At 29.1% G+C, this 230686-nt stretch carries 228 protein-coding genes and 2 tRNA genes (2 of these 230 cut by a window edge); 118 read left to right on the top strand and 112 right to left on the bottom strand.

Translation table 11 applies throughout. The annotated features are described in order from the left end of the window. The 4 genes in view from CQA42_RS04530 to CQA42_RS04515 are tightly spaced (at most 46 nt apart) and all read left to right on the top strand, a layout consistent with a single transcriptional unit that may run on beyond the window. On the top strand, nucleotides 1-740 hold the 3' portion of the coding sequence (locus tag CQA42_RS04530) for a DMT family transporter (RefSeq protein ID WP_115583502.1). 172 nt of this gene lie to the left of the window's left edge; 740 of the gene's 912 nt are visible here — the last part of the coding sequence; its start codon lies off the left edge, out of view; it ends in the stop codon at nucleotides 738-740. Continuing rightward, nucleotides 737-1945, top strand: a complete 1209-nt coding sequence (ilvA, locus tag CQA42_RS04525) for a threonine ammonia-lyase (protein ID WP_115583501.1) — start codon at nucleotides 737-739, stop codon at nucleotides 1943-1945. Before CQA42_RS04530 ends, ilvA begins: the two co-directional genes overlap by 4 nt. Further along, the gene (locus CQA42_RS04520; RefSeq protein WP_115583500.1) at nucleotides 1932-3104 is read left to right on the top strand and encodes a hypothetical protein; all 1173 of its coding nucleotides are present in this window, start codon (nucleotides 1932-1934) and stop codon (nucleotides 3102-3104) included. Before ilvA ends, CQA42_RS04520 begins: the two co-directional genes overlap by 14 nt. Before the next feature lie 46 nt (nucleotides 3105-3150). Beyond that, a complete protein-coding gene (locus tag CQA42_RS04515) occupies nucleotides 3151-3756 on the top strand; it encodes a trimeric intracellular cation channel family protein (RefSeq protein WP_258865563.1) in 606 nt (201 codons plus the stop codon). Here CQA42_RS04515 and CQA42_RS04510 read toward each other — a convergent pair. Genes CQA42_RS04510 through CQA42_RS04500 form a run of 3 tightly spaced genes read right to left on the bottom strand, consistent with a single transcriptional unit; the run spans nucleotide 3753 to nucleotide 8582 of the window. Beyond that, complete coding sequence (locus tag CQA42_RS04510) at nucleotides 3753-5942, bottom strand: flagellar hook-basal body complex protein (protein ID WP_115583499.1); 2190 nt, start codon at nucleotides 5940-5942, stop codon at nucleotides 3753-3755. The two genes, CQA42_RS04515 and CQA42_RS04510, sit on opposite strands and share 4 nt — an antisense overlap. A 15-nt stretch (nucleotides 5943-5957) precedes the next feature. Next, on the bottom strand, nucleotides 5958-6794 hold the full coding sequence (gene flgD, locus CQA42_RS04505; RefSeq protein ID WP_115583498.1) for a flagellar hook assembly protein FlgD: 837 nt from the start codon (nucleotides 6792-6794) through the stop codon (nucleotides 5958-5960). 9 nt (nucleotides 6795-6803) lie between these two features. Continuing rightward, the gene (locus tag CQA42_RS04500; RefSeq protein WP_115583497.1) at nucleotides 6804-8582 is read right to left on the bottom strand and encodes a flagellar hook-length control protein FliK; all 1779 of its coding nucleotides are present in this window, start codon (nucleotides 8580-8582) and stop codon (nucleotides 6804-6806) included. Nucleotides 8583-8724: 142 nt separating this feature from the next. Here CQA42_RS04500 and typA point away from each other — a divergent pair, with 142 nt between their 5' ends. Beyond that, nucleotides 8725-10521, top strand: a complete 1797-nt coding sequence (typA, locus tag CQA42_RS04495; protein WP_115583496.1) for a translational GTPase TypA — start codon at nucleotides 8725-8727, stop codon at nucleotides 10519-10521. A 156-nt stretch (nucleotides 10522-10677) separates the two neighbouring features. Next, complete coding sequence (locus tag CQA42_RS04490) at nucleotides 10678-11277, top strand: NAD(P)H-dependent oxidoreductase (protein ID WP_258865562.1); 600 nt, start codon at nucleotides 10678-10680, stop codon at nucleotides 11275-11277. 54 nt (nucleotides 11278-11331) lie between these two features. Here CQA42_RS04490 and CQA42_RS04485 read toward each other — a convergent pair whose 3' ends face one another. Next, nucleotides 11332-11709 carry a hypothetical protein gene (locus tag CQA42_RS04485; RefSeq protein ID WP_115583495.1) on the bottom strand — a complete coding sequence of 126 codons (378 nt, stop codon included), beginning with the start codon at nucleotides 11707-11709 and terminating at the stop codon, nucleotides 11332-11334. 67 nt (nucleotides 11710-11776) lie between these two features. Then, nucleotides 11777-12913, bottom strand: coding sequence for a hypothetical protein (locus tag CQA42_RS04480; protein WP_115583494.1), 1137 nt, complete (start codon nucleotides 12911-12913; stop codon nucleotides 11777-11779). Between the two features lie 160 nt (nucleotides 12914-13073). Here CQA42_RS04480 and metE point away from each other — a divergent pair, with 160 nt between their 5' ends. From metE to CQA42_RS04440, 8 genes are all read left to right on the top strand, one after another. Further along, nucleotides 13074-15347 carry a 5-methyltetrahydropteroyltriglutamate--homocysteine S-methyltransferase gene (metE, locus tag CQA42_RS04475; protein ID WP_115583493.1) on the top strand — a complete coding sequence of 758 codons (2274 nt, stop codon included), beginning with the start codon at nucleotides 13074-13076 and terminating at the stop codon, nucleotides 15345-15347. A 20-nt stretch (nucleotides 15348-15367) separates the two neighbouring features. After that, nucleotides 15368-16273, top strand: a complete 906-nt coding sequence (locus tag CQA42_RS04470) for a methylenetetrahydrofolate reductase (protein WP_115583492.1) — start codon at nucleotides 15368-15370, stop codon at nucleotides 16271-16273. A gap of 64 nt (nucleotides 16274-16337) precedes the next feature. Then, nucleotides 16338-18200 carry a dihydroxy-acid dehydratase gene (gene ilvD / locus CQA42_RS04465; protein WP_258865561.1) on the top strand — a complete coding sequence of 621 codons (1863 nt, stop codon included), beginning with the start codon at nucleotides 16338-16340 and terminating at the stop codon, nucleotides 18198-18200. Between the two features lie 138 nt (nucleotides 18201-18338). After that, complete coding sequence (locus CQA42_RS08275; RefSeq protein WP_181881497.1) at nucleotides 18339-18509, top strand: hypothetical protein; 171 nt, start codon at nucleotides 18339-18341, stop codon at nucleotides 18507-18509. Between the two features lie 240 nt (nucleotides 18510-18749). Then, a complete protein-coding gene (locus CQA42_RS04455; protein ID WP_115583490.1) occupies nucleotides 18750-19907 on the top strand; it encodes a hypothetical protein in 1158 nt (385 codons plus the stop codon). A gap of 80 nt (nucleotides 19908-19987) precedes the next feature. Further along, the gene (locus CQA42_RS04450) at nucleotides 19988-20818 is read left to right on the top strand and encodes an alpha/beta hydrolase (protein ID WP_115583489.1); all 831 of its coding nucleotides are present in this window, start codon (nucleotides 19988-19990) and stop codon (nucleotides 20816-20818) included. Nucleotides 20819-20894: 76 nt separating this feature from the next. Further along, nucleotides 20895-21302: a hypothetical protein gene (locus CQA42_RS04445; protein WP_115583488.1), complete on the top strand. Its 408-nt coding sequence runs from the start codon at nucleotides 20895-20897 to the stop codon at nucleotides 21300-21302. A 112-nt stretch (nucleotides 21303-21414) separates the two neighbouring features. Beyond that, the gene (locus tag CQA42_RS04440; RefSeq protein ID WP_115583487.1) at nucleotides 21415-22707 is read left to right on the top strand and encodes a major outer membrane protein; all 1293 of its coding nucleotides are present in this window, start codon (nucleotides 21415-21417) and stop codon (nucleotides 22705-22707) included. A gap of 223 nt (nucleotides 22708-22930) precedes the next feature. On the opposite strand, the gene CQA42_RS04435 is transcribed toward CQA42_RS04440, so the two are convergent. Next, complete coding sequence (locus CQA42_RS04435) at nucleotides 22931-25102, bottom strand: STT3 domain-containing protein (RefSeq protein WP_115583486.1); 2172 nt, start codon at nucleotides 25100-25102, stop codon at nucleotides 22931-22933. A gap of 8 nt (nucleotides 25103-25110) precedes the next feature. Next, entirely contained in the window at nucleotides 25111-26601 is a 1491-nt protein-coding gene (gene gpmI, locus CQA42_RS04430) for a 2,3-bisphosphoglycerate-independent phosphoglycerate mutase (RefSeq protein WP_115583485.1), read from the bottom strand. Nucleotides 26602-26673: 72 nt separating this feature from the next. Between gpmI and mraY the strand changes: the two genes are divergently transcribed. The 3 genes from mraY (at nucleotide 26674) to CQA42_RS04415 (ending at nucleotide 29065) form a co-directional block, all read left to right on the top strand. Then, nucleotides 26674-27729, top strand: a complete 1056-nt coding sequence (gene mraY / locus CQA42_RS04425) for a phospho-N-acetylmuramoyl-pentapeptide-transferase (protein WP_115583484.1) — start codon at nucleotides 26674-26676, stop codon at nucleotides 27727-27729. Continuing rightward, entirely contained in the window at nucleotides 27726-28928 is a 1203-nt protein-coding gene (gene murD / locus CQA42_RS04420) for a UDP-N-acetylmuramoyl-L-alanine--D-glutamate ligase (protein WP_115583483.1), read from the top strand. Before mraY ends, murD begins: the two co-directional genes overlap by 4 nt. 61 nt (nucleotides 28929-28989) lie before the next feature. Next, a tRNA-Phe gene (locus CQA42_RS04415) sits at nucleotides 28990-29065 on the top strand. 66 nt (nucleotides 29066-29131) lie between these two features. Here CQA42_RS04415 and glyS read toward each other — a convergent pair. Further along, nucleotides 29132-31159, bottom strand: a complete 2028-nt coding sequence (gene glyS, locus CQA42_RS04410) for a glycine--tRNA ligase subunit beta (protein ID WP_115583482.1) — start codon at nucleotides 31157-31159, stop codon at nucleotides 29132-29134. An 89-nt stretch (nucleotides 31160-31248) separates the two neighbouring features. On the opposite strand from glyS, the gene CQA42_RS04405 reads away from it, so the two are divergent. After that, nucleotides 31249-32043 (top strand): hypothetical protein, encoded by a 795-nt coding sequence (locus CQA42_RS04405; protein ID WP_115583481.1) that lies wholly within the window; start codon nucleotides 31249-31251, stop codon nucleotides 32041-32043. Nucleotides 32044-32052: 9 nt separating this feature from the next. Further along, nucleotides 32053-33024 (top strand): type I glyceraldehyde-3-phosphate dehydrogenase, encoded by a 972-nt coding sequence (locus CQA42_RS04400; protein WP_115583480.1) that lies wholly within the window; start codon nucleotides 32053-32055, stop codon nucleotides 33022-33024. Nucleotides 33025-33105: 81 nt separating this feature from the next. Here CQA42_RS04400 and thiS read toward each other — a convergent pair whose 3' ends face one another. Beyond that, a complete protein-coding gene (thiS, locus tag CQA42_RS04395) occupies nucleotides 33106-33306 on the bottom strand; it encodes a sulfur carrier protein ThiS (protein ID WP_115583479.1) in 201 nt (66 codons plus the stop codon). After that, nucleotides 33303-34628: a bifunctional UDP-N-acetylglucosamine diphosphorylase/glucosamine-1-phosphate N-acetyltransferase GlmU gene (gene glmU, locus CQA42_RS04390; protein ID WP_258865560.1), complete on the bottom strand. Its 1326-nt coding sequence runs from the start codon at nucleotides 34626-34628 to the stop codon at nucleotides 33303-33305. Before glmU ends, thiS begins: the two co-directional genes overlap by 4 nt. A gap of 136 nt (nucleotides 34629-34764) precedes the next feature. Here glmU and CQA42_RS04385 point away from each other — a divergent pair, with 136 nt between their 5' ends. From CQA42_RS04385 to CQA42_RS04370, 4 genes are all read left to right on the top strand, one after another. Beyond that, nucleotides 34765-35529 (top strand): motility protein A, encoded by a 765-nt coding sequence (locus CQA42_RS04385; protein ID WP_115583477.1) that lies wholly within the window; start codon nucleotides 34765-34767, stop codon nucleotides 35527-35529. A 5-nt stretch (nucleotides 35530-35534) separates the two neighbouring features. Then, a complete protein-coding gene (locus CQA42_RS04380) occupies nucleotides 35535-36248 on the top strand; it encodes a flagellar motor protein MotB (protein WP_115583476.1) in 714 nt (237 codons plus the stop codon). 77 nt (nucleotides 36249-36325) lie between these two features. Beyond that, complete coding sequence (fliP, locus tag CQA42_RS04375) at nucleotides 36326-37063, top strand: flagellar type III secretion system pore protein FliP (RefSeq protein WP_115583536.1); 738 nt, start codon at nucleotides 36326-36328, stop codon at nucleotides 37061-37063. A 62-nt stretch (nucleotides 37064-37125) separates the two neighbouring features. Beyond that, the gene (locus CQA42_RS04370; protein WP_115583475.1) at nucleotides 37126-37491 is read left to right on the top strand and encodes a hypothetical protein; all 366 of its coding nucleotides are present in this window, start codon (nucleotides 37126-37128) and stop codon (nucleotides 37489-37491) included. Nucleotides 37492-37647: 156 nt separating this feature from the next. Here CQA42_RS04370 and flgK read toward each other — a convergent pair whose 3' ends face one another. From flgK to CQA42_RS04350, 4 genes are all read right to left on the bottom strand, one after another. Beyond that, nucleotides 37648-39468 (bottom strand): flagellar hook-associated protein FlgK, encoded by a 1821-nt coding sequence (gene flgK, locus CQA42_RS04365; RefSeq protein WP_115583474.1) that lies wholly within the window; start codon nucleotides 39466-39468, stop codon nucleotides 37648-37650. 1 nt (nucleotide 39469) lies between these two features. Further along, nucleotides 39470-39898, bottom strand: coding sequence for a hypothetical protein (locus CQA42_RS04360; RefSeq protein WP_115583473.1), 429 nt, complete (start codon nucleotides 39896-39898; stop codon nucleotides 39470-39472). Between the two features lie 24 nt (nucleotides 39899-39922). Further along, nucleotides 39923-40198, bottom strand: coding sequence for a flagellar biosynthesis anti-sigma factor FlgM (locus CQA42_RS04355; protein WP_115583472.1), 276 nt, complete (start codon nucleotides 40196-40198; stop codon nucleotides 39923-39925). A gap of 70 nt (nucleotides 40199-40268) precedes the next feature. Beyond that, nucleotides 40269-40454 (bottom strand): hypothetical protein, encoded by a 186-nt coding sequence (locus CQA42_RS04350; RefSeq protein WP_115583471.1) that lies wholly within the window; start codon nucleotides 40452-40454, stop codon nucleotides 40269-40271. Nucleotides 40455-40649: 195 nt separating this feature from the next. Between CQA42_RS04350 and CQA42_RS04345 the strand changes: the two genes are divergently transcribed. The 13 genes from CQA42_RS04345 to CQA42_RS04285 all read left to right on the top strand — a co-directional run bounded on the left by CQA42_RS04345 (nucleotide 40650) and on the right by CQA42_RS04285 (nucleotide 52715). Further along, nucleotides 40650-41807, top strand: coding sequence for a peptidoglycan DD-metalloendopeptidase family protein (locus CQA42_RS04345; protein ID WP_115583470.1), 1158 nt, complete (start codon nucleotides 40650-40652; stop codon nucleotides 41805-41807). A gap of 1 nt (nucleotide 41808) precedes the next feature. Beyond that, complete coding sequence (locus tag CQA42_RS04340; protein ID WP_147289256.1) at nucleotides 41809-42372, top strand: NUDIX hydrolase; 564 nt, start codon at nucleotides 41809-41811, stop codon at nucleotides 42370-42372. 1 nt (nucleotide 42373) lies between these two features. After that, complete coding sequence (locus tag CQA42_RS04335) at nucleotides 42374-42886, top strand: TlpA disulfide reductase family protein (RefSeq protein ID WP_115583468.1); 513 nt, start codon at nucleotides 42374-42376, stop codon at nucleotides 42884-42886. A gap of 11 nt (nucleotides 42887-42897) precedes the next feature. Then, nucleotides 42898-43749: a signal recognition particle-docking protein FtsY gene (gene ftsY / locus CQA42_RS04330; protein ID WP_258865559.1), complete on the top strand. Its 852-nt coding sequence runs from the start codon at nucleotides 42898-42900 to the stop codon at nucleotides 43747-43749. Next, nucleotides 43749-45080, top strand: coding sequence for a DNA repair protein RadA (gene radA, locus CQA42_RS04325; RefSeq protein ID WP_115583466.1), 1332 nt, complete (start codon nucleotides 43749-43751; stop codon nucleotides 45078-45080). The genes ftsY and radA overlap by 1 nt, the downstream gene beginning before the upstream one ends. A gap of 67 nt (nucleotides 45081-45147) precedes the next feature. Next, complete coding sequence (locus tag CQA42_RS04320) at nucleotides 45148-45684, top strand: 50S ribosomal protein L25/general stress protein Ctc (RefSeq protein ID WP_115583465.1); 537 nt, start codon at nucleotides 45148-45150, stop codon at nucleotides 45682-45684. 3 nt (nucleotides 45685-45687) lie between these two features. Next, nucleotides 45688-46275, top strand: coding sequence for an aminoacyl-tRNA hydrolase (pth, locus tag CQA42_RS04315; protein ID WP_115583464.1), 588 nt, complete (start codon nucleotides 45688-45690; stop codon nucleotides 46273-46275). Further along, nucleotides 46276-47328, top strand: a complete 1053-nt coding sequence (locus CQA42_RS04310) for an LptF/LptG family permease (protein ID WP_115583463.1) — start codon at nucleotides 46276-46278, stop codon at nucleotides 47326-47328. A gap of 122 nt (nucleotides 47329-47450) precedes the next feature. Further along, nucleotides 47451-47978, top strand: coding sequence for a type II secretion system protein (locus CQA42_RS04305; RefSeq protein ID WP_115583462.1), 528 nt, complete (start codon nucleotides 47451-47453; stop codon nucleotides 47976-47978). Nucleotides 47979-48043: 65 nt separating this feature from the next. Then, nucleotides 48044-49045 carry an N-acetyl-gamma-glutamyl-phosphate reductase gene (gene argC / locus CQA42_RS04300; RefSeq protein WP_115583461.1) on the top strand — a complete coding sequence of 334 codons (1002 nt, stop codon included), beginning with the start codon at nucleotides 48044-48046 and terminating at the stop codon, nucleotides 49043-49045. Then, nucleotides 49035-49760 (top strand): metallophosphoesterase, encoded by a 726-nt coding sequence (locus tag CQA42_RS04295; RefSeq protein ID WP_115583460.1) that lies wholly within the window; start codon nucleotides 49035-49037, stop codon nucleotides 49758-49760. The genes argC and CQA42_RS04295 overlap by 11 nt, the downstream gene beginning before the upstream one ends. A 72-nt stretch (nucleotides 49761-49832) precedes the next feature. Then, a complete protein-coding gene (locus tag CQA42_RS04290) occupies nucleotides 49833-52211 on the top strand; it encodes a response regulator (protein ID WP_115583459.1) in 2379 nt (792 codons plus the stop codon). A gap of 15 nt (nucleotides 52212-52226) precedes the next feature. After that, a complete protein-coding gene (locus tag CQA42_RS04285; RefSeq protein WP_115583458.1) occupies nucleotides 52227-52715 on the top strand; it encodes a chemotaxis protein CheW in 489 nt (162 codons plus the stop codon). Nucleotides 52716-52999: 284 nt separating this feature from the next. On the opposite strand, the gene CQA42_RS04280 is transcribed toward CQA42_RS04285, so the two are convergent. The 14 genes from CQA42_RS04280 to CQA42_RS08445 form a co-directional block, all read right to left on the bottom strand. Beyond that, nucleotides 53000-53950 (bottom strand): transaldolase, encoded by a 951-nt coding sequence (locus CQA42_RS04280; protein ID WP_115583457.1) that lies wholly within the window; start codon nucleotides 53948-53950, stop codon nucleotides 53000-53002. A 12-nt stretch (nucleotides 53951-53962) separates the two neighbouring features. Further along, complete coding sequence (gene serB / locus CQA42_RS04275) at nucleotides 53963-54583, bottom strand: phosphoserine phosphatase SerB (protein ID WP_115583456.1); 621 nt, start codon at nucleotides 54581-54583, stop codon at nucleotides 53963-53965. Between the two features lie 7 nt (nucleotides 54584-54590). Continuing rightward, on the bottom strand, nucleotides 54591-55571 hold the full coding sequence (gene tilS, locus CQA42_RS04270) for a tRNA lysidine(34) synthetase TilS (RefSeq protein ID WP_181881496.1): 981 nt from the start codon (nucleotides 55569-55571) through the stop codon (nucleotides 54591-54593). Next, the gene (rimO, locus tag CQA42_RS04265) at nucleotides 55546-56868 is read right to left on the bottom strand and encodes a 30S ribosomal protein S12 methylthiotransferase RimO (RefSeq protein WP_115583535.1); all 1323 of its coding nucleotides are present in this window, start codon (nucleotides 56866-56868) and stop codon (nucleotides 55546-55548) included. Before rimO ends, tilS begins: the two co-directional genes overlap by 26 nt. Before the next feature lie 5 nt (nucleotides 56869-56873). Then, on the bottom strand, nucleotides 56874-59225 hold the full coding sequence (gene lon / locus CQA42_RS04260) for an endopeptidase La (RefSeq protein WP_115583454.1): 2352 nt from the start codon (nucleotides 59223-59225) through the stop codon (nucleotides 56874-56876). A 15-nt stretch (nucleotides 59226-59240) separates the two neighbouring features. Further along, on the bottom strand, nucleotides 59241-59879 hold the full coding sequence (bamD, locus tag CQA42_RS04255; RefSeq protein WP_115583453.1) for an outer membrane protein assembly factor BamD: 639 nt from the start codon (nucleotides 59877-59879) through the stop codon (nucleotides 59241-59243). Between the two features lie 9 nt (nucleotides 59880-59888). Then, complete coding sequence (carA, locus tag CQA42_RS04250) at nucleotides 59889-61025, bottom strand: glutamine-hydrolyzing carbamoyl-phosphate synthase small subunit (protein ID WP_115583534.1); 1137 nt, start codon at nucleotides 61023-61025, stop codon at nucleotides 59889-59891. Between the two features lie 29 nt (nucleotides 61026-61054). Continuing rightward, nucleotides 61055-61606 (bottom strand): DUF507 family protein, encoded by a 552-nt coding sequence (locus CQA42_RS04245; RefSeq protein WP_115583452.1) that lies wholly within the window; start codon nucleotides 61604-61606, stop codon nucleotides 61055-61057. Between the two features lie 61 nt (nucleotides 61607-61667). After that, nucleotides 61668-62765 carry an alanine--glyoxylate aminotransferase family protein gene (locus tag CQA42_RS04240; RefSeq protein ID WP_115583451.1) on the bottom strand — a complete coding sequence of 366 codons (1098 nt, stop codon included), beginning with the start codon at nucleotides 62763-62765 and terminating at the stop codon, nucleotides 61668-61670. A gap of 142 nt (nucleotides 62766-62907) precedes the next feature. Continuing rightward, nucleotides 62908-63432 (bottom strand): hypothetical protein, encoded by a 525-nt coding sequence (locus CQA42_RS04235; protein WP_115583450.1) that lies wholly within the window; start codon nucleotides 63430-63432, stop codon nucleotides 62908-62910. Between the two features lie 100 nt (nucleotides 63433-63532). Continuing rightward, a complete protein-coding gene (locus CQA42_RS04230; RefSeq protein ID WP_115583449.1) occupies nucleotides 63533-63787 on the bottom strand; it encodes an FkbM family methyltransferase in 255 nt (84 codons plus the stop codon). 17 nt (nucleotides 63788-63804) lie between these two features. Beyond that, nucleotides 63805-64737 (bottom strand): FkbM family methyltransferase, encoded by a 933-nt coding sequence (locus tag CQA42_RS04225; RefSeq protein WP_115583448.1) that lies wholly within the window; start codon nucleotides 64735-64737, stop codon nucleotides 63805-63807. A gap of 12 nt (nucleotides 64738-64749) precedes the next feature. After that, entirely contained in the window at nucleotides 64750-66243 is a 1494-nt protein-coding gene (rny, locus tag CQA42_RS04220) for a ribonuclease Y (protein ID WP_258865569.1), read from the bottom strand. Beyond that, the gene (locus CQA42_RS08445; protein WP_115583446.1) at nucleotides 66158-66883 is read right to left on the bottom strand and encodes a 5-formyltetrahydrofolate cyclo-ligase; all 726 of its coding nucleotides are present in this window, start codon (nucleotides 66881-66883) and stop codon (nucleotides 66158-66160) included. The genes rny and CQA42_RS08445 overlap by 86 nt, the downstream gene beginning before the upstream one ends. An 81-nt stretch (nucleotides 66884-66964) precedes the next feature. Between CQA42_RS08445 and CQA42_RS04210 the strand changes: the two genes are divergently transcribed. Together CQA42_RS04210 and glcD are read left to right on the top strand one after the other, a co-directional pair. Continuing rightward, nucleotides 66965-67672 (top strand): plasminogen-binding N-terminal domain-containing protein, encoded by a 708-nt coding sequence (locus CQA42_RS04210; protein WP_115583445.1) that lies wholly within the window; start codon nucleotides 66965-66967, stop codon nucleotides 67670-67672. A gap of 13 nt (nucleotides 67673-67685) precedes the next feature. Further along, complete coding sequence (gene glcD, locus CQA42_RS04205) at nucleotides 67686-69053, top strand: glycolate oxidase subunit GlcD (protein WP_115583444.1); 1368 nt, start codon at nucleotides 67686-67688, stop codon at nucleotides 69051-69053. Nucleotides 69054-69260: 207 nt separating this feature from the next. Here the strand turns inward: glcD and CQA42_RS04200 are convergent, their stop codons facing one another. The 5 genes from CQA42_RS04200 to CQA42_RS04180 are packed head-to-tail and all read right to left on the bottom strand — an operon-like array spanning nucleotide 69261 to nucleotide 73870. Further along, nucleotides 69261-69965 (bottom strand): SPOR domain-containing protein, encoded by a 705-nt coding sequence (locus tag CQA42_RS04200; protein ID WP_115583443.1) that lies wholly within the window; start codon nucleotides 69963-69965, stop codon nucleotides 69261-69263. 25 nt (nucleotides 69966-69990) lie between these two features. Further along, nucleotides 69991-70533 (bottom strand): DUF1882 domain-containing protein, encoded by a 543-nt coding sequence (locus CQA42_RS04195; protein WP_115583442.1) that lies wholly within the window; start codon nucleotides 70531-70533, stop codon nucleotides 69991-69993. Beyond that, nucleotides 70534-71781: a serine hydroxymethyltransferase gene (locus tag CQA42_RS04190; protein WP_115583441.1), complete on the bottom strand. Its 1248-nt coding sequence runs from the start codon at nucleotides 71779-71781 to the stop codon at nucleotides 70534-70536. Further along, complete coding sequence (gene lysS / locus CQA42_RS04185; protein WP_115583440.1) at nucleotides 71778-73301, bottom strand: lysine--tRNA ligase; 1524 nt, start codon at nucleotides 73299-73301, stop codon at nucleotides 71778-71780. Before lysS ends, CQA42_RS04190 begins: the two co-directional genes overlap by 4 nt. A 14-nt stretch (nucleotides 73302-73315) precedes the next feature. Next, nucleotides 73316-73870, bottom strand: a complete 555-nt coding sequence (locus CQA42_RS04180) for a CvpA family protein (RefSeq protein ID WP_115583439.1) — start codon at nucleotides 73868-73870, stop codon at nucleotides 73316-73318. Between the two features lie 279 nt (nucleotides 73871-74149). Here CQA42_RS04180 and lnt point away from each other — a divergent pair, with 279 nt between their 5' ends. Next, the gene (gene lnt / locus CQA42_RS04175) at nucleotides 74150-75490 is read left to right on the top strand and encodes an apolipoprotein N-acyltransferase (protein ID WP_147289255.1); all 1341 of its coding nucleotides are present in this window, start codon (nucleotides 74150-74152) and stop codon (nucleotides 75488-75490) included. A gap of 8 nt (nucleotides 75491-75498) precedes the next feature. Here the strand turns inward: lnt and CQA42_RS04170 are convergent, their stop codons facing one another. The 3 genes from CQA42_RS04170 to CQA42_RS04160 are packed head-to-tail and all read right to left on the bottom strand — an operon-like array spanning nucleotide 75499 to nucleotide 78055. Continuing rightward, on the bottom strand, nucleotides 75499-75972 hold the full coding sequence (locus CQA42_RS04170; protein ID WP_115583437.1) for a phosphatidylglycerophosphatase A: 474 nt from the start codon (nucleotides 75970-75972) through the stop codon (nucleotides 75499-75501). Between the two features lie 10 nt (nucleotides 75973-75982). Next, nucleotides 75983-76903, bottom strand: coding sequence for a response regulator (locus tag CQA42_RS04165; protein ID WP_115583436.1), 921 nt, complete (start codon nucleotides 76901-76903; stop codon nucleotides 75983-75985). A 27-nt stretch (nucleotides 76904-76930) separates the two neighbouring features. Then, nucleotides 76931-78055, bottom strand: a complete 1125-nt coding sequence (locus CQA42_RS04160) for a bifunctional 2-C-methyl-D-erythritol 4-phosphate cytidylyltransferase/2-C-methyl-D-erythritol 2,4-cyclodiphosphate synthase (RefSeq protein WP_258865558.1) — start codon at nucleotides 78053-78055, stop codon at nucleotides 76931-76933. Between the two features lie 113 nt (nucleotides 78056-78168). Between CQA42_RS04160 and thiC the strand changes: the two genes are divergently transcribed. Both thiC and CQA42_RS04150 read left to right on the top strand, forming a co-directional pair. Beyond that, nucleotides 78169-79476 carry a phosphomethylpyrimidine synthase ThiC gene (gene thiC, locus CQA42_RS04155; RefSeq protein WP_115583434.1) on the top strand — a complete coding sequence of 436 codons (1308 nt, stop codon included), beginning with the start codon at nucleotides 78169-78171 and terminating at the stop codon, nucleotides 79474-79476. Continuing rightward, on the top strand, nucleotides 79477-80541 hold the full coding sequence (locus tag CQA42_RS04150) for an Mrp/NBP35 family ATP-binding protein (RefSeq protein ID WP_115583433.1): 1065 nt from the start codon (nucleotides 79477-79479) through the stop codon (nucleotides 80539-80541). Between the two features lie 99 nt (nucleotides 80542-80640). On the opposite strand, the gene CQA42_RS04145 is transcribed toward CQA42_RS04150, so the two are convergent. Both CQA42_RS04145 and CQA42_RS04140 read right to left on the bottom strand, forming a co-directional pair. Continuing rightward, nucleotides 80641-81234: an outer membrane beta-barrel protein gene (locus CQA42_RS04145; protein ID WP_115583432.1), complete on the bottom strand. Its 594-nt coding sequence runs from the start codon at nucleotides 81232-81234 to the stop codon at nucleotides 80641-80643. Nucleotides 81235-81302: 68 nt separating this feature from the next. After that, nucleotides 81303-81704, bottom strand: a complete 402-nt coding sequence (locus CQA42_RS04140; protein WP_115583431.1) for a hypothetical protein — start codon at nucleotides 81702-81704, stop codon at nucleotides 81303-81305. A gap of 86 nt (nucleotides 81705-81790) precedes the next feature. Between CQA42_RS04140 and CQA42_RS04135 the strand changes: the two genes are divergently transcribed. Then, a complete protein-coding gene (locus tag CQA42_RS04135; RefSeq protein WP_115583430.1) occupies nucleotides 81791-82741 on the top strand; it encodes an alpha/beta fold hydrolase in 951 nt (316 codons plus the stop codon). Here CQA42_RS04135 and CQA42_RS04130 read toward each other — a convergent pair. The 5 genes from CQA42_RS04130 to CQA42_RS04110 are packed head-to-tail and all read right to left on the bottom strand — an operon-like array spanning nucleotide 82734 to nucleotide 88307. Then, nucleotides 82734-83198: a DUF2393 family protein gene (locus CQA42_RS04130; protein ID WP_181881494.1), complete on the bottom strand. Its 465-nt coding sequence runs from the start codon at nucleotides 83196-83198 to the stop codon at nucleotides 82734-82736. The genes CQA42_RS04135 and CQA42_RS04130 overlap by 8 nt on opposite strands. 4 nt (nucleotides 83199-83202) lie before the next feature. Further along, a complete protein-coding gene (hisIE, locus tag CQA42_RS04125) occupies nucleotides 83203-83877 on the bottom strand; it encodes a bifunctional phosphoribosyl-AMP cyclohydrolase/phosphoribosyl-ATP diphosphatase HisIE (RefSeq protein ID WP_115583428.1) in 675 nt (224 codons plus the stop codon). Nucleotides 83878-83886: 9 nt separating this feature from the next. Then, entirely contained in the window at nucleotides 83887-85002 is a 1116-nt protein-coding gene (locus tag CQA42_RS04120) for a prohibitin family protein (RefSeq protein ID WP_115583427.1), read from the bottom strand. 9 nt (nucleotides 85003-85011) lie between these two features. Beyond that, nucleotides 85012-85938, bottom strand: a complete 927-nt coding sequence (locus tag CQA42_RS04115; RefSeq protein ID WP_115583426.1) for a branched-chain amino acid transaminase — start codon at nucleotides 85936-85938, stop codon at nucleotides 85012-85014. Nucleotides 85939-85991: 53 nt separating this feature from the next. After that, a complete protein-coding gene (locus CQA42_RS04110; RefSeq protein ID WP_115583425.1) occupies nucleotides 85992-88307 on the bottom strand; it encodes a DNA translocase FtsK in 2316 nt (771 codons plus the stop codon). A gap of 111 nt (nucleotides 88308-88418) precedes the next feature. Between CQA42_RS04110 and CQA42_RS08270 the strand changes: the two genes are divergently transcribed. Genes CQA42_RS08270 through cutA form a run of 3 tightly spaced genes read left to right on the top strand, consistent with a single transcriptional unit; the run spans nucleotide 88419 to nucleotide 90320 of the window. Further along, nucleotides 88419-88586 carry a hypothetical protein gene (locus CQA42_RS08270; RefSeq protein ID WP_181881493.1) on the top strand — a complete coding sequence of 56 codons (168 nt, stop codon included), beginning with the start codon at nucleotides 88419-88421 and terminating at the stop codon, nucleotides 88584-88586. After that, nucleotides 88571-90013, top strand: coding sequence for a hypothetical protein (locus tag CQA42_RS04105; protein WP_115583424.1), 1443 nt, complete (start codon nucleotides 88571-88573; stop codon nucleotides 90011-90013). The genes CQA42_RS08270 and CQA42_RS04105 overlap by 16 nt, the downstream gene beginning before the upstream one ends. Next, nucleotides 90003-90320, top strand: a complete 318-nt coding sequence (gene cutA / locus CQA42_RS04100; RefSeq protein ID WP_115583423.1) for a divalent-cation tolerance protein CutA — start codon at nucleotides 90003-90005, stop codon at nucleotides 90318-90320. Before CQA42_RS04105 ends, cutA begins: the two co-directional genes overlap by 11 nt. Here the strand turns inward: cutA and mqnE are convergent. Then, nucleotides 90317-91357 (bottom strand): aminofutalosine synthase MqnE, encoded by a 1041-nt coding sequence (mqnE, locus tag CQA42_RS04095; protein WP_408941436.1) that lies wholly within the window; start codon nucleotides 91355-91357, stop codon nucleotides 90317-90319. The genes cutA and mqnE overlap by 4 nt on opposite strands. A 148-nt stretch (nucleotides 91358-91505) precedes the next feature. On the opposite strand from mqnE, the gene CQA42_RS04090 reads away from it, so the two are divergent. From CQA42_RS04090 to CQA42_RS04075, 4 genes are all read left to right on the top strand, one after another. Next, entirely contained in the window at nucleotides 91506-92321 is an 816-nt protein-coding gene (locus tag CQA42_RS04090; protein WP_115583421.1) for an ATP-binding protein, read from the top strand. Next, a complete protein-coding gene (locus tag CQA42_RS04085; RefSeq protein ID WP_115583420.1) occupies nucleotides 92311-92931 on the top strand; it encodes an SH3 domain-containing protein in 621 nt (206 codons plus the stop codon). Before CQA42_RS04090 ends, CQA42_RS04085 begins: the two co-directional genes overlap by 11 nt. Before the next feature lie 2 nt (nucleotides 92932-92933). Beyond that, nucleotides 92934-93737, top strand: a complete 804-nt coding sequence (locus CQA42_RS04080; RefSeq protein WP_258865557.1) for a shikimate dehydrogenase — start codon at nucleotides 92934-92936, stop codon at nucleotides 93735-93737. Nucleotides 93738-93915: 178 nt separating this feature from the next. Further along, nucleotides 93916-94383: a DUF305 domain-containing protein gene (locus tag CQA42_RS04075; protein WP_181881492.1), complete on the top strand. Its 468-nt coding sequence runs from the start codon at nucleotides 93916-93918 to the stop codon at nucleotides 94381-94383. A gap of 165 nt (nucleotides 94384-94548) precedes the next feature. Here CQA42_RS04075 and CQA42_RS04070 read toward each other — a convergent pair. Next, a tRNA-Ser gene (locus tag CQA42_RS04070) sits at nucleotides 94549-94639 on the bottom strand. 216 nt (nucleotides 94640-94855) lie between these two features. On the opposite strand from CQA42_RS04070, the gene aspA reads away from it, so the two are divergent. From aspA to gltX, 13 genes are all read left to right on the top strand, one after another. After that, nucleotides 94856-96235 carry an aspartate ammonia-lyase gene (aspA, locus tag CQA42_RS04065; protein WP_115583417.1) on the top strand — a complete coding sequence of 460 codons (1380 nt, stop codon included), beginning with the start codon at nucleotides 94856-94858 and terminating at the stop codon, nucleotides 96233-96235. Nucleotides 96236-96297: 62 nt separating this feature from the next. Beyond that, nucleotides 96298-96846 carry a YceI family protein gene (locus CQA42_RS04060; RefSeq protein WP_115583416.1) on the top strand — a complete coding sequence of 183 codons (549 nt, stop codon included), beginning with the start codon at nucleotides 96298-96300 and terminating at the stop codon, nucleotides 96844-96846. 146 nt (nucleotides 96847-96992) lie between these two features. Further along, a complete protein-coding gene (moaA, locus tag CQA42_RS04055; RefSeq protein ID WP_115583415.1) occupies nucleotides 96993-97949 on the top strand; it encodes a GTP 3',8-cyclase MoaA in 957 nt (318 codons plus the stop codon). Between the two features lie 319 nt (nucleotides 97950-98268). Continuing rightward, nucleotides 98269-100338, top strand: a complete 2070-nt coding sequence (locus tag CQA42_RS04050; RefSeq protein ID WP_115583414.1) for a TonB-dependent receptor domain-containing protein — start codon at nucleotides 98269-98271, stop codon at nucleotides 100336-100338. Nucleotides 100339-100357: 19 nt separating this feature from the next. Further along, nucleotides 100358-100942 (top strand): hypothetical protein, encoded by a 585-nt coding sequence (locus CQA42_RS04045; protein ID WP_115583413.1) that lies wholly within the window; start codon nucleotides 100358-100360, stop codon nucleotides 100940-100942. 109 nt (nucleotides 100943-101051) lie between these two features. Further along, nucleotides 101052-102035: a phosphoribosylformylglycinamidine cyclo-ligase gene (gene purM, locus CQA42_RS04040; RefSeq protein WP_115583412.1), complete on the top strand. Its 984-nt coding sequence runs from the start codon at nucleotides 101052-101054 to the stop codon at nucleotides 102033-102035. Between the two features lie 9 nt (nucleotides 102036-102044). Next, complete coding sequence (gene plsY, locus CQA42_RS04035; protein ID WP_115583411.1) at nucleotides 102045-102686, top strand: glycerol-3-phosphate 1-O-acyltransferase PlsY; 642 nt, start codon at nucleotides 102045-102047, stop codon at nucleotides 102684-102686. A 21-nt stretch (nucleotides 102687-102707) separates the two neighbouring features. Further along, nucleotides 102708-103052 carry a dihydroneopterin aldolase gene (locus CQA42_RS04030; RefSeq protein ID WP_181881491.1) on the top strand — a complete coding sequence of 115 codons (345 nt, stop codon included), beginning with the start codon at nucleotides 102708-102710 and terminating at the stop codon, nucleotides 103050-103052. Then, the gene (locus CQA42_RS04025; RefSeq protein WP_115583409.1) at nucleotides 103049-104167 is read left to right on the top strand and encodes an ABC transporter permease; all 1119 of its coding nucleotides are present in this window, start codon (nucleotides 103049-103051) and stop codon (nucleotides 104165-104167) included. Before CQA42_RS04030 ends, CQA42_RS04025 begins: the two co-directional genes overlap by 4 nt. Beyond that, nucleotides 104164-104925 carry an ABC transporter ATP-binding protein gene (locus CQA42_RS04020; protein ID WP_115583408.1) on the top strand — a complete coding sequence of 254 codons (762 nt, stop codon included), beginning with the start codon at nucleotides 104164-104166 and terminating at the stop codon, nucleotides 104923-104925. The genes CQA42_RS04025 and CQA42_RS04020 overlap by 4 nt, the downstream gene beginning before the upstream one ends. Beyond that, the gene (locus tag CQA42_RS04015; RefSeq protein ID WP_115583407.1) at nucleotides 104910-105740 is read left to right on the top strand and encodes an MlaD family protein; all 831 of its coding nucleotides are present in this window, start codon (nucleotides 104910-104912) and stop codon (nucleotides 105738-105740) included. The genes CQA42_RS04020 and CQA42_RS04015 overlap by 16 nt, the downstream gene beginning before the upstream one ends. Continuing rightward, entirely contained in the window at nucleotides 105740-106321 is a 582-nt protein-coding gene (locus CQA42_RS04010) for a hypothetical protein (RefSeq protein WP_115583406.1), read from the top strand. The genes CQA42_RS04015 and CQA42_RS04010 overlap by 1 nt, the downstream gene beginning before the upstream one ends. A 7-nt stretch (nucleotides 106322-106328) precedes the next feature. After that, nucleotides 106329-107696 carry a glutamate--tRNA ligase gene (gltX, locus tag CQA42_RS04005; RefSeq protein WP_115583405.1) on the top strand — a complete coding sequence of 456 codons (1368 nt, stop codon included), beginning with the start codon at nucleotides 106329-106331 and terminating at the stop codon, nucleotides 107694-107696. Here the strand turns inward: gltX and CQA42_RS04000 are convergent. The 6 genes from CQA42_RS04000 to hisC are packed head-to-tail and all read right to left on the bottom strand — an operon-like array spanning nucleotide 107693 to nucleotide 115012. Next, nucleotides 107693-108574, bottom strand: a complete 882-nt coding sequence (locus tag CQA42_RS04000) for a hypothetical protein (RefSeq protein ID WP_115583404.1) — start codon at nucleotides 108572-108574, stop codon at nucleotides 107693-107695. The two genes, gltX and CQA42_RS04000, sit on opposite strands and share 4 nt — an antisense overlap. Then, the gene (gene dxs / locus CQA42_RS03995) at nucleotides 108571-110397 is read right to left on the bottom strand and encodes a 1-deoxy-D-xylulose-5-phosphate synthase (protein WP_115583403.1); all 1827 of its coding nucleotides are present in this window, start codon (nucleotides 110395-110397) and stop codon (nucleotides 108571-108573) included. Before dxs ends, CQA42_RS04000 begins: the two co-directional genes overlap by 4 nt. A 21-nt stretch (nucleotides 110398-110418) precedes the next feature. After that, nucleotides 110419-111198 carry a flagellar assembly protein FliH gene (gene fliH, locus CQA42_RS03990; RefSeq protein ID WP_115583402.1) on the bottom strand — a complete coding sequence of 260 codons (780 nt, stop codon included), beginning with the start codon at nucleotides 111196-111198 and terminating at the stop codon, nucleotides 110419-110421. After that, nucleotides 111182-112213 carry a flagellar motor switch protein FliG gene (gene fliG / locus CQA42_RS03985; protein ID WP_115583401.1) on the bottom strand — a complete coding sequence of 344 codons (1032 nt, stop codon included), beginning with the start codon at nucleotides 112211-112213 and terminating at the stop codon, nucleotides 111182-111184. The genes fliH and fliG overlap by 17 nt, the downstream gene beginning before the upstream one ends. Beyond that, nucleotides 112214-113908 carry a flagellar basal-body MS-ring/collar protein FliF gene (gene fliF, locus CQA42_RS03980; RefSeq protein ID WP_115583400.1) on the bottom strand — a complete coding sequence of 565 codons (1695 nt, stop codon included), beginning with the start codon at nucleotides 113906-113908 and terminating at the stop codon, nucleotides 112214-112216. 3 nt (nucleotides 113909-113911) lie between these two features. Then, nucleotides 113912-115012 (bottom strand): histidinol-phosphate transaminase, encoded by a 1101-nt coding sequence (hisC, locus tag CQA42_RS03975; protein WP_115583399.1) that lies wholly within the window; start codon nucleotides 115010-115012, stop codon nucleotides 113912-113914. 186 nt (nucleotides 115013-115198) lie between these two features. On the opposite strand from hisC, the gene CQA42_RS03970 reads away from it, so the two are divergent. The 4 genes from CQA42_RS03970 to CQA42_RS03955 all read left to right on the top strand — a co-directional run bounded on the left by CQA42_RS03970 (nucleotide 115199) and on the right by CQA42_RS03955 (nucleotide 119361). Then, on the top strand, nucleotides 115199-116575 hold the full coding sequence (locus CQA42_RS03970; RefSeq protein ID WP_115583398.1) for a phosphomannomutase/phosphoglucomutase: 1377 nt from the start codon (nucleotides 115199-115201) through the stop codon (nucleotides 116573-116575). 1 nt (nucleotide 116576) lies between these two features. Next, a complete protein-coding gene (pyrC, locus tag CQA42_RS03965; protein ID WP_115583397.1) occupies nucleotides 116577-117608 on the top strand; it encodes a dihydroorotase in 1032 nt (343 codons plus the stop codon). Nucleotides 117609-117614: 6 nt separating this feature from the next. Continuing rightward, complete coding sequence (mnmH, locus tag CQA42_RS03960; RefSeq protein ID WP_115583396.1) at nucleotides 117615-118610, top strand: tRNA 2-selenouridine(34) synthase MnmH; 996 nt, start codon at nucleotides 117615-117617, stop codon at nucleotides 118608-118610. Between the two features lie 76 nt (nucleotides 118611-118686). Beyond that, nucleotides 118687-119361, top strand: coding sequence for a site-specific DNA-methyltransferase (locus CQA42_RS03955; RefSeq protein ID WP_115583395.1), 675 nt, complete (start codon nucleotides 118687-118689; stop codon nucleotides 119359-119361). Between the two features lie 17 nt (nucleotides 119362-119378). Here CQA42_RS03955 and CQA42_RS03950 read toward each other — a convergent pair whose 3' ends face one another. The 4 genes from CQA42_RS03950 to CQA42_RS03935 are packed head-to-tail and all read right to left on the bottom strand — an operon-like array spanning nucleotide 119379 to nucleotide 124331. Further along, the gene (locus tag CQA42_RS03950; protein WP_258865556.1) at nucleotides 119379-120074 is read right to left on the bottom strand and encodes an NAD-dependent deacetylase; all 696 of its coding nucleotides are present in this window, start codon (nucleotides 120072-120074) and stop codon (nucleotides 119379-119381) included. Then, nucleotides 120074-121675: an ABC-F family ATP-binding cassette domain-containing protein gene (locus CQA42_RS03945; RefSeq protein ID WP_115583394.1), complete on the bottom strand. Its 1602-nt coding sequence runs from the start codon at nucleotides 121673-121675 to the stop codon at nucleotides 120074-120076. The genes CQA42_RS03950 and CQA42_RS03945 overlap by 1 nt, the downstream gene beginning before the upstream one ends. A gap of 1 nt (nucleotide 121676) precedes the next feature. Next, a complete protein-coding gene (locus CQA42_RS03940) occupies nucleotides 121677-123344 on the bottom strand; it encodes a hypothetical protein (RefSeq protein WP_147289254.1) in 1668 nt (555 codons plus the stop codon). A gap of 30 nt (nucleotides 123345-123374) precedes the next feature. Continuing rightward, nucleotides 123375-124331, bottom strand: a complete 957-nt coding sequence (locus CQA42_RS03935; RefSeq protein ID WP_115583392.1) for a chemotaxis protein — start codon at nucleotides 124329-124331, stop codon at nucleotides 123375-123377. Between the two features lie 166 nt (nucleotides 124332-124497). Between CQA42_RS03935 and CQA42_RS03930 the strand changes: the two genes are divergently transcribed. Further along, entirely contained in the window at nucleotides 124498-125709 is a 1212-nt protein-coding gene (locus CQA42_RS03930) for an argininosuccinate synthase (RefSeq protein WP_115583391.1), read from the top strand. Between the two features lie 26 nt (nucleotides 125710-125735). Here CQA42_RS03930 and gyrB read toward each other — a convergent pair whose 3' ends face one another. The 3 genes from gyrB to dnaA form a co-directional block, all read right to left on the bottom strand. Further along, nucleotides 125736-128051 (bottom strand): DNA topoisomerase (ATP-hydrolyzing) subunit B, encoded by a 2316-nt coding sequence (gene gyrB / locus CQA42_RS03925; protein WP_115583390.1) that lies wholly within the window; start codon nucleotides 128049-128051, stop codon nucleotides 125736-125738. 4 nt (nucleotides 128052-128055) lie between these two features. Then, nucleotides 128056-129156 carry a DNA polymerase III subunit beta gene (gene dnaN / locus CQA42_RS03920; protein WP_115583389.1) on the bottom strand — a complete coding sequence of 367 codons (1101 nt, stop codon included), beginning with the start codon at nucleotides 129154-129156 and terminating at the stop codon, nucleotides 128056-128058. Between the two features lie 133 nt (nucleotides 129157-129289). Next, nucleotides 129290-130612 (bottom strand): chromosomal replication initiator protein DnaA, encoded by a 1323-nt coding sequence (gene dnaA / locus CQA42_RS03915; RefSeq protein WP_115583388.1) that lies wholly within the window; start codon nucleotides 130610-130612, stop codon nucleotides 129290-129292. Nucleotides 130613-130696: 84 nt separating this feature from the next. Between dnaA and ruvC the strand changes: the two genes are divergently transcribed. After that, complete coding sequence (ruvC, locus tag CQA42_RS03910; protein ID WP_115583387.1) at nucleotides 130697-131164, top strand: crossover junction endodeoxyribonuclease RuvC; 468 nt, start codon at nucleotides 130697-130699, stop codon at nucleotides 131162-131164. Between the two features lies 1 nt (nucleotide 131165). Here ruvC and CQA42_RS03905 read toward each other — a convergent pair whose 3' ends face one another. The 13 genes from CQA42_RS03905 to rsmA form a co-directional block, all read right to left on the bottom strand. Further along, nucleotides 131166-134156, bottom strand: coding sequence for a hypothetical protein (locus CQA42_RS03905; RefSeq protein ID WP_115583386.1), 2991 nt, complete (start codon nucleotides 134154-134156; stop codon nucleotides 131166-131168). Between the two features lie 302 nt (nucleotides 134157-134458). Continuing rightward, nucleotides 134459-135883: a Do family serine endopeptidase gene (locus tag CQA42_RS03900; protein ID WP_115583385.1), complete on the bottom strand. Its 1425-nt coding sequence runs from the start codon at nucleotides 135881-135883 to the stop codon at nucleotides 134459-134461. 127 nt (nucleotides 135884-136010) lie between these two features. Then, a complete protein-coding gene (locus CQA42_RS03895) occupies nucleotides 136011-136694 on the bottom strand; it encodes a YggS family pyridoxal phosphate-dependent enzyme (RefSeq protein WP_115583384.1) in 684 nt (227 codons plus the stop codon). Next, nucleotides 136687-137748, bottom strand: coding sequence for an RIP metalloprotease RseP (rseP, locus tag CQA42_RS03890; RefSeq protein WP_115583383.1), 1062 nt, complete (start codon nucleotides 137746-137748; stop codon nucleotides 136687-136689). The genes CQA42_RS03895 and rseP overlap by 8 nt, the downstream gene beginning before the upstream one ends. Before the next feature lie 6 nt (nucleotides 137749-137754). Next, the gene (gene pgsA / locus CQA42_RS03885; RefSeq protein WP_115583382.1) at nucleotides 137755-138297 is read right to left on the bottom strand and encodes a CDP-diacylglycerol--glycerol-3-phosphate 3-phosphatidyltransferase; all 543 of its coding nucleotides are present in this window, start codon (nucleotides 138295-138297) and stop codon (nucleotides 137755-137757) included. A 25-nt stretch (nucleotides 138298-138322) separates the two neighbouring features. After that, a complete protein-coding gene (locus CQA42_RS03880) occupies nucleotides 138323-139093 on the bottom strand; it encodes an enoyl-ACP reductase (protein WP_181881501.1) in 771 nt (256 codons plus the stop codon). Between the two features lie 26 nt (nucleotides 139094-139119). Continuing rightward, entirely contained in the window at nucleotides 139120-140025 is a 906-nt protein-coding gene (gene dapA, locus CQA42_RS03875) for a 4-hydroxy-tetrahydrodipicolinate synthase (protein WP_115583380.1), read from the bottom strand. Continuing rightward, nucleotides 140022-141323 (bottom strand): pitrilysin family protein, encoded by a 1302-nt coding sequence (locus CQA42_RS03870; RefSeq protein WP_181881490.1) that lies wholly within the window; start codon nucleotides 141321-141323, stop codon nucleotides 140022-140024. Before CQA42_RS03870 ends, dapA begins: the two co-directional genes overlap by 4 nt. An 8-nt stretch (nucleotides 141324-141331) precedes the next feature. After that, nucleotides 141332-142384, bottom strand: coding sequence for a quinone-dependent dihydroorotate dehydrogenase (locus CQA42_RS03865; protein ID WP_115583379.1), 1053 nt, complete (start codon nucleotides 142382-142384; stop codon nucleotides 141332-141334). 9 nt (nucleotides 142385-142393) lie between these two features. Next, entirely contained in the window at nucleotides 142394-142633 is a 240-nt protein-coding gene (locus CQA42_RS03860) for a DUF2443 family protein (RefSeq protein WP_115583378.1), read from the bottom strand. A 3-nt stretch (nucleotides 142634-142636) separates the two neighbouring features. Further along, nucleotides 142637-143605: an SIS domain-containing protein gene (locus CQA42_RS03855; RefSeq protein ID WP_115583377.1), complete on the bottom strand. Its 969-nt coding sequence runs from the start codon at nucleotides 143603-143605 to the stop codon at nucleotides 142637-142639. Between the two features lie 16 nt (nucleotides 143606-143621). After that, on the bottom strand, nucleotides 143622-145577 hold the full coding sequence (locus tag CQA42_RS03850) for a ribonuclease J (RefSeq protein ID WP_115583376.1): 1956 nt from the start codon (nucleotides 145575-145577) through the stop codon (nucleotides 143622-143624). A gap of 4 nt (nucleotides 145578-145581) precedes the next feature. Then, complete coding sequence (rsmA, locus tag CQA42_RS03845; RefSeq protein WP_258865567.1) at nucleotides 145582-146379, bottom strand: 16S rRNA (adenine(1518)-N(6)/adenine(1519)-N(6))-dimethyltransferase RsmA; 798 nt, start codon at nucleotides 146377-146379, stop codon at nucleotides 145582-145584. Nucleotides 146380-146510: 131 nt separating this feature from the next. On the opposite strand from rsmA, the gene hisF reads away from it, so the two are divergent. From hisF to mreC, 9 genes are all read left to right on the top strand, one after another. After that, entirely contained in the window at nucleotides 146511-147272 is a 762-nt protein-coding gene (gene hisF / locus CQA42_RS03840) for an imidazole glycerol phosphate synthase subunit HisF (RefSeq protein WP_115583531.1), read from the top strand. Nucleotides 147273-147275: 3 nt separating this feature from the next. Beyond that, on the top strand, nucleotides 147276-147809 hold the full coding sequence (locus tag CQA42_RS03835) for a purine-nucleoside phosphorylase (protein WP_115583374.1): 534 nt from the start codon (nucleotides 147276-147278) through the stop codon (nucleotides 147807-147809). Beyond that, nucleotides 147793-148851, top strand: a complete 1059-nt coding sequence (gene rlmN / locus CQA42_RS03830; RefSeq protein ID WP_115583373.1) for a 23S rRNA (adenine(2503)-C(2))-methyltransferase RlmN — start codon at nucleotides 147793-147795, stop codon at nucleotides 148849-148851. Before CQA42_RS03835 ends, rlmN begins: the two co-directional genes overlap by 17 nt. 128 nt (nucleotides 148852-148979) lie before the next feature. Next, nucleotides 148980-150077 (top strand): epoxyqueuosine reductase QueH, encoded by a 1098-nt coding sequence (locus tag CQA42_RS03825; protein WP_115583372.1) that lies wholly within the window; start codon nucleotides 148980-148982, stop codon nucleotides 150075-150077. 58 nt (nucleotides 150078-150135) lie between these two features. Then, nucleotides 150136-150621, top strand: a complete 486-nt coding sequence (gene fabZ / locus CQA42_RS03820; protein WP_115583371.1) for a 3-hydroxyacyl-ACP dehydratase FabZ — start codon at nucleotides 150136-150138, stop codon at nucleotides 150619-150621. Nucleotides 150622-150626: 5 nt separating this feature from the next. Then, nucleotides 150627-151400: an acyl-ACP--UDP-N-acetylglucosamine O-acyltransferase gene (gene lpxA, locus CQA42_RS03815; RefSeq protein WP_115583370.1), complete on the top strand. Its 774-nt coding sequence runs from the start codon at nucleotides 150627-150629 to the stop codon at nucleotides 151398-151400. Next, nucleotides 151393-152670: an ATP-dependent Clp protease ATP-binding subunit ClpX gene (gene clpX / locus CQA42_RS03810; RefSeq protein WP_115583369.1), complete on the top strand. Its 1278-nt coding sequence runs from the start codon at nucleotides 151393-151395 to the stop codon at nucleotides 152668-152670. Before lpxA ends, clpX begins: the two co-directional genes overlap by 8 nt. Before the next feature lie 26 nt (nucleotides 152671-152696). Next, complete coding sequence (locus CQA42_RS03805; RefSeq protein WP_115583368.1) at nucleotides 152697-153734, top strand: rod shape-determining protein; 1038 nt, start codon at nucleotides 152697-152699, stop codon at nucleotides 153732-153734. 10 nt (nucleotides 153735-153744) lie between these two features. Continuing rightward, on the top strand, nucleotides 153745-154551 hold the full coding sequence (gene mreC, locus CQA42_RS03800; RefSeq protein WP_115583367.1) for a rod shape-determining protein MreC: 807 nt from the start codon (nucleotides 153745-153747) through the stop codon (nucleotides 154549-154551). Here the strand turns inward: mreC and ruvX are convergent. The 8 genes from ruvX to uvrB all read right to left on the bottom strand — a co-directional run bounded on the left by ruvX (nucleotide 154544) and on the right by uvrB (nucleotide 162600). Next, the gene (ruvX, locus tag CQA42_RS03795) at nucleotides 154544-154918 is read right to left on the bottom strand and encodes a Holliday junction resolvase RuvX (RefSeq protein ID WP_115583366.1); all 375 of its coding nucleotides are present in this window, start codon (nucleotides 154916-154918) and stop codon (nucleotides 154544-154546) included. The genes mreC and ruvX overlap by 8 nt on opposite strands. Further along, nucleotides 154915-155700 (bottom strand): DNA-processing protein DprA, encoded by a 786-nt coding sequence (locus CQA42_RS03790; RefSeq protein ID WP_115583365.1) that lies wholly within the window; start codon nucleotides 155698-155700, stop codon nucleotides 154915-154917. Before CQA42_RS03790 ends, ruvX begins: the two co-directional genes overlap by 4 nt. Continuing rightward, complete coding sequence (locus tag CQA42_RS03785; protein WP_115583364.1) at nucleotides 155697-157799, bottom strand: hypothetical protein; 2103 nt, start codon at nucleotides 157797-157799, stop codon at nucleotides 155697-155699. The genes CQA42_RS03790 and CQA42_RS03785 overlap by 4 nt, the downstream gene beginning before the upstream one ends. Then, on the bottom strand, nucleotides 157796-158821 hold the full coding sequence (locus tag CQA42_RS03780) for a divergent polysaccharide deacetylase family protein (protein ID WP_115583363.1): 1026 nt from the start codon (nucleotides 158819-158821) through the stop codon (nucleotides 157796-157798). The genes CQA42_RS03785 and CQA42_RS03780 overlap by 4 nt, the downstream gene beginning before the upstream one ends. Beyond that, nucleotides 158805-159035 carry a cell division topological specificity factor MinE gene (gene minE, locus CQA42_RS03775; RefSeq protein WP_115583362.1) on the bottom strand — a complete coding sequence of 77 codons (231 nt, stop codon included), beginning with the start codon at nucleotides 159033-159035 and terminating at the stop codon, nucleotides 158805-158807. The genes CQA42_RS03780 and minE overlap by 17 nt, the downstream gene beginning before the upstream one ends. A 10-nt stretch (nucleotides 159036-159045) precedes the next feature. After that, complete coding sequence (gene minD / locus CQA42_RS03770) at nucleotides 159046-159834, bottom strand: septum site-determining protein MinD (protein WP_408941435.1); 789 nt, start codon at nucleotides 159832-159834, stop codon at nucleotides 159046-159048. Nucleotides 159835-159974: 140 nt separating this feature from the next. Next, entirely contained in the window at nucleotides 159975-160523 is a 549-nt protein-coding gene (locus CQA42_RS03765) for a type II secretion system protein (protein WP_115583360.1), read from the bottom strand. Between the two features lie 112 nt (nucleotides 160524-160635). Then, on the bottom strand, nucleotides 160636-162600 hold the full coding sequence (gene uvrB / locus CQA42_RS03760) for an excinuclease ABC subunit UvrB (RefSeq protein WP_115583359.1): 1965 nt from the start codon (nucleotides 162598-162600) through the stop codon (nucleotides 160636-160638). 87 nt (nucleotides 162601-162687) lie between these two features. Here uvrB and CQA42_RS03755 point away from each other — a divergent pair, with 87 nt between their 5' ends. The 7 genes from CQA42_RS03755 to acpS are packed head-to-tail and all read left to right on the top strand — an operon-like array spanning nucleotide 162688 to nucleotide 166866. Continuing rightward, the gene (locus CQA42_RS03755) at nucleotides 162688-162906 is read left to right on the top strand and encodes a DUF904 domain-containing protein (protein WP_115583358.1); all 219 of its coding nucleotides are present in this window, start codon (nucleotides 162688-162690) and stop codon (nucleotides 162904-162906) included. Continuing rightward, nucleotides 162907-163128 carry a hypothetical protein gene (locus tag CQA42_RS03750; protein ID WP_115583357.1) on the top strand — a complete coding sequence of 74 codons (222 nt, stop codon included), beginning with the start codon at nucleotides 162907-162909 and terminating at the stop codon, nucleotides 163126-163128. Continuing rightward, nucleotides 163092-164975: a primosomal protein N' gene (locus tag CQA42_RS03745; protein WP_309544422.1), complete on the top strand. Its 1884-nt coding sequence runs from the start codon at nucleotides 163092-163094 to the stop codon at nucleotides 164973-164975. Before CQA42_RS03750 ends, CQA42_RS03745 begins: the two co-directional genes overlap by 37 nt. 11 nt (nucleotides 164976-164986) lie before the next feature. Further along, nucleotides 164987-165409, top strand: a complete 423-nt coding sequence (locus tag CQA42_RS03740) for a hypothetical protein (protein WP_115583355.1) — start codon at nucleotides 164987-164989, stop codon at nucleotides 165407-165409. After that, complete coding sequence (rsmD, locus tag CQA42_RS03735) at nucleotides 165387-165947, top strand: 16S rRNA (guanine(966)-N(2))-methyltransferase RsmD (protein ID WP_258865555.1); 561 nt, start codon at nucleotides 165387-165389, stop codon at nucleotides 165945-165947. Before CQA42_RS03740 ends, rsmD begins: the two co-directional genes overlap by 23 nt. 44 nt (nucleotides 165948-165991) lie before the next feature. Beyond that, nucleotides 165992-166507 (top strand): flagellar basal body-associated protein FliL, encoded by a 516-nt coding sequence (gene fliL / locus CQA42_RS03730; protein ID WP_115583354.1) that lies wholly within the window; start codon nucleotides 165992-165994, stop codon nucleotides 166505-166507. Continuing rightward, nucleotides 166504-166866: a holo-ACP synthase gene (acpS, locus tag CQA42_RS03725; RefSeq protein ID WP_115583353.1), complete on the top strand. Its 363-nt coding sequence runs from the start codon at nucleotides 166504-166506 to the stop codon at nucleotides 166864-166866. Before fliL ends, acpS begins: the two co-directional genes overlap by 4 nt. On the opposite strand, the gene CQA42_RS03720 is transcribed toward acpS, so the two are convergent. After that, complete coding sequence (locus CQA42_RS03720) at nucleotides 166863-168161, bottom strand: M99 family carboxypeptidase catalytic domain-containing protein (RefSeq protein ID WP_258865554.1); 1299 nt, start codon at nucleotides 168159-168161, stop codon at nucleotides 166863-166865. The genes acpS and CQA42_RS03720 overlap by 4 nt on opposite strands. Before the next feature lie 91 nt (nucleotides 168162-168252). Between CQA42_RS03720 and CQA42_RS03715 the strand changes: the two genes are divergently transcribed. After that, on the top strand, nucleotides 168253-168795 hold the full coding sequence (locus tag CQA42_RS03715; protein WP_181881487.1) for a flagellar FLiS export co-chaperone: 543 nt from the start codon (nucleotides 168253-168255) through the stop codon (nucleotides 168793-168795). Nucleotides 168796-168797: 2 nt separating this feature from the next. Here the strand turns inward: CQA42_RS03715 and lpxD are convergent, their stop codons facing one another. The 3 genes from lpxD to CQA42_RS03700 are packed head-to-tail and all read right to left on the bottom strand — an operon-like array spanning nucleotide 168798 to nucleotide 171942. Next, nucleotides 168798-169745, bottom strand: a complete 948-nt coding sequence (gene lpxD / locus CQA42_RS03710; protein ID WP_115583351.1) for a UDP-3-O-(3-hydroxymyristoyl)glucosamine N-acyltransferase — start codon at nucleotides 169743-169745, stop codon at nucleotides 168798-168800. Between the two features lie 17 nt (nucleotides 169746-169762). Next, complete coding sequence (gene ilvN / locus CQA42_RS03705) at nucleotides 169763-170233, bottom strand: acetolactate synthase small subunit (protein WP_115583350.1); 471 nt, start codon at nucleotides 170231-170233, stop codon at nucleotides 169763-169765. Nucleotides 170234-170244: 11 nt separating this feature from the next. Beyond that, nucleotides 170245-171942 (bottom strand): acetolactate synthase large subunit, encoded by a 1698-nt coding sequence (locus tag CQA42_RS03700; RefSeq protein ID WP_258865553.1) that lies wholly within the window; start codon nucleotides 171940-171942, stop codon nucleotides 170245-170247. Nucleotides 171943-172052: 110 nt separating this feature from the next. Here CQA42_RS03700 and CQA42_RS03695 point away from each other — a divergent pair, with 110 nt between their 5' ends. The 5 genes from CQA42_RS03695 to CQA42_RS03675 are packed head-to-tail and all read left to right on the top strand — an operon-like array spanning nucleotide 172053 to nucleotide 176401. Continuing rightward, on the top strand, nucleotides 172053-173582 hold the full coding sequence (locus CQA42_RS03695; protein WP_115583349.1) for a DNA polymerase III subunit gamma/tau: 1530 nt from the start codon (nucleotides 172053-172055) through the stop codon (nucleotides 173580-173582). Beyond that, nucleotides 173583-173996 (top strand): tRNA (adenosine(37)-N6)-threonylcarbamoyltransferase complex ATPase subunit type 1 TsaE, encoded by a 414-nt coding sequence (tsaE, locus tag CQA42_RS03690; protein WP_115583348.1) that lies wholly within the window; start codon nucleotides 173583-173585, stop codon nucleotides 173994-173996. Between the two features lie 9 nt (nucleotides 173997-174005). Continuing rightward, on the top strand, nucleotides 174006-174728 hold the full coding sequence (lptB, locus tag CQA42_RS03685) for an LPS export ABC transporter ATP-binding protein (protein ID WP_115583347.1): 723 nt from the start codon (nucleotides 174006-174008) through the stop codon (nucleotides 174726-174728). Further along, nucleotides 174725-175981, top strand: a complete 1257-nt coding sequence (locus CQA42_RS03680) for an RNA polymerase factor sigma-54 (RefSeq protein WP_115583346.1) — start codon at nucleotides 174725-174727, stop codon at nucleotides 175979-175981. The genes lptB and CQA42_RS03680 overlap by 4 nt, the downstream gene beginning before the upstream one ends. A gap of 9 nt (nucleotides 175982-175990) precedes the next feature. After that, nucleotides 175991-176401: a CoA-binding protein gene (locus tag CQA42_RS03675; RefSeq protein WP_115583345.1), complete on the top strand. Its 411-nt coding sequence runs from the start codon at nucleotides 175991-175993 to the stop codon at nucleotides 176399-176401. Here CQA42_RS03675 and CQA42_RS03670 read toward each other — a convergent pair. Then, nucleotides 176387-177253: a phospholipase A gene (locus CQA42_RS03670; protein ID WP_115583344.1), complete on the bottom strand. Its 867-nt coding sequence runs from the start codon at nucleotides 177251-177253 to the stop codon at nucleotides 176387-176389. The two genes, CQA42_RS03675 and CQA42_RS03670, sit on opposite strands and share 15 nt — an antisense overlap. A 164-nt stretch (nucleotides 177254-177417) precedes the next feature. Here CQA42_RS03670 and glmS point away from each other — a divergent pair, with 164 nt between their 5' ends. After that, nucleotides 177418-179202 carry a glutamine--fructose-6-phosphate transaminase (isomerizing) gene (glmS, locus tag CQA42_RS03665; protein WP_115583343.1) on the top strand — a complete coding sequence of 595 codons (1785 nt, stop codon included), beginning with the start codon at nucleotides 177418-177420 and terminating at the stop codon, nucleotides 179200-179202. An 11-nt stretch (nucleotides 179203-179213) separates the two neighbouring features. Next, complete coding sequence (locus CQA42_RS03660) at nucleotides 179214-181181, top strand: diguanylate cyclase (protein ID WP_115583342.1); 1968 nt, start codon at nucleotides 179214-179216, stop codon at nucleotides 181179-181181. 50 nt (nucleotides 181182-181231) lie between these two features. Here the strand turns inward: CQA42_RS03660 and CQA42_RS03655 are convergent, their stop codons facing one another. The 3 genes from CQA42_RS03655 to bcp are packed head-to-tail and all read right to left on the bottom strand — an operon-like array spanning nucleotide 181232 to nucleotide 182990. Continuing rightward, nucleotides 181232-181738, bottom strand: coding sequence for a threonine/serine exporter family protein (locus tag CQA42_RS03655; protein ID WP_115583341.1), 507 nt, complete (start codon nucleotides 181736-181738; stop codon nucleotides 181232-181234). Beyond that, nucleotides 181739-182515 (bottom strand): threonine/serine exporter ThrE family protein, encoded by a 777-nt coding sequence (locus CQA42_RS03650; RefSeq protein WP_115583340.1) that lies wholly within the window; start codon nucleotides 182513-182515, stop codon nucleotides 181739-181741. It lies immediately after the preceding gene. A gap of 10 nt (nucleotides 182516-182525) precedes the next feature. Further along, nucleotides 182526-182990, bottom strand: a complete 465-nt coding sequence (bcp, locus tag CQA42_RS03645; RefSeq protein WP_115583339.1) for a thioredoxin-dependent thiol peroxidase — start codon at nucleotides 182988-182990, stop codon at nucleotides 182526-182528. Nucleotides 182991-183125: 135 nt separating this feature from the next. Between bcp and CQA42_RS03640 the strand changes: the two genes are divergently transcribed. Beyond that, a complete protein-coding gene (locus CQA42_RS03640) occupies nucleotides 183126-184880 on the top strand; it encodes an L-lactate permease (protein WP_115583338.1) in 1755 nt (584 codons plus the stop codon). 128 nt (nucleotides 184881-185008) lie between these two features. Here the strand turns inward: CQA42_RS03640 and CQA42_RS03635 are convergent, their stop codons facing one another. The 3 genes from CQA42_RS03635 to CQA42_RS03625 all read right to left on the bottom strand — a co-directional run bounded on the left by CQA42_RS03635 (nucleotide 185009) and on the right by CQA42_RS03625 (nucleotide 187872). Then, nucleotides 185009-185914, bottom strand: a complete 906-nt coding sequence (locus CQA42_RS03635) for a PLP-dependent cysteine synthase family protein (protein WP_115583337.1) — start codon at nucleotides 185912-185914, stop codon at nucleotides 185009-185011. Continuing rightward, entirely contained in the window at nucleotides 185911-187068 is a 1158-nt protein-coding gene (locus CQA42_RS03630; RefSeq protein ID WP_115583336.1) for a PLP-dependent aspartate aminotransferase family protein, read from the bottom strand. Before CQA42_RS03630 ends, CQA42_RS03635 begins: the two co-directional genes overlap by 4 nt. Nucleotides 187069-187344: 276 nt before the next feature. Further along, entirely contained in the window at nucleotides 187345-187872 is a 528-nt protein-coding gene (locus CQA42_RS03625; RefSeq protein WP_115583335.1) for a gamma carbonic anhydrase family protein, read from the bottom strand. Nucleotides 187873-188005: 133 nt separating this feature from the next. On the opposite strand from CQA42_RS03625, the gene CQA42_RS03620 reads away from it, so the two are divergent. From CQA42_RS03620 to CQA42_RS03575, 10 genes are read left to right on the top strand one after another with little or no spacing between them, the layout of a single operon-like run. Next, a complete protein-coding gene (locus CQA42_RS03620; protein ID WP_115583334.1) occupies nucleotides 188006-189688 on the top strand; it encodes a hypothetical protein in 1683 nt (560 codons plus the stop codon). Continuing rightward, on the top strand, nucleotides 189681-190565 hold the full coding sequence (gene glyQ, locus CQA42_RS03615; protein ID WP_115583333.1) for a glycine--tRNA ligase subunit alpha: 885 nt from the start codon (nucleotides 189681-189683) through the stop codon (nucleotides 190563-190565). The genes CQA42_RS03620 and glyQ overlap by 8 nt, the downstream gene beginning before the upstream one ends. Further along, nucleotides 190559-191287: a Nif3-like dinuclear metal center hexameric protein gene (locus CQA42_RS03610; RefSeq protein WP_115583332.1), complete on the top strand. Its 729-nt coding sequence runs from the start codon at nucleotides 190559-190561 to the stop codon at nucleotides 191285-191287. Before glyQ ends, CQA42_RS03610 begins: the two co-directional genes overlap by 7 nt. Nucleotides 191288-191296: 9 nt before the next feature. After that, nucleotides 191297-192001 (top strand): zinc ribbon domain-containing protein, encoded by a 705-nt coding sequence (locus CQA42_RS03605; protein ID WP_115583331.1) that lies wholly within the window; start codon nucleotides 191297-191299, stop codon nucleotides 191999-192001. 7 nt (nucleotides 192002-192008) lie between these two features. Further along, entirely contained in the window at nucleotides 192009-193172 is a 1164-nt protein-coding gene (waaA, locus tag CQA42_RS03600; protein ID WP_115583330.1) for a lipid IV(A) 3-deoxy-D-manno-octulosonic acid transferase, read from the top strand. 15 nt (nucleotides 193173-193187) lie between these two features. Continuing rightward, nucleotides 193188-193916 carry an RNA pseudouridine synthase gene (locus CQA42_RS03595; RefSeq protein ID WP_115583329.1) on the top strand — a complete coding sequence of 243 codons (729 nt, stop codon included), beginning with the start codon at nucleotides 193188-193190 and terminating at the stop codon, nucleotides 193914-193916. Then, nucleotides 193895-194203, top strand: coding sequence for a hypothetical protein (locus tag CQA42_RS03590; protein ID WP_115583328.1), 309 nt, complete (start codon nucleotides 193895-193897; stop codon nucleotides 194201-194203). Before CQA42_RS03595 ends, CQA42_RS03590 begins: the two co-directional genes overlap by 22 nt. Then, complete coding sequence (lgt, locus tag CQA42_RS03585) at nucleotides 194196-195017, top strand: prolipoprotein diacylglyceryl transferase (protein WP_115583327.1); 822 nt, start codon at nucleotides 194196-194198, stop codon at nucleotides 195015-195017. The genes CQA42_RS03590 and lgt overlap by 8 nt, the downstream gene beginning before the upstream one ends. A 12-nt stretch (nucleotides 195018-195029) precedes the next feature. Further along, nucleotides 195030-196220: a M48 family metallopeptidase gene (locus tag CQA42_RS03580; RefSeq protein WP_115583326.1), complete on the top strand. Its 1191-nt coding sequence runs from the start codon at nucleotides 195030-195032 to the stop codon at nucleotides 196218-196220. Next, nucleotides 196217-197032, top strand: coding sequence for a HemK/PrmC family methyltransferase (locus tag CQA42_RS03575; RefSeq protein WP_115583325.1), 816 nt, complete (start codon nucleotides 196217-196219; stop codon nucleotides 197030-197032). Before CQA42_RS03580 ends, CQA42_RS03575 begins: the two co-directional genes overlap by 4 nt. A 1-nt stretch (nucleotide 197033) precedes the next feature. On the opposite strand, the gene CQA42_RS03570 is transcribed toward CQA42_RS03575, so the two are convergent. Together CQA42_RS03570 and CQA42_RS03565 are read right to left on the bottom strand one after the other, a co-directional pair. Then, nucleotides 197034-197585 (bottom strand): FkbM family methyltransferase, encoded by a 552-nt coding sequence (locus CQA42_RS03570; RefSeq protein WP_115583324.1) that lies wholly within the window; start codon nucleotides 197583-197585, stop codon nucleotides 197034-197036. A gap of 91 nt (nucleotides 197586-197676) precedes the next feature. Next, nucleotides 197677-197946: a hypothetical protein gene (locus tag CQA42_RS03565; RefSeq protein WP_115583323.1), complete on the bottom strand. Its 270-nt coding sequence runs from the start codon at nucleotides 197944-197946 to the stop codon at nucleotides 197677-197679. A 60-nt stretch (nucleotides 197947-198006) separates the two neighbouring features. Here CQA42_RS03565 and CQA42_RS03560 point away from each other — a divergent pair, with 60 nt between their 5' ends. Next, entirely contained in the window at nucleotides 198007-199137 is a 1131-nt protein-coding gene (locus CQA42_RS03560) for a glycosyltransferase family 10 domain-containing protein (protein WP_115583322.1), read from the top strand. Here the strand turns inward: CQA42_RS03560 and CQA42_RS03555 are convergent. From CQA42_RS03555 to CQA42_RS03540, 4 genes are all read right to left on the bottom strand, one after another. Then, complete coding sequence (locus CQA42_RS03555; protein ID WP_115583527.1) at nucleotides 199134-200051, bottom strand: NAD(P)H-dependent glycerol-3-phosphate dehydrogenase; 918 nt, start codon at nucleotides 200049-200051, stop codon at nucleotides 199134-199136. The two genes, CQA42_RS03560 and CQA42_RS03555, sit on opposite strands and share 4 nt — an antisense overlap. A gap of 25 nt (nucleotides 200052-200076) precedes the next feature. Further along, complete coding sequence (gene argS, locus CQA42_RS03550) at nucleotides 200077-201645, bottom strand: arginine--tRNA ligase (protein WP_115583321.1); 1569 nt, start codon at nucleotides 201643-201645, stop codon at nucleotides 200077-200079. Nucleotides 201646-201651: 6 nt separating this feature from the next. Beyond that, the gene (locus tag CQA42_RS03545; RefSeq protein WP_115583320.1) at nucleotides 201652-201915 is read right to left on the bottom strand and encodes a twin-arginine translocase TatA/TatE family subunit; all 264 of its coding nucleotides are present in this window, start codon (nucleotides 201913-201915) and stop codon (nucleotides 201652-201654) included. A 94-nt stretch (nucleotides 201916-202009) separates the two neighbouring features. Next, the gene (locus CQA42_RS03540; RefSeq protein ID WP_115583319.1) at nucleotides 202010-202528 is read right to left on the bottom strand and encodes a phospholipase D-like domain-containing protein; all 519 of its coding nucleotides are present in this window, start codon (nucleotides 202526-202528) and stop codon (nucleotides 202010-202012) included. 142 nt (nucleotides 202529-202670) lie between these two features. Between CQA42_RS03540 and CQA42_RS03535 the strand changes: the two genes are divergently transcribed. Next, entirely contained in the window at nucleotides 202671-204455 is a 1785-nt protein-coding gene (locus CQA42_RS03535; RefSeq protein WP_115583318.1) for a hypothetical protein, read from the top strand. Then, nucleotides 204455-205063, top strand: coding sequence for a guanylate kinase (gene gmk / locus CQA42_RS03530; RefSeq protein ID WP_115583317.1), 609 nt, complete (start codon nucleotides 204455-204457; stop codon nucleotides 205061-205063). Before CQA42_RS03535 ends, gmk begins: the two co-directional genes overlap by 1 nt. Here the strand turns inward: gmk and CQA42_RS03525 are convergent. Next, a complete protein-coding gene (locus CQA42_RS03525; protein WP_115583316.1) occupies nucleotides 205050-206708 on the bottom strand; it encodes an ABC transporter ATP-binding protein in 1659 nt (552 codons plus the stop codon). The genes gmk and CQA42_RS03525 overlap by 14 nt on opposite strands. Before the next feature lie 100 nt (nucleotides 206709-206808). Here CQA42_RS03525 and CQA42_RS03520 point away from each other — a divergent pair, with 100 nt between their 5' ends. The 4 genes from CQA42_RS03520 (at nucleotide 206809) to yedF (ending at nucleotide 210048) form a co-directional block, all read left to right on the top strand. Next, the gene (locus tag CQA42_RS03520) at nucleotides 206809-207564 is read left to right on the top strand and encodes an NAD+ synthase (protein WP_258865552.1); all 756 of its coding nucleotides are present in this window, start codon (nucleotides 206809-206811) and stop codon (nucleotides 207562-207564) included. Between the two features lie 5 nt (nucleotides 207565-207569). Continuing rightward, on the top strand, nucleotides 207570-208478 hold the full coding sequence (locus tag CQA42_RS03515) for a tetraacyldisaccharide 4'-kinase (protein ID WP_115583314.1): 909 nt from the start codon (nucleotides 207570-207572) through the stop codon (nucleotides 208476-208478). A 110-nt stretch (nucleotides 208479-208588) separates the two neighbouring features. Continuing rightward, a complete protein-coding gene (gene yedE, locus CQA42_RS03510) occupies nucleotides 208589-209812 on the top strand; it encodes a selenium metabolism membrane protein YedE/FdhT (RefSeq protein ID WP_115583313.1) in 1224 nt (407 codons plus the stop codon). 11 nt (nucleotides 209813-209823) lie between these two features. Then, complete coding sequence (yedF, locus tag CQA42_RS03505) at nucleotides 209824-210048, top strand: sulfurtransferase-like selenium metabolism protein YedF (RefSeq protein ID WP_309544421.1); 225 nt, start codon at nucleotides 209824-209826, stop codon at nucleotides 210046-210048. 160 nt (nucleotides 210049-210208) lie between these two features. Here the strand turns inward: yedF and CQA42_RS03500 are convergent, their stop codons facing one another. The 4 genes from CQA42_RS03500 to fliI form a co-directional block, all read right to left on the bottom strand. Further along, nucleotides 210209-210805 carry an NAD(P)/FAD-dependent oxidoreductase gene (locus CQA42_RS03500; RefSeq protein ID WP_115583311.1) on the bottom strand — a complete coding sequence of 199 codons (597 nt, stop codon included), beginning with the start codon at nucleotides 210803-210805 and terminating at the stop codon, nucleotides 210209-210211. Between the two features lie 258 nt (nucleotides 210806-211063). After that, nucleotides 211064-212044 carry an iron-sulfur cluster assembly scaffold protein gene (locus CQA42_RS03495; RefSeq protein ID WP_115583310.1) on the bottom strand — a complete coding sequence of 327 codons (981 nt, stop codon included), beginning with the start codon at nucleotides 212042-212044 and terminating at the stop codon, nucleotides 211064-211066. Between the two features lie 29 nt (nucleotides 212045-212073). Then, nucleotides 212074-213234, bottom strand: a complete 1161-nt coding sequence (locus CQA42_RS03490; RefSeq protein ID WP_115583309.1) for a NifS family cysteine desulfurase — start codon at nucleotides 213232-213234, stop codon at nucleotides 212074-212076. A gap of 121 nt (nucleotides 213235-213355) precedes the next feature. Then, the gene (fliI, locus tag CQA42_RS03485; RefSeq protein WP_115583308.1) at nucleotides 213356-214657 is read right to left on the bottom strand and encodes a flagellar protein export ATPase FliI; all 1302 of its coding nucleotides are present in this window, start codon (nucleotides 214655-214657) and stop codon (nucleotides 213356-213358) included. Nucleotides 214658-214750: 93 nt separating this feature from the next. Here fliI and tig point away from each other — a divergent pair, with 93 nt between their 5' ends. From tig to miaA, 8 genes are read left to right on the top strand one after another with little or no spacing between them, the layout of a single operon-like run. After that, nucleotides 214751-216040, top strand: coding sequence for a trigger factor (gene tig / locus CQA42_RS03480; protein ID WP_258865551.1), 1290 nt, complete (start codon nucleotides 214751-214753; stop codon nucleotides 216038-216040). A 35-nt stretch (nucleotides 216041-216075) separates the two neighbouring features. Further along, the gene (gene clpP / locus CQA42_RS03475; protein WP_181881486.1) at nucleotides 216076-216663 is read left to right on the top strand and encodes an ATP-dependent Clp endopeptidase proteolytic subunit ClpP; all 588 of its coding nucleotides are present in this window, start codon (nucleotides 216076-216078) and stop codon (nucleotides 216661-216663) included. 9 nt (nucleotides 216664-216672) lie between these two features. After that, nucleotides 216673-217737, top strand: a complete 1065-nt coding sequence (locus CQA42_RS03470) for a diguanylate cyclase domain-containing protein (RefSeq protein WP_115583305.1) — start codon at nucleotides 216673-216675, stop codon at nucleotides 217735-217737. After that, the gene (gene def / locus CQA42_RS03465; RefSeq protein ID WP_115583304.1) at nucleotides 217730-218239 is read left to right on the top strand and encodes a peptide deformylase; all 510 of its coding nucleotides are present in this window, start codon (nucleotides 217730-217732) and stop codon (nucleotides 218237-218239) included. Before CQA42_RS03470 ends, def begins: the two co-directional genes overlap by 8 nt. 7 nt (nucleotides 218240-218246) lie before the next feature. Beyond that, nucleotides 218247-219746 (top strand): YifB family Mg chelatase-like AAA ATPase, encoded by a 1500-nt coding sequence (locus tag CQA42_RS03460; RefSeq protein ID WP_115583303.1) that lies wholly within the window; start codon nucleotides 218247-218249, stop codon nucleotides 219744-219746. A 58-nt stretch (nucleotides 219747-219804) separates the two neighbouring features. Next, entirely contained in the window at nucleotides 219805-220200 is a 396-nt protein-coding gene (fliW, locus tag CQA42_RS03455) for a flagellar assembly protein FliW (RefSeq protein WP_115583302.1), read from the top strand. Continuing rightward, a complete protein-coding gene (proC, locus tag CQA42_RS03450; protein ID WP_115583301.1) occupies nucleotides 220200-220964 on the top strand; it encodes a pyrroline-5-carboxylate reductase in 765 nt (254 codons plus the stop codon). Before fliW ends, proC begins: the two co-directional genes overlap by 1 nt. Continuing rightward, nucleotides 220965-221834 carry a tRNA (adenosine(37)-N6)-dimethylallyltransferase MiaA gene (gene miaA / locus CQA42_RS03445; RefSeq protein WP_115583300.1) on the top strand — a complete coding sequence of 290 codons (870 nt, stop codon included), beginning with the start codon at nucleotides 220965-220967 and terminating at the stop codon, nucleotides 221832-221834. It abuts the gene before it with no gap. A 72-nt stretch (nucleotides 221835-221906) separates the two neighbouring features. Here the strand turns inward: miaA and CQA42_RS03440 are convergent, their stop codons facing one another. From CQA42_RS03440 to alaS, 11 genes are all read right to left on the bottom strand, one after another. Continuing rightward, nucleotides 221907-222845, bottom strand: a complete 939-nt coding sequence (locus CQA42_RS03440; protein ID WP_115583299.1) for a glycosyltransferase family A protein — start codon at nucleotides 222843-222845, stop codon at nucleotides 221907-221909. Between the two features lie 172 nt (nucleotides 222846-223017). Continuing rightward, nucleotides 223018-223278 (bottom strand): 30S ribosomal protein S18, encoded by a 261-nt coding sequence (rpsR, locus tag CQA42_RS03435; RefSeq protein WP_115583298.1) that lies wholly within the window; start codon nucleotides 223276-223278, stop codon nucleotides 223018-223020. Between the two features lie 12 nt (nucleotides 223279-223290). After that, entirely contained in the window at nucleotides 223291-223737 is a 447-nt protein-coding gene (locus CQA42_RS03430; protein WP_115583297.1) for a single-stranded DNA-binding protein, read from the bottom strand. A gap of 12 nt (nucleotides 223738-223749) precedes the next feature. Further along, on the bottom strand, nucleotides 223750-224223 hold the full coding sequence (gene rpsF, locus CQA42_RS03425; RefSeq protein WP_115583296.1) for a 30S ribosomal protein S6: 474 nt from the start codon (nucleotides 224221-224223) through the stop codon (nucleotides 223750-223752). Nucleotides 224224-224293: 70 nt separating this feature from the next. Further along, a complete protein-coding gene (holA, locus tag CQA42_RS03420; RefSeq protein WP_115583295.1) occupies nucleotides 224294-225292 on the bottom strand; it encodes a DNA polymerase III subunit delta in 999 nt (332 codons plus the stop codon). Further along, the gene (gene argJ, locus CQA42_RS03415; protein WP_115583294.1) at nucleotides 225292-226473 is read right to left on the bottom strand and encodes a bifunctional glutamate N-acetyltransferase/amino-acid acetyltransferase ArgJ; all 1182 of its coding nucleotides are present in this window, start codon (nucleotides 226471-226473) and stop codon (nucleotides 225292-225294) included. Before argJ ends, holA begins: the two co-directional genes overlap by 1 nt. Beyond that, the gene (locus tag CQA42_RS03410) at nucleotides 226466-227590 is read right to left on the bottom strand and encodes a TrkA family potassium uptake protein (RefSeq protein WP_115583293.1); all 1125 of its coding nucleotides are present in this window, start codon (nucleotides 227588-227590) and stop codon (nucleotides 226466-226468) included. The genes argJ and CQA42_RS03410 overlap by 8 nt, the downstream gene beginning before the upstream one ends. A gap of 21 nt (nucleotides 227591-227611) precedes the next feature. Further along, nucleotides 227612-227800: a 50S ribosomal protein L28 gene (rpmB, locus tag CQA42_RS03405; RefSeq protein WP_115583292.1), complete on the bottom strand. Its 189-nt coding sequence runs from the start codon at nucleotides 227798-227800 to the stop codon at nucleotides 227612-227614. An 86-nt stretch (nucleotides 227801-227886) separates the two neighbouring features. Beyond that, complete coding sequence (locus CQA42_RS03400; RefSeq protein WP_115583291.1) at nucleotides 227887-228852, bottom strand: NAD(P)-binding domain-containing protein; 966 nt, start codon at nucleotides 228850-228852, stop codon at nucleotides 227887-227889. Then, nucleotides 228842-229042: a cbb3-type cytochrome oxidase assembly protein CcoS gene (gene ccoS / locus CQA42_RS03395; protein ID WP_115583290.1), complete on the bottom strand. Its 201-nt coding sequence runs from the start codon at nucleotides 229040-229042 to the stop codon at nucleotides 228842-228844. The genes CQA42_RS03400 and ccoS overlap by 11 nt, the downstream gene beginning before the upstream one ends. A gap of 20 nt (nucleotides 229043-229062) precedes the next feature. After that, nucleotides 229063-230686, bottom strand: the 3' portion of a protein-coding gene (gene alaS, locus CQA42_RS03390) for an alanine--tRNA ligase (RefSeq protein ID WP_181881499.1). 938 nt of this gene lie beyond the right edge of the window; the window shows 1624 of its 2562 coding nt (coding positions 939-2562); its start codon lies off the right edge, out of view — the gene reads right to left on this strand; the stop codon is at nucleotides 229063-229065.

Here is a 230686-nt window from a genome sequence, read left to right as displayed (position 1 = left end):
TTATCAAAAAAAATAAAAAACATCATAAAAATAAAAAAGGTGGATATGGAAGATTAGTATTTAGAGCATTGATTGGCTCATTATCGCTTTATGCAATGCTTTATAATATATCTACAATATCGCTTGGAACTTCTGTGGCATTTGCACAAAGTGCGCCTATTTGGACTGCATTATTTGCGTGGATAATATTAAGAGAACAGCCTCACATAGGAGTAATTCTTAGTGTCATAGTAGGTTTTATTGGTGTTATATTAATAAGCAATCCTGAAACATCAAATCTAGAAATAATAAATATCACACTTGGAATCCTAAGTGGAATCTTTGCAGCACTTGCTTTTATAAGCATAAAATCATTAAAGGGATATTTTGATGATTTAACAATAATGCTTAGTTTTGGGCTTGGTGCTAGTATATTGGGTATCATTGGTATGATAATATTTCAAGATTCATTTAGCGTATTAGGAATAAGAGAATATGCTTATATCTTATTAGTCGGGATTACAGGCACAATTGGGCAATATTATATCACTAGAGCTTATATATTTGCTCCAGCAGGTATTGTATCGCCTATTGATTATACAAGAATTGTATTTAGTCTGATTTTTGGTATTATTTTAGGCGATATGTTTCCTGATATTTATAGCATTATTGGAATGTGTTTGATTATTTTATCTGGAATTTTGGTTGCAATGCCAATAATTATTCAAGAAATAAAATACACCTTAAAGGGAAAAAAATGATAGAACTAGAGTGCTTTAAAGCTGCAAGAGCAAGGATAAAAAATATTGTTGTAAAAACAGAATTATCATTTGCACCGCGTCTTAGCGAATTAAGTGGATACAATATATTTTTAAAAAAAGAAAACTTACAAAAAACAGGGGCTTATAAGTTAAGAGGAGCATTTAATAGAATAGCAAAACTAAGCGATGAACAAAGAAGCCTTGGAGTAATTTCTGCGAGTGCTGGCAATCACGCACAAGGAGTCGCATATAGCGCTAAACATTTTGGGATTAAAGCTATTATTGTTATGCCAGAGGCAACACCACTACTAAAAGTATTAGCTACAAAATCCCTTGGTGCTGAAGTCATACTTGCAGGTGAAAATTATGATGAAGCATACAAACATGCAAAAGAATTAGCAAAATCACAAAACTTAGAATATATCCATCCATTTAGCGATGATGATGTGATAATTGGTCAAGGCACAATAGCATTAGAAATGATTGAAGAAGAAAGTCTTGATTATGTTTTAGTTCCTGTTGGCGGTGGGGGATTGATATCTGGAATCTCAAGTGCATATAAAAGCATAAGTCCAAATACTAAGATTATTGGTGTAGTTGCAGCTGGTGCATCCGCTATGTATCATTCATTTAAAAATAAAAAAGTATGCAATTCAAAAAGTGTTAAGACGATTGCAGATGGAATTGCAGTAAGAGATGTAAATAAAAAGAATCTAGATATTATTTTAGAATATGTTGATGATATCGTGATAGTAGATGATGAAGAGATTGCAAATGCAGTGTTGTTTTTGTTAGAAAAACAAAAATTAGTAGTTGAGGGTGCAGGAGCTGTTGGGGTTGCAGCAATATTACATAATAAATTGAATATAAAAAAAGGTAAAAATATAGGAATAGTGCTAAGTGGTGGAAATATCGATGTAACAATGCTAAATCTTATCATAGAAAAAGGTTTAATAAAATCATATAGAAAAATGCAATTTAGAACGATCCTTATTGATAAACCTGGAAGCCTACAGCGACTAACAGATATATTATGCAAAGTAGGGGCAAATATCATCAAGGTTGATTACAATAGAATCTCAACAACACTTGATTATGGAGATGCAATAATTAGTATGGCATTAGAAACAAAAGGGATTGAACACCAAAATGAAATTAGAAGTAAGCTAGCACAAGCTGGTTACAATATAGATGAATTTTATTGATAGATTTGATTTTTATTTTATATTAGTTTTAATATGCAGTATATGTGTATTATTATTTATCATTAGTGGGCTTAGTATAAGCTATCAAGAAGCAATATTATATTTTAGTGATGACAATATTACTTCAAAATTAGCTAGATTATCTACAAATATATTTGGTGTAAATGACTATACTTTTAGAATCCCAAATATAATATTATTTGCACTAAATCTAACACTAATATACCTAATATCAAATAGAATCCTAACACATAAAATAGATTCTATTTTATGTGTTATTATATACTCTTTGTTGCCCGGTGCGATTATGCAAGGTGTATTGCTAAATCAATCATCAATCATACTTTTTGTTGTGCTTCTAATTTGCTACATAGAAATCGCTTATAATAAAATAGCATATCCAATCTTGATATTTTGCATATTTTTAGGTCCAAGTATTTTTATGCTATTTTTGGCACTATTTTTATATGCAATAATCTCAAAAAAAATATATACCGCTATATTTGCACTTATATGTTTTTCTATAAATATGTATATGTTTGGAATAGATGTTAGCGGCAAACCAAGTGGAAAATTTTTAGATGTTATTAGCTCTCTTGCATTGCTTTATTCACCGCCATTATTTATATATTATATATATACACTTTATAGAAATATAACAAAAGAAAAAAAGAATCTATTATTATATGTGAGTGTTTGCAGTCTTGTTGTTGGAATCTTGCTATCAATTAGGCAAAATGTAGATAAAGAAATATTTTTATTTATGTCATTATGCGGGATTCCACTTATGATAAAACAATTTTTAAGCGATATAAGAGTGCGACTTCCTATGTTTCAAAATTCATATAAAAATAGATTTTTAATAGTATTTGTATTTTTGGTATTAGAGGCATCAATACTGATATTATCAAAATATTTATATCTAATAGTAGAAAATCCAAACAAAACTTTTTTAAACTCATTTTATATAGCAAAAGAAATAAGTATGCAACTAAAAGAAAAAAATATATCAAGAGTAAGCATAAATGATAAAACAATGCAAAAAAGACTAGAATTTTATGGAATAAAAAATGGCGGACAACCACTCAAGAAAGTTAATAAAAATGGGAATATAATCATTGAGTATCATGGAAAAGTCGTGGCTAGATATGCTATATAAATATTTGAGTAACTAATGATGGATATTGTTTGGATATTTGATATTATTGGAATTATTGCATTTGCAATTAGCGGATTTTTTGGTTGGTATAAGAAAACAATTTGATATTTTAGGTGTTGCGATAATGTCAGCTATAACATCATTTGGTGGTGGAATAATACGCGATGCTATAGTATCTAGAATGCCTTTTGTTTTTACATTTTATTATCCAAGTATTACATTGTTTGTAGTTTTTATATTTTGTATGATATTTAGAAGGTTGATTAATGATAAGCTAGAACAAAAGATTCTATTTATTGTAATGGATGCAATAGGATTGGTCGCATTTGCTATTTCTGGCACATTGCTTGCAATTGATATGGATTTTAATTTATTTGGTGTTGTTATATTGTCTTTTATTGCTGCAGTTGGTGGAAGTATCACAAGAGATGTGATAATAAATGAGATTCCATTATTGCTTAGAAGTGAAATATATGGGATTATTGCTATATATTGTGCATTAATATTATTTATATATTCATATTTTTTTGATGAATACAATATCTATATAATTTCATTTGTTTCAATAAGTGCATTTGTCTTAAGAATCATTGCATATATTAGAAAATGGAAGTTACCAATGTTGCCACAACATTATAAACAAGATTCTTAACGTTTTAAATTTATTGCTTCTTTTATCAAATCATCGCCTGTCGTAAAAGCTTTTGCATTCATTGCATAGCCTCTTTGAAATATGATTAAGTTTGTCATAGCATCAGCTGGATTTACATTGCTGCTCTCAAGATATTTATGCAATATTTGTCCAAATCGCAGTTTCCCTGCTTCATCCCAACCAAGTATAGGATTGCCACTTGCAGGAATTCCTTCTTCTCCATCTCTATTTATTAGACTCATTTCAAATAGATTCCCGCCTTTCTTTTGCAAACCCTGATCATTTACAAATGCAACAATACCAACTCTGCCCATAGTCTCTGTAATACCATTTGAAAATGCGAGATTAATAAATCCATTATCATCGATAGAAATATCGCTTAATTCACCTTTTTGCACCCCATCTTTTGTTTCTCCTAAAATAGATGAATCTATATAAGAAAAGCTAGTGCTCTCTCTGCCTTCACTTCCATTTAAACTATATGTTATATTTCTATCATTTACTCTTAATTCTATATCATCACCTTGAATTACCTTGCCATCTTTATCAAATGTAATCTTGCTAGATATCTCATCGCTTATCATATTTTTTCCATCTCTATCATATATGGCAGTTTTGACATTCCAAACTTTTGTATCATTTGAATTATCTTCTAAAGTAAATTTTGAAATTATTAGTTGCTTTTCTCCATTTTCATCAAATATTTCTGTGGTAGTTTTATAGTTTGCAACCCCTATATTGCTACTTAAAAACTTTTCATTATTTATGGGCTGCCAATTTATCATATCATCTTGTGGATTCCCATTGCTAGAATCTCCGATTTTCATATATACTAAATCATTAAAATAAACAAAAGAATTTCTTGCATATTCATTATTTTCATCATATTGTGTAATTTCAATCTGCCTTGCATCACCAAGATCTACCCAGCTTGTGGTATCATCTAAAGAAGAATCAACTTCGCTTATCTTTTGATACACCTTGCCATCATTTTTTACTAATGAGTTTATATCATAGCTAGATTCTGCATTATAAGGCTGGATTGCACTAGAATCTACTAGAATCCAAGATTCTCCATCTTCTAGCGGATTAGAACTGCCTGAAGCATTTATTCTTTGAAATATAGCACCATCAATTTTTGCATAATCACCAATTAGATAATTTTTACTAATATCAAAATCTTTAATCTTTAAACTATCTAATTCTTTTGAGCCACTCATTCCCAATCTATCAAATAATTTTCCACCTAATTGGACATCCATACTTGCAAATGAATTATTTTTCAATTCTAAAGTGATATTTTTATCCCCACTAGCATTTTTACTAATATCAAAATCTAATCCTGTTTGCTCTTTTATTTTATTTATTAGCTCACCTAGTGTTTTAAAACCATTCTCTCCATCGCCATTGTATTGAAATACATATTCTTTACTTTCATTATTTTGTGTGATTTTTATACTTGCATCATTAAAAGCCTGTGCATTTATTTGCTCTCTATCAACTAACAATGAATTAACATCTTGATTTAATATAGCTTCATTATCGATTTCTCCATTGTTATCTAAAAATACTTCATAAGCTGGCAATACGCTTTGATTTGGATTTAGATTGATAGCAATATTTATTTTTGTAGTTTGTGTTGGTCCATAATGTAAATTTTGTGGAATCATAAGTGGTTTTAAATCCCCACTAGGTAATAATTCAGTATCTATTTCTTTATTGCTAACAAATACTCCATTTTGTATTTTTCCTAAATCAACACCCATCATATAGTGACCAGATGAATTTACAATATACCCTTCTGCATCTCTTGAAAATGAACCATCTCTAGTAAAAAAAGTATTTGAATTTGGCTCTTCTACATTAAAATTGTTATTTTCATTATTACCAACTACAAACCAGCCTTTTCCGATATATGCTACATTTAATTCACCATCACTCTCGTGATAATTACCACTTAAATTTGATATTGCATTTGAAGCTACACTAGAGCCATAATTTATATCACTAGATACCGGTGAATTTGGATTTGTTGAAGTTAGTGCATTAGAAAATAAACTTTTAAATTCTGGGTTATTTGCTCTATAACCTGTTGTATTAATATTTGCAATATTATTTGATATAGAATCTATTCCAAATTGATGTGTTTTAATGCCACTATATCCATTTAATAAAGTAGAATTCATTTTAAATTTCCTTGTTTAGTTCTTTGCATAAAATTCTAGTGCTTCTTCAAGTGGCACTATCAAATCACCCATTCTTAAATGCGGCTTACCATCATCAAAAATCACACTTTGTATCTCACCTCTACCAAGTCTAGCGATATTTGAGCTACCATCAATATTGTGATTATAATTTGCTATTACATTATAAGCCCCGCTTGGAAGAGAATTTCCTAAACTATCCCTAGAATCCCAACTAAAGCTTAAATATCCACCTTTTCCATTATAAGCACTAATATCAAATTCTCTAACTAATTCTTTATTTTCATTGAAAATCATTATTTTTGGAATGCCTCTACTTGCATCGATATTTTCATCAAAATAAAGCTCAAAATCGATATTTTTACCTTCCTCTAGATTTAGCCCATTTATCTTTGTTTCTGCGATTTTACCTATCAAATTAACGCTATTATATGGCGATGAAATAGCTGGAGAAGAAGTATTATCGATGCTAGATTCTGCATTTTTATTTATACTTGCAAGTAAAGCTTCAAGTGTAGTTTTCATATCATTTTGAAAATTTTTCAATTCTTCATTTGTAGCTTGTGTGCTTTTCATGGCATTTGCAACTTCAATCATTGTTTGTTTTGTTTGCTCTTGCATTTCAACTTGCGTTAATTGTGCTGTTTGCGTGATGATTTTATCAGTCTCCATTGGTGAAGTTGGGTCTTGATTTTTTAATTGTTCTAAAAATAATTTCATAAAAGCATCATTATCAAGCTCATTTGTATTTTTCTTTGGTTTTGCTTCTTGGGCTTTGTTGTATCCGCTAACTTCATTTAAATCTATTGGTTCTTTTATATTATCTAGTGCCATCATAATCCTTTATGCATAGTTATTTACAAGTGTAATTTCTAAATTTGCTATTTCATTATCTATATCATCATCAATAGAATCTACTCTTTTATCCAAATGTTTAAAATTCCATTCTCCTTTACTATCACTAAATCCCATTTGTGAGCCATTTGAAAAACTCATTGTTATATTTTCATATCCTATTTGACTTAGTGCTGTGCGTAAATCACTTTGGTTTTGGATAAATAGATTCATAGTGTTTTGATTGCCATTTAGCTGAAGTTGAATATTTTTACCTTGATGAGTAATACTTACTTCAATACTACCTAAATTTGCAGGATTTAGCTCTATTGTAACCTTTGATATAGGTGGTTTATAATTTATGATTTCTTGTTTTAATGCTCGACTAAAACCATTAAATGTTTCTTTTAAATCAATATTTTTTTGAGTTTGCTCAAATTTTACATTATTCACATTAATAGAATCTACATTTTTATCGTTATTTGCTTGTTTAGCTTCAAGTTCAATCTTTGGCTCTTTTTTGTTGTTTAATTTTAAATTGACAGGTTTTAACTCCTCATTTTTTATCAAATTAGAATCTTGCTTTTCCATATCTTTTATATTGATTTCATTTTTTGCTTGTGGCATCTTAGAATCTGCATTTTGAGTATTTTGAGTGGTTTGAGTATTAGAATCTTTTATATTTTGTTCTTTTATATTTTGCGAAGATTCTGTTATTTTTGGATTTTTTAAGTCATCTTTTGAAGTCTCAATTTTTGATTTTAAATCATTATTTTTAAAATCAAGTGGAAGTTTAGTGCTAACTTCATTTGGTTTTATAGTCTCTTGTTTATGCTGTATTTTTGTAATATTTAATGCTAATTCATCTGCTTTTTTTATCAAATCACTTAATTTTTTTCCATCACTTGGTTTAAGCAAAGATAATGCATCAAAAGCCTTAAAAGTTCCATATTTCAAAGTATCTTTAAGTGACAATTTCACCTTATCATCGCTTAAAGTAGAAAATTTTGGTGCTTCATCTTTTAAAAGATTATCTATTAAAGTTTTATTATTTTCTTCTTTTGTATTATTATTTTTTGCTGTATTTAGTGGTATTTCTTTTTGCGCATTAGATACTTTAGGTTCTTGCTTTTCATTTTCATCAGGGTTTAAATTAGAATCTATCAAATCATCTTTTATCGTATTTAGTGGTAGCTCTTTTTGCACATTAGATACTTTAGGTTCTTGTTTTGTATCTTCTTCTATATTAGGATTTAAACTAGATTCTATTAAGTCATCTTTTGCTTGGACATTTATTATTTCTTTGTCGCTTATTTGTTTTACTTGATTATTTACTTTCGGTCTAATGATATTAGGCTCATTTAGATTCTTTAAATCTTTTGAATCTTTTAAATCTTTAGTATTGGCAGTAAATGAGCTGTCATTTTGTGGTTTGTTTTGTAAGATTTTTTTAAACAATTCATCTTTTGATTTTGGATTTAAAATCTCTTTATTATCATCAATAAGAAGGGCATTTTGTGCTTTTATGTTATTAGTAGAATCTAATGCAGTTTTTTGGGCTAAATTATTTTGCAATAGCGGTTTTGTTTGCTGTATAACTTTAGAATCTGCTATTTTATTTTGTGTAATCTTATATTGATTTGTTGATTTAGGTTTTGTTTGTTTATCTGTTTTTCCAAGATTATATAAAAATTTAGCAAAATCTGCCCCATTTCTTTTTGAGATTTTTTTTGCTGGAGTGTTTGTTATACTTGATGAAATGGCTTCATTAGCACTATCTATAATCATAAAATACCTAATTCCTAAAAAATAAATTTTAAATGTCAAAGCAATTACTATTCCTAAGTATAAGTAGAAATGATAAATATTTTTTAAAGCTAAAAATATATAGAATTAAAACTTTTTAATTTTAAATTCAAATAGAGACAATATGCAAAATATAAGAAATATCGCAGTAATAGCGCATGTAGATCATGGAAAAACGACATTAGTAGATGGATTGCTCACGCAATCAGGGACATTTAGCCAAAGAGAACAAATTGATGAAAGAGTAATGGATAGCAATGATTTAGAAAAAGAAAGAGGTATTACTATCCTTTCAAAAAACACTGCTATAAACTACAAAGGCACAAAAATAAATATCATTGATACTCCTGGTCACGCAGATTTTGGTGGTGAAGTAGAACGCGTGCTAAAAATGGTAGATGGGGTTTTACTTCTTGTTGATGCACAAGAGGGAGTTATGCCACAAACAAAATTTGTTGTAAAAAAAGCTCTTAGCCTTGGAATCCGCCCTATTGTAATAGTAAATAAAATTGATAAACCCGCAGCCGAACCTGATAGAGTAGTAAATGAAGTATTTGATTTATTTGTAGCAATGGATGCAAATGAAGAACAACTAGACTTTCCAATAATTTATGCTGCAGCTAGAGATGGATATGCAATAAGAAATCTAAATGATGAAAAGAAAAATCTTGAGCCATTATTTGAAGCCATACTAGAATATGTCCCTGCGCCTAGTGGAAATAGCGATAATCCACTTCAAATGCAAATTTTTACACTTGATTATGACAATTATGTTGGGAAAATTGGTATTGCTCGCGTATTTAATGGACGCGTTAAAAAGAATGAAAATGTTATGCTTGCAAAAAGTGATGGTGAAAAAGAAAAAGGAAGAATTACAAAGCTTATAGGATTCTTAGGACTTGCAAGGACAGAGATTGAAGAAGCACAAGCTGGAGATATTGTAGCTATAGCTGGATTTAATACTATTGATGTAGGAGATTCTATTGTTGATATAAATAATCCTATACCATTAGATCCTATGCACCTAGAAGAACCTACAATGAGTGTTTATTTTGCAGTAAATGATAGTCCTTTAGCTGGGTTAGAGGGCAAGCATGTAACAGCAAATAAACTAAAAGATAGGCTTTTAAAAGAAATGCAAACAAATATTGCGATGAAATGTGAAGAAATGGGTGAAGGAAAATTCCGTGTAAGCGGAAGAGGCGAGCTTCAAATCACAATTTTAGCTGAAAACTTAAGAAGAGAAGGATTTGAATTTAGCATTTCTCGTCCCGAGGTAATCATAAAAGAAGAAAATGGCGTGAAAACCGAGCCATTTGAACATTTAGTTATTGATACACCACAAGATTTTAGTGGAACAATTATTGAGCGATTAGGTAAAAGAAAAGCTGAAATGAAAGCGATGAATCCAATGGGTGGAGGATATACAAGATTGGAGTTTGAGATTCCAGCACGCGGACTTATAGGATATAGAAGTGAATTTTTGACTGATACAAAAGGTGAAGGTGTGATGAATCATAGCTTTTTAGAATTTCGTCCTTATAGCGGGAGTGTAGAATCTCGTAAAAATGGTGCATTAATATCTATGGAAAATGGTGAGGCTACTGGTTTCTCACTTTTTAACATCCAAGAGCGAGGTGTGCTTTTTATCGCACCACAAACAAAAGTATATATAGGAATGGTGATAGGAGAACATAGCCGTGATAATGACCTTGATGTGAATCCTATCAAATCAAAACATCTAACAAATATGCGTGCAAGTGGAAGTGATGATGCAATAAAGCTTGTCCCACCAAGAGATCTTACGCTAGAACGTGCATTGGAGTGGATAGAAGATGATGAAATTTTAGAGGTAACTCCACAAAATATCAGAATCCGCAAAAAACTCCTAGATCCAAATCAAAGAAAAAGAAAAAAATAAGATTCTACTAAGAATCTTTATTACTACAAATATACGCTATACAATAAGCCTTTATATTGTCATAACTGCTATTTTAAAGGCTTATAATTTATGCAGATTCTATCTAAACACTACTTTTTATATAATATCAAGATATAAATATATAAAGGAAGGATAATGGATAAATTTCTAAAAGCTATGCATTTTAGGCATGCGTGTAAGGTATTTGATGAAAATAAAGAGATAAAACAAGAAGATTTTTTAAATATTTTAGAAGCAGGAAGATTGTCTCCAAGCTCAATGGGAATGGAGCCAACTAGATTTATAGTAGTAAATGATAAAAAATTAAAAGAAGAATTAAGAACTATCTGCTGGAATCAAGTCCAACTTACAAGTGCTTCAAAAGTAGTAGTGCTAAAAACTCTTATTTCACCACTTATGCCGCCATCAAATTATGTAGATTCTATGTCAATAAGAAGAGGTAGCACAAAAGAAAAAAGGGAGGCTTGGAGCAAAGTATATGCAAACTTTCTAGAATCTATGCAAAATAAAGGCATAAGCCTACAGGCTTGGGCTCAAAAACAAGCTTATATTGCGGCAAGCTCGATGATGAATTATGCTGCATATATAGGGATAGATTCTTGTCCGATTGAAGGATTTGATATTGATAATGTAAATAAAATCCTAGGATGTGATACATTTAAAGAAAGTGTAGCAATCATACTTACATTTGGATATAGGAAAAAGAACAACAAAAACGATATAGATTTAGCCTAGATGAATTAGTAGAATATAGATAGAATCTTGTAGAGAAATCTCTACAAGATTCTGCTAGCAATCATTGCTAATATAAATATAAAAATATTTACTCTCAATCTTTTTAAATCCAAAATCTTGCATTTTAGAAATCGTATCTAGACTTTTTAATAAAAATTCATCATTTGGATTCTTGACTTTATCTTTATTAAACCACATAGAATCTTTGCTTAACACTATTATATTTGCATTTGAAAAATATTTCAGATTTTTTGAATTTGATTTCTTTAAGAATTCTTCTTCTATGAAAAAATCAGGCTCAATTCTCCCAAATGTTTGAAAAATGTTTTTTGAAGTAATACCAAGTTTATGATATTCAAAGCTAGGGTTGTCAGTCAGGATATTTATATCTTTTTTGCATTTACCAAGTTGCGTAGAAAGTGTGGAGATCAAATCATCATTTTTAAGTTTTACTAGACTTAAATCTATATTGTATTTATCAAATGCTTCTAAATACGATTTATTTAGTGCTACCCCCCCCCATCTGAAGTAAAAGTATCAATGCTAATAATTTCTTAGAATTAAACATAATAAAAAATGGAATAAAAGCTAAAAGACACAAATAAATACTGCTTATATAATATCCACTCCAAGCTTTATTTACAAAGAAAAATAAATACAAAAAGCTAATTAACATTGAGCAAATGATTGGAAAAAATACATCTAAATTTTTATTTTTATTAAATCTATACAAGAAAAACAAGCAAAATACCATAATTACGATAAATACAATTATCTCAAAATAATAAAAATCAACTACTCCAAATATTTTTTCGCTAAAACTTACATCAATATAGCTTCCATGGTTTGTAGCATTACTTTGCATATTATGCATAAACAACCACCACCAAGCGCCAAAACCTCGCGGATGAAGTATATATGGATTTGTAATAATAAATATAAAAATAATTGCTAAAGTGCTAAAGATTCCATATTTTAAAACAAATCTAAAATTAGATATATTTGGTTTTCTTAAAAATACCACACCAATATATACATAAATAAGTGGTAAAAACATAATAGCCTGAATCTTTGCAGCCCCAGCACTTAATCCAAAAAATAAAATACCAAAATAAAAATTTTTACTAAATTCAAAATTATCTTTTATCAAAAAATAACAACTTACAAGAAGAAGCAATGCTTGAAAAACATTTGGCTTAAAAATATATCCTTCTATATAGAATCCAGACATAAAAATCACAAGAAAAACTATTCCATAAGAATACAAATAATCTAAAAATAATCTTGCAATCTTAAAAACCATAAACAAACAAAGCACGCTAAATACACCGCTTAAAAATCTTGGCATAAATATAGCCATCTGAGTATCGCCTATCATATGAAATGGTGCTACTACTATAAGATTTATCAAATGCCATATAAACCCATATACATAAGAATCAAAACGAAATAAATCTTCAATATTAAAATTTATAATGCCTTCATACATTCTAAGCAAACTATGATATTGCATAAATTCATCGCCATTTGTATATGCTAAAAATTCCAAATCCAAATATCTATAATCCATATATGCAAACACTGCTAACAAAACAAACATGATTACATATATAAGATTGTCTTTTGTAATGCTCATATTTCTCCTTTAATTTAAAATAAACAAATATAGTAGCTTCAATCAAAAACAAAAGCAAATAACTTGAATTAATTTTTTATTTTTTATAAAAAAATAAAAATATATATTGTATTTAATAATTTTATGCAATAATTACAAAAATTTTTTATAAGGATTAAACATGAGTAGTATTTTAGGATTCCCAAGAATTGGGAAAAATAGAGAGTTAAAAAAGGCATTGGAAAATTTTTGGAGTGGAAAATGTAGCCAAAAAGAATTAGAAGATACCGCAAAAGAATTACGCAAAAAACACTGGGAAGTGCAAAAAAATCTTGATTTTGTATGTGTAAATGACTTTAGCTATTATGACAATGTGCTAGATTTAGCCTATGCACTAAATGCGAAGCCAAAACGATTTAGAAACTTAAATGGAATTGAAAGCTATTTTGCAATGGCTAGAGGAAACAAAAACAATGTAGCTTGCGAGATGACAAAGTGGTTTAATACAAACTATCACTATGTTGTGCCAGAATTAAGCATAGATGATGAATATAAAGCGAATGTAGATTCTATAAAAACACAATACAATGAGGCAAAAGCCTTGGGTTATAAGCCAAAAATAAGCATAATAGGATTGTTTAGCTTTTTTGCATTAAGTAAAATCGTAGATGGGGATAGAAAAGATATTTTTAAAAAACTAAAAAGTGCATATTTAGATCTTATTGATGAGATAGCAAAGCTAGATTCTAATGTCGTGGTAGAATTTAGTGAGCCTATTTTTGCAAAAGGGCTAAATAGCGATACTTTCAAGGATTTAAAATGTATATATGATAGAGATGTGATAGAGTGTATTTATAATTCGATTGCAAAAAAGGGTATAAAAGCGATTGTAAGCACATTTTTTGAACATAGCAATGAATTTAGCGAGATTCTACTAAAAAGTGATATTTATGGAATAGGACTTGATTTTGTATATGGCAAGAAAAATCAAGAAATTTTAGAATCTATTGCAAAAAGCGACAAGATTCTATATGCAGGTGTAATTGATGGGAGAAATATCTGGGTTGCAAATCTAGAAGAAAAGCTGCAATTCCTAGAATCTATAAGCAAAATCTTACCAAAAAATAGGATTGTTATCACTTCTTCTTGCTCGCTACTTCATGTGCCTTTTAGCAAAGATGATGAAGATAAAATGGATAAAGAAGTATTATCATGGCTAAGTTTTGCAATAGAAAAAATAAAAGAGCTTGAAGTGCTAGATAAAGCATTTAGAGGGGATTTAGATTCTAATACAAAAGAATTTTTGCAAACAAATAAAGATATAAATACCAATCGCAAAAATTCTACTAAAACAAACAATAATACCATTCGCCAAAGAGTTGAAGGCTACAAAATTACACAACGAGAAGAGCCATTTGAAAAACGAATTAAGATTCAAAAACAAAACTTTAATCTCCCAATATTACCTACAACGACAATTGGTTCATTTCCACAAACAAGTGAGATTCGCGCCCTAAGACAAAATCTGAAAAAAGGCTTAATCTCAAAAGACACATACAATGAAGGAATCAAAGAATATATAAAAGATTGCATAAGATTCCAAGAGGAAGCAGGACTAGATGTATTAGTGCATGGTGAGCCGGAGAGAAATGATATGGTTGAGTATTTTGGTGAGCAATTAGAGGGCTTTGTATTTAGCAAAAATGCATGGGTGCAAAGCTATGGAAGCAGATGTGTAAAACCACCAATCATTTATGGCGATGTGAAGCGAAAACATCCTATGACAATAGAGTGGATAACATATGCTCAAAGCCTAAGCAAAAAGATTGTAAAAGGAATGCTTACAGGTCCAGTTACTATACTAAATTGGAGTTTTGTTAGAGATGATTTAGCTAGAAAGGAAGTGTGTAAGCAAATTGCACTTGGTATTGCTGATGAAATCAATGACTTGCAAAATGCAAATATAAAAATCATTCAAGTTGATGAAGCAGCATTTAAAGAGGGTTATCCACTAAGGGCTGAAAATATCAAAGAATACGAAACTTGGGCGCTTGATTGTTTCAAAATTTCAACAGCTATTGCAAAATCACAAACACAAATTCATACACATATGTGTTATAGCGACTTTAATGATATTATAAAAACGATAGAAGCACTTGATGCAGATGTGATTAGCATTGAGACTGCAAGAAGTGGAAATAAACTACTAAAAGTTTTCAAACAAGTAGGATACAAAAATGAAGTAGGACCGGGCGTATATGACATACATAGCCCTAGAATCCCAAGCATAGAAGAAATAACAGCCCAAATAAAATCCTTACTTGAGGTATTGCCAAAAGAGCAATTATGGATAAATCCAGATTGTGGGTTAAAAACACGAAAATGGGAAGAAGTTAGAGAAAGTCTAAAAAATATAGTCATTGCGGTAAAAAATATAAGAGAGAATCTAGCATAAATTTAGCAAATGAGGTTGATATGTTTGAATATATAGAATCTGTTGTAGAAAAAATTCATTCTACATCGCCATTCTTTAGCCTAGAAATTAATCCAAAACTAAGTGCTAAGTTGCAAGATAAAAACATAAATGAACTAAAATCATTTGATTCAATTGATGCATTTGTTGTTACAGATTCACCACTTGCTAGATTCAAACCATCATCAATTATAAGTTCTATAAAATTACAAAATATATTACAAAAGCCCATAATTTGCACATTATCAATGAGAGATAGAAACTCAATTGCCCTGTGTGGCGATATATTAGCTGCAAATGAATTAGGACTTAGACTATTTCTAACACTTACAGGTGATGGTATAAAAAATAGTGATTGCGAGTATGTAAAAGGTGTATTTGAGGGCACATCTAACAAACTTGCAACAATAATCGATGATCTAAACAATGGCATAGCAATAAACAAAAAAAAGTTGATAGAAAAACCACAAAAAATCTATTATTTTGCAGTTATCAATTCATACGCAAATAACCTGCAGTCAATAAAAAAAAGGATGATTAAAAAACTAAGCAACAACAATATAAGCGCACTTTACTCACAACCAGTATTTTCCAAAGATAGAGCAGAACTTTTACTCTCTAATATAAATGAAGCAAATGCACTCTATGGCACAAATACTGCCCTTGTGCTCGGCTTTTTTGCAATTACTAGCTATAAAACAGCAGTTTTTTTAAGAGATAAATTACCAGGAATCTACATCCCAGATAAATGGATAGAATCTCTTTATAAAGCATCGCAAAAAGGGGTGCAAGAAGAGCAAAAAGTAGGATTAGAACTATCTTTAAATCTATTTTCTGATCTAAAAACAATACATAATAAATTTCATCTAATGAGTAGGCAGCATAGCATTTTAAAGCATTTTATTTAAGACTCTAGTCATAGCATAAATAAAAATTGTTATAATCATGCATTTTTCTTTATAAAGGAGATATATGCGAAGCGATATTATTAAAAAAGGTTATGAGCGCGCACCTCATAGGAGTTTGTTGCGTGCTACTGGGCTAAAAGACGAGGATTTTAATAAGCCCTTTATCGGCGTGGCAAATAGCCATATTGACATAATTCCGGGGCATTTTTTCTTGGCTGAATATGGGCGCATTGTCAAGGAGGAAATCCGCAAGGCAGGTGCCGTGCCATTTGAGTTTAACACCATTGGCATTGATGATGGCATCGCTATGGGGCATGGCGGAATGCTCTATTCCCTGCCTAGCCGCGAGCTAATAGCTGATTGTATAGAATCTGTGATGAACGCGCACTCGCTAGATGCGATGATTTGCATTCCAAACTGCGATAAAATCGTGCCCGGTATGCTTATGGGCGCGCTGCGTGTGAATGTGCCTACGATTTTTGTAAGTGGCGGTCCAATGCTAGCAGGCAAGCTAGATGATGGCACGATTTTGGACTTGAACTCCGCATTTGAGGCAGTGGGAGCGTATGCCAGCGGGCAAATTGATGAGAAGCGATTGCATGAGATTGAATGCAGGGCATGCCCTAGCGGTGGGAGCTGTAGCGGTATGTTTACAGCAAATTCTATGAATACGCTTTGCGAGGCGATGGGTGTCGCGCTGCCCGGAAATGGGACTATCCCAGCACTCACAAAAGAGCGCGAGGAGCTGCTAAGAAAGGCGGCGCGCAGGATTGTAGAAATCGCGCTAGATTCTAAGCTAAGCGAGCAATTTAAGATGCGCAATATTTTGAATAAAAAAGCCGTGCATAATGCCTTTGTCGTGGATATGGCGATGGGCGGCAGCACAAATACCGTGCTACACATGTTAGCAATCGCTAAGGAAGCGGAGGTGGATTTTAATCTACGCGATATAAATAATATCGCTAGCAAAGTCGCGCATATCGCCAAAATCGCCCCAGCACTTAGTAGCGTGCATATGGAGGATATAAATCGAGCGGGCGGGGTGAATGCGGTGATGAATGAGGTGGCTAAAAGAAATGCGTCTTTGGGTATGCAATGCGAAGGATTTGCGGAATTTCCAGAGGCACGCACGCCAAGTGCGCTAACCTCTGAAAATCCCGCAAAAACCTCCACAGCCACACCGCAAAATACTAGAATTTTGGAATCTAGCTCTTGTGGTTGTGAAAACAGCGCGAGTGCTCAAGCAAAATCTATATTATGTTTAGACGCGCTGACGATTACAGGCGAGAGCTTAGGCGAGCGTATCGCGGGGGCGCAAATCACAGATTCTCAAATTATCCGCCACAATGACAATGCATATTCACCAATCGGCGGGCTAAAGATTCTCTATGGCAATCTTGCAAAAGAAGGTGCGGTGCTAAAAGTCGCCGCTGTGGCAGAATCTATGAAAGAATTTGAGGGAAGCGCGGTTGTGTTTAACTCGCAAGATGAGGCGATTAAGGGCATTGCAGGGGGCAAGGTAAAGGCTGGGAATGTCGTTGTTATCCGCTATGAGGGACCTAAGGGGGGACCGGGAATGCAAGAGATGCTAAGCCCAACAAGCCTAATTATGGGAATGGGCTTAGGGGAATCTGTCGCGCTTATCACTGATGGACGCTTTAGCGGGGCGACGCGCGGGGCGTGCATTGGGCATGTGAGCCCTGAAGCGGCTGAAGGCGGGCTTATCGCACTTATTGAAAATGGGGATAAAATCCGCATATCTGTTTCAAGCGGAAGCCTAGAATTGCTCGTAGATTCTGCTACGATAGAATCTCGCCGCACAAAATGGAAGCCAATCAAAAAAGATATTAAGAGCAAATGGCTTAAACGCTACTCGCTTTTAGTCAGCAACGCCGCAAATGGTGCGGTGCTAAAAACGGAGCTTTAGATTTTAAAAACAGAATCTAGATTCTGTTTTTGCCTGCACGCAGGCTAATCAAAAAACTTAATATCCACTTCAAAAATATGGGCGATTTTATACAAATGCTTACGATTAAAATGTATATTTTAAATCATGGAATCTCTAATGCAAATACTTTTTATACCTGTGCTTCTCTTAATTATTGCTATTGTTTTATGGATTCTCAAAATGTGGATTATTGATGGTTGGCTTGGTGGATTAAAGTTTAAAGAGTTTAAGGAACAAAATTGGAGTATAAAAGATATTATTTTTGATTATATTTATAATACTATTTAACTTTGTATCAAGAACAATATCTTTAACTTTTACAAATATTGCAATATTGCTTTGTGGTTGCGCTGCTATCATATTAATAATGAAATATATAGCCCCTATGTTATATGCCAAACTACTCTTTTTGCTAAAAAAACATAGCAATGGTATATTTGCACTTCTTTTTTGTCTATTACTTTTTTGCCTTAATAGGTGCCTACTAAATGAAAAGATACAATAATTATAAATTTGGAGGAGACATAAATGAAAATTGTAAAAATACTTTTAGCCCTATTTCTCACCCTTGCTAGCGCGCAAGAAACGCAAGAAAGCGATAACACAAAGGATTTTGAGAGTTTTGAGCCTACTTTTAGCATATATTTTTTCACACTCAAAGGAAGTATTGATTCAAAATACCCTATCACAATAAAGCTTGTAACTGAGCTTGCAGGGGACAAAAACACAATTCGCGCAGTTAATGTGAAGGGCGTGTATTTGTATGATAAGTTTCAAAAAGATATCCCCATATATGGCGAGTTGAAACAAGAAAATCTTGAGCTTTTTACAGAATCCAAAGAGGAGAGTTTTATTTTTAAGCTCACACAAGATGATTTGGAAAAAATCCTAGATGATAAAAAACAGCCCTTAAATATTGTAGGAGAGTGGAAAAGCATACCAAAAGGCAAGGAAAGCAAAGCTTTACAAGTGGTTTTGAGCGAGGTTGATTTATTAGAGGGTAAAATTTCGCGCCTTGATGAATACTTGATGAAAGCGCAAAAAAGCTATGAACCAACTGAGGAGAACAAAGAGTGGCTAAATGATGATGAAAAGCTAGTTACTTACTATTATGAGGATAACGCATTTTTTATCAAGCCTGCAAATATTGGGATTCTTGAATTAGAAGCTAAAAATATGAGTTTCAAAGATTTTGAAAAAGCCGCTAGAGAACAAATGCGAGAACATAATTTAGATTACTTTGCAGGTGGGAGCTATGAAGCATCTACTGGAGCAGATGCTGATATAAAAGCAATAAGATTTGGAAGCTCAGGGGAGTATTTTTATAGAAGCACAGCACATCCAAGCTTTATAGATTCTCACGCTGTTTTTTCAATCAAAGACTTAGCCTTTGTTAGCACAAAGCTTTCAGATTTAGTTAATGTAGATAAAAAATTTATTAACTTTTTGCAAAAAGAACTTAATGCTAATTGGCATGGTGGCACAGATGATGATGACGAAGCACCAGATATTAGCGATCGTATGGAATACGCGACTTTCAATGTAGGCGATAAGGACGATGAGGATATATTGGTGCATTTTGAATTCCCACATGTCATCCGAAGTCAAGATAATATCTTAATCCCAAAGGCTAAAATCAAGCCCTTTGATCAAGCTTTTTTTACGAGTATTTTAAGTAAGGTTTAGCTATACAAAGAGATGACTAAGGACAAGTGACTTAAAGGTTACTTAGCCCTTGTTAGCGATGCTAAAAACGGAGGCTTAAAATGAAAAAAATTTTAATATATATTTTGATATTTTCAAGTGTATTGTTAGCAAAACCATCACAAAATATTGAAAGTATTTCTAAAGAAGCAAAAGAAATCTATAAAATAGAGAACTTTAGGATTGAAAATAATCAAGGTAGATTCTATAATATTTTTATAGCCACACCAAAAAATGATACAAAAGAGATTTTTTATACTCTTGATGGAAATGCTTTTTTTCCAATGCTTTTAAATCGCATTGCTACAAATAAACTAGATTTGCTTCCTATTATAGTCGGAATTGGACATGATAGCGAGCTTGCATTTGATAGGCAACTAAGGATTTTTGATTATTTACCAAAAATTGAAGATGAGGAATTTAGCGGAGGTGGTGGCGATGAAATATTTTTAGAATTTATAAATACAAAACTAAAGCCTTTTATCCATGAAAAAGTTGGGATTCCAGAAAAAGAATTGTTATTTGGACATTCTTTTGGTGGAATTTTTGTTCTTCATACAATTTTAAAATCTAAATATAGTTTTAGCCATTATGTCTGTGCTTCACCAAGTTTGTGGTGGGGACAAGGAGAGATTATCAAGCAAGATTTAGAATCTATGCAAAATAACAATACTCCTTTAAATATCCTTTTTACGCTTGGTAGCTTGGAGAAAACAGCTACTCATAAAACTACAAAACCACAAAAAATCACATTACAAGAAGTCATTTCAAATCTTAAAAAATCAAATTCAAATAATTCTATAAAATATGTAGAATTTGCAAATCAAACACATGGTAGTTCTTTGCCAATGGCTTTGATACAAGCTTTAAAATGGCTTTATGAAATAGATTAAAATCTTATAAAGGATTGCACCCTATACAAGTAAATTACAAAAAAATAGAATCTTTTTATTATAAATAAGGTATGCAATGGATAAACTAATAATAAAATTTTTACAAAACAATCAGCTTTTAAGCTTTAGTGTTATTGATGATGATTGGGTGTATTCTGCAAGCTGTTATTATGCTTTTGATGAAAAAAATCTTAGCCTACTTATTAAAAGTGATCCGGAATCTAAGCACATAAAACTAGCAAATAAAAATCCAAAAATAGCAATAACAATAGCAAAAGATTCTAAAAGATTATTACTTCTTAAAGGCGTGCAAATAAAAGCAAATTTTACAAAATCAAATAATAATGAAAAAGAAATATATTATTTAAGATTCCCATTTGCAAAACTTGGAGCTGGAGAAATCTATACTCTTAAGATTCTATGGGCAAAATATACTGATAATAAACTGCTAATAAGCAATAAAATAATATTTAATAGAAAATGATTTAAATTATTAAGGTTTTGTGAATCTTTATGAATATTTTACACTTATTTATAAAAAAAATAAATATTTTTAGTTATACTCAACACTCCTAATAAACATACAAGGAGGAAGAATGAAAAAAATTTCATTAATTACAGCAATAGCACTTGCAGGTTCAAGTCTTGGGGCAGCATCGCTGGAAGAAGCAATCAAGGGGGTTAAAGTAGATGGAAATTCATTTATTAGACATATCTCAAATACCGGTGGCGATGATGGCGGTAGTGGCTATATAATGAGACTTGTATTAGACTTATCTACTGGAAATAAAAGTGGTTTTAATTTTGGCGGTGGATTGTTCTACCAATATGGTGGAACACCTACATATGGTAGTAGATCAGATAATGCTGTAGATGGCTCTAGAGGTGGTAGAACTGCTGGGCTTGTCGGAAATGTATTTGGTGTTAGCACATTATGGGCACAATATGGCTGGGAAGCTGCGAATACAACGATTACAGGTGGTAAATTGAAGCTTGCTACTCCTATTTCGTCTGCTGCAACTGATAGAGGTGTAGGTGCTCTTGCAACTAGCAATCCAGTTGATGGTTTGACTCTAGCACTTGGTTGGTTTGATAGCTGGTCAGCAGATAATCAATACATTGGTGGTATTTGGACTTCTAGTAATGGGAACATCGGTGCGAATACGAGTATAGGAAATAATCTAAGTCTAATTGGTGTAAATGGTAATTATGATAATTTTGCATTTAAAGCTTGGTATTTTAATATTGGCAATCTAGCAAATTCATTATTTGGTGAATTTAGTGTTGGTAAAGAATATTCATTTACAGCTCAGGTAGCTTATACAGATGTTTATAATAGTGCTACACTTGCATTAGGGGGATTAGGAACTATAGGAAATAATGATTTCGTTGGAAAGCAAATTTCAAGCTCAAGAGGTTTATATACACTTCAAGTAGCTACAAAACCTACTGATTGGCTTTTGGCTAGAGCTGGTTTTGTAGGAAGCTTTGGAAGTGGATATGGGGTAGCACTAAATAACACAGCTTCGTTTAATCTAGCTGGTAAATGGTGGTATGATAACTTTGGAAATGGAAGAAATGGTTTCTCATGGAATGGACAAGGTGGTATAGAAGATACACATATAAATCTATGGTATTTAGCTGGAAAAGCAAGTGTATCAATAGTCGATATAGGACTTGATATAGCTGGAATAAGCGGTAAAAATCAATTTGCAATAAGCAAAGGTAATGATGGAAAGCCTGAGAGTGGAAATAAAACTTTCTATGAAATCACACCATCAGTTGATATAAATATCGCTAAAGGCGCTAAATTGTCAGCATATTATGCAATGGTATTTGGTCAAGTTGATGCACAAAGAGTATGGGCACAAGTTTCTTATCAATTCTAAGAAAATAAATATTGAGTTTAAAAGCTCAATATTTAAACACTACTGCTAAAATCCTATAACTTCTTTATATTTTTGCTATGTATTAAATAAAATAGATGAGGTTAGCCCTCTTTATTAAAATCCATCAAAAATAAAAATTTAAAGATTGTTTAGATTCTTAAAGATTGGCTAATTTATTTTACTTGCATTACAGACGATAAATCTTTATCGCCTTTAAATAAGCTTATTTTAATTTATAAGCTTTTGCTCCTTTATCACTATGAATTAAGCTAAATAGATTCTTATCGTAGTTTTCATACAAAAATAACTGAACGCTAAGAGAGCTATTTGTCCTCTCATCTATTGCAAAAAACATATTTAATTCTTTTGAATAGATTATATGTAGCTTTTTTTTATCATCACTATATTTTGTAGTCGTAGTTTGCAATTTATCGCCAACTCTATTGATTATATGAAATTGTTGCACATTTATAAATTTACCACTCTTTATGCTTTTAAATATCCCATTTTGTGGATAAAACTCAAATTCACCATCAAGCAAATAATAATCTTTTTTATCTACAATAGAAGCATATTGTGCTAGAGTCTTGCTTTTTTCATCATGCAATACTTTTCCATTTGAATAATCAATATCGCTAAATTCATCGATTGCAGTTTGTATAGAAAGTATGCTATATGGAATGTATAAATAAATATTATTATTTATTTTAGGGGTTTTAAAACTAGAATCTCCCAAGCTATCTATAAAAGACTTTGGATCTTTTATAGCATCATATTTATATAAGATTCTATCTAGATTGTGATGTTTTATTAATTCTTTATCATCTGTATAAAATGCCTCTGCAATCAACTTTGACATATTGTATGATGCAATCTGAGAGCTAGAAGATAAAATAAAACTAGAAATAAAGTGATTTATTCCATCTAAATCTGTGCCTTGAATGATTACTTTTGTATTAGCATAATATGGAATAAGAAACCCATAATCCCACCAAGAAATGCTCAAATCATCTCTACTTGTAGAATCTTGCTTTATAGCATCAAGTGCATTTATTTCATTTCCAAGCACAACAGGCGGTATAAAATAATTTTTTGTATGATAATAATTTGGCATTATGGCAAATAAAGCAAAACAAATAGAGATGATAAATTTCGCTCCATTTAATACTATTTTATCTTTAAAAAGATTATTTAATAAATTCAGTGCAAAATACAAAAGATAAAAATAACCAAGACTAAAAACAGGTGCTCCAAACATAGAGAATCTAAGCCCAAATTTTAGACTTAGTATCGATAAAAGCAAAAATGGAAGTAAAATGATACTTTTATTTATTTTTATAAACATAACAACTATACCAATTAAACCTATCACAAATGTGGCATTATCACCCATAGTGCGCTCAGCTAGATTTGATATCGTAAGCGGGGCTAGCTCCATTATCGTGCCAGAAGTGCTATGTAATGTAATTGCACTCTGTGTTATCATTTTATCTGTTACATAAGTAGCAAATCGTGAAAGAATCAAATCAATATTTGCTATGATAAATACACTACAACCAATAAGTAAAATAAGTATGCTTTTGTATTTTATTTTTGATTTTATTTTATCTGTGATATTTTGAAAAAATAAAACCTTATCACTCATAAAATGAAGTAAAATAGCTAGTAAAATAAGCTTAATATAAATATTTATAAATGATATAGAAATAATTAGAATCCCAAGTGCTTCATATAATTTTAGATTTTTTCTATCTTTTATAAGCACATAAAATAACGCAAAGAAAATACTTGCAGTCAGTAAATAAGTCGCACTAACTTTATGCCAAAGCAATGCTAATATAAAGAAAATAGCAGCAAAGATGACATCTCTTAGATTATATTGCTTTAAGATTCTATATAAAAAATACATACCAAATAATGGGAAAAATAGCATTAACATATCTGTATCATAATAGCCACCTATTGTTCTATTGCTATATCCTATGCTAAGTGGAGTAAGGATTGCAGCAAAAAGGGCAAAATACTTATTTGTCATATCTTTTGCTAATAAATATACAGGGATTGCTACAAAGCTAGATAGAATTATTGGTAAAAAGAAAAATAAATCATCAATAGAAAAAGGCAGTATATAATAAAATATAGCACTTAAAATCGAAGGCATTTCAAATGTTGCTATAGGATAAAATGCGTTATCAATATTGCCATTTATCAAATCTTTTGTAGCAGTGGCAAAATGATAAGCATCATTTGTAGTCAAAAGTCTATTGCCATCAAAAAAATAATAGCTAAATGCACTACTATAATATACAAATGCTTCTCTTGCATATATTGATATAAAAATAGCGATAACTATAAAAAAAATATCAATAAATAAAGGTAAAAACTTAGATTTCATAGGTTCCCTTAAAATAATGGTTTTGACATAGAATCTGGAATCTCAATATCAAGTAGTTTTAATATACTTGGTGCAATATTATCGAGCTTTCCATCGGCAACTTTTTTTACATCTTTATCAATAACAAAACACCACACATATCCAGCAGTATGATTTGTAAGCACATTGCCATTTTCATCTTTCATTTTTTCACAATTCCCATGATCGCTTGTAATAATCAAAGAATAATCACATTCTCTTGCTTTTTCTATGATTCTGCCTAGCTCAAAATCAACTGCCTCAACAGATTTTATCGCAGCTTCATAATTGCCTGTATGCCCGACCATATCACCATTTGCAAAATTAATAACAATAAAATCCCTATTTTTATCCATAGATTCTAATACCGCATCACAAACTTCTTTTGCACTCATTTCTGGCTTTAAATCATAAGTTTTTACTTTTGGCGATGGGATTAAGATTCTATCTTCAAGATTGTAAGGCTCTTCTTTGCCACCATTAAAGAAAAATGTCACATGCGCATATTTTTCTGTCTCTGCTATATGGCTTTGGGTGAGATTATTTTTGCTTAAAATTTCTGCTAATGTATCTTTTATCTTTTCTTTTGGAAATAAAATAGGATATGAAAAAGTTGCATCATATTCACACATAGTAAGAATCTTTACCTTTGGATTTTTCTTGCGTTTAAATTCACTAAAATCATCAAATCCAATTGCTTTTATAATCTCTCTTGCTCTATCACTTCTAAAATTAAAAAATACAAATCCATCACCATCATTCATGCCTGCATAGCCATTAAAACTTGCTGGAACGATAAATTCATCTGTGATATTACTATCATATTGAGATTGTAAATAATATAGCGGATCTGACTTTGGATTAGAAGCGCCTACTATACAATCATATGCCACTTCTACCCTCTCCCATCTATTATCTCTATCCATTGCATAGAATCTTCCATTAATAGTTGCTATTTTTATATTATTAGATTCTATTGCCATTATTTCTTTTATATATTTTGGGGCGCTAAATGGAGGCACATCTCTACCATCTGTAATAATATGAATATAAATAGTCTTTCCAAATGATTCTAGAATCTTTGCTAATCCTATCAAATGACTAATATGTGAATGCACACCGCCATCACTAACCAAACCACACAAATGAATCACTTTTAAATCTTTTGCAAAATCAATTAAAGTTTTATTTTTTGCAAGTGGTGAATTTGGGAGATTATCAAAATCAAGTGCCATAGAAATCTTTACTAAATCTTGATACAAAACTCTGCCTGAACCAATACACATATGTCCTACTTCGCTATTACCCATTTGCCCTTCTGGAAGACCAATATCTAATCCAAAAGTGCTAACATATGAATATGGCACATTTTTAAACAACCAATCATAATTAGGCTTTTTTGCATTTGCAAAAGCATTCCATGAATCGCTTTTATTAAGTCCTATGCCATCAGTGATAACCAATACAACTTTTTTTTTCATTTTAGAATCCTGTATAAAATTAGTATAATTGCACACAATATTACCAAAATAATTTCAATTTTTAGGCTTTTGATGCTGTATTATCTATACTCACAATTTGGGATAAATATATTCCAATATATATCATTTCGTGCTGGCTTGGCTTTTATAATTTCATTTAGTTTATCTATGTTTTTTTTGCCAAAATTTATAAATTGGGCAAAACAAAAAAAAGCATCTCAACCAATATCTGATTTCATTCCTGCACATAAAGTAAAATCAAATACACCAACAATGGGTGGCGTGATATTTATTTTATGTAGCATTGCTGCAAGTGTTTTATGTGCAAATATTGTTAATTATTATGTATTGATTGGAATCTTTATCCTAGCATCATTTTGCATAATTGGAATAAAAGATGATTACACAAAAATATCACAAAGAAACAATAAAGGCATAAGTGCAAAAAGAAAAATATCGCTACTTATTATTGTATCACTTACAGCCTCTATATGCTTGTATTTATCAAATCACAATGTCAATCTATACATACCATTTATAAAGAATCCTATCTTTGATATGGGACTTTTTGCAATTATATTTTGGACAATAATATTTATTGCTACAAGCAATGCAGTAAATATCACCGATGGACTTGATGGACTTGCAACAACACCTAGCATTTGTGCCATTGCTACACTAAGTATATTTATATATATTTCAGGAAATGCGATTTTTAGCTCATATTTATTAGTGCCAAAAATTATTAATAGCGGGGAACTCTTCATTGTATCATCTGCAATACTAGGCTCATTATTTGGCTTTTTATGGTATAACTGCCACCCTGCACAAGTTTTTATGGGCGATAGTGGAAGTTTAGCTCTTGGTGGATTTATCGCATATATGGGAATTGTATCAAATAATGAGGTTTTGCTTATTTTAATTGGCTCTGTTTTTGTTATTGAAACACTAAGCGTGATATTACAAGTTGGTAGCTATAAATTACGAAATAAAAAGATATTTCTTATGGCACCTATTCATCATCATTTTGAAGTAAAAGGATGGAATGAAAATAAAATCATCATAAGATTTTGGATTATTGCTTTACTTAGCAATTTATTAGCACTTTTGAGTATTAAAATACGATGATTTCTTTGTTTGGTTATGGGCAAACGATGAAAGCCCTAAGCAAGATTCTAGCTCCTTGTAATATTTATGATGAAAAATTTAAAAATAAAAGCAAAGATGAATTTGGAAACAATCTTTTGCCTATAGATTGTTTTGATGGCACAAATTCTAGCTTAGAGATAATAAGCCCAGGAATCCCACCTACTTTTCCACTAAATAAAATGGCAAAAAATCTAATAAGTGAATATGATTATTTTTATCCAAATAATGCCCTAAATATATGGATAAGTGGAACAAATGGCAAAACTACAACAACACAAATGACACAATCTTTACTTAGTGAATATGGAAGCGTATGTGGTGGAAATATAGGAATCCCACTATGCAATTTAGATAAAAGTGCAAAAATTTGGATTCTAGAGACTAGCTCTTTTATGCTACATTACACAAATAAAGCAAATCCAAAAATATACGCCCTACTTCCAATCACACAAGATCATATATCTTGGCATGGTAATTTTGAAAATTATATAAATGCGAAATTAAAGCCCCTAAGATTGATGGGGCAAGATAGCTATGCAATCATCCCAAGTGAATATAAAAATATGATAAAAGATTTTAAAGGAAAAATATTTTTTTATAGCAATATTGCAAGCTTAGCAGAAGAATTTGGAATAGATGAAAAAAAGATAAAATTTAAAGGCGCTTTCTTATTAGATGCGATTATGGCGCTCTTAATTGCTAAGATTCTAACAAATAAAATTGATTATAGTATCATAAATAATTTTAAGATTGATAGCCACAAAATCGAAGAATTTAGAGATAAAAATGGAAGATTATTTGTAGATGATAGCAAAGCTACAAATATAGATGCCACTTTAAAAGCATTAGAAATCTATAGAGATAAAGAAATATTTTTAATCCTTGGTGGAGATAATAAAGGTGTAAGTTTAGAGCCACTTATTGATAAACTTACTTCTTATAATGTAAAAATATTTGCTATTGGAAAATGTTGTAATGAAATCCTGCAATTAGCTAGAATCTATAATATTCCTTGTCAAGATTCTAATACTCTAAAAAATGCACTAGATTCTATAAAAAATATATTTAATGATAATCAAAATAGCATCTGCTTATTATCCCCTGCGTGTGCAAGCCTAGATCAATTTACATCATATAAACATAGAGGCGAGGAATTCAAGCGATACGCACTATTATAAAATAAGAATGATTTTTAAGTAAATTTTAATTACTTATTATATAGAATGCGACTTTTATCTTGGCTCGATAGCTCAGTTGGTAGAGCAGAGGACTGAAAATCCTCGTGTCGGCAGTTCGATTCTGCCTCGAGCCACCATTAGACTTAAAAATAGATTAAACAATATTTATTTTGAGTTTCAATTAACAAACTCCCATGTTTTGTTTAAAATGAAATTTCTTTTATATCTCCCACTTTAAAAAACTCCTTGTAAATAGAATTTACAAGGAGGATTCTATTTTCTTTTATTTTAGAATCATCAATATTTATCATCACATTATCAAAGAATTCTTGCAATATTTCTTTGAATTCCAATAACTTTTCTATACGATTTTTTGGTGTTTGTATATCAAATGATTTAAATTTTTCTAATACCTCAAACAATACTCTCTCTTCATCGCATACAAACAAATCACGATTGATAGAATCTGCTTTTATTTCTACATTTTTTAATATATTTGCAATTCTTTTAAATAGAATCTTAAAGTCATTTGGAATAGATTTTAATGCATCAATTTGCCTAACTAGCTCTACTAAATCTTTTTGATTTGATTTTATTGCTGCATTGATTATTGATTGATTTACATTTAGTGTGCCTTCTAATCGCTCACAGAAAAATTGAAATATTTTATTTTCATCTATTTTTTTATAATTAGATTCTAGCTGTGGAAAAATATCAAATAAATTTAGTGGAATATCAAATTTTACTATCATTTTTATGATACCAATAGCCGCTCTACGAAGTGCAAATGGATCTTTTGAACCACTTGGAATCTTATCTAGTGCAAAAAGGCTTAAAATAGAATCTAATTTATTTGATATAGAGATAATAGCACTCTTTGGACTAGAAGGAAGCAAGGAATCTTCTTGCAATGGCAAATATTGCTCTTTTATCATTAATTTTAAAGCATCATCTTTTGTATAGTATGAACCCATGATTCCTTGTAATTCACCAAATTCACCTACCATTTCACTAAGCAAATCATTTTTACTAATCATAATTGCTTTTATGATATTTGTAGAATCTAATTTTAATACTCCACAAAGAATTGTAGCAATCTTAATCTCCCTCTCTACCTTATCAAACATAGATCCTTGTATAAATTCTATCTTTTTTAATCTCTCATCAATTTTATCTTGGATAAATGATTTGAAATCATTTTTATAGAAAAACAACGCATCTTCAAGCCTTGCTTTTAAAACTCTTTGATTACCTTTTAATATCTCATCAAATGTACTTTTATCAAAACTATTGCATACCACTATAAAACCATTATTCAAATCTATTGCATCACTATTATTAGAAATATTATTTTTATATGTCGCAAAATATTTTTGATTAATTTTCATTGAAGTAATGATAACTTCATTTGGCAATTCTAAAAATTTTTCATCAAACTTTCCATATAAAGCATTTGGATATTCAGTGATTGCTACTACTTCATCAAGCAAAGTGGAATCTATTTCTACTTTGATATTTTTTTCTTTTTCTATATCTTGTATTTGTGCTAAAATCAATTCTTTTCGCATTTCTTGATCATAAATTACGCCATTAGATTCTAAAAATTTAAAATATTCATGAGCATTATTTATCTCTTTTGCTTCCTTGCTTCTATGTGGATAAATGCACTTTGTTTGAGAAAATTGATATTTATTTTCTAGTTTTTTTAACTCTATAAATCTATCATCAAGCAATACAAAAATATTTCTAATTGGACGAATAAAACTAGATTCTACACTACCCCATTGCATGCTTTTACCAAAACTCAAAATATCTAAAAAATCCAAAATAATATTTTCTAGCAAAAATTTGCTTTTTTTACCTTCTATTTCGGTTTTATAGTATAAACATTCTTTACCATTTTTAGTGCTAGTTTGTAAATCATCTATATTGATATTTAATTTTTTAAGAAAGCTTATTGTAGGTTGGCTTGGATTATTATCTTTATCATAAGCGATATTTAATGGTGGTCCAAAATATTCAAGTGTTTTTCCTTCTTGCATTAAAGGAAAATTTTTGGATGTAAGTATTAATCTCCTTGGTGTCCAAAAAAATTCTATGTCACTTACACTAAGGCTATTTTCATTTAATAATTTTTCAAATTTTGGCTTGATATTTTTAATCTCTTTTTTTATGGAACTAAAAGGTAATTCTTCCAAAAATATTTCTATTAACAATGATGAGGTATTCAATGCAAACTATCCTTATAGATATAAATTTAACACATTATTTATATAAAATGAAGTAGAATCTTACCAAAAAAATAGCTCAAAGGGTTTAGATGCGTTTTATTGCATTGCTATTATTAATCAATTATTATATTTATGCAACACCTGTAAATAAATGTATAAGTATAGATAAATTTAGTGATGACCAAAAAGAAATTGTTGCTTATGCTTACAATTATGGAAAAAAATACAATCTTGGCTTTACACTTGCAGCTATTGCCTGGCATGAATCTTGTGCTGGTGAATATAGAATGAATTTTGCAGATCCAAGTGCTGGAATCTACCATGCACTAATTCCTGGAGTAATAAAACGATATCAAATGCTAAAAGATACAGGATTTAATCGCAATGTAATAGGTGAATTGCTCATTCGAGATGATGAATTTGCCTCAAAAGTGGCAATTGATGAGTTATTGTTTTGGGATAAAGTGCGAAATGGAAATTGGAAAGATATAATAAAATCCTACAATAAAGGCTATCTTTGGGAAAAAAGCGATAAATATAATGAAATTGCTGAAAACTATTACAATAATATAAAACTAAAAAAAGAGATTCTAGAAAAATATATACCAAAATACCTAAAAGACTTTAAGTTGAAAGAACGCGATCCTATGCTCTCAAATTTTAATTCAAATAACTCAAATATCATTACAAAAAAACAAGAAAAAGAAGTAATTGAAAAAATAAGAAAAATAGAAATAGCAATATTGAAAAATGATAGCGAGCAATCAATAAAACAAGCAAAAAAAGATAAAAAAGCAATCATTAGCATATACAATAAGGATGAAGGAGATTCTATAATACACGAAAAAACAATCACCTTACAGCCATTTTATACAACCAAATAGGAAAATATAGTGAAAATAGCTATTAATGGATTTGGTAGAATTGGGCGAGCTTTTTTTAGAAATTTTTATGAAAATAAGATAAAAGATTTAGAAATAGTGCAAATAAATGATATTTGTGATTTTGATAAATTAATATATTTGTTAAAAGAAGATTCTATATATGGAAAATTTAAATGTGAGTTTAAATACCAAAACAATGAATTAATCATCGATGATAAAATAATCAAACTTAGCTCTTATCAAAATCCAAAAGAATTTAGCACAAATGCAGATATAGTGCTTGAATGCAGTGGTAAATTTGATGATAAAAAAAGCTTGCAGCCATATATAGATAATGGTGTAAATTTTGTCATCCTTGGGGCTACACCAAAAGATGATATGAATATTTATATTTATAGCGTTAATGAATCTAAATATAGCGGAGAAAAAATCATATCAAATGCTTCTTGCACTTCAAATGCAATCGCCCCAATAATAAATACAATAAATAAAAAATACAAAATACTAAGTGGAAATATATCCATAATCCACCCATTTAATAATGATCAGAACTTGCTAGATTCAGCACATAAAGATGATATAAGACTTAGCAGAAATGCTACAATAAATATAATACCAACAAAAAGCAGCATAGGAAGTGTGCTAAAAAAAATATTTAATATTAATTTTTATGGAGATTCTATTAGAGTGCCAACTTCGATAGTGGCATTTAGCAATATCGATTTGGTATTTGACAAAGAAATATCAAAAGATGAAATATTGAATTTAGAATTTGATCACAAAATAATAGGCATCGATTCTGATATGCTTGTATCAAGTGATTTTATAGGCGATAAAAGAAGCGCTATTATTGCAAGTGATTTAATCAATATAAATGGCAACACTGCTAGGATTGGAATCTGGTTTGATAATGAAAGCGGATATGCAAATAGACTGCTAGATATGCTAGAAGTGGTGCAAAGATGTCACAAATCACACTAAATTTTTAGTCTATATTTTTTAATCACTTTTGATTTTAAAATCACATTTAGTTTTTATACTTGTATGTTTATTTTTGCTTTTTCACCCTCCACCAATAAACTGCAAAAACTCGATTCTATCGCCATTATTTGGAAAAGTATCATCATAGTTTTCTTTTTGGACAAGATTTCCATTTAGTGCTATTGCAATGACCTTAGATTCTATACTTAAAATATCTAGAATCTCTTGAATGCTTTTATTGTCATCAAAATCCATTGATTGCCCATTTACTATCAAAGTCATTTTTTATCCTTAAAAAATTTATAATAAAATCCTTGTTTGTTTGATTGTTTTGTGCGAGAAATCACTAAATCGCCATCTTGTGCATTTTTTGATACAGAGCTACCTGCTGCAATCAATACATTTGATTCTATTTCAAGTGGTGCAATCAACTGCGTATCACTTCCTACAAAAACATTTTTACCAATAATAGTTTTGTGTTTTTTTATCCCATCATAATTACAAGTAATCACACCTGCACCGATATTTGTGCCACTATCGATATTACTATCACCAAGATAGCTTAAATGTCCTGCTTTTACATCATTTAAAATCGAGGCTTTAACTTCTACAAAATTACCAATGTGAGAATCTTTTATATGAGATTTAGGACGGATTCTAGCAAATGGTCCTATTGTGCTATTTTCTACAATGCTATCTTCTATTACGCTATTTGCTAGTATTTTAGATTCTATTATTTTAGCACCTCTTCTTAGTACACAATTACTCTCAATCTCACATTCTCCAATAAATTCCACATCAAATTCAATATAAGTGCTATCTGGAATCCTAAAAATAACACCATCCCTCATAGCCTTTTCTCTTAAGAGTTTAAGCATAAAAGATTCTGCTTTTGCTAAATCTAATTTAGAATTTACACCAATAAACTCACTCTCTTTTGCACTCACTCCTAGAATCTTGCAATTATTAATAAATGCATGTCCGATAATATCAGTCAAATAATATTCATTTTGATTATTATTAGATTCTAACATTGGCAAATATTTTTCTAGAATCTCTTTTTTAAAATAATAGATTCCAGCATTTGCAAGATTTATTGCTTTTGTTTTTTCATCTGCATCTTTTTCTTCAACAATACCTAAAACTTTATCTTCTTTCATAATAACGCGACCATATCCACTTGCATCTTCTAGCTCTAAGATTCCCATAGTAATATCACAATCATTTCTAATAAAATTTTTAAGCATACTAGCTTGAATAAGTGGCATATCTCCGCTTAAGATTAAAATATTTTGATATTTTGTATCTATCAAGGATTTTTTATTTTCTCCAAAACCCTTCATCAAAGCCCCAGCAGTTCCGGGGAATTCATCGTGATTTTGGATGTGAATATTGATATTTTGATATATAGAATCTATTTTTTCTTTTATCAAACCAGCTTCATTGTATAAGATTATATGCAAATCATCACTTAGTTTGCGAGCTTCATCAATAATGCAAAAAAGCATTTCTTTACCACAAATCTTATGTAAAACTTTTGGAATCTTAGATTTCATTCTAGTGCCAAAACCTGCACTCAAGATAATAATTGAGACTTGATTCAAGCTTATTCCTCCATCATAGATTGTTTATACAATTTTAACACAATAAAAGATATAATGATTTTTTTGTTTGATTTTATATAGAATACATCTTTAAATATTTTTCTAGAAATTCACAATCTTTAGGAGTTTGCATTTTATGGATTTAGGGACTATTATAGGATTATTCCTAGTTACCATCCTCTTAACTGGAGCGATGATGATGGGTGTTGGAGTCCAAGCATATATTGACTTTCCATCATTACTCATTACCGTTGGTGGCTCTATTGGTGCATTGCTTATAGCTTTCAAACTAGAAAATATGAAAAACATATTCAAATATTTAGGAATTGCATTTAAACCTCATCAATACAATATTCCTGCATTAATCAAAACAATTGTTGAATATGCAATCAAAGCAAGAAGAGATGGGATACTTTCACTTGAGCAAAATGTCAATCAAGAAGAAAATGATTTTCTTAGAAAAGGGCTAAGTATGGCGGTTGATGGCTCAGAGCCAGATTCTATAAGAGATTTGCTAGAAATAGATATGGAACAGAGTTTAGGGCGACATAATAGCAATGCAGATATTTTTGACACTTGGGCTGCACTTGCTGGTTCTTATGGTATGCTTGGGACATTAGTTGGACTTGTAGCAATGCTTATGAACATGAGTGATCCTAGCTCTATTGGACCTGCTATGGCTGTTGCCTTGATTACTACATTTTATGGCTCATTGATAGGAAATGTTATTGGATCACCTATTGCAAACATATTAAGAATAAGAGCACAAGATGAAGCACTTATGAAATTATTAGTAATTGAAGGTATTATATCCATTCAAGCAGGCGACAATCCAAGGGTGCTAGAAACAAAACTATTATCATTTTTACCACCAAGTCAAAGATTTAGTCAATTTGATTAATAAACATGGCAAAAAAGATTAATATCCAAAATAAAAGCGGAGGGGGCTTACCCTTATGGCTTGGAACATTTGGGGATTTGATGAGCTTGCTTCTTACTTTTTTTATATTACTTTTATCTATGGCTACATTTGATGCAAAAAAATTAGTAGAAGCAGAAGCGAGCATAAAAGGTGCATTAAGCATATTAGAAGGTGGTATTAAAATTGAACCAAGCAAAAATAGAATCACACTTCCAGCTGATATGGTAGTGCCTCCAGAATATGCTGAAGAAGTAAGGGTATTACAACAAACAATAATTGATTTTAATGATATGCAAAATATATCAAAAGGGCAAGCGGATATGGTGGGTGATGGGCTAAATGGATTTATTATCACACTTCCATCAAATATAATATTTGATGAAAATTTTAAAATCAATGAAGATGCAAAATTATTACTAAAAAGAATATCACAAATATTAGAAAAACTACCACAAAATACACAAGTTGAAGTGCTTGGAATCTCAAATATATCAACAACATCGATAAATTTAGAGAGAGCATCAAAAATGGCACTTAGTGTCGGCAGAGAACTTTATAATTTAAATATAAATGGAAATAGAATAAATATCATAGGCATAGAAGACAAAAACTTACCAAAAAATGAGGATTTATTAAATATTAGATTCTATGCAAAAGAAATACAAGTAAATACGACAAAAGGATTGCTAGATAAATAATGATTAGAATCCTATTTATTTTAATATGTATTTTTAGTATTTCATTTGGTGCAACTGATGAAAATGAGAATCTAATAATGCAAGAAGTCCCGCGGTCTGCACAAGGCTCACAAATAACAAATCCTGTGCTAAATTCACCAACAATACCAACGATAGATTTATCACTTAGCGCACCAAGAGAACCAGGCGATTTAGTAACAACACTAAATATTGTAATAATCATTACATTACTTGTTTTAGCACCATCATTAATACTTGTGATGACAAGTTTTGTAAGGATTATAATAGTGCTTGGATTTTTAAGAGTTGCTATGGGAACACAACAATCCCCACCAACACAGATTCTAGTATCGCTTGCACTCATCCTTACATTTTTTATCATGGAACCAGTTGGCAGAGATGGATATGAAGCAGGAATAAAGCCATATATAAATAAAGAAATTTCATACGATGAAGCATTTATACGAACAATAAAGCCATTTAAAGAATTTATGATGAAAAATACAAGAGAAAAAGACTTGGCATTATTTTTTAGAATAAGAAATCTAGAAAACCCGCAAACAATCGATGATGTACCGCTTACGATTCTATTGCCTGCATTTATGATAAGTGAGCTAAAAACAGCATTTCAAATTGCCTTTTTACTATACTTGCCATTTTTGGTTATTGATATGGTTGTAAGCTCATTACTGATGGCACTTGGAATGATGATGTTGCCACCTATTATGATATCTCTACCATTTAAGATTCTTATATTTATTCTTGTCGATGGATTTAATCTTTTAGTAGGGAATCTTGTAAATAGCTTTAAATAATAAATTAATTTTTTTTTGATACAATAACAAGATTGAAAATTTACCTATTTAAGGATGTAAAAATGAAAAAAATAATATGTATGACTATGCTACTTGGAGCAAGCCTATTTGCTGATAATCTTTTTCAAAAACTTGATAAAAACATTGAAAAAGGTGAAGCTAAAGTTGATAAATCAATAAAAGATACAAAAGATTATATAGATAATAAAAAAGATAAGATACAAAACTTTAAACAATCAAAAGAAGATAAAGTAGATAAAACAATCAAAGATACAAAAGATTATATAGATAATAAAAAAGATAAGATACAAAACTTTAAACAATCAAAAGAAGATAAAGTAGATAAAACAATCAAAGATACAAAAGATTATATAGATAATAAAAAAGACAAGGCAATAAATCAAACTAAAGATTTTTTATCAAAATAAAATATCTCTATTAAAGGCTTTTAAAGCCTTTATATCTTTTTTCCCTTTCCACTAAAAAATTAAGTAAATGATATATTTAGCTTACAAATATTGATTTTTTAGCTTTAAGCGACTTTATTAATCAATTTATGATTATCTTAGTTGAGATTCTAATCCTTATTGCTTTATTGTTAAAAGTGTATCAATCATTCTATCAATAGTAGTTATTACCTTTGCATTTGCTGCATAACCACTTTGGAATTTTATAAGATTTATCATTTCTTCATCAATGCTTACCTGGCTAATGCCTAAATATTCTTTTTTTACAGCTGCTAAGACTGATTGCTTTGTATCCCCTAAAATTTTTACATCATTTGTATCATTTGCTACCTTTCCTGTAACAAACTGAAAATATTTAGGTATTGTCATTTCTTGCTTTTTACTACGAGTAGGAAAAAATTCACTATCTTTATATTGAAGATCTAACATCATAGTAGCGATATCAAAATTCCCACTAACTGGAGCTTTATGCTGGCGAATTAGCGTTGGGTCTTTTGCATACATAGTATTTAACTCCATATTTTGTGCATTATTTCCATAAAGAAGTCTATTTACACCGATTGCTCCAACAAAATTGCTACCTTTATCCTCTATGCTTACATTTAACCCCATTGAACTGTCTTTTGGCAAAATCATAAATTGCTTAGCTTCATCATCATAGTAAGCTCTAAAATAATCATCAAAATCATTTAGTGGATTATTATCATTATTGTCATCTGTATTTTTATTTAGATAGTTTATGACATCTTCCATAGTTGTAATACCATCAATATTTACAGCTTTTCTAAGTATTTCATTACCTTTAGTATCATAGACGATAACATCAAATGATCCATTTTTTATATTATAAACAGAATCTGATAATACATCTTGGCTGTTTATTGTTAATACTTGACTTTTTAACTCTGTGGTTGCACTTTGTGCATAAACACTATTTGTAGCCTCTATAAAACCTAGTGCAAAAGTATCTAAATCATTTATATATTCTTGAAGTTTTCCTATTTTTCCGCCATTTTTACCATATGAGACCAAATCAAGCAAAGCTCCACTTTTGCCTCCACTAATCTTATCTGTAATATCTACTTTTTTAAAGTCATATCCTTGAAAATATACGCTATATAATCCATCTTGATTATCTTCATTATCAATAACTAATGGATGATGAATAGAGCCATCAACTATATTAAAACCACCTGCTATATTTAGAGTGTAGCCATAATCAAAATCTGCACTATCACTATTTAATCTTGCTTGACTTTTTAACTTATCTTTAAATACATTGCTACCAATTAGCTTTGATAAATTGAATTCAAGCTCATCTCTTCTATCTCTAAGCTCATTTGCTTGTTTTAATTCCCTAGAATCTTCCATCTGTGCTAATTTTCCATTGATTTCTGCAATCTGTTTAGCGATAGAATTAATCTCTTCTATAGTAACTTTTAATTCTTCACTTTGCTTTATTTGCAAATCAAAAAGTCGTCTTCTTGTATCTTTTATATTTGTTATTAAAGTCTGGATATTTTGTGCCAATACTTGCTTTTGTGAAGGATCAGAAGGATTCTTCTCTACATCTTTCCATGCATTAAAATAGTTTTCAAGATCATTATAGATACCCACTCCATCAACTTCAGGAAAAAAAGCGGATGCTTCTCTAAGCGTGTCAAACTCTGTATCATAAAATTCTGCATCACTAGCTGCTTTTCTATATCTTGAAAATGTAAATTCATCGTGGATTCTTTGAATGGTCTCTATATCTACACCACGACCAAGATTGTATTTTTGAAAATAAAGAGGCTTTTCTGGAGATACAATCACCCTTTGTCTTGAGTAAAATTCATCACTAGCATTTGCTATATTATTACCTGTAACATCAACCATTAGTTGATGTGCGTTTAAACCTGTTTGGGAGGTATTTAATGATGATAATATTCCACCCATATCAAGCCTCTATTCGCAATAAATCAACTTTAGAATATAGTTTATTTGAATATCCATCTCTTTGACTTGGAATAATATTTTCTAATAAAGAATTATAAAATTCATATACAGCAACAACGCTTTTTGCATAATTTTTATTGATTTCTCTAAGCGTTTTTAAGCCATCTCTCATTTTGTCAATAAGCATTAAAGCTTCTGGATTTAAAATCTCTTCTATACTCTTATTTGGATTCTCTTTAGAGAGTTTAAGCATTGCATCTCGCGCTAAATCTTTATTACGATCAAACATTAATATTGCATTATTTTTAGATTCTAGTCTTTGAAATATAGCATCATGATTTGCTTCTTTTATATCTTGCATATCAAGATTACTAATTTTAATTAACTCTTCGAGATTAGAAATTGCATCACTCAAAAATTTAATCAACATAGAATCTGTCCTAAAATAAAAAATTTAAAATATTAAGATTCCAATAAGCAATTTTTGTGCCATTTTATCAGCAGTATCTTTAATATCGATTTTGTATTCGCCATTATCTATTTTTTGTTTGATTTCATCAGCTTTGCTTGGATTGTTAGTTTCATCACTAACCGTATTTGCTGCACTTTGAATATTTTTAGTAGAATCTATTTGTAGATTCTCCTCTTTAATATCCTTTTTATCATTATTTACATTATTATCTTGATTAGTTGCAATACTATTTTGCAAACTACTTGGTCTAATTATCATGTATTTAGATTCTCCGATTATAACTATAAATGCATATTGCTATTTTTCCAAAATCGTCATAATATATGATTTATTTAAAAGAGTTTGATATTTCTTTCAAAAAATTATCAATACTGCGTTCATTTGATTGAGATGATTTTACATCAGCAAATATTGAAACATTTGAGTTTTTATAATCATATATATAAAAAAACACAAAAACAACTCCATATAAAAATACCAAAAATGCCAATGAAGGAAAAACCCAATCTTTCATCTCTTAAATAGTCCTACTAATTTTATACTGCATTATAGAGTTTAAAAACTTAAAAAAATAAATAGGCTATAATCATGCTAAATTTATTATTTTAAGTATAGATTCTAAGCATTTGTTAAAAATAATTTTTAATTGTATAATTTAAAACTCTAAACAAACCATTATTATATGAATCTAAATATTATGAGGTAAGATTTGGTAAATATAAATAAAATTATTTATTTAATAGCATTATTTGTTACAACATGTTTTGGGGCTACAAGTTCAAATCAAGTCTGGGGAAAAGGATATACATTCTTAAAATTTTTAGAAACATATAATATTCCATCAAATGTATATTGGGATTTATATCCAGAAGACAAGGAGCTAACAGCAGAAATTTATGCAGGAGTTAGATATTACACTCTAATAGATGATAACAATACCTTGCTTCAAGCATTAATCCCACTAAATGATGAAACACAAATCCACATAACAAAAGATGATCAAACATATAAAGTTGATTTTATACCTGTTAAATACTTCTCATCTACCAATTCCATAGCACTATCTATACAAAAATCACCATATCAAGATATAGTAGATTTAACAGGTGATACAAATCTTGCAAATGAATTTGTAAATACATATAAAAACACTATAAACTTTAATAGAAATGTCCTAAAAAATGATAAATTAGCATTGATTTATCATTCCAAATATAGACTTGGTAGAATCTTTGGCACTCCAGATATTAAAGCTTCATTGGTAGAAACAAATGGAATACCAAATTTTTTATTTGCATATAGCGATGGAAAATACTATGATCAAAATGGAAATGGAATAAGTCGATTATTGTTTAGAACACCAGTATCAAACGCTAGAATCTCATCAAGATTCTCATTAAATAGAATACATCCTATATTAAAAGTCAAAAGACCTCATTATGGTGTTGATTATGCAGCTCCACATGGCACAAATGTAAAAGCAGCAGCCAATGGAAGAGTGATATTTGCTGGCACAAAAAGTGGATATGGAAAAGTTGTTGAGATCTCCCATGAAAATGGATTAAAAACACTATATGCACATTTAAGCAAGATTAATGCAAAAAAAGGACAAAAAGTGCAAACAGGACAAATAATAGGAAAAGTAGGCAATAGCGGACTTAGCACTGGATCGCATCTGCATTTTGGCTTATATAGAAATAATAAACCAATAAATCCACTATCAAATATAAATTCTAAAAAAAGTGTATTAGCAAAAGAGCAAAAAGAAGAGTTTTTAAAATTAGCAAAACAATATGAGGAACAACTAAAAATAGCCATAATAGATAATCTGCATAGTAAAGCTCCTAGCTATTTTGCATCAAATTAATATGGCGATAGATAAATCAAGTATAAAATTATATGATTGCAAGGATTCAAAATATATCCAAATAAAGCAAATGTCATATATTGAAAATGGTATCAGTAAAACTTGGGATATAGTAAGTTCTCATGATAGTGCATCAATACTTATTCATAATATAGATAATAATTCTATAATAATTGTAAAACAATTCCGCCCTGCAGTATTTTTAAGAAACAATAATGGCTATATGTATGAATTATGTGCAGGACTAATAGATAAAGAAAATAAAACAATTGATGAAATCATAAAAGAAGAAGTATTAGAAGAATGTGGCTATTATGCAGAATCTGTTACAAAAATAGCTGAATTTTATTCATCTGTTGGCACAAGTGGTAGCAAACAAAGTGTATTTTATACAGAAGTAAAAAATAGCCAAAAAATCGCGAGTGGCGGTGGAATAGATAATGAATGTATAGAAATCATAGAAATCAAAGTAGATGAAATGCAAGACTTTCTAAAACAAGATAATATAACTCCATCACTTGGATTCTCATTTATGTGGTTTTTATCAAATAAAAAGGCAAAATAAAATGGCTAAAAAAATTATAGTATTAATATTTATATTATTTTTTATCATTGGATGCGATGAAAATAATAAAGAGCAAATAACAATCAATCAAGGAAAATACTCATTAATTAGCCTAGATTCTAATGAAATAACATTTGATAAAAAAACAAATCTATTATCACAGAATCATAATAAACCTTATTTGTTGGTATTTTTAAGCACTTGGTGTGATTATTGCCTAGGACAAGCACAACATATAGCAAATATACAAGAAGAATTTGGTGATAAAATAAATATCTATGGAGTTTTTTTAGATAAAGATGAAAAAGAAGAAGATTTAAAAAAATTTGTAAAACAATCAAATACAACATTCAAATGGTTTTACAAAGGTGATATAGCAAATCTAATAGATACTTACAATATAAAAACTCTTCCATTTATTTTATTTTTTGATAAAAATGGTAATTTGGTAATGAGCTACAATGGCATAACACCCGAAGAAATGATAACTTTTGATATTAAAAAAATGTTATAAAAGGATTTTTAGTGTTTTCTTTTTTTAAAAATATTGGACGACCAAGCGAAACAATCACAAAAGATTTACTTGAAGAGCGACTAATTGAGAGTGATATAGAATATGAAATCGTAGAAAAAATATTAGATTCTCTTGGCAATAAAATAACAAGAAATGAGCTGGAAGTAGTTTTAATTAGTTTATTAAAAAAAGAAAGTTTTTATGACAATCTAAGCATAAGAAAAATAGATTCTAAACCTTTAGTATATTTGATAATTGGCGTTAATGGTGCTGGCAAAACAACTACTATAGCAAAACTAGGAAATATTAAAAAAAATGAAAATAAAAAAGTCATATTTGGAGCTGGAGATACTTTTAGAGCTGCTGCATCATCACAACTTTGTGCTTGGGGAGATAAGCTAGGCATTCATTGTGTTAGCTCAAAATTTGGTGCAGACCCATCATCAGTAGCATTTGATACGATAAATGCAGCAAAAGCAAGAAATATAGATATTGCGATAGTCGATACTGCAGGGAGATTAGATAATAAAATAAATTTAAAAAATGAGTTAATAAAAATATCAAATACTTGTAAAAAAGCATTAGATAATGGTGATTTCTATAAGATTCTAGTTATAGATGGTACACAAGGCACACAAGCAATAAATCAAGCCAGAATCTTCAATGAAGCACTAAGTATAGATGGCATAATCATCACAAAGATGGATGGAACAAGCAAAGGTGGAAGCTTACTTAGTATTATCTCAAATCTTAGATTGCCTATACTTTATGTTGGTATTGGCGAGGGTAAAGATGATTTTATAGAATTTGATGTAGATTGGTATCTAAAAAATCTACTTGATTATATATTTTCTAAAAACTAATGGCAAAAAAACATATCATATTTGAATGTCAGCATTGTGGAGCACAAAGTCCAAAATGGTCTGGTAAATGTGTAAATTGCGGTGCTTGGGATAGCTTGATAGAAATCAAACAAAAAGATTTAGAAGTATTAAAAAATATAGATTCTTCAAATTTAACAAAAGCAATTCCCATAAAAGATGTAGAAATTGATATTGTTGCAAAATTTAGCTCATTAGAAAAAGAATTAGATATAGTATTAGGTGGTGGAATAGTAAAAGGTGGGCTGTATTTGATAGGTGGAAGCCCAGGAGTTGGCAAATCTACATTACTTCTAAAAATGTCTATAAATCTATCCAAAAAACAAAAAATATTATATGTAAGTGGTGAAGAAAGTGCATCACAGATTCGACTTAGGGCACAAAGACTAGGCGACATAACAGATAATTTATATTTATTAAATTCAATTAGTTTAGAAAGCATTGAAGAGAATCTAAGAAAAAACAATTTTGATATTTGCATTATTGATAGCATTCAAACTATTTTTAGTGAAAATATTAGCTCTGCTCCAGGGAGTGTGTCACAAGTAAGAGAATGCACATTTACTCTCCTAAGACTTGCAAAAGAATTACAAATTAGTATTTTTATCATAGGACATATAACAAAAGAGGGTTCTATTGCAGGTCCTAGAATCTTAGAACACATGGTTGATTGCGTGCTTTATTTTGAAGGCGATCCAAGCAAAGAGATGAGAATCTTACGGAGTTTTAAAAATCGTTTTGGTGCTACAAATGAAATAGGTATATTTGAAATGTGTGAAAATGGATTGGTTAGTGCCAAAAATACATCAAAAATATTTTTTAATAAACAATCTTTAATGCCTGGAAGTGCAATTAGTGTGATTTTAGAAGGAAGCAGACCAATAGTATTAGAAATTCAAGCTTTAGTAAGTGAAAGCACTTTTCCTAGACGATCTGCCACAGGATTTGAGCTAAATAGGTTAAATATGCTTTTGGCTTTGCTAGAAAGAAAGCTAGATTTTCCATTTGGACGATATGATGTTTTTGTAAATGTTGTAGGCGGGCTTAAAATAAATGAAACTGCCACAGATTTAGCGCTTATATCTGCAATCATCTCATCATTCAAAAATCGCCCACTTAGCAAAGATAGTGCATTTATTGGTGAAGTAAGCCTTGTAGGCGATATAAGAGATGTTGGAAATATTGATATGAGATTAAAAGAATTAAAATCCTATGGATTTAGCAATATTATATTGCCAAAAAAGCCAAAAAATACATATGGGCTAAAAATTTTTGAAGCCCCTGATGTAACAAAACTATTACAATGGATGTAACTTAAACTTTATTTTTGCTAAAAACATATATAATGCAAACTTTTATTTAATAAAAAAAGGAAGAAATATGTTAGATGGAATTATTAGAGAGAGTATTTCGAAGTCTATAAACAAGGCTTTAAGGAACGATGGCTATCTAATTGCAAACATTTATGGAAAAGGTGTGCAAAATATTCATTGTGCATTTAAGAAAAATGATTTTATTAGAGCAATAAAAGCAAAAAGTAGTATCGTTTTTCAAGTAAATGTTGGCGGAAAAGTGCTAGATGTAGTTGTGCAGGAGTATCAAAAAGATCCTGTGACTTCTGAAATCTTACATGTTGATTTATTATTAGTCCAAAAAGGTATGCTAACAAACTTTAAAATACCTGTCATAGCAGAAGGAAATGCTATTGGTATAAAAAATAAAGGTATTTTATTATTCTCAAAAAAGAGAATTTCTGTAAAATGCAAACCTGAAGATTTAGTAAATAGTATCAAACTAGATGTAACAAATCTTGATGTTGGTGATGCTATTTTAGTTAGAGACTTGGAAGAGTTGCCAAATATTAAAATTATAGAAAAGCCAAATGTAGCTATTATTGGAGTTATAAAGGCAAAATAAATCTTGAAACTCATAGTAGGATTGGGAAATCCAGGTATTAGATATGAAAATACTAGGCATAATGTAGGATTTATGGCAATTGATTCCTATATAATCAATTCCTACCTACAAAATGCCAAGAATCTACAAAATATAAAATCTACAAAAGAAATAAAATTTCAATCTCATTTTTTTAAAATTGATAATATTATTTTTGCAAAACCACAAACCTACATGAATCTCTCCGGTGAGGCAATAGAAAAAATAGTAAATTACTACAAAATAAAAGATATATTAATCATACATGATGACTTGGATTTAAGCCTTGGAGCAGTAAAAATAAAATTTGGTGGCAATAGTGGTGGGCACAATGGATTAAAATCAATAGACAATCACATAACAAACAAATATACAAGAATTAGAATTGGCATAAATCACCCTCGTGATGTAAATGGCTCTACAAATGTAATAGATTATGTTTTGCAAAAATTTAGTAATGATGAATTAGAGATTCTAAAAAAAGTATTTCAAATAAGTAATCATGCAATAGAATCTTTTATAAATAATGAAAGTCTGCTAGATTTACAAAATAAATACAATAAAAGAGTATAAATGCTTATTAGATTTGTAGGGCTTATTTATCTTAAATTTATAATTATCATTTTTATTGCTCTTTCTATGTTTTTTATAGGCATTGATATACTTAAATATTCTAATAATCTTCCAGATTCTGCGAATCTATTTGTATTATTTTTAGCTTATGATTTTTTGTATGCGCTAAATTATACATTTCCTATATCTACGATACTTGCTTCTATTGTCGCATTTATCACATTAATAAAATCAAATCAACTAACAGCAATACTCTCTATTGGATATTCAAAAAAGCAAATTTTATTTCCTATTTTATTTATTGCAAGCTTTTTAAATCTATGCTACATAGGGTTAAATGCGACACCTTTTGTTTATGCTGAAGAAAAAATTGATAATATCATACAAAGAGGCGGAATAAGCGATGCAAAGAATGATATATTAGTAAAATATAATAATGATTATGTATATATTGGTAAAATCTACCCAATCTTGCAAATTGCAGAAAATATAAAAGTATTTGAAACAGATGGGTTAATATTAAGACAATTTATACAAGCAAATAAAGCACAATTTGATGGCACTTGGTGGAATCTTCCTACTGCTAAAATCACTACAATCCCACAGAATCTAGAGTTTAATAAAAGCAATTTAGTCACTACAAATGTAGAAAACTATCAAATATTAAAAAATTTTAAGCCAAAGATTCTAGATACCATCTATCAAAATAAGCCAACTGTCTCTATCATCGATGCATTTAATACATTGTTTTTATTACTAGAGCAAGATTCAAATACGCAAAAAATAAGATCGATTTTATATTCATTTATAACCATACCTCTTGTAATACCATTTTTGATAATCATTATTTCATACTATACGCCTGACTTACTTAGATACACCAATCTTGCAAGACTTGGATTTTTATTTGTTTTGTTTTGTTTGGTTGTTTGGGGAGTATTTTTCATGCTTACAAAATTATCAATTAGCGGATTTTTGATACCTGAAATTGGAGTAATCATTCCTATTATTTTATTTATCTCTATCTCTATATTTTATTATAGAAAAATATAAAATAATATGGTTAATATTTCGTTTATTTTTCTAGTTTTTAAGAAATAATAAATAAAAATATGTTAGCATTCTGTTTACTTTTACTTTAAAAAGGTTCAGATTAATCATAATTAGGAGATAAAATGAAAAGAAGTGGATTTTCAATGATTGAATTAGTATTCGTTATCGTTATCTTAGGAGTTTTAGCAGCTGTTGCGGTTCCTAGATTTGTTACAACAAGGACAGATGCACAAGTTGCGATGTTAAGAAGCGATATTGCTTCTACGCTAAAGGCAATCCCTGCAAGAATCTTTGCAGAAAATATCGACCCTACAGCAAGTACACCTAATGGATACAGCTCTTGGGGTGAGTGGATAATAGATACAGGCGGACTTGATAGGGGTAGATGGGCTGCATCAGCAATTGGAGGCAAAAGTGGTGTAGGGCCATTAGATACACATAATGGTACTTGGTGTGTATCATCCAATCAACCGGGCATAATATATATAGACGAGAAAGGCAATCTAAATTTTAATCCAGAGACTATAGGCAATGCTACAGGAGCTGCTACTTCATATTCATCAACATTGTGCAACTCTCTAAAAGCTTCTTATCCAAGTGGAAGCAATAGAGTTATCCCACTTGCTACAACTGGTGCTGTAAAGTTCTAAAAATTAAATTCAAATCCCCTTATAAATTTTGGCTAGAATCTAAAAAATAAAAATAAGGGGATGAAATGATACCTATTGGAATTATTGGCGTAAGCGGATACACAGGGTTAGAACTAATCAAACTTATAATAAATCATCAATTATTTGAAATCAAATACCTAGCAAATACGACAGGTGGCACAACTCTACATAAAATACATAAAAGTCTAGTTTCAGTAACAGATGATATAAAAATAGAAAATATTAATTTAGATTCTATTAAGCAATGCAAATTGGTTTTTCTTGCACTTCCACACGAAGAATCAATGAAAATCACCCCAAAGATTCTGGATTCTGGAGTAAAAGTCATTGATTTATCAGCAGATTACAGGCTAAATGAAGAAAATTTCAATAAAACATACACAAAACATCAAGATATAAAAAATCTCAAAATAGCACAATATGGACTAATTGAGTGGAATAGAAAAAATATAAAAAATGCAAATCTAATAGCAAATCCAGGTTGCTATCCTACGGCAAGTTTGCTTGGAATCTTGCCATTTGCAGAATTTATAGATGGAAGCATATTTATTGATGCAAAAAGCGGAGTAAGTGGAAGTGGGAAAAAACCAAACGATAATACACATTATCCAAATATAAATGATAATATATTTAGCTACCAACCGCTAAATCATAGACATCAAATAGAGATTGCTCAAAAATGCCAAGATTTTACAAATATGGTTATAAAAATCAATTTTATACCGCATTTAAGCCCATTTACACGCGGTATGCTAGTATCAATATTTGCAAAATTAAAATATGAAATAAATCCATTAGAAATTCTAAAAGAAAAATATAAAGATGAAAAGTTTATAAGAATTAGAGAATTCCCTGTCGATGTAAAAAGTGTCTGTGGAACGCATTTTTGTGATATATTTGCAAAAGCAAGTAAAAATGATTTGTATATCAATACAAGTATTGACAATCTATTAAGAGGAGCGAGCTCACAAGCTCTAGCGTGTGCAAATCTAGCTCTTGGACTAGATGAAGATGTAGCATTGCCAAAGGTCGCTTATGTCCCTTGAAATAAATGATGATGCTATTTTTATAGCAGATTCTCATATCCAAAAAAATAGAGATGCGTTGATATATAAATTAAACAATCTTAATGCAATAACACAAAAAAACCCAAGTCAAATTATATTTCTTGGAGATATAGCAAATTTATTAGTTGGTGGAATAAAAAGTAGTGAAAAAATAAACGAAGAATTAATAGAATGCATAAAGAATCTAAAATCACAAATTATATATTTTGAAGGAAATCATGATTTTAATATCAAAAACATATTAGATTCTGCAAATATAAAAGTAATACCTAGAGATATGCAGCCAGCAATAGCACATTATAAAGACAAAACACTCTTGCTTGCTCATGGAGATATTTTTATCAATAAAAAATATGAATTTTATATAAATACAATAACTTCAAAAAAAATGATTTTATTTCTTGGTTGTTTAGATTCTGTTAGTAAAGGTAAAATATTTAATATCATAAATAATAAAGTAGTAGCAAAGGAGATAAAATATCCTTATAATGCAGATTCTATAATCAATAATAGAATCTCTATCTATAAAAATTATGTAAAATCATTAAATACAAAGATAGATATAATTATAGAAGGTCATTTTCATATAGGTAAAATTATAAAAGAAAAAGATTTTATATATATAGCTATGCCATCTTTTTATCATGATGCAAAAATCTTTAATATATATAATAAAAAATTTGAAACGTTATAATACTAAAAATATATAGGATTCAATAAAAAAAAGGTAGAATCCAAAATTACACTCGCGCACAAGGTAAAGCTTATGGACGAAATGCAAGAAATATTAGAAGATTTTCTCATAGAAGCGTTTGAGATGATAGAGCAATTAGACCAAGATCTAATTGAACTTGAAAACAATCCAAAAGATTTGGATTTATTAAATAGAATCTTTAGAGTAGCACATACTATAAAAGGCTCTAGCTCATTCTTAAATTTTGATGTTCTAACAACGCTAACACATAATATGGAAGATGTTTTGAATAAAGCAAGACGAGGTGAATTAGTCATCACTTCAAATATTATGGATGTTGTATTAGAATCGATAGATTTAATGAAAAATATATTAGTGCTAATTCGCGATACAGGAAGTGATAAAAATGGAGTTGAAATAGATTCTGTTGTAAAAAAACTTCAAAATATATCAAAAGGCGAAGATAACCAAAAAGAAGAATCTAACACAATAGAATCTAGCACAATAGAAGAAAAAAAAGTAGAAGAAGTAAAAGAAGTTAGCAATGAAACTAATAGCAATGTAGAAGAGAAAAAAGTAGAAAATAAAGAAGAAGACAATCTAGACTACTCTGCATTAAGCGCAGAAGAAATAGATAAAGAAATAGATAGATTATTAAAACAAAGACAAGAAGAAGACAGAGCAAAAAGAGCTGCAAAACTAAAAAATAATGATGAAAATAAAGATACAAGCAAACCTGCACAACAAACATCTAATACGCAACAAGTATCTAACACAAAACAAATAAATCAAAATACAAAAAAAGTAGATAATGCTGTAAGCACAAGTATAGAACAAACTGTAAGAGTTGATGTAAAGAGACTAGATCATTTAATGAATCTAATAGGTGAGCTTGTGCTTGGAAAAAATAGATTAATAAGCATATATGATGAAGTCGAAGAAAGATATGATGGGGAGCAATTCTTAGAAGAGTTAAATCAAGTTGTATCTAGCATAAGTATTGTTACTACTGATGTTCAACTAGCAGTAATGAAAACAAGAATGCTACCTGTAAGCAAAGTATTTAATAAATTTCCAAGAATGGTGCGTGATTTAGCAAGAGATATGGGTAAAAATATAGAGCTTGTTATAAGTGGTGAGGAAACAGAGCTAGATAAATCTATCGTGGAAGAGATAGGAGATCCATTAGTTCATATCATTAGAAATTCATGTGACCATGGAATAGAAAGCATTGAAGAAAGAGTCAAAAAAGGAAAAAGTAAAGTAGGAAAAATAGATCTTAAAGCATATAATGAAGGTAATCATATAGTAGTTGAGATAGCAGATGATGGAAAGGGGTTAAATCCAAATTTTCTTAAACAAAGAGCATTAGAAAAAGGCACGATAAGCGAACGTGAAGCTGATACCATGACAGATAAAGATGCATTTGGCTTGATTTTTAAAGCTGGATTCTCAACCGCACAGGCGGTTACAAGTGTTAGTGGTCGTGGTGTGGGAATGGATGTCGTTAAGACAAATATAGAAAAATTAAATGGAATGATAGATGTAGAATCAGAAATTGATAAAGGAACTACGCTAAAGCTTAGAATCCCGCTTACATTAGCTATTATTCAAGCACTTATAGTAAGTGTGCAAGAAGAATATTATGCAATCCCACTTGGTTCTGTATTAGAAACTGTTAGAATCAATCAAAATGAAATATATATGGTTGAAGGAAGAAGTGTATTAAGGCTAAGAGATGAGATACTTACGCTTGTAAGATTAGTTGATATATTCAATGTTGATACACTTCTTAAAAATTCTGATGAATTATATGTAGTAGTAATTGGACTTGCCGCAAATAAAATCGGAGTTATTGTTGATTATTTAGTCGGACAAGAAGAAGTTGTTATAAAATCTCTTGGTTATTATTTAAAGGGGACAGAAGGTATTGCTGGTGCGACAGTTAGAGGTGATGGAAAAATTACATTAATTGTTGATGTTGCAAGTATGATGCAAATGGCAAAACGTGTAAAAGGCTCTGTAAGCAGTCTTCAAGAAGATGATATAAACAAAGAAAAAACACAACCTAGCGATTATATAGTATTAGCTGTTGATGATAGTCATACTGATAGAACTATCATAAAACAATATCTAAAACCTCTTGGTATAACTATACTAGAAGCTACAAATGGCATTGATGCTTTGGAAATCATTAAAAATGGAGACAAGCATATCGATGCAGTATTAATTGATATAGAAATGCCTAGAATGGATGGCTATTCGCTTGCAACAGAAATTAGAAAATACAATAAATTTAAGCAATTACCACTTATTGCAGTTACAAGCAGGTCTTCAAAAACTGATAGAATGCGTGGTGTAGAATCTGGAATGACTGAATATATTACAAAGCCATATTCAGCAGATTATTTAATAAATGTTGTTAAAAGAAATATAAACTTCAATTTATAAGAAAAAGGCAGCAAAATGAGTGACAAATTAAAAGAAATACTACAAAGACAAGTTAAAAAAGAAGTAGAAAGAGAACCAGAAGATATACTGCAAGTTGTAGGTTTTTTAATTGGCAATGAAGAATTTGCTGTCCCTATTTTAAATGTACAAGAAATAGTAAAACCTATAGAATATACTAGAGTTCCAGGGACTCCTGATTATGTACTTGGAGTATTTAATTTACGAGGAAATGTTTTTCCACTAATAGATTTAAGAATGAAATTTGGGCTACCTGCACTAAAAGTCAATAAAGATACTAGGTATATTGTGATTAGATATAATGATGAAATTGCGGGGTTTATAATTGATAAACTAACAGAAGCTACAAGAATTAATGAAGCAGATATTGATCCTACGCCAGAAACTCTACACGAAGAAGCCAATTTAGTATATGGTGTAGGAAAACAAAAAGACAGATTGATTACTATCTTAAAAGTTGAATATTTACTAAAAAGGGCTTTTTAAAGTTATATGATTTTACATAAATAAAAAGATTATAATCTAATTTTTGGAGGGGTTGCTTAATATAATCTTACTAAAATGTTATATATAGGGTTTTAGTCTACATCGTTGTAAAAATACCACCATATACTTTAAATTGGCTTCTTTGTATATATCAATTAATATAACTTGAAGTATTTTTGTTAATACTTCATTTTGTCTTTCGACAAAGAAATTATAAAAGAAAATCATCAACTATTTGTTAAGATAATATTTAAAATATATTTAATTTTATAAAAATTAAAACATTAGCATATATGCTCTAGCATATCTTCAAAGCTGCATTTAAAGGCATTTAACCCATCATCTAGTAGCTCTTTACTCATAGATTCTAAGTCAAATTTTGCTAAATAAGAATCTATATTATCGATTGGAGTTATTATATTTGCATTACTTTGCATAAAAGCTCGTATCGTATCAAGTGGTGCAGTATTTATACTATTTTTAAATAACAAATTAGATATATAATAATCTTTTGCAATAAAATCATCTTTTACCCCGGTAGAGGCAAATAATGCACGGATATTTGGATTATCAAAATTTTGTATAATATTGTAACAATTAGTAGCATTATAGATTCCAAGCAATGGATTTGAATCTTTTGTCTTATTTTTCATCTCAAGCATCCGATCAAATCTAGATACAAAAATACTAAGCACGACTTTTTTAGAATCTGCCTTAAAATTACCAATAGAATCTAGTGCTTTTTTAGTTTGAGTTTTTGAAAATAATAATGTAGCATTGATATTTATACCGCTTTTATAAAGTTCGCTCATCACTTCAAATCCAGATTCATTTCCAGGGACTTTTATCATCACATTTGGCATATCTATTTCTTTAAAAATTCTTCTTCCCTCATCAATACTCTTGCTTGCATCATCGCATAACATTGGATCAATCTCAATACTTATAAAGCCATCATTATTATCCCTCTCCCAAATTGGGAGCATAACTTTTGCTGCTTTTTTAATATCATAAAATGCAAGATTCTCATAAATCTCTTTTGCGCTTTTACCATTTAATCTATCTTTATCTTTTTTATATGCATTACTTTTTAAAATAGCATTTGCAAAAATACTAGGATTGCTTGTAGCTCCATAAATAATATTATTATCCAAAAGCTCTCTAAAAACAGAATCTATAAAATCCCTCTCTATAAAATCACACCACAAACTAAATCCACTTGCTCTTAAACTCATATTTTTACCTTTTTAAATAAATTTTATAATTTCTCTTAAATCTTTAGTATCTATAATAATATTTGCTTCTTTTTTTAACACTTCTTTTGCACAAAATGCAACTCTCTTACCTGCATATCTAAACATAGATAAATCATTTGCACCATCACCAACTACAATAGTATCTTTGATGCTTACTCCAAGCAATCGCTGCAAAGTTAAAAGCATTTTACCTTTAGAATCCACAAACATCATTTCACCGCCAACTTCACCATTTAAGATTCCATCATTTACGCAAAGAATATTACTAAAATCTGCATCAAGCCCTAAAATCTCTCTAAAATAAGTAGTAGCAAATTTAAATCCACCACTAAAACACACTACTTTATATCCCCTATTTTTAAGCTCTTTTATAATATCTTGTGCGCCATTTACAAGAGGTAAGTTCTCACAAACTTCAACTGCTAAGCTCTCTTTCATGCCATTTAATAACCTTACTCTCTCTTTTAAACTAAAATAAAAATCTCTTTTACCTTCCATCGCATTTTTAGTAATATCTTGCACTTCTTTAAAAACACCATATGCTTTTGCAAGCTCATCAATTGTCTCGCCATCCATCAAAGTAGAATCAAAATCAAAAACTGCTAATTTCATAAAATCCTCACAAAATACTTTCTATCAAAGGTCGAATCTTTGGCGGAATTCCTCTTATTCTAAAAGATTCTCTAATCTTTTTTGAATGCTTATATCTTATATCATTTTTTGCAACATAAATATCAAAAGAATTATTATCAATTACAATTTTTGATGCAGTAATGCAAGAATAATTACTTTTTACAATCTCATCTCGCTGTTTGCTTGATATGACATAACCAAGTTTTTTTGCACAAATATCGATATTGTGTAAATTTATATGATTTTCTTTTTTTGTAAAAAAATATATATTGTCATTTAAGTTATGAATCTTGGTTTGTCCATACAAAATCTCATATTCATTTTTTAATAAATTTAGTGATTTTTTTATGCCATTTTCATATTTTTCCATCAAATGATTTGAAAAATTTTTACGAAAATAATTCCTTAAATACATTTCATCATCATTACTTTTATCAATAAAATATTTAATATTATTTGTATATAAAAATTCTAGAATCTGCCTTTTTGAGGTATTAAAAAATGGACGAATGATATTAAAATCATCTAGCTTTGAGATTGCATCAAAACCAAGCAAAGAATTTAGTGCACAACCTTTTGTAAATTGCATCAAAAACCACTCCAATCTATCATTTAGATGATTTGCAAGGATTAGATTTTTATAGTTATGTGACTTTATGATTTTTTTAAAAAAATCTATTCTAAAAGTTCTTGCATTTGCTTCAAAATTGCTATTAAATTTTGGAGATTTTATATCAAAAATTTTTTTATTGTATTTTTTTGCTAGATTCTTTGCATGGGCTACTTCAAGCTTAGAATCTTCTCTTATTTGATAATCAATAATTGCAATATCAAAATCAATTCCAAGATTTAACAAAACATAAAACAAACAAGTAGAATCTACTTGAGCACTAAAGCCAAGTAGATTTTTAGCAGATTCTAAATAAGAAATACCCTCTAAATCAAAGTTTTCTAATCGCTTTGCCAAGTAAATATCCATCTTTTAGACTATCAACTTTTATCGTATAATAACCTGCCTTAAGTGGTGAATCTGTAAGATTCTCATTTATTAGTATTTCACCATCTATTTCCCTATCCCATTTTATGTCTCTAGCAGAAAATAAAAACTCACTTTCTTTTGAGATTCCATCTATGATTGCGTCAAATTCCTTGCCAACATAATTTTGAAATTGCTTTTTTTGCTGCTCTTTTATGATTTTATTTATAGTGTTTATGCGTTTATTTACAATTTTTGAACTAACTTTATTGTCCATAGTATGTGCTTTTGTGCCTGCTTCACTTGAAAATGCAAATACATTAATCCTATCAAATGTAAAATCACTAACAAAATCACAAAGCTCCAAAAAATCACTCTCACTCTCGCCTGGATGTCCTAAAAGCAAAGTCGTGCGAATGAAGCTGTCTTTTGTGTTTCTCATTTTTTCTAGTAATTTTATATGATCTTTTTTATTTGCTCCTCGCTTCATAATCTTAAGCATAGAATCTGAAATATGCTGAATTGGCATATCAAAATAATTTTGAAAGATTGAAGATTGCGCTATCCTATCTATCAATTCAAATGAAGTGCTAGATGGGTATAGATATAAGATTCTAGCACTTCTAATCCCCTCAATCTTTTCAACTTCACCAATTAGCTCAATTAAAGCATCCTTTTTGCCAAGATCACGCATATAAGAGCTAGAATCTTGTGCAATAAAACTAAAATCTTGATAGCCAATTTTTAATAAATTTTTTATTTCTTTTATACAGGATTCTATACTTCGTGAATAAAGCTTGCCTTTAAATAATGGAATAGCACAAAAACTACATTGTTGATTGCAACCCTCACTAAGCTTGACATAACATTGAATATTAGAGCCTGTTATAATCCTAGTTTCATCATCTATTAAAAAAGTAGAATTGCTTTTTATAATTTTATTTTTTTTGGAGAGGTTATTAATCATTTCATCAATTTTATTATAATCCCCTACACCTGTTATTATATCAATCTCTTTTATTTCACTTTTTAATTCATCTGCATATCTTTGAGATAAACAGCCGCTTACTACCAAAATGCTATCTTTTGACTTTAATCTTGCAACTTCTAGAATCTTATTTATGCTCTCTTGCTTTGCACTTTGGATAAACCCACAAGTATTTACTATAATCACCCCTGCATCAATTGGGGAATCTACTAGTTTATATTCACTAAGCTTACCAAGCATTACCTCGCTATCAACTAGATTCTTATTACACCCAAGAGAAATCAAACAAAGCGTTTTCATAAGCATTATTTTACCAATGCTTTATCTAATACTTCTTCAATCCTACTAACTGGAAAAATCTTTAATTGTTTTAATACCTCATTTGGAATCTCATCTAAATCTCTTTTGTAATTTTTCTCTGGTATTAACACACTTTTCATTCCAGCTTTATAAGCTGCAATTAACTTTTCTTTTAGCCCACCAATAGGCAAAATATCACCTGTTAGAGTAAGCTCGCCTGTCATTGCGATTTTTGAATTTACCTTTTTATCTAAAAACACAGAAGCAATGCTAACAGCCATAGAAATCCCTGCACTTGGTCCATCTTTTGGAGTAGCACCCTCTGGAACATGTATATGAATATTGTATTTATTATAGATTTGCTCTTTTGCTTTGCTTTTCTTATCAATCAAAAATTTATTGACAGATAAAGCGATCTTTGCAGATTCTTTCATAACATCACCAAGATTTCCTGTTAGCTCCAAAGCACCTTTGCCAACAATCTTTATTGCCTCAATCTTTAAGACATCGCCACCTACACTAGTCCAAGCCAAGCCATTTACAACACCTATCTTATCAACACCTTTTGTGCTTTCAATCTCAAATACAATTTTATCTAGGTAGTTTTTAAGATTATGCGTTGTAATACTTACTTTTTTATTACTATCTTCTAGAATCTCTCTTGCACTTTTTCGCATAATCTGTGCTATTTTTTCCCTTAATTTTCGCACACCTGCTTCTCTAGTATATTTTTCAATGATTTCTTTTAATGCATTTGTATTGATACTAAATTCTGTATTTGCAATACCATGTTTTTTTAATTCTTGAGGAATGAGATATTTTTTTGCAATCTCTAATTTTTCTTGCGGTGTATAGCTATAAAGCTCAATAAATTCCATTCTATCTCTAAGTGGAGCTGGAATCTGTGATATATCATTTGCTGTGGCAATAAAAATAATTTGTGATAAATTGATATTAAAATTAGCATAGTAATCCCTAAATGCCACATTTTGTTCTGGATCTAATATCTCTAATAAGACAGAAGTTGGATCTCCTCTATAGCTTTTGCCAACCTTATCAATCTCATCTAAAACAACAACTGGATTCATCTCCTTTGCATCAATCAATCCTTGCACGATTCTACCTGGCATCGCACCCAAATAAGTTCTCCTATGCCCCCTAAGCTCATTTACATCCTCTAATCCACCAAGTGCGATTCTAATAAGAGATCTTTTTAGTGCCTTTGCTATAGAATTTGCAAGTGAAGTCTTACCAACACCTGGAGGTCCATAAAAACAAAGGATAGTCCCTCTATTTTGAATGCTCTCTTTTCCTCTAAGTGCTAATAGCTCTTTTACTGCAAAATATTCACAGATTCTTTGTTTTGGTTTAGCTAAAGAATAATGATCAGAATCTAGTTGCTTGCTAACTGCATTAATAGACATTTTTTTTGTAGAAAATTTACCAAATGGAATTTCTAGCATCCATTCAATATAATTTTGTATCATGCTAGATTCTGAGCTATCTTGGTGCATTCGAGATAATCTATCAATTTGCTTTTTTATTTCTTTATAACCATCAACATCAATGTGTGGCTTGATAGATTCTAGTTTTTTGTAATAGGCTTCTATTTCTTCATTTTTTTGATTATCAATTCCTAGCTCTTTTTGAATCTGCTTTAACTGCTCTTTTAGGTAAAAATCTCTATTGATTTTTTCAACTTTATTATTGACTTTTGTTTTGATTTCTTTTTGGAGTTTTAGTGCTTCTATTTCTTCATCAATATAGCTTATAAGCAAGATCAATCTATCAATAGTATTGCTACTTGCATAGATATTATAAATCTTATTTTTGGAGATTCTAAGTGTAGAGAGTATCGTATCTACCATTCTATTTGGTTCATAAGATTCTATTGTCTTTAATAAATCATTCGGAAAATATGGTAATAATTTTGACATAACATCAATTCGCTCATTTAATAAAGCTAAAGTAGCATTTAGTTTTATTGGATCATGTGGGTCTGGTATGATTAGATTAATAGTTCCCATCAATGGACCTTCACTATCAATGCTAAGTATTTTTGCTCTTGAGACGCCTTGAAATAAAAACTTTATCTTTCCATTTGGAAGAGATACTTTTCGCATAATATTACCTACTACGCCGACATCGTAAAAATCATTTTGTTCATCACTTTCAATATCGATATCTTTTGAAGTAGTAATAAAAATGACATTATTTTCTTCTTGTGCCTTTGATAGGGCATTTATACTTGCTTCATCATTTATAAATATTGGAGTAATTGTAGATGGATATATAAAAGTGCTTTCATCAATCAATATTGGCAAATTTATTGGGAATGTTATATTATTCAAGTTAATATCCTTTTGTTTTAATTACCAGCTAAATATCTTGACATACCAAGGAATATGGGAAGGAGTGAATTCTATATCTTGCACGCCTAATTCATTATTATATTCTTCATATTTTTCTTGTGCTTCTTCTTTGTCTTTTATATTATAGATTCTAATTATTTCATTATTCATTTCTAATTTTGAGAGTTTAAAACTTGTTAGTATGTGATTAATATATGGCATATATTTATTATTTTGATTAAGAATTATAAAATGATTAATATCGCTAATATTATCATCTATAAAACCTTGATCTTTACTATAATTACTAAATGCATAAAAATTAGTCTCTATTCCAAGTAATGCGATATAATCAACATTATTTACACTACTAAAGCGAGTTTTATACTCATTTACAAAAAAGCTAGCAAGTAAATGTTCTTTATCATCAATATGAGCTTTTATGAGCATGAGCAATGCCTCACCAAGCAAAGGTGAAGCCGAATGCTCACTTGATAATGAATTATAATAGCTATCAGCTAATTCTAGATTTCCTTCGCTTATTGCAATAATCAATCTTTCATACCAAAATGACGCTGGTTTATTAAACTCTTCATTTACATGTTTGCTGCATGCAGAAAAAAATACTATAAATATAATACTAAATAAAATAGATTTCATAAATCTCCACTAATTTGTATTTGCAACCATATCAAAGAAATCTTTAAATACCTTATTTGCTTCTTTTGGACCTGGGCTTGCCTCTGGGTGATGCTGCATGGATATAATCGGAAAATCTTTATATCTTAATCCTTCTATCGTGCCATCAAATAGATTTTTATGTGTGATTATTGCTATTTTTTCTATAGATTCTGGTAATGAATAAATATGATTTTGTGATGTTATTTCTATTTGTTTTGTTTGCATATTTTTTACAGGGTGATTTGCTCCGTGATGCCCAAATGGTAATTTATATGTTTCATATCCAGAAGCAATCCCAAGAAGCTGATGACCTAGACAAATTCCTAGCATTGGAATCTTTACTTTTATTAACTTTGATATTTCTTTTATTGCTTTTTTTAATATTTTTGGATCTCCAGGACCATTTGATAAAAATACTCCGCCAATTTCTTTATTTTTGAATCTTTCAATAAGAATATCTGCATCAAAATCATATCCTATCACTTCGCACTCTAGCCCTACACTGCTAAGCTCATTTAAGATGTTTTGCTTTATGCCAAAATCTATCGCAACGATTTTCTTTTTAAACCTTGGTTTTCCATAGGCAAAATTACTAAACTCAAATATGCTTTTATTGTGGATTTTTGATTTCTTTGAACTAATATTTGCAATATAATCGATTTCACTAATTTTTGGAGATTTTTCTAAAATATTTTTTAGCTCCTCTATGTCAAAAATTTCATTAGAAATAATTGCATTTAGTGCACCAAATTCACGCACAATTTTTGTCAAAAGTCTTGTATTTATATTTGAGATTCCAATGATATTGTGTTTTTTAAGATAATTTCCTAAAGATTCTTTTGCTCTAAAATTTGAGTAAAAATCATTGTAATTTCTTATAATTATTCCATTTACATGAGGCGTATTTGACAAAGATTCTATATCATCATCATTTACACCAACAATACCTATTTCTGGCATACAAAATATTACAAATTGCCCTGCATAGCTTGGATCTGTTAGAATCTCTTGATAACCAGTAAGCGAAGTATTAAATATTATTTCACCCACTTTAGTCCCATTTGCACCAAAGCTAAGTGTCTCAAAAGTCATGCCATTTTCTAAATATAAAATTGCTTTATTCATCATTTATAATCCTAAAAGCACTTTATGTATCACAAAAATCCCTGTTTTTTTAGTTCTTCTTCATACATTTTCTCAAATACCAAATCATATTCCTCTGTACCAACTAAAAGCTTCTTTTTGTAATTTTTAATTCTCTCTATAACATTTTCTTCTATATCTCTATATGATTTAGCATAAGTATTTATTGATTTAAATATAAGATTTTTAATCATCATCTCAGATACGCTAAAATTAATAACGCTTGTATCAATGAGTTCATCCATTATCTTATGTGATAAATTGCTATACCTATCATCCCAAGATAAGATAAAAGATTCATCATCAGCAAATTTTTTCTTAACCATAGAGAAAAATCTCCTATCATCTACACCATTACTCTCTATCATATCTATATTTTCATCAACAAAATGCTTAGCTTTTTCTTCGATAGCTAATTCTTTATTGATATTATCTTCTAAATATTTACTTGCTATTTTAATAATATCTTTGTCATTTGTTAGAATCTCAACATAATTAGCATTTACTAAATCTCTTGCAATTTTATCAGCAATATACCGTATGTGTGATACTTTTAACCTCATAATCAAATGCTCTCTTAATCAAATATTTGTTGTGAAATTGTAGCAATACTTTTATAAAACTTCAGCCTTGCTTGAAATAATTTTCTAAAAATACTTTACTTGCATTTCCATCAAATTTTCTTATATTAAGATCATTTAGTGTTAGCTCTATAGCATTTACAACCCACAAAGCTTCATTGATTGGAATAATTCCCATATGATTTATTCTAAAAATACTATCTTTTAACTTATCCTGCCCACCTGCAATATTTACATAATATTTCTCTTTTAATATTTTTCTAATCTTTAGAGAATCTTCATTATAAATCGTAGTCATCGCTAAAGCTGGATTTTTTGGATATATTTTTAGATTTAGAGATTTTAGAGATTCTCGTGTTGCAATAGCTCTTTGTTTTGTCTCTTTATAAATATCTTTTATATTTGCTATCTCAAAATATTTTGCAAGTCCTATTATGATTGTCGTAGGTGATGTCCAAGCAGTCGTATTTTTTCTCTGATTTTTTAACTCAGTTTTTAGATTGAAATAAAATCCAATATCATTTTTATCAATCAAATCAAGTGCTAAACCTGATAATCCAATAATAGCCATACCAGGAGGAAGCATAAAAGCCTTTTGAGAACCACCTATTAAAACATCTATATTTGTAGTATCAATTTCTTCTACGCCAAGGGCGGTTATAGCATCAACTATAATTACTATATCTTTATTAATCTCTTTTGCCACTTTTGCTATAGATTCTACATTATGACGCAAACCACCAGCACTCTCACACATTTGAATACAAATAGAATCTATTTCATTATCTTGTTTTAGAATATTAGCAATTTCATCACTATTTGGAGCAGTATCCCAATCATTTAGAATCTCTACAAATGGCATATTATAAACTTTAGCGATCTTTACAAATCTCTCACCAAACTTACCACTATTAATACATAATGGTTTTTTGCAAAAAGTCCTAATGCTTGCTTCCATAGCACCACTACCACTTGAAGCAAGCATTAATACATCTTGCATATTCATTAATTCTATTAATTTTATTCTACAAAATTCAAAATAACTCTCAAACTCTTTTGTTCTATGATGAAGTGTAGGAATAGCCATAGCTTGACGAATAGATTCTGGTATTGGTGTCGGTCCTGGTGTAAATAATAACATCGTATTTCCTATTTATAAATATTGATTGCAGTAAATTAGGGATTCTAACACAAAAATTAATTATTAAAATAAAAAATAAATCTAAATTGAAAGAAAATACAAAATTAGATTTACCCAAATAGTCTGGGCAAATCTAGTTAGATTAAAACATATACATATATCTAAGAGAAACTACGGACAATCCACTTCCAATCGCAACTTCTACTCTATGAGTATTAGCAATATTTAAAGAGCCGCCAATATGTCCATCAAGATATATAGAATTAAGTGGATACCAACCATCTTTATTTAGAGCATTTATATAAACAAGTCCAAGACCAGCAAATGCACCCCAATTATATATGCTATTTGGAGTAAATTCTATAGTCCAATCTGCACCAGCACCAATTGCCATAAGATTATAATCAGTATTATAAAAACCACCGCCATATCGTCCAAAGCTGATATTTCCAATACCCCTTACACCATGTCTAAAACCTGCAAATTGCCAAGATTCTTTAAAATAATGCTGATATCCACCAATAACACCTACACTAAAATCAGTAGTGCCACCAAAACCAACTTCAGCACCTAAAAAACCTTGTCCTTGTCCATACATTTTATCAACACCAAAAGAGCTAGAAACAAGCCCAAATACAAATAAAATGCTAAATAGTATTTTTTTCATAAATTTACTCCGTAATTTTTTTTAAAAAAAATATTATAACAAATATTAATAATATTATCTTTACAAGGATCTTCCATCTATTTGACTAGAATCTTATAAACTAATTTACACCCAAAGGAATAAAAAACATTACAGACTCAATTAATCCTTGTGAATAATGTCTAAAATAGATTCTATAATTTTTATAAAGGCTAAGAATATACTGCGGAATAGTATAAAAATCACTTATACCATGATAAACAGAGATGGCAAGGATGGGATGATAATGTTTTATTATTTGTTGCATTCCAAATAAAGCATGCAATTCTTCACCTTCAATATCTATTTTAATAAATATTGATGAATAATTTAGCATTGCAGTATTTTTAGAATCTAATGATTGCTCGCCCCCCCCCTATCTGTATTGTTATATTGATATACATTAGAATCTAAAGATAAAAAAGAATCTAGAGCAACTATATCAATCTTTTCTCCATTTTTATTTTGTGTAATTTTATTGCTTGACCCGCTATCTTGAGAAATATAAATAGTTTTTCTTTCTTCTCCTACACCATATTTATGGAGAAATACATGTGGATATTTTTTTAAATTTTCATGTAATTGTGAAAAATTCTTACTTTCTGGTTCAAAACAATGAATACTTGAATAACATAGATTTCTTTTTATAAATTCTAAACTTGTTTCTCCATGATATGCTCCAATATCTACAAAAATCGAAATATCTTGATAAGAAATAAAATTCTCAAAATATTGCATATCAGGTGTATATTCAAAATTTTCTAAAAACTTCAAATCACTTGAGTATCTAAAATTACAACATTTCTCAAATGCAATTTTAGAATCTTCATCATAAAGGAGATTAAAAATATCTTGATATTTTTCATTATTTTCTTGTATATCATGTTTTGCGTCACATATAGTAAGAGGGTTGCCTTCTATATCTTTATTTACAAATTCCACTTGTTTTATAGGAAGATTACTATATTTTGCAAAGCTAAAATAGTCCAAATTTATTAATCCAAGCTTTAATAATCTTTTTTTGATATTTATTGCTTGTGAAAGCACTACACAAGAGACTATAAGAGAATCTTTAGGCAAATCATTTAATCGTAATATTGGGATTCCATTAAAATACTTCTCTTGTGTAATATCATTAATATACCCATCTATATCATTATTGAGTGCCTTAGCGATACTTAAAGCATAATCATTTGTTCCAAATAGAAATCTTTTTGTGCCTTTATGTAAGAAATCTTTACAAAATTGTTTTGCTCTATAATCAATAGTTTCCTTGTAGATTTTCATAATATTCCTCAATTATCTTGCAATTTCTGTTGCACGAATCTCTCTTATCACATTGACTTTAACTTCACCAGGGTATTGAAGATTCATCTCTATTTCTTTTGCAATATCTCTTGCCATTATGATAGTTTCTTTATCATCTACTTGATCAGATCTTACAATAACTCTAATCTCCCTACCTGCATTAATCACATAAGCTTGTTTTACACCAAGCTTACTTAGGGCAATTTTCTCTAGATTCTGTACTCTTTTTAAGAAATTTTCCAATACTTCTTTTCTAGCTCCTGGTCTTGCTCCAGATATAGCATCAGCAGCACAAACTGCAGCAGCTTCTATACTCTTTGCTTCCTCATTTCCATGATGAGCAAGTATCGCGTTTAAAACAACAGGATGTTCTTTGCATTTCCTTGCTAAATCATATCCAATACTAACATGATTACCGCCTAGTTCGTGAGTGAGTGCTTTGCCTATATCATGAAGCAATCCTGCTCTTTTTGCTAGTAATTCATCTCCATCTAATTCACCTGCAATAAGTCCTGATAGATGTGCAACTTCTATTGAATGAGATAATGCATTTTGTCCAAAACTTGCACGATATTTCATTTTTCCAATCATCTTTTTTAGTTCTGTATGCATGTATCCAAGCCCCAAATCAAGGATGACATTTTCTCCATCATTTAAGATAGTTTGCTCCATATCATTTTCGCATTTTTTATATATCTCTTCTATTCTAGCAGGGTGAATCCTACCATCTTCTATTAAAAGATTGATAGTATTTAGTGCTATTGCACGGCGATATAGATTAAAACTGCTTAAAATTATAGTATTTGGTGTATCATCTATTAGCACATCAACACCTGTTATCATCTCTAAAGATTTGATATTACGACCATCTTTTCCAATAATACGACCTTTCATATCATCGTCTGCTAAATGGACTACATTTATTAGCTTTTCAGCACTATATTCACCAGCATATCTAGATGCAGCTAGAGCGATGATATAATTTGCCTTTCGTCTTGCATCCTCTTTTGTTTCTTGCTCATATCTTCTAATAAGATTTGCTTTTTCTATTTTTAGACTATCTTCTAAATGCACTAATAGCATACTTTTTGCTTCATCAATAGATAGGGAAGTATAATTGCTTAGAATCTCAATTAAATCATTTTGCTTTTCTTGATATTTGAGTTTTAAATCATCGATTGCTTGCTGTGATAACAATAATGAATTTCTATCTATTTCAAATATTCTTCTTTCTTCATCTAAGCTTTTAGATTTTTGAGATAGAGCAAATTCTTTTTTATCAACTTCTAAAGATTTTTCTTCAAATTCTTTTAGAGCTTTATGCATCTCATCTTCATATTTTTTTCTTAATTCAATCTCTTCTTCTTTTAGTTTAATTCTTTGATTTTGAAATTTTATTTCAGCTTCTTTTTCTATTGCAATTGCTTTTATTTTTGCTTGCTTTAAAGCTATTTGCTGGTTTGAGATGAATACTTTTCTTGTTATTAAATATACAAATACGCCTGATAAAATTCCACCTACAATAAAACCAATTATTGCCCAAAAAGTCATAATTACCTTTTCTTGTTCCAGTAGATATTATAGTATCGCCAACAATATCGTAACTATCGCCTATTTTTAGGATAGCAAAGTTTAAGATTCTACAAACAAAAATATTATATGGCTTTTTTTTAAGTGTATTATAGAATCTATCATACATTCCTTTGCCAAAACCAATTCTTTTAAAATCAACATCAACACCTAAAATAGGCACTACTGCTAAATCTATTTTATTAAAATTAAAAAATTTTGAATTTTTTGTTTCAAATATATTGTATTTATTTTTTCTTAATGGCAACCTAAAAGGCACAATTTTAAAACTCTCTCCTGTTATAAATGGTAAAAAAATTCTAATACCATTAGTCTTGCGAAGTGTATTAATAAGTGGAAAGATATTTACTTCACTATTCATTGGGGTATAAAGAAGGATATTTTTTGCTTTTTTTTGAAATATTATTTTTTCTATTTGTTTTGTTACTTTTTTGTCATTAAAGATTTCTTTATTTTTTGAGAGTGAAAATAAGTCTTTTTTTGCAAATTTTCTAAATTCTTTTTTTAGATTCTCTTTATTGTTTTCTAGATTCATACCCAAAAGCTCTTTTTTAGTTTTCAATTCTTGTTTTGTTATAATAGCAATCTTTTTAAATTTATTATATTAGGATTTTTTTTGAAAAAGATAATTGCAATTTTGCTAATGATAAATACATTTTTATTCGCTATTGATATAAATAATAAAGTTTTAATTTCGATACCAAAACAAGATTCTACGAGATTGAAGATTCCAGCTCTTGATTTGAAAGTTGGAGAAAGTGGAATTATCACTAGAGAAATCAATAAAAATATATTTATTTTAGGAATTGCAATTGTAGATGAAATAAATGATGGAATAGCAAGCATTAGCACAAGGGAGTTTAAAAATATAAAAGATAAATACATGCCAACTCCACTTGGAAATCCTAGTGAAGGCGATAAGATCACTTTTAGAATCTTATACGATAAAGCATTATTGCTTGCACCAAACCAAACATCATATCAAGAAATCACAAATAATAATAAAAATATAGATTTTTTGCATCCTGATATTTTTATCTCATATCTATCAAGTAATAATATAAATGAACCAAAAAAAGATGATTTTCTTGGATTCTGTAATAAATTTGATATAGGATTAATTTTTATTACAAAAGAAAATAGCATAGAAGTATTCGATTGTCAAAGTTTTAAAGTGATTGCAAAAGATTCTATTATATTAAAAGATACAAGTACACAAAAGCCATTTTTTACAAGGATTAGTGATGATGGCTTAGGTAAATTACTTAATTTAAAAAAAGTAAGAGAATATTTTGATTACTATGGAAATATGCAATCCAATTAATTAAGGGGACGTGATGGGGACTTACAAAAAATTAAGTGATTTTGTTGGTAAAGAAAATTATTATGATGATGAAGCCCACCTGCAAGCTTATTGTTATGATGCAACAAGAGAAAGATTTAAACCAAATTGCGTTGTATTTCCAAGAAATGAAGATGATATATGCAAAATAATGAAATATTGCAATGAAAATCTAATACCTGTCATTCCTCGTGGTGCAGGAAGTGGATTTAGTGGTGGTGCATTACCTTGTAATGGTGGGGTAATACTAGCAATGGAAAGATATTTTAATAATATTTTAGAGATTGATAAAAAAAATATGATAGTTAGAGTGCAACCAGGAGTTGTAAATAAACATCTTCAAAATGCCGTAGAAAAAGAAGGGCTATTTTATCCACCAGACCCAGCAAGCCAAGAATATAGCACAATTGGAGGAAATGTATCTGAAAATGCAGGTGGAATGAGAGCTGCAAAATATGGAATTACAAAAGATTATGTGATGGCACTTCGTGCTGTATTGCCAAATGGTGAGATAATCAATGCGGGTAAAAAAACTATCAAAGATGTCGCAGGATACAATATAGCTGGAATTTTAATTGCAAGTGAAGGGACTTTGGCAGTGATTACAGAAATAACTCTAAAGCTTATTGCAAAGCCAAAATTAAAAAAATCTGCGATGGGAATCTTTGAAAATATAAATGACGCTATGAATGCAGTTTATAAAACTATGGCTAGCGGAATCACTCCTGTTGCAATGGAATTTTTGGACAATCTAAGTATTCGCGCAGTTGAGAATAAATTTAAAAAAGGATTACCACTTGATGCTGGTGCGATTTTGATAACTGAAGTAGATGGGAATCTAGATGAAGAAATAAAATATCAGCTCTCAAAAATAGAAGAAAAGTTTAAAGAAAATGGTTGCAATGATTTTAAGATCGCAAAAGATGAAAATGAGGCAGCAAATCTTTGGTTTGCAAGAAGAAATGTAAGCCAAAGCATTAATATATATGGGAAAAAGAAACTAAATGAAGATATAACCGTGCCGCGAGCAAATCTTCCAGAACTGCTATCTAATATTGATGAGATTGGTAAAAAATATGGATTTAATATTCCTTGTTTTGGACATACAGGTGATGGAAATGTGCATACAAATGTAATGATAGAAGATTTAAAAGATATAGAAAAAGGATATGAAGCAATTACAGAGATTTTTAAGATCACAGTTAAACTAGAAGGCACGCTAAGTGGCGAACATGGAATTGGCCTCTCAAAAGCACCATTCATGAAACTTGCATTTAGTGAAGCCGAAATGGAGCTATTTAGGAATCTAAAAAAAGCATTTGACCCAAACAATATACTAAATCCAGGCAAAATGGGACTATAGAAATATTAAATATTTAGTAAGTCGAAATAAATATATTCTAATAATCATCATAGAATCTAAATAGATTTAGATTCTATGATGATTATTGTGTCATAGCTAAAAAATATTAAAGTTAAATTGCATGACAAAGAAAAATAAACCATATAAATATTAGTTAATATGGGTTTTATTGCACTCAAAAAAATATTTAGGGAGTGCAATAAAAGATTATCTAATTTCTAAAAGAACAGGTGTTGTAATATCTCTTGATACAGCATTTACATCTCTTTGTGCTGCACTTCTACTTGCATATGGTCCAATTAAATATCTAGTAATAACTTTTGAATTTATCATTATTTCTTGAACACGATAGCTATATTTATTCACACTATCTAAAAATTGCTTATTTGGTGTCTTACTAAATGCACCAACTTGAAGATAGATTCCATTTTCAGCTATATCACCATTGTTTCCTCTAGGCATAGAAGTAGCTGATGGTTGAGAAACCTGTGTTCTTGGTTGTGATGTAATGCGAGTAGAGCCAGTTTGTGGCGTTCTAGTTGGCATTTGTATTTTTTCTACCTCATTACTAGATGGCAAAGGTGCTGATGGTATAGATGTGCTAGGTTGTTCTGGTGCATTTTGTTGTCTTGATCTGATTTCTTTTACAATTTGCTCAAATTGAACACTATCATCATTTACTGGAATGCTATTAAATTCATTATTAGTTGGAATATTTGTGTCTAAACCTGTGCTATTTACATCAACTATAACTTCTTCTGTATTACTTGATGATAGATTGAGTGCAATTACTGCAATAGCAATTATCAATACAACAATAGCAATAATTAATAAAATAAGCTTTTTTGTGTTTTTAGATCTTACATCTTCTCCACCTATCAAAATATCATTCAATTCTCTTTTATCATCCATATTTTAACCTCTCTTTAGATTTTTATTACATATGCTTAAGCCAACTAGTTCCACGCTCTTTTGCATAAACACTATATGGCAAAACCAAAATATTAAAACTAGGAGGAACTTCACTCGTGGGGAAAATCCTCCATTGCTTAGGGAAAATAGCTGACAATTTAAAATCTAATGTCTTAGCTATCAACCTAGCTTCACTTAAATCTGTATGTCCTTTATGAATATAAACATGCAAATGACCTTTAGTTTTCGACCTATATGCTGTAAAATTAAGGTATCCTTCATCTCTAAGCAATAATTGTGCCTTATGATAAAATAATTTATCATCTGTGCCATTGAAATCAATAACGATATTTTCAACCTTATTATGTGCATTAATAAGGTTATGTGCTACAATGATTTCATTTTTTAAATGCTTATTAATAATATTTAGACCAAGCAATGAATTAACTCTTTTAAATTTATCAAAAAAGATTCTGCCATTATAGTTAATTTGAACTTTAGAATCATCAATCTTTTGATAATAATGAGATGTATCCATTTTAATCAATTTTAATTCAATTTCTGTCATTTAAAAAATAGCCTTGGGATAAATTCTAAAATCTTGACTAAATTCTTTTATTTCCTGCCTTGTTTTCTCTTGTAAATTAATATCGCTAATATTATCTAATATGTCACAAATTTTATTTGCAATATATTCAAATTCTTTTTCTTTCATACCTCTACTTGTAAGTGCTGGCGAACCAATCCTTAAACCACTTGTAATAAATGGACTTCTAGTATCACCTGGAACCATATTTTTATTTACTGTGATTCCTGCATTTTCAAGTGCTGCATCTGCATCTTTGCCACTAAATGGTTTATTTATAAGATTCATTAAAACCAAGTGATTATCTGTTCCACCACTAACTATATCATAACCTCTTTTTACAAATATTTCACCTAGAATCTTAGCATTTGCTTTGACTTGCTTTGCATGTGCTTTCCATTCTGGTTTTAGATTTTCACCAAAACCAACAGCCTTAGCAGCAATAACATTCATCAAAGGACCACCTTGTATTCCTGGAAACACAGCTTTGTTAATCTTATTGATTATTTCTTCATCATTGCTAAGTATCACACCACCTCTTGGACCACGAAGTGTCTTGTGTGTAGTAGTGCTTACAATATGACAATGAGGGAATGGATTTGGATATTGCTCTCCTGCTACAAGTCCAGCAATATGTGCTATATCTCCAAACAAAATCGCTCCTACACTATCTGCGATTTCTCTAAATCTTTTAAAATCTAGTTCTCTTGTATATGCAGAAAATCCACAAACAATAATATTTGGCTTTATTAATTCTGCATATTCTTGCACTTTATCATAATTTATTCTACCATCAAGCTCAACACCATAAAAAAAGCTTTGATACATTTTTCCTGTTATACTGACTTTTGCTCCATGTGTTAAATGCCCTCCATGGTTTAAATGCATACCTAGAATCTTATCATAAGGCTTTAGCAATGCACTATATACAGCACCATTTGCTTGAGAGCCTGAATGTGGCTGGACATTTGCAAATTCACAATTAAATAGCTTTTTTACTCTATCAATGGCAATTTGTTCAATCTCATCTACAAACTCACAACCACCATAATATCGCTTCTTTGGATAACCTTCTGCATATTTATTTGTTAATATGCTACCTAATGCTTCAATGACACTTGGAAAAGTAAAATTTTCACTAGCAATCATCTCTAAACAATCACTCTGCCTATTCCATTCTTTTTGTATTAAATCAAAAATTACTTTATCTGTTTCTTCCAAGTAGTTCATTCACTATCCTTTTTAATGATATCAAATTCATATTTGAGAGGCTTCATTGCTGGAAATAAAATCACATTTTTAATAATTTTATTGTTTGTTAAAAGCATTACAAGCCTATCAATACCTATTCCCTGTCCTGCTACAGGTGGCATTCCATAACCTAAAGCCCATACATAGTCTTCGTCCATATATTGGGCTTCTTCATCACCTTTTTCTTTTTCTAAAACTTGAGCTTTAAATCTTTCTAGCTGATCTAGCGGATCATTTAACTCACTAAATCCATTTGACATCTCTTTTCCACCGATAAATAATTCAAATCTATCTGCAATAGCAGAATCTTCATCATTTTTTCTTGCTAATGGACTTATTTCGATTGGAAATTCTGTAATAAATGTAGGTTGTATCAATTTAGATTCTACAAAATTATCAAATGCTTCTGCTAAAAGCTTTCCATAATTTAATCCGGATTCTATCTTGATACCAAAATCAATCAAATATTTTTCTAATTTTTCTTTATTATTTACTACATCAAGCGGAATCCCACCAATCTTGCTTAGAGAATCTTTATAGCTAATTTGTGAAAAATTAGTAAAATCAATTTTATCTTCGCCCCATTCAATGATATTTGGGAGATTTAACTTATCTAATAAATATTTAAATAACTCTATTGTAAGTTTTATCAAATCATTGTAAGTTTTATATGCCCAATAAAATTCAATCATCGTAAATTCTGGATTATGAGAATGATCAATACCCTCATTTCTAAAGCTTCGATTTATCTCAAATACACTCTCAAAACCACCTACAATAAGCCTCTTTAGATACAATTCTGGAGCAATACGCAAGTATCTCTCCACATTAAGTGCATTATGATGTGTGACAAATGGTTTTGCATTTGCGCCACCTGGAATTGGATGTAACATCGGAGTTTCAACCTCCAAAAAACCTTTATCTTCAAAAAACTTTCTAAGCAAAGAGATGATTTTACTTCGGATCTTAAATGTCTCTTTTACATCAGCATTCATTATCAAATCAAGATATCTTTGTCTATATCGTAATTCAATATCAGTAAGCCCATGAAACTTTTCAGGTAATGGAATAATAGACTTTGTCAGAATCTTAAAAGAAGTCGCATGTATTGAGATTTGATTTGTTTTTGTTTTAAATGGATATCCGCTAATATTTACTATGTCTCCTACTTCAAGAAGTTTTTTAAACTCTTCAAAATCAGAATCTAAATCATTTTTAGAAATATAAGCTTGCAAAATCCCACTTTCATCTTCAATATCAATAAAAGCAGCTTTTCCCATAAGGCGCACTAATTTTACTCTACCACTTACAAATTCTTTGATATTTGATATATTTGCATCTTCTTTTGCACTATTAGAATCTTTAGCATCTTTATATTTATTTAAAAAATCTACATTAGAAATAGTTTTGATTGCATCATTTGAATAAGGATTCTTGCCAGAATCTCGCATAATATTAGCTTTTTCTATTCTTTGTTGTATATAAATATTTGAAAACAAAACTACTCCTTAAATCACTGCATATTCTTGACTTCATCTAATACTTGATTGCCAAATTCTATTGCATCATCTTTTGTTTCGCTTACAAAATCAGTCTTGACTATAACATCACCAACTTTTATCATTATTGGATAGCAATAACTAGTATCTTGCAACTTTTCTGTAAAGTTTGATAAAAAATTTATTTTTGAAAATGTAAAAAGTATTATTGAAGTGATTAAAAAAATCTTAAGCCCTGCGACAATAACGCCTAAGATTCTATCTAATTTTCCAAGTTTTATAAACTTAACAAATCTAACGACTATTTCAGCCAAAACAATGGATAGAATCCAAATAGCTCCTAAAATAATCATAAAGCCAATAAGATCTAATATTGTTTGACTTTTTAATTTTAAAAATGAATTTATCCATTCACCAAAACCTATATTAAACCTAGATGCGACAATGACACCACCTACTATACCGATAACAGAAAGTGCTTCACGAATAAAACCTGTAAATAATCCCTTGAATGCAAGGATTATTATTATAGCTATAATAATGATATCAAAATAGTTTGCAAACTCCATATAAAAGGCATTCCTTCATTTTAGGTTTAGAATTTTAGCTTTTGTTTAGTAAAAAGTATTTGCATATTTTAACTTAAAGGAACTTAATTCAACGGAAAATAATTCAATTATATGTATTAAAAACTATCAAAAATTATATAAACTTTATATTTTTATTTGACTAAGTATATAGTGTATTAGATTCTAGGCTCGTTAAATTGTCTATTAAAAATTAAGTTATAATTTGCAATAATTTGGCAATTTTAGCACAAGTTTTATTTTATTTATGTGACAAAAATTATGTTTAATATAAGAAAATTTTTTACTAGAGATAATAAACCAAAAATAAATATTTTTAATGCAGAAAACAAAATAAGATATATAATTAAAAATTGGCTATTTATACCATTTATTCTTGCTTTTATTTTTAGCTTACCACTATATGCAAATTTTTATACATATCTAAATGAAGAATATTTTCCATATATTAATGCTATTCTTGTTTTAATATCGCTTTTTACTTATCTTAATATAAATAAAAGATTTGCTTTTAGTTTTGGTTTTTTTATTGGGCTATTTTGGTTTTATTGGATTGGACTTAGTTTTAGATATACAAATTCGGCATATTTAGTATATGTGATTCCTATAATAGTTGGGATTATATATGCGATATTAATTTGGCTTGCATTATTTTTCAATAATATTATATTTAGGGCAATCACACTAAGCCTGATTGGATATGTAACTATATTTGGTTTTGATTGGTTTATACCTGATGCAATGCTATCTTTTAGTATTTTTAAAGTAGATAAAATATCTTTTATCATTATCGTTGCAACACTATCAATAATAAGCATCAAACAAATAAAACTATTACGTTTTCTAGCCATATTTCTACTATTTTTTGCAATTGATTTTGATATTAAAAAAATTAGGATTCCAAATGAAAAAATCCTCCTAACTCAAACAAACATACAGCAAAAAGAAAAATGGGCAGGGAATAATTTAGATAAGATTGTTCAATACAATATTAGTCTAATTGAAAATGCAATAAATGATGGATATAGCATTGTTGTTTTGCCAGAGACCGCATTTCCTATAATATTAAATACAAGTATCTATGAAAATATTGTAGATGAATTAAAAGAATTAAGTACAAAAATAACAATCATTGTAGGCGCACAAAGATATGACGGATTTGGTGTATATAATACAACATATGTATTTAACAATAAACATTACCAATTTGCTGATAAAATATTTTTAGCTCCATTTGGTGAATACATGCCAATACCAGGATTTATAGCAGATTTCTTTTCAAAAATATTCAATATTCGTTATTCTACTTTTGATACACAAGATAAAGAACCAATAAATATATTTGCAGGAAATCTAATATTTAGAAATGCTATTTGTTATGAAGCAACAACAAAAAAAGCATACAAGGATAATCCAAAATATATGATGTTAATAAGCAACAATATATGGTTTAAACCAAGCAATGAGCCTATTCTTCAAATGATGTTAATAAAATATTATTCAAGATTACACAAAACTATCGTATTTCATTCTGCAAATGGTTCAAAAAGTGGGATTATTACCCCAAATATGAATCTTGATTTTAGAGTAAATGGCATTTAGCTTATTTACTAAACAAAAATATCAAGTCCAATATGTCTTAAGAGTATAATAAATATCAATGCAGTGATACCAGCAAAGAATCCTGCCAATGCATCATCACCAACAACACCCAATCCACCTTTTGTATATTTATCTACCTTGCCTATAATAGAAGGTTTCCATATATCATATAATCTAAAAAATATAAATGAAAATATAATTGAAGCAATACTAAATCCAGCAATACTCATAGCAATCCAGATTCCAATTAGCTCATCAATAACAATATATTTTGCATCGTGGATTCCAGTATTTTTTTCATAAATATCAATTTCTTTAATCGCAACAATACTGCATAAAGCTGATAGAGCAAATAAAGTAGATGGAGAAAAGTATAATATCGGAATCCCAACAATAAGCCCAAATAAACTGCCCCATGTGCCAGGAGCTTTTTTGATATGCCCTATATTAAAAAGTGTTAAAAATAATTCTCTTTTATTCAAAAAGATACCTTTATTGTGCTTGACTTTGTTTTACGCTTTTTCTTTGTTTTACTATTCCATATCTTTTGCGTTTTTCCCATAGACTTTTGCGACTAATTCCTAACTCTTTTGCAAGCTCAATATCAGAATACAATCCTTCGTATTTTGCAATCATCATCTTTTCATAATCTTTTACAGGCATTATTTCACCACCTACATCTACACAATTTGTAGTTGTAGAAATATCTGCGATATTACTAAATAGAATCTCTTCTTGAGAGATAAATGAAAACAATACATTTTGTTTATGGAGTTTTGATATTAGCTCATTTCTTTCGCTTTTTTTAATCTGTTCTAACCCTGTTAAATATATAATTTCATTCATATCATTATTTGCATTTAAAATGCTTTTCCAATCAACTTCTTTTAGAGATAAAAAATTAAAATGTATATTTTTCAACCTTGCGTATCTCATAGCGTATATATCTGCACTTCTTTGCGAACTACTTCTTATAATAAATGGCAAGTTATAAGTAAATGGAAATGGTATATTTAATATTCCCTCAATAAATTCAAAATAATTTTTATAAAAAATAACTTCCTTTTGAAGTCTATCAAAATGCCTGTAATGCTCTATTTTTCTAATTAGTTCATCTACAATTATAGGCTTTATAATATAATCATGCATTCCAGCTTTAAACATTTTAGTCACAGTATCATCATTTATATATTTAATCATTACTATAATAATGCTTTTTTGAAATCTCTTAATTACATTGGTGCAGCTACCCTGACAAAAATCATAGGATAATAAAATAATATCAAATACATCATTCTTATCTAATTTTAACTGCAAATCTTTAGAAATAACACATTCATAACCTCTATCTTCCAGCTTATTGCCAATACTTTGTGCTAGGTAAGTATCATTTTCTATAATAAGTATTTTCATAAATAACAGACCTCCAAAAAATTTATATTATAAAAAGAGTTTTAAAGATACGCTAGAGCTTACACAAACTCCCTCACTTCTACCTACAAAACCCAATTTCTCCATTGTAGTTGCTTTGATATTGATATATTGTCTTTGCAAGTTTAAAATATTACTAAAAATTTCTACCATCTCATCTTTGTATGGAAGAATTTTTGGCACCTGAGCCATTATCATAATATCAATATTAACAATCCTAAAACCTACACTATTAATAAAAGTAGCCACCTCTTTTAGTAGAATCTTAGAATCTATATTATCATATTTTTCATCATCTGGGGGAAACCACTCACCAATATCACCTGCTCCAATCGCTCCAAGAAGTGCATCACAAAGAGAATGAATAACAACATCTCCATCGCTATGGGCTTCTAGACCAAAACTGCAAGGTATTTTTACGCCACCTAAATACATATCCTTATTTTTACAGAATCTATGAACATCAAATCCATATCCAATAAAAGTATCATTATTGTTGCTAATATTTAGTTTTTTTAAATCATCTAAAAAAGTTATTTTATCTAGAATCTTAGAGCCTTTTATGCTTACAACTTTACCACCATAATTATTAATAGCGCTACTTTCATCACTAAAATCACCAAGCTTTATAGCTTCTAGTAAAGTTTGCACTCTTGAGATTTGTGGAGTTTGGACTAAATGGATATTATCTCTATTTAGATAATTTTTATTACCATTAGATTCTAAAAATATTGTATCACTCACGCCTATCGTAGGAATTAGACAATCAATAGAATCTAGATTATAAGCAAAAAGATTATCTAGTACCTCAAAATCAAGATTACATCTTGCTGCATCGCTAACTGCAACAAATTCACTATTGACATATTTTAGTGCATTTTGCAAAGATTCTTGCCTGCTATTTCCACCTTGCACTATCTCATAATCACAGAATCTCTTCATATAGGCAATATCTCTAAATGACGCAGTTATTATTACTTTAGAAAAATTATATCTTTCTTGAAACAAATCCGCTACATAAAGCCACATAGGCTTATTGTCTATTCTAATCCATTGTTTTTTGATAGATATATTTTCTCTAAATCTTAAACTCTCCCCTGCACTCATAATAATTAAAGTGATATTTTTTCTCAAAATTTGACCTTTTTATTATTCAAAAAGGAATATTTTATATTTTTTAGGATAATTTTAAGCTTTATAAAATATCTATAAAACTATTTTTATAGATTTAAATTTATGAGGTAAAAATGAGTAATGTAAATACACAATTATTTTATGCAAAACATGACATAATCACAAAAGAGATGGAATTTGTCGCAAATAGTGAAGAATTAGATGTTAATTTAATCAAAAATGAAATTAAAAAAGGCAGATTAATCATACCTGCAAACATCAATCACAAGAATCTAAACCCAATAGGCATAGGAATAGCTACAAAAACAAAAATAAATGCAAACATAGGAAGTTCTAGTATTGAAAATTGTATTGAAAATGAAGTGATAAAAACACAAACTTCTATAAAATATGGTGCTGATACAATTATGGATTTAAGCACAGGTGGAAATCTTGATGAGATAAGAAAAGCTGTTATTGCAAATTCTTGTGTGCCAATAGGCACTGTGCCAATGTATCAAATACTACATGATTTAAAAGATGATATTTTAAATCTATCAGTAGATAAAATGCTTTCTACTTTAGAAAAACAAGCAAAACAAGGTGTAAGCTACTTTACTATACATTGTGGATTCTTATTGTCTCATATGCCACTTATTGCAAAAAGAAAAATGGGGATTGTAAGTCGTGGGGGTAGCTTGATGGCAAGCTGGATGATGCACCACCACAAAGAAAATCCATTTTATAGTGCATTTGATGAAATACTTGATATTTGTAGATCTTATGATGTAAGCCTATCTCTTGGAGATTCTCTTAGACCAGGATGTCTAGCTGATGCAAGTGATGATGCACAATTTAATGAACTAAAAGTATTAGGTGAGTTAGCAAAAAGAGCTTATGATAAAGATGTGCAAGTTATGATTGAGGGACCTGGACATATTCCATTAAATCAAATTGAGCGAAATGTAGAAATTCAAAAGGAATTATGCAATGAAGCGCCTTTTTATGTATTAGGACCACTTGTGACAGATATAGGTGCTGGATATGATCATATATCAAGTGCCATTGGTGCATGTGTAGCGGCTTGGAAAGGTGTAGCAATGCTATGCTATGTAACACCAAAAGAACATTTAGGTTTGCCAAATGCAAATGATGTAAGAGAAGGGATAATTGCATACAAGATTGCTGCACACGCTGCAGATATAGCAAGAGGCAGAATAAATGCAAGAGTTAGAGATGATGCAATGAGTGATGCAAGATATGCTTTTAGATGGGAGGAGCAATTCTCACTTGCCCTTGATAGTGATAGAGCTAGAGAATATCATGATGAGAGTTTGCCACAAGATGTATTTAAAGGGGCGGAATTCTGCTCTATGTGTGGTCCTAAGTTTTGTAGTTATAAAATAAGTCAAAATATTTTTAAAGAATACAAAGGTGCATAAATGAATAAAGAAGTTATTTTAGAAAAATTAAAAGAGATTTTATATCCAAACTTTAAAAGAGATATAGTTGATTTTGGATTTGTAAAAGATATAAAAATACAAGATAAAGCAGTAGAGATTTTTATTGAGATTCCATCAAATAATGCAGATGTTATAGAAAAAATCAAAAGCGAGATAAAAGCAAAGCTAGGAGATTCTACACAAGTTAATATCAAAACTCCACAGATTAAAGAAGAAGAAAAAAAGATTAAAAATATCGCACCAAATATCAAACATTTCATAATGATTAGCTCCGGAAAAGGTGGCGTTGGCAAATCTACAACAAGCGTAAATCTTGCCATAGCACTAGCACAAAGTGGAAAAAGCGTAGGATTGCTTGATGCCGATATTTATGGTCCAAATATACCAAGAATGTTAGGATTAAACTTACAAAAACCGATGGTAGATGAATCTATTATGAAACTAATACCACTAAAAGCTTATGGTATAAAAGTAATGAGTATGGGAATGATGTATGAAGAGGGACAAAGCCTAATTTGGCGTGGTCCTATGATAATGCGAGCAATCGAGCAAATGCTTACTGATGTGCTTTGGGGAGAACTAGATATATTAGTCATTGATATGCCTCCAGGGACGGGCGATGCACAGCTAACATTGGCTCAAAGTGTGCCAATTACTGCTGGAATCTCTGTCACTACACCACAAGTTGTAGCCCTAGATGATAGCGCAAGAAGCCTAGATATGTTTAAAAAGCTAAATATTCCAATAGCTGGGATTGTAGAAAATATGAGTGGCTTTGTGTGCCCTAGCTGTAATAGCAATCATGATATATTTGGAAAAGACACTACAACAAAACTTGCAAAAGAATATGATACAAATGTATTGGCACAAATTCCAATCGAAGGCAAGATTAGGCAAGGTGGAGATTCTGGCAAACCTATCGTGTTTTTTGAACCAACAAGCATAGGAGCAAAGGAATACATACAAGCTGCATACAAAGTAAATGAATTTTTAGAAAATATCGGTGAAGTAACAAATGCAGATATACAACCTACAAAACATTAGAAAGAATGGATTGCTTTAAAGATTCTATTAAGAATCTTTAAATAAGAATTTTATTTTATTAGTATCTTTAGATTTTTAGATTCTAGAATCTAAAAATATTTAAAATTTATAATCATAAGTTAGTGCTACTGCGTAGTTTTGTTTGATTTTATATTCGATACCATCTACTTTTTTTGTCGCTTGTGTTATTGGAAAAGAGACAACCAAACCTAATCTATTATTATCATAACTTGTTCCTATACCTACTCTAGCGTCACTATAAAATGCTGAATGACTTGTATCTATCTTACCAATAAGCGAATAGTCATTTAGTATAGCAAAACCAAGACCAACCCCTACAATCGCATCAAATGAATAATTTTGTGTTTTATAAAAATCAAATATTATATCTGCATTTGCCATAATAGGCATAAAATGTGCAGAACCATTACTGCCTTGCAATTTCACATCAACAAAAGAATCTTTAAAGCTTATATACCCTCGAAGCCCTATTAAATCACTAAAAAAATATCTATATCCAGCCTTAAATCCATACATTGGAGCAGATAGCTTTACCTTGCCACTATAACCATTTGCACTTGCTGCTACACTAACTTCACTTATACCAATCTCAGCCCCTAAGAAAAATCCATCTTTATCATTTGCCATGCTATAACCAAATAATAAACATAAACAAAGTAGAATCTTTTTCATTTAAATCCTTATAAAGTTAATTTAGAATTTAGATTCTACCCCCCCCCATTAAACTAAGCTTAATTTATCTAATTTTTGCAGTCATTGTTTGAAGCTTCAATAGACATCAATTCTTCTTTATTTTCATCAAAATAAACCCATTTCATATTAATATTATTCATTCTATAAAAGTCAGTAAAATCACTATTGCAATAGAAATCTATATTTTGAATACTTAGTCTATTTTGCATCATATCTATAACTTTTTTATTAGACATTACTCTTTTATCAGTTTTATTAAAATCCAAATTATAAGTATAAAGCAAGACATTGTTTTCACATGTCACATCAATAAGGGTAGTGACATTGTCAATTTTCATTGGAATACTATCTTTTAATATCAAAATTTCAACTTGCACTTCATCTTTTTGGCAATTATTGGCATGCATAAAACCACATACAAAAATCAAACTAAAAATCAATCTTTTCATATTTTAATACTTTTAAAAATTATTATAAACAACCACTTTATGAGTGATATAATAAAGGTATAAATTTCACATAAATAAGGTTTTTAATGAATATAATAAAAGAAAATTTTAGCATAGAATCTAATGGGCTTTTAATTTATTTTGATATTTATAAAGATATAGAAATTAATCATTACAAAGGATTGGTGCAAATAGCCCATGGCATGATAGAACACAAAGGAAACTATTCATATATAGCAAATAAATTATCAAAGATTGGATACATAGTAGCCATAAATGATCATAGAGGACATGGAGATAGCATTGGTGGTGATATATCTTTAGGTGAAATGGGCAAAAATGGATTTGAATTGGCAATGCAAGATATGCATAATCTAACTTTATATCTAAAAAATATATATAAGCCTAAAAAGTTTATATTAATAGGACATAGCATGGGTTCTCTTTTGTCAAGAAGGTATTTACAAGAATATGAAAAAGAAATTGATATACTTATCTTATGTGGCACTCCAAGTCCGTATTTTGGTGTAAGTTTTGGAATCTTATTTCTAAAAATATGCAAAACATTTGGATTTAATAAAATAGGTAAATATTTAGGACATAGATTCTCATTTCTAACATTTAATGCAAAATATCAACATATTGATAGTCTAAATGATGGCGTGCCTAGTGGTAGATTATGGACAAATAGAGATGAAAATGAAATCCTAAAACATATAAAAGATAGCAAACAAAATTTTACTTTTAGTATAAATAGCTTTATTGGATTACTTTGTGGAGTAAAAAAAGTATTTAGCAAATATAAAAAAGAAGTAAAAAATCCAAATATGCCAATATTATTTATAAGCGGTGAAGACGATGCTTGTGGCAAATTTGGCAAAGGTGTGCTAAAGGCATACAAACACATAATATCTCAAGGCTACATCAATACAAAACTAATACTATATGCAAATGCTAGACATGAATTATTTGTAGAGTTAAACAAAGATGAAGTAATAGATGATGTTTTATTTTATTTGCAAAATCACTCTATTTAAAACATCGGATAGATATTTTTTTGTATTTATCATCAAATTTAAAATCATCAACAACATTGCTAAAATCTATACTCTTCCCACGAGTGAGGCTAAGATTCTCTAATTTGATTAAAAATTCTGGTTTTTGCAATGGATATAAGCTATTTATATAAAGATACAAATTGCATTTATTTAAATCTTGTTTTCCTTGATTTGTAATCTTTCCATCAATAAAAAAAGAATTCGAATACACAAGCTTTTTTGCACTTGTAAGCTCCAAACTAACTTTGTTTATATAATTATCCACTATGAAAACATTTAAAAATGGTAAAGCTAAAAATAAAATAAAAGCTATGCAAAAAAGCAGAATCCTTTTTATATCACCAAAGAGTAAGCCAAGCAAAAAAATAGCAATATTTATAATAAGTAAGATTGAAAATACAAGAAAATCAAATATAGAAATATAAGAAAAATCCAAGATACTAGCCTTTTCTTTGTGCTTTTTCCTCTAAACCACTTTGTGCAAATCTTTTATTTAGCTCTTGCATAACTCTATCTGGAGAAATATCTTTATAACTTAGTCCAACCAAAGTATGATATATTAAATCTGCACATTCATAAATGATTTCATCATTTTTATTGTCTTTTATTGCAAAGGCAAACTCGCTAGCTTCTTCTACTATTTTTTTTCCAATAGTATTTTCACCTTTTGCATACAAAGAGGCTGTATATGAAGTATCTTTACTTTTTGTTTTTCTATCTTGAAGTATATGATAGAGCTTATCAATCGTGCTATATGGCAAATCAATATTTTGTGATTTGCTTAAATCAATATTGCCATCAAAATCTAGTTTTTTATAAAAACAGCTCACATTTCCAGTATGACAAGCCATGCCATTTTGCTCTACCTTAAATAAAATCGCATCATTATCACAATCAATATAGACTTCTTTTAGAATTTGAATATTTCCACTTTCTTCACCTTTTTTCCAGATTCTATTTTTAGAACGTGAGAAATAATGTGCTACTCCACTTTTTAGACTTAAGTCCAATGCCTCGCTATTTACATAAGCAAGCATTAAGACTTGTAAGCTAGCGTTATCTTGTGTGATAACTGGAATTAAAGGCGTTTTAGTCCAATTTATAGAATCTATCATTGATTGATACTAATTGCTACTATTTACTGATGAGGTCCGCTTTGGATTCTTAGAATCTACCCAAATATTTGGCACTGAACCACCAGGAACTAAGAAAATTTGTGCATCTCTATTTTCTCTTAGTGCGTCATTAAATTTGCCTTGAGTTTCAATCTGTCTTAAATCAAGCAATTTTGAAGACAAGCTATCACTAATAAGTTTATTTGCTTGACTTTGAGCTTTTGCCTCAATAGATACGGCATCTGCTGCACCTTGCGCTTTTGTCCTATTGACATCTGCTTCACCCTTTGCTAGAGTTACTGCTTTTTCTGCTTCCATTTTTGCTTGTTCTACTTCATATTTTTTTCGCTCTGCCTCTTGTCTTGCGACTTGAACTTTTTCAATTTGTTCTCTAATATTTTGTGGCAATACAATCTCTCTAAGCTGGACTGAGCTAAGCGATACAGGCTGATTTGCAAATTTACCTATTTCTGCTTCTATATTTGAGCTAATTAAATTTGCAATATCATTTCTTTTTATTGGCAATTCTTCAGCTGGATATCTACCAACAACACCTCGCACAACATCACGCACAACAGGATTTATGATTTTTTGTTCCCATGATAATCCATAATTAGCAATAGTTTGTGGAGCTGTTGCCCAATTTAGCTGATATTGCACTGTTAGCTCGATTGATACAGTAAGTCCTCTACTATCCATTACACTAATTGCATCATTTCTAAAAATACCCTGATTTTTTCCTACAACACCCATATCTTCTGTTCTTGAAAAATTTATCGTCCTTACTCTAGTATCTACAATAATTACATTTTGAATAATTGGCACAAAAAAATGCAATCCAGGTTGCAATGGGATATTGTCATATTCACCAGCAGTTACTTTGATACCAACTTCACCAGAATTAATAATAACAAATGGTTTTGCAGCAATAAAAATAAATACTAGAACGACAACACAAATAATCCCAACTATTGTTTTATTGCTAGGTTTATTAAAATTTGGATTAAAATTCATCTTTAATGGATTTTTAGGTGGTTTATTATTGCCACCACCATTATTATTTGAATCATTATCACTTTTATTTGCATTTTTTCTTTTTAAATGTTCATTTAAATCAATAGGCATTAATGCTCCTTAGTTTATATAAGTTAAAAAGTTTTGATATTTTGGGTTATTGCCAGATACGATATCAAAGAAAGAATCTTGCAATCTCTTTGTAATGCTTCCTCTTTTTCCATTACCAATGATTCTAAAATCAAGTTCTTTTATAGGTGTGATTTCAGCAGCTGTTCCTGTGAAAAATGCTTCATCTGCGATATAAATCTCATCTCTTGTAATTTTTCTTTCAATTACATTTACACCTAAATCTTTCGCGATTTTTAGCACGCTATCTTGTGTGATAGATTCTAAAGAATTATCATGTGGAGGAGTGATTAACTCACCATTTCTTACTATAAATATGCACTCACCGCTACCTTCTGCTACAAATCCGCTATCATCTAATAATAATGCCTCATCAAAACCACATTGTGTAGCTTCATATTTTGCCATTTGTGAATTTAGATAATTTGCACTAGCCTTTGCTTTTCCCATTAGTGATTTTACGGAATTTCGCACAAAAGAGCTTGTCTTTACTCTAATTCCATTTTCAATTCCATCTTCACCTAGATATGCACCCCAATTCCAAGCAGCAATCATCATATTTACAGGTGCATTAACATGATAAATCCCCATCACACCATAGCCAAGATATATAAGCGGGCGGATATAAACATTGCTGTTATAACAATCTTTATTTGCTTTTAACAAGTCAATATGAGCTTTGTTTATTTCCTCAAAACTATAAGGACAATCAAGCTTTAGAATCTTTGCTGAATTTAGCAATCTTCTTGTATGATCTTCTAGCCTAAATATAGCTAAGCCATTTTTTGTTTTATACGCTCTAGTGCCTTCAAATGTTGCATTTCCATAATGCAAACTATGTGTTAATACATGGATTTTTGCATCTTTCCAATCTACCAATTTTCCATCTTGCCAAATATATTTTGCTTCATCTAACATAAATAATTCTCCAAAAAAATAGATTTTTCATGATTGTATCATATAGCCTTATTTTAACCAATAATCTCTCTAAGATTCTTTGAGTTTGGAGCGGATAAAAATCCTTCTTTTTCCAAAGATTCTAATATATTTGAGGCGCGATTAAACCCAACCCCAAGAGATCTTTGCAAATAACTTGCTGAAGTCCTACCGCTAGAGAGTATTATTTCTTTTGCTTTTTGCATATATTCATCTTCACTTGTATGGGCAATGCTTGTAGATACACCTTGAGTAATATCTTTTGGTTCTAGTGAGAAAAACTCATCATATTCTACGCTTTTTTGTGATCTTATAAAATCTGCTACTCTTTCTATCTCTTTTTCACTGCTATAAGGCGCATGATACCTAGATACCATGTTTTTATCTGAAAATAACATATCACCATTTCCAAGCAATGTTTCTGCACCAACCTTATCTAGCACGACTTTAGAATCCATAGGGCTACCTACACGATAACTCACTCTTGAAGGTAGATTGCTTTTTATTAGTCCTGTTACAACATTTACGGTTGGACGCTGTGTAGCGATGATAAGGTGGATTCCAGATGCTCTTGCTTTAGATGCTAAAGAAGTGAGATATTGTTCAGAATCTTTACCACCCATAATCATCAAATCTGCAAATTCATCAATGATAATTACAATATAAGGCAATTTATCAAATCCATTCTGTATAGCTGCTTTATTGTAACCTATGATATTTTTTACACCAACTTCATTCATAAGCTCATATCTTCTATTCATCTCATCTGTAGCTTTACTAAGAGCAACAACGGCTTTTTTTGGATCTGCAATAATTGGTGTTAGCAAATGTGGAATATCTTTATAAAGGCTTAATTCAACCCTCTTTGGATCAATCATAATAAAACGTAATTGTTCTGGAGTATTTTTATAAAGCAAAGATAAAATCATTCCATTCAACCCCACGCTTTTCCCGCTACCTGTTGTCCCTGCGATAAGCAAATGTGGCAATTGCGCTAAATCATGCACGATAGGTCTGCCTATTATATCCTTACCAAGAGCAATAGCAAGCTGTGCGGTAGAGCCGACAAATTCTTTACTCTCAAAAATCTCTCTAATATAAATTGTCTGTATTGTATTATTTGGAATCTCAATTCCTACCACATCTTTTCCTGGAATTGGTGCTTGAATCCTAATACTTTTTGCTTTTAGTGCCATTGATAAATCATTTTCAAGATTTTGGATTCTTGATACTTTTACATCTGGAGCTGGACGAAATTCAAATGTAGTTACAACAGGTCCGCTATAAATATCTGTAATATCTCCATTTATACGAAAGACTCTAAGCTTGCTAATTAGATTCTGGGCTTTTATATCAATCTCGCTGCCATCAATATCAATCTTTTGATATTTTGGCTCATTTAAAAGGCTAGTTGGTGGCAATGTATATATATCTTGATTTGAATCTATGCTAGATTCTGCTAGATTTGGTGTATTTATAATAGATTGATTTTTTGGTGTATATGAATTAGCACTAAATGCCATATTATTAGATTTATCAATATTTTCATTATAAATAGTATCATTTGTAGAATCCACGATACTAGAATCTACAATAGTAGAATCCACAGCACGAGAATCTGCAATATTATCTTGCTTTATATCCAAATGTGTTTTATCCTGAGGTGGTGGTGGCGTGTGCAATTCTACTTTTCTAATTTCATTATTTCTAATTTCATTTATTTTTTCTCTATCCATTTTCAAACGTTCTATCAAACTTGTAGAATTATTATCACTTACTGATAGATTTGATGTTTGCCTATTTGATAAATCAATATTGATTTTTTTAGATTCTATTATTTCTTTAGATTCTTTATTTGGTGAGATTGGATTATTAAATATATTTAATCCTTCTTTTCTTAATGGTTCTCTATGTAAATCACTATTTCTAGGGTTTTGATGGGTAAAATCTTGGCTAGTTTTTAATCTAATTTGCAAGCTATCATTATTTAGATCATTATTAAAATCATTTAATACAGGTTCATCTAAACTTCTAATATAAGCTAGATTCTTATCATCAATTGGCAATTCCTTTGGCAATACTTTTTGTTCATTTACTTGTTGATTATTTGTAGGTATGTCAGATTCTGTATTCCTTGTCTTAGATCGAATCTTATCTGCTTCTTCTTTGAATTCAAGCTCAATTAATTCATCATCACTTAATTCTCTTCTAATTTTATATTTTTCTTCTGCTTCTCTTAATTGTTTGATAATCGGACTATCTTGCGTTATTACTTTTTGTTTAATATTTTGAGATTTTATTTCTTGCGGATGTTCTAAGCCTCTTTTTATAATCCTAATTTCATTATCCATAAAATATAGATACCTTAATCCTTAAAATTTTTATATCATTATAACATAGCTTTATAAGTAAGCCTTACTTATGCTAGAATCTTAAAAATAATTAAACTTAGCGGATCAATTATGAAAAAAATCACACTAGAAGACTTTATTCAAAAACCAAAAGATTCTAATACCATAGTAACGCTAAATAATGATGATTTATTTATATTTCTTCAAAATTCAAAAGAAATATTAGAACTCATCGATCCTAAAAAACCAAAAAAAGAACAACAATGCACGGAAAAATAGTGCAATACTCACACACAACAGGCGTAGGAACGATTATAAATGCTTCAAAAAAGCTTTTTGATTTTAAAATTGCTAGTTGGCATGATAATACAAAGATTCCAGAAATAAATCTATTAGTAGAGTTTAGATTAGAAGATGAAAAACATAATGTAATTGATATAAGAAGCTCAAAATATCAAGAATTTGATAGTGAGAGTATCATAAAAGAAAGAGATTTTTGGAAAACAAATACAGATGAGGAACTAGAAAAACTAGAATCCAATGTATTTGATGACTTGATTGCAGAAACATACAAAAAAACAGACTATGCAAAATTAACATCTATTCCAATAAGTATTTCAATAAACAAATTTATACAATACCACTTTGAAAATGAAATAAAAATCATAAAATCAGCCTACAAATTGCCAATTGATAACTATGAAAAATTAGATTATAGAATTGTAAATAGATTTATCAAAAGGACTTTAGATTCTCTAATTTGTGTTGATAGGAGGATTACAAAAGATACTTTTTCTATATATTTGCAGATTCTAGGAAAATTACAATATTTTATAACACCATTTTATATAGCAAATCAAAATGCAAAAAAAGTTTATGAAGAGGGTTTTTTATCCCAACAGCTTTATTTCAACGCTGCAAATAGAAAACTAATAAATCTAAAAGATGATATTTTAAAACTAAAATCGAGAGAAAAAAGTGCAAAAAGTGAGATTCACTCCTTGCAATTAAAGCTAACATCTGCTGGAGTAAAAAACGAGCAAATATTAAAAGAAAGATTAGCAACAATAAATGCAATACATAAAGAATGCAAAGAAAAAACAATAATACTAACAAAAATAAAAGATAGAGTAGAAAAACTTATAGAAATATTTAAAGAAAGTTACAAAAAAGATTTTATTAATAACTTTGATAAGACAAAAGAGCAGATATTTGAACATATAAAAAATGCTCTAAATATCACAATCACATCACTAGATAACAAAATATGGAAGCTAGGAATGGCAAGCGATCCTGTAAAAAATCAGTTTTTAAAGCTTCAGAGCAATTATTCATTTTGCACACTTGCTTTCATACAGCAATATATAAAAACTCTAGATTCTTCAAAGCTAAATGATAATGATAGATTGCTAAATATTTATATCAATAAATACAAAGAAAGAAATTGTAAAAGAATATTAATTGTATCAAATAGAAATGAATTTGAGATGAAACTGAAATTTGACATACTCACAAGATACAAAGATTTTATCGTTACACAGACCAATAAAAAAGTAGAATACCTAATAATAATCGCAAATCAAAAATTTGATTTTGTAGTCATTGATAATGATATGAAAGAAGATAAGCCAATTGATATGATTATACAAGGTAAAAATACTAAGCTAAACAAAAATACAACATTCATACTAATAAATGAAGAATAAAATATACATCATCAAAACAACTTTTAATGATATAAAAGATGTAAATAAACTCCAAAATATATTATTAGAAAAAAATCTTGCTTCTTGCATACAAATAAATCAAATAAAAAGTGCATACATCTGGGAAGGCAAAATCTGTAATGAAGATGAAATACAATTAAGCATAAAAACAAATAAGAAAAATGCAAAAAAGATAGAATCCATCATCCTAGATACACATCCATATGAAATTCCACAGATTCTAATCCTAAAATCAAAAGCAAGCAAAAGCTATCTAAAATGGCACAAAAATGAGCTAAGAGACTAATAAGATTCTATCTCATTATAAAGGCTATCCCTTAGCACAGGTATAAATCCAGCGTCTTTTATTTGTGAAATTAACTCATCTTTGTTAATTCCTCTTTTGCTATTTGCACCACCTGCACTTTGGATATTTTCTATCTCTATCGTGCCATCAATATCATTTGCACCAAATTCTTGTGATACAAGAGCTAGATTTAAGCCTAAAGTAGCCCAATAAGCTTTTATATTTGGCACATTTGGAAGCAAGATTCTACTTATTGCAATAGTTTTTAAAATCTCAATACCACTTGGAAATTTTTTTACATTTAAAAAATTGTTTTGTCTTTGGTAAAGAAGAGGGATAAAGGCATTAAATCCATCGCTTTTATCTTGCAATTTTCTAATTTCTAATATATGGTGGATTCTGTGTTCTTTAGATTCTATATGTCCAAAAAGCATTGTTGCATTGCTTTTTTTACCCATACTATGCCAGATTGAATGTATTTTTAGCCAATTTTGCGCATCGACTTTACCCTTGCATATTTTTTCTCTAACTTCACTAGCAAATATTTCAGCTCCACCACCAGGCATAGAATCTACACCAGAATCTTGCATATCTTGCAATATATTTTCATAGCTTTTATTAAATCTTCTATGCAAAAAATCAACTTCTGCAGCAGTCATTGCCTTTATATGAATATCACTAAATTTATCTTTTAGTGTTTTAAAAATATCAAAATACCAAGCATATGGATAATTTGGATTATGAGCACTTACTATGTGAAATTCTCTAGCTCCACGATTGTATGCACTTGCAGCATCGCCTAGTATTTCTTCTTTTGTCATTTCATATGGATTTGGATTTTTTCTATGTGATGAAAATGCGCAAAATTTACAAATATCTGCACAAATATTGCTAGGATTAATATGCCTATTTACATTAAAATAAACTTTATTACTATGAATATCTTCTCTAATGCTATGTGCCATATCTCCTAATTCAAACAAATCTAAATCATATAATTTTACAAGATTATCTATGCTTAAATCATTTATATCAATCATAATTTAAACCTTTTTTTAATATTAAATTTATTTTATTATGCTCAAATTGATTGTATCAAAGTTTTTATTAATTACATTTAGGTAGTAAATATAGTATTATTACAAATATCGCAATTATGTAAGTATAAAAAATAAGGTTATATAAATGAATCCTTTTAGTGATGCAAAAAATGTATTTCTAGAAAAAGTCGATAGTATGGAATATATCGATTTAGATATTAATATTGCAGCAAGGAACAAGCTTGAACAATTAATCCAAAAAGTGCCATTTCAAATAGTTTTACTCACAGGACAACCAGGGGTTGGCAAAAGCTACTTGATACAACAATTAGCAAAAAACATATCAACTGAATCTTTGCATATACAATTGTTTCCATTTTTATCTTTAAATGGATTCTTAGCACAGCTTCATCTAAAATTTTTACCACATATAGAAATAAACAAAAATATGACAAGAGATGAGTTTTTCAAAAGCTTTTCTACAAACTTACCAAAAAATGAGCTAGCTCCAACAATAGTAATTGATGAAGTGCAATTATATGGAGATAGAGAGCTTGAAGTGATTAGAATGCTATCTGATTGTAGAGTTTTTAGATTTATATTAGTTACTCATACATTAAGCAATAAAGAAGTATTAAATGAAAGCTATTTTACATCTAGAATCTGGGATAAAGTAGTCATAAGTCAATTAGATGTAAAAAACTTACGACTTTTTATAACACAAAAGCTAGCAAAAGCTGGGCTAGATTCTGTTTCATTTTTGCTTAAAAATAATAATTATAAATTTATGCATAAACAAACCAAAGGCAACCTAAGACTTCTTACTAGAATGTGCTTTTTATTATTTGATATTTGTGAATATTATTATGATATAGAGCCTACATTGTTTAGTAAAGGAGTAATGCCAAATAAATATTTAGAAATGGCAGCAATTGAGTTAGGGAGCTTAGATGCAAGGTAAATATAAAATCTATATTTCATATATTATGGTTATGCTTATTGGTGTAGTTTTATTTATCTTATTTATTTTATTTATCGAAAAAAGAAACAAAATCAATCTAGAAGAAATAGTTACTACAGCACCAATACAAACATCTCCATCGCTAAATAAAGATCTTGAAGAACCTATAAAAATGATTGACAATATAGAAGCCCTAAATACAAAAGAAGAAGATATAAAAAATATTTATAGGGTTGTTACAAATATATTAAATATTAGAGAAAAACCAAATACAGAATCTAAAATAATAAGACAATACATAAACGGAAATAATATTGAAATAATAAATATAAATGGGCAGTGGGGCGAGCTAAAAAATGGTGGCTTTGCATATATGGGATTGTTAGAAAAAAATGATGATAAAAATGCAGAGATTGCAAGCAATGATGGTGTAACACCATACATAATAAAAGTAAAGAATCTAAATATTAGAGAAAAACCAAATACAGAATCTAAAATAATAAGACAAATGCATATTAATCAAAAAATATTTATAGAAAATATTGAAGGGAAATGGGGCAAAGTAGCTGGTGGAGGATTTGTATATATGGAGCTACTTAGCAAAAAGTAATTATGAAATTATTTGCTGTTTTTGGAAATCCAATAGCACACTCAAAATCCCCTATACTGCACAATTACACACTTTATAAGCTAAAAATTGATGCACGATATTCAAGATATTTATTAGATTCAAGTAAGGATTTTAGAGAATTATTTTTTTTACTTGGATTAAGTGGTGCGAATATTACACTTCCTTATAAAGAAGATGTAGCAAATATTTGTGATGAGATTTGTGGAATCGCACAAAAAATTGGTGCTGTAAATACGATAATAAAAAAAGATAATAAAATAATTGGCTACAACACAGATGCGATAGGATTCTACAAAAATATAGAATCTAAAAATATCAAAAATGCCTTGATTCTTGGAGCAGGTGGTAGTGCAAAAGCAATTGCAATGATTTTAAAAGAAAAAAATATAAATGTAATAATCTCAAATAGAAGCAAAAAAAATCTCTCTTTTTTTGATGAGAAGGGCTTTGAGACTTGCATAAATGATGAAATACTAGAATGCACAAAAAAAATAGAATTTGATATCATAATAAATGCTACATCATCATCCATAAATAACACCTTGCCACTTCAAAAAGATTCTTTAGAATCTTTATTTGAACGTTCAAAAATCGCATTTGATTTGATGTATGGAAAAGAATGTATATTTTTAGAATTTGCAAAAATAAAAGGACTAGATACAATAAATGGCTCAAAAATGCTTTTATATCAAGCAATCCCTGCATTAAGCATATTTACAAATATTGATGAAACAAAAATAAAGCCACATATGGAATATATTTACAATATCATAAACCATGATTGACAAAAACTACATATTTTTATGTGAAACTTAAATATCTCAACACAAAGGATACAAAATAAAAAAGATAGCAATATTAATCATAACATCAACCATTCTTTTTGCAGATTCTGCCTCCATAGAACAAAATAAAAATCAAGAAATTTTAAATTCTATGCATCACAGCATGCATGGTGTATCTATGAGTTGCAATGAAAATATAGATTTTTTAACAGATATGATTACACATCATCAAGGGGCGGTAGATTCTGCTACATTGTATTTAGATGAAGCAGAAAACGATATTTTAGAAGAAATAGCAAAACAGATTATAGACACACAAAGCAATGAGATTGAATACTTTCAAGATTTGATAGAAAGATTACAAAAAGACAAAAAAGATTGCGATAGCGTATCTTATAAAGAATTCCAAGATAAATCACAAATAGATTTAGAAACCATGATACAAGAAATGAATAGTATAAAATATAGCGGAAATATCGATTTTGATTTTGCAAAAGCTATGATAGAACATCACAAAAGTGCTATAAATAGTGCAAAAACAATCCTAAAATACACAAAAAATGCCGAAATAAAGCAAATTGCAAATGACATAATAAAATTGCAAGATGATGAAATAAAACAAATACAAAAAGCAATAAAAGAATAAATATTTTAAAAATCCAACATAAAGAGGGGGATTCTCCTCTTATTATTTTACACCCAATCTAACACCCACTAAAAAATTATTTTGTGTAATTTCTAGAATCTATGTGATTAAAAATAAAAATCTTTTAAAGTAGTTAATAAGAAAGTAAAAAATAAATATATGCTATGGCGGACAGGGAGGGATTCGAACCCTCGGTAATCTTGCGACTACGCGTCCTTAGCAGGGACGTGGTTTAAGCCAACTCACCCACCGGTCCTAAAGTATGCCAAAGATTTTGATAGAAATGGGGATTCTACCAAAAAAATCTTAAATTTAAACATTTATACACTAAATACATGAAATATTATTTATATAAATCTTTTAGAAAAAAGCTATACAATTCTTAACAATAGAGATTTAAATCCCCCAAAAAAACGCTTAAAACCAACACTAAAAAGATTATAATCATAATATATTGTTATAAGGATTTGTAATGAAAAGAATAGAAAAAGATTTTATTGGTGAGATGGAGATAGATGATAGTTGTTATTATGGGATACAAACATTAAGAGCGATAGAAAATTTCCCTATAGGAGAGCAAAGACTAAATGACTTTCCAATCTTTATAAATAGCATTGTTATAGTAAAAAAAGCTGCTGCTTTGGCAAACTATGAATTAGGATTATTATCATTTGAACTAAAAGAAGCGATAATAAAGGCTTGCGATAAAATACTAGAGGGAGGCTATTATTCCCAATTTGTAGTGCCAATGATACAAGGTGGAGCTGGCACAAGCACTAATATGAATGCAAATGAAGTAATAGCAAATATAGCATTAGAGATTCTAGGGCATAAAAAGGGTGAATATCAATTTTGTCATCCAAATGATCATATAAATAAAAGTCAATCTACAAATGATGCATATCCAACTGCAATGAGGCTAGCTTTATATATTCGTTTGGGTGAATTAGCAGAATCTATGGATGTATTAAATAATTCATTTATGAATAAAGCAAAAGAATTTAGCGATGTCATAAAGATGGGAAGGACGCAGCTCCAAGATGCAGTGCCTATGACTTTAGGACAAGAATTTGCAGCTTTTGGTTTAATGCTACAAAAAGATAGAGATAGAATCTTGCATTCAAGAGATGAATTCAAAATCATAAATCTAGGTGGAACTGCAATAGGAACAGGCATCAATACACCTAAAAACTATAAAAATATAGTTGAAAAAAAGTTACAAGAAATAACAAAAATAGATTTTATCACTGCAAGAGATTTAATAGAAGCTACTCAAAGCACAGGAGCTTATGTCCAAATAAGTGGAATCCTAAAAAGAGCAGCAGTAAAACTTACAAAAATATGCAATGATTTAAGGTTGCTTAGCTCTGGACCAAGAGCTGGACTAAATGAAATAAACCTACCAAAAATGCAGCCTGGAAGCTCTATAATGCCTGGAAAAGTAAATCCTGTAATCCCTGAAGTAGTAAATCAAGTATGCTTTTTGTTAATAGGAAGTGATACAACGATAACAATGGCTGCTGCTGGCGGACAATTGCAATTAAATGTATTTGAACCCGTGATTATATTTTCATTATTAAATTCTATAAATTTATTACAAGATGCAAATATAACTCTAGCCAATAAGTGCATAGATGGAATCACTGCAAATAAAGATGTTTGCAAGAATTTTGTTTTAAATAGCATAGGATTAGTAACAGCACTAAATCCAAAAATAGGATATGAAAAATCAGCAGAAGTAGCAAAAATCGCACTAAATTCTAATAGAAGTATAGTCGAAGTCGTGCTTGAAAAAGGATATTTAACAAAAGATGAATTAAATGAACTATTGCAAATAGAAAATATGATTTAATAAATTTGCAATAAACAATTAACACACTATAATATAGCTTTAAATATCAAATAGGAGAAAAAATGAAAAAAATAATATTAGTATTTTTAATGGGTATATTACCATGCGGATTAGCCATAGCAAAAGATTATAGCGTTGATACTTCACACTCACAAATTGAATTCAAAATCAAACATCTAAGTGTTAGCAATGTATCAGGAAATTTTGGTAAATTTGAAGGCAGTGTAAGCATTGATAACAATAAACTAACTGCATTAAATGGAGAAGTTGATATTAGCTCAATTAATACAAATAATGAAGGTAGAGATGCACATATACAAGATCCAGAATATTTTGATACAAAAAAATTTCCAAAAGCAACATTAAAATTAGTTAAGATGAATGACAATAATGGCACTTTTGACTTAACAATAAAAGGCATTACAAAGCAAATCACACTAGGTGTTGAGGTATTTGGAACATCAAAAAATATGAAAGGTGATGAAGTCGTAGGCTTAGAATTAAATGGAAAAATCAACAGAAAAGATTTTGATATAGCTTCTGGCACTCCAAATGTCGCACTAGGTGAAGAAGTGACACTATCAATTGGTATTGAAGGGGTTTCAAAATAATAAATATCATAGAATCTTTAAAAGATTCTATGATTTCTACAAACTGCTTATATTTATAAAAATATAAAAATCCTATCCTTATATTTACAAAAAATAATAAAATACATTTAAACTAAAATTACTACATATTTTTTTAAGGATAAAAGTTGTTAATAGATAGTTTTGGAAGAGTAATTGACTATATTAGAATCTCTGTTACAAAAAATTGTAATTTTAGATGCAAATATTGTATGCCAAATACACCTGATGAAATAGCAGAAGACTTAATCCCACTTGATAAAATGCTTGAATTTCTAAAAATTGCAATGGATTATGGTGTAAAAAAAATCCGCATTACAGGTGGAGAACCCCTACTAAGAAAAGATTTAAGCTCATTTGTAAAAGGCATATATGATTACAAAAACGATATAGAAGTAGCCCTCACTACAAATGGCTATTTTTTAAAAAAATATGCAAAAGAGCTAAAAGATTCTGGATTAAAAAGGATAAATGTATCTCTTGATAGTTTAAAAAAAGAAAAAATAGAATTAATATCAAAAAAAGATGCACTAGATTTTGTGTTAGAAGGATTACAAGAAGCAAAAGCAGTAAATTTAAAAATAAAGCTAAATATGGTTCCATTAAAAGGAATAAATGATGATGAAATAGTGCCTATGCTTGAATTTGCAAACAAAGAAAATTTTTTACTTAGATATATAGAATATATGGAAAATGACTTTGCAAGCAATAGGATTAAAGGGCTAAAATCCTTTGAGATTCTAGAAAATATCAAAAAAAAATATAATATTTCAATGATACAAAAAGAGGCTTTTGGACCTGCAAAACTATATAAATTAGACAATACAGACAATGTATTTGGTATCATTGCTCCACATAATGACGAATTTTGCGCATCCTGCAATAGGATTAGAATCACAGCTGAAGGGATAATATGCCCTTGTTTGTATTTTCAAGATGCCATCGATGTAAGCCAAGCAATAAGAAATGATGACAAAAAAGCCATGAAAGAAGCGCTCCTTAGTGCCATAAAAAATAAGCCAGAAAAAAATAAATGGGGCGAGGGAGAGACCTCAACTAGGGCTTTTTATCATACAGGTGGATGATTTAGAGAGATTTAGAGGTTTTATAAAAAAGACTAGATAAATCTCTATAAATAATAAAAAATTAAAACTTCAAATCATTGTAGCCCATCTTTAAAAGTGACATAGCTACAAAAGCAATAAATCCGCCATTTAAAGCTAATATCAACTTTTCTTTTCTAACTTATTTGCTAACCTAATAAAAAATAAAATACAAGATAACACATTTATTTTGATTTTTATATTTATAAAAGTTAAGAAAATATTATTAAATTATTAAGAAATTATAAAGCTTAAATTTTATAAAACTCATTCTCATTTTTATTATTATAAAGGAAACAAATTGAAAAATAAAAGTATAGTCTTAAGTCTTGCATCGATAATAGCATTAAGCAGTGCATTTGCCGATGAAGTACAGGATGTGGATTTGGGTGAAAGTGTAGTAAGTGCAACAGGATATAGACAATTACTAAAAGATGCTCCTGCAAGTATATCAGTAATTCCAAAAGAAGAGCTAGAAAATCGTCCTATACGAGATTTGGGGGATGCACTACAAGAGATTCCAGGGGTTGCAACAAGTGTAAGTAAAACTGGTGCAAATTCTATTCAAATGAGGGGGCTTAGCTCAAGTTATACTTTGATACTTATTGATGGTAAGCGTCAAAATGTCGCTAAAGGATTTGGAGGAAATGGATTTGACCCTACAAGTGGATTTATGCCACCAGTATCAATGATTGAGCGAATAGAAGTTATCCGCGGACCTGCGTCAGTTATCTATGGTAGTGATGCATTAGGTGGGGTTATAAATATCATTACAAAAAAGATTCCAGATAAAACAACAGGAAGTATCGCTTTAGAGACTAGACTCCAAGAAGAATACCGCACATGGGGGAATATGTATGGTGTCAATGGATATGTAGCTACACCATTAATAGACCAAGTGCTATCGATGAATCTTCGTGGTAAATTCAATACAACTAGTAAAAATAGATTCTACAAAAAAGATATTCCCGGATATACAGGAGATACAAATACCAATCCATATATATCCCATTCACCGACTGGATATACAACAGCTAGCATTGGTGGAAGACTAAACTATGTAATAAATAATGAGAATAGCATTTATATTGATAGTGAATTTAATTATCAAAATCTAGGTTCATTAAATACATCCTCAAGTCAAGTAACTGCAATAAGGGATTACTACAAATACAACACCGTAATAAATCATGATGCAAGCTATGACTTTGGCGATTTCAATACTTATTTGCAATTTGCAGATACACAACAAATAAGCAGAAGTGGAGTTAATATTGGTGAGAGTGGCTGGAAGGGGACACCAAATAGAGGCAGCATGCAAGATAATAAACAGGTTGTGTTAAATTCAGCTTGGTTTCAAGGATATGACTTTGCATCTGCTGGAAGCTTGATAGCAAATGCTGGACTTTATTATATGTATGAACAATTTGAAGGCAGACCAAGAGCAAGCTTACATCAAAATCAAGTAGCAATATTTGGAGAAGCAGAATATATCCCAATGGATCTAATCTCTACTACATTAGGACTAAGGGTGAATTATAGTGATTTGTATAAAGCTATGCCAAACCCTAGATTTTATTTAAATATCAATCCAACAAGTTTCCTTACAATAAAAACTGGTATAGCAAGTGGTATGAGTATCCCTAATATGTCATATCTATATGAAGGCTATACAGAAAGCACTAATAGTGCTCATAACTATGGGAATAAAGACTTAGAGGCTGAAAAAAGCTGGAATTATGAATTAAGCTTTATGTTTGATGCAAATCCAGTATTTATCACACTTACAGGATTTTATACAGATTTTAGAGACAAGATTGATACTGTAAGCTATACACAAAATACTCAAATGCCAGTATATGGAGCTTGTGGAGCTAGCACTTGTAACTTGTATCTTAATGTAGATAAAGCAGTATCAACAGGATTAGAATTCACATTGCAAACAAAGAGAATCTATGGAGTAGGATTTGATGCATCTTATGCTTATACATATACAAAACAACTCTCAGGAAGCAACAAAGGCGCGCCACTAAATACAGTGCCAAGACATAATACTTCTGCAAAAATATCATATCAAGTAGGAACATTTGAGACATATTTAAGATATGTAGGGAAATATGATATTCCAACAGGTTTAGCACATACTGCAAATTCTGGGGTTGGTGCTTGGTTTAAAGACTTGCATTTATTTGACTTGGGAGCAAATTATAAATTTGATAAAACTTGGAGCTTAGGAGTTGTAATAAACAACCTATTTAATACAAACTTTGTAGATTATGTAGCTACAAGTAATGGTAGCAACTATACAAATCTATATCAAAGGATGATTCCAGGTAGAAACTACTGGATAAATCTAAAAGCAGAATTTTAAATAATTTTTTGGAGCAAAGATGAAATTTTTAAATCTAAATAAAACGAATTGGATGCAAATCCATACATATTTGAGCTTATTTTTCTTACCTACTGCTTTTATATATGTTTTGACAGGTGCATTATATATTTTTGAAATTAGGCAAAATGCTGGAGCAGATCTATATGAATTCAAATTGGATTCTGCCCCAAAAAAAGGTGAAGAAGCAAAAGTGATACTAAATACATTGATAGAAAATAATCTTCCGCTTCCAAGAGATACTACTTTAAAAATGACAAGAGGAGCTCCAACAATTGGTAATATAAAATATAGCGCTACAATTAGAAAAGACAAAGAAGGTAATGATGTCGTTTATGTAGTAAATAGAGGGCTTTATGGAGTATTGATGATGATGCACAAAAGCAGTGGAACAAAAAATGATATACTTGGATTTAAGCTTACATTTTTTGACATGATTGCTGTTGCATTTTCAATCTCAATGGTGATATTTTATCTATCTGGGCTGATTGTCACAGCATTTTGTAGAAAAAATAGAAAAACTGCTTTTATATATTTTGCCGCTGGATTTATAATAACTGCAATGGCAATATACTTTAGTCTTTAACAAGATTTTAACTTCTACATAAAATTTACTCCTAAATATACTTACATTTAATATTTAATAGAGTTTTATATATAATCACGAATTAAAATAAATACCAAAGGTTTATATTTTGGATAAAGTTAGTTATAAAGATTCTGGTGTTGATATAAATGAGGGTAATGCATTAGTAGAAAAAATAAAGCCTCTTGTAAAAAAAACTTTTGATAATAATGTCATTGGCTCACTTGGTGGTTTTGCTGGAGCATATGCGATTCCTAGTGGATTTAAAAATCCTGTGATTTTAAGTAGCACTGATGGCGTAGGCACAAAACTCAAACTTGCAATAGATAGCAAGAGATTGGATACTGTTGGCATTGATTTGGTAGCAATGTGCGTAAATGATCTAATATGCAGTTTTGCAACTCCTATGTTTTTCCTTGATTATTATGCTACCGCAAAACTAGATAAAAATAATGCTTTTGATGTTATAAAAGGTATTGCAGATGGTTGTATGCAAGCATCTTGTGCTTTGATTGGTGGAGAGAGTGCGGAGATGCCTGGAATGTATCATGGCAATGATTTTGATTTGGCAGGATTTGCTGTAGGGATCGCAGAGAGAGATGATTTAGAAAGGAGTGCAAAAGTCGGTGATATTTTGATAGCACTTCCAAGCAGTGGAATCCACTCAAATGGATATTCGCTAGTTCGTAAAATTTGCTTTGAAAAGCTAAATATGAAATTTGATGATTTGCTAGATGATAGAAAGCTTATAGATGTATTGCTAGAGCCAACTAGAATCTATGTCAAAACCTTCAATAATATAAAAGACAATATCAATGCTCTAGCTCATATCACAGGTGGAGGAATAATAGAGAATCTCCCTAGAGTATTGGGCGGATTTGGTGCAAAAATAGAAAAAAATAAAATAAAAAGTCAAAGCATTTTTAATTTTCTAGCAAAATATGTAGAAGAAAATGAATTATATAAAACATTTAATATGGGCGTAGGCATGATACTTGTAGTAAGTAAAGAAAATGTTGATTTTGTATTGGAAAAAAGCGATGGATTTATTATTGGCAAAGTGCAAGAATCTAATAAAATAGAAATAATATAAGGGAAAAATATGCTTGAGATTATTAGCAATATAAATATTATATTTTATATTCTTGCTTATTTGGTAGGTGGGATTCCATTTGGGTATTTAATCGTAAAGAGATTTAAAATAAATCTTTTAGAAATTGGAAGTGGAAGCATTGGTGCTACAAATGTATATAGAGCATTAAAACTACAAACACCTTATGCAAAAAAATTATCAATCCTTACAATAATCATAGATTCTACAAAGGGCATGATTATGGTATTGGCAGCAAAGCTTATGGGGCTATCTTATGAGACACAATGGGCTATTGCTATATTGTCAGTTTTGGGGCATTGCTATAGTCCATATCTAAATTTTAAAGGTGGAAAAGGTGTGGCAACAGCTATTGGCTCTACAATATTACTTGTGCCACTTGAAGGGATTATCGGGCTTATTGCGTGGTTTATCACAGGAAAAATATTTAAAGTATCATCCCTCTCTTCACTAATTGGTGTAAGCATAGGTATCATATCATCGTTTTTCATACCACATTTTAGTCCTAGTATCTCGATAGTATTACAAGTAGGCACACACACACCGCTTATAATATTGCTATGTTTGATAATATACACTCATATACCAAATATAATAAGACTTATAACAAAAAAAGAAAGTAAGATTTTTTGAGATTAAAGAAGGTAGATTCTAGTGGATAATATTTTTCAAATATCACTAAGAGATTTCAAGATAAATACAATCATTGGAATCTTAGAATTTGAACGAAAAAATAAGCAAAATATAATTATAGATATTGATATTTTATATAGAAATATTGAGATTTTGGATTATTCATTGATACATAGTCTAATCATCGATATTTTTAATAAAAATCAATTTTATTATATAGAAGATGCGCTAGATTTTGTGCTAGATTCTATAAAATCAAATTTTAAATATTTAATTAGTATAGATATATCGATAAAAAAACTAAATATATTTGATGATTGTATTGCAAGTGTAAGCAAAAAAATAAACTTGGAGAATCTTCTTTGATTGATAGTATAGTAAATAGCCAGAGACTGACAATAAATCTAAGTGGAAACCTTAGCGATAAAATAAAAAAAAGTGAAATAGTGGCTTTGGAATTGATGTTAGATTCTACTGAATTTAATGAATTTATAATCAATTTAGATGAAATAGATAAATTTGATATGTCTTTTATCATTTTTTTAAAATACTATATAGACAAAATCAAAAGTAAAAATAAACAAATAAATATCATTGCAAATACACAAAATGCAAAAAAGATTTTAGAGTTTTTAGAAAATGTAGATATATCAAAAGAAGATTCTAAAATAAAAGAAAACTATATAAAACAAAGCATTTCAAAGCTTGGAGCAAATATAGCTGATGCGATCCATGCTGCTATTGATTTTATAAATTTTATTGGAATCTTGCAATATTATCTTTTTTTATCTATCACAAATCCAAAAAAAATAAAATTTAGAGCAATTAGCTATCATATATATCATGGTGTGCTTACTGCAATGCCTATTATTTTTGTAGTATCTTTTATTGTAGGGGGAGTTATTGCATATCAAGGTGCTGCTACACTACAAAGAATGGGATTCCCGCAAGCTAGCGTTGAAATGACTGCAAAGCTAACACTTCGAGAAATAGGACCATTTGTCGTTGCATTGATTGTCGCAGGAAGAAGTGCATCTTCATATACTGCACAAATTGGTGTTATGAAAATGACAGAAGAAATAAGTGCAATGAAAACGATGAATTTTAATTTATTAAATTTTATTGTTTTGCCTAGATTTATCGCCCTTGTTGTCTCATTTCCATTAATGGTGTTTTTATCAGATTTAGTATCAATATTTGGCTGTATGATATTTTTAAAAGCTGGATTTAATATATCATTTAATGATTATATTTCACAATTTATAGAATTTGTAGAAATAAATAGCTTTTGGACTGGAATCATAAAAGCACCATTTTATGCAGCAGTGATTGCTATTGTTGGCTGCTTTGTCGGATTTAGAGTGAAAAATAGCACTCAAAGTGTTGGAGAAAAAACAACAGCAAGCGTTGTTTATGCTCTATTTGGTGTGATTTTGGTAAATGCGATATTTTCTCTAATTTTTACGGAGCTTAGATTTTGAAAAATATAATCGAAGTAACAAACCTAACTACCTCATATAAAAATAGAATAATCCAAGATAATATCAGCTTTAATGTCAAATATAGAGAGATTTTTGGAATCTTAGGCGGAAGTGGAAGTGGTAAATCAACCTTGCTTAGCACAATGATTTATCTAAAAAAGCCTGTGAGTGGAAGTATAAAGATTTTTGATTTAGATATTTGGAAAATAAATCAAAATAAAAGAAGTGTCCTTCTTAGAAAATGTGGCGTTGTATTTCAATTTGGAGCATTGTATTCATCGCTAAATGTGCTTGATAATGTCGGAATTATGCTTGAAGAATATAGCTTTTATCCTAAAAAAATCATAAATGAAATATCGCAATATTTTATCAATATCGTTGGATTACCAAACTATGTAAAAGATATGTATCCGCATGAATTAAGTGGTGGAATGAAAAAAAGAGTAGGACTTGCAAGAGCACTTGCTTTTAATCCAAAGATACTTTTTCTTGATGAACCAACAAGCGGTTTAGACCCAAAAAGTGCAGAGAATTTCGATAAACTAATATTAAAATTAAGAGATCATTTTAATTTAAGTGTTGTGATGGTTACTCATGACCTTGATTCTATAAAAGACATAACAGATAGATTTATCTTGCTTGATAATTCAAAAATATTATTTTCTGGAAGTCTGCAAGATTTTAGACATAGTCAAGCAAACAACATAGATAATCTATTAAAATCAAAAAGAGGAGAGCGGCTATGGAGAGAGGGGTAAATTATATTTTAATTGGCTCGTGTTTTATTGCTACTTTGATTAGTTTAGTTGTTTTTATATTTTGGTTTAGTGGTAATGATGAATTTGGAAATAATGTAAAAAAATATAAGGCATATTCAACGACAGCGCTACCTGGATTAAAACCTAATAGCTCTATAAAATATAAAGGGATAAATGTAGGAAAAATTACAGATATCAATTTTAAAGATAATAATTTTGATGAAGTAGAGTTTGATTTGATTATTAGAGAGGATTTGCCAATAAAAAAAGATTCTATTTTAGAAGTCGATCAAAGTGGGATACTTGGACATAGCTTTTTAAGTCTTATACAAAATGATTCAAGCAATGATATGCTTGATTCTGGTGAGGCATTGCAAATCAATACAGGCGGAATCTCTCAAATACTAAAATCTGCACCAAATATAACAGAAAAGATTGATATTTTATTAGAAAATGCAAATGAAATAATAAGCCCACAAAATACCAAAAATATCACAAGCATATTAGAATCTATAAAAGATTCTGCTATTAAATTAAATAAAATGATGTCTATGGTGCAAGAAAATACAGAAGAGATAAGCTCCCTTATTTCAAATGTAGATAAAATATCAAATACTGCAGATACAATGCTAAAGACTATCAATCAAAAAGTAAATAATGGAGAATATGACATAAGAGATATTTTAACTCCATCGCTAATGTCTATTGAAAATTCGATGAATAATATAAACAAACTAGCAAAAGATGGCTCTAGTTTGCTTAAAGATTTAAGAGAAGACCCTTACAATACAATATTTGGATATAAGGAAAAATAATGAAATATAAAATATTGACATTAATATTTATAGCTGTATTTTTTAATGCTTGTATAAATATAAATTTAAAAAGTGAGCTACCAAGTATAAATTATTACAAATTAGACACTCTAGAATCAGAATCTAAAATATGCGGTGCTTATGATTTTATAGGATTGGTTGATATAGAAGTGCCAAGCAAATATCAAAATGCAAAAATCACATATAGCCAAAATGGTAAAGTAAGCGAGCTAGAGGGAGTAAATTTTACAAATGATATAGGAAGCGAGCTAGAAATAATACTAATAAAAGAGTTTTATAAGCATTGTTTAAAAATCATCAATCCTCCATTTAGTGGCATTAAAATGGAATCTTATTTAAAGATAAGATTGCTTGATTTTGAGATACAAAAAGACACAATGGAAGCTGTTATCAGCTTTTCATATCAAATAACCTCAAAAGGGCAAATCCATCAAGCAGGAATTGTTGCTAAAAGAGAAAAATTAGATTCATTTGATGAAGAAACTATCATAAAAACAATGCAAAATATTTCAATATCATCTATGAAAGAATTAGCAAATATATTGATACCAAAATACTAAAAAAGGCATTGCAATGATAGTAACTCGTTTTGCTCCAAGCCCCACTGGATATTTACATATAGGAGGGCTTAGGACGGCTTTATTTAATTTCTTATATGCAAAAAAAAATAAAGGTAAATTCTTACTTCGTATCGAAGATACAGATTTTAATAGAAATAGTATTGAAGCTACAGAAGCGATTATAAAGACATTTGATTGGGTTGGACTTAATTATGATAATGATGAGGTCATCTATCAATCAAAGAGACTAGAAATATATAAAAAATACATAGATATTTTGCTAGAAAAGAATCTTGCTTATTATTGTTATATGACAAAAGAGGAATTAGATAGTTTAAGAGAACAGCAAAAAAAAGAAGGTAAAACTGCAAAATATGATAATAGATATAGAGATTTTACTGGAATCCCACCAAAAGTGCAGCCTGTCGTAAGGATAAAAGCACCACTTGATGGAAGTATAGAATTTATAGATAAACTAAAAGGCAAGATTGTAATTAATGCAAAAGAAATGGATGACTTTATTATTGCAAGAAGTGATGGCACGCCAACATATAATTTTGTAGTAGCAATCGATGATGCCCTAATGGGTGTAACTGATATAATAAGAGGTGATGACCACCTTACAAATACACCAAAACAAATATTAGTATATAAAGCGCTTGATTTTAAGATTCCAAATTTTTGCCATATTCCAATGATATTAAACAAAGAAGGAAAAAAGCTAAGCAAAAGAGATGGTGCTTTGAATGTTATGGAATATAAAGAAATGGGATATTTAGGAGAATCTTTACTAAATTTCTTGCTTAGACTTGGTTTTAGCTATGGAGACAAAGAAGTATTTAGCATGCAAGAAATGATAGATTTATTTACCCTAGATAATCTAAGCAGCTCACCATCAATATATAATGAGAGCAAATTGTTATGGTTAAATAACTTACATATAAAAAATACACAAAATGAAAAATTAGAAAAAATGCTAAATATCAATCTAGAATCTAGCAAAAAAGAAGTTTTGCTAAAAGAAACTAAAGAGCGAGCAAATACTCTAATAGAGCTAAAAGATATGATAGATTCTATACTAAAAAAAGTAGAATCTTATGATGAAAAAATGAATGCAAAAATAGATAAAGAAATAAAAGAAATGCTTATTCCTGCGATAGATTCTATTAATAATTTTGATAGCATTGAAAATATAAGCCATTGCTTGCATAATTTTGTAGAAGATAAAAATATCAAAATTGGTAAATTATTTAGTGCCCTGCGATGTGCCTTGCTTGGAAAAAGTGGCGGGATTGGCATAAATGAACTTATTTTTATACTTGGAAAAGATGAAGTAAAAAATAGGATAAATACATTTTTAAACAAAGCTAATTAAAGCTTTGCTTCAATGCTGTGCATGATTTCTTTGTGATATAGTGGCTTGTAGTTTATTACTTTATACATTATATAAAAATACAATATAGGCATCAAAAAGTATAAGAAAAATACATTTAATATATATTTGATACTTAAACTTAAAATCACGCTAAGACTATCGCCTATTACTTGCATGCTTTTTAATATTTTTGCTTTTGCTTCATCTAAAGTCTTTTGAGTGGCGTCTATTGGGTCTATTATCGTATTTGTGATAGCCTGTGCGGTATCTTGTATATTTTTACCAAAAATACCAATCTCGCCTATTACTTTAGATAATGTGCCTCTTGTATCGCCTAGCTCTCTAATTTCTATTTCAACCTTAGGATTAATTCCTAAAATATCTTTTATATGATGTATCTTTTTATCTAAATCATCATTAATAGTCATATTTGCTTGATTGGATATGATTTTTATTGCACCGATATATAGATTTAGCCCAGGATTAAAAAATAATAAAATAATTAGAATCTTTGTTGCAATAGATTTAAATTGAGGGATAAATCTAAAAGCAAAAAATAAAATAATTAGAATCTTTATAAATAGAATCTTATTTACAATAAGCAAAACATATTGGATTCCAATCAAAATATTTGCAAGAAAGAAAAAATTAAATATCTTATCTAATATATCGCTAATCCCATCGGTTAGAGGAATTGCCCCAGATATTATTTTTAGCACTGATACAATGCCAATATTTGTTAGTGCAAAGCTAAAAGAATCTTCTATATATTTCATCGCACTTTGATTGTATAAATCAAACATAGCAAAAACAAAAAATACTAAAAAAATAAGTGTTAAAAATAATTCATTTTTATTTAAAAAAATACGAAGTATCATAGATTTTTTAGATCTCCTTGTATTGCATTCAAGATACTTTGGGTATCAAGATTTAAGATTTTTTCTACTTCTTGTGTCTTGCCATGTGGAATGAAGATATCTTGAAATTCAAAACTTTTTATTTTAGTAAATATAGAATCTTCTAATAAAATATAGCTAATATTTTGTGCTATGCCACCAAGCTTTACACCATCGCTAAATATATATAGTTTTTTATGAGTTTTGGCTATCTCTTTTATCAAACCAATATCAAGGGGCTTAGCAAATCGCAAATCAACTAAAGTAGCTTTATTTTGTAGTGCTTCATTTACCAAATGTGCCCTTCCTACTCCATTTCCAAAACCTAAAAATGCAATATCGCTTCCTTTATTTAGGATCTCAGCTTTGCCTAATTCAAAATTATTATTTTGATATGTTTTATTTGGCAACAAAAAACCACCTCTAGGATATCTAAAAGCTAGTGGCGAATCATTATAATTTGTGGCAAACTCTAAGGCTAACTCTAAGCTTTCATCATCTCTTGGGGCGTAAATAACCATATTTGGAATAAGATTTAGATATGAAATATCAAATGCACCTTGATGAGTTTCCCCATCTTCACCAACAATACCCGCTCTATCAATGGCAAACTTCACAGGTAAATTCATAATACTTACATCGTGTATAATGCTATCAAATGCTCTTTGTAAAAATGTAGAATATATAACAACAAATGGCTTATATCCCTCTTTTGCCATCGCTGCCATTGAAGTTGTAGCATGAGCTTCTGCAATAGCTACATCAAAAAAACGATTTGGGAAACTATCAATCAAGAGATCAAGCCCTGTGCCACTTGGCATAGCAGCAGTAACGCCTACTATTTTTTCATCTTTTTTTGCTAATTCTAATAATTTATTTGCAAAGATTTTAGTTGGATTAATTGATTTTGTAGGATTTAGTGGAATCCCTGTATCTATGCAAAATGGCGGGACACTATGCCATTTTTCATATTTTCCTTCAGCAATCTTATATCCATATCCTTTAGTAGTTTGGGTGTGTATTAAAACAGGTGAATTAAAATTCTTTGCTTTTTGAAATATATTTATCAATTCACTTATATTGTGTCCATCTATTGGTCCAATATAATTTAATCCTAATTCTTCAAATAAGATTCCTGGAGTTATTAATTTAAAAGATTCTTCAAATCGTTTTGCCATATAAGTGGCACTATCTGGTAAATTTTGTAAAATCTTTTTTATTCCACCTCTTACTTCTTGATAAAATTTTGTAGCAGTTGTGGTAGATAAATACTTGCTAATTGCACCTATTGGCTTGCTAATGCTCATTTCATTATCATTTAATATAATAATCATTGGGTATTTTATATCCCCTATCTCATCAAGTGCCTCATAAGTCAAACCAGCACTCATAGCACCATCACCAATTAATACAATAGGGATTCTATGTTCATTATTTAATCTTATTGCTCTTGCAGCACCTACACCAAGAGAAAGCGAGGTAGAGCTATGCCCAGCTATAAAATAATCACTACTAGATTCGCTTGGCTTTGTAAATCCGCTTATTCCATTTGTTTGTCGCAGTGTATCAAAGCTATCCCATCTATCTGTTATTAATTTATGAGCATATGCTTGATGGCTAACATCAAAAATAAAAGGATATTCTTTGCAGTCAAATACATAATGCATGGCAATTATTAGCTCAACACTACCAAGATTCGAGCTTAAATGTCCGCCATTTTTGCTAACAACTTCTATTATTCTATTTCTAATACTTTCTGCTTGCGCACATAATTCATCTATACTCATGTTTTTTAGATCAATCATTTAAAATCTCACTTTAAAAATCTAATCTCTAAAATTTTCCAATACACTTTGTTTTAGAATCTGATATCTTGACATTATATTTCCATCAATATTGCCATTATCACTAATTACTACAACCCCACCTTTTTGAATTGCATCATCACTTTTTATTTTGATATTTTGATTATTTTTAAAGACATTGTTTAAATGTTCAAAATCTATTGGATTTACTTTGATGATGATATTTAGATTTGTGCTCATTGATTGGAGCAATTCCTTGCTTATTAAAGCTGCTATTTTTGAGCTATTTGTATCAACTTCTTTTATTATTACTTCTTTTGCTATGTCAAGAGCAATCGAGCTTAATTCAGATTCTAGATTTACTATTTGTTTTTTTATATTTTCTATTGTTTCATTTAGTGTTATGATGGATTTTGTGACTTTTTCTTTTTCTTTTTCTAATTCATCTTTAAAATTTAATGTTGCTTTTAATTCTCCTTCTTTAAAGCCTTCTTCTCTTGCTGTTTTTTCTTTTTCATTTATTTGTGATTGTAATTTTTCAAATTGTATTTGAAAATTATTTAATGAATTCGACAAATCATCACTTTTAATCAAAAGTTTTTCTATTAACTCTTTTTCTATACTGCTTTGTATCATTGATACTTGACTTTGAGTAGGTATATTTTCTTCTATATGAATATTTTTTTTAGTTTCTTTTATCTCTTTTGTATTTATTTTTTTAAACTCATATCTTGCCATATTGTGATTATCTAATTCTTGTGAAGAAATAATACTTTTATCATTACTATTCAACAACATCATCTTCTTCGCCTATTTGTATAGTTCCTTGTTCTGATAGAGTTTGGACAAGTTCTACCACTTTTCTTTGAGAATTTTCTACATCCCTTACCTTAACAACACCTAGATATTGTAATTCTTCTATGAATTGCTCTCCTGCTCTTTGACTCATATTTGATAAGAATTTCTGTTTTAATTCTTCTGGTGCTGATTTTAAGGATAATGTCAAATCCTTTTTATCAACATTTTTTAATATTTCTCTAATTGCATTATTATCAAGTTTGACAATGTCTTCAAATGTAAACATCATCTCTTTGATTTTGGCTGCTAATTGCTCATCAATTTGCTCAATATGAGCTATTGTAGTTTTAGCTGCTTTTTGTCCTAAGCGATTAAATATCTCTGCAACAGCTCTTGGACCACCAACTTCGACTTTATAACTAGTAAGAGAATCTAGCTGATTTTCTAATACCGCTGAAACTCTCTTTACAATAGGTGGTGCTATATCTCCCAAAGATGCCATTCTTATTGCAACATCGGCTCTTTGATTATCAGAAAAATAGCTCAAAGTCTCTGCTGCACTATTTGAATCCATATGTGCAAGAATCAATGCTATTGCTTGTGGGTGCTCGCCTGCAATAAATTCTGCAAGTTGTTGTGGTCTTACTTTTGATAAATATGAGAAATTTTGAGCAGTTTGCATTTGTTTTGATAATTTATCAAGCACTCTTTTTGCTTCATCTGGACCAAGAACGCGATATAATAACTCTTTTGCATACTCAAAACCACCAGCATTTATATATTGATTTGATTGGAAAATAGCGTAAAATTCTTCCAATATAGCTGCACCAACATTTTTATCTGTGCCTTTGATTTGTGCTATATATTTAGAAATCTCTGTAATAGAATCTATATCTAAGTGAGCGAAAATATCACCTGTGATACCATCACCTAGTTGAATTAATAAAATTGCAATTTTTTCTGCCATAGAGAATTCATCATATTGCGCACGTTGCTTTGGTGTTAGATTGAAAGCCATTTATTCTCCTTTCTTGCTACTAATTTCTTCTATCCCTAATTCATCATGTATCAAGGTTTGAAATAAATTTGCCACTTCACTTGGATTTTCTGCAACCATAGTTTTCATTTTTTCTAATAACACATCATATTTGATTTCATCTTCATTAAAATTGCCAAGTCCAAGTTGATCTTCGATTTTCTTTCTCATATCATTTATTCTATTACTTTCTTCCTCACTATCATCAATTTTAAGCAAGGATTCAACATCATCTTCGACATTATCTGAAACATCAAGCATTCTTTCTGCAAATGGTGCAATAATCTTTTTGTAAAAAATAAAGATAATAATTGCAACAAGTATATATTTCAAAAGTGGAATAAATGGAGATAAGGTAGCTGCAAGCTTTTCTAATGTAGTTTTTGGTTTGTAGGAATCTGTAGCTGAATTTAGCTTGAAGTTACTTACACTAACTTCATCACCTCTAGTTTCAGAAAACCCTATAGCTTGTTTTACTAGATTGCTTATTTCGCTCATCTTTTCGGCACTAATTGGAATATATGATAATTTTTGTGTTCCATTTTCATTTACTAATTCATAATCACCATCAACTACAACGGCAGCACTTAGTCGCTTTAATGTGCCAAATTCACCCTTTATTTGGGATATAGTTTTGCTTATTTCATAATTTGTGGTAGTTTGATTTTTTTCATACAATTCTCTAGATTCTATTGAATCTAGCCCTTGAACAGGACCAATATTACTAACTGCACCAGGGACGCCTCCTATCTCTGGCTCTTTTCCTCCTTGTCTTCTTTCTTCAAGATTCTGCTCGCTTCGCACTACATTATTTGGATCAAATATCTCTTGTGTGCTATTTTTTTGTGAGAAATCAAATTCTGCAGTAACTTTTGCTACAACTCTATCTTTTCCACCTACAACAAGTGATAAAACATCTAAGATCTTGTCTTCTAGAATCTTTTCATAATTATTTTTATATTTTAATTGTGTATTTATAGCTTCCGATGTGATAGTATTTTCATCATTTGAACCTAAAGTCTCACCATTTTGATTAACAATAGTTACATTTTCTTTAGTAAGCTTTGATACGGCAGATGATACAAGATTCTTGATACCATCTATTTGAGAAGCAGAAAGATACATATTTGGACGAATATTTAACACAACAGAGGCTGTTGGCAGGACTTCTTGACTTACAAAAACACTATCTTTTGGCAAAGCTATATGGACGGTGGCATGATCTATTGGCTTTAGACTTTCAATCGTCCTTGATAATTCGCCCTCTGTTGCTCTTATCAATTTTACTTGCTGTTCAAATTCTGTCATTCCAAAAGATTGCTCATTAAATATCTCAAAGCCAACTTTACTATTTTTTGGAATACCATTGCTGCTTAGGGCTATTCTTTGCTCATATACTACATCTTTTGGAACTAAAATCGTATCTTCTTTTGGAATCTTATAAGGGATATTATTGCTTTGCAAGTGTTGAATCACCAAAGCATTATCACTTGAGCTTAGTCCTTCAAAAAGGACATCATAATTGTTATTTTCATTCCTTTGATTTATAGAAAATACGACAAAATATGAAAGAAACAATACAACAACAACAATGCCACCTATAATGACTATTCTTTGTCGTTTATTTAATCTCTCATATAATCGTAAAAACTGATTAAATAATCCCTTTATATCCAATTGTTACCTTTTTAAATATTTATCTATTAATTTTATAGTTGTTTTATTTTGTTCTCTTAAACCTATTGTGATTCTTATTGCATTTATTCCATATGATTTTAAATCTCTAATTATTACACCTTGTTTTAAAAGATATTCACATAAGCTACTAGAATCTATACTTTTTGGCAACATAAATGTAATAAAATTTGTATAAGATTCTATAAAATCTATATTTTTGCTTTTGGCAAAATCTTCATACACTTTCATTTCTTTAAAGTTATTTTTAAGGCTATTTTTTAGAAAAGTAGAATCTTCTAATGCAATAATAGCCGCTTTTAGCGAAAGATTTGTGATATTAAATGGTGCTCTAAGTTTTGATAACATCTCTATAAAATTAGAATCTGCTATTCCATATCCAATTCTAAGCCCACCTAAGCCATATAATTTTGAAAAAGTGCCAAGATAAATGCAATTTTTATATTTTTTGATTATTTCTTTTGGTTTTATCTCTTTATTTTTATCTTTATATGCAGCAAATTCGCCATAAGCACAATCAAGAGCTACAATCGTATCGCTTGATATAGAATCTAAGATTCTATAAACTTCACTTCTATCCAAACAATCTCCAAGAGGATTATTTGGAATACATAAAAATACTAAATTTGGCTTTGATTTTTGATAAATTTCTATAAATTGATCTGCATTATGCACTCCATCTTTTGTCTTTAAGACTTTTGCTTGATTATGTGAAGCATAAATCTCATACATAGCAAATGTCAAAGAGCTTGTTAGTATTTTATCCTCACTGCCACAAGTAGCTTGAACTAGCAATTCTATAATTTGATCGCTACCCTGCCCTATGATGATATTTTTAGAATCTACTTTATATTTTTTAGCTAGTGATTTTTTTAGCTCAAACATAGAATCATCTGGATATCTATATGAATTTTTTGCTTCTTTTTTTATAGCTTTTATTACTTTTTTAGAAGTCCCAAGTGGATTTTCATTACTTGCTAATTTTATTATATCTTTTTGTCTTATCCCATAGTCTCTTATTACAAGTTCTATAGGCTTTCCAGCCTCATAGGATTTAAGAGAAGATAGATGTTTTTTAAACCCCATTTTCAAAATCCTCCAAAATATTAAAAAATGTGAAAATTTTACCTAAGATTTGTTAAATACTAATTTATAAATACAAACATTTCAAATAATATAAAACTAATATTTCATTAAATAATAACTTTAAATTTTTTATATATAATTTTTATAGTTTAATTTAATCATAAAGGTCAATAAAAAGGTTTATAAATGAGTATTTTTAGAGAATATGATATTAGAGGAATATATCAAAAAGATTTAAACAAAGATATAGTTTTTAGCATTGGAAAATATCTAGCTCTCGAGCTTAAAAAAAGAGGTGGAAAAAGCATTGCTATTGGCTATGATGCAAGAATCCATAGCCCAGATTTATTTGATTATCTAAGCAATGGAATTAGTAGCGAAGGATTAAAAATATATTTTATGGGAATGATTCCTACGCCTGTAGCTTATTTTAGCTTGTATCATAAATTTGAAAATATAGATAATATTGATGCAAGCATAATGATTACAGGCTCACACAATCCGCCACAATATAATGGCTTTAAAATCACAATGCTAAAAGAGCCATTTTATGGAGAAGATATAAAAAAAATTGGTAAATTAATAGAATCTAAAATCTATAATTTTAAAGAATATACTAAAGATATAACAAATATAAATGCCCTAGATGAATATATAAATTTTCTTACAAATCATTTTAGTAATTTACGGGATTTTAGATACAAAGTTGCTCTTGATTGTGGCAATGGCGTAGCAGGACTTGCAATAACAAAAGTCTTAGAAAATCTAAATATTGATTTTTTAGGACTTTATACAAATCCAGATGGAACTTTTCCAAATCACCATCCAGACCCTAGTGTAGAAGAGAATCTAACTAGCTTAAAAAAAGCGATGAAAGACAATGACATAAAAATTGGCATAGCTTATGATGGAGATGCTGATAGATTGGCATTGCTTAGTGAAAATTATTCATTTAAAGGTGATGAACTTGCAATATTATTTGCTAGAAAGATTCTTGAGGGCGGACTAAAACCTGTAATCATTGGAGAGGTGAAATGCTCAAAAATAATGTATGATGAGATAAATAAAATTGGCAAAGCTATAATGTATAAAACAGGACATAGCAATCTAAAAGTAAAACTAAAAGAAACAAATGCTCATCTTGCTGCTGAAATGAGTGGGCATATATTTTTTAATGATAGATATTTTGGCTATGATGACGCATTGTATTCATCGCTTAGAGCATTAGAATTATTCTTAGATTCTAGTATCAAAGATGTAGAAAATATTATAAAAAGTTTTCCACAAATGTATTCAACACCAGAAGAAAAAGTAGAATCTAGTGAAGAAGAAAAATTTAAAATTATAGAAAATCTTGCCATCAAGCTATCAAATCCACCTAGTGATTTTCCAAAGATTCTAGATATCATCACGATTGATGGGCTTAGAGTTGTATTTGAAAATGGCTGGGGACTTATTCGTGCTAGCAATACAACCCCAATACTTGTTACTAGGTTTGAAGCGACTACAAAAGAACTAGCAACATTTTATAAACAAAAAATGCTTGGTTTATTAAAGGATTAAAATGATTACTTTACAAAATCCCCTTGATATGCATATTCATCTAAGAGAAGGAGAGATTTTAAAATCTGTGCTAAATTTTAGTGCAAAATATTTTAGTGGTGCGCTTGCTATGCCAAATCTAAAGATTCCACTTAATGACACAAATAAAGTTTTAGAATACAAAAAAGATATAGAAAATACTACAAAAGAGCTAAATTGTGAGGCTTTTACGCCAATTATGAGTATGTATTTAAGCGAATCTCTAAATAAAGATGAGCTAATAAAAGCAAAAAAAGAGGGGATAAAGATCTTAAAACTTTATCCAAAAGGCGCTACAACAGGTAGTGAAAATGGTGTAAGCGAGATTTTAAATCAAAAGATTTGTGATATTTTTCAAATAGCACAAGATTTAGGTTTTATTCTCTCAATTCATGGGGAAAGCAATGGCTTTAGTATGGATAGAGAATTTGAATTTGGTGAGATTTTTGAAAAAATAGCAATAAATTTTCCAAAACTAAAAATCATAATGGAACATTTAAGCGATAGAAGAAGCATTGATTTACTCAAATATGATAATATTTTTGCGACAATCACGCTTCACCATATCACAATGAGTCTTGATGATGTGCTAGGAAGCGGGCTAAATCCACATTATTTTTGCAAACCAATACTAAAAACTCCAAAAGATAGAGACGCTCTTATTAATCTTGCATTAAGTGGGAGTGAAAAAATTAGCTTTGGTTCAGACTCTGCACCACACTTAGAATCCAACAAACTAAAACAAAATGGAGCTGCTGGAATCTTCTCTGCTCCAATACTACTTCCTAGATTATGTGAGATTTTTGAGAAAAATAATAGATTAGAAAATTTACAAAAATTCATCAGTGATAATGCAAAAAAAATCTATGGTTTGCAAAATATTCCAAACAAAACAATAACACTAACAAAAGAAAAATATAAAGTTCAAGATTCTATTTTAGTAGGAAATGACAAAATCATTCCACTTTTGGCAGGGGAAGTTTTGAGCTGGAAGATTAAAGATACTAGGAATTAGAGATTTGTGAATATTTTAGAATCTATAAACAAAGCAAATATTATTATTGATGTTAGAAGTCCTAGTGAATTTAGTCACTCTCACATACCAAATGCAATAAATCTGCCTATATTTAATGATGATGAATACAAAAAAATAGGGACTTTATATAAGCAAAATCCAATAGAAGCAAACTTCTTAGGAGCAAGTATAGCATGTAAAAATATTGCAAATATGCTTAAATCTAATAGAGATATATTAAATCACAAAAACAAAATCTTAATTTATTGTGCTAGAGGCGGAAATAGAAGCCTTAGTTTATATAGTGTATTAATGGCTCTAAAACTTAGAATAGAGAGAATAGATGGCGGATATAAAGCATATAGAAATATTGTATTAAATCATTTAAACAATAAGATTAATCGAACTTTTCTTACACTTTGTGGAAATACAGGCTGTGGAAAAAGTGAATTGATACAAAAAGCACAATCTTGGAGTATAGATTTAGAAATGCTATGTAATCATTTTGGTTCGAGCTTTGGATTTGTAGCAAGTGATATTATGCAAGTAAAAACACAAAGTGTAAAGATGTTTCAAAATATGCTTTTTTATAATCTAACAAGCAAAAATGGGATTTTACTAATAGAAAATGAAAGTAAAAAGCTAGGTGAAATAATCATTCCAAAATCACTTTATGAAGCATATCAAAATAGCAAAAAGATTCTAATAACTTGCGATTTAGAATATAGAGTAAATAGAATCTTAAACCTCTATCAAAATATAAAAGAAAAAGACTTTTTTGCTACGATAGAAAAAATCTCCCCATATATGAAAAAAGAAATAAAAAATGAAATAATAAATGCTTTTAAAAATGGAGATAAATATAGGGTTGCAGAATTGTTATTAGTAAAATATTATGATATCAAATACAAAAAAGTAGAATGTGATTTTTTTATAAATAGCAATGATATAAATAAAGCATATATGGAAATTTTAGAAATAAAAGAGAATCTAGAATCTTAAATAAATTGAAAATATATGGTTTAGATACAATATCAAGATTAATTTTTAAAAAACAAATAGCCTTAGGAGAGCAAATATGATTGATAAAACTCAATCATCAAAAAATAATACAATCACTCCAAAACTCAATTTTAAAAATAAAATAGATGGTTTAGAACTTCTAAAATCGCTTGAAAATTCTAGTGTAAAAGTATGCTTTTTTGACCCGCAATATCGTGGAATCTTAGATAAACTCCAATATGGAAATGAAGGAAAAAAAAGAGGATGTGCAAGGGTGAGTTTAACCCAAATGAATGATGAAGTTGTATATAAATTTATAAAAGAAATAAATAGGATATTAAAACCTAGTGGCTATTTATTTTTATGGGTTGATAAATTTCATCTCATAGAAGGTGTAAAGCAGTGGATTGATGATTTGCAAATTGTTGATATGATTACTTGGGATAAGGAAAAAATGGGCATGGGATATCGCTCGCGTAGAAGAAGTGAATATATAATAGTAATCCAAAAAAAACCAATTAAAGCAAAAGATACTTGGAAGATTCATAATATACCAGATGTTTGGTGTGAAAAAGTCTTAAAAACTCACCCCCATTCTAAACCAATAGAACTTCAAAAACAACTCATTTTAGCTACAACTCTCAAAGATGATTTGGTATGTGATCCTGCAAGTGGTGGATTTTCAGTATTTGAAGCTTGCAAATTGACGAATAGAAATTTTATAGGTGGCGATTTAAATGTTAATGAATAAAAATGTAAATTCTTAATTTATGATTCCATAAATTCATCAATATCACATTTTATTTTTGGTAAAGCACTAATAGCTGGCTGTATATAGGCTTTAGTAAAATGCTTTGCAATATTATTTGGATCATCAAGATTATTTAAAATACTCTTTGGTGAATTTATAGCAAATATATCTATTGGCAAAACTTCACCGCTTGTGCCAATAACTACTAGCAAATCTATAATCTCTAAAAGATTATAAAGCCTAGTATATTCAGGGGCTTGCTCGCCAAACATCACGATATTATGTCGCACATCGTTACTGCTACATTTTAAACAAATTTTATCTTTATAGCTTTCATAACCAATATTAAATACAAATCCACATTTATTACATCTAAGTTCAGGCAAAAATCCATGCAAATGCACCACATCTTTGCAACCTGCTCTCTCTAATAAATCATCCACATTTTGCGTCAAAATATGCACATTATTTGGATATTTTTCTTTTATACTAGCAATAATTTCATGTGCTTTATTTGGTTTTACACTTGATAGCTGTGCTCTTCTTTCATCATAAAAATCTAGCACTTTAAGTGGATTTTTCTTAAATCCTTGAGTGCTACAAACCTCCATAACATCGTATTCTTCCCATAATCCGCCACTATCTCTAAAAGTCTTTAGCCCACTAGCTGCACTAAGTCCTGCTCCACTTAGAATCATCACATTTTTTTGCATTATTTTTTGCTTTCTAAATATTCCTCATAGCTACCTTTAAAATCAACCATTTTTGCACCATTTGATGTTGGAATTAGTTCTATTATCCTATTTGCAAAAGCATCAATTAATTCTCTATCATGACTAACACAAAGTATATTTCCGCTAAATTTATACAAAGCTTCGCCAAGTGCGATAATTGCCTCTAAATCAAGGTGATTTGTAGGTTCATCTAAGATTAGAAAATTTCCACCTTCAATCATGAGCTTTGAGAGATACATTCTATGCTTTTCACCACCGCTTAAATTATTTAGCTTCTTTTCTTGCTCTTCACCACTAAAAAGCATTCGTCCAAGTGCATTTCTTATCTCTCCACTATCCATTTTTTTATCAAAACTTCTAAGCCATTCATAAAGAGTAAAATCTCCATTTATCTCTTCAGCAATATTTTGGGGAAAATATCCTTTTTGTATAGTTGCACCAAGTTTTAGACTTCCAGAATCTGGGCTTAATTCTTCTACAATAATCTTACATAATGTGCTTTTACCTACTCCATTTGGTCCAATAAGTGCTATCTTTTCACCTGGCAAGATTCTTAAATCTATCTTTTCAAATACAAGTTTAGATTCAAAAGATTTGCTTATATTTTCGCACTCAAAGACTTCATTACCAATTTCTCTTCTTGGCTTAAATACAATGCTAGGATCTCTTCTTGAACTAACTTTTACTTCTTCTATATTTAGTTTTTCTAGTTGTCTTTGTCTTGAAGTGGCTTGCTTTGCCTTGCTTGCATTTGCTGAAAATCGTCTAATAAAAGATTCTAAATCCTCTTTTTCTTTTAATTTTTTATTTCTCTCTGCCTCTTGTTGCTTTGCAATAATACTTGATGCGATATACCAATCATCATAATTACCACTAAATTCTCTAATAGTGCAAAAATCAAGGTCTAAAATATGCGTACAAACAGAATTGATAAAATGTCTATCATGGCTAATTACTACCATCGTTCCTTCATGATGTTTTAGATTATTTTCAAGCCATTCAATTGATTTTAAATCAAGATTATTTGTAGGTTCATCTAAAAATAAAATATCAGGTTTTGGAAATAAAACTTGAGCAAGTAGAATCTTAAATTTATCACCATTTGGAATTGTCTTCATAAGATTGTCATGCATACTTTGTGGGAAAGAAAGCTCCTCTAGAATCTTTGCGATATTTGTATCATATTCATACATCGGATCTTCTTCAGCACAAATTATTTCTAACTCACCTAATTCCTCATTTACCTTATCATCACTTAAATCTGCATTTTCATATAAATAATTTTTTCTTTTTATTGCATCATATAATCTTTTATTTCCAATCAAAACAGCATCACTAAGATTTAAATCCTCATAAGCATATTGATCTTGCTTTAAGATTCCAATCTTTAATCCATTTTCAATTACTATTTCTCCACTACTAGATTCTAGCTCACCGCTAAGAATCTTTAAAAATGTAGATTTTCCAGCACCATTTGCACCAATAAGTCCATATCTTTTATTTTTATCAAGTTTAATATTAATATTTTCAAATAATTTTTTTGTCGGGTAGGTCATCGTTAAATTTATAGTTTGTAGCAAATCATGCTCCTTTTTTTATATGTCTTTTTTGAAATAATAGTAAAGCCAAAATAACAATAAGCCCAATAGAGATGGTAAGCCCAAATGACTTAAGGGCTAAAATATTACTAAATGATAAAAATCCAAATCCAGCAATAGTAGTTATGCTAGAAAATATGATTGCATGTAAGGTTTTGATATTTTCACCTTCTTTTTCGACATAGATTCCATAATCCACACTCGAAACCACTATAATAAGCAATGAGAATAAATGCATAATATTTACTTCTGCATTTAAAAAATAAATACTTATTATGCTAAGTGGGGCTATCGTATAAGAAAAGCTTATAAGTGATCTAGTGACAGCAAAAACAATTACAATCATTATAACAATCACAATGCTAAGAATGCTAATCATTGGCTTATAGATTCCGCTTGTAATCTCATCACTAAGCTCTTTTATACTTCTTGCATCAACAAAATCTAGTTTTTTTGCAGATTCTAAATCATTAGAATCTATATTTAGTTTTGCATAAAATTTATCATCTTTTTGCAATATCTTTGCTGTCTGTGGATTTGACTTTAGAGTTATATTACTTGCGATTTGATATATATTATTTTGAAGTTCTTCTTTAGAATCTGCATGTAATAAGATAGTAGAATCCTGTCCTAATTCTTTTATAAAAAAATCTCTATCAGCAAGTCTTTCTTTGTTTTCATAATCTAGTTTTTCTAAATTATAATCCAACTTTAAATTTGGCAAACAAATAGCAAGAATAGCGATAGAAGCGATGATAATAAATATATTATTTATTTTTGGTTTTCTTAATCTTCGCATACTTTTATAAAATATTGGCTTTTTAAATTGTATTCCTTGATATAAAAATCCAAAAGACAGATAAGAAACAATCAAACAAACCATAGCATAAAGCGATAATTGTGATAAAAGTGGAAATGGTATAAATAAACAAATAAAAAATCCAGCAAATGTAGTAATAAAACCATAAAATACTGATTTATTAAATTTGAAGCGATGCATATAAAGTCTAAAAAAATGATGATGAAGCATATAATCAATGGCAAGATTCCCTATTGCTACACCAAAATTTAACGACATGATATTTACATTATCATAAACCATAGTAAGTGTAGTAATACCTATCAAATTTGCAGATATTATCGTAACCAAAGTATTTAGCGATAAAAATGGGATTCTTAATATAAAAACATACAAAACAATCAAAAATACTATTGATGTAATCATTATTAAATTTACATCATCAAATATTGCTTTGCTATTTTCTATCATCAATATTTCACTTGAAAAATATTTCAAATCACCAAATTTACCTTCATCTTTTGCAGAATCTATATGAGATTTAAAATTGTCATAAAAATCTTGCATTTTTATATTTTTGTTAATATCAATTATATAAATATTATCTTTTAGACTTATAATATTATTTATATAAGGAAGGGATTCTAATGAATCAATAGAATCTTTTGTATATATTAAAACTTGATTAGAATCTTCTAACTCACGATGAATATCTAATATATCTCTTTGTTCGACTTTTGGAAATAAATCTAGAATCTCTGTGCTTAATTTAGAATTATCAAAACAAAAACAAAAAAATATCAAAGACAAACATAAAATATAAAAATTACTAAATTTAATAATTTTATTCAATATAAAACTTTCTTTCATATAAATAATCTTTTATGATAAATATTTTTTGATACAAGCTTCAATTTCAAGTGGATTTGACTTTGAAATAAATTCATTTGCCTGCAATGACATAGCCATTTCTTCATTACTATTTCCACTCATAGATGAATTTACAACAATAGGCAAATGAGCAGTTCTAGGATTCTGTTTTACTTGTTTTATCACTTCAAATCCAGATGTTTCTGGCATCTCCAAATCTGTAATAATCATTCCAATTTGTTCTAAATCCGTATCTTTATCAAATAAATAATCTAATATTTTTTTACCATTTATAAAATCATAATGCTCGACACCAAGTTTATTAAGTATCAATTGAAGTGTTTTTAAAACAACAGGGCTATCATCAGCTACCAAAATTATTTTTTTAGTATTTACTTTTCCTAGTTTTTTTAATTCTTTTTCTTTATCCTCTTCAATCCAAGGAAATACATCAACAAGCATTTTTTCAATATCTACAATTTGGACTAATTCTCCATTAAAATATCTAGTCCTGCCTATTAATTTATTATTATTTCCGCCTCCAATAATTCCAGAACTCTGCTCTATTTCCGTCCATTTTTTGCTAAGGATTCTATCAGCCTCATAGATTCTAACACCTATAGTCCATCTACTAAATTCACAAATCATGATAATATCACCATTTATAGATGTATTTTTTATAATATGTTTTGATATATCTTTTTCTTTATTATTACTATCATAATAAAACCACTTTTTTAAGTCTATTAGCGGAATAGTAAGATCTCTAATAGTTAGTAAACCTTCTATAAGAGAACTTTTTTCATAGCTTATTACTGTTATATCGCCATCGTATTTTATTACTTCTCTTATTTTAAATACATTGGTAGCGTATAAATCACTTTTAGAATCTAGACGAAAACATAATAATTGTAGTTCATTATTTTTATGAAGGCTAGTTATCTGATCAATTTTAGATAAGTTTTCCATGAGATAGCCTCTTTAAATATAAATTTAAATTATATGATATACAGAATCCAATTAAAATTATTTAAAAATTAGGTGTGATTAAATATTCTATTACAAAAATATTTTTAAAATTTATTTTTGATAGAATTTTTAAAATATATTCAAATACTTTTAAAATGGAGTTTATATGACAAATATAAAAAAAGTAGTTTTAGCATATAGTGGCGGACTTGATACAAGTGTAATTTTAAAATGGCTTATAGATACTTATCATTGTGAAGTAATTACATTTACTGCAGATATAGGACAAGGCGAAGAAGTAGAAAGTGCTAGAGAAAAAGCAATAAATTTAGGGATAAAAAAAGAAAATATTTTTATTGAAGATTTAAAGGAAGAATTTGTTAAAGATTTTGTATTTCCTATGTTTAGAGCAAATACAATTTATGAAGGAGAATATTTACTTGGCACAAGCATAGCAAGACCACTAATTGCAAAAAGATTAGTAGAAATTGCAAAAAAAGTAGGAGCTGATGCAATATCTCATGGAGCAACAGGAAAAGGAAATGATCAAGTAAGATTTGAAATAGGCGCATATGCACTAAATCCAGATATAAAAGTAATTGCACCTTGGAGAGAATGGGATTTAAATAGTCGTGAAAAATTATTATCTTATGCACAAGATTCTGGAATAAAAATAGAAAAGAAAAAAAATCAATCACCATATTCAATGGATGCAAATCTTCTTCATATAAGTTATGAAGGACAGATTCTAGAAGATCCAAATATAGCACCAAATGAAGATATGTGGAGATGGAGTGTAAGTCCAAAAGATGCTCCAGATAAATCTACAATAATAACAATAGAATTTAAAAATGGTGATGGAATAGCAATAAATGGAGAAAAATTAACTCCAGCAAATTTTTGGGAAAAATTAAATAAATTTGGTGCTGAAAATGGAATAGGACGACTTGATTTAGTAGAAAATAGATATGTAGGAATGAAAAGTCGAGGTTGTTATGAAACTCCAGGAGGCACAATTTATCTAAAAGCTCATCGTGCAATAGAATCTCTTTGCCTTGATAGAGAAGAAGCACATTTAAAAGATTCTATCATGCCAAAATATGCCGAGCTTATTTATAATGGATATTGGTTTAGCCCTGAAAGATATGCTTTACAAGCTTTGATTGATAAAACACAAGAAAAAGTTGAAGGAATTGTAAAACTTGAACTTTATAAAGGAAATATAACAATATTAGGAAGAGAATCTAAAAATTCACTCTTTAATGCAGCATATAGCACATTTGAAGAAGATAGTGTATATAATCAAAAAGATGCAGCAGGATTTATTAAACTAAATGCTTTAAGATTTATTATTGCTGGAAAAAATGGTAAGAAATAAATTAACTTTTGATAAAAAATCTTGATTTAAACATCAAGATTTTTTACTTCTTTTGCATGTTCTTGGATAAATTCTCTTCTTGGTTCTACTTCACTACCCATAAATAAAGATAATATTCTATCGCTATTTTCTATATCATCTATTTTTACTTTAAGTAAAGAGCGATTTTCTTTTGTCATTGTAGTTTCCCATAATTGGTCTGGATTCATCTCACCTAAACCTTTATATCTTTGTATAGTTGCACCTTTTTTAGCTGAATCTTCTATTTCTTCTAAAAATTCTATTAAATCTTTATTTTCTAAAAATGATAATTCTCTATCTTTTATCTTATCAAATATATTTTTTGTATCTATGAATTGATTATCATAAAAGATTTTATTATTTATATTTAATTCTTGAAGACCTAGCTTTGTTTGGGTAAATAAAATAATATTATCAATATTTTCTACTTTATTTAATATATTGCAATTATTAGCTTTTAAATATTCTTCCATTCTTATAGATAAATCAATCAAACTTAGATTTTTCAAATCATCATTTTCAATTAAAAATCTAATAATATTACTAGAAAAATATCTTTTTTCTAGTTGTTTTAATAAAGCTCTATAATTAGAAATATTTTTTAAAATATCTATTAATTCATTATTTCCAATACCACTAAAATTAAAATTTTCAATACCATTTTCAATCAAGAATGAACTTAAATGTTTATCATCTTTTAGATATATATTCTTTTTACCTTTTTTGAATAGATATAAAGGTGGCTGTGCTATATAAATATGTCCATTTTCTATTAATGGTCTTAGATATTTGTAGAAAAATGTAAGAAGAAGTGTTTGAATATGACTACCATCAACATCAGCATCTGTCATCAAAATAATTTTATGATATCTAAGCTTTTTAATATCAAATTCTTTATCAATTCCACATCCAAAAGCTGTAATCATATTTATAATTTCATCAGTTTTTAAGATTCTATTAATATTACTTTTTTCAACATTTAGTATTTTTCCTCTAAGAGGAAGTATTGCTTGATAGGTTCTATCTCGACCAGTTTTTGCACTACCACCAGCAGAATCTCCCTCTACTAAAAATATTTCTGAAATAGTTGGATCTTTGCTTTGGCAATCTGCAAGTTTTCCAGGAAGTGTTCCAAAACTATTTGTTTCTTTTCTTGTTAATTCTCTAGCTCTTTTTGCTGCTTCTCGTCCTTTTGCTGCAAGCATAGCTTTTTGAATGATAGCTTTTGCATCATTTGGATTTTCTTCAAAAAATTTAGAAATTTTTTCATAAGTTATTTTTTGGACAATATTTCTAACAAATGAATTCCCAAGTTTGCCTTTTGTTTGTCCTTCAAATTGTGGATCCATCACTCTAGCAGAAACAATTGCAACCAAACCTTCTCTTATATCATCACCTTGTATTTTTGCATCTTTGTCTCTAGCATTTGCATTTGTATCAATATAATTCATTATTGCTCTACTAAGACCCATTCTAAAGCCACTTTCATGTGTGCCACCTTCAATTGTCCTAATATTATTAACAAAGCTCAATAATTTTTCACTATATGAATTATTATAAGCAAGAGCAATATCAATTTCTAATTCGCCATCTTTGTCATTAAAACTTATAATTTGTGAGATTAATTCTTTATCATTTATATCATTTACAAATTCTTTTAATCCACCTTCAAAACAGAATCTTTCTTTTATATCTGTATTTTCATCTATAAAATTAATTTCTATATTTTTATTTAGATAAGCCATTTCTTTAAAGCGATTTTTTAAGATTCTACTATCAAAATCAGTAACTTCCATAATCGTTTCATCTGGAATAAATTCAATAATAGTTCCATTTTTTGTAGTTTTACCTATTATTGTTAGATCATTTTGTGGAATCCCTTTTGAAAATTCTTGGGAATAAATATTTCCATTTTTATGTATTGTCATAATAAGTTTTTTACTTAGAGCATTTACAACACTTACACCAACTCCATGCAGACCACCAGAAACTTTATAAGTGTCTTTATCAAATTTTCCACCAGCATGAAGCACGGTAAGAACAACAGTTGCAGCTGGTAGATTCTCACCTTCGTGTAAATCTATTGGGATTCCTCTTCCATTATCTTCTACAATAACACTTCCATATTTTGTAAGAGTTATATTTATTTTTGAGCAGAATCCTGCCATAGCTTCATCTATTGAATTATCAACGACTTCATATACCATATGATGAAGACCATTTATATTTGTGTCTCCAATATACATCCCTGGACGTTTTCTAACGGCTTCTAAACCTTTTAAAACTTTTATATTTTTTGAGCTATATTCATTATTCATCATTCACCTACATAATTGTTGGTATAACAACTAATATAAAATTATCACTTTTTAATAAACAAGCTGAATTTTTATTTTCATTAATTCCAAATTCAAAATGTATAGAATCTATATTTTTTATATATTCTAATATATGCTGTGATGTTACACATATTTCTATATTATCATCAATAGAATCTATAAATTCTTTATTTAATTCTTTATCAATTTCTATTTCTGTTATAGCTTTTGAATCACTGTCATTTATGGATTCAAATGTTATTTTTTCTTTATCAAAGTTTAATTTTACTTTTTTTGATACAGAGCTTATTATTTTTAGAGATTCAATCATTTTTTCTTTATCAATTTTTATTTTATATTTTATATTTATATCTTTTGGAATAACTCTTTCATAATCAAGAAAATTACTATTTGGGATTCTAGTAAAGAATATATTTGTATCATTTTCTATTATTATGTTATTTTCTTTGAAATATATATTTGCTTCTCCATTAAAAAACTTTTGAATTTCAATTATTGCTCTTCTTGGAAACATAAAACTTATTTTTTCTATTGATGGATTGTTAAAGCTTATTACTTCAAGTCTTTTTGTATCTGTTGCTACAAATCTTATTTGAGAATCTTTTATATCTATTAAAGCATTTCTTATTTCCATTCTTGAACTATTTGGTTCTATTACTGGAAATATTTTTTTAAGTGAATTTATTATGTTATTTGAATCTATATTTATTTTTGAATTTTTATAATCATTTGGAAACTCTGGAAAATTATCTCCTATGAAGCTTTGCAATTTTATTTTTGTTTTTTCTTGTTTTATTTCAAGCTCATCTTCATTGCTAATTAATTCTATTTCGTTATCTTTTAGACTTTTTAAGACATTTAATATTTCTTTTCCATTGACAGTTATTTTTTCTTCTGTTTTTATATTTTCATCTTGTATTTTTGTCATTATTCCTATTTCATAATCTGTTGCTTTTAGGATTAATGTATTTTCTTTAGTTTCTATTAATATGTGAGATGTTATTTGACTATTGTCTCTTTTTTCTAAAAATGGTTGAAAATTGCTTATGATATTTTCTAGTTTGCTTTTATTTATTTTTATTTTCATTTTGTTTCCCTATATTTATAAAATTAGTATTATTTAGTAGTTTGTTGATTATTGTGAAAATATATCAAAAATTACTACTATTGCTTTAAAATAACTTGGAAAAAATTAGTGATTAATTGTCTCATAAATTCACTTAATTATTTATTTTTGAATCTTTAATTTTATTTTCTATTTCTTCTATTTTTAATTCTAATTCTTTATTATTTTCTATTTCTTTTTGTATTTTTTTCATTGCTTTACTAATTGAGCTATGATCTTTAAATTCTAAGAAGTTTGCTAATTCTGGCATAGAATTTCTTGTTAGTTTTCTACCTAAATAAATTACTATTTTTTTTGCTAGAAGTATATCTTTTGTTCTTTTTTTACTTTTTATATCTGCTGGTTTTATATTTAGATATTTTGATGTTTCATTTACTATATTATTTATTGTTATTTTTTCTATATTTGTATTTTTAAAACTTTTAATAGCATTTTTAACAAAATCTATTGTTATTTCTTGATTAAAAACTGAAGCATATGAATTTATAGTCATTAAAATTCCTTCAATTGTTCTAATATTATTATTTACATTTGTTGCTATAAAATTTATGATTTCATCATTTAGTTGTATCAAATCAATTTCACATTTCTTTTTTATGATTGCTATTTTTGTTTCTAATTCTGGAGCTTGGATTTGTGCTGTTACACCATTTTGGAATCTAGATTTTAATCTTTCTTCTATACCTAAATCTTTTATTTGTTTATCTGATGTAAAAACTAATTGTTTATTATTTTCTTTTAATACATTTAGTGTATGAAAGAATTCTTCTTGAGTTTGAAGCTTTCCTATTAAAAATTGAATATCATCCACTAATAAATAATCACAATTTCGATATTTATTTCTAAATTTATCCATAGTTTTATTTGCTAAATTATATGTAAAGTCATTTAGAAATTCTTCACAATTTATTAAAATTACATTTTTTTTGCCTATATTATAATTACCAATAGCATTTAATAAATGAGTTTTTCCAAGTCCCGTATCGCCACTAATAAATAATGGATTATATAAAGTGCCTTGATTTTGGGCTACTTTTTCTGATACTTTGAATGCAAATTTGTTAGATTCTCCAACTACAAATGTTTCAAAAGTCAATGATGGATTTATGATGGATTGTTTTTTATTTATTTGAACGATTTTTGTATCATATTGAGTTTTATTTCTTCTATTTTCTTTTATTTCTTTGACTTTTATTTTTATTGTTGGTTTTATTTCTGTTTCATTTTCAAATAAAATAGCAATTTTGTCTGCATAATTTCTATTTACCCAATTTGCTATAAAAATATTATTTGCAAGTAGAATCTTTAAATCTGATTTTGAATTTTTTTCATCAAATACTAAATTTTTTATATATTTATTATATTGTTCTTGTGTGATTTTACTCTCTAATTCTTTTAGTATAATATCCCAAATCATCCATTCTCCATATTTTTAGCGATTTTATTATGTGAAATTAATGTGAAATTAATGTGAATATATTTTATCATAAAGGTAATATTTATGAATATTTTAGGTATTGATCCAGGAAGTAGAAATTGTGGATATGCAATAATTAATAGTCAAAAAAATAAGATAAATTTAATTGAAGCTGGACTTATAAAAATCAAAACTACAGATTTTAAAGAACAGATTCTAGAGCTTATAAGTGGTCTTGATTTGATATTTAAGAGTAAAAAAATTGATATTGTTGTAATAGAAAATGTATTTTATGCTTATAATCCAAAGAGTGTTTTAAAATTGGCACAATTTAGAGGTGCTATTGTTTGTAAAGTAATGCAAGAGTTTGGGAATTTTTATGAATATACACCACTTCAAATAAAAAAATCAATCACAGGCAATGGAAAGGCAGATAAGATTCAAGTTTCATTTATGGTAAGAAGAATCTTAGGAATTAAAAATGAAATAAAACCTCTTGATGTTACAGATGCAATTGCAATTGCAATAACGCATCACAATTGCAATAAATAAATCATTCTTCTATATCTAGTTCTATTGAATTAGGTGATTTTGGTTTTGTTTGTTTAATAATAGGTTTTTTTGGTTTTGTTTGTTTAATAGGTTCTTTTGGTTTTGTTTGTTTAATAGGTTCTTTTGGTTTTTCAATCGGCTTTTTGATTTCTTTATTTTCTTCAATTTTTTCTTGTTCTAATTGTGTTTTTGTTATGGTTATTTTAAAAGTATCATCCAAATACACATTTTTAAAATCTTTATTATAATTTAGATACGGAGCAAATTCTGACTCTTTTTGTTTTATTATTACATTGTATTCACCATTTTCTTTTGAATCAAAAATGATTTGTTGTATTCCTTCTACCACTTGATTTGAATTTTCAATATTTAAATTCGTTTTTATAAAATCATTGCTTAGATAAAAATCACTAGGATGTTTTTTATTTATATACCAATTTGGACTATCCATAGTAATATCTTCAATATTTAGATATTTTTCTAGAATCTTTGTATCACAAGATTTACAATAAATTAGATATTTTAAATCTAAATTTATTTTTTTATCATCTGTATAACTTATCTCTTTTTCTAGTTTTCCTCTAGCAAATAATACACCAATAGGAGTAGAATCATCTGCTAATCTATCATAAACTACCAAATCATTATAATCATATGTTTTTCCATTGCTCTTAAATCTTATATAAAATACAAAGTCTGTTAATTTTATCTCTTTTGGTTCTACCAAGTCGCTTTGGGTTATTTTTATAATATTATTGTAATTATTTAGAATCTTTGAGATACCAAAATACATATTAACATTTGCTACTTGTTTATTATTAAATTCATCTAAATAAACATTTATTTTTGAGTTTAATCTATCTGTAATACTTCTTTTGAATTCTATTTTAGATTCTGAATCTAGATTTAATTCTACTACTCCATGATTACAAATTTGATTTATATTGATTATTTCATTTTTATTATTTACCGCACTTAATTGAATATTTAGCACAGGATTGTATTTAAATGAATTTCTATCTTCTAATTGACCATAATATGCGACTTGATAAGAAGATATTATGTCAGTTTTTATCATAAAATTATCAGGAATAACATTTATATTTTCTGTGATATTTATTTGTGTGCATTTAGGCTCAAGCTCATTTCCACATTTTTTATAATCGCCTTCTATATCAAAATCTATGCTAAGGTCGCCATTTGTTATTGTATTTGCTATGAATGAAGTTAGATATTTATCTGCTTTTCCATCTTTAAATTCTATTATCATAGGATCTTGGATAAATACATCATTATTTGGATATCCACATTTATTTTGTGTAAATTTTAAATTATTATTATTTGCAGATAATTTACCATTAAATCCAGTGTCGATTTCACCTTCTAAATTTAGTGCTTTTGAACCTTCAAATGATACATTTATCACACCAGCTTTTAAACTTAATGTTTTATCAAGATTTTCACTTCCAAATGTTGGAATCAAATCAAATTTTGCAGGATTTACTTGTATAGGATTTGTTTCTAATTTTAGATTCTGGCTTTGGCATACTATTTTTGTTTCATTATTTGATTTTGGAAATTTTAAATTGATTTTTTCAAATATATTATTTTTACTAAGATTAAATGAATAATTTATATTCTCACCATAATAATCTAATACTTCGCATTGCACTTTTATATCATCATTTGTTAGATTGACTACATAGATAGAATTTATATTATTTTGTGATGAGATTTTGTTCCAAATGATATTTTTATATGGTTCTATTGATGTATTTAAGCAATCTATATTTCCATTGCATAATTTAGTAAATTTAGTAAATATATCTTGCTCAATAATGGCAAAATTAGCATTGCTATCATTAGCATTAGAATCTGTTATAGTAGAATCTTCTGTTGTATTAGAATCTATTGCATTGGAATCATTAGAATCTATATTTTCTTCTACTTCATTATATGCTTCACTAGATACTTCGTTAGAAGCGATTGTAGTTTGGGATTGTGTATCTTGTAATTCTATATTGCTAGATTCTGTATTGTATTTTTCTATTATTTCTTGGCTAAATGCTAATTGTATAGGTGAATTACATTTACCACTATTTTGTCCTTGCATATTTGCTAATTCAAGTGAATTATTAGATATTATTTTTCCACTCTCAATAAATATTCCATAATTAGGATCTATATCTAGATTTGCAATCTCTATATTGTAATTATCACCATTTTTAGTTAGTTTTTTTAATAAATATTTTTTATTATCTAAATCAAATGGATTTACTTCAGGACCACATATTATATTGCCATTATATGGTGCTATTTTTGCATTTTGAGGGTTTATTGCATATATTGCATTAGCAGTTAGATTTGTATCCATATCATTTCTTTTAGAAATATCATCACTATCAATTATATCTATGAAATCTTTTTCTTTATCTCCACCAAAGAAAGTATTTAATTTTATAGTTGCATTAGAACCATTTGGCATAATTATTGCTTCAGCATTGATTTTTGAGCCTCTATTTAATATCAAATTACCTTTGCCATTTGTCCCTTCTATAATTTCTAATATAAATTTTTTAGGATTTTTAGAATTTATTCTTATGCCACTATCTAAGATTACATCACCAGCTACAACAAGCATTATATTGTCATTTTCTAATTCTATTTCTTTATTTGTTTTTAGTGAATAGCTATTATCATTTGTATCACTTTTGTTTTCAAATAATATACCTTCTGTAAATAATTCTCCTTCTGTAATCATAGAGCAATCTATAACATCATATTCTGTATCTTCATATTGAAATTTTCCATCATAAATACAGGCATTATATTTTGTAAATACATTATTATTAGAATCTACAAATTTATGTAAAAAAATTGGAGGATTATTTATATCTAACTTACATTCTTTTTGATTTTTATCGCTAAAATCACAGCTATTTGCAAAAGCAAAGAATACAAAACAAAATAAAGATAAGATTATTTTTAGCATTATGTTCCCTTAAATTCTATCTATGAATTATGAATTTTATCTAAAGTTATATTCAAATATCCACAAATATTTAAACTAAGATAGATTTTTATAATAAAAAATGATTTTTATCAAATTTAATAGCTTTTTTATCGTTTTATATATCGATAAAACCATTACATAATCACATAAAATTATGAGTCATATTATTTAATATATTTAAATATGGAATAAAGGAGATAATCTGGATTAGAAGATTCTACTGCTTCAAATTTTTATTAATAACTTCATTATAAAGTTATTAATAATTTTTTCATACCAATTTAGTTTAATACTAAAGTCTTTGCTCCACCTCTTTTATAAACTAATATTCTTTTTGCTTGATTTTGGTATTTTTTCATAGCATTATTAAAGTCTTTTGTATTATTTATCGTTATATCCTCTATTTGAGAGATAATATCACCTTTTTCAAACCCAGCCTCATCAGCTTTGCTATTTTCTATGACATTGCTAACAATTATTCCATTAAAATTATTAGGAAGTCTATTTGCTTGTCTCATTTGACTTGTTATGTTTTCTACGCTTAATCCATAGTTTTTATTAGCTGATGTATTATTATTTTGTGTTTGTTTTGCTTGTGCTACCTCATCGCTTTCTAATTTATCTAATTTTACTTTTGCTGTGTATTCTTTTTTGTCTCTTATATATTTTATTGTGATAACTTCATTTGGACTAAAAGAACCTATCATATTTTTTAATTCTGATGCATTTTGCACAGGTTTATTATTTACAGCAATGATTAAATCCCATACTTTTAACCCTGCTTTTTTAGCAGCTCCATTGTTATCTACATTTACTAAAACTGCCCCATTTCTACCACCATATAAATTAGATAAATTATCAGTTACATCTTGAATTCCAACTCCTAGGAAACCTCTATCAATGCTACCTTTTTCTATTAATACACTTGTAATTTTTTTTACCATATCAGATGGTATTGCAAAGCCTATGCCATGATTTCCACCTGTTCTTGAAAGTATTGCAGTATTTATTCCAATTAATGCACCACGAGAATCTACAAGCGCGCCACCTGAATTCCCCGGATTTATTGATGCATCAGTTTGTATAAAGTTTTCATAGTCATTTATTCCAATTCCCGTTTTATTAAGGGCGGATATGATTCCTTGTGTTACACTTTCTCCAACACCAAAAGGATTCCCTATTGCAAATACAATATCGCCTACCATTAAATCATTGCTATCACCTAGCTTTGCAAAAGAAAGATTTTTTTTCTCTATCTTAATCACCGCCAAATCACTTCTTGGATCTTTGCCTATTATTTTTGCTTCATATTCTTTTTTTGAGCCATCAGAAAGCGATACTAGAATCTTATCTGCTCCATCTATTACATGATTATTTGTAACTATATATCCATCGCTTGATATAATAACACCGCTCCCAAGTGAACGTTCCACCCTATCTTGTGGCATATTATTGTATAAGTCCCCAAAAAATTGTCTAAACAATGGGTCATTGAACATAGGGTGATTGCCAATATTGTTTGTTACTTTTTTTTGTGTTGATATATTTACCACACTTTTTTTGACTTCATTTATGGCGTTACTATATGAATAAATAGAATTCTGAGATGTGCTAGCATTGTTTCTTTGTGTAACCGATGGCATTTCTTGAAAATTAAATGCACTTAAAAACAAAAATGGAATAGCTAAAATATTTAATGATTTCATTTTTTCATCTTCCTTTTTTATAATTATTATTTTTGTGAATTATATAGCAATTATGTGAATTATTGGTGAATTTATTTTATATAAGAATCTATAGAATCAATGTTTATATAAATATTTTTTAAGATTATTATTTTTTAAATATACTTGATCCTATGCGAAGCATATTTGCACCATTTGCAATAGCAATTTTATAATCATTACTCATACCACAAGATAATATTTTTGCCCCAGAATCTTGCAATTTGTCAAATATATCTTTTGTTTTTTTAAAGCAAGATTCTATGATTTTTTTATCATCTGTATTTGCAGCAATTGTCATTATTCCTTCTAGCTTTATATTTGGGGCAATTTGTAGAATCTTTTTATAAGATTCTATTGCTTCATCAATACAAACTCCACTTTTTGTGCTTTCATTTGAGCTATTTACTTGCAATAGGCATTTTAATGTCATATTTTGTTTTTCTAATCTAATTTGTAATTCTTTTGCTAAATCTATAGAATCTAGCGATTGCACCATATATGGCTTTATTGAGATTAGCTGATTGATTTTATTTTTTTGTATTCTCCCTATCATATGCCATTGTAATGGTAGATTTTCTAATATATTAGATTTATCCTTTAAATCTTGAATCTTATTTTCACCAAAAGTTCTATGCCCTGCGTGATAAAGCATTTTTATATCATCATAGCTAACATATTTTGATACTGCTATTAGATTTATTATTTGATGAGATGAATATTTTAATCTTTCTTTTTCAATTTCTTCAATTATATTTCTTAGATTATCTTTTATTTGTAAGTATCTATCCATTTTTTATAGCTATTCTCCCTATGTCATTATATAAGCCTAAAACCATTAATCCAAATAATATAATCCAGCCACATATTGTTAGTTTATATGCAATATTTTCATTTAGTTGTCTTTTTGTTATCCATTCATATAGTGTAAATACAATATGACCACCATCAAGTGCTGGTATTGGTAGTAGATTTAGAATCCCAAGATTAATTGATATAAGAGCACTTAACCCAAGCAATGCAATAAATCCTATTTCTTGTGCTTGTGCTATAGCCTGCACTACAGCTATTGGACCTCCTAATTGTTCTATTGGTAATATTCCTATGATGATTTTTTGAAGACTAAGCACTATTAGTTTTGCTGCAAATATCGTTTCATTTACTGCATAAGGTATTATTTCATCTATTCCATATTTTATTCTTGCTATATCACCTTTTGCTGCAATTCCGATGAATCCTTGCTTTATATCTTCACCAAAAATATTTTTAGAATCTTTTATTTCTGGAGTAATTGCTGTTTGAAGTATTTTCTCTCCTCTTTTGTATTCTATGTTTATTTCTTGTGTTTGATTGCTTATATTTCTGCTTAAATCTCTCCATGTTTTTATTTCATTACCATTTATTTTTAATATAGTATCGCCTTGCATAAGACCAGCTTTATATGCAGGTGAATTATCTATAGTTTTTCCTATTGTAGGTAGAATCGTTGTAATTCCATAAAGACCAATAAATATATACAAGATAAAAGCTAGCAATATATTTGCTCCACTTCCTGCAAATAATATACAGATTTTTTTCCAAGGTGCTTTTGTGTTGTAGCTATCATCATCACTGCTAACTTCATTTGGATTTAAATCATCTTGTCCTTTCATTTTTACATAACCACCAAGTGGTATTGCAGATATGGCATATTCTGTGCCATTATAAGTTTTAGTCCATATTTTTTTTCCAAAACCAATACTAAAAACTTCTACTTTTACACCAAAGAATCTTGCGACGAGAAAATGCCCACTTTCATGAAAAAAAATCAAAAATGATAGGACGATAATTGAGATAATAAGCCACATATATTTCTAACTCTTATAATATTGTTTTGTATATTCATATCCAGAATATATTGTAACTATTGTTGCACACCATAATAATAATGTTCCCCCAGGAAATAAATCTGCTAAAAGAAAGGCAATAGCTGCTATTTGAAGCCCGGTTTTGTATTTTCCTAGATTGCTAGCTGCTACATTTCTTCCATCACTAGCTGCAATCACTCTAAGTCCAGTTATAAAAAACTCTCTACTTAAAATCAAAAAAATAGCCCAAGGATTTGCCCTATCTAATATAAGCAACCCAATAAATGCACCAAGTATAAGCATTTTATCTGCGAGTGGATCAAAAACTTCACCAAATTTGCTTTTTATATTGTAGATTCTTGCAATATATCCATCAAAAAAATCTGTTAAACTAGCTATACAAAATATCAAACAAGCAAGATAATTAATCCACGAATAATCAATCCAATTTGGAAAAATGCTACTACCATACAATATAATAATAAGCATTAATACAGTTAGTAAGATTCTAATTATTGTTAATATATTTGGCGTATTTTTATAACACATATTCCTAAATAACTCGAATTTTATATTATTGAAATGTTGTTCCACCATCAATGACGATTGTTTGTCCTGTTAGCCAGCCACTTTGTGTTTTATCACATAAGAAAAGTGCAGCTCCTGCTAAATCATCAGGATTGCCCATTCTTCCTAATGGGGATTGTTCTTCTACCTTTGCTTTTACTTCATTGTAATCTGGAAAAGCTCTAAGTGCATCAGTATCAATAGGTCCGCCACTTATGGCATTTACACGGATTCCAAATTCACCAAGCTCTGTTGCAGCATATTTTACCATCGTTTCAACAGCATTTTTAGAATTTCCATGTCCTGCATAGTTTGGCATATAAACAAGATTCCCGGTAGAGCTTAGAGAAATAATCGCCCCACCACCTACTTCCTTCATTCTTTTTGCAGCCTCTTGTGTGCCTACTACAAAAGCTAATACCGTAGCAGTATAAATATTATTTAATCCTTTTGGTTTTAATCTCATAAAAGGAGCAAATCCCCCCACTACACTTCTTCCATAAATAATTGCATTTGAGATAAAGAAATCAACTCTATTAAAATCTTCATCAATTTGTTTAAAAAGTTCTATATATTGTTCTGGTTCTAAAACATTTAATGGATAATATTTTGCTTTGATATTATATTTAGTGCTAACATCAGTAGCAATATTCTTTGCTTCTTCTTCATTTTTGTTATATGTAAAGGCAATATTCACACCAAATTCAGCAAACCTATAAAGTATAGCCTTACCTATACCCCTTGTTGCACCGCTTATAACTAGAGTTTTTCCTTTCATGTATTCTTTGGTTTTTAATTCTATGCTCATTGTTTTACCTCATATTGTTCTAAAGTTTTTTCTAATAATTTTATATTTTCTTTACTCATTTCACTTAAAGGCAATCTAAATTCCAATGTATCAATTAAGCCACATAGCCACATAGCTGTTTTTATAGGTATAGGATTAGTTTCGCAAAATAATATTTTATTAATTTCAAATAGATTTGCATTTTCTTTTAGACTATTTTTATAATCACCATTATTTGCGTATTTAACTAGATTTACAATTTTATCTGGTAATAGATTCCCTGTTACTGATATAACACCACAACCACCACTTGCAAGGATTGGATAATTGATAGAATCTTCACCACTTAATATCTTTATAGTAGGTATTTTAGCATTTATTTCAACTACCCTTTCTATATTGCCAGATGCCTCCTTTATGGCATATATATTTTTATTTGCATTATGTAGTCTTTGTATAGTATCTATATCTATGTTTATGTTTGTTCTACCTGGAATATTATATAGCATTACAGGTATATCAATACTATTTGCAATAGCTAAAAAGTGCCGAAATAAACCTTCTTGTGTTGGTTTATTATAATATGGAGACACACAAAGGATAGAATCTGCACCAGCTTTTTGTGCAAATTTTGCTAAATCTATGGCTTCTTTTGTTGAATTACTTCCAGCACCTGCTAAGACTAAAGTATTACTTTCTTTACATATATTTACAGCTGCTTCTATGCATTCCATATGTTCTTTGTGGCTTAAGGTAGCAGATTCTCCTGTAGTCCCCATAGTAACACATGCATCCATTCCATATTTTATCTGTCTTTTTATTATTTTTTCATAGCTTACAAAATCTACTTTATCATTTTTAAATGGTGTAATTAAAGCACTCATTGCACCAGTTACTTCTTTCACTTCCTCACCTTTATTCATTTTCTTAAAAATATTGTAGTAGATGATTCTTCTTTGAAATATTTATTTGCAACTTCTATAATATCATCTATGCTTAGTTTATCAAAACTATCCTCATAATTTAATAGAGGTTTTATATTACCTCTTGCAAAATAGCTACCATATAGTGATGCAACATGTGAAGAATTTTGTAAGCCAAATATAAAATCAGCTTTTATATTAACTTTTACTTTGTCTAATTCATCTTTATTTATTTTTCCTGCTTTTATATTATCTAATTGTTTTAATATAGAAGATTCTAGTTCTTCGGCTTTTATATCTTTATTTCCCATTGCCATTAATATAAATAAACTTTCATCTTTTAAGTCCATATTATATGCTTGCACATTTTGTGCTATTTTTTCTTTATTTACCAAATTATCAACTAAAATTGAGCTTTTGCCACCACTTAAAATATAGCTTAGGGCAGATAGTGCATTTTGATCGTTATGCTCAAAGTTTGGAATCTTATAGGCTAGGGCGTATAATTCTACTTCTTGGTCTTCTCTTTTTATATCAATAAATCTTTTATCTGTTTGTTTTGGTTCTATTGTGTGTATAGAAGGTATTTCTTTTGTATTTTTTATAGTATTAAAATATTTTTTTGCACTATTAAAAACTACATTAGAATCTATATCGCCAGCTACTACTATAATGGCATTTTTTGGTTGGTAATATGTTTTGTAAAAATCTTTTATATCTTGTATATTCCAAGATTTTATATCATCCATAAAACCTATTGGAGTCCAGTGATATGAATGATATAAAAATGCAGTATTAAATAATCTAAAATATAAATACCCCATAGGCGAATTATCAGTCCTCCATAGCCTTTCTTCGCTTACTACATCTCTTTCTGTTTGAAATTCATCATCTCTCAAAGATAGATTGCTCATCATTTCTGCAAATAATTCTAGTGATTTATTTAAATTGTCTTTACTTGATTTTATGTAGTATCTAGTGTAATCAAAGCTTGTAGAGGCATTTGTATTTCCCCCGAATCTTTTTACAATATTATCAAATTCGCCTGCCTTTAGTTTCTTTGTGCTTTTAAAATTCATATGTTCTAGCATATGGGCTATACCACTTTTACCTAGAATCTCATTTCTGCTTCCAACTTTATAAAAGATATTAATATCAATTACATTGCTATTATTATTCATAGGTATTGCAACGACTTTTAGTCCATTGTCTAAATCTAATTCTTCATATTTGTATAACACACTTGAAAATGCATAATTGCTCATTAAGATCACTCCAAATAAAATATTTCTAATCATTTTAAATCCTAATATAAACTTTTTCCGACAGCTTCACTAATATCTTTAAATCCATCTTCTGCTAATTTTTCTAATATTGTTTTATTGATTTCTCTAACAACACAAGGACCTTCAAAAATCATAGTTGTATAAATTTGAACCAATGACGCTCCAAGCTTTATTCTCTCATATGCTTCTTCTCCATCATCTATTCCGCCTATTGAAATTAATATTGTTTTTTTAAATAGATTCTCACTTAGTATTTGAAAAACTTCTTTAGAACGTTTTTTTAGTGCAACTCCGCTTATTCCACCTTTATCTTTTGGATTTTTTACTAGCGAATAATCAATAGTTGTATTTGTAGCGATTATACCACTAGCACCATTATCTATAGCACATTCACAAACTTTTAACATATAATCTATATCCATATCTGGAGAAATTTTTAAAAATATTGGTTTATTTGTCTGAAGTCTCAATTCACTTAGCAATGCTTTTACAAATTCCTCATTTTGTAAATCTCGTAAATTTGGAGTATTTGGAGAAGATAGATTTAGTGTAAAATAATCACTAGTATCTTTAAATATAGATACTAATTTTTTATAATCAAATATTACTTTCTCTTCCTCGGTTATTTTATTTTTACCTATATTTACACCAATTGGTATAACATATGGATAGATTCTGTTTAATCTTTCTAGTATTTTTTTTCCACCATCATTATTAAAACCCATTGCATTTTGGATACTTTTTTCTTCTACAAATCTAAAGATTCTAGGTTTTGGATTTCCATCTTGTGGTTTTGGAGTTGCTGTGCCTACTTCTATAAAACCAAATCCAAATGCGCTTAGTGCTTTTGTCATTGTTGCATTTTTATCAAATCCTGCTCCAAGTCCAACAGGATTATAAAAATTTAATCCACATATATTTTGCTTCAATCTATCATCTACTATGCAATATTGTTTTGCTAAATATTCTAACGCCATAGGCGTAGATTGTGCTACAATCAGCAATTTTTCTACTAGAGTATGCATATTTTCTGGATCGCATTTGAATAAAAGAGGTCTTATTTTCTTATACATAACAAACCTTTACCAAACTAAAAATTCTTTTTTTACTTTGTTTAATTCATCAATTTTTGATTTTAGTTTCTCTATCTCTGCATCTATTTGTTCTAACATCCACATTTCTAAGTGAGGAGGATAATCCATGCTGCATCTTTTTATCATAATATAATCTATCAAACTGATCTTATGCATACCTAACAGAATCTTTATTTCTTGTTGTATATCTTCTATATCTTTTATGATTGTATTTATTTTATCAAACATAATTTACTCACTTTGTTTGATTCCAGCTTCTACAAGTTTATGAATATGGATTGCACCTTTTATTTCTTTATCTTTATTGGTTATTATAAGTAATTGAATCTTAGAATCTTCAATTAAGTGCAATATATCAAATGCTAACATATTTTCATCATCACAAATTTTTGGATTTTTTGTTGCATAATCTAATGCTTTTGAATCTAAATTAAAATCATCTCTTAACATCGCTCTTCTTAAATCGCCATCACTTAGCATCGCAATTAGTTTATTGTTTTCTGCAATTAACACACTTCCTAATTTACCATTAGTCATTTTTATTATTGCATCTTTTAATGTAACATCTTTTGATATTATTGGTAGATTGTCTTTTTGCATTAAATCTTTTATTTTTACAAATAATCTTTTTCCTAGACTGCCTCCTGGATGAAAAGCTGCAAAATCACTATCTTTAAAATCTCTTTTTTTCATTAGGCATATAGCTATTGCATCACCTAATGCAAGCGTCAATGTTGTAGAGGATGTTGGAGCTATATTTAGCGGACATACTTCTTTTGATACACTAATATCAATAAAATAATCGCCTTGTTTTGAGATAGAGCTATTTATATTTTTTGTCATTGTAATTATTTTGTAAGATAGTCTTTTTAGATGTGGCATTAAGCTTGATAATTCATCACTCTCACCACTATAGCTTATAGCAAGGACTATATCATCTTTGCTTATCATTCCTAAATCGCCATGCATAGCTTCTGTAGGGTGAATAAAAAAGCTAGGTGTGCCTGTGCTAGCTAGAGTGGCAGCTATTTTTTGTCCAACTAATCCACTCTTTCCAACGCCAGTTACAATAACTTTGCCTTTGATATTGTAAATATCATCAATAATTGCATTTATACTAGAATCTATATTTTTTGAAGATTCTATCAATTCATTTGCTTCATTATTTAAAACTTCTATTGCAATTTCTTTAAAGTCCATTGTATTTCCTAGAAATTTATAAGAAATAAATATTTAATACTATTGTTGGATATTTTTTAAATTTCTTAAATGCAATTTTTCTTAAATAATTTTTAAGATTGCCCTCTAGGTTTTTGTTGATAGATTCTGGCTTAGCATTGCTTATATATAATTTTATAGCATCATCTAGCTCTTTTATAAATATCTTTTCTTCTTTATCACCAAGTAATCCAAAAGTTTGGATTCTAGGATTATCAACTAATTTAGAATCTTTCATTTGCATATTGATGATTATAATCCCATCTTCTGCTAATTTTTGTCTATCTAAAACGGTAATATTATCTACAATTTTTCCTAGCTGATTATCAATAAAGAGTTTTCCATTTTTTACACTTCTAATTTTTTTAATATAATTTGGACAAACTTCAATTTGGTCCCCATCTTCCATAAGTAATATATTTTTCTCCAAAACGCCACATTTTATCGCTGTTTCTTTGTGTTTTGCTAGGTGATTATATTCACCATGAATTGGTAAGAAAAATTTAGGTTTTATAAGTCTTAGCATTAATTTTTGTTCTTCTTGTGCAGCATGTCCGCTTACATGAATCTCGCTAAAATCTTGATATGCTACTTTTGCACCTGATTTCATTAGAAAATTTATTACTTTTGATACATTTCCTTCATTTCCTGGTATTGGCTTTGCAGATATTATGATTGTATCTGTTGGTTTTATTTTTATGTGTCTATGTTCATCTGTCGCCATTCTATACAATGCACTCATTGTTTCACCTTGTGAGCCTGTAGTCACGATTAATACTTCATTATCACTATATTTTTCTACTTCATGTGCATCTATGAAAGCATTTTGTGGAATATTGATATATCCTAATTGTCTTGCAATTTCAAGATTTTTCTCCATTGATCTACCAATAACACATATTTTCCTATTAAATTGTAAGCCATAGCTTATTGCTTGATAAACTCTATGGATATTTGAACTAAATGTGCTCATAATGATTCTATCTTGCGTATTTTTAAATACATTTTCAAAAGATGGACCAACGCTAGATTCGCTTGGAGTGTATCCAGCTCTATGTGAGTTTGTAGAATCGCTTAGCATAAGCATTATTCCATTTTCACCATAATATGCAAGTCTATGCAAATCTGTAGGAAAATTATCTACTGGAGTGTGATCTATTTTAAAATCACCAGTATGCAGTATCACACCTGCTTGAGTTTTGATAGCTAATGCACTTGCATCAATTACAGAGTGAGTAATATGAATCCATTCAATTTCAAAATCACCAATTTTTATAGGTTTTCTTTTCTCTACAATCCTAAAACATGAACGAAATTTTTTTAATCCACATTCATCAAATTTATTTCCAATCATTCCAAGTGGCAATGGAGTTCCATATATTGGCATTTGTAATTGTTTGAACAAGTGAGGCACGGCACCTATGTGATCTTCGTGTGCATGTGTTATTATCAGTCCAGCAATTTTATCTTTGATTGCATGTAAGTAACTGAAATCAGGCACCAAAATATCAACACCATGCATATTAGATTCAGGAAAGCTCATACCAGCATCAACAACTATTGCAGAATCTTGACTTTCTATAACGGTAATATTTCCACCGATTTCTCCAAGTCCGCCAAGTGGAGTGATTCTTATTTTTGCTTTTGTTTTCAAATCAAGTTTATAATGTGGATTTAGAGTATTTTTGTGATTTTTATTATTTAATTCAACAACTTTTTTTAAATCTTTATGAAGTCCTAAATTCGATTTTTCATTTAAACCTTCAGAAATACCGCTAACACCATCTTGCATTTCAGTATTTTTAAAATATTCTTTTCTATCTTTTTTTTGAGAATCTTTATTGTCATCTTTTCTTTTCCATCTTTTAAATGGTCTTTTTTTATGATTATTTTCACTATCTGTGCTTGTTTGCTCTTGTTTTATTTCATTGGTTTCGTTGTTACTTTCTTCCATCGTATTATTTCCTTGTGAGTTTAAAAATTTGGTGATACTGCGATGTATTTAGTTGGTGGGCTCTAGTATTTTTTTCTATGCTTAGAGTTTCTAGTATTTCTTCTATATTTTTTATATAAGATAGATTCTTATATATTGTTTTTCTAGGCGAAGCAAAGGCTTTTCTAATTAAATCATAAAAATCTTTTTCTAAGATATTATTATTTTTTCTAATACCAAAAACAGCCGATTCCACTTTTGGAGCAGGACTAAATGCACTTGGCGGAACTATTGATATTAATTCTATCTCTTTGCTTAAGCTTTGAGTTATTACGCTGATGGCACAAAAATCACTATCTAAAGGTTTAGCACAAAATTTATAAGCAACTTCTTTTTGCGTCATGACCACCATCCCTACACACATTCTATCTTCAAGAGCATTTAGTATGATTCTAGTTGCTATATAATATGGTAGATTAGATACTAATATATAAGGCTTATTGTGCAACCAAAAACTTCTACCTTTATTATCTTTGCTAAGCTCTATTGATAGAACATCTTTATTATGTAATATAAAATTATCCTTAGAGAATCTATCATCTAAATATTTACATAATCTTTTATCAATCTCATAAGCAATTAAACTAAAGCTATCCAACAACTTTACGCTCAAATCACCCAAGCCAGGTCCAATTTCTATAATATCTAAAGATATTTCTTCATTCTTAAAAATATTTACCATATTGGATACAGATTCGATGATTTTATTTAAGACGGCTTCATCTTTGAGAAAATTTTGCCCAAACTTTTTATTTGCCTTTATTATTTAAAATCTCCCAAGCCCTAATAAAGCAATCTTTTTTTCTATGCATTGCTCATTATTCTAACTTTTTTTTGATAAAATATCAAGATTTATAGGGTTTATTTGATGAATTATGAATGGATGTTTATATGATAGATAATTTAGCATTTAGAATTATTCCATGTCTTGATGTCAAGAATGGTAAAGTTGTAAAAGGAATTAATTTTATAGATATAAAAGATGTTGGGAATCCAGTAGAAATTGCAAGTGGTTATAATGCACAAATGGCTGATGAAATCGTCTTTTTGGATATTACAGCAACAAATGAAGATAGAAGCACTCTAATAAATGTTGTGAAATCTGTTGCAAAAGAGATATTTATACCATTTACCGTTGGTGGTGGTATTAGAAATCTGCAAGATATGTATAATTTATTAGATTCTGGTTGTGATAAGATCAGTGTAAATTCATCAGCTATAAAGAATCCATCGTTGATATATGAAGGGGCAAAACATTTTGGTTCTCAATGTGTTGTTGCTGCAATTGATGTGAAAAAAGTGGCAGATTCTAGGTGGAATGTTTTTATTAATGGTGGAAGAATTGATACAGGTATTGATTATTTCACTTGGGCAAAAGAAGTAGAGAATCTTGGTGCAGGCGAGATATTATTAACAAGCATGGATAGTGATGGAACAAAAAATGGCTATGATTTAGAACTCCTTAGATGGACTTCATCAAATATAAAGATTCCACTTATTGCAAGTGGAGGCGCTGGAAATATGGAACATATAAAAGAGGCATATTTAGCTGGGGCAAATGCAGCCTTGGCTGCTAGTATATTTCACTATAAAGAAATAGAGATTAAAGAATTAAAAAAATATTTAAGGGATTGCAATATTCCTGTTAGGATTTAATTAATGTTTATTTGTGCTAGTGGTGAAAAATTTTCATTTGCAAAAGAAATAGGCATTGGTCTAATAGATAGTACTATGATATTAAGTAGTATTATATTAAAAGAAAATCCAAAAGAATTGATATTTATAGGTAGTGCAGGTAGCTATGATAAAAGTATAAATATTTTTGATATATTTGTTAGCTCTAGAGCAATGCAGATTGAAACATCATTTATAACACACAATTCATACACTCCAATATTTAATAAAATTGAAAATGTTTCATGTGAAACAGATATAATTGTAAATAGTAGCAACTACATCACCACTGATGAAAATCTTTCAAACCAAATGTTAAATGCAGGAATAAAACTTGAAAATATGGAATTTTTTAGTATTTTAAGAGTTGCGCAATATTTTGAGATTCCAGCATTTGGTATTTTTTGTATCACTAATTATTGTAATAATAATGCTCATAATGATTTCATAGCCAATCATTCAACAGCAAAGAAATATTTAGAATCCTATGTAAGAGATAATTATGGAAAATATTTTTGATTATAGCTTTGATGAATTAAAAGGATTGCTAACTCCATCTTTTCGTGCTAAGCAAGTTTGGAATTGGCTATATATTCATTATGAAGATGATTTTTCTATGATGATAAATCTTCCAAAAGAGATAAGAAACAAACTAAAAGAACAATTTAGTGCAAAGAATCTAGATATAGCAAATGTTGCATTGAGTAAAGATGGGACAAAAAAATATTTATTTCTAACTCATGATAATCATACTTTTGAATCTGTGCTTTTAAAAATGAAAGATAAAGAATTTGATGAAGATGGAAATATAAAGAGTCAAGAAAGATTCACTATTTGTATTTCATCTCAAATTGGTTGTAAGATTGGTTGTAAATTTTGTTGCACTGGAAAAAATGGATTCACTAGAAACCTAAGCGCAGGCGAGATAGTAGAGCAAGTTGTTGCAATAAAAAAAGATAACAATATCGCACCAGAAAAATGTGTAAATATCGTTTATATGGGCATGGGCGAACCACTTGATAATTTTGATAATCTGATAAAAGCTATAAAGATTATCTCTCATATTGATGGACTTTCTATATCGCCAAGAAGGCAAACTATATCTACAAGTGGAATCTCACCTATGATTAATGTCCTTGGCAATTTAGATTTAGGTGTGCAACTAGCCATATCACTTCATGCTGTAAATGATATAACCAGAAATAAACTTATGCCTATTAATAAGATTTATAATATTAATAGCATTATTGATAGTGTAAGAAGTTTTCCAATCGATGCTAGAAAAAGAGTTATGTTTGAATATCTTATGATAAAAGATATAAATGATAGTATAGATAATGCAAAAGATTTATTAAAACTTCTTGATGGTATAAAAGCTAAGGTAAATCTAATATTATTTAATCCATTTGAAGGTAGCAATTTTGAGCGACCAGATTTAGAAAATGCTAAGAAATTTGCAGATTATTTGTATAGCAAGGGATTAATATGCACTATTAGAGAATCTAAAGGTATTGATATTGATGCTGCTTGTGGGCAATTAAAATATAAAAATAAAAAATAAATGTTTCATGTGAAACGATAAGGAATTTTATGCTTCTTGATTTTATATTGATAATATTTTTGGCAATCGTATTTCTCATAGGAGTAGTAAGTTTCTTGATATATGCAAATAAAAGATAAGATTGTTATATGTTAGTTCATATTTGTTGTTCTGTTGATAGTCATTATTTTCTACAAGAATTAAAAAAAGTCTATCCAGATGAAAAGCTGATAGGATTTTTTTATAATCCAAATATTCATCCAAAAGAAGAATATGATTTACGACTTTTTGATGTAAAACGAAGCTGCGAGATTCTAGGTATTGATTTGGTTATTGGTGATTATGATTTGGAATCTTGGCTTGATAAAATCAAGGGCTTTGAGAATGCAGAAGAAAAAGGTGATAGATGCACTATATGCTTTGACGAGAGATTATTAAAAAGTGCTATATTTGCTATGCAACTAAATGAAAAATATTTGACTACTACATTGCTAACAAGTCCTATGAAAAGTCAAAATGATTTATTTAATCAAGGTGAAAATATTGCGAAAGAATATGGACTTGAATTTATTAGTCTTGATACTAGAAGTGGCGGTGGGACACAAAGACAAAGTAAATTAGCAAAGGATTCTAATCTTTATAGACAAAATTATTGTGGTTGTATTTATGCACTAGAAAAACAAAGAAATAGATCAAATAAAATTGCTTTAGAGATGTTTAGCAATATAGGAAAGCAAGTATTAAAAGGAAGCGCACAATGGACGCTAAATACTTTCAAAGAATTGCATAAATATGAAAAAAATAATATTCCACATATTTTGCAAAAAGATAGTATCAATGCTTATAGATTATTGAATGGTTATGTTTTTAAGCAAGATTCTAGGGATGTAATACCTTCATATATTTTTACACATTCAAAATCATCAAAGAATCTAAAAAGTGGTGATATTTTATGGAGAGAAATGATTTTTGATAATAAAAAAATTATGCTTGGATTCTGTGATAATGCGCTATTTATTGATATAAATAGCATTAATTTAGTATTTGATAAAAACTACAAAAATACACTTGATATGCTTTATAATCCTCCTCTTTATGATGATGAATTAGCTTTTAGAGTGAAGATTCTAGGTAGTGATAGTATAAAGCCATTTATTGTATTAGATTCTGCATCTTTTAATAATCTAAAAATAAATATAGATAGTATATTCCAAAATATAGATATTTTTATGGTTATTAAGCTTTAATTATAGATATTTTAGTAGAATCCATACTCTTTAAATCTTAAATCATGGACTTATTTTGATGATAGACATAGATAGAATACTAAAAATACTACCGCATAGATATCCAATATTGTTAGTTGATAAAGTAACATCTTTAAAACCATTTGAATCCGTTGAAGCCTATAAAAACATAACGATCAATGAGCCTATATTTTTAGGACATTTTCCAAGCAAGGCTATATATCCAGGTGTTATGATTATTGAAGGTATGGCACAAGCTGGCGGAATCCTGGCTTTTTCTAGTGGATATGGTGATAAGGTTGATGAAGTAGATAATAAGCTAGTTTATTTTATGAGCATTGATAGAGCAAAATTTAGATCTATGGTGCGTCCTGGTGATAGACTTGAATATAAATTAGAAGTATTAAAGCATAAAGGCAAAGTATGGGTTCTTGATGCTAAGGCTTTTGTCGATGGTAAGCTTGTTGCAGAAGCAGAATTAAAAGCTATGCTTGGCGACAATGATGACAATAAGGTGAAGAATAACGATCAAGGCAAAGAATAAATATTATGAATACATCAATAATTAAAACAAAACATATAGGAGAAGGAACTGCCATTGGTGAGTTTTGTGTTATTGGAGAAAATGTCCAAATTGGTAAAAATTGTAAAATTTACAATAATGTAACTTTAGATGGCTGCACAATAATTGGCGATAATACGACTATTTTTCCAAATGCTACAATTGGTACTATGCCTCAAGACTTAAAATACAATGGTGAAAAAACAGAATTAATTATTGGCAAAAATAATATTATTAGAGAATTTACTATGTTTAATCCAGGCACAGGAGAAAATGGTAAAACAATCATTGGAGATAATAATTTATTTATGGCTTATGTGCATATAGCACATGATTGTGTTATAGGTGATAATTGTATATTAGCAAATTGTGCGACTCTTGGCGGACATATTCATATAGGAAATAATGTAAATATTGGCGGGCTTAGTGCTATTCATCAATTTGTGCATATTGGTGATGGTTCTATGATAGCTGGTGCTTCAGCATTATCTCAAGATATTCCACCATATTGCCTTGCAGAAGGAAATAGGGCAATTATTAGAGGGCTAAATAAATATAAAATGCGAAAGATTTTTACATCTAAGCAGATAGATGAAATAAGCCACATATATAAATTATTGCTATCTGGAGATAAGCCAATTAAAGAGATAGCAGATGAGATTCTTTGCAATACTGATTCAAAAATTATAAAAGATATTTGTATGTTTATAAAAGATTCTAAACGTGGAATTCCATATAAAAGAGGTAATATCAATGAGTAAAAAGCAATGCAGTATTTGCAGTGCAATAGATAGTGATAAAAATCCTGTTTTTTCTAAAAAAGGTTTATTTATCTGTAGAGATTGTCAAAACAAATATGGAGCTAGTAGCATAGATGATTTTATAAATAGACTTGATATAGATGAGGAAAATGAAGAATATTATTGTGATATAAATTTTAATAATACTTCTCCAAAAATTTTAAAAACTGCATTAGATGAATATGTAATAGGGCAAGATGAAGCAAAAAAACTTTTATCTGTTGCTGTATATAATCATTATAAAAGAATCTTGCAAAAAAATAATGATGATGAATATGATGATGTCGAAATAGCAAAATCTAATATTTTATTATTAGGTCCAACAGGAAGCGGAAAGACATTGATGGCGCAGACTTTTGCAAGATTTTTAGATGTGCCTATAGCAATTTCTGATGCCACTAGTCTAACTCAAGCAGGATATGTTGGTGAAGATGTAGAAAATATACTAACAAGACTTTATCAAGCAGCAGATTATGATATAAGAAGAACAGAAATGGGTATTGTTTTTATCGATGAGATTGATAAAATCGCTAGAGTTGGTGAAAATCGTTCAATCACTAGGGATGTATCTGGTGAAGGAGTGCAGCAAGCTTTGCTTAAGATTATAGAAGGAAGTATTGTAAATGTATCACCTCAAGGAGGCAGAAAGCACCCACATCAAGAATTTATACAAATCAATACCGAAAATATTTTGTTTATTTGTGGTGGAGCATTTGATGGATTGAATGACATAATTAAAAGACGTCTTGGTGGAAATATGCTAGGATTTAATAGTGATAAAAAGATTATTAATAATGATGAAAAGTATTTTCACTTAGTAGATTCCAGTGATTTAATGAATTATGGAATGATTCCAGAGCTTATTGGTAGATTGCATGTAATTGCAACACTTGATGAGATTAATCAAGAAGCAATGCTAAATATATTGTTAAAGCCAAAAAATTCCTTGATTAAACAATATCAAAAAATATTTGTACTTGATGATGTAGAATTAGAGTTTGAAGAAGGAGCATTAAAGCTTATAGCAAAAAAAGCAATAGAGAGAAAAACAGGTGCAAGAGCATTGCGTGCTATAATGGAAAGCATAATGGTGGATTTGATGTTTGATATAAAGGACTACACTGGATATAAATTAGTTATAACAGCTGATTTTGTATCAAAAAATAAACCTCCTATGTTAATTAAAAAAGGATTAGCCAAAAAAACACCAAAGACAAAAATAAAGAAATAAAAACAACTCAACAAAAAAGGATATAAATGATTTTAGATACTATTATAGGTATGTTTTCACAAGATATTGCAATAGACCTTGGCACAGCAAATACTGTCGTTTTGGTTAAAGGTCGTGGTATCGTGATAAATGAGCCAAGCATTGTAGCTATTCAATCAAATAAATATAGTAGAAATAAGACTTTAGCCATAGGCAAAGAAGCTAAAGAAATGATGGGAAAAACTCCAGATGGAATTGATGTAATAAGGCCTATGAGAAATGGTGTAATAGCTGATTTTGATATGACTGAAAAAATGATTAGGCATTTTATAGAAAAAACACATAATAGAAGAAAGATGATTCGTCCAAGGATTGTTGTTTGTGTGCCATATGGGCTTACAGGAGTTGAAAGAAAAGCTGTAAAAGAATCTGCCACAAGTGCGGGAGCTAGAGAAGTATTTTTGATAGAAGAGCCTATGGCTGCTGCAATTGGTGCAGGACTACCTATAAAAGAGCCACAAGGCAGTTTAGTTGTTGATATTGGTGGTGGAACTACTGAAATTGGTGTTGTATCTCTTGGAGGACTTGTAATAAGTAAATCAATTCGTATGGCAGGCGATAGAATGGATGAATCTATTGTCGATTATGTTAGAAAAAAATACAATCTTTTAATTGGCGAGAGAACTGGTGAAGAAATAAAAGTAAAAATAGGTTGTGCATCTCCACTTGATAAAACATTATCTATGCAAGTTAATGGAAGAGATCAAGTAAGTGGATTGCTAAATACTATTGAACTTACAAGTGAAGATACAAGAGAGGCTATGAAGGAGCCATTAAGAGATATAGTTGATGCACTAAAGAGCGTATTAGAAGTCATGCCACCTGATTTGTCTGGTGATATTGTAGAAAATGGAATCGTTTTAACTGGTGGTGGGGCTTTGATAAGAGGTATTGATAAATATTTAGCAGATACGGTAAAACTACCTGTTTATGTAGCTGATGAGCCACTTTTATCGGTTGCTAAGGGAACAGGAAAAGTCCTTGATGAAGATGGAATCTTAGAACAATTAGTATATGAAGAATAATCCTTAGTATATGAAAAAGCACAATAAAACATTATGGATTAGCATAATTATTATGTGCATTTTGTTTGTGCTTGAGATTAATAAAGGTATATTTACATATGCTACTTTGATTAATAATTTTGTTAGAGAAAATGTATTTAATATAAAAGATAATATATCATTAGCATTTGATAAATACATATACCAAGCAGAAGAAATAGAGAATCTAGGCAATGTAAAATTACAAAATGAGAGACTACAAGCTAGATTGCTTACTTTAGAAAGTGAAAATAAAAAACTTCTTACATTGTTAAATATCAACAAAAAGCCAAACCTACCTAATATTTTTTTGGTGAAGGCTTATTCATATGTAAATATGGGCAACTATTCACAAATATGGCTAAAAAGTGATGAGTTTAGCAATACAGATGAAAATAAAATATTTGGACTTATTAGAAATGGATATGCAGCAGGAGTTGCATTAAATTCAAATGGTGGCTTAGTTGGTATTTTAAATGGAGATTCTAAGGCTAGTTATAGTGTTTATATTGGAGATTCTAAGTCAGTTGGAATCCTAAAAAATAATACAAATGGAAATATTGCAATTGAATATATTAATGCTTGGAATGAGATTAAAATAGGAGATGAAGTCGTTACAAGTGGGTTAGATGGAATCTTTTTTGAAGGTATTAAAGTTGGTAAGATAAAAAAAGTATCACAAGAATATGGGTATATTGTTGCAGAAGTTGATTTGTATAATCAAAATAATGATATAGGATATTTTTGGCTTATTGATATTTCTATGCCTATAGAAGATAGCATTGATGATTCTAATTAGACTTTAAATATCTTTGCATTATTATCATTGCACTTATGCTATCAATAGTGCCATTTTTTCGCATTATGTGACTATTATCTCTATTTTGCAACATTTCTTCTGCTTCTTTTGAACTCAAGCTTTCATCTACAAATTTTATTTCTCCACTAAAATTTAAAAGTGTGATAAAATGGTTTATTCGTCTTTGCATTTCTTCATTTGCTATACCAATTATTAGAATCTTTGTATTTTTTTCTATTAATAGCTCATTTAATCTTTTAGCAGCATCATTTCTATTTCTTCTAATGATTGGTGCAAGTGGCAAAATAATGCCATTTATATATTGTGCTATTCCTATTTTTTTTAATCCAAAGTCTATTGCTATCATTTTGTTTTTATCTTATTGTTTTGACGCACTAAAAGCCCCATAAATTCATATTCTAAGATTCTATCTCCAAATTTTTCTAAAGCTACTTCAAAGCTAGGTGCATTTTTGCAAAATTCTAAAATCTCATCATTTTTAGATTCTAAAGATTGTGTATTTTGTATTTTAGAATCTAGAATAGAATCTCTTATAAAATCATCAATATCATAAATCACTTTTGCATATTTATTTATGATTAAATATTCACTAAGAGGGCTTTCTTTGTATCTATGCGGAATTGTCCATATTGGTTTGTTTAATTCTATTGCGATTTTTGCACTATAGTTTGTGCCACTATTTAGATCACCTTGTGGAAATATCACTATATCACTCAATGCAATAACTATTCTGTTTCTTTCAAGAAAGCTATATTTTTTAGGAAAATATGGGCTTTCATACTCACTAATTATCAAAGCTTTATTTTTTATATCATTTATTAGTTTGCTATTTTCTTTTGGATATGTGATATCTAGACTTCCTGGGGATATCATTATTGTATTTGGCATTGAATTTGTATGTGCGATAAAATCAATCCCTATCGCCCCACCACTTATTATTGTGGCATATTTACTTATTTTTTGTGCTAGCGTTGCAGTTATTATTTGTGTATATTGATTTGGACGCCTTGTGCCAACGATGGCTACTTTAAAATTATCTAATAACTTTTTATTTCCTATATAAAACAATTCTTTTGGTGGCTTTTTTAAAGATTCTAGTGATTTTGGTATTTTAAGTGTATTTATCATTGCTGTATCAATGTTTTTTGATATCTAAAGGTTATTTTTATTCTTTCATCATCACTATTTTCAAGTACAGAATCCAACTTGTTTTTATTGCAAAATTCTAAAATCTCATCATCTTTTCCAAAAATATCGATATAGTTATTTATACTTTTTGTCCAATTTATCGTATCATTTATATGATTTTTAAAATCTTGAATATAGGCAATTTTGTATATATTTTTTATATTTTCACTCCAATATTCAATTTTTATATAATCTTGAAATATATTTTCTAGTGCATCTACTTTACCATCAAATGCTAAATCTTTTGCTTGTTTGCACAAAGTATCAAATTCTTTGCAATAGTCTTTAAATTCGCTTAGATATTGCAATTCTTCAAATTCTAAGGCAAGCTTATATACTTTATCTTTTTTGTTTGCAGCAATAAGCTCTAGCATTTCTAGTTTTTTTGATATTGAGACTAAGTGGCTTGTTATAATATCCTTGTATGAGGGAAAATTTTGTAAAAACTTTGCTAGTCTTTCAAATTCATCATATTGTTTATTATTTTCACAATTTATTGCTTTTTGGTATATATTATCACCAAGCATTAATACTTTTTTGTATAGCTCTGTATCTTTTAGATATGAAAAATTAGAAGTTAGTAAAAAATATTCTTTGAAATTTTGCTCTTTTACAAATATCTCTGCATCTTTAAAAATATTGATATTATTTAAAAGTTGCATTATTGTAGATTTTTTTGGTGTTTTTAGAAATGGCTCTAGAATCTTTTTTGCAGATTCTGCATTATTTTGGTTTTCTTCTATTAATTTTTTTGCATGATTAAAGGTTTTGTGCCATATATTTTCTAAATCTTGAAAATAGGAAGTTTTAAGCAAAAATTTTATTTGCAAAGCCATATTGTAGGCTTCTTCATATGATTTTTCATCTATTAGATTTCGAAATTTTTTTAGAATATCTTTAGAATTTAGATAAAAATTAAAAGCTTCTTTTTTTCTTTCATCTCTTAGAAATGGATCTACAAGTTCTAGTGCTTCATCTATTTTGTTATCACTTAATAATTTTGTAGCATCTTTTAATACATCTTCCCAATCATCATCAAAAATCTTTGCACAAGGAAGTAACGATAAAAAGATATTTTTATCTAGCATAATGGCTGCTTTTTTATAGTCTTTTTTATTGCAAGATTCTATAAATTCACCATCTTTGTCATTATAATTTATAATAATTAACTCTCCATTTGTAAAACCAACAAAAATTTTTCCTAAATACAAATATAGCGAGCTAATCCCACTTGTATTATCAAGCTTTATGCTGAATATTTTTGTATTTTCATCTAGATTGATTATATAAATCGTAGAATCTCTTGAGCCAACTATTGCTAGTTTTTCATCATCATTTATGCAAAATATAGATGGCCATGATGTAAATGGTGTAGAAATATTTATTGTTTGATTTGCTCTTATATCATAGATGATAGAATTTGAATTTCTTAACACCATAAATAATTTTGAATTATTATCAAAAAAATCAGCCCATTCTACAACTTCATTTGTGTTAAATATATTTGTAGTTTTTGCTCTTTGGTAGTCAAATATCATATTTGATTTATTAAAACACGAAGCAAATAAGAATCTAGAATCTTTAGAAAAATTAAGATTTGATATATAATCTGGGCGATAAGGAAGTGTCATTATTTTTTGAAATTTATTTGTATCATAGATATGCACCCTGCCATCTTCTCCACCGCTTGCAAGTATATTATTATCATTTGAAAATGCTGAAGCACTAATAGTCTTTTTATGATAATCTAGTCTTGCAATTATTTTAGTAATATCTTGTATTTCTGCAATGGATAATATATTTGATTCATTTTCTGCTAGGCTTATTAGATTTGAATTTGCACTTGTTGTTTTTGAATATTTATGTGGCAATTCTTTTGTATGCAATAGCGTAGCTAGCTCTTTTAATCGCATTGTTTTTATATCTATTTTAAATACAGAATAATTTTGATTTATTATGATTAAATCATCATTTGATTTATTGATACTTAAAATACTTCCTTTGAGATGGAATCTATTTGTTATATCAATATTATTCATTTATGAAACTTTTGGGCATATCGCGTTATTTTTGCATTTTGTAATATTTCATCTAATTCATTTAGATAAATTATATCAACATCTTTAAATAGATTCTCTTTTGCTAGTTTTAATGCCTGCAATGTTTCTTTATGAGGATGTGCTATAAGTATGGCATAACCTCTTTTTTTTGCAATTTTTATACCTTCTTTGATTTGCTTATTTAGTGCATTTGCATCAAGGTTATTATCTATAAAAATATCTCTATGTAAAATCAATCTATTTTGCTCTTTTGCAATTTCATTTAGTTTTGTATCTGGTGTAGTTCTACTATCGACAAATTTTATTTTATTATCATCTAATACACTTAGTAATGTCTCTACACTTTCTTTATTTGCTGTAAATTTACTTCCTGTATGATTATTGATATATTTTACATTTGGCATAGATGATTTTATAGATTGTATTTTTTCTCTCATTCTATCAATAGAATCTCCTATTTTTATCGTATCTAATTCATCTGTATATCTTTTTGCCTCTAGTGGTAAATGTATCATAAAGAAATCAAGATTATTAACAGCATTTATCATATCATTATTATTGTTTGGAAATATCGATGGAGTGATCTTTAAATCTATTGATTTTATATCATTTAATTGTTTGATATTTAATACATCATCAATTATTATTACGATTTTTGGTTTAGAATCTTGCAATATATCTTGATATTGCACTTTGGGTTTTTCTTCTTTGTTTTCTTCTTGTTTTGGTATAACTTTTTCTTCTATTATATTGTCTTTATAATCTAGCACTTCTGATGAGGTAGGATTATTGCTGTAATCAACTCTTTTTTTGTATTGTATTGTGTATGCCATTGTAGCATTGGAATCTTGTTTTGGTTGTGTTATCTTTCTGTTTATATTCTCTATTTTATTATCATTTAGGCTTATAAAATTATCAGCTTTTGGCTCTATTAAGTTTATTATTAGATATGATGCTGCTAATATCAAAGATAGAATCATTAAATTATGTATCTTTTTCATTTAGTATAATTTCTATTTCTAACATATTTACATTTTGATTAGAATCTGCCTTTATATCTATTTTGTTTGTTTGTGTATATTTTCTAATAACTGCTAGAATCTCATTCTTCATATCTTCCATATATGGTATATTTGATGTTCTATCATGAGCCAGAGCTACTACAAGCCTATTTTTTGCATCATCTGCAGATTTATTCTTTTTCCAAAAAAACATTTAAACAACCTTATTTAAAAAATCTGCTAAAAAAGCTATCATTTTCTACTATAAAAGGCACATCTTTGCCTAATATTCGATCGCTTATTCTTTCATATGCTTTTGCGCTTTTTGTTTTTTTGTTATAAATTACTGGTTCTCCACTATTTGTCGCTGATACTATTTTTTCATCTTCTGGTATTAGCCCAATAAGAGGGATTCCAAGTATGGTAAGCACATCATCACTACTCATCATGTCACCTTTTTTTATCAAATCAGGCTTGATTCTATTTATGATTAGATGTTTTGCCACCTCTTCCCCATTTTTTGCTTTATCACTTTTTGCATCAATTATACCAATGACTCTATCAGCATCTCGCACACTGCTAACCTCTGGAGTTACTACAATAAGCGCTCTATCAGCCCAAAAAATAGCGTGTTCAAATCCGCTTTCAATACCCGCTGGTGAATCAATAATAATAAAATCAAAATTTTGCTTTAATTCTTCAATTAGAATCTTTACTTTGTCTTTATCAAGAATATTTTTATCTTTATTTTGAGATGCTGGTAAAAAATATAGAGATTTTGTTCTTTTATCATTAATTAATGCTTGGTTTAGATTGCATTTACCTTCCATAACATCGATTACATCATAGACTATTCTGTTTTCAAGACCTAAAATCATATCAAGATTTCTAAGTCCTATATCGAAATCTATTGCTACGACTTTTTTTCCACGATTTGCTAAACCAACAGATATATTTCCAACAGCAGTTGATTTACCAACACCACCTTTGCCTGAAGTAATAGTAATAACAATTCCCACAAAATTACCTTTTATAAAGTTTAAATTTTAATCAAGTCTTATAATATAGCAGATTTCACACAATAAAGCCATATAGTTGGAAGTAATAATTTAGAATTCTAAGCCTCAAACTTAGAATTCTGTTAAGAAAGTATTTAGAATTTCACTGCTCCAGTTGTAGCAAGAGGGATAATTCTATTTGAACCACTTGGGTAAGATTCTTTTAGAGCTTTGCAGAATGTTCCACTATTTCCACCGCTATTTGCACCGCCTCCTACACCGCTTATTTGGGCTGGATCAAAAATTAGATTTCCTGTAGCTGTATTTAATTGAATAATATGTCCACATCCGCCAGTTTGATTGCTTCCACTTTGTGTTACAACATTACCAAGTGGTTCAATTCCTGGGTTGTTACTAGTTCCACTATTTCCAGCTTTCCATCTACCTCTATCAAGTCCTCCTGTATCTATCATCCACTCTCCCCAAGAGCTAAATCCAGTAGGAGTTGATGCTGTAGGATCTATATTTTCTGCAAAAACTCTTGCAGGGATCGCCTTTAGTGTAGAAGCAATATCACTTCTTGCCATTGCCACTTGCGCATCTGTCCTTGTAGTTACAAATCTAGGAACCGCAACAGCAGCAAGCACACCTAAAATAACGATTACGAATACCAACTCAATCATTGAAAAACCACTTCTTTTCATTTTCTTTCCTTTTTAAAAAGATTTCTTAAATCCATTAGGATAAAAGTTAATGAAATTTAAACATTTTTTTTTTGAATATTTCCTTAAGAGCAATAAAACCTGATATCAAATATTATTTCATATTTCTAATTTTTGCGATTTCATCACGCAATCTTGCAGCTTCTTCAAATTCTAATGCTTTTGCAGCAGTATGCATTTGTTTTGTCAAATCTTTTATGATTTTATTTCGTTCACTCTTTGGAATCTTACCTTTTATCTTTATTTTTTCATCACTGCTTGCAATCTTTAATTCATCTTCTATATTTCTTTTTGTGCTTTGTGGAGTGATATTATTGGCTTTATTAAATGCTTCTTGTTTGTTTCGCCTATAATTACTTTCATCAAGTGCCGCTTGCATACTTTTTGTAATCTTTTGAGCAAAAAATATTACTTTTCCATTTACATTTCTTGCAGCTCTTCCCATAGTTTGAATAAGGCTTGTTTGGCTACGCAAAAAACCCTCTTTATCAGCATCAAGGATAGCTACAAGGCTCACTTCTGGCAAATCAAGCCCTTCTCGTAAAAGATTTACTCCAATTAACACATCAAATTCACCAAATCTAAGAGATCTTATTAAATGATTTCGTTCAATCGCATCAATATCACTATGTAAATATTGACATTTTATTCCCAAATCATTGTAATATTTACATAAATCTTCTGCCATTTTTTTAGTAAGCGCACCTACTAATGCCCTCTCGCCTCTATTTATTACTATTTTTAGCTCATCATGTAGAAGCTCAACTTGTTTTTTGCTATCTTTTATTTCACAAAGTGGATCTAAAAGTCCTGTAGGACGGACTATTTGCTCTGCAATATTTTCTTTGCTAAGATTTAGTTCTAGTTCGCTTGGTGTTGCTGATACAAATAGATAATGTGGCGCTTTATTTATAAATTCATCAAAATTGAGCGGGCGATTATCTAGCGCACTAGGCAATCTAAACCCATATTCTACAAGCACTTCTTTTCTACTTCTATCACCTGCATACATACCACCAAATTGTGGAAGACTTACATGAGATTCATCTACTATTATTAGATATGGTTTATTTTTACATTCAAAATAATCAATTAAACAATATGGCGTTTCACCTGGATTTTTACCCGTTAGATGTCTCGCATAATTTTCTATTCCTTTGCAGATTCCATTTTCTTTTATCATTTCTAAATCAAATTCTGTTCTGCTTTTTAGCCTAGTATAAGCTACTTCATTATCTTTAAAATCAATTAGTCTAGATTCTAATTCACTTTCTATGCTATTTATAGCACCCTTAAGCCTATCTTGCTCTACTATAAATGGATTTGCTGCATAAAGGACATAGCTATCTAGTTTTCTTAATTCTTTGCTATCAATAGAATCTATAAATGATATTTTTTCAACTTCATCATCAAAAAATTCGACTCTAAGGACTTCATCTTCAATATATGCAGGATAAATATCAATCACATCGCCATTTGTTCTAAACTCACCTCGCTTTAAATGTGTGAGACTTCGTGTATATCCCATACTCACTAATCGCTCTAAAAAATCTCTATGTTTTTTTCTATCTCCAATTTGTATTTTTTCAATCATTTGTAGATATTCTTTTGGATTCCCTAAGCCATAGTTTGCAGAAACACTTGCTATTACAATAACATCATCATATGCAAGAAGTGAAGTCGTAGCAGATAGCCTATATCTCTCTAAATCATCATTAATACTAGAATCTTTTTCTATAAATAAATCTCTTCTTGGGATATATGCTTCTGGTTGATAATAATCAAAATGTGATATAAAATATTCAACTTTGTTTTGTGGAAAAAAACTTTTAAATTCACTATAAAGTTGAGCACACAAGCTTTTGTTATGTGACATTATTAGTGTTGGCATTTGTAGATTTGCAATAATATTTGCCATTGTGTAAGTTTTGCCACTACCTGTAACTCCAAGAAGCATTTGGTATTGATTTTTATTTTTGATACTATTTGTTAGCATTTCTATTGCTTGTGGCTGATCGCCTGCTGGTTTGAAATCAGAATTTAATATAAATTTACTCATAATATTTATATATTGCCTTAAAAATTAAATTATTATTTTGTTACAATTATAATATTTTATAAAATTTTTGATAGCAAAGGGTTTGTAATGAGTATTTTAGACAGACTTACACAAAAAGTTGATGAGTTGTTAATTAGGATTAATGAATTGCATGAAGAAAATAAAAAACTTCAATTAGAAAATAATGCATTAATAACAGAATCTCAAGAAAAAGATAGACAAATAAATGCTTTATATGATGAGCTTGCATTAAGAGATAGAGGTTATGAAGATTTGATAAACAAAATAGATGAGGCGAAAAAATAGGTGGATTTAGGGCTTAGAGCAGATTTGATTCTAAATGGAAAAAGGATTCAAATAAGCATTGAATGTATTAATAAAAATGCTAAAAGTGAAGTAGAAGCTTTATTTGCAAAACAAAATTTAGATATCAAAGATATTTTAAAAGCTTATATCAAAAAAGCACAAGAATACGCTGAACTAGAAGATAAATTAAGGAATCTAACAAATCAATTGGAGCAAATCTGAATTACTACAATATTGCTCCACTAAGATTAAATCTCCAACCTCTAACATACCATAGCGATATAGAAATCAAAGATTATCAATTAGTAGATATAGAAATAAAGAAAAAAAATACTCTAGGGGTGGTTATCTCTAAATGTGAAAAGCCAGATTTTAACACACTAGAGGCAAAACCAAAAGATTTGTATTTTAATGATATTCAAGTTACTTTAGCTAATTTTATTAGCAATTATTATTGTGCAAATCTTGGGCTTTGTTTTTCTTTGTTTGTTTCACTTGACCATAAAGATAATGTAAAAATCGATAAAAACACTCAATCGATATTATTAAACAATACTCTAAATCATTCGCAGAATCTAGCATTAGATTTTATAAGAAATCACAAAAAGACATTATTGTTTGGCGATACAGGAAGTGGAAAAACAGAAATCTATATCAATATGATTTTAGAAACTATAAAAAATGGTAAAAATGTTTTATTTTTAATGCCAGAGATTTCACTTACTCCACAAATGGAGAAAAGATTAAAAAATGTTTTTGGAGATTTAGTTTGTATTTGGCACTCAAAAATCACAAAAAAAAACAAAAATCAATATTTAGAGAATCTACATAAATACAGAATCATAGCAGGTGCGCGTTCGGCATTATTTTTACCATTGCAGAATCTTGGATTGATTATTGTTGATGAAGAACATGATGATGCGTATAAATCAAATACTACTCCAAAATACAATGCAAGAGATTTGAGCATATATCTATCAATAAAGCATAATATCAAGCTAATCTTAGGCAGTGCAACACCTAGCATTGTTAGCTATTATCATTTTAAAAATAGTGGTGAGATTTTTCGACTAAAAGGCAGATATTTTGATAGCAAAAAAGAGATTGTTTTTGAAAATTCTAGCACGAAGCTAACACCAAATTTATTGCAAAAAATAGAATCTACATTACAAAATAAAAAACAAGTAATCGTATTTATACCAATTCGTGCAAATTTTAAAACGATTATGTGCAATATTTGTGGTAATAGTATAAAATGTAAAAATTGTTCTATTTCCATGAGTGTGCATTTAAAAAAGAATGCTCTAGTTTGTCATTATTGTGGATATATGGAGAAATTAAGCGATATTTGCCCTAATTGTGGCAGTAATGAATTTGTAGCATTAAATGTAGGAACTCAAGAAATTGCAAAAGAATTAAAAGAAAAATTTCCACAAAATAGAATTGAGATTTTTGATAGAGATGAGATAAAAACAGATAATAAATTAAAAAAGATTCTAAATGAATTTAATGATAATAATATTGATATTTTGGTTGGCACTCAAATGCTAAGCAAAGGGCATGATTATCATAATGTATATTTATCTGTTATACTAGGTATTGACAATCTCTTAAATAGTAGTGATTTTAGAGCATTTGAAAAATCCATGGCTCTTATTTATCAAATATCTGGACGCTGTGCTAGAAAAGAAGATGGCGAGGTTTTTATCCAAACACTAAATCAAAATACTTTTAAGTCATTTTTGAATGATTATGAAGATTTTTTATCTTTTGAATTAAAACATAGAAAAGATTTTTATCCTCCGTATGTTAAATTAGCCTTGATTTCATCAAGCAATAAAAATGATAAGATCGCAAGAGAGTTAATAGAATCTTGTAAAAAGATAGTAGAATCTAATAAATTTATTGAAATTGTTGGGCTAAATAAAGCACCAATAGAGCGTATAAATGGTAGTTGGAGATATTTTATGCTACTTAGGACGCACAATATAAAAGATCTTTTGGCTTGTATCTATTTATTAAAAGACAAGCAGGTATCTATTGATATCGATCCATTGCATTTATTATAAAAAGGATTTTTATGAAAATAAATATAGCTTGCAAAAGTCCAATTTTGCAAAAAACACTAAATTTGTATCTAAAAGATTATATATCAAGTATTGAAAGCTGTGATTTTGTGATTGCTGATACTATTTTTGATAATACAAATAAACCAATTGCTCTAGCGACATTTAGGGCAGATTCTGATATTAGACGCCCAATACATAGAGAATCTTTATTTAATGATTTATCTATATTCTATGAAAATCTAAATAAACTTCCAAAATCACAAAAAGCAAATAATGTGCTTGATATAAGCGAGCTTACAAGTCTAAGAAAATCTCTAGATTCTATAAATGGATTAAACAATAAAAATGACATAGACCCGCTAAAAGAACAGATTGATAATATATTTGCTGATTTTGCAAATAAACTTTATGATGTCCTCAAAAAAAATCAATAAATCTAGTATAAAGATAATTGCAGGAAAACATAAAGGCAAGATTCTATACATGGATATTTTGCCAAATACGCGTCCTACAAAATCAATAGTAAAAGAATCTTTATTTAATACTCTACAAGATTCTATAAAAGATAAAATTTTGATAGAAGTTTTTGCAGGTTATGGCAGTATAGGATTTGAAGCTTTTAGTAGAGGCGCAAAAAAAGTGATTTTTATAGAAAAGGATTCTAGTTCTTTTTCTATTTTGCTTAATAATATAAATCTATTTAATAGCCCAAATTTGGTAGCTTATAATGAAGATTCTCTTATTTTTTTAGAGCAATTTTGTAAAAATAACAAATTTGATATTTTGTATTTAGACCCACCATTTTGTCTTGATTATGAGGTAATTTTTACATTATTATCAAAGCTAGATTTATCAAATAAAATTGTAATAATGGAGCATATTTCAAGCTTTGTTATGCCTAAGAGGCTAAATAATCTAAGTTTATATAAAAGTAGAAAATTTGGCAGAAGCACTCTTAGTTATTATTTTTAAAATTTTGATAGAATCTAGCTTTGATTCTATAAAAGGTTGAATAAATGGCTGATGATAAAAAATCTAATAATAAGTTTATTGTGATAATTATTATAGTGCTTATTCTAGTTGCATTATTGCTTGGAGTGGCATTTTATTTTATGACTAAAAGTCCAGCACAAGAAGAAGCAGCTCAAATGCAAAATGCAGTCACTCAAGATAATGCACAGACAGGAAATGCCTCTATTGGTGCTTCAAGTAGTGGAAATTATATGAGAGTTGGTTCTATTTATCAGCTTGATCAATTTATAGTAAATTTACTTGCTCAAAGTGGCAGAAGATATTTAAAAACAACAATATCACTAGAGATGACAAATCCTGAATTACAAAATGAAATAGTCACCAAATTGCCAGCAATAAGAGATACTATTATTGATGTTTTATCTTCAAAATCATTAGAGGAAGTTTCTACCACAAGAGGAAAAGAAAAAACCAAAGAAGAAATAGTGCAGAGATTAAATGAATTTTTAGTCGATGGAAAAATAAGAAATATATTTTTTGTAGATTATGCGATTCAATGATAGGAATTGATTTAGTATCGATAAAACGCATAGAATCTTTGGTAAAAAAATATGATATGACTTTTTTAAAAAAGATTCTAAATAATGATGAAATATCACTTGTAAAAAATAATAACAACTTTAATATCAACAGAATCTCTGGTTTTTTTGCTACAAAAGAAGCTTTGTCAAAAGCTCTTGGATGTGGGATTGGTAAGGATTTGAGATTCTGTGATATTTGTATTTATAAAGATGATAAAGGCAAACCAAAAATTAAATTAGATTCTGCAGTGATAAAAAGATTTAATATAAAAAATATAGATTTATCCATAAGCCATGATAAAGATTATGCAGTAGCAGTAGTGCAAGTTTGTAATTAGTCTTTGAAATCAACTATTATCATTCCTGCAAATTTATCTTTTTGTCCTTTTGTTTGTTTGTAAAATTCAATTCTATATTTTTTGTTATCTTTATCAATGCTAAATCTATCCATCAAATCTTTCTTTTTTATTTTGATTCCAACTTCAGAATCCACACCATCTTTATAATACCCTATCACATTTACTCTATATGGAAGCGGTGGAATCTCAAAACTATCTTTTATAGATATTATTGTGCCAATTGGTATTTCTATTTCATTATTATCAATGATGATATTTACATTTTTTAATGAATAATCAAATTCTGTATAAAATGGTTTTAGATAGACTAGATTTTTGTTTCCATGCTTTATTCTATAGTTTTTTTCATCTTTAAAAAGCCATACAATAGGAGTATTTGAATAAAAATCTATATTTTCTTTTTGTATTGGAAAATGATTTATAACAGGCTTGATGTTGTATAATGGTAGCTCGATGATATCATTTATTACTATATTTGTATCTTCATGATTTATCAATTTATCTATACTTTTTATATCAAGGTTAAAATCTCGCTCAAATTTTATATTCATACTTTTCATCATACCCTCAATACTAAGTAGATGATAATACACTCTTTGATTTAGCGGCAAGCTTTTTGATGCTTCATTTGCAAATGCCATTTTTTTATTGATTGTTGCAAAATATGTCAGGCTTTTTTCTTGTTCTATATCACCATTTGCAGTATTTGTATTTCTAACTCTATATCTATGTAATTCATCTAAAAGATTGCCATTTATATATTCTACTACTTGAGAGATATTGTCATTTAAATCATTATATTCAAATAGTGTGCCTTGATCTATTACAGAGCAATTTCCCCATCTATTTTGATTAAGCATATTGTTTATATAGTCTTCCCTGTAAAAACCACTTCCATCGTGTAAATGTAAGATTTTAATCACATTTTCATCTAATATTATTTTTTTTATATCTTGCACTATTTGATATTCAGGGTCACTTTTGTCGAGTTTTGCAAATTTTCTATTCATATCACCATAGATTCCACGATTATTTCTAAGAATGCTATATTGATTTAGATTTGGCACTACCCATACGCTTCCATCATATACTTTATAATGCTTTATAAGTATTGATGTAGCATTAAATCCCCCAGGCTCATCGCCTTGGATTCCAGATATTACGAGCAATGCTGGTTTATTGCTAGGATTATTTGAATCTAATTTATATAAACTAAAATTTATTGGCTTGGCACTTATAAATAAAATAAATATAAAAAATATTAAAAATCTCAAAAATTACCACCACAATATAAAATGCTAATAATTATAGCAGATAAAATGGAATAAAATATGCTTGAATTAGGGCAAAATAATGGAGCAAAAAATGAATGATAATGATATATTAGCTACATTTAAAAAGCATTTATGTGGCATAAAAGAAGTTGATTGCAATATTACAAAAAATCAAATCTATAATTTTGGCGAAACAATGAAGGGTATCAATGAATTTGTTGGTGCAATTCAAACTATAAGCCTAAACCTAACTAAGATTAAAGATATATTTGAAAAGATTCAATGGATTGATGATTTATTAAGCACAGAATCTGATACATTAAATTTACAGACAGAAAGAAACAATTATCTATCAAGTATCAAACATTTAGTCGATAATGCAAAATTTATGGGCATTGAATTATTTGATGTGGAATTATCTTGTGCCATAAATGGGAAGCAATTTAGCCTTGATGTCTCTAGTCCGCTTAATTATCTAAATGATGATATTTATGAATATTGTATTACTAAAATAAATGAGTTAAATATGCTTCAATCTCAAATAAGTAAATCTTTAAGCGAGCAAGATGATGAGGCAAATAATATTAATGATTATAGTGATGTAAAAGGTGATTTATTGAATCTGTTTAAATAAGATTATTTTAATAGATTCCTTATTTTTACTTGTAGTTTTTGCCATGTTTTTAGTTCCATTATCGGGTGCCCACCCCATTTTGTATTTGGTGGTAGATTTTTTGATACAGCACCTCTGCCTGCAACTTGGACAAAATCTCCAATATGAATATGCCCACCTGTACCTACTTGACCGCCACAAACTACATTTCTTCCTGTTGTAGTGCTTCCTGCAAAACCAACTTGTGATACTAAAATCGTATATTCGCCTATCACACAATTATGTCCTATTTGGACTAGATTATCTATTTTTGCACCTTTTTTTATTATCGTGCTATTTAATACAGCCCTGTCTATTGTAGTATTTGCACCAATTTCTACATCATCTTCTATGATCACATTTCCTAAATGCTCTATTTTTATATGCTCTCCATCACTAGTATGTGCATATCCAAAACCATCAGAACCTATTACACTTCCTGCATGAATATTGACATTATTACCAATTATGCAATCTTTATAGATTGTTACATTTGGATAGATTTTGACATTATTGCCAATTTTGACATTATCACAAATTACAGCATTTGGCATGATGATGCAATTTTTCCCAATTTGGACATTTTCTCCGATAAACGCACCACCATAGATTTTTGTATCACTATATTCTTTTTTGCAGGATTCTAAGTTTTTAATTTGATTAGATTGAAAAAAATGAGTTATATTTGCAAATACTAAATATGGATTTTTGACAAAGATGATATTTTCACCAAGATTCTTATCTTTGTGTTTTATATCTACAAATATCACTCCAGCTTTGCACTGCTTTATAGATGAAATATATTTATCATCATTTATATAGCTTATATCATTTTTTGTTGCATATTGTGGGGGCATCAAAGATAAGACATCAAAATCTTTTATTTCATTTGAATCTATATTTAGTTTTTCTAATATTTCATACAATCTCATTTAAAACCTCTTTAGATTTAATGTTGTTCAATTGCTATTACCCCGCTTCTTATTATTTCTTTTGGTTTAAATTGTTTTATTGCTTTGATAAAGCAATCAATGCGATTTGGATTATCTGTAATTGTTAGTATGATGTATTTATCATTTGCATTTGCTATACCTCCATTGTATGCTTTACATAATGCATCAATATCGCTAATTGATTGATCTATAGGTATTTTTGCAAGAATTGTTTCTTTTTCGATCAAGTCTTCATCTTCAATAACACTTAAAACTGGTATTAGCTTGTGTAGTTGTTTTACTATTTGTTCAAATACTTTTTCATCACCGCTTGTAACTATTGTAATTCTTGATAATTCACTATTTTGCAAGGGAGCAACCGTTAGAGATTCTATATTATATCCTCTACCTGCAAACAATCCTGAAATACGAGATAAAACACTATGTTCATTAAGAACAGTTACAGATATAATTCTTCGTTTTTTCATAATTAACCCCATTAATTTAACATCATATTATATATTGCTCCACCACTTGGCACCATAGGAAATACAGATTCCATTCTATCGATTTTTACATCAAGTAAAGATACTTTGTTGCTATTCATTGCTTCTTTTAGTGCTTTTTCAAATTCTTTTTTTGTTTTTACCTCAAAGCCTATTCCACCAAAAGATTCTACTAATTTCACAAAATTTGGTTGGCATGTAAGATCTACATTTGAATATCTCTTTTCATAGAAAAATGTTTGCCACTGCCTAACCATGCCTAAATAATTATTGTTTAATATAACATTTATGACTGGAATCCCACTTTGAATGCAAGTTATTAGCTCTTGAATATTCATCATAATAGAGCCATCGCCTGAAATATTAATTGAATATTTTTTCTTTTGTGCGATTTTTGCGCCAATTGCAGCTGGAAGTCCAAATCCCATAGTCCCAAGCCCACCACTTGTTAGAAACTCTCTTGGTTGCATAAATTTATAAAATTGTGCCACCCACATTTGATGTTGCCCGACATCTGTAGAGATGATTGCATTTGCATCTGTCATCTGTGCTATTTTTTCAATAACCCATTGAGGTTTTAGTATCTTATCTGAATCTTGATAGCAAAAATGGTGTTTTTTCTTATAGGATTCTAAAGTTTCTAGCCATTTTTTTGTTTTTGTTTTATCATAATCTCCTAAAATATTTAGCAGTTCTTTAATAACATTTTTTAAATCGCCAACTATTGGATAATTTGCATTAACAATCTTACTAATAGAGCTTGGATCTATATCAATATGTGCTATTTTTGCGTTTTTTGCAAATTCACTTAGTTTTCCTGTGATTCTATCATCAAATCTAGCTCCAAGTGATATTAATAAATCGCACTCACTAATAGCCATATTTGAGGCATAACTGCCATGCATTCCAGCCATACCAAAAAATAAAGGATTTGTATCACCGCATATACCCCTAGCCATTAATGTTTCTATGGCAGGTATGTTTGTCAGCTTTATTAATTCTCTAATCTCGCTATAAGCATTTGAAATTACTGCACCGCCACCTATATAAAATAGAGGTTTTTTTGAATCATTTATTGCATCTTTTAGCTTTGTAATCTGCCTTGCATTGCCTTTCATAGTGGGTTTATAAGTAACTAGCCTAATATCTTTTGGATAATCAAACTCTCCTAAAGTCGCACTAATATCTTTTGGCAAGTCAATTAGCACAGGACCAGGACGCCCACTTCTTGCAATATAAAATGCTTCTTTTAAGATTCTAGGTAGTTCTTTTATATTTTTTACAAGATAATTATGTTTTGTGCATGGACGAGAGATGCCAACAGCATCAATTTCTTGAAATGCGTCTGTGCCGATTTGAGTAATTGGCACTTGTCCGCTAATAACTACAAGTGGCACAGAATCTGTATAAGCTGTTGCTATTCCTGTTACTGCATTTGTAAATCCTGGTCCGCTTGTAATGATTGCTACGCCGACTTTTCCGCTAGCTCTTGCATATCCATCGGCAGCGTGCAATGCGGCTTGTTCATGTCTTGTTAAAATATGGTTAAAATAATTTTGCTTATATATTTCATCATAAATAAATAATACAGCTCCCCCAGGGTAACCAAAAACAACCTCAACCCTTTCTTCTTTAAATGCCTCCATAACCATTTTGGCACCTGTCATTTTATTTGTAGTTGCAACAGGCATATCTATTTCCTTTTAGTAAGATTAAATAGTTTATGATTATATTAAAAAAATAGCGTAAATAAAGCTTAAAAAGCTTAAAATTAAAAATCCATAAAACCTAAAGGGTAAAAATGTCAAAAGCATTATCACTTAAATATCGTCCATTAAAATTTAGTGATTTGATAGGTCAAGATTCTATTTCACAAACTTTATCACTAGCACTTGATTTAAACAAAGTTTCACATGCATATTTATTTTCTGGGCTTAGGGGAAGTGGTAAAACATCAAGTGCTAGAATCTTTGCTAGAGCGCTAGAATGTGAAAAATTTCCAACAAGCGTGCCTTGTGGAGAATGCCCCTCTTGCAAAAGTTCATTAAATAATACACATATGGATATTATTGAAATGGATGCGGCATCATCTAGGTCAATTGATGATATAAAAGACTTAATAGAACAAATTCAATATAAACCTGCATATTCTAGATTTAAGATTTTTATTATTGATGAAGTTCATATGCTTACAAAAGAAGCTTTTAATGCACTTTTAAAAACACTTGAAGAGCCACCAGAATATGTAAAATTTATACTTGCTACAACCGATCCGTTGAAATTGCCACCAACTATTTTAAGCAGGACGCAGCATTTTAGATTTAAAAAGATTCCACAAAATAGCATTTCTACGCATCTAAAGAGAATCTTGGGCTTAGAAAATGTGAAATTTGAAGATGAAGCAATAGATTTATTATCTAGGAATTGTGGTGGAAGCTTGCGCGATGCACTGACTTTACTTGAACAATCTATCATATTTTCTAAAGAAAATGTTACATTAGAGAGCGTATCAAGCATGCTTGGTGCATTAAATCCAAGTGTGATAGAAGATTTTTTTAACTCCATATTATCAAAAAATGATTCCAAGATAGAATCTATACTAAAAGAGTTTGAATCTTATGAAGTAGAAAATATTATCGATGAGATGATTATATTTTTAAAATATAGAATGTTAAGCAAGGATTCTAGATATAGCTTGATTGTTATTGATAGATTTTTTAGGATTCTAGGTGATGCTAAAAATATGCTTTTTCAAAATGCAGAATCTTCATTTGTTTTGCTTTTGACAACATTAAAATTAAAAGAAGCTCTAAATATTGATGAGATAAATAAAATCATAGCAAAGATTGAAAGAGAAGTTATTAGCTTTAATAATGAAGCAATCAAAAATGATATCAATACAGATTCTAATAATTCTTCAAATCCCATAAAAGATTCTGTGCAAGATTCTATTAAAGATCCAAAAGATTCTATTAAAGATTCTACAAATCTACTTTCACCAAAGTCGCAATTTGAACAATTAGTAGATAAGATTTATAATCGTAATTATGAACTAGGAGAATTATTTAAAAAAAATATAGAATTTGTTGATTTTAAAGATTCTATACTTACTTGGAATAGCAAAGCAGATGGCGAAGAAAAAAATAAATTAAGGCAGTTTTTTAGTGTGATTGTGGAGCTTGTGTATGAAGTTTTTGGTAAAAATACAAAAATTGTAACCCCAAAGCAAAATAAAGAAGAGCAAAAACCAAAAGAGCCAGAAATAATAAGAGACATAGAAAATATTTTTGGGATTGTTGATAAGAAAATTATAAATAATAAAGAGAAATAAATGCTATTTAGTGATATAGATTTAAATAATTTGATAAAAATTTGTTTTAAAATTGATGAAATATCTAAGGATAAAGAGCATATTATATTTTTATTATATGGTGATATTGGTGCGGGTAAAACTAGCTTAGTAAAAGAATATGCAAAATTTTGCAATATAAAAGATATTGTAACATCACCTACATTTAGCTTACTACATGAGTATGATGATAAAATATTTCATTATGATTTGTATAATAGAGAAATGAGTGATTTATTAAATCTTGGAATCTTAGATTTGCTATCAAATAATGGAATCCATTTTGTTGAATGGGCAGATGATAATTTAAAAGAAATATTACAAGAGGCATTTTCTAATATCATCACTATAAAAATAGATAAAAACCTACAAACAAGAAATTATGAGATTGGCTAAAGGATATAGATGGATACTCTAAAGGCAAAAAACTTAAGCAAAACTATCAAAAAAACAAAAATTGTAAATGATGTATCACTAGAAGTAAATAGTGCTGAGGTGGTTGGACTTCTTGGACCAAATGGCGCAGGTAAAACAACTACTTTTTATATGATTTGCGGGCTTTTAGTGCCAAGCAATGGAAATGTGTTTTTAAATGATAGGGATATTACAAAATTATCACTTCATAGGCGTTCAAATCTAGGGATAGGATATTTGCCACAAGAATCTAGTATTTTTAGAGATTTGAGTGTTGAGGAGAATCTAGAATTTGCTGCAGAAGTATCAATAAAAGATTCTAAAGCAAGAGCACAGAGGATAGAAGAAATGCTTGAGGCTTTCAATATTACTACTATTAGAAGGCGAAAAGGATTATCTTTGAGCGGAGGAGAGCGAAGAAGAGTTGAGATCGCAAGGGCACTTATTAAAGATCCAAAATTTATTTTACTTGATGAGCCATTTGCTGGAGTTGATCCAATAGCTGTCCTTGATATTCAAAATATCATAGAAAAACTTATAGAATTAAATATAGGAGTGCTTATTACAGACCATAATGTTAGAGAGACATTATCTGTTTGTGATAGGGCATATGTCATCAAAAGTGGTAGTTTGCTTGCAAGCGGAAGCAGTGATGAAATATATGATAATGAATTAGTTAGAATCCACTATCTTGGCGAAAATTTTAAAGTATGAAACTAAAACAATCCCAAAACTTAAAAACCAAACTAAGCCCAACGCTAAAGAGCTGGTTTCCAATATTGCAGAGTTCTACCACGGAATTAGAAGAAGTTTTGGGTGAGTTTATAGCAGAAAATCCATTTGTTGATATACAAAGCAATATAAGACAGAATCTGCCAATAATAAAAAAGCCTAGACACAATAGAGCGCTTTCTAATATGAGTGATAAAATAGAGGCTTTGAGTATCTATAAAAAAAGCTTATATGAAGTATTAGAATCCCAGATTGTACCCCCTTTGTTTCCTACACCAATAAGCCAAGAAATTGCATTTGAGATCATTGATTTTATAAGTGATGAAGGATATTTTGAAGGAGATATAGATGAGATTTCAAGTAAATATAGTGTGGAATCTAGTTTTGTAGAAAATATTAGAAATCGTTTTAGCAAGCTTGATCCACCGGGTATTGGTGCGATAAATGAAGTAGAATCTATGATTTTTCAGCTAGATGATTTTGATTTGCCAAAAGATTTGTATGATTTAGCATTTAGGCTTATTGGAGATTTAAAAAATCATAAAAAATATATTAATAACAAACTTTACAATAAAGCTATGAATCTAATCTCAAAGCTAAAAAATCCTCCTGCATTAGATTATTTTCCTACAGATTCAAGTATCATCCCAGATATTTTTATAAATAGCACGATAGATGGCTTTGAAGTAAATCTAAATGATGATTATTATCCAGAAATAATAGTAGATAGCAAAATAAAAGATAATAAAGATATTGCAATAAAAGTAAAATTAAAAGAAGCAAGGGATTTGATAGATGCGTTAAATATGCGAAAAAGCACGATTAAAAAAATAGGGCTTATGCTCCTAGAATATCAATATGATTTTTTTATAGGTGGTGATATAAAACCTTTAAAATTAAAAGATATTGCATTAGAGTTAGGACACAATCCAAGCACAATTTCACGAGCCATTTCAAATAAATATTTAGAATGCAATCGCGGAATCTATCCACTAAAAAATTTTTTTAGTGCAGCAATAACAGATGATACATCAAATACTTCTATAAAAGATTTTATTTTAGAATGTATTAAATGTGAAAACAAAAAATCTCCGCTTAGTGATGTAAAGATTCTAGAATTAGTAGAGGATAAATATAAAATTAAAATGGTAAGAAGAACTATTACAAAATATAGAAAACAGCTAAATATAGCAAGTTCAGGCGAGAGAAAACGGCTATATGAGATGGAATTATAAGGAGTTTTTATGATAAAAGATATTTTGCAAGATTCTCATGTCATTGCGATAGTTGGCTTAAGTCCAAATCCTACAAAAGATAGCAATATAGTTGCTAACTATCTAAAAAATAATGGATATAAAATAATCCCAATATATCCAGATAAGGATTATATTTTAGATTCTAAAGTGTATAGAAGCATAAGTGATGCTTTGAAAGAAAATGATATAGATATTGTGGTTGTTTTTAGAAAAAGCAAAGAGGCACTAAATGTGGCAAAAGAAATTATAGATAATATAAAATATGCCAAGAATCTAAAGGCATTATGGTTTCAAATAGGCATCATTAGCGATGAGGTAGAATATTTAACTAAGCCCTATAATATTTATTTTGTTCAAGATGAATGTATAAAAATTCAACATAAATTATTGTTTGATTGACACTCCTATGCCAATATTTTTTGATTTTATATTGTATTGATATATATTATCGCCATATCCTTGAAAATATTGTAAATACAGGCTAATTATATTGAAGTTAAATTTATATTCAAAGAGTAAAGAGCCTTTATAATTTTTATAATTATGAAATAGATTATGTATTGTTAGATAAATATGATTTCTTTCTAAAAATATATATCCAAGTTTTAAATCACTATATCCTACATACCTTCTAATATTTGTAGGATCATATCCTACATAAAACCAGCCTTTTATATTTGCTCTAAAATTTCCATTTCTATACATTAATTCAGTGACGATTCTATCAATACCTCTTGATCTATTAAACATTTCTTCACCATTTGATCTATGCAAATATCCAAATCTAATATTATAGAACTCCCCGCCAAATAATTTCCAATCTAGTGCTCTATAAAATGTTAGCTCGGGCATATAATCACTATCTCTAAAAGGTGCAGAGATTTCTCCAGAATACATTTGAAAAAATGAAATTTGAGTATATGCAAAAAACAATCCAATCCCAAATAAAATATCATCAAATAAATTTACTTTTGCACTTATTTGCATTTTTACTTCATATGGTTTATATGGTTTTCTTATATCGCTTATTGAATAATAGAGTGGCATAAAATAATTTTCATTATGTATAGATAATCTATGTAATATACTATTTGCAATATTTATATCATCATATCTTGGAAATTCATAATTTATATAATTATCTTTGCTAGATTCTGTATTTGTTTGATTTTTTATTTGTGAATTGCTATTTGTTGTATCATTTGCTAGCGATAGAGTAATAAATAAAACATAAACTAAAATATATCTCATAATAATTGCCCAAGATCTTTATAAATAGTTATGATAATATCTTATTGATGTAACAAGAATTAAATTGTAAATTATATTTTGATTTTATAATACTTCGTTTTAGATAAAATATTAAAATCATAATACCAAAACAAGCACTATTTTTTAAAAGAAAAGGAAGTTTAATGTGCGGGATAATCGGCTATATAGGTGATAAAGAAAAAAAAGAAGTTGTATTAGATGGCTTAAGAGAGCTTGAATATAGAGGATATGATAGTGCTGGAATCTCTATTCTTAGTAATGATACATTATCCACATTTAAAACTACAGGTAAGCTAACAAATCTTGAAATGAAATGCAAAGATTTTCAATCAAATGGCTTTGGAGTTGCGATAGGACATACAAGATGGGCGACGCATGGTAAAGCAACAGAAATAAATGCACATCCACATTATGGCGAAGTAAGCAGTGTTGTCCATAATGGAATTATTGAGAATTTTTTGGAGGTTAAAAAACAGCTTGAGAGCATAGGAAAAAAATTTTTAAGCCAAACTGATACAGAAGTAATAGTCCATCTTTTTGAAGAAAATTTAAGCATTTATTCAAATCATCTAATAGCATTCAAACATACTATTGATACTTTGATTGGCTCATATGCAATTTTGTTGATAACAAAAAGCGTGCCAGATAAAATATTTTATGCCAAAAATGGCTCGCCATTATTGATTGGTTCAAATGGAAGTGAGATTTATTTTGCAAGTTCATCAACTCCACTTATTGGCATTGTAGATAGAATCTGCTATTTAGAAGATGGTGATGTAGGGTATATGGATATTAATTCATTTGATAATTTAAAAAATATTCAGCCTATGAGTGGGGAGAAAATATCTTCACAAAAAGATGGATATAGATATTTTATGGAAAAAGAAATTTATGAACAACATAAAATATTGCAAGATACAATAAGAGGTAGAATCTTAGATGATAGTATCAATTTAGAGATTCCATTTGATTTTATAGATGGTATCAATAGAGTTGTGATTTGTGCTTGTGGCACGAGTCATCATGCTGGACTTAGCGCAAAATATCTTTATGAACGAGAAGCAAAAATTAAAACAGATGTTTTTATTGCTAGTGAGTTTAGATATGCAGAGCCAATTTTAGAAAAAGATTCTCTATTTATTGTTATTTCTCAAAGTGGAGAGACAGCAGATACATTAGAGGCATTAAAATTAGCAAATAAAAGTGGTTTAAAAACATTAGCTATATGCAATGTAGATAGTAGTTCTATTGTTAGAGAGGCAAAATATTATTTATTAACTAGAGCAGGCGTAGAAAAAGGTGTCGCATCTACTAAGGCTTTTTCATCACAAGTGATACTTCTTTGGATGCTTGGAATCTATATGGCACAACATAAAAAAACTATTTCAAATGAAAAAATTAAGATACAAGTTGATAATATTCGAAATTCATTAGAAGCAACAAAAGTTAGTTCTTTTATGCACGATAAGCTGAAAAAATTATCCAAAAGATATTTACATGGTCATGGATTCTTTTTTATTGGTAGAGATATATTTTATCCATTAGCATTAGAAGGTGCATTGAAGTTAAAAGAGATTAGTTATTTGCATGCAGAGGGATATCCAGGTGGCGAGATGAAACATGGACCAATAGCATTAGCTGATAGTGAATTATTTTGTGTTAGCTTAATGCCAAAGCATTTATTGTATGATAAAATTAAAAATAATACACAAGAGCTTAGTGCTAGAGATGCTACAATTTGCATTATTGCTCAAGAATATGATGAAGTTGCTGATGATATGGTATTTATTGATAAATTTGATAGCTACATGGAAGAATTTTTTGCTATGATGATTGTATTACAGATTCTAGCACTTGAAATTGCAATAAGGCTTGGAAATGATGTAGATATGCCTAGAAATTTAGCAAAAAGTGTAACAGTAGAGTAAGGGGAAATAAAGTGTTTTTTACTAGATTAAAAGTTTTTATATTATCTGCAATTATATTGAGTGCGTTTAGCTTTTTTTTATTATACAAGCTAGATTCATATGTTAAAAATCAATATATTAATGCGCTTTCATCGCAATTATCTAGCACAATAAGGTTTGCTTTTAAGCCAAGTAGCAATATTATGTATAATGCGCCTTCTCATGATATTTTTGTATATGATATTCTAAGAAGTCAAGCAGGGTTTAAAGATCTTTGGTATTATAGAAGCGATGCAATAAGTGATGGGCTAGGAAGAAAAAGAGATTCTCTAAGAGATCTTATAGAAAGAAAGGTAAATCTAACAAAATCTATCGAATCATCGATTGCCAAAATAGATGGCACTAATCAATATCAAATAAGAGTGTCCGCCCCTATTATAGCTTCTGATACTTGTTTGGAATGTCATAGTGGATTAAAAGTTGGAGATCTTGCAGGAATTGTCAGCACATCTTTTATAATGTATGATGCAATATTTGCTATATATAATTCTATGAAAATAGAGTTATTAGTGATAATAGGCGTTGCATCACTTATCTTGATGTTTGTAATGTTATTTAGCATTAATTCATTTACAAGACTTGTATATAACATGAAAGCAGCAGTTCAAAGTGCCACTGATGGAAATTTTGCAATTAGAATAAAAAGTCAAGGTATAGGTATTTTTGGTGAAGCTACAAAAGCAGCTAATAAATTATTAGAAGTATTGGATAAAAGTATTACATCAATTGATGCAAAAATAGCATCTATTTTTGTTTATAAAAAGAGCTCATATAGCAACAACCCATTACTTAGAATCGCAGGATTAATAGCAGAGATAACAAATTTATTTTTATTCAAAAATAAAATAGAAGCAGCAAGGCATAATTCAGAAGTTTGTAGAGAGATTCAAGATGTAATATCAAGGTATATTAAGTATAAATATTTGATTTTTTCAGAAATTATAGATGGAAATATAGTAAGTGGATATAGGGTCGATAGCAATGGTGAGAGTAAAATTGTTGTTGGGGATGTAAAAAGCATAGAAAATCGTTTTGAAGTGGCTAATCCAAATATATTATTTGATGATGGAAAAGGATGTATATTTATATCTACATCAATTGAACAGCTAAATGTTATTGACTTAAAAATCTTTATATCTAGTGATATAGTATTTTATTACTCAATTGCATTTAATTCTAAAAAAGATCTGATAGAAAAAGAGAATTCTATTGTTAGAATCTACAATTATATTCGTGAAGCAAGACCAATTATTAGAAATAATATACTTGTAAAAAGTATAGAAGAAGCATCATATACTGATCCACTAACAAAGGCATATAATAGATTGTATTTAGAAAAATATGCATTATTAGTAGATGCTAAGTTGAAACAATATGTAAATTTTGGTGTATTAATGCTTGATATCGATCATTTTAAAAAGGTAAATGATACATATGGGCATGCTATAGGTGATGCAGCTATTCGCTTATTAACAGATACTATAAGGAAAGCAATTAGAGCTAATGATAGACTTTTTAGATATGGTGGTGAAGAATTTGTCGTGATTTTAGAGGGTTGTGATATGAAAGATGCTCAAATGATTGCAGAAAAAATTAGAACATTATTTATTTCTGCAAAAAGTTGTCCTGCAAATTCATCTAGCGAATCTGATACGATAGAAATCACATTCCCAAAATCTGTTAGTATAGGTGTTTCAGCTATGCCTGATTTCTCAAGAGATATTTGGGAGTGTATTAATCAAGCTGATTTAGCTTTATATAAAGCTAAAGAGAGTGGAAGAAACAGGGTTATTAAATACAATCCAGAATTAAAAACAAAAGATGTGAAAAAAAATAAACAAGTTGATACATCAAAAGAAACTACACCTTCTAATTCTAATGCTGATTATAACGATGATGATGAAGCAACATTTTTAGAGAGCTTGAAATTAAATCAATAATAACAAACTCTCCCCTTTTATAAGTTTATAGATATATTTTATATCTATAACTACTTTTCTAAACTCTCTTTTCTGAAACTTTTTCTAGTCATCATTAAGCTTTGTTCATGAAATATAATAAGTGTGATTGAGATTCCAACAGCAAGTGCAAATGCTACAGAAATAGTAGTCATTAGATTGTTTGTTATTTCTATAAGCAGTTTATATTGTATTTCTAAGTTATCTTCATTTCCAAAAGATGCAATAGATAATATAGTCCTATACGCATACATTCCTGGTATCATAGGCAAAAGTGCAGGGAATGTAATAATCTCCATAGGACATTTTGTTTTTTTTGCAAATATTAATCCTAGCAATCCAATAAAAAATGCAGCTATAAAAGTTGCACTTGCAATTCCAATATGATGCAAAAGGTAGAATCTACTAGCATGAGCTATTGATGCAAGTAACGCAGATAGAAATAATGTTTTTATAGGAGGATTACAACCAAAAGCAAAACCAAGCCCAGCAATAGCGGCAAATCCACCATCAATAAGCACAGATATTAAAATCTCCATTTAATACTCCATTCTAATGCCAGTAATGCTAAGTGTGATATAAAGTCCAATCGCAATACAGCATATAATAATAAATGTGCTTACTGCCCTTGAGATTCCAATTAGATAATGTCCATCTAATATATCTATTACAGAATTGATTAGATAAACTCCTGGTATCAAAAATAATACACTTGTACCTATGGCTACATCAGGAGTTTTGCTAGCTATTATAGTTGTGCCAATATATGCAGTCATTGAAGCAGCAAATGCACAAAGTGCAAAAACAAATCTAATATCAACATTAATCATTAGTAGAATCTTTTTTAAATTAAATCCTATAAAAGTGGATACAAATACGATTGGCATTGATTCTAGATCCCCGCCAAATAGCTTACAAAACGCAGAATGCGCAAAGCAAGTCAATGCTAAAGTGCTAAAATAACCATAATGCTTTTTGTGTATAATTTTTTCATATAGTTTTTTTATTTGTTTTAGCGTTACTTTCTCATCATATGCATGCCAGCTAAGAGCACTTAATAAAGATATATTATTGAAGTTTATGGCAGATTCTTTATATGTTCTTACATAGGTTCTTTGCAGTGAATAATCTTGCTTTGCAAAAACACTAATTGTAATATTTCTTGAAAAGATAGAAATATGCACTTCATATCCAAAAGCCTTGCCAATTCTTGTTGTGCATTTGATGACTCTAGCAGTATAAGTCCCAACAGATAGCATAGAGATTGCATAGTCCATCAAAAATTCTGTTAATTCTTGGATATCTGTATTTTCCATTGTATTAATCTCAAAAATTTTTAAGCATATTTAGAATCTTTTCTGCATGTCCGCTTGATTTTACATTATAAAATGCTTCTTTTATGATTCCATCTTTTATTATAAAGGTTGAACGCAATATGCCCATATATTTTCTTCCATACATGCTTTTTTCTACCCATACTCCATATGAATTCGCAATTTCTTTTGTGCTATCGCTAATTAGCATTTGTTTTAGATTTTCTTTTGTAATAAATTTTTTATGAGATTCTATGCTATCTGGACTAATACCTATGATTACCGCATCTAGTATATCAAATTCTTTTATCAATTCACTAAATTCTTTATTTTCAATCGTGCAACCCTTTGTCATATCCTTTGGATAAAAATATAAAATAATAGTTTTATTTCCAAAGCTATATAATGATATATCCTTATTATCCTGATTTTTAGCATTAAATATAGGTGCTTTATCTCCAGCTTTAATTTTATTCATTTTATTCCTTTTTATAAAAAATGTTACCAAAAAATAGATACTTGAGTATGTTTTTTTTAATATTTCATAATATTACTCAATTTTTAGTTTAGAATCATCTATTCATTGGAATATGTTTTTAGAAGGAGTTTGTTTATGTTTATTCAAAATTTTGATCCATTGGGTAGTATCTGGTTAAGTGCATTTATGGCTTTTATACCTATATTGTGCTTTTTACTTTGTTTGCTTGTTTTTAAGCTCAAAGGTTACCAGGCAGGTTTTATCACCGTTATAGTAGCAACTTTGATAGCATTTTTTACTTATGATATGCCTTTTTCGCTTATTGGTGCAAGTTTTGTGCAAGGTTTTGCTCAAGGTATGTGGCCTATTGCTTGGATTATCATTGCAGCTATATTTCTTTATAAGCTTTCAGTTAAAAGCGGTTCTTTTGAGGTGATAAAACAAAGCGTTATGACAATCACTCCAGATCATAGAATCCAAGTAATTTTGATAGGATTTTGTTTTGGTTCATTCTTGGAAGGAGCTATTGGTTTTGGTGGTCCTGTGGCTATCACTGCAGCATTACTTGTGGGTCTTGGACTAAAGCCACTTTATGCAGCTGGACTTTGTTTGATAGCAAATACTGCACCTGTTGCTTTTGGTGCGGTTGGGATTCCTATCATTGCTATGGCAAATTTAGTTGGCGTTGAGCAACATGCAGTTTCCGCGATGGTTGGTCGTATGCTTGTGCCACTTAGTTTAACAATTCCATTTTTTATTGTATTTTTGATGGATGGCTTTAAAGGTGTAAAAGAAACTTTTCCAGCTATTTTAGTAGCAGCTATAAGCTTTACTACTACGCAGTTTATAAGCTCAAACTACCTTGGAGCAGAGCTTCCTGATATCGTTTCAGCTGTAGTTTCACTTGCTTGCACCACTATCTTTTTAAAATTCTGGTCACCTGAAAATATCTTTAGACTTGATGATTTAAAAGATTTTTCAAATCACGAGCGACTTGAATTTGGCAAAGTATTTAAAGCTTGGCTTCCATTTATCTTGCTTATTATTTGTATAGTCATTTGGACTCAACCTTGGTTTAAAGCTGTATTTGAAATCAAAACTCAAATGTTTAATGAAAATATCACAAGCTTGCCAGCTGAAAGTTTATTCTTTACTATTAAACCTATCATTGATGAAGCAACTAAGGCTACAATAGGTTATAATCAAATTGGTGTGCTTAACTACACTCAAGTAACTATGGCATTTAATAGTCTTACAGGAGGCATAATCGATCCAGATGGTAAGGCAGTGGGCTTAAACTTAGGTATAAACTTCATTGCTTTTCAAGCTGGAACAGCTATCTTAGTAGCTGCTTTTTTAACTATAGCTTTTTTAAGGATCAAATCAAGTGTAGCTGAAGAAGCTCTAGGAGATACTCTAAAAGAAATGGCAATGCCTTGTATTACTATAGGGCTTGTAGTTGCCTTTGCATTTATTTCTAAAAATTCAGGTATGAGCGGCACTTTAGGTAAAGCTTTTTCTGAAACAGGCTCGGCTTTTGCTTTCTTTAGTCCTGTAATTGGTTGGATAGGAGTATTTTTAACAGGATCTGATACAAGTGCAAACTTGCTTTTTGGAACATTGCAAAAAGTTTCAGCTAATGAGCTTGGTATAAAAGAAGCTCTTTTCTTAGCAGCAAACTCAGTAGGTGGGGTAGTAGGTAAGATGATAAGCCCTCAAAGTATAGCTATAGCTTGTGCTGCAGTGGGACTTGCAGGCAAGGAATCAGACTTATTTAAATTTACATTTAAATATTCCGTAGCTTTTATCATCTTAATAGGTATTTGGACTTGCATTATTGCCTTTTTCTTAAACGGCATAATCCCAGATATAGTGCCTAAAGTAAAATAGATATTCTAGATTCTATATAGAATCTAGAATCTAACTTTTTTAAAAATGATAGATTCTCCCTAAATATAAGAACAATAAATTCTCATACATAGCTGGTATTAAGTATATAAAGATTTATTTTGTAAGCCTTAAATGAGGTTCTTACTTAGATAATTTTGTAAGCTATCAGCTAAAATGATAACTATATTTCTATTTTCTATATTTTCAGATAGTTTTAAGGCAGCACTAAGACAAGCTCCTGAACTAATACCAGCTAAGATTCCTTCTTTTTTTGCTAGTATTCTAAGTCCGATATATGCTTCTTTATCATCTATTTTAATCACTTTATCAATAAGGCTTAAATCCATATTTTTTGGTATAAAATCATTACCAATACCTTCTATATGAGACTCACCTTTTTCTCCACCACCTATTATAGAGCCTTTTGGATCACAAAGCACACATTTTACATCTTTGATATGCTCTTTTAAAAAAGAAGCCACTCCACTAAAAGTCCCACCTGTGCCAGCCCCACAAATAAAATAATCAATTTTTTTACCTAAATCTGCATAAATCTCTTTTGCAGTAAGCTCATAATGAGCTCTCGGATTGTCTTTGTTGCTAAATTGCTCTAAACTAAATGCATTTGGTGTTTTTTCTAAAAACTCTTTTGCTCTTAAATTTGCTCCTTGCATACCCTCATCTTTGGGAGTGAGTATGACTTTTGCACCTAAAGCTCGCATTAAAATTTGTTTCTCAAGGCTAAATTTTTCAGGCACAAATATAATAGCCTCTATACCATATTCAATGGCTGCCAAGGCTACACCAAGTCCTGTATTGCCAGCACTTGCCTCTACTATAATGCTATTTTTATTTATCTTGCCTGCTTTAAAAAGTTTTTTAAAAGCAAAAAAAGCAAAGCGATCTTTTATGCCTCCTGCTGGATTTTTAAACTCACATTTAGCATAGATAGAATTGTTATTTGGAATTTCTATTTTATTTAACTTTAAAAGAGGCGTATCACCTACAAATTCACTTATACTTTGGTATATCAAAGTTTAGCCCTTTGTATAGCTTCATTTAAATCAGCTTTTAAATCTTCTTTATCCTCTATACCTACAGAAAGTCTTATAAGCTCATCTTCTATACCCATTTTTAGCCGAATTTCTCTTGGAATACTTGCATGTGTCATAGAAGCTGGATGGCAAAGCAAGCTCTCAACTCCTCCTAAGCTCTCAGCTAAGGTAATAATATTTGTGCTTTTAAAAAAAGTTTTATAATCATAATTCTTTTTAAGCACAAAACTTAGCATTCCGCCCCCACTTTTTGCCTGTTTATTGTGCAAAGTATAGTTTTCATCACTTTTTAATCCTGGATAATACACTTTTGATACTGCCTCATGCTTGCTTAGAAACTCTGCTAAGAAAAGAGTATTTTCACTATGTCTTTGCATGCGAAGTGCTAAGGTTTTAATACCCCTTATAAGCAAAAAGCTATCATTTGGTGCAAGCACGGCTCCTATTGAGTTTTGTAAAAAGCCAAGTCTCTCGCCAAGCAATTCATCATTACATACCACAAGTCCAGCTACTAAATCACTATGCCCACCAAGATATTTAGTCGCAGAATGCACTACTATATCAGCACCAAATTTTAAAGGATTCTGCAAGTAGGGACTCATAAAAGTGTTATCCACTATGCTTAAAATACCTTTTTTCTTAGCTATGCTTGAAATTTGCTCTATACTTACTACATTCAAAAGCGGATTAGCTGGAGTTTCATAAAGTATAGCTTTGGTTTTATTGCTTATAAAATCCTCAAGTTTGCTTATATCCTTTTCTTCAAAGATTCTATAAATGATATTAAAATTTGAAAATACCTTATCTATGAGTCTAAAAGTGCCTCCATAAACATTACTTAAGATAATAATCTCATCACCACTTTTAAAAAGTGACAAAGTAGTTGCAAGTGCAGCCATACCCGATGCAAAAGCAAAGCCAAATTTTGCTCCCTCAAGAGCAGTTATGAGGCTTTCTACTCCTTCTCTTGTAGGATTTTTGGTGCGTGAATATTCATAGCCTAAATGTTCTCCTAGTGCTTTTTGCTTAAAAGTTGATGTTTGATATATAGGGCGATTTACTGCTCCTGTGAGGCTATCAGTTGTTTTGCCTGCATGTATTAGCAAGCTTTCAAAGGCTAAATTTTCTTTCATTTTATAAATCCTTATTTTTTACTTTAATAAAATTGTTTCATAATAAGCAGAAGAGTGATTTTACTATTTTAATCAAAAAAGATATGAATATTTAAATAAAAGCCTTAAAACTTTGCATGTAATGATTTTTTAGGATTCTGTGATTTTAGTAATTGTAATAGACTTTTCATCTCGTAGAAATCTATAGATTGAAAAATTATTTTATCTTGTGTTAAATGATACAAGGGTGAGATTCTGTAGAATCTAGAATCTCACCCTTGTATAAAAATATTTAGATCATTTATATTGATTTTTTAAATTTACATACAATGCGGCTTCTTTTTTAATATTTAAAATTTCTTCTTCTCTAAGTTGGCGAACGACTTTTGCGGGATTCCCAGAGATTAGTGATCTAGGCGGGTATTTTTTGTTTTTTGGCAATAAACTGCTTGCAGTGATAAAACAATCATCTCCAACTTCTGCATTATCAAGTATCACAGAACCCATTCCAATTAAACATCTATTTCCTATTTTGCACGCGTGCAAAGTAACTCTATGTCCTATTGTTACATCATTTCCTACATTTACACCAAGACCATTTGGGAACATACCATCATCTGGTTGATATGTATGTATGATTACTAAATCTTGTATATTTGTCCTATCTCCTATTTTTATTTTATTTAAATCACCTCTTATGATACTTCCAAACCACACGCTAGAATCTTCACCAATTTCAACATCACCTATTATCATTGCATTATCAAAAATTTTTACACTTTTGTGTATATTTGGTGTTTTTCCATTAAATTCGATTATTTTCATACTTCCCCTTTTATAAAAAGTCTAAATGACAAAATCTACTTAAAAATAATTTTAAAATATCTTAAAATTTAAATATAACGCTTTTTAGCTACAATAAACATTTCATTTATTCAAATTTATAAGGTTATATTTGGTGGATTTCATTCATTTGTTAAAAACAAAAGATGGCATAAAAGTATCTATTTATATAATTTTTAATTTAATTTTTTGGATAGCTATATTTTGTGCTCTTTTGATTAATTTTTATATAGCTGGTAGTATTTTTTTATATGAAGACAATCACGATCATCATTTAGCATTTTTTTCATATCTTGGTGGAATGGCAAAAGAGGGCATACTTCCTGGAATTGATTTTTATTCACCACATTCTGTTTTTATTCCAATTGTTATTGGAATCTTTTTTAAATTTTTTGGTGTTAGTCAAGTTAGCCTTGGTATAAGCGATGGAATCATCGTATTTATAACAATGATTTTTATTTATAAATGTGCGAGGCTCATTATGCCAAGTATATTTGCAAAATTAGCCATTCTTACTATTTTGCTAAGCCACACAGGTAAAGATAATCCTTGGTTTAATGATGTGATTATGCTTTTTGTGGCTATTGGAATCTACTTTTTTGCACTTTATTTTAAGCTTGATAAAACTTTATATAAAAAAATAAGCCTTATTATCGTTGGAATTATTGTGTTTATGTTGCCATATATGCGACAACAAGGGATAGTTATTAGCTTCGTATTTTTAGCATTGCCTTTGATTTTGTTTTATACAAAGCAGATAAAAGATTGTGATAAAAAAATGATGCTTAAATTTATCATCTCATCATTTTTGATAGCAAATTTTTTATTTTTTATTTTTATTGTTATTAGAAATGGATTTGAGGGATTAGAGATTTTATATACTAGTTTTGGGACACTTGTAGATATGGCACAGCCTGCTATTGGGTATGAAAATAATATATCTAGCATAGCAAATTCTATATTTAACTATACTATAGATGGCATGGATTGGCATGGATATTCTATGAAATATTTATCATATTGGTTTATTATAATTATTCCTTGTTTGTATTTTTTATATCAACCTTTAAGAATACGATTTGGATTAGATTCTAGTGTATCAAATGAAGATATTATAAGATTTGCTACTTCGCTTGTAGTTTTATCTACTATTGTATTTAATTATCCAATAAATGAAGATGCTAGAATGAGAGTCCAATTTGGACTTGGAATCTGGCTTTTTATCGATGCCTTGCGTTTGTGTTTTTATCATAAAAATATCAAACTAATTTCAACGATATTTATAGCAGTGGTATTTTTATCTATAAATCATTCTAAAATTACTCAATTTGTAGATAGAATTATTGTGAATTATGAAAATATATTTCATACTAAAGCCAATTATCAAAAAATGCCTCCTAATTCACCATACAAAAATATGGCATTCAAAGATGAATATGCACTGCATCTAAATGATTTATTGTATTCTATAGAAGACTATCATCGCAAGAATCCAGATACAAAGATAATATTTAATGGAGAGCTTGTTGATATCAATAATTATTTATTTTTATTATTTAGTGGTCCAAAAGTTGATATTGCTCATAAATTTCCTTATTATTATGGGACATTTAATCGTAAGAGTGTATTTCTAGATATTGATGATAAATTTAATCAGTATTTAAAAGAAAACAAGCCTATGATTATAGATTGCGAATTTTTAAGTGATAATCTTCCAGATGGTTATAAGATTCTAAATAAAATAAACAATGTTTGTAATATACTAATTCCTAAAGATATGGAGGATAAAAGTGCTTAGTTTTTGTGATATTTTATTGAACCTGCAAGAATTTTGGAAAAAACAAGGATGCCTTCTTTTGCAGCCTTATGATATTCCAGCAGGTGCAGGGACATTTCATCCAGCTACATTGCTTAGAAGTTTAGATTCTACTTCTTGGAGTGTGGCTTATGTAGCACCTTCAAGAAGACCAACAGATGGCAGGTATGCACAAAATCCAAATAGACTTGGCAGTTATTATCAATTTCAAGTATTAATAAAACCAAGTCCTTCTAATATTCAAGACTTATATTTAGAAAGCCTAAGGGCTATTGGCATTGATACAAATAAGCATGATGTTAGATTTATAGAAGATAATTGGGAATCCCCTACACTTGGTGCTTGGGGGCTTGGGTGGGAAGTGTGGCTTGATGGTATGGAAGTAACACAATTTACATATTTTCAACAAGTAGGTGGAGTATCTTGCTTTCCTGTGCCTATTGAGATTACTTATGGTGTAGAGAGACTTGCTATGTATATTCAAGGTGTAGAATCCATCTTTGATATAGAATTTTCAAATGCAAATTCTAAAGTCGTTAGCTATGCTGATGTGCATTTAGAGAGTGAATGGGAATTTTCAAAATATAATTTTGAAATAGCAAATACAAATATGCTTTTTTCACTCTTTGATATGATGAGCAATGAAGCAAAAGTATCGCTAAAAGCAAATTTACCACTTCCAGCATATGATTGCACGATGATGTGCTCACATTTTTTTAATGTATTGGACGCTAGAAAAGCCATCTCTGTAGCACAAAGACAAAATTATATTTTAAAGATTCGAGAGCTTGCAAAGGCTTGTTCGATAATGTATAAAGAACAGGAAAATGATAGATTGGAGAGATTGCATAAATGTTAAAGCTAAAAGAAATTTATAAATATTTAGATTCTATCTCTCCATTTTCCTTACAGGAAAGTTGGGATAATAGCGGTCTTTTAATAGGAAATATGGAATCTGATATAAAAGATATTTATTTAACACTTGAAGTCACAAAAGAATTAGCATTAAGTGCAAAACAAGATTCTCTTATCATCTCTCATCACCCACTTATTTTCAAAGCATTAAATAAACTTGATTTTTTAGATTATCCAAGCAATATAATTGAGATTCTAATAAAAAAGAATATTTCACTAATCGCAATGCATACAAATTTTGATATCACGCACCTAAATAAATATTTTGTAGAAAAGATTCTAGGATTTAATAATTATTCTATGGCAGAAATTGCTTGCATTGTAGATGATAAATTTGAATTTGATACTTTGCTAAAAAAATTTGATTATCCTATTAGATATAGCAAATGCAAAGATATTATCCAAAAAATTGCTGTCGTATGTGGCTCTGGAATAAGTCAGATAGAATCTATTTATAAAGAATATAGCATTGATTGCGTGATTACTGGCGATGTGAAATATCATGATGTCATGAAATTTAAAAGTCTTGGAATCTCAATCATCGATGCAAATCATTATCAAACAGAATGTTTTTTTGGGGAGATTCTCTCTCCTTATTTGAAAGATATTTCCTATAATGCTATAATCTTTGATTTAGAGAATCCATTTAGTATTAAGATAAATTAAGGAACAAAAATGAATAAAGATTTGCAAAATTTAATTGCATTAGCAGAGATTGACAAAGAAGCATCACAGCTAGAACCGCAAATAACAGATATTGAAAATGAATTAAATGATAAAATTAAACTTCAAGCAAAAACTAAAGATGAGCTAGAATCTTTGCAAAATAGTGCAAAAAGAGCAAAAGTGGATATTTCAGCAAATGAATTAATTATTCAAGAAAATAGCGAAAAAATCGAGCAAATTGATAAAAAAATGGCAAGTGTTAAAAGTGAACAAGAAATAAGAGCACTTGATGCAGAAAATGGACTTGCAAAAGAAAAAATCGCATATGCAAATGAACAAATAGCACATATACACAAAGAATTAGAAAGTTTTGTAGAAAAAGAAGAAGAAATACAAAATAGAATACAAGAATTAGAAAAAGAGATAGAAGTAAGCAAAGAAGATGTGCAAAAAAAGACTGCAAAAGTCAAAGCTGAACTAAAAAAAGTATTTGATAATAAAGAAAAAATTGCAAAAAATATTGATAATAAAGTTTTAATTTTCTATGAGAAAATACGAAAATGGGCTAAAGATACTAGTATTGTGGTAGTTAAAAAACAGGCTTGCAGTGGATGTTATATAAGAATAAATGATATGGTTTATAGCGAGCTTTTGAAATCAGATGATATTATTACTTGCCCACATTGCGGCAGAATCTTATACATAGCACAATAGGGTTTTTGTGTTTGCCACGATTTATTTTATTTTTTGTGGTGTATTGTATTTATTATTTCTCCCTCTTTTAATACTTTTTGCACTTTTAAAACCAAAATATAAAGATTCTATACCTAGTAGATTTTTTTTAAAAAATACTAGATTTGAAGGCTGTATTTGGATTCATGCTTGTTCACTTGGGGAGATTAACTCACTTGAATTCTTAAAACCATATCTAAAAGATAAAATTATCATCTCAACGATAACAAATACAGGATACAAAAGGGCAATAGAACTTTTTTGTGATAATGAAAATATAGAAGTTAGATTCTTGCCATTTGAGATTTTTTTACCATTTTTGATGCCAAAGAATCTAAAAAAGCTAATAGTTTTAGAAGCAGAGCTTTGGTTTGCATTATTTTTTTGTGCTAAAAAAAGAGGTGCAAATACGATTTTGCTAAATGCCAGAATCTCATCAAAATCATTTCCAAAATACAAAAAAATCTCTTTTTTTTACAAGCAAATTTTTAAATACATTGATATAGTTTTATGTCAAAGTGAGGTTGATAAAAGTAGGCTAGAGTGCCTTGGTGCAAAAAATATTGAAATATTTGGAAATATAAAAGCATTAAATAAATTTAGTGTCTCTAAAAATTTTGATAGATTCGATGGTGAGCTAATTTTTGCAGCAAGCACGCATAGAGGTGAAGAAGAATTGATACTAAAAAATTATATAGATATTTTTTTAGATTCTAAAAAGCATAGATTGGTTATTGCCCCAAGACATCCAGAAAGATTTGATGAAGTATGGGATTTACTAAAAAAATATAATATTAAATGTGGAAAATTTAGTGAAATTGGATTGGATTATAGCTATGATATCATTTTGATAGATAAACTTGGTGAATTAATCAATATTTATAATGTATCAAATGTTGTTATACTTGGTGGTAGTTTTATTAAAGTTGGAGGACATAATCCTCTTGAATGTGCATTTTTCAATGTAAAACTAATTTCTGGAGTTTATATTTTTAATCAATATACATTATTTGATTTGATAGAAAATTATAAATTAGTGCAAGGCGATGAGCTAAAATCTACTTTAGAATCCTTGCAGACTCTAAAAAATAGTTTTATTAAAAATCAAAGTGATAAATTAGAAAAATTGCTAGTATATATTGGATTAAATTAGATTATGAGCTGGTAAATGGATAAAGCATATAAAATATTATCATTAAGAGAAAATATTTCTAATAGAAAAGCAAAAGAAATGCTTGATTTAGGACTTGTTTTTAGCAGTGGTAAAAAGATTCGAGCAAGTGATTTGATTTCTCCAAAAACACCACTAAAAATATTATCAATAGAAAAACCAAAGGTGCTTTTTGAGGATAAATTCATACTTGCAGTTAGCAAGCCACCATTTTTTGACTCTTATGATTTGGAGAAAAAATTTAGTAATTATAAGTTGCTTAATCGGCTTGATAAGCATACAAGTGGTGTTATTTTGCTCACAAGAGATGATGATTTTAAAGATAAAGTAATAAATGAATTTAAAAATGAATTGGTATATAAAGAGTATCTTGCTTTAGCAAAAGGAATTATTCCGCAAGATTTAGTAATTGATAGAGCAATTTTAACAACAAAAGGAAATTATGCAAAAAGTAAAATTGATGATAAATTAGGCAAAAAAGCAATAACAAATATAACTCCGCTTAAATTAATAAATAAAAATACTTTATTAAAGGTTGTGATAAAAACTGGTCGCACACATCAAATAAGACTTCATTTGGATTCTATAAATCACCCGATTTTAGGTGATAATATTTATGGGAGAGTGCCATTTGCAAGATTGATGTTGCATAGCTATAAAATATCTTTGTTTGATTATGAATTTTGCAGTGATGAGGGAAGCTTTTGGAAATATCTACAAGATTAATAGAAAATAAGGCTGAGATTCTAATAATTGGTGTTATGAATGACTATACAGAGTATTTGGATATGAAAAATATTATAAAATCAAAAATTGCTAGTGATTTAGGATTGGTATTTTATTTTGTAAATTCAAATTCTATTAGCTCCTATATTTTAGGATATATATTAAAATTAAAAGATATTGATAAAAGAAATATAGATATCATCGTAAGCAATGCAAAACTTTATAATTTCCTACATAGCATAGATTTTGATAATTTTTTTGATATAAAGATAAAAGAATATGAATAACTGGAATATGATATATAGCCATATAGATAGGGTTGCAATCAATATTTTTGGAATAAATATATATTGGTATGGAATCTGCTATGCATTAGCTTTGATTGTAGCTTTTAGTGCTATAAAATATTTTATCAATAAAGATAAATATCCTATTAAAAATAATGAATTAGAAATGTTTTTTATTTATGTTGAAATTGGCATTATTTTGGGTGCAAGGATAGGATATATCTTGATATATGATACAAACACTTCATATTATTTACTTCGCCCTTGGGAGATATTTAATCCATTTGTCAATGGAAAATTTGTAGGAATTAGTGGTATGAGCTACCATGGTGCTGTTTTTGGATTTATTGCTGGAGCATTTTTGTATGCAAAGCGATATAAAAAGTCAATGTTGCTTTTGATGGATTCTGTTGCTATTGCATTGCCCCTTGGATATATTTTAGGCAGAATTGGTAATTTTTTAAATCAGGAATTAGTAGGCAGGCAAACTGATCTTTTTATTGGAATTTTAGTAAATGGCAAACTCGTCCATGCAAGTCAATTATATGAAGCATTTTTAGAGGGATTATGTATATTTGTAATTTTATTTACTATTAGACGAAAACTTAAATATCAAGGTGAATTAATAGGCTTGTATTTATTGCTTTATTCTATTGCTAGATTCTTTGTAGAGTTTTTTAGAGAAGCAGATTTTCAAATAGGATATTTTTATGGAATTTCAATGGGGCAAATATTGTCTATAATTACATTTTTTATTGCAATTATATTTTTATTTGTTATCCATAAAAAAGCAATCAAAAAACAACAATTATAATAAGGTAATTTTATGTTAATTAGTGCAATATTTATTATATTTTATACCATACCTGTTTGCTTGATAGCAATATTTCAAATTAGACATATAAAGATGAGCAATAAGGTTGTTATCTTAGATTCTAAAGATTTTAATATTGCAAAAAATTATGCAATCACTACTCAATATTTTCATATATTTGAGAGTATTTTTAGTGCGATTTTATTTGTATTTTGGATTAATTTTGGGTTTTATATGCTCCAAGAAATATGTGGAGTTTATAGCAATGGAATTTTAAATGATGTGATTTTTGTCGTGTCATTTTTGATTATAAATTCAATACTTACTTTACCACTTAATGCACATAAAACTTTAATGATTGATAGAATCTTTGGTTTTAGTAAAACTACAATAAAACTATATATCATTGATACTATTAAATCATTTGTATTGCTTATTATTTTTGCTTCAATATTATCTTATGCTTTGATTTATTTGATTAATAATTATTCTAATTGGTGGATTTTTGGGTTTGTTTTGGTATTTTTAATAGTGGTTTTTATAAATTTAATTTATCCAACTATTATTGCTCCACTTTTTAACAAATTTAGCCCACTTGAAAATAAAGATTTAGAATCAAAAATTATAAATATGATGGATAGCGTTGGTTTTAGAGCAAATGGAATCTTTATAATGGATGCAAGTAAAAGAGATAGTAGGTTAAATGCATATTTTGGCGGACTTGGAAAAAGCAAAAGAGTAGTGTTATTTGATACATTATTATCAAAAGTGACACAAAATGAACTTCTTGCGATTTTAGGGCATGAATTAGCCCATTTCAAGCATAAGGATTTAATCAAAAATATAGGAATTATGGCAGTTGTGCTTTTTAGCTTATTTTTTATTGCAGGTAATTTGCCTAGCTTTGCTTTTGATGGATTCCAAAAAACTTCTTCGAGTGTATTATGTGTTTTGATACTTATTTCATCTTTGATTTCATTTTATTTTTTACCTATTATCAATTATTTTAGTAGGATTGCAGAATATAAAGCAGATGAATTTGGCTCAAATCTAACAAATAAAACTGATTTAGGCAATGCTCTTGTAAAACTTATCAATGAAAATAAAGCATTTCCTTATTCACATAGAATCTATGTATTTTTTTATATGTCTCATCCGCCATTACTTGATAGATTAAAGGCATTAAATTATAAATTTCAATGAAAATAAAAGATGCTCTAAATATAGCAAAGCAAAAAAATAATAGCACTAGAAAGTTACTAGAATGCGAGATATTGCTCTGTCATATTCTTAAAAAAGATAGAGTTTTTTTGCATTCAAATAGTGATTTTGAGATTGGTAATAGTGATTTTGAATTATTATTGCAATATATTGATAAACTAAATAATAATTATCCAATAGAATATATAACAAACAAAGTTAGCTTTTATTCGCAATATTTTTATATAGATGAAGGTGCGTTGATCCCGCGTCCAGAAACTGAATTGCTTATTGATTATACATCAAAAATGATTGTAAAAAATAATATCAAAAAGATTTTTGAAATAGGTGTAGGTAGCGGTGTGATTAGCATCATCTTAGGGCTTATGCATAAGGATTTAGAGATTATAGCTATTGATAAATATGATAAAGCCTTAGAGGTTGCAAGAAAAAATATCAAGCTAAAAAGCATTTTAGATTCTTCACTAAATAGTAGAATCTCATTAGTTTGCACGAATTTACTTGATGGAATAAATAGAACAAAAAATGATTTTATTGTGTCAAATCCGCCATATATTAAAAACTCTTATAAGATTCCACCAAATCTACATTTTGAGCCAAAAACCGCTCTTTTTGGAGGCGAGAAGGGCTATGAAATATTGCTAGATATAATCAATCTTGATGCAAAATATTTGTGTTGTGAAATAGGATATAACCAAGAATGCTTAAAAGATTATTTGAAAAATTATGATGATATTTATTTTTATAAAGATTATTCATCATTTGTGCGAGGATTTATCGCACAAAGATTCTAGGTTAATTTGGAAATATTACTGGAATCTCTGGATAATTTGTAGAATTTGGAGAATCTAAGCCTACAATACTTCCAAATCCACTTTTGTATTCAAAGGATTCTATTGCTTTATTATTCATATATGAGACTTCGATAGTATCACTTAAAAATAAGCCTTTGCTATAAAATATCATTCCATGATTATTAAAATGCGTATGTATCGGCGTGAAATATTTATTTATCTTTTCTAATATTTTAAATCGTCTTTGTGATAATTTGTCATCTTCTACATTGCAGTTATGAAATTCAAATAATATTTGAGTGAAGTATTTTGACACCTCTTTTAAATCTATATTTTCTAGCATATCCCATTCATTATCTTCAATATCAACTTGCAATATATTATGTGAGTTTATATTGATGTTATTTTGCTTGATGATTGTTTGAAGTGTTATTGTGTTATTAGAATCTTTTGTTCCAACAAATTTTTTAAAAAACTTTATATTTGGGTGATTATATGGAGCTTTATATATACTCCCATCATATTGCAAGACTTTGTATCCCATATTTGCCATATCCAAATCCCAAGGTGAATATGGGGATACTCCTAATGATATTGCAATAGCATTGTTTTCTGGAAGTGATATTGCTTGAATGTATCCACCATCATTTTTTCCACCAACTCTTTGCAGCCCCCCCCCATTGCACCGGTTTTAGAAGATTTAAATATGTTTTTAGATTCTCTATTTTATTTGTAGATTTTATTCCACCTCTAATTGTTGGAAAACTAGCTAGAAGCCATTCATCTTGCAAACTACCATCAAATTTCAATTGACTTATGATATTTATTGCTTTTATATCTCTTAGATTATTTTCTAGTTTATTTAATCCAAATATATTTTGGATTTTAGTTTTTATTGCATTTTTAACTTTCATCACATTTACCTTTATATAAAATCAATCTGCTATTATAACAATTATTTTTTAGGAGCTTTTTTGAATCTAGAAGTTGGAGTTTTGAGTGATTATAGAAGTTTGGAGAGTATGATTAAGATTCTATCGCCAAATAATGATTCAAAAATCAAGATTGGCGATTATACTTTAGAGTTTATATCATTAGATTCTAATGATAGCGGGGGGGGGTATATAGAGTGTGATTATATTGTAGTGATAAATAAATCTCCTAGAGATGTAAAAGTAAAAGCAAAGAGGGTATTTGCTCTGCAGCAAGAACCATATATAAGAAAATCTAAAAAATATGCCATTCCTTTTAAAAATGAATGGGCAATTAGCACTGATTATTATTTATTTTGTGATATTGTTTTTGCTTTTAATGATGAATTATTTAAAGATAAAAATTTAATAAAAGATAATCCAAAAACTTTTATCAAAAATAATACTACTTTTATAAAACATCACCCAGCACTTTATTTTTGCTTTGGAAATGTGCCTTTTGATACTTTGTGTAAAATACCTCCAATAAGAAAAACAAAAGAAATATCTTGTATTGCTAGCTTTGACAAAAAGGCATTTTATGGGCATTTAGATAGAATGAAATTTGTAACTGCACTAAAAAAAACAAAGATAGGCAAGAGGATAGATTTTTTTGGTAATAAAACAGAATTTGAGCTAAAAGAGAAAAAAGATGGAATCTTGCCATATAAATACACCATAGCCATAGAAAATAATTCACAAAATGATTACATTAGTGAAAAAATAATGGATTCATATCTTGGATATAGCATACCAATTTATTTTGGTGCAAAAAATGTAGAAGAGTATTTTCCTAAAAATTCATTTATAAAAATTGATATTTATAATTTGCAAGATTCTCTAAATTTGATTGAGAATGTATTAGATTCTGATTTTTATGAAGCTAATTTTGATGCTTTGTTAGAAGCACGAAGGCGAGTTCTTTATGATTATTCCATGCTTTATTCTCTATCAAAAAATATTGTTAATGATGAAAAATTACATCATAATATACCAAAAAAAGAAGTTTTGATCACTAGATACAGGCGTCCTTTTAGGCTTGTGATGAAATATTATTATCAAGCAGTGTTTTATGGCTTATTAAAGATTCTGACAAATGGAGAGGGAAAAAATAAACTAAAAGATTTATCTTAGTTTTCAAAATTAGTCCCAATAAGATCTTTTACGCTATTTATTGCTGATTTGCCTTGTAATACTTGATATACTTGATATGCTATTGGTATATATATATCGTGTTTTATTGCTAGATCCACGACAGCTTGAGTGCTTACTACACCCTCTGCTATTTCCCCTAGTTCATTTAATGTATTTTTTAGAGATTTTCCACTAGCTAGTGCAATACCTACGCGATAATTACGAGATAATTGCGAATTTGCAGTCAAAAATAAATCTCCAGCTCCACTTAATCCAAGAAATGTAGATTCTTTTGCACCAAAATGCATACCAAATCTACACATCTCAACCAATCCTCTTGCAAGCATAGAAGCTTTTGCATTATTCCCTAGATTTAATCCATCACTAATACCGCTTGCAATAGCAATGATATTTTTATAAGCACCAGCTATTTCACCACCGATAACATCATCATTAAAATATATTTTCATAAAATTAGGAAAGATATCTGCTATGCTTTTTATATCGTATTTTGTGTGTATATTCAATGCACAAGGCATGCTCTCTAATACTTCTTTTGAGAATGATGGACCCATCAAATATCCAGTTTTTAGATTTGGAAAATATTCATTAAAAATATCACTCATAAAAGCACCGCTATCTGCTTCAATTCCTTTTGATGCAATAATAACTACAGAATCTTTATGAAATTTTACATTAGCAAGCCATTCTCGCATAGCTTGGCTTTTTATTGCTATTACTATGTATTTGCATTTTAAGGCATTTTTTAAGTCAATTTGTATTACTCTGTGAGAATAATAGGTATTTAAAAATTTCAATTCTCTTCTTGAAACTATACCTACATTATTTTTTTGACTAAAACAAAAAGCAAGCGCCCTTCCCCAAACTCCACCACCAATTACTGCTATATCTATTTTTTTATTCATTTTTACCTTGTTATTACATTTTTGTTTTTGCTTTGATACCCATCAAATTTAGTCCTGTTGTAATCGACAAAGATACAACTTTTAAGACACAAAGTATGCTGCATTCATTTGGAGTATTTAAAATCTTTGATGTATTGTAACAAAAATGAAGCTTTGAGGCTAAATTTTTTAAATACTCAGGCAGTTTTTGCATAGCATATTCATCAAATGTATTTTCTAATACTCTTTGTAATAACAATGCTTGGATTAACAAATCTTTCCACATAGAATCTAGCTTGCTAAAATCATAAGAAATACTAGCATTGCTTTTTTGTAAAATCGTGTGGATTCTGGCATTTGCATAGTTTATATAATAAATTGGATTATTAGAATCCTCACTTTTTAATATATCAACATCAAATTCTAAATGAGTATCTGCTTTTTTACTTAAAAAAACAAATCTAAGAGCATCAATTCCTATATCATCTATCACATCTTGCATTAATATAAAATTCCCAGCTCTTTTGCTCATTTTATAAGGTTTTCCACCTTTTAATAGGCTTACCATTTGAGATAGTATTACATCAAGTTTTGAGCTATCATATCCTAAAAAATCTATACTAGCTTTGATTCTTGCTATATATCCATGATGGTCTGCCCCCCAGATATTTATATATTTATCATATTGCCTTTCAAATTTATTATTATGATAGATAATATCACCTGCTAGATAAGTAGGCTCACCACTTTCTCTAATAATAACTCTATCTTTTTCATCACCTTTTAGATTTGATTTTAGCCATATTTTAGAATCTTGCTTATATATCGCGTTGTTTTTTTCTAGTTTTTCTAATACATTTGCTAATTCATTAATCAATGATTTTTCACTTACAAAATAATCAAATGATATTTTTGCATTATTTAGCGTTGATTTTATGAGCAATAGTGTTGCTTCCATGCCAAATTTTGCAATAGTTTTTATATCACAATCGATAAATACTTGTTTCCCAAGAGAATCTAGCATTTCTTTTGCTATATCTTTTATGTATTCTCCACGATAAAACTCATCTGGATATTCTACATCAAATCCTAGAATCTCCCTGCCCGCTAACAATATAGAATTTCCAAGCATATCTATTTGGCTGCCAGCATCATTTATATAATATTCTCTTTTTATGTTATATCCCAAATGCTCCCCAACTCTAGCCAAAGCATCGCCAAAGATAGCACCTCTTGCATGCCCTATATGAAGAGGACCAGTTGGATTTGCACTTACAAATTCTAATAATATTTTTTTATTATGATTATTTTTTGCAAAATCATTTGGATTTGCTAGTGTTTCTTGTGCGATTTTTGATAGAAATTCATCGCTTAATTCAATATTTATAAAGCCATTTACTACATTTATAGCTTTAAATTCAAATTTAGATTCTAAGTTCTTTTTGATATCTTGTGCTACTTCATTTGGATTCTTATTTAACTTTTTTGCTAATATCAATGCTATTGGAGTAGAGAAGTGTCCCATTTTGGGATTTTTGGGAATCTCTAAGATAACATCTTCATTTATATTTGAATCTAATAGCTGTTTTATATGCTTATACATACTTCTTTATACTTTTTTTATATCTTCTGTTTCTTGTGGGGTTGTTTTGTTTTGTGTTGTGTTTTGGTTGTTTTCTACTTCTTTTGTAGCCATCGTATTTGTATTATTTTGTGTGGTGTTTTCTACTTCATCATCATCTTTTACAGCTTTTTTAAAGTTTTTAATTCCGCTTCCTAAGCCCTTTGCTAAATCTGGTATTTTTTTTGCACCAAATAATAAAACAACAATTGCTAATATAATCAATAATTCTGGAACACTAGGCATTGCCATATTAAAATCCTTACAATATTAAAGTTTCTATCGTATTCTATAATGAAAATGCATAAAATGCAAAAAATATTAATTATGTATTATTGTCTAATTACTAGTATTTTTCGCATTCACTAAGCATTTTATCAAAATATTTTGATGCTTGATTGATATAATCTTTATTTTGACTTATCAATAACATTTCATAATTTATATCAAATGCACTTTTAGACCAATTTGCAGAGCCAAATATGATTGTCTTTTTATCAATGATTGCAAGCTTGTTATGCATAATGCCAAAATATTTTTTATTATCGGATAAATTGCCTTTTAGGGTGCAAGTATATATATTTTTTAGTTTTGCTAAATATCCTATTGTTGTAATATCACTATTAATATTACTTTTATAATCATAAATGATATTAAATTTCACACCTTTTTTTGCACTATCTCGAATTGCCTTACTTATTTCTCTATTTGTAAAATTATATATTGCAATATTTACTTCATTTTTTGCTTGCTTTATTTCTTTGATGATAGCATTTATAGCTTGTTTGGAATCATAAGGCATAAAATACATAGAATCTGCAAATACAAAATATGGGAATATAATAAAAATAAAAAGAAATTTCATAAAATCACTACTCTTTTGTATGATAATTTTTTATAATCATCAAATTATATTAATAATATTGTAATTTTTAGTATAATTTTCAATCTATAAATTTTAATATTTGTAATAGCACATAGTTTTAAATAGCTACTTTGGAGCGTAAATGAAGTTTTTACTTGTTAATACAAACGCCGCAGTTAAAAAGATTTTTAGTATTGCTGCAAGAAAAGCTAATATCTCTCTTGATTTTATTAATTCTCTTAATGAGATATCTATTCAAGAAGATTATGGTTGTATCTTTATTGATGATGGGGTATTAAATACAGGAAATTTTGAAGATATCAAAAGTAAAATGATAGACACAAAATTCTGCCTTATTATCTCTAAAGATTCCACGATGATTGCTGGTTTTGATAATTATATTAGAAAACCATTTTTACCAACAGATATCTATGAGGTTTTAAAACAAGAAAAACGTAGTGATATGAATTTTTCATCTTTTGAATCAGATAATAACCTAACTTTTGATGCTAATAAAAATCTTGATAATAAGATAAAAAATATAGACTTATTAGATGAAATGGATAACTCTAATATGAATGTAAATGTAAATATAAATAATATAGATTTATCAGAATTTGATGATAATGATGATGAATTTTTGTCTGGTATGAAAGATAGCAATATACCAGCTTTAAATCCACAAAATAGTGAAGAGACGATGATAAGAAATAACAATTTAAACGATAACGATGAAATAAAATTTACTTATGATAATGATCTGGATATGAATAATAACTCAAATAATAATCTTGATACTATAGAGCTTAAAGATTCTAAAAATACAAGTAATGTAAGCATAAATAGCAATATTTCAAATAATAATTTTAATAAGCAAAATGACATATTATCAGATATCATTACTGATAATAAAATAAATAATACAAATACAAATTATACATCTAATAATAGCGATGAGATAGATTTTAGCTCTATATTTGCTATGCAAGATGAATTCTTAAAAAGTCAAAACAAAGATAGACCAAAAGGTATTATTGGTGGCGATATCTATGTAAAAAAGGAAAATGCCAACCAAAAAGATGATACATCTATGATAGAAGAAAATCAGGTCGATACGTCAACAATAGGCAGAATGAAGGTAAATATTTCTCAAGAACCTATTGGAGATGATTCTAATCAAGTAAGTGATGTTAGTAGTTTTGATGAATTAGATAGCCTTAATGATGATGATTTTGATGATTTAAATCTAGCAGATGAAGATTTTAAAGTAGATGAAAAAGATATGTTAGAGAATAATTATCAAGAGAATCTAAGTAATGATTTTAACAATGACGACTTCAACAATAATAACGATTTTACTAATGATGACTTTGACAATGATGACTTTAATATAAATAAATTAAGCGATGAAGATTGGGACAATCTTGATGATGAAGCTTTATTGAAATTGCAAGAAGAAACACCTGCTTTTGATGAACCAAAAATATTAAATAAAAATGATATTGATGAAGTAACTAATATTTTAGAAGATACTCAAAATCTAGGTAATAATTTAAATTCAAATGATGTAAAAATAGCAAGCAATGGGCTAGATTCTATTACTCAAGAAGCATTTAGTGAGGCAATAGATGAAACAAATCGAAATGATAATTTTAATTTTGATGATAATTTGCCATCAGTAGATAATGTTATAGAGCCAATAGAAGAACAAATCATTCCAAGTCAAGTAAATAATGCACAAGAATTGAATGACAATACTAACAATAATGCATCAAATACATCATCAAATAATGTAACACAAAATATGATGAGTAATGCAAATATTGATTTAACAGAGATTGTAAAATCATTTCCAGTTGATAAGCTAAGAGAACTTTTAAGTGGTGTGCAAATCACTATTAATATTACATTTCCAACAAAAAAGTGATGATTAAAGATTCTAATATCATCATTATATCTGGTCCAAGCGGTGCAGGAAAATCAAGCTTATGTGATAGATTATTTAAACAAGTTGATAATATTTATTTTTCTATATCATCTACAACAAGAGCTAAAAGAGATGGCGAGATAGATGGAGTGCATTATCATTTTATTTCACAAGAAGAATTTGAAAGTGGTATCAAAAATAATCTTTTTTTAGAATGGGCTAGGGTTCATAATAATTATTATGGCACTCAGAAAATACAAGTAGATAATGCACTAAAAGAAGGTAAAATAGTATTATTTGATGTTGATATTCAAGGTCAAGAATCCATTAAAGGGTTTTATCCAAATGCCACATCTATATTTATAACAACACCAAATAAGGCGACATTGGAGCAACGACTAAAAAGCAGGGCATTAGATAGTATGGAGAGTATTGATACTCGTTTAAGCCTTGCTTACAATGAAATGCAAGCAATTGATAAATTTGATTTTATTATTATTAATGATGATTTTGATAAATCATTTGATGGCTTTTTAAGTATCATAAAATCACTCTATTTTAAAAATTCTTCTTATTGTAGTAAGAATCTTCTTGCTACTTGGAAATAGCTATTTTATTTATTATTTTGCCATTTTCTATTTCTATGATTTTATTTGCTAATTCCATTGTGCTTGGTCTGTGAGCTATTATTATTATGATTTTATCTTTTTTAATTAGCTCAATTGTATTTTTTATAGAATCTTCGGTATTTTTATCAAGCGCACTTGTTGCCTCATCAAAGATTAATACTTTAGGATTCCTGTATATTGCCCTTGCAATTGCAATTCTCTGCCTTTGTCCTCCACTTAAATTTGCACCATATTCATCTAGTTTTGTATAGATTCCATCTGGTAGTTTTTTTACAAAATCATATGCAAAACTTTGTTTTAGTGCATCTATGATTTTATTTTCATCTACTTCTTGCCCATATGCAACATTTGCTGCGATACTATCATTAAATATAAATATTCTTTGCGTAACAATAGCTATATTATCGCATATACTTTTTTGTGTGTATTCTTTTATTGGTGTGTTATTAATCGTAATATTTCCACTTGTTGGAGTGTATAATCTAAGTATGAGATTTACAATAGAGCTTTTGCCGCTTCCGCTTTTACCCTTTAGCACTACAATTTCATTATATTTAAAATCTATATCTATATTTTGTAGTGCCAAAATATCACCATAATACAAGCTAACATTACTAAATTTGATAGATTCTATATTTTTATTTATTAGTTTTGTTCCATCTTTTATTGTTGGTTCTCTATGTAATATCTCTATTATTCTATTTCCAGCGGCAACCGCACCTTGCACGCCTGTATATATTGATGTGAGTTTTTTTAGTGGAGTATATGCCATAAAAAGTGCTGTAATAAATGAAAAAAACTCCCCTGTAGTCATTCTATCATTTATTACTTCATTTCCACCTATGTATATTATGATTGCAATAATTATTGCTCCTAGAAATTCCATAAGTGGATTGACTAATTGATTTTGCTGGACTACTTTCATATTGATTCTAAAAAATTTAAAATTTGCTTCTTTGAAATATTTAGTTTCTATGTTTTCGCTATTACTTGCTTTTATTAATTCTGCATTATTAAAAATTTCATTTAATTTTGATGTAATATCTGAATTTTGCTCCATTGAGGCTTTGGAGCGATTTTTAATTTTTTTAGCGATAATATTTACTGGAATCATAGAAAGCCCCATGATAATTATTCCAAATATTGCCATTTTTGGGCTTTGATATATAATTACAAAAATAAGTGCGATAAAAGTAACACTTTCCCTTGCAAAATCACCAATATAATTTGATACAGCATTTCTTACTGCCTCTATATCATTTGTGATCCTTGCGATAAGCTCACCATTTCTCATTTTATTAAAGAAATCAATTTCAAGCGATAAAATATGCTCTAGCAATTCATTTCTTATTTGTCTTACTATATCAAGCCCTATATAATTCATCAAATATGATTGAATATACATTCCAGTGCTTTTGCCAAAATAGGCAATAATTACAACTATTGGTAAAATAACTAGCATAAAAGCATTTTTTGCACTAAAGACATCATCAAGCACAGGTTTTACAAGATATGCAATAAATGCTGTGCAAAGTGCAGTAACAATCCCAGCACCAATTGCTGCAATGAATTTGTATTTATGCCCTTTTATATATGGTAAGAATTGTAAAATTAAATCTTTCATTTTGTTATTATAGTAAAGATAGGCATTTATTAGTGTAATTAAATAAAAATATTATTAGAATCTAGCCAAAGCCATTTCTAGTAATTTTTGGGAGTAAATTTTGCAAAAAAAGATTGAAAAAATAGAAAAATTTCTTTTAAAAGAGAGTAAAAAAAGAGGATTTAATAGTATTGTTTTTGGGCTTAGTGGCGGTATTGATAGTGCTGTTGTTGGATATTTTTGCAATAAAGTATTTAAAAAGAAAGCAAGAGCTTTTATTATGCCCTCAACCTTTTCTAATCCAAAAAATACAGATGATGCAATAAATTTTGCTAAGTCAATTGGGCTTTATTATGAAGTGATAGATATTGGCAAGTTTCAAGATGATTTTGCTTCTATATCACATTTAAAAGAGGATTCTAAAGATTTGCATAGAATTGGCAATTTTATAGCTAGAATTCGTATGGCAATTTTATATGATAAATCTTATTTACATAATGCACTTGTAATTGGCACGAGTAATAAAAGTGAATTAATGCTTGGATATGGCACATTGTATGGAGATATGGCTTGTGCAATAAATCCTATTGGAAATATTTATAAGAGTGAGATTTTTGAGATTGCAAAACATATTGGAATCCCAAAATATATCATCGATAAAAAACCATCAGCAGATTTATTTGAAGGTCAAAGCGATGAATATGATTTAGGATATAGCTACGAGATGATTGATAAGCTATTAGTGCAAATAGATTCTAATTTGAGTAAAAAACATCTATTAAAAAAAGGCTTTGAAAGAGAATTTATAGAATCTATTCAAAATAGGATTAAAAATAATAGATTTAAAAGCAAAATGCCAAAAATCGCAAAGGTTTGATTTAAATGAGATTTATTGATAGTTATTTTTATAATCCTAACTTTTATCAAATAGTTTTAAGTATTTTGCTTCTTCCAATATCAATTTTATATTTTATAGCAGCGACATTAAGGCGAAAATTTCAAAAATATATAGATTTTAAGATCCCAATTATAAGCATTGGGAATCTAGTAGCAGGCGGTAGCGGTAAGACGCCTGTATTGCAAGAACTAGCAAAGGAATATGAAAATATAGCAATTGTATCTAGAGGATATAAAAGGAAGAGCAAAGGGCTTATTGTCGTAAGTCAAAATGGAAATATACAAGCAAGTCAAGAAGCAAGTGGTGATGAGGCTTATATGCTTGCATTAAGTCTTCCAAACGCAAGTGTGATAGTGTGTAAAAATAGAAAATTAGGAATCTTAAAAGCAAAAGAACTAGGTGCTAAGGCTGTATTTTTAGATGATGGCTTTAGATTTAATTTTAAAAAGCTAAATATTATATTAGTGCCACAATTAAAGCCATATTTTAGATTCACCATTCCAAGTGGTATCTATAGAGAAAATCCATTTTATAAGAATCCTAAGGATTTATTTTTAAAAGAAGGAATTGATTATAAAAGAGAAGTCACAATACAAAATCAAACTAAAAAAATGCTACTTGTAACAGCCATAGCAAATCCCTCAAGGTTAGATTCTTTTTTACCATCTAATATAGTAGGAAAAATAACATTAAGTGATCACGCTAGATTTGATTTGGAATCTATAAAAAAAGAATATGAAAGGTTAAATGCCACTTCATTGCTTGTTACAAAAAAAGATTTGGTCAAGCTTTCAAATTGTAAATTACCGCTAAGTATTTTGGCATTGCAAATTAAAATTGATGATTGTATCAAAGATAAAATAAAAATTTATATCGATTCTTTTAATACATAGAATCCTTAAGCTTTATTTAATAAAACAAAATTTAAAATCATGCTTTTTTAAAATAAACCATTGTCGATTCTTTAGAGGCTTTAGTTGAAGCACGACACAAAAGGATAAAAATGTTTAAAAACTTCAAAGAAAGTTATTTAGTTAGATTCTGGTCTCCAATCCCTGCTATCGCAATGTTAGGTATTTTATCTGCTTATTATTTTGGTATCACTGGAACTTATTGGGCTGTTACAGGCGAATTTACTCGCTGGGGCGGTCATGTCTTGAATTTTATCGGTGTTAATACAGATAATCTAGGCTATTTTAAAATAATAGGACTTAGCGGAACGCCATTTAGTAGGGTTGATGGAGTGATGATTATAGGTATGTTTGGTGGAGCACTTGCTTCTGCGTTGATGGCAAACAATATCAAATTTCGCCTACCACAAAGTAAAGCTAGGGTGTTTCAAGCATTAATTGGTGGAGCTATTGCTGGTTTTGGAGCTAGGATTGGAATGGGTTGTAATTTGGCTAGCTTTTTTACTGGGATACCTCAATTTAGTCTCCATGCTTGGTTTTTTACAATCGCTACACTAATTGGAGTATATTTTGGTAATAAAGTTGCTACAAGTAGATTGTTGTGTTCAAAAATAATAATGCAAAAAGTAAATAAAACAAAAGAATTAGAAGATTTAAATAAAAATGCAAAAGTAAATTTTATTATTGGCATTGTTGTATTGATTTTTATGATTGCTTGGGTTGTATTTTTGGCATTTGGAAAAATTCCTGAAGGTAAAAAGATTCCAGTGCTTAGCATCGCAATGCTTTTTGGAATAGCTTTTGGATATATCATATCGCGCGCACAAATTTGCTTTACTTCAGCTTTTCGTGATATTTTTCTAACTGGACGAGGATATATGGCAAGAGCGGTAGTAATAGGTATGATGCTCTCTACCATTGGTGTATTTAGCTATATTATGCTTGGACTTCCACCAAAGATTATGTGGGCTGGACCCAATGCAATTATTGGTGGATTGTTGTTTGGATTTGGAATTGTTGTAGCTGGTGGCTGTGAATGTGGTTGGATGTATCGTGCGGTAGAAGGGCAGGTGCATTATTGGATTGTTGGTATTGGAAATGTTATAGGCTCGACAATATTGGCATTAACTTGGGATTCTTATGCAGAATCTTTGGCTACGAGCTTTCCTAAGATAAATTTATTATCAACATTTGGTAATTATGGTGGGCTTTTGGTTAATTATCTATTGTTAGTGGTATTTTTTATCATAATTGTTATGTTAGAGAAATACTATCTAGCAAAAAAACGAAACCAATTTTCAAAAAGGAGTAACTAATGAATAATGAAATGACACCAGATTATAGATTGGATTTACAAGGTGAGCCTTGCCCATATCCTGCTATCAAAACTTTAGAGGTATTGCCAGATTTAAAAAAAGGTGAGATTTTGGAAGTCATCAGTGATTGCCCACAAAGTATAAATAATATCCCAGTAGATGCTAAAAATCACGGCTATGAAGTATTAAAAATCGAGCAACATGGTCCTACTATAAGATATTTGATAAAAAAATAATTTCTGTAAAGATTGATCTTTGCAGAATCTTGCAATAAATATCTAAATGTTAAATCTGCTATCAATTAATTTTTAGAATTTAATAAGTTACTTTGAGAATTCAATAAAGATGATTTAATAATATTTTTTTGGAATCCTTTAAGAAATGGATTCCAAAATTTTATTTTCTTGAAGTTGGAGTATCATGAGCTACTACGATTTCACCTTTTATATCACTTAGTATTGCACATGCAGCTTCACTTGCACTACCCATAGCAGTTGTTACCATAGAGGTTACTCCAGATGCAGTCCCTGCGACATAGATACCAGGTTTTACTTCTTGTCTGCCACTATATTCTAGGCGAATCTTATTTGGTTTATTCATAAGATTATGAGGTTTTACTATATTACCTAATCCATTGATATCAAAGCTGCTAGCTCCTGTTGCTAGGATAATATAATCAGATTCAAATTCTAAATTTTGCCCTTTTGATACAAATGCACCTTTAGAGCCACTAATTTGTTCTATTTCTCCATTTATATAATTAACTTTTAGTAAAGAATTTATTTGATTTAGTGTTTGTTCTATGATATCTTTTCCTAGAATCCCGCGAGGAAATAATGGAGAATTATATACCGCAACAGCCCCTAAATCAGGCTTACCACTGTCTATTATATTTATATCAAAATCTAACTCGTTATTTTTAGCTGAAGCTAAAACCAATGCTGCAGTAAGTCCTGCGATACTTCCACCAATAATTGTAATTCTTTTTTTCATAATAATCTCCTTATTTTAAATCTATCCAAAAATAGAATCTATATTATAGTATCTAAAGTGGATTTATTGTAATTTTTAAGTATTAAATATTTGTATTATTTTTATCTAAATTTTTAATAACACTAAATCTAGTTTAAAATTTTAAATTTATGACTTAGAATCTGTAATAGTTTGCTTGTTTTATTTGGATTAATGGTTTTGGTTAATACTTGTGAATCTAGCTAAAACTAAATTCACATAGTTTGTTTATCTTGGATTCTATATAGGCAATACCCTAATATTTTCTGCTAATTTTTCTTGTAATATAGATTCTATTGCAAATAAAGTCCCGCTATATCCACTAGAACAACCACTACATGCACCTAAATATCTAATATATACATCAATGTAGTTATCGCTTGTTTCTTTTATATCAATGATTTCCATATTTCCACCATCCATCATAAGCATTGGACGAATATTTTCATCAATGATTTTATCAATAGCCTTTACTTTTTGCACCATTGTCATCTCTGGAAAACTAATTTCACCATCTTTTGTTTTATTTGCTATTTCTTTTACTTGCTCTGCTTCCATCTCTGCTCTTGTATCTCTTAGAATATCAACAAGATAATATTCTCTTTCTTCATGCCCCCCTGGTTTTATACAGCTTTTGCAAAATGCACCTGCTTTAGTGTAATTTGTAATCTCTTCGACACTTTTAAGGTTATTTAGTCTAATCACTTCTTTTATCGTTCCTAAGCTTACTCTGGCACATTCACACACTATAATTTCGTTTTCAAAATCATTAGGATTCTTGCCTAAATACATACCTGCAGCTTGTTTTATAACATCATATGCCATAACAGAGCAATGCATTTTTTGACCCGGAACAGCTGGAATATCTGGGTCATCACGCAATGCAGATTCAACATCAAGATTTGTTATTTTTACTGCATCTTGCACTTTTTTTCCAAGACATAATTCAACCATCATATCAGAGCTAGCAATAGCCGTCCCACAACCAAAACTTTTAAATTTAGCATCTATGATTCTATCATCGCTATCAACTAGCCAATACAATCTTACAGCATCTCCACAAGCTTCTGCACCATAATCTGCAACAATCAACTTTGCACCTTTTGCATCTGCTTGCTCTTGTGTGATTACTCCAAGATGAGTTGGATTATCCATTCTTTCTTGAACTTTATTTGAATATGCGTCCCATAATGAACCGCCAATTAATGTATCTTTACCCATATTTATTCCTTCTAATAATTATTAAATTTTTAGTATGAACTTGATATTGTTCTTAGTCTTTTTATGGCTTTGTTTAATACTTCTATCGTATAGTCAATATCTTCATTTGTTGTGAATCTTGATAATGATAATCTAATTGCAGTGTGAGCTAGCTCTTTGTCCGCTCCAATAGCTGTCATAATAGGATTTGCCTCTAGATCTTCGCTAGCACAAGCACTTCCTGTTGATGCTCCAATTCCTGCTTTATTTAGATCCCAAAGCATTGCTTCACCTTCGATTCCTCTTACACTTGCAAGTATTGTATTTGGGACTCTTTGTGTATCTTTGCCTATAATTATAATATCACCATTTTTAATGAGAGCATTTTCTAGCTTATCTCTTAGCTCTTTTATTTTATTATTTTCATAAGTTAGCCATTGATTTGCTAGCTCCATTGCCTTACCCATTCCTAATATATAAGGTACATTTAGCGTCCCACTTCTTCTACCTCGCATATGTTCTCCACCATGAAATAGCGGAGTTAGCTCTATACCTTTTTTGATAAATAATCCACCAATTCCTTTTGGTCCATGAAATTTATGAGCTGAAAAGCTTAAAAAATCAACATTTACATCTTTTACATCGACTTTTACTTTGCCTATTGCTTGCACAGCATCAGTGTGAAATAATATACCTTTTTCTTTACATAACTCACCAATTTCTTTTATTGGAAATATTACACCTGTTTCGTTATTTGCCCACATTACACTTATTAGTGCAGTTTTTGGAGTGATTGCTTCTCTAATAGAATCTACATCAATATTTGCGTTATCATTCACAGGAATGTATGTAACTTCTACACCAAGCTCCTCTAAAAATGCACAAGTTGAGGTGATAGCTGGGTGTTCTACTTGAGTGGTTATAATATGATTTTTACCTTCTTTTAAAACTTTATCAAAATATATACCTTTAAGCACCCAATTATTACTTTCTGTTGCACATGATGTGACAATAATATCATCACTAGAATCTGCATTTATCCCTGCATATAGTTGATCAAAAGCATTTCTTAGTGGTTTATGTGTGATTGTTCCAAAATGATGCAATGAATTTGGATTTCCATAATTTTTACAGAAATAATCTTGCATTACTTGCATAACTTCTTTATCTACCATTGTAGTAGCATTATTATCTAAATAAATTTCTCTCATAATATTTTTTATATTCTCCTTCATTCAAAATTATTTAAAAAAAATCAATTAATAAAAATTATTATTTGGGGCTAGATTATACTATTTTTAAAAGTAAAATATATAGCTTAATGCTTTAATATTATTGAAAAATTTCATTTAATTTTGCGTAAATAGTATTAAAATCTAGTTTTTCATTAGAATCTTGTTGTAAAAATGTATCTAATTTGTCTTTTTTGTTTATTGCATCATCTAATTCTTTATCGCTTCCTTTTTGATACGAACCAATCCTTATTAGAATCTCATTTTCTTTTAAAAGAGCATATGCCCTTCTAAATTTGATAGCATTTTCTTTATGTTTTTTATCAATAATATCATTCATGATACGTGATGCAGATGAAAGTATATTTATTGGTGGATATATACCAAATTCTCCTAATTCCCTGCTTAAAACAATATGTCCATCAAGGATGCTTCTACTTTGATCAGCTATCGGGTCATTTAAATCATCGCCTTCAACAAGCACGGTGAAAAAGGCAGTTATTGAGCCTTTATTTTCTTCTTTTCCTGCTCTCTCCATAAGCTGTGGAAGTAAGCTTAGTGACGATGGTGGATAACCTTTTGATGTTGGTGGCTCACCAAGCGACAATCCTATTTCTCTTTGTGCCATTGCAAATCTTGTTACAGAATCCATTATAAATAAAACATCTTTATTTTGATTTTTAAAATATTCAGCAATTGACATTGCACTAAATGCTCCATATTTTCTCATAAGCGGAGAATCGTCACTTGTCGCTACAACTATAATCGTATTTGTCAAATCACCAGCAAGATTTTTTATGATAAATTCAGGCACTTCTCTGCCTCGCTCGCCAATTAATGCTATAACCTTTACATCTGCATTTGAGCCTCTTACTATCATTCCAAGAAGGCTAGATTTACCTACTCCACTTCCTGCAAAGATTCCCATTTTTTGCCCTTTACCACAAGTAAGCAATCCATCAATACTTTTTACTCCAACACTAAATTTCTCATTAATTAACCCTCGATCCATAGCTTTTATTGGTTTGTTTAATATTGAAATAAATGCATCTTTTTTGATTTCGCCAAGATTATCGATTGGATTTACCATAGGATCTACAACTCTGCCAAGCAATCCCTCGCCAACACCAATTTTTAAACCTTTTTGATTTATAAATACTTTATCACCTATTTTATGTCCTTGTGTAGATGTAAATGGTGTGATCGAAAAAGATTCTACATCTATTGTGCTAACAATCCCTAAAATATCACTATCAGTGCCTTTTATGCTTACTATATCACCTATGGAAGTTTTTAATCCATTTGCTTTTATGGTGTTTGAATAAATATGTGTTATCTCTCCAAAATGTGGAGAAAGATTTATTTTGTTTTCTATTTTTGCTCTTAATTTACCTAAAGACATTTAATACCTTAAGAAAATATTATTATAGATATTGTATGTTTTTTTGTTAAAATACACACTTAAATCTAGCCTTTATGATGTAAGGAAATAATAATGAGTGTAAAACTAATAAATAATGCAAATATTTTGTTAAATGCCACGATTGACAATGAAGCAATTAGCCAAAAAAAGAAAAAAATAGCCCAAGATATAAGTAAAAATATAAAAATAGATGGTTTTAGAAAAGGTAAAGTTCCTTTAAGTATTGTTGAAAATAGATTTAAAGATAGGATTATTCAAGATAGTCAAAATGAAGCACTAAATGATTTAGTTAGAGAATCTCTAAAAGAGCTAAACATTCAATTAGATAGAATTATTGGCAATCCTATGATAACGAAATTTCAAAACAATGATAATGGTATAGAAGTAGAAGCAAAGATTGGAATCTTTCCAGATATTGATTTGAAAGATTATGAAAAATTAATCCCTGTTGTTGAATTGCAAGAAGTAAGCAATAAAGATATAGATTCCAGGATTGAAGAATTAGCAAAATCTAGTGGCGATTTAGTAGAGATTACAAAAGAGAGTTTAGAATCTAGTGATATTGCAAATATAAATTTTGAGGGATTTTTAGGCAATGAGCCATTTACAGGCGGAAAAGGTGAAAACTATGATTTAGAGATTGGCTCAAAAAGTTTTATTGAAGGATTTGAAGATCAATTAATTGGCATGAAAAAAGGTGATATAAAAGATATAAATGTCAGATTCCCAGAGAATTACAATGCCACTCATCTAGCAGGCAAAGAAGCAAGATTTAATGTGAAATTAAATGCTATAAAAGAGCGACAAGCAAGCAAGATTGATGATGAATTTGCAAAGAAAATGATACCAAACAATAAAGATGCTACTTTAGAAACTTTAAGAGAAAATATCAAAACTCAATTAGAAAATGAAAATAAAAATAAGGCTTTAAATGATTTAAAGCCAAAATTGATAGAGAATCTAATAGATGGTTTTACTTTTGATTTGCCAGATAATATTGTTGAGCAAGAAATGGATGTGATTTTTAGAAATAGTTTGCAAAATATTGATACAGAAGAACTACAAGCCTTGCAAAATGATAAAGATAAAGCAAAAGACAAGCGAGAATCTTTTAGGAATGAGGCACAAAAAAGTGTTAAATTAACATTTATTATTGATAAATTTGCAAAGAGAGATAAAGTAGCAGTTAGTGATAATGAACTTTATCAAGTGCTTTATTATGAAGCTATGATGATGGGTACTAATCCAAAAGAAGTATTAGAACATTATGAAAAAAACAATATGATACCAGCGCTAAAAATGACGATTTTAGAAAATAAGATTCTAAATAATCTATTAGAATCTACAATCAAAAAAGATTGATATAAAAGGGTAAGAAAAAAATAAAAGGTATTTTGATGAATTATATTCCTTATGTTATTGAAAAGACAAGTCGTGGCGAGCGAAGCTATGATATTTACTCACGATTATTAAAAGATAGAGTTGTGATTTTAAGTGGTGAAATCGATGATAATATCGCTTCATCAATAGTAGCACAACTTTTATTTTTGGAAGCAGAAGATCCACAAAAAGATATTTATATTTATATAAATTCTCCTGGTGGTGCTGTTACAAGTGGTTTTAGTATTTATGATACGATGAATTATATAAAGCCAGATATTTCTACTATTTGTATAGGTCAAGCCGCATCTATGGGAGCTTTTTTGCTTAGTAGCGGGACAAAAGGCAAGAGATATGCTCTACCTAATGCAAGAATAATGATACACCAGCCATTAGGTGGAGCAAAAGGGCAGGCAAGTGATATTGAGATTCAAGCAAAAGAAATTTTATATATAAAGAAAAGTCTAAATGAAATAATGGCAAAAAATACAAATCAAAGTATCAAAAAGATCTCTAATGATACAGATAGAGATTTTTTTATGAGTGCCAAAGAGGCTAAAGAATATGGGATTATTGATAATATATTGGATAAGAGTCTAAAATAAGGTAATAAATTGATAAGATTAGAAAAAAACGATTCTAAAGAAACAGAATCTATAGATTTAGATGAGAATCTTCATAACGATTTAGAAAATATTGATGACTTAAATATTGATACAAATACCAACACATCTATCGATTCTCCGCAAGCTAGTTTAGATTCTCTTTCAAATGAAGTGTTGAGTGCTTTAAGTAGCCAAAATATTCCGCCTCTTCCTGCTAATTATCAAGCGTTTTTTGAACAAATATTGGGTAAATATGATTTAGATTTTCAAAAAAAAATTTATGATTTAATTGAAACTGATACAAAAAATGATGATAGGAATATAGATTTTGAAAAAAATATTTATATAGCATTTGCTAAAACAAAAGATTTGCTTAAATGCACTTCCTCAATCTATAAAAGTTTTATTTTGATGAATGATATTTATGAACAGCTAATAAAAGCAGATAAAACAAATGTAGATTCTCAAATGCTAGATAAACTAAGGCAAAATAAAGATTACATAGATAAACAAGTTATTACTTTAAAATCACTTTATGAACAATGCTCCCACGCACTAGAAAATATAAATACAAATACTATGTATGATTCAAAATTTGATGTTTATAATAAACGATATTTTATAAAATTAGTGCAAGAAGAATCTATTGCAGTAAATAAATTTAATCACAATTCTACGATACTTATGATGGCATTGCCTTATAGTATTACACAATATTTAAACAACGAACAAATGGCGCTTGTGGTTATGAAAACGGTTGCAAAACTCTTGCTAAAAACATCAAGAAGAAGTGATATGATAGGCTATATTGGCAATGGAATCTTTGGTATGTTGCTTAAGCATTCTAATGTTGTTAGTTCAAAAAGAGCAAGTGATAGATTGATTGAATTATTGCAAAATACAAATATATTTCTTGGTAGCAATGAATTAAGCCTAAATCTAAATATAGGCATATCAAAGATTAAGCCAAATAGAAGTGCCCAAGATTCTTTAAATTATGCGATTTTAGCATTAAGACTTGCGCAGCAAAATAAAGTTAAATATGTAGTTTATAAAGAGGATGACAATGATTGAAGAAATTGTAATTTATCCAGATAGCAGGCTAAGAGAAATTTCAAAAGAAGTCGTTGAGTTTGGTAGTGCTCTAAGTCAAACATTGGATAATATGTATGAAACAATGATGGATAAAAATGGTATTGGTTTAGCAGGTGTCCAAATAGGGAAAATGGATAGAATCTTAATTGTTAATATTCCAAGAGATGACAAGATTCAATATAAAGAAGATTTAATAGAAGTGATAAATCCAAAGATTTTAGAATCTAGCGGAGAGATTTTATTTCAAGAAGGCTGTCTTAGTATTCCAAATTTTTATGAATATGTAAAAAGATATAGTTATATAAAACTTCAATATCAAGATAGAGATGGCAAGGTAAAAGAGCTTGAGGCAAATGATTATTTAGCAGTTGCCCTGCAACATGAAATAGATCATTTAAATGGTATTTTATTTATTGATAAATTATCGATTTTAAAACGTAAAAAATTTGAAAAAGAATATAAAAAACAAAAAGTTTTATAGAAATTAAATGGTAAAAAAGTTACTTTGTGCTACTAGATTTGGCGTAGGGGCAAAGATAATTGAAGTTGAATCAATATTTCAAAAAGGATTGCCTAGCTTTATTATCACAGGACTTGCTGGAAATTCTATACAAGAAGCAAAACAACGCGTAAGCGGTGCATTATCAAATAGTAATTTTGAAAGTCCAAATTTTAAAATTACAATAAATCTATCACCATCTGATATTGCCAAAAATGGCTCACATTTTGACTTGCCCATAGCTTTGCTTGTAGCATTGAATAGAGTTGATATTGATTTATCAAATTGGTTTGCTTTTGGCGAGCTTGGGTTGGATTCTACTATAAAAGATTCTCCTATTATTTATCCACTTTTATTAGAAGTAGCAAATATGTATCCAAATAGCAATGTTTTATTGCCAAAAAGTGGAGAGAATCTTTATTCAAATGTGCCAAATCTAAATATATATTTTGCAAGCAATCTAAATGAAGCACTAGATTTGATTAAAAATCCACAAAATAAATCTAAAAAATATGATTTTGATTTCAAATCTATAATATTAGATTCTGCTAAATACTATTATGATGATAATTTTAAGCTTGATTTTTATGATGTAGCTGGACAAGTTTTTGCAAAAAGAGCGGCACTAATTGCTGCTGTTGGAATGCATAATATTATATTTGATGGAAGTCCAGGTTGTGGAAAAAGTATGATTGCAAAACGAATGCAATATATTTTGCCACCTATTAGTTTTGAGGAGATGTGTGAATGTGTAAAAATAAACGCACTAAATAATAAAGATTCTATTTATTCTCCAATTCGTCCATTTAGAAATCCTCATCAAAGTAGCTCAAAAGCTTCAATTTTAGGCTCAATTATACAAAATGAAGCAAGACCAGGTGAAATTAGTTTAAGTCATAATGGAATCTTATTTTTTGATGAGTTGCCAAATTTTCATAAAAGTATTTTAGAATCTTTGCGAGAACCACTAGAAAACAATGAATTAAGCATTTCAAGAGTAAATTTAAAATTCACATATCCATCATCAATATTATTTATTGGTGCAATGAATCCTTGTCCTTGTGGGAATTTGTATAGTTTGACAAAAGAATGTAGATGTAAAGAGAGTGAAATTAAAAGTTATAGAAATAAACTATCAGAGCCATTTTTGGATAGGATTGATTTATTTGTAAAAATGGAAGAAACAAAAAGCAATGAGAGAATCTATTCCAAAGATTTATTTAATATTGTGCTTAGTGCATTTAAGATACAAAAAGAAAGAGGGCAGACAAGGCTAAATGGAAAGCTAAATGATGATGAGATTGAAAAATTTTGTATTTTGGATGACAATGCATTGGATTTGTTAAATCAAGCGATTAATAGATTTGGATTAAGCCATCGTGGAAGGGTAAAGGTGATAAAATTAAGTAGAAGCATTGCCGATATTGATAAAAGTGAAACAATAAAACGAAATCATCTACTTGAAGCATTATCTTTTAGGGCTTTATAGCTTATCATTTTTGAAAAAATTAAGTAAAATAATATAACTAAAAAAAGGAATCTGTATAATGGAATTTGAAGTAAAGTCGCCGATACTTGGGTTTGAAAATGTCAGCAGAATGAAGTTAGAAAAAATTGATGATATTTTTATGAGATTAGATAATGTAAGTGGTGACTTGCCATCATTTACTCTTGTAAATCCTTTTGCATTGAGAGAATATAGCTTTGAAATACCAACTGCAATACAAGTATTATTAGATATTGATGAGCAAAAATCAAAAAATATTTTGATTGCAAATATTATGGTTGTATATAAAGAAATCAAAGATTCAACGATTAATTTTATCGCTCCTCTTATATTTAATTTTGATAATCAAACTATGGCACAAGTTGTTTTAGATATCATGAAATATCCAGAATATAATATATCTGAACCAATATCAAAATTTTTAAAAGAAAAATAATGCAAACAATATCAATTATTGGTTATGGTAAAATGGCAAAAGCTATAGCCTGTGGTCTTAATGGTAAGTTTGCCTTAGAGATAATTGGTAGAGACAAAGAAAAAATACAAAATTTCATACAAGAAAATAATTTATTAAATACAACTTCACTTCATACTGAAAAAATAATAGATATCAAAGATAAGATTCTAATTTTAGCAATCAAGCCTTATGCGCTAGAATATTTTAAATATGAAAATCAAAGCATAGCAGTTTTTAATATTATGGCAGGTATTAGCATATCAAAACTACAGAGTATATTAGATTCTAAGTCGTATTGTAGAGTTATGCCAAATGTAGCGTCATTGATTGGCTCTGGTTTAAGTGTGCTTTATAGTGATGATATAAAGATTAAAAAACTAGCAAGTGATATTTTTGATACATTAGGAAGCAGTATTTTTGTTGATAAAGAAGAACAAATCGATAGTGCTGGTGCAATTTCAGGCTGTGGTCCAGCATATCTTGGCTTAGTAGCTGAAGCATTAATTGATGCAGGTATAAAAGAGGGGCTAAATCTTGACATATCTACTAAGTTAGTAAATGGATTGTTTGATGGATTTTCAAAATTACTTCAAGTAAAATCACCAAATTCAATTAGACTTGATACAACAAGTCCAGGCGGAACTACTATTGATGGTATTGTAGAATTAGAAAATAGTGCTACTAGAGCCGCTTTTATAAATGCAGTCCATGCAGCACATAAAAAAGCCAAAACTTTATCTTGAATGCTAGCTATCATAGGTTCGACTGCAAGCGGTAAAAGTGCCCTTGCATTTTACCTAGCATCTAAATATAAACTTGATATCTTTTCAATAGATTCTCTTAGTATTTATAAGTATATTGATATTGCTTCTGCAAAACCAAGCAAGGCTGAATTAAGCCAAATTAAGCATTATGGTATTGATGTGCTAAATCCAGATGAAAAATGTAATGCAAAATTATTTTTTGACTTGCTAAATAGCTTGTCTCAAAAAAGGTTAATTATCGTAGGAGGCAGTAGCTTTTATTTAAAATCAATAATAGATGGATTATCAAAGATTCCACAACAAAATAAAGAAATTAGCAAATATGTAGAATCTTTAAATAAATACGAAGCCTATCAATTATTGACAAAAATTGATGAAACTTACACATCAAAGATTCATAAAAATGACACATATAGGATAGCAAAGGGTTTAGAGATTTATCTTCTTACGGGTAAAAGCCCAAGTGTATTTTTTATGGAAAATAAAAAAGAAAAACTAAATATAGAAATAAAGATTTTTGAATTGATAAAACCAAAAGAAATTTTGATAAAAGATATAGAATCTAGAACTAAAGCTATGTATGAAAATGGATTGATAGATGAGGTGCAGAATCTTATTTCATCTTATCCAAGCTCACAAACGCTAAAAGCAATCGGTATAAAAGAAATCATCTCTTTTTTGGATTCTAAGATTACAAAAGAGCAAAGCAAAGAACTTATCATAAAAAACACAATACAACTAGCAAAGCGACAAAGGACTTTTAATAGGACACAATTTTGCGATATTTTTCGCGGTGATTTTGTAGAAGTAAAAAAAGCAATAGAAGAATCTCTGGATAAAAATATATAGAGCTACTAAGGCTAATAAGGATTAATCACAAAGTCTTAATATTTGGGCATTTATTTTCAAGGATAAATTAAATTAATATTGTTTTAATTTTTTAAGTGCAATTTTGCGCTTAAATCTTAAGAGCTTTTTTTGTATATTTGAGTAGATATAAAAAAGCGTATTACCTCTGTATATTCGCATTTCATTAAGAAGTGTGCAGTATAAATCATAAGAGAAAATCTTACATAAAAATTGCTTATCCAAAGATTGCGTAATAGAAAGATTAGAGATTTTATGCAAGATGAGTTTGTGATATTTTATGCTTTGTTCAAACTTTGATTTGTCAGTGCGTTGGGTTATAGAGTGGGGATTTTGTGTGTAATAATAAAGCGCAGAGCTTAGTGTTTGCACATTTTTAGCTTGACACAAAAGTGCAAGAAACGCAAAAGTATCTTCTGCCATTAGCACTTTATCTTGTAAGTCCATACTTTTTAGGGCATCAAGATAGGTGGACTTTTTGTAAGCTTTATTACAAAGATTCCAATAACATTTTTTCTGTGAAAATAGATAGAGCCAAAACTGCTTAGCGGTGAAATAGCTATCTTGCGTAAAAAGTGTGTCTTTATAAAAAGTTTTATTTTCTTGCTTAAAGAAATTAAAGCCTATAATATCAGGAGTTTGAAAATCTCTTGAAGAATCCAAAGCATTAGATAAACTCTCACAAGCATTTAAATCCAAATAATCATCACAATCTAAAAACAAAAGATATTCACCATTTGATTGTAGTGCGCCGCTGTTACGAGAGAGAAAAGGTCCAAGATTTTTTGGATTATGAAAGAGTTTTACAAAAGGATAAGTAGAGGCATATTGTTGTGCGATTGCTATATCAGCTTGCACCCCCCCCCCATATTCATTATCATTAATAATGATAACTTCAATATCTTGAAAACTTTGATTGACGCAAGAATCTAGTGCTATTTTTATGTGATGCTCTGCTTTATACATTGGCACAATGATTGAAAACTTGGGCATAACAATTCCTAAAAAAATAAATGTTATTGAAATATATTTGATTAAATATTATCTAAATATACTTCATAACACTCGATAAAGTAGCCTAAAGATATTTTGCATTCTTTATCTTTGAAGTATTAAAGAATCTATAGCTTATTAAAATAAGCAAGATTCTAGATAAAAATATTATTTATCCTATTTTAAATGGATTATCTACTACATTTTTAGTATCAATGATATATGGAATTAGTGCCATATGTCTTGCTCTTTTTATCGCTACTTCAACTCTTTCTTGCCATTTTTTTGTATTTCCTGTTAGTCTTCTTGGCATAATTTTATATCTCTCTGATAGAGAATATTTAAGCATTTCTATATCTTTATAATCGATAAATTCTAGTTTTGCTTCTGTGTATCTGCAGTATCTTTTTGAATATCTTTTTTTCTCATTCATATTATTTTCCTTTTAAAATGGTATTTCATCTTCATTTATATCAACTTGTATATTTCTTCCGTTTTCCATAGTATTTTGGCTTTGATAATCTTGCATAGAATTATTTGCATCATAGCTTGATGTATCGGCACTTTGTGCTTTACCTAGCATTTGCATATTTTCTGCTACTATACTATGTTTGCTTCGTTTGGCACCAGTTGCGTCATTCCATGTTTCTAGGGTAAGCCTTCCTTCTATTAGAATTTGTGAGCCTTTTTTTAGGTATTGATTTGCAACTTCTGCTGTTCTTCCAAATAGCTTTACATCTACAAAACAAGTTTCATCTGCCATCGTTCCATCTTGTTTTTTAAACTTTCTATTTGAAGCAAGCCCTATTGTAGCTGCAGCACTTCCACTAGGCAAATATTTTAATTCTACATCTCTAGTGAGGTTACCAACTATTATGACTTTATTAAACATAGTAATATCTCTTTATGCCTCTGTATTAGAAGATTCTGGTGTAGAATCTTGTGTTTCTTCTTGCACTTTTTGCTCTTCTATTTTGTTATCTTCTATCTTTGCTTCTTGAGGTTTAGTCTTTAATTTTGGCTTTTGTTTTCTTGGGTCTGGCTTGCCATTTGAAATATCAACTAAAGTTTGCCAAGTTTTTTGCTCTCTTTTATTTTTGTAGTTGATAACAATAAATCTTAGTATATCTTCTGTGATTCTATAATTTCTTTCTAATTCAGCAATAAGATTACTATTAGCTTTAAAATAAATCACATAATAATATCCACGTTTATTTTTTTTAATCTCGTAAGCAAGATTCCTCATGCCCATATTTATACAACCATCAATGCTAGCATCATTATTTAGTAGTATATTTTTGAAGAATTCAATTTTTGCATCGATTTCTTCTTGAGTTAGAGTAGGTTTTAAAATAAACATAGTCTCGTAGTATCGCATATTTTCTCCTTATGGATTATGCCTTAAATATATTTATTTAAAGCAAGGAATTAAAATAAAAGCAAGCATTTTATTTAATTATTGCTTGAATTTTTATTAAATTTGGTAGATAGTTTTTATCCTTACCATTGATACTAAAAAGCCGCCAATTATTTAATGTTTTAAATATTTCTAAATATTGAGATTCTCGCAGTCTTGTAGCAAATTGAACATATTTATCTTCTATATTTTTTGGTAAAGCATATCCAAGCACATCTTTTGAATTATATGTACCATTTATCTTAATATGAGAAAAAAATAGAAATAATCTATAAAAATACATATGCATTGTATTTATGATTTCCATATCAGCAATCCCGTGTTCTTCGAGTTTGATTAGAATCTTTATATACTCCCTTCTTGAGAGCATAGCATCGCATAATTCATCTATCGTATTTGTAAAAAGCCCATAGCTTAGCGTGTCAATATCAGATTTTGTTATCTCTCTATCAAAAACACTAAATTTTTGCAATTCATTGACGCAGATTCCAAGTTCTTGATTTTGTAGTTCATATAAATATGCTAAATTTATTTGATTGATATTTATTTTAAATAATTTTGCAGAATCTTGCAGGATTTCCAGCGCCTCTTTTGTATTTGGTTTGAAGAATCTAGTATTTATAAAATTATTATTATTAAAATACAAGGCTATTGCTTTTGAATCTTTTGCATAGCTTTGTGAGCCATTATTATAAAACTCTATTATTAAATAATTTTGTGGATTATTTTTTAAAATATCTAACAATTCTTTGAAATCATTATTTTTACCTTTTTTTATTTTTGTAGAATCTATTTTTATACAAACAAGGCTAGAAGTTGCAAATAGCGATTGTTGACTAAATATGTCAATTATTGCATTTTTATTATATTCATCAAAATAAAACAAAAATACATCTATATCACCATTTTTTATTATCAAATTTTTGATTTTTTTCCCATAATAATCGATTAAAAAATCACATTCTCCATATAAAAAGCTAGCTTTTGGGATGCTAGATTTTAAGAGATTATCTAAATCTTTTTTATACATTAGCTTCTATAATCTGAATTTATCTCTACATATTTATAGCCAAGATCACAGCCATACGCGATAAATTTACCATTTCCTACACCCAAATCACAAGTAATCTTAAAATCTTGCATTTGCATAATTTTTGCAGTTTTCTCTTCACTCTCAAAATATATTTTTTGACAATCATATACAATAACATCACCAATATATATTTTTAGTGTATTTGGATCTGCATAGATTCCACATGAACCAATAGTAGAAGCTATTCTCCCCCAATTTGGGTCGCCACCAAAAAGAGCAGTTTTTACTAATAATGAATTTGATAGTGCTTTTGCACAAATCATTGCTTCATTATCATTTTTTGCACCTATTACCTCAAATGCTACGACTTTAGAGCTACCCTCGCCATCTTTTAGTATATCAAGTGAGAGTTTTTTCATCACTAAATCTAATGCCATCTTGAAAGCCTCTTTGTTATAGGCATTTGATTTTTTATTTGTCATCAAAAATACACTATCATTTGTGCTTGTATCCCCATCTACACTAATTGCATTAAAAGTATTTTTAGCACAATCATTTAGCAATTCTTTCATATCATCTTTTGGTATATTTGCATCTGTTGTAATAAAACATAGCATTGTTGCCATAGCAGGATTTATCATTCCCGCACCTTTTGCCATTGCACCAATCTTAAAGCTAGAATCTTTTAAATCTACTCTAAATGCGACTTCTTTACTAAATCTATCTGTTGTAAGAATTGCATTTGAAGCATTTGTATGATTTTTGGATTCTAGATTAAATAGATTAAAGCCACTTAGGATTTTTTCTTTTGGCAAGTATTGACCAATCACGCCTGTGCTAGAAAAAATAGGATTTTTTATATTTTTAAATTTAGATTCTAGTGCGTTTAATACTTCACCTACATCATCTATGCCTTTATCGCCTGTCATTGCATTTGCATTTTTTGTATTGATTAGGACAAAATTACTTTGTTTGCCTTTTGTGTTTCTTAGATAATACTCTATTGGGGCAGCTTTAAAGATATTATTTGTAAAAATAGATTCTACATCTAGCATTGTATCACTATAAATAAATGCTAAATCAAGTGCATTATTTGCTTTTAATCCACAATGTACGCCATCACAATAGATTCCATCAACTACGCTAATTCCACCACTAAGCGGGATAATATCAAACATATTTTAATTCCTCTGGTTTTTCTTTTTTCATAATAATTCTTTTTGTCTGTCTTATATGGCTTGAATTTCCTATGATAAGCAATTTGCATTCGCTTGTTATGATTGTATCGCCTGTTGGCATTGAGATATATTTGCCATCTTTTTGCTCCATTCCAATCACGGTTGCTTTTGTCACCTCTCTTAAATGAGCTTCTTTTAATTTTTTTAGGACAAGCCAACTATATCTAGGCACTACAACTTCCTCAAGGCTTAGAGAATTTTCTTTTTTACTCATAAAGTGTTCTATGATATTTTCACTACCAGGTTGTATGATAATAGAGCTAATTCTTTGGGCGGTTAGATTTGTAGGTGAGATTATATAATTTGCACCAATTTTATTTAGTCTGCTTATTTCTTCATTGTTATTTGCGATTGATATGATATTGTAAGAATGTCGTTTTAATTCTTTTTCATATAATCTAATAGATACAATAAGTGCTATGTTTTCAGTAATATTTTTAGAAAATATAACAGCACCTTTTGCGGATGATAAGTGAGATTTTAATATCGTATCTATTAAATGTGGATCATTATTTATATAATAAGGATATCTATATTTTATCGCTTCTTTTTCAAAATCTTTATCTGGGTCAATAACTACAAATGGAATCTGTGCCTGTAAGAATTGCTCGGCTAGCTGGATTGAAAATTCATTATGATAAAAAATTACATAGTGATTTTTAAGTCTTGCTATTTTATTAATCATCTTTATTTCCTTGATTATGGATATTAGTTTTCCACCCATAATTACATTTACAACTATCGCAACACAAAATGTAATTGTAGCTGCACCAATTACCATCAAAATTGTTGTAAAAATGATAGTAATTGGACTAAATTGATGTTCTTTTAATGCACCAAAGCCTGTATTTGTAAATGTATATGTAGTTTGAAAAAAAGCTTCAATTAGTGTGTAATCTTCTAATGCTAAATATCCAAGTGTGCCAATAACTAAAAATATTTGGACGACTACAAATGGGAATCTAAAACGAGATAATTCGCTTAAGAGTTCTGGAGTTAAATCAATATCTGGCTTTTTGCTATTATCAAAGTTTAAAAACCATAATAACTTAGACATAGCTTTTAAAAGCCACTAAAATTAAGAACTTTTTTTCATAGTTCTAAGAGTAGAAGCTGCGACTTTTAATTTTACTTTACTTCCATCATCAAGTGTAACTCTAATTGTTCTTAAATTTGGATAAAGTCTATTTTTTGTTTTATTGTTTGCATGGCTTACATTATTACCAACCATAGGCGATTTACCACTAAAAAAACATTTTTTTGCCATTGAATAACCTCTAAAATTTAAAATAAACTTATTATTCTATTGATTTTATTAAAAAACTAGCTTAAATATTTTAAAGCTAGTATTTTTTATTCTTTTATTCTTTTATGTATTTCTGTAACAATATCAAATCCATTATTTAATGCATGAGCGATAGAACCACCAGATTTAAACAATAAATCTCCAGATACAAATACATTTTTTATAGAACTCTCGCAAGAGCTACTAACTATTGGCACACCAGCAGAATCTAGCTCCAATCCACATTTTTTCAAGAAATCAATAGGTGCAACTCCACCGATTGCATAGATTATTTTATCAAATACTTCAGTACTCCCATCTGTAAAATTGACTTTTGGCTTTCCATCTTGAACTTCAAGATTTGTGATATCAATGCCTAGCTTTGTTTTTAGCTTGCCTTCATCGATACTTTTATATAGTAAATCTTTGTTTGTATCATTGATTCTGCCAAATTCATTTCGTCTATAATTTAGCGTTGTATCATTGCTTTGGGCTAAAAAATATGCATATTCAACAGCAGAATTTCCACCACCAACAACAAGCACTTTGTCATTATCATTTATAGAATTTGCATTGAAAAAAACTTTGTTTCTAATATCAAGCGGAATAGGATATGATGGCTTATTTGGGACGCCCATTTTACCAATAGATATTACAATAAATCTTGCTGTTAATTCATCGCCATTTGTAGTGCGTAAAACAAAAATATCACCTTCTTGTTTTATGCTATCAACTTCTATTTTGAATCTTGCATCAATATTGTTTTTTGATAACATCTCATCAAATAAATCAAGAGTGCTTTCTTTTGTTCCATCCATAAAACGTATATTTCCACCTAAATCTACTTTTACACCTTTATAATCTTTATCAACTCTTTTTTTATCTTTATAAAATTTTCTAATTGTAGTTGAATGATTTTCACCTTTTTCAAGCAAAATAACATCATCAATTTTTAAAATCACACTCTCAACAGCAGCTGCAATCCCACCTGGTCCGCCGCCAACTATAGCTATATTGTAAATTTTATTTTCCATTTCTTTCCTTTTTATTGGTATTTTTGTATGCTTCATTTAGTTCATCTACACTATCCATTAGGATTCCTTGTGTAAATTTATTTTCATCATCAAATTGTCCGCTTCTAAGCCCCCAAAGAAATGCGATGAGTCCTAGAAGTCCCATTATAAGTGATACGCCAAGCATAATTGCAATTATTCCATTATCCAATTAAAAACCCTCTATAAAATTTATATCTTTGAAAGTGCATATTCTTTTGCTTTTTTTAGAGATTCTATGATTTTATCTACATATTTTCCACCAGCTGTGGCAAAATCATCTCTTCCGCCTCCGCCGCCACCAATGATTTTAGAGATTTCTTTTATCCATTCATTTGCTTTTAAATTATTTATATTTTTCACGCCACAGCCAATATTTATTTTGCCATCATCATTTGAAATTAAAAATATGGCTACACTATCATTATCTTTTTTTGCTTCATCAATTGCTTTTTTAATATTGATAGATTCTCCTACTTCCGCGACTATTAACTTGGTGTTTTTTATCATTTCAAAATTTAAACTTTTTAGCCCTACACCATCATCAGTCTTATTTTTCAAATCTTTTAATTTATGTATAGAATCTTTTAGTTTATTAATCCCAAGAATAATGTCGTTTTGCTTTAATAACTCTTTTGCATTATTTAAAATCTCTATATTTTCTTTTGTATAATTATATCCAGCAAGCCCACATACTGCCTCAATTCTTCGCACACCACTTGAGATTCCGCTTTCTTTTGTGATATAAAAATTGCCAATATTGGCTGTATTACTAATGTGTATGCCTCCGCATAATTCACAGCTTTCGTCTCCAAAGCTAATAACTCTAACTATATCCCCATATTTTTCACCAAATAATGCCATAGCACCTTTTGCTTTTGCTTCATTAATCGGCAAGAGTTCTATTTTTGTTTCTAAGCCAAGATTTATTATCCTATTTACTTCAAATTCAATTAATTCTAGCTCTTTTTTTGATATTGGTTTTGGATGAGTAATATCAAATCTAAGCCTATTTGATTCTACTAAGCTTCCAGCTTGACTAATATGTAAGCCTAGAATCTTCCTTAGGCTTGCATGTAGTAAATGTGTAGCACTATGATGTTTTGCAATCTCAAATCTATTTTTATCTACTAGAATCTCTATTTCATCATTTATTTTTATTTGAGATTTTATGCTAACTTCACTAATATTTAATCCAAAATATTTTTTTGTATAGATTATTTCACCTATTTTTTTATCATTTTTATATATTTCCCCATTATCACCAATTGGTCCCCCACCTTCTGGATAAAGCGGGGTTTCATCCAAAAATATATATCCATCACCTTCTAATTTATCAACTCTTTTATAATTAATATCAAGTAGGGCTAGAATCTTGCATTTTGCTTTGTTTGTGTCATATCCTATGAATTTATTTTCGCCAAATTCCTCTAGTATGCTAGCAAAATCACCATTTTTAATTTCATCGCCACTTCCTTTCCATGCGTCTCTTGCACGAGTTTTTTGTTCATTCATGTATTGCTCAAAGGTATTAATATCGATTTGTATATTTTTTTCTCTTAGCATATCTTGTGTTAAATCAAGTGGGAATCCATATGTATCATAAAGTTTAAAAGCTATTTTGCCACTAAAGATGTCTTTTGTTTTTTCTAATTCTTTTTTGAATATTTCCATTCCAGATTCTATTGTTTGAAAAAATCGCTCTTCTTCTGCTTTGCATTGATCTTGAATATAAGTTTTTTTGTCAGCTAGATATGAGTAATGATAAGCTAGATTATCACAAACCATGCCAATGATTTCGTATAAAAACGGCTTT

Origin of the sequence: Helicobacter sp. MIT 99-5507 (assembly GCF_003364295.1) — a bacterium.
Lineage (GTDB): Bacteria > Campylobacterota > Campylobacteria > Campylobacterales > Helicobacteraceae > NHYM01.
This window is presented reverse-complemented; position numbering and strand designations above follow the sequence as displayed.

Excerpts from the sequence above, each read along its gene's own strand:
- minE (WP_115583362.1), bottom strand. The coding sequence starts at position 159,035 with ATGTTTTTTTGGAAAAAGAATAAATCTGCAGATGATGCAAAAAATAGG.
- CQA42_RS03865 (WP_115583379.1), bottom strand. The coding sequence starts at position 142,384 with ATGTATAAGAAAATAAGACCTCTTTTATTCAAATGCGATCCAGAAAAT.
- gpmI (WP_115583485.1), bottom strand. The coding sequence starts at position 26,601 with ATGAAAAAAAAAGTTGTATTGGTTATCACTGATGGCATAGGACTTAAT.
- rseP (WP_115583383.1), bottom strand. The coding sequence starts at position 137,748 with ATGTGGCTTATTATCTCAATTATCGTCCTATCATTTTTGATTTTTTTT.
- CQA42_RS03825 (WP_115583372.1), top strand. The coding sequence starts at position 148,980 with ATGTTAGTTCATATTTGTTGTTCTGTTGATAGTCATTATTTTCTACAA.
- CQA42_RS04190 (WP_115583441.1), bottom strand. The coding sequence starts at position 71,781 with ATGAACTACTTGGAAGAAACAGATAAAGTAATTTTTGATTTAATACAA.
- CQA42_RS03805 (WP_115583368.1), top strand. The coding sequence starts at position 152,697 with ATGATTTTAGATACTATTATAGGTATGTTTTCACAAGATATTGCAATA.
- CQA42_RS04195 (WP_115583442.1), bottom strand. The coding sequence starts at position 70,533 with ATGACAGAAATTGAATTAAAATTGATTAAAATGGATACATCTCATTAT.
- radA (WP_115583466.1), top strand. The coding sequence starts at position 43,749 with ATGGCAAAAAAACATATCATATTTGAATGTCAGCATTGTGGAGCACAA.
- CQA42_RS04135 (WP_115583430.1), top strand. The coding sequence starts at position 81,791 with ATGAATATAATAAAAGAAAATTTTAGCATAGAATCTAATGGGCTTTTA.
- hisIE (WP_115583428.1), bottom strand. The coding sequence starts at position 83,877 with ATGATAGATTCTATAAATTGGACTAAAACGCCTTTAATTCCAGTTATC.
- CQA42_RS03460 (WP_115583303.1), top strand. The coding sequence starts at position 218,247 with ATGGTAAAAAAGTTACTTTGTGCTACTAGATTTGGCGTAGGGGCAAAG.
- CQA42_RS03895 (WP_115583384.1), bottom strand. The coding sequence starts at position 136,694 with ATGGATAGATACTTACAAATAAAAGATAATCTAAGAAATATAATTGAA.
- thiS (WP_115583479.1), bottom strand. The coding sequence starts at position 33,306 with ATGACTTTGATAGTAAATGGGCAATCAATGGATTTTGATGACAATAAA.
- CQA42_RS04165 (WP_115583436.1), bottom strand. The coding sequence starts at position 76,903 with ATGAAAATACTTATTATAGAAAATGATACTTACCTAGCACAAAGTATT.
- yedE (WP_115583313.1), top strand. The coding sequence starts at position 208,589 with ATGTTTAAAAACTTCAAAGAAAGTTATTTAGTTAGATTCTGGTCTCCA.
- CQA42_RS04310 (WP_115583463.1), top strand. The coding sequence starts at position 46,276 with ATGCTTATTAGATTTGTAGGGCTTATTTATCTTAAATTTATAATTATC.
- rpsF (WP_115583296.1), bottom strand. The coding sequence starts at position 224,223 with ATGCGATACTACGAGACTATGTTTATTTTAAAACCTACTCTAACTCAA.
- pyrC (WP_115583397.1), top strand. The coding sequence starts at position 116,577 with ATGATTACTTTACAAAATCCCCTTGATATGCATATTCATCTAAGAGAA.
- CQA42_RS03680 (WP_115583346.1), top strand. The coding sequence starts at position 174,725 with ATGAAACTAAAACAATCCCAAAACTTAAAAACCAAACTAAGCCCAACG.
- CQA42_RS04450 (WP_115583489.1), top strand. The coding sequence starts at position 19,988 with ATGAAAAAAATTTTAATATATATTTTGATATTTTCAAGTGTATTGTTA.
- CQA42_RS03855 (WP_115583377.1), bottom strand. The coding sequence starts at position 143,605 with ATGGACTTTAAAGAAATTGCAATAGAAGTTTTAAATAATGAAGCAAAT.
- lgt (WP_115583327.1), top strand. The coding sequence starts at position 194,196 with ATGAATAACTGGAATATGATATATAGCCATATAGATAGGGTTGCAATC.
- flgD (WP_115583498.1), bottom strand. The coding sequence starts at position 6,794 with ATGGCACTAGATAATATAAAAGAACCAATAGATTTAAATGAAGTTAGC.
- pgsA (WP_115583382.1), bottom strand. The coding sequence starts at position 138,297 with ATGTGTTATAAAAATACGCCAAATATATTAACAATAATTAGAATCTTA.
- CQA42_RS04335 (WP_115583468.1), top strand. The coding sequence starts at position 42,374 with ATGGCTAAAAAAATTATAGTATTAATATTTATATTATTTTTTATCATT.
- bcp (WP_115583339.1), bottom strand. The coding sequence starts at position 182,990 with ATGAATAAAATTAAAGCTGGAGATAAAGCACCTATATTTAATGCTAAA.
- CQA42_RS03740 (WP_115583355.1), top strand. The coding sequence starts at position 164,987 with ATGAAAATAAATATAGCTTGCAAAAGTCCAATTTTGCAAAAAACACTA.
- CQA42_RS08270 (WP_181881493.1), top strand. The coding sequence starts at position 88,419 with ATGAAAAAAATCACACTAGAAGACTTTATTCAAAAACCAAAAGATTCT.
- CQA42_RS04010 (WP_115583406.1), top strand. The coding sequence starts at position 105,740 with ATGAAATATAAAATATTGACATTAATATTTATAGCTGTATTTTTTAAT.
- CQA42_RS03565 (WP_115583323.1), bottom strand. The coding sequence starts at position 197,946 with ATGAAAGTTAAAAATGCAATAAAAACTAAAATCCAAAATATATTTGGA.
- gyrB (WP_115583390.1), bottom strand. The coding sequence starts at position 128,051 with ATGATGAATAATGAATATAGCTCAAAAAATATAAAAGTTTTAAAAGGT.
- lpxA (WP_115583370.1), top strand. The coding sequence starts at position 150,627 with ATGAATACATCAATAATTAAAACAAAACATATAGGAGAAGGAACTGCC.
- rpmB (WP_115583292.1), bottom strand. The coding sequence starts at position 227,800 with ATGGCAAAAAAATGTTTTTTTAGTGGTAAATCGCCTATGGTTGGTAAT.
- proC (WP_115583301.1), top strand. The coding sequence starts at position 220,200 with ATGCAAACAATATCAATTATTGGTTATGGTAAAATGGCAAAAGCTATA.
- CQA42_RS04350 (WP_115583471.1), bottom strand. The coding sequence starts at position 40,454 with ATGAAAGATTGGGTTTTTCCTTCATTGGCATTTTTGGTATTTTTATAT.
- lptB (WP_115583347.1), top strand. The coding sequence starts at position 174,006 with ATGGATACTCTAAAGGCAAAAAACTTAAGCAAAACTATCAAAAAAACA.
- CQA42_RS04150 (WP_115583433.1), top strand. The coding sequence starts at position 79,477 with ATGAATAAAGAAGTTATTTTAGAAAAATTAAAAGAGATTTTATATCCA.
- metE (WP_115583493.1), top strand. The coding sequence starts at position 13,074 with ATGAGTAGTATTTTAGGATTCCCAAGAATTGGGAAAAATAGAGAGTTA.
- fliG (WP_115583401.1), bottom strand. The coding sequence starts at position 112,213 with ATGGCTTTCAATCTAACACCAAAGCAACGTGCGCAATATGATGAATTC.
- CQA42_RS03870 (WP_181881490.1), bottom strand. The coding sequence starts at position 141,323 with ATGATTAGAAATATTTTATTTGGAGTGATCTTAATGAGCAATTATGCA.
- CQA42_RS03765 (WP_115583360.1), bottom strand. The coding sequence starts at position 160,523 with ATGAAAAGAAGTGGTTTTTCAATGATTGAGTTGGTATTCGTAATCGTT.
- CQA42_RS03780 (WP_115583363.1), bottom strand. The coding sequence starts at position 158,821 with ATGAAAAAGATACATAATTTAATGATTCTATCTTTGATATTAGCAGCA.
- CQA42_RS03500 (WP_115583311.1), bottom strand. The coding sequence starts at position 210,805 with ATGAAAAAAAGAATTACAATTATTGGTGGAAGTATCGCAGGACTTACT.
- glcD (WP_115583444.1), top strand. The coding sequence starts at position 67,686 with ATGGGGACTTACAAAAAATTAAGTGATTTTGTTGGTAAAGAAAATTAT.
- ilvD (WP_258865561.1), top strand. The coding sequence starts at position 16,338 with ATGCGAAGCGATATTATTAAAAAAGGTTATGAGCGCGCACCTCATAGG.
- CQA42_RS03495 (WP_115583310.1), bottom strand. The coding sequence starts at position 212,044 with ATGGGTAAAGATACATTAATTGGCGGTTCATTATGGGACGCATATTCA.
- miaA (WP_115583300.1), top strand. The coding sequence starts at position 220,965 with ATGCTAGCTATCATAGGTTCGACTGCAAGCGGTAAAAGTGCCCTTGCA.
- CQA42_RS03440 (WP_115583299.1), bottom strand. The coding sequence starts at position 222,845 with ATGCCCAAGTTTTCAATCATTGTGCCAATGTATAAAGCAGAGCATCAC.
- CQA42_RS03540 (WP_115583319.1), bottom strand. The coding sequence starts at position 202,528 with ATGAAATTTCTTTTTATTTTTATTATATTCCCATATTTTGTATTTGCA.
- typA (WP_115583496.1), top strand. The coding sequence starts at position 8,725 with ATGCAAAATATAAGAAATATCGCAGTAATAGCGCATGTAGATCATGGA.
- fabZ (WP_115583371.1), top strand. The coding sequence starts at position 150,136 with ATGATAGACATAGATAGAATACTAAAAATACTACCGCATAGATATCCA.
- ilvN (WP_115583350.1), bottom strand. The coding sequence starts at position 170,233 with ATGAAAAAACGAAGAATTATATCTGTAACTGTTCTTAATGAACATAGT.
- bamD (WP_115583453.1), bottom strand. The coding sequence starts at position 59,879 with ATGAAATCTATTTTATTTAGTATTATATTTATAGTATTTTTTTCTGCA.
- CQA42_RS04110 (WP_115583425.1), bottom strand. The coding sequence starts at position 88,307 with ATGGATAATGAAATTAGGATTATAAAAAGAGGCTTAGAACATCCGCAA.
- aspA (WP_115583417.1), top strand. The coding sequence starts at position 94,856 with ATGAAAAGAATAGAAAAAGATTTTATTGGTGAGATGGAGATAGATGAT.
- CQA42_RS04280 (WP_115583457.1), bottom strand. The coding sequence starts at position 53,950 with ATGAGTTTAAGAGCAAGTGGATTTAGTTTGTGGTGTGATTTTATAGAG.
- def (WP_115583304.1), top strand. The coding sequence starts at position 217,730 with ATGATTGAAGAAATTGTAATTTATCCAGATAGCAGGCTAAGAGAAATT.
- CQA42_RS04120 (WP_115583427.1), bottom strand. The coding sequence starts at position 85,002 with ATGCCTATTGATTTAAATGAACATTTAAAAAGAAAAAATGCAAATAAA.
- CQA42_RS03605 (WP_115583331.1), top strand. The coding sequence starts at position 191,297 with ATGAATAAAGATTTGCAAAATTTAATTGCATTAGCAGAGATTGACAAA.
- lnt (WP_147289255.1), top strand. The coding sequence starts at position 74,150 with ATGTTTAATATAAGAAAATTTTTTACTAGAGATAATAAACCAAAAATA.
- CQA42_RS03430 (WP_115583297.1), bottom strand. The coding sequence starts at position 223,737 with ATGTTTAATAAAGTCATAATAGTTGGTAACCTCACTAGAGATGTAGAA.
- plsY (WP_115583411.1), top strand. The coding sequence starts at position 102,045 with ATGCTTGAGATTATTAGCAATATAAATATTATATTTTATATTCTTGCT.
- cutA (WP_115583423.1), top strand. The coding sequence starts at position 90,003 with ATGAAGAATAAAATATACATCATCAAAACAACTTTTAATGATATAAAA.
- CQA42_RS03515 (WP_115583314.1), top strand. The coding sequence starts at position 207,570 with ATGAGATTTATTGATAGTTATTTTTATAATCCTAACTTTTATCAAATA.
- CQA42_RS03670 (WP_115583344.1), bottom strand. The coding sequence starts at position 177,253 with ATGAGATATATTTTAGTTTATGTTTTATTTATTACTCTATCGCTAGCA.
- rsmD (WP_258865555.1), top strand. The coding sequence starts at position 165,387 with ATGTCCTCAAAAAAAATCAATAAATCTAGTATAAAGATAATTGCAGGA.
- yedF (WP_309544421.1), top strand. The coding sequence starts at position 209,824 with ATGACACCAGATTATAGATTGGATTTACAAGGTGAGCCTTGCCCATAT.
- clpX (WP_115583369.1), top strand. The coding sequence starts at position 151,393 with ATGAGTAAAAAGCAATGCAGTATTTGCAGTGCAATAGATAGTGATAAA.
- CQA42_RS03535 (WP_115583318.1), top strand. The coding sequence starts at position 202,671 with ATGAAGTTTTTACTTGTTAATACAAACGCCGCAGTTAAAAAGATTTTT.
- CQA42_RS04370 (WP_115583475.1), top strand. The coding sequence starts at position 37,126 with ATGAAAAAAATAATATGTATGACTATGCTACTTGGAGCAAGCCTATTT.
- CQA42_RS04320 (WP_115583465.1), top strand. The coding sequence starts at position 45,148 with ATGTTAGATGGAATTATTAGAGAGAGTATTTCGAAGTCTATAAACAAG.
- CQA42_RS03525 (WP_115583316.1), bottom strand. The coding sequence starts at position 206,708 with ATGAAAGATTTAATTTTACAATTCTTACCATATATAAAAGGGCATAAA.
- fliL (WP_115583354.1), top strand. The coding sequence starts at position 165,992 with ATGGCTGATGATAAAAAATCTAATAATAAGTTTATTGTGATAATTATT.
- dnaN (WP_115583389.1), bottom strand. The coding sequence starts at position 129,156 with ATGAAAATAAAAATAAATAAAAGCAAACTAGAAAATATCATAAGCAAT.
- CQA42_RS03630 (WP_115583336.1), bottom strand. The coding sequence starts at position 187,068 with ATGAAAGAAAATTTAGCCTTTGAAAGCTTGCTAATACATGCAGGCAAA.
- CQA42_RS04510 (WP_115583499.1), bottom strand. The coding sequence starts at position 5,942 with ATGAATTCTACTTTATTAAATGGATATAGTGGCATTAAAACACATCAA.
- CQA42_RS04435 (WP_115583486.1), bottom strand. The coding sequence starts at position 25,102 with ATGAAATCTAAGTTTTTACCTTTATTTATTGATATTTTTTTTATAGTT.
- CQA42_RS04355 (WP_115583472.1), bottom strand. The coding sequence starts at position 40,198 with ATGATAATTAGACCAAGTAGTTTGCAAAATAGTATTGCAACTAATCAA.
- dxs (WP_115583403.1), bottom strand. The coding sequence starts at position 110,397 with ATGATTGATCTAAAAAACATGAGTATAGATGAATTATGTGCGCAAGCA.
- CQA42_RS03575 (WP_115583325.1), top strand. The coding sequence starts at position 196,217 with ATGAAAATAAAAGATGCTCTAAATATAGCAAAGCAAAAAAATAATAGC.
- fliH (WP_115583402.1), bottom strand. The coding sequence starts at position 111,198 with ATGATGTTGTTGAATAGTAATGATAAAAGTATTATTTCTTCACAAGAA.
- CQA42_RS03655 (WP_115583341.1), bottom strand. The coding sequence starts at position 181,738 with ATGGAGATTTTAATATCTGTGCTTATTGATGGTGGATTTGCCGCTATT.
- CQA42_RS03900 (WP_115583385.1), bottom strand. The coding sequence starts at position 135,883 with ATGAAATCATTAAATATTTTAGCTATTCCATTTTTGTTTTTAAGTGCA.
- CQA42_RS03695 (WP_115583349.1), top strand. The coding sequence starts at position 172,053 with ATGTCAAAAGCATTATCACTTAAATATCGTCCATTAAAATTTAGTGAT.
- mreC (WP_115583367.1), top strand. The coding sequence starts at position 153,745 with ATGAAAAAGCACAATAAAACATTATGGATTAGCATAATTATTATGTGC.
- dapA (WP_115583380.1), bottom strand. The coding sequence starts at position 140,025 with ATGAATAAAGGTGAGGAAGTGAAAGAAGTAACTGGTGCAATGAGTGCT.
- fliI (WP_115583308.1), bottom strand. The coding sequence starts at position 214,657 with ATGTCTTTAGGTAAATTAAGAGCAAAAATAGAAAACAAAATAAATCTT.
- CQA42_RS04060 (WP_115583416.1), top strand. The coding sequence starts at position 96,298 with ATGAAAAAAATAATATTAGTATTTTTAATGGGTATATTACCATGCGGA.
- CQA42_RS04000 (WP_115583404.1), bottom strand. The coding sequence starts at position 108,574 with ATGATACTTCGTATTTTTTTAAATAAAAATGAATTATTTTTAACACTT.
- fliP (WP_115583536.1), top strand. The coding sequence starts at position 36,326 with ATGCAAGAAGTCCCGCGGTCTGCACAAGGCTCACAAATAACAAATCCT.
- CQA42_RS03700 (WP_258865553.1), bottom strand. The coding sequence starts at position 171,942 with ATGCCTGTTGCAACTACAAATAAAATGACAGGTGCCAAAATGGTTATG.
- flgK (WP_115583474.1), bottom strand. The coding sequence starts at position 39,468 with ATGGGTGGAATATTATCATCATTAAATACCTCCCAAACAGGTTTAAAC.
- CQA42_RS04225 (WP_115583448.1), bottom strand. The coding sequence starts at position 64,737 with ATGAAAATCTACAAGGAAACTATTGATTATAGAGCAAAACAATTTTGT.
- CQA42_RS03970 (WP_115583398.1), top strand. The coding sequence starts at position 115,199 with ATGAGTATTTTTAGAGAATATGATATTAGAGGAATATATCAAAAAGAT.
- CQA42_RS03410 (WP_115583293.1), bottom strand. The coding sequence starts at position 227,590 with ATGTCTAAGTTATTATGGTTTTTAAACTTTGATAATAGCAAAAAGCCA.
- CQA42_RS04200 (WP_115583443.1), bottom strand. The coding sequence starts at position 69,965 with ATGGATGATAAAAGAGAATTGAATGATATTTTGATAGGTGGAGAAGAT.
- serB (WP_115583456.1), bottom strand. The coding sequence starts at position 54,583 with ATGAAATTAGCAGTTTTTGATTTTGATTCTACTTTGATGGATGGCGAG.
- CQA42_RS03790 (WP_115583365.1), bottom strand. The coding sequence starts at position 155,700 with ATGATAAATACACTTAAAATACCAAAATCACTAGAATCTTTAAAAAAG.
- CQA42_RS04305 (WP_115583462.1), top strand. The coding sequence starts at position 47,451 with ATGAAAAGAAGTGGATTTTCAATGATTGAATTAGTATTCGTTATCGTT.
- argC (WP_115583461.1), top strand. The coding sequence starts at position 48,044 with ATGATACCTATTGGAATTATTGGCGTAAGCGGATACACAGGGTTAGAA.
- CQA42_RS03930 (WP_115583391.1), top strand. The coding sequence starts at position 124,498 with ATGACAAATATAAAAAAAGTAGTTTTAGCATATAGTGGCGGACTTGAT.
- CQA42_RS04240 (WP_115583451.1), bottom strand. The coding sequence starts at position 62,765 with ATGTTATTATTTACACCAGGACCGACACCAATACCAGAATCTATTCGT.
- CQA42_RS04230 (WP_115583449.1), bottom strand. The coding sequence starts at position 63,787 with ATGCTAAATTATTCATCAATATTTATTAAAATAGATATTGAAGGTGAA.
- CQA42_RS03715 (WP_181881487.1), top strand. The coding sequence starts at position 168,253 with ATGAATGATAATGATATATTAGCTACATTTAAAAAGCATTTATGTGGC.
- hisC (WP_115583399.1), bottom strand. The coding sequence starts at position 115,012 with ATGGGGTTTAAAAAACATCTATCTTCTCTTAAATCCTATGAGGCTGGA.
- CQA42_RS04245 (WP_115583452.1), bottom strand. The coding sequence starts at position 61,606 with ATGAGGTTAAAAGTATCACACATACGGTATATTGCTGATAAAATTGCA.
- CQA42_RS03400 (WP_115583291.1), bottom strand. The coding sequence starts at position 228,852 with ATGGAAAATAAAATTTACAATATAGCTATAGTTGGCGGCGGACCAGGT.
- CQA42_RS04235 (WP_115583450.1), bottom strand. The coding sequence starts at position 63,432 with ATGAAAAAAATACTATTTAGCATTTTATTTGTATTTGGGCTTGTTTCT.
- CQA42_RS03610 (WP_115583332.1), top strand. The coding sequence starts at position 190,559 with ATGTTAAAGCTAAAAGAAATTTATAAATATTTAGATTCTATCTCTCCA.
- rlmN (WP_115583373.1), top strand. The coding sequence starts at position 147,793 with ATGGAAAATATTTTTGATTATAGCTTTGATGAATTAAAAGGATTGCTA.
- CQA42_RS03935 (WP_115583392.1), bottom strand. The coding sequence starts at position 124,331 with ATGGAAAACTTATCTAAAATTGATCAGATAACTAGCCTTCATAAAAAT.
- CQA42_RS08445 (WP_115583446.1), bottom strand. The coding sequence starts at position 66,883 with ATGAATCTAGAAAACAATAAAGAGAATCTAAAAAAAGAATTTAGAAAA.
- CQA42_RS04290 (WP_115583459.1), top strand. The coding sequence starts at position 49,833 with ATGGACGAAATGCAAGAAATATTAGAAGATTTTCTCATAGAAGCGTTT.
- CQA42_RS03755 (WP_115583358.1), top strand. The coding sequence starts at position 162,688 with ATGAGTATTTTAGACAGACTTACACAAAAAGTTGATGAGTTGTTAATT.
- CQA42_RS04105 (WP_115583424.1), top strand. The coding sequence starts at position 88,571 with ATGCACGGAAAAATAGTGCAATACTCACACACAACAGGCGTAGGAACG.
- dnaA (WP_115583388.1), bottom strand. The coding sequence starts at position 130,612 with ATGATTTGGGATATTATACTAAAAGAATTAGAGAGTAAAATCACACAA.
- CQA42_RS03545 (WP_115583320.1), bottom strand. The coding sequence starts at position 201,915 with ATGGCAATGCCTAGTGTTCCAGAATTATTGATTATATTAGCAATTGTT.
- CQA42_RS04140 (WP_115583431.1), bottom strand. The coding sequence starts at position 81,704 with ATGAAAAGATTGATTTTTAGTTTGATTTTTGTATGTGGTTTTATGCAT.
- CQA42_RS04285 (WP_115583458.1), top strand. The coding sequence starts at position 52,227 with ATGAGTGACAAATTAAAAGAAATACTACAAAGACAAGTTAAAAAAGAA.
- CQA42_RS04445 (WP_115583488.1), top strand. The coding sequence starts at position 20,895 with ATGGATAAACTAATAATAAAATTTTTACAAAACAATCAGCTTTTAAGC.
- tsaE (WP_115583348.1), top strand. The coding sequence starts at position 173,583 with ATGCTATTTAGTGATATAGATTTAAATAATTTGATAAAAATTTGTTTT.
- CQA42_RS03950 (WP_258865556.1), bottom strand. The coding sequence starts at position 120,074 with ATGCAAAAAAATGTGATGATTCTAAGTGGAGCAGGACTTAGTGCAGCT.
- CQA42_RS04480 (WP_115583494.1), bottom strand. The coding sequence starts at position 12,913 with ATGAGCATTACAAAAGACAATCTTATATATGTAATCATGTTTGTTTTG.
- CQA42_RS04340 (WP_147289256.1), top strand. The coding sequence starts at position 41,809 with ATGGCGATAGATAAATCAAGTATAAAATTATATGATTGCAAGGATTCA.
- mraY (WP_115583484.1), top strand. The coding sequence starts at position 26,674 with ATGCTGTATTATCTATACTCACAATTTGGGATAAATATATTCCAATAT.
- argS (WP_115583321.1), bottom strand. The coding sequence starts at position 201,645 with ATGTATAAGCATATAAAACAGCTATTAGATTCAAATATAAATGAAGAT.
- CQA42_RS04075 (WP_181881492.1), top strand. The coding sequence starts at position 93,916 with ATGAGTTGCAATGAAAATATAGATTTTTTAACAGATATGATTACACAT.
- CQA42_RS04380 (WP_115583476.1), top strand. The coding sequence starts at position 35,535 with ATGGCAAAAAAGATTAATATCCAAAATAAAAGCGGAGGGGGCTTACCC.
- CQA42_RS03850 (WP_115583376.1), bottom strand. The coding sequence starts at position 145,577 with ATGGAAGAAAGTAACAACGAAACCAATGAAATAAAACAAGAGCAAACA.
- CQA42_RS03835 (WP_115583374.1), top strand. The coding sequence starts at position 147,276 with ATGTTTATTTGTGCTAGTGGTGAAAAATTTTCATTTGCAAAAGAAATA.
- CQA42_RS04520 (WP_115583500.1), top strand. The coding sequence starts at position 1,932 with ATGAATTTTATTGATAGATTTGATTTTTATTTTATATTAGTTTTAATA.
- CQA42_RS04085 (WP_115583420.1), top strand. The coding sequence starts at position 92,311 with ATGCAAGGTAAATATAAAATCTATATTTCATATATTATGGTTATGCTT.
- CQA42_RS04015 (WP_115583407.1), top strand. The coding sequence starts at position 104,910 with ATGGAGAGAGGGGTAAATTATATTTTAATTGGCTCGTGTTTTATTGCT.
- carA (WP_115583534.1), bottom strand. The coding sequence starts at position 61,025 with ATGAATAAAGCAATTTTATATTTAGAAAATGGCATGACTTTTGAGACA.
- CQA42_RS03880 (WP_181881501.1), bottom strand. The coding sequence starts at position 139,093 with ATGAAAGGAAAAACTCTAGTTATAAGCGGTGCAACAAGGGGTATAGGT.
- CQA42_RS04080 (WP_258865557.1), top strand. The coding sequence starts at position 92,934 with ATGAAATTATTTGCTGTTTTTGGAAATCCAATAGCACACTCAAAATCC.
- CQA42_RS04385 (WP_115583477.1), top strand. The coding sequence starts at position 34,765 with ATGGATTTAGGGACTATTATAGGATTATTCCTAGTTACCATCCTCTTA.
- tig (WP_258865551.1), top strand. The coding sequence starts at position 214,751 with ATGAGTGTAAAACTAATAAATAATGCAAATATTTTGTTAAATGCCACG.
- CQA42_RS08275 (WP_181881497.1), top strand. The coding sequence starts at position 18,339 with ATGCAAATACTTTTTATACCTGTGCTTCTCTTAATTATTGCTATTGTT.
- CQA42_RS03490 (WP_115583309.1), bottom strand. The coding sequence starts at position 213,234 with ATGAGAGAAATTTATTTAGATAATAATGCTACTACAATGGTAGATAAA.
- CQA42_RS03675 (WP_115583345.1), top strand. The coding sequence starts at position 175,991 with ATGATAAAAGATATTTTGCAAGATTCTCATGTCATTGCGATAGTTGGC.
- argJ (WP_115583294.1), bottom strand. The coding sequence starts at position 226,473 with ATGTTTGATATTATCCCGCTTAGTGGTGGAATTAGCGTAGTTGATGGA.
- CQA42_RS04045 (WP_115583413.1), top strand. The coding sequence starts at position 100,358 with ATGAAATTTTTAAATCTAAATAAAACGAATTGGATGCAAATCCATACA.
- CQA42_RS04470 (WP_115583492.1), top strand. The coding sequence starts at position 15,368 with ATGTTTGAATATATAGAATCTGTTGTAGAAAAAATTCATTCTACATCG.
- CQA42_RS04455 (WP_115583490.1), top strand. The coding sequence starts at position 18,750 with ATGAAAATTGTAAAAATACTTTTAGCCCTATTTCTCACCCTTGCTAGC.
- CQA42_RS03595 (WP_115583329.1), top strand. The coding sequence starts at position 193,188 with ATGGATAAAGCATATAAAATATTATCATTAAGAGAAAATATTTCTAAT.
- glmS (WP_115583343.1), top strand. The coding sequence starts at position 177,418 with ATGTGCGGGATAATCGGCTATATAGGTGATAAAGAAAAAAAAGAAGTT.
- clpP (WP_181881486.1), top strand. The coding sequence starts at position 216,076 with ATGAATTATATTCCTTATGTTATTGAAAAGACAAGTCGTGGCGAGCGA.
- CQA42_RS04115 (WP_115583426.1), bottom strand. The coding sequence starts at position 85,938 with ATGTTAGATGAAGCAAAATATATTTGGCAAGATGGAAAATTGGTAGAT.
- CQA42_RS04090 (WP_115583421.1), top strand. The coding sequence starts at position 91,506 with ATGAATCCTTTTAGTGATGCAAAAAATGTATTTCTAGAAAAAGTCGAT.
- CQA42_RS03785 (WP_115583364.1), bottom strand. The coding sequence starts at position 157,799 with ATGAATAATATTGATATAACAAATAGATTCCATCTCAAAGGAAGTATT.
- CQA42_RS03640 (WP_115583338.1), top strand. The coding sequence starts at position 183,126 with ATGTTTATTCAAAATTTTGATCCATTGGGTAGTATCTGGTTAAGTGCA.
- CQA42_RS03905 (WP_115583386.1), bottom strand. The coding sequence starts at position 134,156 with ATGCTAAAAATAATCTTATCTTTATTTTGTTTTGTATTCTTTGCTTTT.
- thiC (WP_115583434.1), top strand. The coding sequence starts at position 78,169 with ATGAGTAATGTAAATACACAATTATTTTATGCAAAACATGACATAATC.
- CQA42_RS03580 (WP_115583326.1), top strand. The coding sequence starts at position 195,030 with ATGTTAATTAGTGCAATATTTATTATATTTTATACCATACCTGTTTGC.
- rpsR (WP_115583298.1), bottom strand. The coding sequence starts at position 223,278 with ATGAATGAGAAAAAAAGATATTCAAAAAGATACTGCAGATACACAGAA.
- CQA42_RS03650 (WP_115583340.1), bottom strand. The coding sequence starts at position 182,515 with ATGGAAAATACAGATATCCAAGAATTAACAGAATTTTTGATGGACTAT.
- CQA42_RS04295 (WP_115583460.1), top strand. The coding sequence starts at position 49,035 with ATGTCCCTTGAAATAAATGATGATGCTATTTTTATAGCAGATTCTCAT.
- gmk (WP_115583317.1), top strand. The coding sequence starts at position 204,455 with ATGATTAAAGATTCTAATATCATCATTATATCTGGTCCAAGCGGTGCA.
- ruvX (WP_115583366.1), bottom strand. The coding sequence starts at position 154,918 with ATGATAGCAATAGACTTTGGATTAAAAAAAATAGGAATAGCACAATAT.
- acpS (WP_115583353.1), top strand. The coding sequence starts at position 166,504 with ATGATAGGAATTGATTTAGTATCGATAAAACGCATAGAATCTTTGGTA.
- CQA42_RS04145 (WP_115583432.1), bottom strand. The coding sequence starts at position 81,234 with ATGAAAAAGATTCTACTTTGTTTATGTTTATTATTTGGTTATAGCATG.
- CQA42_RS03860 (WP_115583378.1), bottom strand. The coding sequence starts at position 142,633 with ATGTTTGATAAAATAAATACAATCATAAAAGATATAGAAGATATACAA.
- ilvA (WP_115583501.1), top strand. The coding sequence starts at position 737 with ATGATAGAACTAGAGTGCTTTAAAGCTGCAAGAGCAAGGATAAAAAAT.
- CQA42_RS04180 (WP_115583439.1), bottom strand. The coding sequence starts at position 73,870 with ATGGAGTTTGCAAACTATTTTGATATCATTATTATAGCTATAATAATA.
- lpxD (WP_115583351.1), bottom strand. The coding sequence starts at position 169,745 with ATGAGATTGTATGAAATATTAGAAAAACTAAATATAGATTCAAATGAA.
- rimO (WP_115583535.1), bottom strand. The coding sequence starts at position 56,868 with ATGAAAACGCTTTGTTTGATTTCTCTTGGGTGTAATAAGAATCTAGTT.
- CQA42_RS03570 (WP_115583324.1), bottom strand. The coding sequence starts at position 197,585 with ATGGCAAATATGGGATACAAAGTCTTGCAATATGATGGGAGTATATAT.
- murD (WP_115583483.1), top strand. The coding sequence starts at position 27,726 with ATGATTTCTTTGTTTGGTTATGGGCAAACGATGAAAGCCCTAAGCAAG.
- fliW (WP_115583302.1), top strand. The coding sequence starts at position 219,805 with ATGGAATTTGAAGTAAAGTCGCCGATACTTGGGTTTGAAAATGTCAGC.
- holA (WP_115583295.1), bottom strand. The coding sequence starts at position 225,292 with ATGTATAAAAAAGATTTAGATAATCTCTTAAAATCTAGCATCCCAAAA.
- CQA42_RS03625 (WP_115583335.1), bottom strand. The coding sequence starts at position 187,872 with ATGAAAATAATCGAATTTAATGGAAAAACACCAAATATACACAAAAGT.
- CQA42_RS04500 (WP_115583497.1), bottom strand. The coding sequence starts at position 8,582 with ATGATTATAGATAGTGCTAATGAAGCCATTTCATCAAGTATAACAAAC.
- CQA42_RS04360 (WP_115583473.1), bottom strand. The coding sequence starts at position 39,898 with ATGTTGATTAAATTTTTGAGTGATGCAATTTCTAATCTCGAAGAGTTA.
- uvrB (WP_115583359.1), bottom strand. The coding sequence starts at position 162,600 with ATGAGTAAATTTATATTAAATTCTGATTTCAAACCAGCAGGCGATCAG.
- CQA42_RS04490 (WP_258865562.1), top strand. The coding sequence starts at position 10,678 with ATGGATAAATTTCTAAAAGCTATGCATTTTAGGCATGCGTGTAAGGTA.
- CQA42_RS03955 (WP_115583395.1), top strand. The coding sequence starts at position 118,687 with ATGATTGATAAAACTCAATCATCAAAAAATAATACAATCACTCCAAAA.
- CQA42_RS04405 (WP_115583481.1), top strand. The coding sequence starts at position 31,249 with ATGCGTTTTATTGCATTGCTATTATTAATCAATTATTATATTTATGCA.
- ruvC (WP_115583387.1), top strand. The coding sequence starts at position 130,697 with ATGAATATTTTAGGTATTGATCCAGGAAGTAGAAATTGTGGATATGCA.
- CQA42_RS04440 (WP_115583487.1), top strand. The coding sequence starts at position 21,415 with ATGAAAAAAATTTCATTAATTACAGCAATAGCACTTGCAGGTTCAAGT.